At 74.9% G+C, this 228764-nt stretch carries 200 protein-coding genes, 4 tRNA genes and 1 other RNA gene (1 of these 205 running past the window's edge); 75 read left to right on the top strand and 130 right to left on the bottom strand.

Annotated elements, in window-relative coordinates; genetic code table 11:
• Window positions 1-26: 26 nt before the first annotated feature.
• Window positions 27-1238: a zinc-binding dehydrogenase gene (locus ASF50_RS01500; protein WP_056903269.1), complete on the top strand. Its 1212-nt coding sequence runs from the start codon at window positions 27-29 to the stop codon at window positions 1236-1238.
• On the opposite strand, the gene ASF50_RS01495 is transcribed toward ASF50_RS01500, so the two are convergent.
• From ASF50_RS01495 to ASF50_RS01475, 5 genes are all read right to left on the bottom strand, one after another.
• Complete coding sequence (locus tag ASF50_RS01495) at window positions 1235-1954, bottom strand: GAF and ANTAR domain-containing protein (RefSeq protein ID WP_162242353.1); 720 nt, start codon at window positions 1952-1954, stop codon at window positions 1235-1237. The genes ASF50_RS01500 and ASF50_RS01495 overlap by 4 nt on opposite strands.
• 154 nt (window positions 1955-2108) lie before the next feature.
• Window positions 2109-3287, bottom strand: coding sequence for an alcohol dehydrogenase catalytic domain-containing protein (locus tag ASF50_RS01490; RefSeq protein ID WP_056903267.1), 1179 nt, complete (start codon window positions 3285-3287; stop codon window positions 2109-2111).
• On the bottom strand, window positions 3284-4123 hold the full coding sequence (locus ASF50_RS01485; RefSeq protein ID WP_082502645.1) for a glycosyltransferase: 840 nt from the start codon (window positions 4121-4123) through the stop codon (window positions 3284-3286). The genes ASF50_RS01490 and ASF50_RS01485 overlap by 4 nt, the downstream gene beginning before the upstream one ends.
• On the bottom strand, window positions 4116-5486 hold the full coding sequence (locus ASF50_RS01480; protein WP_056903266.1) for a PIG-L family deacetylase: 1371 nt from the start codon (window positions 5484-5486) through the stop codon (window positions 4116-4118). Before ASF50_RS01480 ends, ASF50_RS01485 begins: the two co-directional genes overlap by 8 nt.
• Entirely contained in the window at window positions 5480-6556 is a 1077-nt protein-coding gene (locus ASF50_RS01475) for a hypothetical protein (RefSeq protein WP_056903265.1), read from the bottom strand. Before ASF50_RS01475 ends, ASF50_RS01480 begins: the two co-directional genes overlap by 7 nt.
• Before the next feature lie 225 nt (window positions 6557-6781).
• On the opposite strand from ASF50_RS01475, the gene ASF50_RS01470 reads away from it, so the two are divergent.
• Window positions 6782-7606, top strand: a complete 825-nt coding sequence (locus tag ASF50_RS01470; RefSeq protein ID WP_056863243.1) for a sigma-70 family RNA polymerase sigma factor — start codon at window positions 6782-6784, stop codon at window positions 7604-7606.
• A 26-nt stretch (window positions 7607-7632) separates the two neighbouring features.
• Here the strand turns inward: ASF50_RS01470 and ASF50_RS18710 are convergent, their stop codons facing one another.
• Complete coding sequence (locus ASF50_RS18710) at window positions 7633-8256, bottom strand: hypothetical protein (protein ID WP_156697778.1); 624 nt, start codon at window positions 8254-8256, stop codon at window positions 7633-7635.
• A gap of 129 nt (window positions 8257-8385) precedes the next feature.
• Here ASF50_RS18710 and ASF50_RS01460 point away from each other — a divergent pair, with 129 nt between their 5' ends.
• The 4 genes from ASF50_RS01460 to ASF50_RS01445 all read left to right on the top strand — a co-directional run bounded on the left by ASF50_RS01460 (window position 8386) and on the right by ASF50_RS01445 (window position 11435).
• Complete coding sequence (locus ASF50_RS01460; RefSeq protein WP_056903264.1) at window positions 8386-9057, top strand: ANTAR domain-containing protein; 672 nt, start codon at window positions 8386-8388, stop codon at window positions 9055-9057.
• Window positions 9054-9755 (top strand): GAF domain-containing protein, encoded by a 702-nt coding sequence (locus tag ASF50_RS01455; RefSeq protein ID WP_056903263.1) that lies wholly within the window; start codon window positions 9054-9056, stop codon window positions 9753-9755. Before ASF50_RS01460 ends, ASF50_RS01455 begins: the two co-directional genes overlap by 4 nt.
• A gap of 44 nt (window positions 9756-9799) precedes the next feature.
• Window positions 9800-10537 (top strand): GAF and ANTAR domain-containing protein, encoded by a 738-nt coding sequence (locus ASF50_RS01450; RefSeq protein ID WP_056863240.1) that lies wholly within the window; start codon window positions 9800-9802, stop codon window positions 10535-10537.
• Window positions 10538-10664: 127 nt separating this feature from the next.
• Window positions 10665-11435 carry an AfsR/SARP family transcriptional regulator gene (locus tag ASF50_RS01445; RefSeq protein WP_056903262.1) on the top strand — a complete coding sequence of 257 codons (771 nt, stop codon included), beginning with the start codon at window positions 10665-10667 and terminating at the stop codon, window positions 11433-11435.
• 7 nt (window positions 11436-11442) lie between these two features.
• Here the strand turns inward: ASF50_RS01445 and ASF50_RS01440 are convergent, their stop codons facing one another.
• The 6 genes from ASF50_RS01440 to ASF50_RS01415 all read right to left on the bottom strand — a co-directional run bounded on the left by ASF50_RS01440 (window position 11443) and on the right by ASF50_RS01415 (window position 16057).
• Window positions 11443-12711, bottom strand: a complete 1269-nt coding sequence (locus tag ASF50_RS01440; RefSeq protein ID WP_056903261.1) for a glutathionylspermidine synthase family protein — start codon at window positions 12709-12711, stop codon at window positions 11443-11445.
• The gene (locus tag ASF50_RS01435; protein ID WP_056863237.1) at window positions 12711-13172 is read right to left on the bottom strand and encodes a DUF350 domain-containing protein; all 462 of its coding nucleotides are present in this window, start codon (window positions 13170-13172) and stop codon (window positions 12711-12713) included. The genes ASF50_RS01440 and ASF50_RS01435 overlap by 1 nt, the downstream gene beginning before the upstream one ends.
• Before the next feature lie 74 nt (window positions 13173-13246).
• Complete coding sequence (locus tag ASF50_RS01430; protein WP_056863236.1) at window positions 13247-13645, bottom strand: hypothetical protein; 399 nt, start codon at window positions 13643-13645, stop codon at window positions 13247-13249.
• A complete protein-coding gene (locus ASF50_RS01425) occupies window positions 13642-14226 on the bottom strand; it encodes a potassium channel family protein (RefSeq protein WP_056863235.1) in 585 nt (194 codons plus the stop codon). Before ASF50_RS01425 ends, ASF50_RS01430 begins: the two co-directional genes overlap by 4 nt.
• A gap of 43 nt (window positions 14227-14269) precedes the next feature.
• Window positions 14270-15523, bottom strand: coding sequence for a uracil-xanthine permease family protein (locus ASF50_RS01420; protein WP_056863234.1), 1254 nt, complete (start codon window positions 15521-15523; stop codon window positions 14270-14272).
• 90 nt (window positions 15524-15613) lie between these two features.
• Window positions 15614-16057, bottom strand: a complete 444-nt coding sequence (locus tag ASF50_RS01415; protein ID WP_056863233.1) for an OsmC family peroxiredoxin — start codon at window positions 16055-16057, stop codon at window positions 15614-15616.
• 68 nt (window positions 16058-16125) lie between these two features.
• Between ASF50_RS01415 and ASF50_RS20000 the strand changes: the two genes are divergently transcribed.
• On the top strand, window positions 16126-16650 hold the full coding sequence (locus ASF50_RS20000; protein ID WP_082502643.1) for a MarR family winged helix-turn-helix transcriptional regulator: 525 nt from the start codon (window positions 16126-16128) through the stop codon (window positions 16648-16650).
• A gap of 46 nt (window positions 16651-16696) precedes the next feature.
• Here the strand turns inward: ASF50_RS20000 and ASF50_RS01405 are convergent, their stop codons facing one another.
• Window positions 16697-18328, bottom strand: a complete 1632-nt coding sequence (locus ASF50_RS01405) for an acyl-CoA dehydrogenase family protein (protein WP_056903260.1) — start codon at window positions 18326-18328, stop codon at window positions 16697-16699.
• A 94-nt stretch (window positions 18329-18422) separates the two neighbouring features.
• On the opposite strand from ASF50_RS01405, the gene ASF50_RS01400 reads away from it, so the two are divergent.
• Both ASF50_RS01400 and ASF50_RS01395 read left to right on the top strand, forming a co-directional pair.
• Window positions 18423-19148 carry a PaaX family transcriptional regulator C-terminal domain-containing protein gene (locus ASF50_RS01400; RefSeq protein ID WP_235557517.1) on the top strand — a complete coding sequence of 242 codons (726 nt, stop codon included), beginning with the start codon at window positions 18423-18425 and terminating at the stop codon, window positions 19146-19148.
• A 72-nt stretch (window positions 19149-19220) separates the two neighbouring features.
• Window positions 19221-20162 carry an SGNH/GDSL hydrolase family protein gene (locus ASF50_RS01395; RefSeq protein ID WP_056903258.1) on the top strand — a complete coding sequence of 314 codons (942 nt, stop codon included), beginning with the start codon at window positions 19221-19223 and terminating at the stop codon, window positions 20160-20162.
• A 3-nt stretch (window positions 20163-20165) separates the two neighbouring features.
• Here the strand turns inward: ASF50_RS01395 and ASF50_RS01390 are convergent, their stop codons facing one another.
• Entirely contained in the window at window positions 20166-21554 is a 1389-nt protein-coding gene (locus ASF50_RS01390; protein WP_056903257.1) for an FAD-dependent oxidoreductase, read from the bottom strand.
• 914 nt (window positions 21555-22468) lie between these two features.
• Between ASF50_RS01390 and ASF50_RS01385 the strand changes: the two genes are divergently transcribed.
• Complete coding sequence (locus tag ASF50_RS01385) at window positions 22469-23116, top strand: hypothetical protein (RefSeq protein ID WP_056903256.1); 648 nt, start codon at window positions 22469-22471, stop codon at window positions 23114-23116.
• On the opposite strand, the gene ASF50_RS01380 is transcribed toward ASF50_RS01385, so the two are convergent.
• Both ASF50_RS01380 and ASF50_RS01375 read right to left on the bottom strand, forming a co-directional pair.
• Window positions 23113-25335, bottom strand: a complete 2223-nt coding sequence (locus ASF50_RS01380) for a PAS domain-containing hybrid sensor histidine kinase/response regulator (RefSeq protein WP_056903255.1) — start codon at window positions 25333-25335, stop codon at window positions 23113-23115. The two genes, ASF50_RS01385 and ASF50_RS01380, sit on opposite strands and share 4 nt — an antisense overlap.
• A 53-nt stretch (window positions 25336-25388) precedes the next feature.
• Window positions 25389-26021, bottom strand: coding sequence for a molybdopterin-dependent oxidoreductase (locus ASF50_RS01375; protein ID WP_056903254.1), 633 nt, complete (start codon window positions 26019-26021; stop codon window positions 25389-25391).
• A gap of 102 nt (window positions 26022-26123) precedes the next feature.
• On the opposite strand from ASF50_RS01375, the gene ASF50_RS01370 reads away from it, so the two are divergent.
• Window positions 26124-26498, top strand: a complete 375-nt coding sequence (locus tag ASF50_RS01370; RefSeq protein ID WP_056903253.1) for an Hpt domain-containing protein — start codon at window positions 26124-26126, stop codon at window positions 26496-26498.
• Window positions 26491-27699: a sensor histidine kinase gene (locus ASF50_RS01365; protein WP_056903252.1), complete on the top strand. Its 1209-nt coding sequence runs from the start codon at window positions 26491-26493 to the stop codon at window positions 27697-27699. The genes ASF50_RS01370 and ASF50_RS01365 overlap by 8 nt, the downstream gene beginning before the upstream one ends.
• Before the next feature lie 10 nt (window positions 27700-27709).
• Here ASF50_RS01365 and ASF50_RS01360 read toward each other — a convergent pair whose 3' ends face one another.
• The 6 genes from ASF50_RS01360 to ASF50_RS01335 all read right to left on the bottom strand — a co-directional run bounded on the left by ASF50_RS01360 (window position 27710) and on the right by ASF50_RS01335 (window position 33760).
• Window positions 27710-28483: a TauD/TfdA dioxygenase family protein gene (locus ASF50_RS01360; RefSeq protein ID WP_056863224.1), complete on the bottom strand. Its 774-nt coding sequence runs from the start codon at window positions 28481-28483 to the stop codon at window positions 27710-27712.
• A 98-nt stretch (window positions 28484-28581) separates the two neighbouring features.
• Window positions 28582-29634 carry a hypothetical protein gene (locus tag ASF50_RS01355; protein ID WP_200920017.1) on the bottom strand — a complete coding sequence of 351 codons (1053 nt, stop codon included), beginning with the start codon at window positions 29632-29634 and terminating at the stop codon, window positions 28582-28584.
• A gap of 1 nt (window position 29635) precedes the next feature.
• Window positions 29636-30982, bottom strand: coding sequence for an ATP-grasp enzyme (locus tag ASF50_RS01350; protein WP_056903251.1), 1347 nt, complete (start codon window positions 30980-30982; stop codon window positions 29636-29638).
• A gap of 3 nt (window positions 30983-30985) precedes the next feature.
• Window positions 30986-31807 carry an O-methyltransferase gene (locus ASF50_RS01345; protein WP_200920016.1) on the bottom strand — a complete coding sequence of 274 codons (822 nt, stop codon included), beginning with the start codon at window positions 31805-31807 and terminating at the stop codon, window positions 30986-30988.
• On the bottom strand, window positions 31800-33068 hold the full coding sequence (locus ASF50_RS01340) for a sedoheptulose 7-phosphate cyclase (protein WP_056903250.1): 1269 nt from the start codon (window positions 33066-33068) through the stop codon (window positions 31800-31802). Before ASF50_RS01340 ends, ASF50_RS01345 begins: the two co-directional genes overlap by 8 nt.
• A 23-nt stretch (window positions 33069-33091) precedes the next feature.
• The gene (locus ASF50_RS01335; RefSeq protein WP_056903249.1) at window positions 33092-33760 is read right to left on the bottom strand and encodes an HAD family hydrolase; all 669 of its coding nucleotides are present in this window, start codon (window positions 33758-33760) and stop codon (window positions 33092-33094) included.
• A gap of 289 nt (window positions 33761-34049) precedes the next feature.
• On the opposite strand from ASF50_RS01335, the gene ASF50_RS01330 reads away from it, so the two are divergent.
• The 3 genes from ASF50_RS01330 (at window position 34050) to ASF50_RS01320 (ending at window position 36538) form a co-directional block, all read left to right on the top strand.
• Window positions 34050-34856 carry a hypothetical protein gene (locus tag ASF50_RS01330; RefSeq protein WP_056903248.1) on the top strand — a complete coding sequence of 269 codons (807 nt, stop codon included), beginning with the start codon at window positions 34050-34052 and terminating at the stop codon, window positions 34854-34856.
• 68 nt (window positions 34857-34924) lie between these two features.
• Complete coding sequence (locus ASF50_RS19365) at window positions 34925-35815, top strand: hypothetical protein (protein ID WP_200920015.1); 891 nt, start codon at window positions 34925-34927, stop codon at window positions 35813-35815.
• 102 nt (window positions 35816-35917) lie between these two features.
• Complete coding sequence (locus tag ASF50_RS01320) at window positions 35918-36538, top strand: TetR/AcrR family transcriptional regulator (protein ID WP_235557516.1); 621 nt, start codon at window positions 35918-35920, stop codon at window positions 36536-36538.
• On the opposite strand, the gene paaE is transcribed toward ASF50_RS01320, so the two are convergent.
• Genes paaE through paaA form a run of 5 tightly spaced genes read right to left on the bottom strand, consistent with a single transcriptional unit; the run spans window position 36496 to window position 40266 of the window.
• Window positions 36496-37560 carry a 1,2-phenylacetyl-CoA epoxidase subunit PaaE gene (paaE, locus tag ASF50_RS01315; protein ID WP_056903247.1) on the bottom strand — a complete coding sequence of 355 codons (1065 nt, stop codon included), beginning with the start codon at window positions 37558-37560 and terminating at the stop codon, window positions 36496-36498. The genes ASF50_RS01320 and paaE overlap by 43 nt on opposite strands.
• Window positions 37560-38075: a 1,2-phenylacetyl-CoA epoxidase subunit PaaD gene (gene paaD / locus ASF50_RS01310; protein ID WP_082502637.1), complete on the bottom strand. Its 516-nt coding sequence runs from the start codon at window positions 38073-38075 to the stop codon at window positions 37560-37562. Before paaD ends, paaE begins: the two co-directional genes overlap by 1 nt.
• The gene (gene paaC, locus ASF50_RS01305) at window positions 38072-38998 is read right to left on the bottom strand and encodes a 1,2-phenylacetyl-CoA epoxidase subunit PaaC (protein ID WP_056903246.1); all 927 of its coding nucleotides are present in this window, start codon (window positions 38996-38998) and stop codon (window positions 38072-38074) included. The genes paaD and paaC overlap by 4 nt, the downstream gene beginning before the upstream one ends.
• A 12-nt stretch (window positions 38999-39010) precedes the next feature.
• Window positions 39011-39307, bottom strand: a complete 297-nt coding sequence (gene paaB, locus ASF50_RS01300; RefSeq protein WP_056903245.1) for a 1,2-phenylacetyl-CoA epoxidase subunit PaaB — start codon at window positions 39305-39307, stop codon at window positions 39011-39013.
• The gene (paaA, locus tag ASF50_RS01295) at window positions 39304-40266 is read right to left on the bottom strand and encodes a 1,2-phenylacetyl-CoA epoxidase subunit PaaA (protein WP_056903244.1); all 963 of its coding nucleotides are present in this window, start codon (window positions 40264-40266) and stop codon (window positions 39304-39306) included. Before paaA ends, paaB begins: the two co-directional genes overlap by 4 nt.
• Before the next feature lie 127 nt (window positions 40267-40393).
• On the opposite strand from paaA, the gene ASF50_RS01290 reads away from it, so the two are divergent.
• The gene (locus tag ASF50_RS01290) at window positions 40394-40705 is read left to right on the top strand and encodes an EthD family reductase (protein ID WP_056903243.1); all 312 of its coding nucleotides are present in this window, start codon (window positions 40394-40396) and stop codon (window positions 40703-40705) included.
• A gap of 39 nt (window positions 40706-40744) precedes the next feature.
• Here ASF50_RS01290 and paaK read toward each other — a convergent pair whose 3' ends face one another.
• The 3 genes from paaK to ASF50_RS01275 form a co-directional block, all read right to left on the bottom strand.
• Window positions 40745-42052: a phenylacetate--CoA ligase PaaK gene (gene paaK, locus ASF50_RS01285; protein ID WP_056903242.1), complete on the bottom strand. Its 1308-nt coding sequence runs from the start codon at window positions 42050-42052 to the stop codon at window positions 40745-40747.
• 419 nt (window positions 42053-42471) lie between these two features.
• On the bottom strand, window positions 42472-43101 hold the full coding sequence (locus tag ASF50_RS01280) for a hypothetical protein (RefSeq protein WP_056903241.1): 630 nt from the start codon (window positions 43099-43101) through the stop codon (window positions 42472-42474).
• Between the two features lie 88 nt (window positions 43102-43189).
• Complete coding sequence (locus ASF50_RS01275; protein ID WP_056903240.1) at window positions 43190-43531, bottom strand: nuclear transport factor 2 family protein; 342 nt, start codon at window positions 43529-43531, stop codon at window positions 43190-43192.
• A gap of 79 nt (window positions 43532-43610) precedes the next feature.
• Between ASF50_RS01275 and ASF50_RS01270 the strand changes: the two genes are divergently transcribed.
• Window positions 43611-44408: a MerR family transcriptional regulator gene (locus ASF50_RS01270; protein ID WP_056903239.1), complete on the top strand. Its 798-nt coding sequence runs from the start codon at window positions 43611-43613 to the stop codon at window positions 44406-44408.
• 311 nt (window positions 44409-44719) lie between these two features.
• On the opposite strand, the gene ASF50_RS01265 is transcribed toward ASF50_RS01270, so the two are convergent.
• From ASF50_RS01265 to ASF50_RS01250, 4 genes are all read right to left on the bottom strand, one after another.
• Complete coding sequence (locus ASF50_RS01265; RefSeq protein ID WP_056903238.1) at window positions 44720-46012, bottom strand: DUF3500 domain-containing protein; 1293 nt, start codon at window positions 46010-46012, stop codon at window positions 44720-44722.
• Between the two features lie 127 nt (window positions 46013-46139).
• Complete coding sequence (gene fdhA, locus ASF50_RS01260) at window positions 46140-47351, bottom strand: formaldehyde dehydrogenase, glutathione-independent (protein WP_056863208.1); 1212 nt, start codon at window positions 47349-47351, stop codon at window positions 46140-46142.
• 229 nt (window positions 47352-47580) lie between these two features.
• Window positions 47581-47656, bottom strand: a tRNA-Thr gene (locus ASF50_RS01255).
• Between the two features lie 80 nt (window positions 47657-47736).
• Window positions 47737-47922: a hypothetical protein gene (locus tag ASF50_RS01250; protein ID WP_056863207.1), complete on the bottom strand. Its 186-nt coding sequence runs from the start codon at window positions 47920-47922 to the stop codon at window positions 47737-47739.
• Window positions 47923-48027: 105 nt separating this feature from the next.
• Between ASF50_RS01250 and ASF50_RS01245 the strand changes: the two genes are divergently transcribed.
• Window positions 48028-48954 (top strand): LysR family transcriptional regulator, encoded by a 927-nt coding sequence (locus ASF50_RS01245; protein ID WP_056903237.1) that lies wholly within the window; start codon window positions 48028-48030, stop codon window positions 48952-48954.
• Window positions 48955-48970: 16 nt separating this feature from the next.
• Here the strand turns inward: ASF50_RS01245 and ASF50_RS01240 are convergent, their stop codons facing one another.
• From ASF50_RS01240 to topA, 4 genes are read right to left on the bottom strand one after another with little or no spacing between them, the layout of a single operon-like run.
• Entirely contained in the window at window positions 48971-50560 is a 1590-nt protein-coding gene (locus ASF50_RS01240) for an alpha/beta hydrolase (RefSeq protein ID WP_056903236.1), read from the bottom strand.
• Window positions 50557-51717 carry a DNA polymerase III subunit delta' gene (locus ASF50_RS01235; protein WP_056903235.1) on the bottom strand — a complete coding sequence of 387 codons (1161 nt, stop codon included), beginning with the start codon at window positions 51715-51717 and terminating at the stop codon, window positions 50557-50559. The genes ASF50_RS01240 and ASF50_RS01235 overlap by 4 nt, the downstream gene beginning before the upstream one ends.
• Window positions 51714-52364: a dTMP kinase gene (tmk, locus tag ASF50_RS01230; RefSeq protein WP_056903234.1), complete on the bottom strand. Its 651-nt coding sequence runs from the start codon at window positions 52362-52364 to the stop codon at window positions 51714-51716. Before tmk ends, ASF50_RS01235 begins: the two co-directional genes overlap by 4 nt.
• 52 nt (window positions 52365-52416) lie before the next feature.
• On the bottom strand, window positions 52417-55230 hold the full coding sequence (gene topA / locus ASF50_RS01225; protein ID WP_056903233.1) for a type I DNA topoisomerase: 2814 nt from the start codon (window positions 55228-55230) through the stop codon (window positions 52417-52419).
• Window positions 55231-55482: 252 nt separating this feature from the next.
• On the opposite strand from topA, the gene ASF50_RS01220 reads away from it, so the two are divergent.
• Window positions 55483-56304: a hypothetical protein gene (locus ASF50_RS01220; RefSeq protein WP_056903232.1), complete on the top strand. Its 822-nt coding sequence runs from the start codon at window positions 55483-55485 to the stop codon at window positions 56302-56304.
• An 8-nt stretch (window positions 56305-56312) separates the two neighbouring features.
• Here ASF50_RS01220 and ASF50_RS01215 read toward each other — a convergent pair whose 3' ends face one another.
• The 3 genes from ASF50_RS01215 to ASF50_RS01205 all read right to left on the bottom strand — a co-directional run bounded on the left by ASF50_RS01215 (window position 56313) and on the right by ASF50_RS01205 (window position 60797).
• On the bottom strand, window positions 56313-57803 hold the full coding sequence (locus tag ASF50_RS01215; protein ID WP_056903231.1) for a methyltransferase: 1491 nt from the start codon (window positions 57801-57803) through the stop codon (window positions 56313-56315).
• Between the two features lie 62 nt (window positions 57804-57865).
• Complete coding sequence (locus ASF50_RS01210; protein ID WP_056903230.1) at window positions 57866-60217, bottom strand: sodium-translocating pyrophosphatase; 2352 nt, start codon at window positions 60215-60217, stop codon at window positions 57866-57868.
• Window positions 60218-60458: 241 nt separating this feature from the next.
• Window positions 60459-60797 (bottom strand): anti-sigma factor antagonist, encoded by a 339-nt coding sequence (locus tag ASF50_RS01205; protein ID WP_056863198.1) that lies wholly within the window; start codon window positions 60795-60797, stop codon window positions 60459-60461.
• Window positions 60798-61073: 276 nt separating this feature from the next.
• Between ASF50_RS01205 and ASF50_RS01200 the strand changes: the two genes are divergently transcribed.
• Window positions 61074-63422, top strand: coding sequence for a DEAD/DEAH box helicase (locus ASF50_RS01200; RefSeq protein WP_056903229.1), 2349 nt, complete (start codon window positions 61074-61076; stop codon window positions 63420-63422).
• A gap of 26 nt (window positions 63423-63448) precedes the next feature.
• Here ASF50_RS01200 and ASF50_RS01195 read toward each other — a convergent pair whose 3' ends face one another.
• The 7 genes from ASF50_RS01195 to ssd all read right to left on the bottom strand — a co-directional run bounded on the left by ASF50_RS01195 (window position 63449) and on the right by ssd (window position 68836).
• Window positions 63449-63850 (bottom strand): Rv3654c family TadE-like protein, encoded by a 402-nt coding sequence (locus ASF50_RS01195; protein ID WP_082502635.1) that lies wholly within the window; start codon window positions 63848-63850, stop codon window positions 63449-63451.
• A complete protein-coding gene (locus tag ASF50_RS01190) occupies window positions 63847-64221 on the bottom strand; it encodes a TadE family protein (protein ID WP_056903228.1) in 375 nt (124 codons plus the stop codon). The genes ASF50_RS01195 and ASF50_RS01190 overlap by 4 nt, the downstream gene beginning before the upstream one ends.
• Window positions 64218-64766: a DUF4244 domain-containing protein gene (locus ASF50_RS19550; protein WP_056903227.1), complete on the bottom strand. Its 549-nt coding sequence runs from the start codon at window positions 64764-64766 to the stop codon at window positions 64218-64220. Before ASF50_RS19550 ends, ASF50_RS01190 begins: the two co-directional genes overlap by 4 nt.
• 143 nt (window positions 64767-64909) lie before the next feature.
• On the bottom strand, window positions 64910-65662 hold the full coding sequence (locus tag ASF50_RS01180; RefSeq protein WP_056863194.1) for a type II secretion system F family protein: 753 nt from the start codon (window positions 65660-65662) through the stop codon (window positions 64910-64912).
• Entirely contained in the window at window positions 65659-66501 is an 843-nt protein-coding gene (locus ASF50_RS01175) for a type II secretion system F family protein (protein WP_056903226.1), read from the bottom strand. Before ASF50_RS01175 ends, ASF50_RS01180 begins: the two co-directional genes overlap by 4 nt.
• Window positions 66498-67754 (bottom strand): TadA family conjugal transfer-associated ATPase, encoded by a 1257-nt coding sequence (locus ASF50_RS01170; RefSeq protein WP_056903225.1) that lies wholly within the window; start codon window positions 67752-67754, stop codon window positions 66498-66500. The genes ASF50_RS01175 and ASF50_RS01170 overlap by 4 nt, the downstream gene beginning before the upstream one ends.
• Complete coding sequence (ssd, locus tag ASF50_RS01165) at window positions 67751-68836, bottom strand: septum site-determining protein Ssd (protein ID WP_056863191.1); 1086 nt, start codon at window positions 68834-68836, stop codon at window positions 67751-67753. Before ssd ends, ASF50_RS01170 begins: the two co-directional genes overlap by 4 nt.
• A 148-nt stretch (window positions 68837-68984) precedes the next feature.
• On the opposite strand from ssd, the gene ASF50_RS01160 reads away from it, so the two are divergent.
• Window positions 68985-69773, top strand: a complete 789-nt coding sequence (locus ASF50_RS01160; protein WP_056863190.1) for an HAD family hydrolase — start codon at window positions 68985-68987, stop codon at window positions 69771-69773.
• A gap of 348 nt (window positions 69774-70121) precedes the next feature.
• Here ASF50_RS01160 and ASF50_RS01155 read toward each other — a convergent pair whose 3' ends face one another.
• Window positions 70122-70850, bottom strand: coding sequence for a hypothetical protein (locus ASF50_RS01155; protein WP_056863550.1), 729 nt, complete (start codon window positions 70848-70850; stop codon window positions 70122-70124).
• 93 nt (window positions 70851-70943) lie between these two features.
• Here ASF50_RS01155 and ASF50_RS01150 point away from each other — a divergent pair, with 93 nt between their 5' ends.
• Genes ASF50_RS01150 through ASF50_RS01130 form a run of 5 tightly spaced genes read left to right on the top strand, consistent with a single transcriptional unit; the run spans window position 70944 to window position 75835 of the window.
• Window positions 70944-71972, top strand: coding sequence for a class I SAM-dependent methyltransferase (locus tag ASF50_RS01150; protein WP_056903224.1), 1029 nt, complete (start codon window positions 70944-70946; stop codon window positions 71970-71972).
• Window positions 71969-73093 carry a sensor histidine kinase gene (locus ASF50_RS01145; RefSeq protein ID WP_056903223.1) on the top strand — a complete coding sequence of 375 codons (1125 nt, stop codon included), beginning with the start codon at window positions 71969-71971 and terminating at the stop codon, window positions 73091-73093. The genes ASF50_RS01150 and ASF50_RS01145 overlap by 4 nt, the downstream gene beginning before the upstream one ends.
• The gene (locus tag ASF50_RS01140; protein WP_056863187.1) at window positions 73090-73866 is read left to right on the top strand and encodes a LytR/AlgR family response regulator transcription factor; all 777 of its coding nucleotides are present in this window, start codon (window positions 73090-73092) and stop codon (window positions 73864-73866) included. The genes ASF50_RS01145 and ASF50_RS01140 overlap by 4 nt, the downstream gene beginning before the upstream one ends.
• Window positions 73863-74282, top strand: coding sequence for a hypothetical protein (locus ASF50_RS01135; protein ID WP_056903222.1), 420 nt, complete (start codon window positions 73863-73865; stop codon window positions 74280-74282). Before ASF50_RS01140 ends, ASF50_RS01135 begins: the two co-directional genes overlap by 4 nt.
• Window positions 74279-75835 (top strand): cation acetate symporter, encoded by a 1557-nt coding sequence (locus ASF50_RS01130; protein WP_056863185.1) that lies wholly within the window; start codon window positions 74279-74281, stop codon window positions 75833-75835. Before ASF50_RS01135 ends, ASF50_RS01130 begins: the two co-directional genes overlap by 4 nt.
• Before the next feature lie 10 nt (window positions 75836-75845).
• Here ASF50_RS01130 and ASF50_RS01125 read toward each other — a convergent pair whose 3' ends face one another.
• The 7 genes from ASF50_RS01125 to ASF50_RS01095 form a co-directional block, all read right to left on the bottom strand.
• Window positions 75846-76577 (bottom strand): sirohydrochlorin chelatase, encoded by a 732-nt coding sequence (locus tag ASF50_RS01125; RefSeq protein WP_082502633.1) that lies wholly within the window; start codon window positions 76575-76577, stop codon window positions 75846-75848.
• A 1195-nt stretch (window positions 76578-77772) separates the two neighbouring features.
• Window positions 77773-78921: a uroporphyrinogen-III synthase gene (locus ASF50_RS01120; RefSeq protein ID WP_235557515.1), complete on the bottom strand. Its 1149-nt coding sequence runs from the start codon at window positions 78919-78921 to the stop codon at window positions 77773-77775.
• On the bottom strand, window positions 78918-79268 hold the full coding sequence (gene nirD, locus ASF50_RS01115; RefSeq protein WP_056903220.1) for a nitrite reductase small subunit NirD: 351 nt from the start codon (window positions 79266-79268) through the stop codon (window positions 78918-78920). The genes ASF50_RS01120 and nirD overlap by 4 nt, the downstream gene beginning before the upstream one ends.
• Window positions 79265-81886 carry a nitrite reductase large subunit NirB gene (gene nirB / locus ASF50_RS01110; protein ID WP_056903219.1) on the bottom strand — a complete coding sequence of 874 codons (2622 nt, stop codon included), beginning with the start codon at window positions 81884-81886 and terminating at the stop codon, window positions 79265-79267. The genes nirD and nirB overlap by 4 nt, the downstream gene beginning before the upstream one ends.
• Complete coding sequence (locus tag ASF50_RS01105) at window positions 81883-83355, bottom strand: FAD-dependent oxidoreductase (protein WP_056903218.1); 1473 nt, start codon at window positions 83353-83355, stop codon at window positions 81883-81885. Before ASF50_RS01105 ends, nirB begins: the two co-directional genes overlap by 4 nt.
• Complete coding sequence (locus ASF50_RS01100; protein ID WP_082502629.1) at window positions 83352-85526, bottom strand: molybdopterin oxidoreductase family protein; 2175 nt, start codon at window positions 85524-85526, stop codon at window positions 83352-83354. The genes ASF50_RS01105 and ASF50_RS01100 overlap by 4 nt, the downstream gene beginning before the upstream one ends.
• Window position 85527: 1 nt before the next feature.
• Window positions 85528-87081 carry an MFS transporter gene (locus ASF50_RS01095; RefSeq protein WP_235557514.1) on the bottom strand — a complete coding sequence of 518 codons (1554 nt, stop codon included), beginning with the start codon at window positions 87079-87081 and terminating at the stop codon, window positions 85528-85530.
• Between the two features lie 346 nt (window positions 87082-87427).
• Between ASF50_RS01095 and ASF50_RS19545 the strand changes: the two genes are divergently transcribed.
• From ASF50_RS19545 to ASF50_RS01070, 5 genes are all read left to right on the top strand, one after another.
• The gene (locus ASF50_RS19545) at window positions 87428-87826 is read left to right on the top strand and encodes a DUF485 domain-containing protein (protein WP_056863179.1); all 399 of its coding nucleotides are present in this window, start codon (window positions 87428-87430) and stop codon (window positions 87824-87826) included.
• Between the two features lies 1 nt (window position 87827).
• The gene (locus ASF50_RS01085; protein WP_056863178.1) at window positions 87828-89462 is read left to right on the top strand and encodes a cation acetate symporter; all 1635 of its coding nucleotides are present in this window, start codon (window positions 87828-87830) and stop codon (window positions 89460-89462) included.
• 142 nt (window positions 89463-89604) lie between these two features.
• Window positions 89605-91584 (top strand): acetate--CoA ligase, encoded by a 1980-nt coding sequence (gene acs, locus ASF50_RS01080; protein ID WP_056903217.1) that lies wholly within the window; start codon window positions 89605-89607, stop codon window positions 91582-91584.
• A gap of 202 nt (window positions 91585-91786) precedes the next feature.
• The gene (nhaA, locus tag ASF50_RS01075) at window positions 91787-93133 is read left to right on the top strand and encodes a Na+/H+ antiporter NhaA (RefSeq protein ID WP_056903216.1); all 1347 of its coding nucleotides are present in this window, start codon (window positions 91787-91789) and stop codon (window positions 93131-93133) included.
• 126 nt (window positions 93134-93259) lie between these two features.
• Window positions 93260-93664 carry a phage holin family protein gene (locus ASF50_RS01070; RefSeq protein WP_056863175.1) on the top strand — a complete coding sequence of 135 codons (405 nt, stop codon included), beginning with the start codon at window positions 93260-93262 and terminating at the stop codon, window positions 93662-93664.
• A gap of 66 nt (window positions 93665-93730) precedes the next feature.
• Here ASF50_RS01070 and ASF50_RS01065 read toward each other — a convergent pair whose 3' ends face one another.
• Genes ASF50_RS01065 through nth form a run of 3 tightly spaced genes read right to left on the bottom strand, consistent with a single transcriptional unit; the run spans window position 93731 to window position 96336 of the window.
• Window positions 93731-94921, bottom strand: coding sequence for a MarP family serine protease (locus ASF50_RS01065; RefSeq protein WP_056903215.1), 1191 nt, complete (start codon window positions 94919-94921; stop codon window positions 93731-93733).
• Window positions 94922-94927: 6 nt separating this feature from the next.
• Complete coding sequence (locus tag ASF50_RS01060) at window positions 94928-95635, bottom strand: NUDIX hydrolase (protein WP_056903214.1); 708 nt, start codon at window positions 95633-95635, stop codon at window positions 94928-94930.
• Entirely contained in the window at window positions 95632-96336 is a 705-nt protein-coding gene (nth, locus tag ASF50_RS01055) for an endonuclease III (RefSeq protein WP_056904167.1), read from the bottom strand. The genes ASF50_RS01060 and nth overlap by 4 nt, the downstream gene beginning before the upstream one ends.
• Before the next feature lie 187 nt (window positions 96337-96523).
• Between nth and ASF50_RS01050 the strand changes: the two genes are divergently transcribed.
• Window positions 96524-97201, top strand: coding sequence for a Crp/Fnr family transcriptional regulator (locus tag ASF50_RS01050; RefSeq protein ID WP_056863171.1), 678 nt, complete (start codon window positions 96524-96526; stop codon window positions 97199-97201).
• A 211-nt stretch (window positions 97202-97412) separates the two neighbouring features.
• On the opposite strand, the gene ASF50_RS01045 is transcribed toward ASF50_RS01050, so the two are convergent.
• The 5 genes from ASF50_RS01045 to ASF50_RS19360 all read right to left on the bottom strand — a co-directional run bounded on the left by ASF50_RS01045 (window position 97413) and on the right by ASF50_RS19360 (window position 100993).
• Complete coding sequence (locus tag ASF50_RS01045; protein ID WP_056903213.1) at window positions 97413-98396, bottom strand: DUF559 domain-containing protein; 984 nt, start codon at window positions 98394-98396, stop codon at window positions 97413-97415.
• 271 nt (window positions 98397-98667) lie between these two features.
• A complete protein-coding gene (locus ASF50_RS01040) occupies window positions 98668-99480 on the bottom strand; it encodes an MBL fold metallo-hydrolase (RefSeq protein ID WP_321163131.1) in 813 nt (270 codons plus the stop codon).
• A 9-nt stretch (window positions 99481-99489) separates the two neighbouring features.
• Window positions 99490-100368: an NUDIX hydrolase gene (locus tag ASF50_RS01035; RefSeq protein ID WP_082502627.1), complete on the bottom strand. Its 879-nt coding sequence runs from the start codon at window positions 100366-100368 to the stop codon at window positions 99490-99492.
• On the bottom strand, window positions 100368-100844 hold the full coding sequence (locus tag ASF50_RS01030) for a RidA family protein (protein ID WP_268778344.1): 477 nt from the start codon (window positions 100842-100844) through the stop codon (window positions 100368-100370). The genes ASF50_RS01035 and ASF50_RS01030 overlap by 1 nt, the downstream gene beginning before the upstream one ends.
• Complete coding sequence (locus tag ASF50_RS19360; protein WP_165699027.1) at window positions 100841-100993, bottom strand: hypothetical protein; 153 nt, start codon at window positions 100991-100993, stop codon at window positions 100841-100843. The genes ASF50_RS01030 and ASF50_RS19360 overlap by 4 nt, the downstream gene beginning before the upstream one ends.
• A 202-nt stretch (window positions 100994-101195) precedes the next feature.
• On the opposite strand from ASF50_RS19360, the gene ASF50_RS01025 reads away from it, so the two are divergent.
• On the top strand, window positions 101196-102722 hold the full coding sequence (locus ASF50_RS01025) for a PTS fructose transporter subunit IIC (RefSeq protein WP_056863168.1): 1527 nt from the start codon (window positions 101196-101198) through the stop codon (window positions 102720-102722).
• Window positions 102723-102810: 88 nt separating this feature from the next.
• Here ASF50_RS01025 and ASF50_RS01020 read toward each other — a convergent pair whose 3' ends face one another.
• Window positions 102811-104121, bottom strand: a complete 1311-nt coding sequence (locus tag ASF50_RS01020) for an Nramp family divalent metal transporter (protein WP_056903211.1) — start codon at window positions 104119-104121, stop codon at window positions 102811-102813.
• Window positions 104122-104191: 70 nt separating this feature from the next.
• Between ASF50_RS01020 and ASF50_RS01015 the strand changes: the two genes are divergently transcribed.
• Window positions 104192-105202 carry an ArsA family ATPase gene (locus ASF50_RS01015; protein ID WP_056903210.1) on the top strand — a complete coding sequence of 337 codons (1011 nt, stop codon included), beginning with the start codon at window positions 104192-104194 and terminating at the stop codon, window positions 105200-105202.
• Window positions 105199-106377, top strand: coding sequence for an ArsA family ATPase (locus tag ASF50_RS01010; protein ID WP_056903209.1), 1179 nt, complete (start codon window positions 105199-105201; stop codon window positions 106375-106377). Before ASF50_RS01015 ends, ASF50_RS01010 begins: the two co-directional genes overlap by 4 nt.
• 48 nt (window positions 106378-106425) lie before the next feature.
• Here the strand turns inward: ASF50_RS01010 and ASF50_RS18265 are convergent, their stop codons facing one another.
• Complete coding sequence (locus ASF50_RS18265; protein ID WP_193666101.1) at window positions 106426-106740, bottom strand: WhiB family transcriptional regulator; 315 nt, start codon at window positions 106738-106740, stop codon at window positions 106426-106428.
• Between the two features lie 192 nt (window positions 106741-106932).
• Between ASF50_RS18265 and ASF50_RS01000 the strand changes: the two genes are divergently transcribed.
• Window positions 106933-109368 carry a penicillin-binding protein gene (locus ASF50_RS01000; RefSeq protein ID WP_056903208.1) on the top strand — a complete coding sequence of 812 codons (2436 nt, stop codon included), beginning with the start codon at window positions 106933-106935 and terminating at the stop codon, window positions 109366-109368.
• Window positions 109369-109434: 66 nt separating this feature from the next.
• Here the strand turns inward: ASF50_RS01000 and ASF50_RS00995 are convergent, their stop codons facing one another.
• Complete coding sequence (locus tag ASF50_RS00995) at window positions 109435-109896, bottom strand: GatB/YqeY domain-containing protein (protein ID WP_056904165.1); 462 nt, start codon at window positions 109894-109896, stop codon at window positions 109435-109437.
• A 26-nt stretch (window positions 109897-109922) separates the two neighbouring features.
• On the opposite strand from ASF50_RS00995, the gene ASF50_RS00990 reads away from it, so the two are divergent.
• The 3 genes from ASF50_RS00990 (at window position 109923) to ASF50_RS00980 (ending at window position 112148) form a co-directional block, all read left to right on the top strand.
• Window positions 109923-110873, top strand: a complete 951-nt coding sequence (locus ASF50_RS00990) for a metallophosphoesterase (RefSeq protein ID WP_235557513.1) — start codon at window positions 109923-109925, stop codon at window positions 110871-110873.
• Window positions 110874-110995: 122 nt separating this feature from the next.
• Window positions 110996-111072 (top strand) — tRNA-Pro (locus ASF50_RS00985).
• A gap of 149 nt (window positions 111073-111221) precedes the next feature.
• Window positions 111222-112148, top strand: a complete 927-nt coding sequence (locus ASF50_RS00980) for a hypothetical protein (protein ID WP_056903207.1) — start codon at window positions 111222-111224, stop codon at window positions 112146-112148.
• A gap of 81 nt (window positions 112149-112229) precedes the next feature.
• Here ASF50_RS00980 and ASF50_RS00975 read toward each other — a convergent pair whose 3' ends face one another.
• The 7 genes from ASF50_RS00975 to ffs all read right to left on the bottom strand — a co-directional run bounded on the left by ASF50_RS00975 (window position 112230) and on the right by ffs (window position 118915).
• A complete protein-coding gene (locus ASF50_RS00975) occupies window positions 112230-113276 on the bottom strand; it encodes an aspartate-semialdehyde dehydrogenase (RefSeq protein ID WP_056903206.1) in 1047 nt (348 codons plus the stop codon).
• Window positions 113273-114547, bottom strand: a complete 1275-nt coding sequence (locus ASF50_RS00970; protein ID WP_056863160.1) for an aspartate kinase — start codon at window positions 114545-114547, stop codon at window positions 113273-113275. Before ASF50_RS00970 ends, ASF50_RS00975 begins: the two co-directional genes overlap by 4 nt.
• A gap of 73 nt (window positions 114548-114620) precedes the next feature.
• Entirely contained in the window at window positions 114621-115304 is a 684-nt protein-coding gene (locus ASF50_RS00965) for a DUF5063 domain-containing protein (RefSeq protein WP_082500080.1), read from the bottom strand.
• A complete protein-coding gene (gene recR, locus ASF50_RS00960) occupies window positions 115301-115897 on the bottom strand; it encodes a recombination mediator RecR (protein ID WP_056863159.1) in 597 nt (198 codons plus the stop codon). The genes ASF50_RS00965 and recR overlap by 4 nt, the downstream gene beginning before the upstream one ends.
• Window positions 115898-115924: 27 nt before the next feature.
• Window positions 115925-116299, bottom strand: a complete 375-nt coding sequence (locus ASF50_RS00955) for a YbaB/EbfC family nucleoid-associated protein (protein WP_056863158.1) — start codon at window positions 116297-116299, stop codon at window positions 115925-115927.
• A gap of 70 nt (window positions 116300-116369) precedes the next feature.
• A complete protein-coding gene (locus ASF50_RS00950) occupies window positions 116370-118721 on the bottom strand; it encodes a DNA polymerase III subunit gamma and tau (RefSeq protein WP_056903205.1) in 2352 nt (783 codons plus the stop codon).
• A gap of 103 nt (window positions 118722-118824) precedes the next feature.
• Window positions 118825-118915: signal recognition particle sRNA small type (gene ffs, locus ASF50_RS18260), an RNA gene on the bottom strand.
• 139 nt (window positions 118916-119054) lie between these two features.
• Here ffs and ASF50_RS00945 point away from each other — a divergent pair.
• Window positions 119055-119143 (top strand) — tRNA-Ser (locus ASF50_RS00945).
• An 83-nt stretch (window positions 119144-119226) separates the two neighbouring features.
• On the opposite strand, the gene ASF50_RS00940 is transcribed toward ASF50_RS00945, so the two are convergent.
• Window positions 119227-119886, bottom strand: coding sequence for a hypothetical protein (locus ASF50_RS00940; RefSeq protein WP_056903204.1), 660 nt, complete (start codon window positions 119884-119886; stop codon window positions 119227-119229).
• Between the two features lie 298 nt (window positions 119887-120184).
• On the opposite strand from ASF50_RS00940, the gene ASF50_RS00935 reads away from it, so the two are divergent.
• Window positions 120185-121339 carry a hypothetical protein gene (locus tag ASF50_RS00935; RefSeq protein WP_056903203.1) on the top strand — a complete coding sequence of 385 codons (1155 nt, stop codon included), beginning with the start codon at window positions 120185-120187 and terminating at the stop codon, window positions 121337-121339.
• Between the two features lie 57 nt (window positions 121340-121396).
• Here ASF50_RS00935 and ASF50_RS00930 read toward each other — a convergent pair whose 3' ends face one another.
• From ASF50_RS00930 to ASF50_RS00905, 6 genes are all read right to left on the bottom strand, one after another.
• Window positions 121397-122716, bottom strand: coding sequence for a S8/S53 family peptidase (locus ASF50_RS00930; protein WP_156718022.1), 1320 nt, complete (start codon window positions 122714-122716; stop codon window positions 121397-121399).
• Entirely contained in the window at window positions 122713-124125 is a 1413-nt protein-coding gene (locus ASF50_RS00925; protein ID WP_056903201.1) for a type VII secretion protein EccB, read from the bottom strand. Before ASF50_RS00925 ends, ASF50_RS00930 begins: the two co-directional genes overlap by 4 nt.
• A gap of 4 nt (window positions 124126-124129) precedes the next feature.
• Complete coding sequence (eccD, locus tag ASF50_RS00920; RefSeq protein WP_056863152.1) at window positions 124130-125482, bottom strand: type VII secretion integral membrane protein EccD; 1353 nt, start codon at window positions 125480-125482, stop codon at window positions 124130-124132.
• Between the two features lie 199 nt (window positions 125483-125681).
• Window positions 125682-125978, bottom strand: a complete 297-nt coding sequence (locus ASF50_RS00915) for a WXG100 family type VII secretion target (protein ID WP_056863151.1) — start codon at window positions 125976-125978, stop codon at window positions 125682-125684.
• Between the two features lie 32 nt (window positions 125979-126010).
• Window positions 126011-126337 (bottom strand): WXG100 family type VII secretion target, encoded by a 327-nt coding sequence (locus ASF50_RS18255; protein ID WP_056863150.1) that lies wholly within the window; start codon window positions 126335-126337, stop codon window positions 126011-126013.
• Between the two features lie 269 nt (window positions 126338-126606).
• On the bottom strand, window positions 126607-127977 hold the full coding sequence (locus tag ASF50_RS00905; protein WP_056903199.1) for a hypothetical protein: 1371 nt from the start codon (window positions 127975-127977) through the stop codon (window positions 126607-126609).
• Window positions 127978-128189: 212 nt separating this feature from the next.
• Between ASF50_RS00905 and eccCa the strand changes: the two genes are divergently transcribed.
• From eccCa to ASF50_RS00890, 4 genes are all read left to right on the top strand, one after another.
• A complete protein-coding gene (gene eccCa, locus ASF50_RS00900) occupies window positions 128190-132209 on the top strand; it encodes a type VII secretion protein EccCa (RefSeq protein WP_228941198.1) in 4020 nt (1339 codons plus the stop codon).
• 238 nt (window positions 132210-132447) lie between these two features.
• The gene (locus tag ASF50_RS19205; RefSeq protein WP_162242262.1) at window positions 132448-132603 is read left to right on the top strand and encodes a hypothetical protein; all 156 of its coding nucleotides are present in this window, start codon (window positions 132448-132450) and stop codon (window positions 132601-132603) included.
• Between the two features lie 69 nt (window positions 132604-132672).
• Window positions 132673-132990, top strand: coding sequence for a type II toxin-antitoxin system VapB family antitoxin (locus tag ASF50_RS00895; RefSeq protein WP_056903198.1), 318 nt, complete (start codon window positions 132673-132675; stop codon window positions 132988-132990).
• Window positions 132987-133502, top strand: coding sequence for a LytR C-terminal domain-containing protein (locus tag ASF50_RS00890; RefSeq protein WP_056863147.1), 516 nt, complete (start codon window positions 132987-132989; stop codon window positions 133500-133502). The genes ASF50_RS00895 and ASF50_RS00890 overlap by 4 nt, the downstream gene beginning before the upstream one ends.
• 8 nt (window positions 133503-133510) lie before the next feature.
• Here ASF50_RS00890 and ASF50_RS00885 read toward each other — a convergent pair whose 3' ends face one another.
• Window positions 133511-135022 carry a potassium/proton antiporter gene (locus ASF50_RS00885; RefSeq protein ID WP_056903197.1) on the bottom strand — a complete coding sequence of 504 codons (1512 nt, stop codon included), beginning with the start codon at window positions 135020-135022 and terminating at the stop codon, window positions 133511-133513.
• A 124-nt stretch (window positions 135023-135146) separates the two neighbouring features.
• On the opposite strand from ASF50_RS00885, the gene ASF50_RS00880 reads away from it, so the two are divergent.
• The 7 genes from ASF50_RS00880 to ASF50_RS00850 all read left to right on the top strand — a co-directional run bounded on the left by ASF50_RS00880 (window position 135147) and on the right by ASF50_RS00850 (window position 142494).
• Complete coding sequence (locus ASF50_RS00880; protein ID WP_235557512.1) at window positions 135147-136343, top strand: pyridoxal phosphate-dependent aminotransferase; 1197 nt, start codon at window positions 135147-135149, stop codon at window positions 136341-136343.
• 78 nt (window positions 136344-136421) lie between these two features.
• Window positions 136422-136886, top strand: a complete 465-nt coding sequence (locus ASF50_RS00875; protein ID WP_056903196.1) for a WXG100 family type VII secretion target — start codon at window positions 136422-136424, stop codon at window positions 136884-136886.
• Window positions 136886-137872, top strand: coding sequence for a hypothetical protein (locus tag ASF50_RS00870; protein ID WP_056903195.1), 987 nt, complete (start codon window positions 136886-136888; stop codon window positions 137870-137872). The genes ASF50_RS00875 and ASF50_RS00870 overlap by 1 nt, the downstream gene beginning before the upstream one ends.
• Window positions 137869-139395: a hypothetical protein gene (locus ASF50_RS00865; protein ID WP_056903194.1), complete on the top strand. Its 1527-nt coding sequence runs from the start codon at window positions 137869-137871 to the stop codon at window positions 139393-139395. The genes ASF50_RS00870 and ASF50_RS00865 overlap by 4 nt, the downstream gene beginning before the upstream one ends.
• Window positions 139396-139507: 112 nt before the next feature.
• Window positions 139508-139960 (top strand): hypothetical protein, encoded by a 453-nt coding sequence (locus tag ASF50_RS00860; RefSeq protein WP_200918975.1) that lies wholly within the window; start codon window positions 139508-139510, stop codon window positions 139958-139960.
• A gap of 84 nt (window positions 139961-140044) precedes the next feature.
• Window positions 140045-141010, top strand: coding sequence for a hypothetical protein (locus ASF50_RS00855; protein WP_056903193.1), 966 nt, complete (start codon window positions 140045-140047; stop codon window positions 141008-141010).
• A gap of 152 nt (window positions 141011-141162) precedes the next feature.
• The gene (locus ASF50_RS00850; protein ID WP_056903192.1) at window positions 141163-142494 is read left to right on the top strand and encodes a hypothetical protein; all 1332 of its coding nucleotides are present in this window, start codon (window positions 141163-141165) and stop codon (window positions 142492-142494) included.
• An 11-nt stretch (window positions 142495-142505) separates the two neighbouring features.
• Here ASF50_RS00850 and ASF50_RS00845 read toward each other — a convergent pair whose 3' ends face one another.
• Together ASF50_RS00845 and ASF50_RS00840 are read right to left on the bottom strand one after the other, a co-directional pair.
• Window positions 142506-143963 carry a VWA domain-containing protein gene (locus ASF50_RS00845; protein WP_056863140.1) on the bottom strand — a complete coding sequence of 486 codons (1458 nt, stop codon included), beginning with the start codon at window positions 143961-143963 and terminating at the stop codon, window positions 142506-142508.
• A complete protein-coding gene (locus ASF50_RS00840) occupies window positions 143960-144841 on the bottom strand; it encodes an AAA family ATPase (protein ID WP_056903191.1) in 882 nt (293 codons plus the stop codon). Before ASF50_RS00840 ends, ASF50_RS00845 begins: the two co-directional genes overlap by 4 nt.
• Before the next feature lie 226 nt (window positions 144842-145067).
• Here ASF50_RS00840 and ASF50_RS00835 point away from each other — a divergent pair, with 226 nt between their 5' ends.
• Entirely contained in the window at window positions 145068-145469 is a 402-nt protein-coding gene (locus ASF50_RS00835) for a hypothetical protein (RefSeq protein WP_056903190.1), read from the top strand.
• Window positions 145470-145589: 120 nt separating this feature from the next.
• Complete coding sequence (locus tag ASF50_RS18700; protein WP_156697772.1) at window positions 145590-145790, top strand: hypothetical protein; 201 nt, start codon at window positions 145590-145592, stop codon at window positions 145788-145790.
• A gap of 152 nt (window positions 145791-145942) precedes the next feature.
• Here ASF50_RS18700 and ASF50_RS00830 read toward each other — a convergent pair whose 3' ends face one another.
• The 3 genes from ASF50_RS00830 to chrA form a co-directional block, all read right to left on the bottom strand.
• On the bottom strand, window positions 145943-146713 hold the full coding sequence (locus ASF50_RS00830) for a crotonase/enoyl-CoA hydratase family protein (protein WP_056863137.1): 771 nt from the start codon (window positions 146711-146713) through the stop codon (window positions 145943-145945).
• Window positions 146714-147053: 340 nt separating this feature from the next.
• Window positions 147054-147587 carry a gamma carbonic anhydrase family protein gene (locus tag ASF50_RS00825; RefSeq protein WP_056903189.1) on the bottom strand — a complete coding sequence of 178 codons (534 nt, stop codon included), beginning with the start codon at window positions 147585-147587 and terminating at the stop codon, window positions 147054-147056.
• A 62-nt stretch (window positions 147588-147649) separates the two neighbouring features.
• Window positions 147650-149011: a chromate efflux transporter gene (chrA, locus tag ASF50_RS00820; RefSeq protein WP_056903188.1), complete on the bottom strand. Its 1362-nt coding sequence runs from the start codon at window positions 149009-149011 to the stop codon at window positions 147650-147652.
• Between the two features lie 469 nt (window positions 149012-149480).
• On the opposite strand from chrA, the gene ASF50_RS00815 reads away from it, so the two are divergent.
• Both ASF50_RS00815 and ASF50_RS00810 read left to right on the top strand, forming a co-directional pair.
• The gene (locus ASF50_RS00815) at window positions 149481-150377 is read left to right on the top strand and encodes a hypothetical protein (RefSeq protein WP_235557511.1); all 897 of its coding nucleotides are present in this window, start codon (window positions 149481-149483) and stop codon (window positions 150375-150377) included.
• 186 nt (window positions 150378-150563) lie between these two features.
• Window positions 150564-152144: a hypothetical protein gene (locus tag ASF50_RS00810; RefSeq protein WP_156718020.1), complete on the top strand. Its 1581-nt coding sequence runs from the start codon at window positions 150564-150566 to the stop codon at window positions 152142-152144.
• Window positions 152145-152375: 231 nt separating this feature from the next.
• Here the strand turns inward: ASF50_RS00810 and ASF50_RS00805 are convergent, their stop codons facing one another.
• Together ASF50_RS00805 and ASF50_RS00800 are read right to left on the bottom strand one after the other, a co-directional pair.
• Window positions 152376-153158, bottom strand: a complete 783-nt coding sequence (locus ASF50_RS00805) for a hypothetical protein (RefSeq protein ID WP_200920014.1) — start codon at window positions 153156-153158, stop codon at window positions 152376-152378.
• A 284-nt stretch (window positions 153159-153442) separates the two neighbouring features.
• A tRNA-Ser gene (locus tag ASF50_RS00800) sits at window positions 153443-153532 on the bottom strand.
• Window positions 153533-153650: 118 nt separating this feature from the next.
• On the opposite strand from ASF50_RS00800, the gene ASF50_RS00795 reads away from it, so the two are divergent.
• On the top strand, window positions 153651-154604 hold the full coding sequence (locus ASF50_RS00795) for an alpha/beta hydrolase (protein ID WP_082502616.1): 954 nt from the start codon (window positions 153651-153653) through the stop codon (window positions 154602-154604).
• Window positions 154605-154811: 207 nt separating this feature from the next.
• Window positions 154812-155213: a PGPGW domain-containing protein gene (locus ASF50_RS19355; RefSeq protein WP_056903185.1), complete on the top strand. Its 402-nt coding sequence runs from the start codon at window positions 154812-154814 to the stop codon at window positions 155211-155213.
• Window positions 155214-155351: 138 nt separating this feature from the next.
• Here the strand turns inward: ASF50_RS19355 and ASF50_RS00785 are convergent, their stop codons facing one another.
• The 12 genes from ASF50_RS00785 to ASF50_RS00730 form a co-directional block, all read right to left on the bottom strand.
• Window positions 155352-156035: a LutC/YkgG family protein gene (locus ASF50_RS00785; RefSeq protein ID WP_056903184.1), complete on the bottom strand. Its 684-nt coding sequence runs from the start codon at window positions 156033-156035 to the stop codon at window positions 155352-155354.
• Window positions 156028-157725: an LUD domain-containing protein gene (locus ASF50_RS00780; protein WP_082502614.1), complete on the bottom strand. Its 1698-nt coding sequence runs from the start codon at window positions 157723-157725 to the stop codon at window positions 156028-156030. The genes ASF50_RS00785 and ASF50_RS00780 overlap by 8 nt, the downstream gene beginning before the upstream one ends.
• Entirely contained in the window at window positions 157722-158546 is an 825-nt protein-coding gene (locus tag ASF50_RS00775) for a (Fe-S)-binding protein (protein WP_414855728.1), read from the bottom strand. Before ASF50_RS00775 ends, ASF50_RS00780 begins: the two co-directional genes overlap by 4 nt.
• A gap of 105 nt (window positions 158547-158651) precedes the next feature.
• Entirely contained in the window at window positions 158652-160139 is a 1488-nt protein-coding gene (locus ASF50_RS00770) for a rhamnulokinase (protein WP_235557510.1), read from the bottom strand.
• 29 nt (window positions 160140-160168) lie between these two features.
• Window positions 160169-162205: a bifunctional rhamnulose-1-phosphate aldolase/short-chain dehydrogenase gene (locus ASF50_RS00765; protein WP_056903183.1), complete on the bottom strand. Its 2037-nt coding sequence runs from the start codon at window positions 162203-162205 to the stop codon at window positions 160169-160171.
• An 86-nt stretch (window positions 162206-162291) separates the two neighbouring features.
• Window positions 162292-163470, bottom strand: coding sequence for an L-rhamnose isomerase (gene rhaI, locus ASF50_RS00760; RefSeq protein WP_056903182.1), 1179 nt, complete (start codon window positions 163468-163470; stop codon window positions 162292-162294).
• 83 nt (window positions 163471-163553) lie between these two features.
• The gene (locus tag ASF50_RS00755; RefSeq protein ID WP_056903181.1) at window positions 163554-163910 is read right to left on the bottom strand and encodes an L-rhamnose mutarotase; all 357 of its coding nucleotides are present in this window, start codon (window positions 163908-163910) and stop codon (window positions 163554-163556) included.
• Between the two features lie 3 nt (window positions 163911-163913).
• Complete coding sequence (locus ASF50_RS00750) at window positions 163914-165383, bottom strand: L-fucose/L-arabinose isomerase family protein (RefSeq protein ID WP_056903180.1); 1470 nt, start codon at window positions 165381-165383, stop codon at window positions 163914-163916.
• 110 nt (window positions 165384-165493) lie between these two features.
• Window positions 165494-166594: a rhamnose ABC transporter substrate-binding protein gene (gene rhaS / locus ASF50_RS00745; protein ID WP_235557509.1), complete on the bottom strand. Its 1101-nt coding sequence runs from the start codon at window positions 166592-166594 to the stop codon at window positions 165494-165496.
• A complete protein-coding gene (locus ASF50_RS00740; protein WP_156718019.1) occupies window positions 166591-167655 on the bottom strand; it encodes an ABC transporter permease in 1065 nt (354 codons plus the stop codon). Before ASF50_RS00740 ends, rhaS begins: the two co-directional genes overlap by 4 nt.
• Window positions 167648-168601 (bottom strand): ABC transporter permease, encoded by a 954-nt coding sequence (locus tag ASF50_RS00735; protein ID WP_235557508.1) that lies wholly within the window; start codon window positions 168599-168601, stop codon window positions 167648-167650. Before ASF50_RS00735 ends, ASF50_RS00740 begins: the two co-directional genes overlap by 8 nt.
• Before the next feature lie 125 nt (window positions 168602-168726).
• Complete coding sequence (locus ASF50_RS00730) at window positions 168727-170247, bottom strand: sugar ABC transporter ATP-binding protein (RefSeq protein WP_056903176.1); 1521 nt, start codon at window positions 170245-170247, stop codon at window positions 168727-168729.
• A gap of 224 nt (window positions 170248-170471) precedes the next feature.
• Between ASF50_RS00730 and ASF50_RS00725 the strand changes: the two genes are divergently transcribed.
• On the top strand, window positions 170472-171494 hold the full coding sequence (locus ASF50_RS00725; RefSeq protein ID WP_056863125.1) for a LacI family DNA-binding transcriptional regulator: 1023 nt from the start codon (window positions 170472-170474) through the stop codon (window positions 171492-171494).
• A gap of 225 nt (window positions 171495-171719) precedes the next feature.
• Here the strand turns inward: ASF50_RS00725 and ASF50_RS00720 are convergent, their stop codons facing one another.
• Together ASF50_RS00720 and ASF50_RS00715 are read right to left on the bottom strand one after the other, a co-directional pair.
• A complete protein-coding gene (locus ASF50_RS00720; RefSeq protein WP_056863538.1) occupies window positions 171720-172154 on the bottom strand; it encodes a nucleoside deaminase in 435 nt (144 codons plus the stop codon).
• Between the two features lie 227 nt (window positions 172155-172381).
• On the bottom strand, window positions 172382-172867 hold the full coding sequence (locus tag ASF50_RS00715) for a tRNA adenosine deaminase-associated protein (RefSeq protein ID WP_056903175.1): 486 nt from the start codon (window positions 172865-172867) through the stop codon (window positions 172382-172384).
• Window positions 172868-173072: 205 nt separating this feature from the next.
• On the opposite strand from ASF50_RS00715, the gene upp reads away from it, so the two are divergent.
• Window positions 173073-173714: a uracil phosphoribosyltransferase gene (upp, locus tag ASF50_RS00710; RefSeq protein ID WP_056903174.1), complete on the top strand. Its 642-nt coding sequence runs from the start codon at window positions 173073-173075 to the stop codon at window positions 173712-173714.
• A gap of 177 nt (window positions 173715-173891) precedes the next feature.
• Here the strand turns inward: upp and ASF50_RS00705 are convergent, their stop codons facing one another.
• The 7 genes from ASF50_RS00705 to ASF50_RS00675 all read right to left on the bottom strand — a co-directional run bounded on the left by ASF50_RS00705 (window position 173892) and on the right by ASF50_RS00675 (window position 180165).
• Window positions 173892-174323: an organic hydroperoxide resistance protein gene (locus tag ASF50_RS00705; protein ID WP_056903173.1), complete on the bottom strand. Its 432-nt coding sequence runs from the start codon at window positions 174321-174323 to the stop codon at window positions 173892-173894.
• 70 nt (window positions 174324-174393) lie between these two features.
• On the bottom strand, window positions 174394-175797 hold the full coding sequence (locus ASF50_RS00700) for an NAD(P)(+) transhydrogenase (Re/Si-specific) subunit beta (protein WP_056903172.1): 1404 nt from the start codon (window positions 175795-175797) through the stop codon (window positions 174394-174396).
• Window positions 175794-176129 carry an NAD(P) transhydrogenase subunit alpha gene (locus ASF50_RS00695; protein ID WP_056863120.1) on the bottom strand — a complete coding sequence of 112 codons (336 nt, stop codon included), beginning with the start codon at window positions 176127-176129 and terminating at the stop codon, window positions 175794-175796. The genes ASF50_RS00700 and ASF50_RS00695 overlap by 4 nt, the downstream gene beginning before the upstream one ends.
• Entirely contained in the window at window positions 176126-177343 is a 1218-nt protein-coding gene (locus tag ASF50_RS00690; RefSeq protein WP_082502612.1) for an NAD(P) transhydrogenase subunit alpha, read from the bottom strand. Before ASF50_RS00690 ends, ASF50_RS00695 begins: the two co-directional genes overlap by 4 nt.
• 73 nt (window positions 177344-177416) lie before the next feature.
• A complete protein-coding gene (thpR, locus tag ASF50_RS00685) occupies window positions 177417-178010 on the bottom strand; it encodes an RNA 2',3'-cyclic phosphodiesterase (protein WP_235557507.1) in 594 nt (197 codons plus the stop codon).
• A 158-nt stretch (window positions 178011-178168) separates the two neighbouring features.
• On the bottom strand, window positions 178169-178921 hold the full coding sequence (locus tag ASF50_RS00680; RefSeq protein WP_082502611.1) for a VIT family protein: 753 nt from the start codon (window positions 178919-178921) through the stop codon (window positions 178169-178171).
• A 98-nt stretch (window positions 178922-179019) separates the two neighbouring features.
• Window positions 179020-180165 (bottom strand): acyl-CoA dehydrogenase family protein, encoded by a 1146-nt coding sequence (locus ASF50_RS00675; protein WP_056903171.1) that lies wholly within the window; start codon window positions 180163-180165, stop codon window positions 179020-179022.
• Window positions 180166-180329: 164 nt separating this feature from the next.
• On the opposite strand from ASF50_RS00675, the gene glgX reads away from it, so the two are divergent.
• The 5 genes from glgX (at window position 180330) to ASF50_RS00650 (ending at window position 190397) form a co-directional block, all read left to right on the top strand.
• Window positions 180330-182561, top strand: coding sequence for a glycogen debranching protein GlgX (gene glgX, locus ASF50_RS00670; RefSeq protein WP_056903170.1), 2232 nt, complete (start codon window positions 180330-180332; stop codon window positions 182559-182561).
• A 62-nt stretch (window positions 182562-182623) separates the two neighbouring features.
• Window positions 182624-185020: a malto-oligosyltrehalose synthase gene (treY, locus tag ASF50_RS00665; RefSeq protein ID WP_235557506.1), complete on the top strand. Its 2397-nt coding sequence runs from the start codon at window positions 182624-182626 to the stop codon at window positions 185018-185020.
• A gap of 1 nt (window position 185021) precedes the next feature.
• A complete protein-coding gene (gene treZ / locus ASF50_RS00660) occupies window positions 185022-186833 on the top strand; it encodes a malto-oligosyltrehalose trehalohydrolase (protein ID WP_056903168.1) in 1812 nt (603 codons plus the stop codon).
• Between the two features lie 58 nt (window positions 186834-186891).
• Window positions 186892-188628: an ABC transporter transmembrane domain-containing protein gene (locus ASF50_RS00655; protein WP_056903167.1), complete on the top strand. Its 1737-nt coding sequence runs from the start codon at window positions 186892-186894 to the stop codon at window positions 188626-188628.
• Window positions 188625-190397, top strand: coding sequence for an ABC transporter ATP-binding protein (locus ASF50_RS00650; RefSeq protein ID WP_056903166.1), 1773 nt, complete (start codon window positions 188625-188627; stop codon window positions 190395-190397). Before ASF50_RS00655 ends, ASF50_RS00650 begins: the two co-directional genes overlap by 4 nt.
• Before the next feature lie 124 nt (window positions 190398-190521).
• On the opposite strand, the gene ASF50_RS00645 is transcribed toward ASF50_RS00650, so the two are convergent.
• From ASF50_RS00645 to ASF50_RS00635, 3 genes are all read right to left on the bottom strand, one after another.
• Window positions 190522-191220: an NAD-dependent deacylase gene (locus tag ASF50_RS00645; protein WP_200920012.1), complete on the bottom strand. Its 699-nt coding sequence runs from the start codon at window positions 191218-191220 to the stop codon at window positions 190522-190524.
• A gap of 100 nt (window positions 191221-191320) precedes the next feature.
• Entirely contained in the window at window positions 191321-191932 is a 612-nt protein-coding gene (locus ASF50_RS00640) for a DUF4333 domain-containing protein (protein ID WP_056903164.1), read from the bottom strand.
• 234 nt (window positions 191933-192166) lie between these two features.
• Window positions 192167-193084 carry a 1,4-dihydroxy-2-naphthoyl-CoA synthase gene (locus tag ASF50_RS00635; protein ID WP_056863109.1) on the bottom strand — a complete coding sequence of 306 codons (918 nt, stop codon included), beginning with the start codon at window positions 193082-193084 and terminating at the stop codon, window positions 192167-192169.
• Window positions 193085-193162: 78 nt separating this feature from the next.
• Here ASF50_RS00635 and ASF50_RS00630 point away from each other — a divergent pair, with 78 nt between their 5' ends.
• Entirely contained in the window at window positions 193163-193609 is a 447-nt protein-coding gene (locus ASF50_RS00630; RefSeq protein ID WP_056863108.1) for a nitroreductase family deazaflavin-dependent oxidoreductase, read from the top strand.
• Window positions 193610-193671: 62 nt separating this feature from the next.
• Here the strand turns inward: ASF50_RS00630 and ASF50_RS00625 are convergent, their stop codons facing one another.
• The 6 genes from ASF50_RS00625 to ASF50_RS00600 all read right to left on the bottom strand — a co-directional run bounded on the left by ASF50_RS00625 (window position 193672) and on the right by ASF50_RS00600 (window position 204528).
• Window positions 193672-194280, bottom strand: coding sequence for an ACT domain-containing protein (locus ASF50_RS00625; RefSeq protein WP_056863107.1), 609 nt, complete (start codon window positions 194278-194280; stop codon window positions 193672-193674).
• A 9-nt stretch (window positions 194281-194289) separates the two neighbouring features.
• The gene (gene recD, locus ASF50_RS00620; protein WP_082502608.1) at window positions 194290-196266 is read right to left on the bottom strand and encodes an exodeoxyribonuclease V subunit alpha; all 1977 of its coding nucleotides are present in this window, start codon (window positions 196264-196266) and stop codon (window positions 194290-194292) included.
• Complete coding sequence (locus tag ASF50_RS19855; protein WP_056904157.1) at window positions 196263-199694, bottom strand: UvrD-helicase domain-containing protein; 3432 nt, start codon at window positions 199692-199694, stop codon at window positions 196263-196265. Before ASF50_RS19855 ends, recD begins: the two co-directional genes overlap by 4 nt.
• Window positions 199695-199801: 107 nt before the next feature.
• Complete coding sequence (gene recC, locus ASF50_RS00610; RefSeq protein WP_056903163.1) at window positions 199802-203224, bottom strand: exodeoxyribonuclease V subunit gamma; 3423 nt, start codon at window positions 203222-203224, stop codon at window positions 199802-199804.
• Between the two features lie 119 nt (window positions 203225-203343).
• On the bottom strand, window positions 203344-203835 hold the full coding sequence (locus tag ASF50_RS00605) for a PGPGW domain-containing protein (protein WP_056863105.1): 492 nt from the start codon (window positions 203833-203835) through the stop codon (window positions 203344-203346).
• 120 nt (window positions 203836-203955) lie between these two features.
• A complete protein-coding gene (locus tag ASF50_RS00600) occupies window positions 203956-204528 on the bottom strand; it encodes a PGPGW domain-containing protein (RefSeq protein WP_056903162.1) in 573 nt (190 codons plus the stop codon).
• A 185-nt stretch (window positions 204529-204713) separates the two neighbouring features.
• Here ASF50_RS00600 and ASF50_RS00595 point away from each other — a divergent pair, with 185 nt between their 5' ends.
• The 3 genes from ASF50_RS00595 to ASF50_RS00585 all read left to right on the top strand — a co-directional run bounded on the left by ASF50_RS00595 (window position 204714) and on the right by ASF50_RS00585 (window position 208000).
• Window positions 204714-205616 carry a sulfite exporter TauE/SafE family protein gene (locus tag ASF50_RS00595; RefSeq protein ID WP_056903161.1) on the top strand — a complete coding sequence of 301 codons (903 nt, stop codon included), beginning with the start codon at window positions 204714-204716 and terminating at the stop codon, window positions 205614-205616.
• A gap of 272 nt (window positions 205617-205888) precedes the next feature.
• Complete coding sequence (locus ASF50_RS00590; RefSeq protein ID WP_056903160.1) at window positions 205889-206782, top strand: hypothetical protein; 894 nt, start codon at window positions 205889-205891, stop codon at window positions 206780-206782.
• Window positions 206783-207031: 249 nt separating this feature from the next.
• Window positions 207032-208000 carry a hypothetical protein gene (locus tag ASF50_RS00585; protein ID WP_056903159.1) on the top strand — a complete coding sequence of 323 codons (969 nt, stop codon included), beginning with the start codon at window positions 207032-207034 and terminating at the stop codon, window positions 207998-208000.
• 151 nt (window positions 208001-208151) lie between these two features.
• Here ASF50_RS00585 and ASF50_RS00580 read toward each other — a convergent pair whose 3' ends face one another.
• Entirely contained in the window at window positions 208152-210017 is a 1866-nt protein-coding gene (locus ASF50_RS00580; RefSeq protein WP_056904156.1) for a flavin-containing monooxygenase, read from the bottom strand.
• Between the two features lie 255 nt (window positions 210018-210272).
• On the opposite strand from ASF50_RS00580, the gene ASF50_RS00575 reads away from it, so the two are divergent.
• Window positions 210273-211460 (top strand): helix-turn-helix domain-containing protein, encoded by a 1188-nt coding sequence (locus ASF50_RS00575; RefSeq protein ID WP_056903158.1) that lies wholly within the window; start codon window positions 210273-210275, stop codon window positions 211458-211460.
• 126 nt (window positions 211461-211586) lie between these two features.
• A complete protein-coding gene (locus ASF50_RS00570; protein ID WP_056903157.1) occupies window positions 211587-212192 on the top strand; it encodes a hypothetical protein in 606 nt (201 codons plus the stop codon).
• Between the two features lie 145 nt (window positions 212193-212337).
• Here ASF50_RS00570 and ASF50_RS00565 read toward each other — a convergent pair whose 3' ends face one another.
• Both ASF50_RS00565 and ASF50_RS00560 read right to left on the bottom strand, forming a co-directional pair.
• Window positions 212338-213429 (bottom strand): TerC family protein, encoded by a 1092-nt coding sequence (locus ASF50_RS00565; RefSeq protein ID WP_235557505.1) that lies wholly within the window; start codon window positions 213427-213429, stop codon window positions 212338-212340.
• A gap of 130 nt (window positions 213430-213559) precedes the next feature.
• Window positions 213560-214162 (bottom strand): TetR/AcrR family transcriptional regulator, encoded by a 603-nt coding sequence (locus ASF50_RS00560; protein ID WP_082500067.1) that lies wholly within the window; start codon window positions 214160-214162, stop codon window positions 213560-213562.
• 133 nt (window positions 214163-214295) lie between these two features.
• Between ASF50_RS00560 and ASF50_RS00555 the strand changes: the two genes are divergently transcribed.
• Window positions 214296-215465 (top strand): acyl-CoA dehydrogenase family protein, encoded by a 1170-nt coding sequence (locus ASF50_RS00555; protein WP_056863097.1) that lies wholly within the window; start codon window positions 214296-214298, stop codon window positions 215463-215465.
• Window positions 215466-215695: 230 nt separating this feature from the next.
• On the opposite strand, the gene ASF50_RS00550 is transcribed toward ASF50_RS00555, so the two are convergent.
• Complete coding sequence (locus tag ASF50_RS00550; protein ID WP_056903156.1) at window positions 215696-217651, bottom strand: acetoacetate--CoA ligase; 1956 nt, start codon at window positions 217649-217651, stop codon at window positions 215696-215698.
• 46 nt (window positions 217652-217697) lie between these two features.
• Here ASF50_RS00550 and ilvA point away from each other — a divergent pair, with 46 nt between their 5' ends.
• On the top strand, window positions 217698-219062 hold the full coding sequence (ilvA, locus tag ASF50_RS00545) for a threonine ammonia-lyase IlvA (RefSeq protein ID WP_082502604.1): 1365 nt from the start codon (window positions 217698-217700) through the stop codon (window positions 219060-219062).
• A 313-nt stretch (window positions 219063-219375) separates the two neighbouring features.
• The gene (locus ASF50_RS00540; RefSeq protein ID WP_056903155.1) at window positions 219376-220575 is read left to right on the top strand and encodes a 4-hydroxybenzoate 3-monooxygenase; all 1200 of its coding nucleotides are present in this window, start codon (window positions 219376-219378) and stop codon (window positions 220573-220575) included.
• 46 nt (window positions 220576-220621) lie between these two features.
• On the opposite strand, the gene ASF50_RS00535 is transcribed toward ASF50_RS00540, so the two are convergent.
• Window positions 220622-220849, bottom strand: a complete 228-nt coding sequence (locus ASF50_RS00535; RefSeq protein WP_056903154.1) for a hypothetical protein — start codon at window positions 220847-220849, stop codon at window positions 220622-220624.
• 111 nt (window positions 220850-220960) lie between these two features.
• On the opposite strand from ASF50_RS00535, the gene ASF50_RS00530 reads away from it, so the two are divergent.
• Window positions 220961-221308: a hypothetical protein gene (locus ASF50_RS00530; protein WP_156718016.1), complete on the top strand. Its 348-nt coding sequence runs from the start codon at window positions 220961-220963 to the stop codon at window positions 221306-221308.
• Between the two features lie 18 nt (window positions 221309-221326).
• Here ASF50_RS00530 and ASF50_RS00525 read toward each other — a convergent pair whose 3' ends face one another.
• The 6 genes from ASF50_RS00525 to ASF50_RS00500 form a co-directional block, all read right to left on the bottom strand.
• A complete protein-coding gene (locus tag ASF50_RS00525; protein WP_156718015.1) occupies window positions 221327-225304 on the bottom strand; it encodes a SpoIIE family protein phosphatase in 3978 nt (1325 codons plus the stop codon).
• Entirely contained in the window at window positions 225301-225759 is a 459-nt protein-coding gene (locus ASF50_RS00520) for an STAS domain-containing protein (protein WP_082500066.1), read from the bottom strand. The genes ASF50_RS00525 and ASF50_RS00520 overlap by 4 nt, the downstream gene beginning before the upstream one ends.
• A 98-nt stretch (window positions 225760-225857) precedes the next feature.
• Window positions 225858-226535: a 3-oxoacid CoA-transferase subunit B gene (locus ASF50_RS00515; RefSeq protein ID WP_056903151.1), complete on the bottom strand. Its 678-nt coding sequence runs from the start codon at window positions 226533-226535 to the stop codon at window positions 225858-225860.
• Window positions 226532-227248, bottom strand: a complete 717-nt coding sequence (locus ASF50_RS00510) for a 3-oxoacid CoA-transferase subunit A (RefSeq protein ID WP_056903150.1) — start codon at window positions 227246-227248, stop codon at window positions 226532-226534. The genes ASF50_RS00515 and ASF50_RS00510 overlap by 4 nt, the downstream gene beginning before the upstream one ends.
• Window positions 227245-228495, bottom strand: a complete 1251-nt coding sequence (locus tag ASF50_RS00505) for a thiolase family protein (protein ID WP_056903149.1) — start codon at window positions 228493-228495, stop codon at window positions 227245-227247. Before ASF50_RS00505 ends, ASF50_RS00510 begins: the two co-directional genes overlap by 4 nt.
• A gap of 72 nt (window positions 228496-228567) precedes the next feature.
• Window positions 228568-228764, bottom strand: the 3' end of a protein-coding gene (locus ASF50_RS00500; RefSeq protein WP_056903148.1) for a MarR family winged helix-turn-helix transcriptional regulator. Its footprint extends 292 nt past the window's final position; 197 of the gene's 489 nt are visible here — the last part of the coding sequence; its start codon lies beyond the right edge, outside the window; its stop codon occupies window positions 228568-228570.

Genomic DNA, 228764 nt, shown 5'->3' with positions numbered 1-228764 from the left:
GCAAGGCGCGCCGCTAGTCTCCCCGGATGCGCGCCGTGACCTGCACCGACGGCGAGCTCGCCGTCGTCGACCTGCCCGACCCCGAGCCCGGCCCCGGTCAGCTGCTCCTCGACGTGCGGCGCTGCGGCATCTGCGGCTCCGACCTCCACGCGCGCCACCACGGTGACGACCTCGCCGACGTGCTCGACCTCGTCGGCTACCCCCGCTTCATGCGCTCGGGCCAGGCCGGCGTCTTCGGCCACGAGCTGCTCGGCGAGGTCGCCGACCACGGCCCGCGCACCCGCGGACGGCTGCGGCCCGGCACGCCCGTCGTCGCCGTGCCGCTGCTGCGGCGCGGCCGCGAGGTCGACGGCATCGGCCTGTCGCTCGCCGCCCCGGGCGCCTACGCCGAGCAGGTGGTGGTGCAGGAGTCGCTGGCGCTGCCGGTGCCCAACGGGCTCGACACCGACGTCGCGGCGCTGACCGAGCCGATGGCCGTCGCCTGGCACGCCGTGGCCCGCGGGCAGGTGCGCCGGCGCGACACCGCCGTCGTGCTGGGCTGCGGCCCGGTCGGTCTGGCGGTCGTCACCGTGCTCAAGGCCCGCGGCGTGCGCCACGTGGTGGCCAGCGACCCCTCCCCCGGGCGGCGCGCCCTCGCCACCGCGTGCGGCGCCGACGTCGTGGTCGACCCGGCCGTGGCGTCGCCGTACGACCCGGCGGTGCAGCGCGGCGCCTTCGCGACCCTGCCGGCCGCCTACAACGCCGCGATCGACGCCGTGGAGGGCCTGAGCCGGCTGCCGGTCGGCTGGTGGCACGGCTGGCGGGCGGCCGAGCGGGTCGGCGCCGCCACGCCGAAGGCGCCGGTGGTCTTCGAGTGCGTGGGCGTGCCCGGCATGCTCGACGGCGTGCTCGCCGGGGCGCCGCTCTTCTCGCGGGTGGTCGTGGTCGGGGTCTGCATGGGCCCCGACACGCTGCGCCCCTCGCTGGCGGTCAACAAGGAGCTCGACCTGCGCTTCGTGGTGGGCTACACGCCGCTGGAGTTCCGCGACACCCTCCACGCACTGGGCGAGGGCGACCTCGACCCCTCGCCGATGCTCACCGGTCGCGTCGGCCTCGACGGCGTCGCCGGGGCCTTCGAGGCGCTGGGCGACCCCGAGCGCCACGCCAAGGTCCTCATCGACCCCTCCCTGCCCGGCACGCAGGTGCACGGGGTGGCCGGGGCGGGCGGCGCGGGCACGAGTACGGGCACGGACGCCTAGGCGCCCGCGGGCTCCGGCTCCCCGGCCTCGGTCGCACCGCGGCCGAAGCGCGCCTCGTGGTCGGCCACGACCGAGGCGGCGACGTCGCGCAGCTTGGTCTCGGTGCTGGCCGACATGCGGGTCAGGTAGGCGAACGCCGTCGGCTCGTCGATCTCGAGGCGGTGCATGAGCAGGCCCAGCGCGATCCCGATGACCTTCCGGCTGGTCAGGGCGGCGCTGAGGTTGCCGATCCGCTCGGCGTGGCCCATCGCCAGCGCCGCGTGGGAGGCGAAGAGCTCGCTCATCTGCACGGTCTCGTCGGAGAGGGTGTCGGAGGAGAAGGAGTAGAGGTTGAGCGCGCCGAAGGTGCGGGCGTCGGAGTTGAGCCGCACCCCGAGCTGCGAGCGCAGCCCGAGCCGCACGGCGCCGGGGATGAAGGCCGGCCAGCGCTGCTCGTGACGGGCGTGCTCGACGCGCACGACGCCGTCGGTCTCCAGCGCCTGCAGGCAGGGGCCCTGACCGGTGTCGTACTGGAGCTGGTCGAGCTCCACGACGACCTGGTCGGTCCACGCGCGGGTCTCGATGCGCCCACCACGGTGCGCGACGCTGATGCCCACGTGGTCGATGCCCGGCGTGGACTCGCAGGCCACCTTCGCGATCGTCGCGAGGGCGGCGTCGAGGTCCTGGGGCTGCTTGAGATCGGCGGAGGCCTGGGCGAGGGCTGCGGCGATGTCCATGTGGGCCAGCATGCGGTTCCGTCCGGGCGTGCGCCACCCCGGACCTCGAGATCCGCGTGGGGGCGCAGGGGACGGGGTCGCTGTTGGGCCCCGATCGAGCGAGCCGAATGCTAGCAACCCACCTCGACCGGGGCCCACCGGGGCGTCGCGGGGCCTAGGGGTTGAACACCACCTTGACCATGCCGTCGGCCTTGTCGCGGAACGAGCGGTACGCCGCCGGCGCCTCCTCCAGCGGCAGGTGGTGCGTGGCGAAGGTGTCCACGCCGAGCGGGTCGTCGTCGACGAGCAGCGGCAGCAGGTCGTCGGTCCAGCGCCTGACGTTGGCCTGGCCCATGCGCAGCTGGATCTGCTTGTCGAAGAGCGTCAGCAGCGGCATCGGGCTGGCGGCCCCGCCGTAGACGCCCGAGATCGAGACGGTGCCACCGCGGCGCACCGCGTCGATGGCGCTGGTGAGGGCGTCGAGCCGGTCGATGCCGACCCGCTTCATCAGCGGCTTGGCGAGCGCGTCGGGGAGCAGCCCGACGCCCTTGATGACCTTCTCGGCCACGGGGTTGCCGTGGGCCTCCATGCCGACCGCGTCGATGACGGCGTCGGCGCCACGGCCCGCGGTGCGGTCGCGCACCTCGGTGGCCAGGTCGTCGACCCTGTCGATGTCGATGGTCTCCGCGCCCCGGCCGTGCACGCGCGCCAGCCGCTCGGGCACCCGGTCGGCGACGATCACGCGGTGGCCCTCGTGCAGGGCGATCCGCGCGGCCATGTCACCGATGGGGCCGGCGCCGACCACGAGCAGCACCCCGTCGGGGGCGAGATCGGCGTACCGCACGGCCTGGTAGGCGGTGGGCAGCACGTCGGAGAGGAAGAGGAACCGGTCGTCGGCGGGGCCCTGGGGCACCGTGACGGGCAGGAAGTCGGCGAACTGCACGCGCAGGTACTCCGCCTGTCCGCCCGGCACCTGCCCGTAGAGCTTGCTGTAGCCCAGGAAGCTCGCGCCGGTGCCCTGGTCGCGGTTCTGGGTGGTCTCGCACTGGCTGTGCAGGCCCTGGGTGCACATCCAGCAGGTGCCGCAGCAGATGTTGAAGGGCACGACGACACGGTCGCCGACCTTCAGGTCGCGGACCTCGGGGCCGACCTCCTCCACGACGCCCATCGGCTCGTGGCCCACGACGTCGCCGGGGGTCATGAAGGGGGCGAGCGGCTCGTAGAGGTGCAGGTCGGAGCCGCACAGCCCGGTGCTCGTCACCCGGATGACGGCGTCGGTGGGGTCGACGATGGTCGGGTCGGGCACGTCCTCGACGCGCATGTCGCGCACGCCCTGCCAGGTCACGGCCCTCATCGCACGCCTCCCTCGGTGCGGGCGGGTGCGGGGGTGCGGGGGACGGGACTCGTCATGGTGCCTCCTGGGTCGTCCGGTGGAGCGGTCACGACCCGGTTCCCCGTCGCGCCGGATGCATGCGGGGCCGGCCCGTGCAGCCGCGACTCGAGGTCGCGCAGGAAGCCCGCGAAGCCGCCCGGCGTGCGACCCCGGCGCCGCCCCGACGTCGTCACCCGCGGCCCGCCGACGGGCACGACGCCCCCCGCCCGCAGCGCGTCGACGAGCGCGGAGTCCTCGTGCTCGGCGGCGTCGGGGAAGCCCCCGGCGGCGAGGTAGGCGTCGAGGCGCACGCCGAGGTTGGCGCCGTGGACGTGGTCGCCGGGCTCGGGCGAGGTGTGGTGGGCGCGCCAGGCCCGGGCCAGGTGCTCCTCGACGTCGCGGGGGTCGGGCACGACCCGCCCCAGCACGAGCCGGGCGCCGTGCTCGGCCAGCCGCACCTGGGCGGCGAGCCAGTCGGCGGGCACGACCGTGTCGCCGTCCGTCGTGGCGACCCAGGTGGCGGCCGGCGGGGCGCCCAGCAGGGCTGCGCCGTGCCGTACCCCGGCGGCCCGGGCCGCGCCCACCCGGCCGGCGTCGAGGGCGACCGAGCGCACGCCGTGGGACCGTGCCACCTCGGCGGAGGCGTCGGTGCAGCGGTCGAGCACCACCAGCGTCAGCAGGCTCAGCGCCGGACGGCCCTCGGCCAGCCCGGCCGAGGCCGCGGCCAGCGCCTCCAGGCAACCGGGCAGCAGCTCCTCCTCGTCGTGCACCGGCACCACGACCAGGAGCGCGTCGAGCACCGCGACCGCCTCAGGCACGGGGGTCGGGCAGCAGGTCGGTGGGGCCGATCACGAGGATCTCGACGTCGCGGTCGACCCAGGTGCCGAGCACCTCTCCCAGCCCCGCCGCGGCGACGACGCGGTGGACGTCGGGGCCGTCGAGCACCCACCCCTCGACGCGGTGGCGCCAGTGGCACAGCACCAGGACGCCGTCGTCGGTGAGGCAGGCCCGCACCCGCTCGACCAGCCCCTCGAGGTCGCGGGGGCTCAGGAAGTAGCCGGTCTCGGAGAGCACGACGAGGTCGAAGTCGCCCTCGGGCCACTCCCCCGGCACGACCGCCGCCTCGAGCCGCACGCCGTCCAGCAGCGCCAGGCGGTCGCGCGCGTGGCCCAGCGCCGCCGGGCTCGCGTCGAGCGCGACGAGCTCGCGGCAGCGCGGGGCCAGCTCGGCGGTGAGCGCCCCGGTCGAGCAGCCCACCTCGAGCCCCCGCAGGAAGGAGGCGCGCGGCAGCGCGGCCAGCAGCAGGGACCGCTTGCGCTGCTCGTACCACCGCCGGTCGGTGCCCCACGGGTCGGCGTCGCGGCGGTGCACCTGCTCGAGCGCCTCGTCGGTGGCGCCGGCCTCCACGAAGAGCTCCTCGGCGCCGGTGAAGTGGGCCAGGAAGCCGGGCGCCAGCAGCGCCTCGTCGCCGGGCGCGGCGGACAGCGGGGCGACCTGGCTGCGGTGGGCGGCCATCGCCCGGGCCTTGGCCTCCCGGGCCACCGGGGAGGGCCGCACGGCCCGCAGGTCGGACCAGGGCGCCAGGTCGGGCCGGCCCCAGTGCCAGAACCACACGGGGTACTCCAGCAGGCGGGCACCGGTGCGCACCACCGCCGCGGCGGCGGCCCGCCCGGCGGCCTCGTGGTCGGGGTGCTGGTCCCCGCGCCACGGGGCGACGACCACCGTGTCGCGGCCGTCGCCGACCAGCCCGACCAGGGCGGCGACCACCTCGTCCTCGTGCGCGGCCACGGCGCCGTCGGGCAGGCCCAGCAGCCACGGGGTCGAGCCCGGCGCCAGGGCGTCGACCGCGGCGCGGACCTCCTCGCGCCGCAGCCCCGCCAGCTCGGCGGGGGTGTGGGTGGGCGAGTCGGGGTGGCTGGCCTCGCCGTCGGTGAGCACGACGACCCGCACCTCCACCCCGCGGGCGTGGGCCTCCGCCACCAGCGCTCCCGCCCCCAGCGTCTCGTCGTCGGGGTGGGCCGCGACGACCACCAGCACCGAGCCGCGTCCCGGTCCCGGTGCCGGTGCCGGTGCCGGTGCCAGCAGGCGGGCCGGGTCGAGCGCACGCACCTCGCGGCGCCGCGGGTGCCGGCGCCACGCCGTCGCCTCGGTGCCGGGTGCGTCGTGGGCGAAGGTCACCACGCCGACACCCCGGGCACGCTCGAGCCCTGGGCCAGCAGCTCCCGGCCCAGGGCGGCCTGGTCGCGCTCGCCGTGGTGCTGGCGCACGTAGAGCCCCAGGTCGGCGACGCGCCGTGCGTGGCGGTGCTCGTGGGCCAGCGGACCGGGCCCCAGCGCCCGGGCGACCCGCACCGTCACCTCCTCCACGGCGTCGGCCACGACCTGGCGTGCCCGCAGCGCGGCCAGCGCACCGCTCGCGCCCGCAGCGCAGCCGGTGTCGACGTCGGTGGCGGCCTCGACGAGCACCGCGCGGGCGGCGGCCAGCGCCGCGTCCACCGCCCCGAGGTGCACCAGCGCCACCTGGTCGGGGTCGCGGCGTCCGCACTGCTCGTGCAGCCGACGCGCGACCGCCACGGCCCCGCCGTACCAGACCGCGGCGACGCCGATGCCGCCCCAGCCGAAGCCGGCCCGCTCGAGGTACCAGCCCGGCCCCCCGACCTCGCGGGCCGGCACACCGTCGAGCACCACGGTCGAGGTCACGGCCTCGGCCAGCCCGAGCGAGGACCACGGGCCGTCCTCCACGAGCACGCCGGGGTCGGCCAGCCGCACCGCGAAGAGCCCGCGGCGCTCCTCGTCGACCCAGGCGGTCACCAGGGCGTGGGAGACCTCGCGCGCCAGCGAGCACCAGGGCTTGCGGCCCGTGAGCCGCACGCCGCCGGTGGCCGGGTCGGGCACCGCCCGCAGCCGCGCTCCGGGTCCCTCGGCGGCCCAGACGCCCCACGAGGGTCGCCCCTCGTCCTCCTCCAGCAGGTCGTCGACCGCCGCGGCGGCCGGGCCGGCCTCGGCCAGCACCGCGACCGCGTCGAGGTGCGGCTCCAGCGCCCGCGCGGCCGTGAGGTCCTGGGCGGCCACCGTGGCCAGCACCTCCCAGCGCCGCAGCGTCTCCCCCGACCCCGGCAGCGGCACGTCGTCCTCGACCTCGAGCGCGAGTCGCACCATCGCCGCGACCCCCGCGTCGGCCACGTCGTACGCCGCGCGCGCCAGGTCGACCAGCGGGCGGGTGCCGGCGGCGTGCCCGCGGCTGAGCAGCACCGGCTCCGGCGCGGGCGACGCCGCGGGCGGGCCCGACCCCGGGAGGACGGACGGGCGCGGGGACAGGTGCCGGACGGGGTGCATGGGCCCCGGTTCCCCCCGCCCGCCCGGTCATGCACCGCACCCCTGCGGGTGGCGTCGCCGCCCGGCCCGCGTGGCTAGCGTCGGTGACCGGGCCCCGCTGGAAACACCGGCGATCCACCCCGCACGCCGAAGGACCCGGTCATGCCCCCGACCTCCCTTCCCGACCCGGCCGACCCCACCCGCACCGCCCGCGTGCCCCGCGCCGAGCGCTCGCGGCGCACGGCGGAGCTGGTCGCGCGCAGCGTGGCCGGCGACCCCGAGGCCCGCCGCGAGGCGCTCGACGAGGTCGTCGTGCTCAACCGCGGCGTGGCCGAGGCCGTCGCCGCGCGCTACCGCGGGCGCGGGGTGGCCGACGACGACCTCGTGCAGGTCGCCTACGAGGGCCTGGTCAAGGCCGTGCGCCGCTTCGACCCGGCGGCCTCGGAGGACCTGCTCACCTTCGCGGTGCCGACGATCCGCGGCGAGGTGCTGCGCCACTTCCGCGACCTGGGCTGGGCCGTGCGGCCGCCGCGACGGGTCCAGGACCTGCAGCGCGCCCTCGAGCAGCAGGGCACCGCGCTGGCCCAGCGGCTGGGCCGTGAGCCGAGCACCGCGGAGCTGGCCGCGGCGTGCCGGGCCACGGAGCAGGAGGTCGACGAGGCCAGGGCGGCGCGCGGCTGCTTCCGGCCGACCTCCCTCGACCTGCCCGTCGGTGACGGGGGCGCCGGCGGCGACGGGGGCGCCACGCTGGGCTCGCTCCTGCCCGACGACTCCGACGACGGGCTGGCCGGGGCCGAGGCCCGGGCCGACCTGGGTCCTGTCGTGCGCACCCTCGACGCCCGGGACCGCCGTGTGCTGGCCCTGCGCTTCGTGATGGGCCGCAGCCAGCGGGAGATCGGCGAGGAGCTCGGGGTCAGCCAGGTGCAGGTGTCGCGACAGCTCAGCCGGATCCTCGGCACGCTGCGCCACGACCTCGGCGCGGCCTGAGCGCCGGGCCGGTGGTGCGCGCCCGGTCAGGCCCCACCGGCGAACCCCGAGGCCGCCGTCCAGGTCAGCCCGGTGCCCTCGGGCCCGTCCCACGTCACGAGCGGCCCGTCGGCGGCGGGCTCGATGGTCATGGCCTGCCAGCCGTCGAAGCCGAGGGTGGAGTCGACGTCCCACGTCGTCAGGTCGCCGGTGGCGGCCAGGGCCAGGGAGTCGCTGGGCGGGTCCCCGTCGTAGCAGTAGAGCCCGAAGTCGGCGATGACGGCGACCACGCCGTCCTCCTCGGTGACCTCGATGCCCTGGCAGGGGTCGGGCTCCTCGGAGCGGTGCAGCACCACGGGCGAGGTCCAGGCGCCCTCCCGCGGGGAGTAGTGCTGCTCCAGCAGCCGGTCGCCCGAGGCGGAGTACCACAGCCTGACCTTGCGCCCGTCGGGCAGCGAGACCTGGGCCTCGTAGTCCTCCCGGAAGGCGTCGTCGAAGGTCTCGGTGGACGGGGCGTCGTCGTAGACCGAGGTGTCGCGCGCGGGGTCGTAGGCCGTGGCCGGTCCCTCGGGGTCCCCACCGCCGCCCCCACCAGCCCCGCCTCCGTCGCACCCGGCCAGCGGCAGCAGCAGCACGAGGGCCGCGAGCACGAGCGGCCGACGACCGGTCACGGCTGCCTCCTCCTGGGTGGCTCGGGCACTGCGGGAAGGCTACCCCCCGACCCCGGGTGTGCGATGGTGGCGGATCAGGCCGCGCCCACTCCGGGGCGCACCGACGACCGACCAGGGGGGGCGGGCACCGTGACCTCACCCTGGCCCGACCTCGAGGACCTCTTCGGGCGCCTCGAGCGCTGCGAGGAGCTCGCCGAGGGCGCCGGCGAGGTGGCCCGCTTCGCCCGGGAGCGGCTCGGCACCGACCACGCCGGCCTCTCCCTGCACACCGAGGCGGGCGGCGCCACCCGGCTGGCCCTCACCGATCCCCTGGTGGCCGAGCTCGACGAGCTCCGGCTGCTGCTGCACGGGGGGCCCGGCGGCCGCGCGCTGCCGGAGGGGTCCGCGACGACCATCGCCGACACCCGGCACGACCCGCTGTGGCCCGACTGGAGCACCGCGGCCGCCGGGCTCGACGTGCTGTCGGTGCGCGTCCTGGGCCTGCCCGCGATCCGGGGGCACGCCGTCACCCTCGACCTCTACTCCCACCGGCCGCGGGCCTTCGAGCACGACGGCTGGGCCGACCTCGGCCGCACCGCGCTGCAGGCCGGACGGCTGCTGCGCCAGGTCGACCGGGTGCAGAACCTGCGCGAGGCGCTCACCACCCGCGCGCTCATCGGCCAGGCGCAGGGCATCGTGATGGAGCGCCACGCCCTCACCTCGGAGCAGGCGATGGCCTACCTCCGCCGGATGTCGCAGGAGTCGCAGGTCAAGGTGCGCGACCTCGCCGAGCAGATCGTCTCCGGGACGGAGCCCCGGTGACGCCGGTCGGACGGATCCTCATGTCGCTGATGGACGAGGCGGGCAGCGACCTCACCCTGCCCGAGCTGCTGTGCCGCTCGGCCAAGCGGGAGCTCGACGCCGTGGCGGTCGGGCTCGCCGTGATGGCCCCCGACGCCACCAGCGAGCTCGTCGCCGCCTCCGACCCGGCGGCCCAGGAGCTCGAGGTGCTCCAGCTGACCCTCGGGGAGGGGCCCTGCGTGGAGGCCTTCCGCACCGGTCGGCTGGTGCAGCTCACCGAGCTCGGCGCCGGCGAGCAGCGGTGGCCGGCCTACTCCGCCCACCTGCGCGAGCGGGGGGTGGGTGCGGTCTTCGCCTTCCCGCTGCGCATCGGCGGCATCAGGCTCGGCGCCCTCGACGTCTACCGCACCCGCGCCGGGGCGCTCGACGACGACGACCTGTCGCTGGCGCTGCACTTCGTGGACGCCGCCGTCGTGGTGCTGCTCCACCTGCAGGACCCCGCCTCGCAGGGGTCTCTCGACGACTCGCGGCTCGACGACGCCGTCGACGGCTTCACCACGCACCCGGAGGTGCACCAGGCCACCGGCATGGTCTCCGTGCAGGCCGTGGTGAGCCTGCACGACGCGCTCCTGCTGCTGCGCGCTCACGCCTACGTGGCCGACAGGTCCATCATCGAGGTGGCGCGCGACGTCGTGGCCCGCAGGATCGACTTCCGGTGACCCGCCCGCCGAGCCTCCGCACCGACGACCGAGGAGGGACACCCGTGTCTCGTGAGCAACTGCTGGCCACCACGTTCGTCGAGCTCGCCGACACCCTCGGCGACGACTTCGACGTGGTCGACTTCCTCCAGAACCTCGCCGAGCGCAGCGCCGAGATCCTCGGCGCCGACGCCGCCGCCATCGTCCTGGCCGACCAGCGCGGCGCCCTGCGGGTCATCGCCACCACGACCCACGCCGCGCGCGACCTCGGGCTCGAGACCCTGGCCACGGCCGAGGGGCCGTGCCTCGACGCGTTCCGCTCCGGCGACGACGTCGTCAACGTGCCCCGCACCGAGGGCCTGCGACGCTGGCCCCGCTTCGTGCGCACCACCGAGGAGCTCGGCTACCCCTCCGTCCACGCCGTCCCGCTGCGCCTGCGCTCGGAGCGCCTCGGCGCACTGGCGCTGCTCTACGCCGCGGCCACCGACCTCACCGACGACGACCGCGCCCTCGCCAGGGCGCTCACGGCGGTCGCGACCGTCGGGCTGCTCCAGGAGCGCACCCCCCGGCAGCGCGAGGTGCTGGCCGACCAGCTCCAGGCGGCGCTGAGCCTGCGGGTCGTGGTGGAGCAGGCCAAGGGCGTGGTGGCGGAGTGGGCCGACCTCGAGATCGAGGAGGCCTTCGCCCTGATGCGCGCCTTCGCCCGCGAGCACGCCCGCCCGCTGGGCACGGTCGCCACCGACGTCATCGAGGGACGGCTCGCGGTCGGGGACCTGCTCCCCCCGGAGCGGCCGACGACCTGAGGATCTCGCTGGGTGTCTCGGACCACGGTCCGTTTCTCCGGCGCCCGGGGGCGGGGTGGGGTTAGGGTTGGGTCCGCGGTCAGACCGGTGCTGCGATCCCCACTCCCCCCACGGAGCACCGCCTGCCATGCCCGGTCCCCGCCCCACCTCCCCCGTCCTCGTCCGCCTGCTCGGCGGTCTCGAGGTCGTGCGGCGCGACGGCACCGTCGTGCCCCCCGCGGCGTGGCGCACCGGCAAGACCATGGACCTCTTCCGGATGCTCGCCCTGGCCGACGGGCGGCCCGTGCGGGCGCGGACCCTCACCGACGCCCTGTGGCCCGCGTCCTCGCCCGAGCACGCCGGCGGGAGCCTGCGCACCGCGGCCAGCCAGATCCGGCGCGCCGTCGAGGCCGACTGCGTCGTGCGCCACCCCGAGGGGCTGGTGCTCGAGGGCGCGTGGGTCGACGTCGCCGTCTACCGCGACCACGCCCGCCACGCCCGGCTGGCCTTCCTCGACGCCCGGCTGGTCGACGTGCTCGACCACACGCGGCGGGCCGAGACCCTGTGGGCCGGCGCCCTCAGCGCCTACGACGAGACCGCGGCCTGGGCACGGGCCGAGCGGGCGGCCCTGCGCGGCCTGCGCTCGGTGCTGCTCGCCGACGCGGCGGAGGCCGCCCTGCGCACCGGCGCCCTGCGCGAGGCCGTCGACCTGGCCCAGCAGGCCATCGCCGTCGACCCCGGCGCCGAGGCCGTCCACCGCACCCTCATGACGGCCTACGCCGAGCTGGGCGAGACCGCGGCGGCGCTGCGCACCTTCGAGGGCTACCGTCGCCAGCTCGCCGAGGAGCTCGGCGCCGACCCGTCGCCGCAGACCCGTGAGCTGCACCTGAGGCTGCTGCGGGGCGCCGGGACCGACTGAGCCCGGGTCAGCCCGGCGGCAGCGACGGCGGCGTGACCGGCGTACGCGTCGCCAGCCAGCCGCGCACGGTGGCGTCGTCGGGGCTGAGCCCGTCGCTGATGGCGTGGGGCACGACCCGGCTGAAGTAGTCGGTGACCATGCCGTCGGACTCGCGCACGATCATGCCGGCGGCCTGCCCGTCGACGACCCAGGAACCGAGCACCACGTAGTTGCCGCCGTAGACCGGCAGCGGGTAGTAGCGCTGGTAGACGAAGCCCTCGGCTCCGTAGGGGCCGGGCTTGGTCTGCTCGTGGCCGTCGGCCAGGTGCACGGTGACGTTGTCGCCCTCGCGCCCGTGCAGCGGCTTGGCCACCCACTCCTCGAGGTCGCGGGGCTCGTCGAAGTAGGCCGGCAGCAGCAGCCGGTGGCCCGGGTTGCGCTCCCACAGCACGGGCAGGATCGCCTTGGTGCTCAGCAGCACCTTCCACGCCGGCTCGAACCAGCGCACCGGGGTCGTCTCGGCCTCGTCGAGCAGCAGCCGGCCGAACTCCTCGCCCAGCATGTCCTCCCACGGGTACAGCTTGAAGGCGTTGCGGATCGGGCGGTCGTGCACGTCGCGGAAGTCGCGGGTGTCGGGGTTCCAGCCGACCTCGCCGATGGGGTGGGCCATCACGGTCCAGCCGGCCTGCACGGCGCAGTCCATGAGGTAGTGGACGGTCATCTCCATCTCGCCGCCGTCGTACTCCCCCTCCCCGCCGAGGTCGTAGAGGAAGTGCAGGTGGTCGCCCTCGAGCTCACCGGAGACGAGCAGGTCGCGCCAGCGGGCCACCAGCCGGTCGTGCACGGAGTTCCACTGGTCGATGTCGGTCATGACGTCCTCGATCCAGCGCCACTGCACGACGCCGGTCTCGACCAGGCCGGTGGGGGTGTCGCCGTTGATCTCGAGCATCTTCACCGACCCGTCGGCGCCGTAGGCGAGGTCGAAGCGGGCGTAGACCGCGGGGTCGCCCCGCTCGATGGAGCGGCGCACGAGCGCGAGGCTGCCGGGCGGCAGGCCGAGGCGCTCGTCGGTCATCGTCGCGGCCATGTGGCCGGCCGCGTCGACGCACATCGCCCACAGCTCCTCGGTGGCGGCCTCGAGCAGCTCGACCTCGTCGAGGGTCACCTCGTACCACGCCGACTCGTTCCAGTAGGGCACCGTGCGGCCCTCGGGGGTCGGGGTGACGGGGAAGATCAGCCCCTGCTCGGTGACGATGCGCTCCCACTCCGGGCGCGGGCGCGAGGCGTGGCGCCACATCAGGCGATGCTGGCGCAGACGATGAGCGCCACCGAGATCGCCGACGCGGCCGCGACGTAGGCCAGCGGGCGCACCGGGCCGGGCTCGCACACGATGGTGCGCAGGTCACCGGGGGTCAGCGCCTCGACGACGAAGAACATCACCGCGTTGAGGGCCACGCCGAGCAGGCCGAAGCACAGCGTCCAGACCAGGGCCCAGCCCAGCGACGTCTCGCCGTTGGTCCAGATCGCGGTGAAGAGCACCAGGGCGTTGGAGACCAGCCAGGAGGCGGTGACCAGCCCGGCCGAGCGCGAGGCGGCGTGCACCGACTCCGCGCCGGTCTCGTCGATGCCGCGCAGGTGGCTGCCGAGGTGGCCCGGGGTGACGAGGTCGAGCACGTAGTAGGCGACGACGAGCAGCACGCCCGCGGCCAGGGCGTAGACGATCGCGTGCCCGAGGGCGACGAGCAGGGCTTCCAGCATGAGTTCTTCCTAGGGGTTCGGTACGACGAGCAGGGCGGGTGCGCGGCGGGGCCGGGCGGGTCGGGCCGGGCGGGTCAGGAGGAGATGCCGCGGCTGACGCCGCCGAAGCCCCCGGTCTTGGTGACGCTCTTGACCGACGTGCCGCCGCTGCTGGGCAGGCCGCCGCGCTGGACGTTGCCGCTGAGCGAGGAGCCGTTGAAGGTGCCGCCGGAGACGGGGCTGCCGACACCCGGCACGCGGGAGCTGGCGCCGAGGTAGTACCAGAAGAAGCCCGACCCGGTGCCGTTGTAGTCGGAGTCGTCGTCGCACTCGTCGTCGTCGACGCGCTCCTGGGTGTCGGGGTCGACGCACACCGCGGCGTAGTCGGCGGAGGTCGAGCAGCCGGTGAGGCCGGCGGCCATGAGCGCGGTGACGCCGATCGAGACGCCGGCCGAGCGCATGCGGCGGGTGGTGGTGCCGGGGCGGGAGGTCATGGGCGGTCCTTCGTGCGAGAGGTGGCGGGCGCCGAGGTGGTGGCCGCGGAGGTGGCGGGCGTGCCGTGGAAGGTGGCGAGCATGCGGTCGTCGACGTCGTGGTGGGCGCTCTCGCGGGAGGCGGCCTCCCGCAGGTGCTCCTCGACCCAGGCGCTCCCGTGGACGTCGGTGAGGCTGGCCCGCAGCAGGTGCTCGAGGGTCTCGACGCGGTCGTGGAGCGACTCGACGGTCTCGGCCAGCGCGACCTGCTCGTCGTGGGAGAACTGGTCGCGGTCGACGACGAGGCCGGCGATGACGTGGCCGATCGCGATCGGCACCAGCAGGAGCATGGTGACGATGAGGACGCTGGCCACGCCGCGCCCGGCCGTGGAGGAGGGGTAGGAGTCGCCGTAGCCGACCGTCGACCCGGTGACGATGCCCCACCACAGCGACTCGACGGGGCCGCGGTCCTCCAGCACCGCGTAGGCCATCGAGCAGCCGACCCAGACGACGACGATGGCGACGACGAGGGCGAGGGGGGCGTTGACCAGCCGGCGCACGGGGGCGGTGACCCGCCGCGGGGTCTCGGTGACGGGCGTCATAGGCCACCTCCTGCCACCGGCGGGGGCACCTCAAACCCGCCGCTCACGCGCGCAGCCGCTCCAGCGCGGTGGCGCCGTGGTAGACGACGAGGGCGGCGACGGTGCCGAGCGCGATGCCGGTGACGAGCACGTCCTCGCCGCCGAGGGTGAGGTTCCCGATGCCGATCACCAGCGCGACGGCCGCGGTGAGCTGGTTGACCGGGCGGGAGAAGTCCACGCGGTTGTCGATCCAGATCTTCACGCCGATGACGCCGATGAGGCCGTAGAGCGCCACGGTGACGCCGCCCAGCACGCCGGCGGGGATGGTGTTGACCAGCGCGCCGAACTTCGGCGACAGGCTGAGCACGAGCGCGACGACGCCGGCGACCCAGTAGGCCGCGGTGGAGTAGACCCGGGTGGCGGCCATGACGCCGATGTTCTCGCCGTAGGTCGTGGTGCCCGAGCCGCCCGCGGAGCCGGCCAGCGTGGTGGCGATCCCATCGGCGAGCAGGGCGCGGCCGGTGAGCCGGTTGAGCGACTCGTCGCCGGTGAGGTGGGCCACGGTGCGCACGTGGCCGACGTTCTCCGCCACGAGCACCAGCACGACGGGCAGGAAGGCCGGCAGCACGCTCCAGCTCGGCTCCGGGGCGAAGAAGTCGGGCAGGCCCACCCAGGCCGCGTCGCGCACCGGGCCGAGGTCGACGGCGCCGGCCAGCGCGGCCACGACGTAGCCGACGGCCACCCCGAGCAGCACCGAGAGGCGCGCGGCGAGCCCGCGCAGGCCGACGGCGACGACGATGACGGCGGCCAGCGTGATCATGGCCGTCCACGGCGCGAGCTGGACGTTCGCCGTGGCGGCGCCGGAGAGGTTGAGGCCGATGAGGGCCACGATCGCGCCCGTGACCACCGGCGGCATGAGCGCCTCGATCCAGCGGGTGCCGGTGACGAGCACGACCACGCCGACCAGGGCGAGGGTGAGCCCGACGGCCAGCACGCCGAAGAGGGCGTTGCCCAGGGTGCCGGTGGCCGTGGCGGCCTGGATCGGCGCGATGAAGGCGAAGGACGAGCCGAGGTAGCTCGGCAGCCGGTTGGCCGTGACGAGGAGGAAGAGCAGCGTGCCGACGCCGGAGAAGAACAGCGTGGTGGTGGGCGGGAAGCCCGTCAGCAGCGGCACCAGGAAGGTCGCCCCGAACATCGCGACGACGTGCTGGGCGCCCAGGCCGATCGTGAGCGGCCAGGCCAGCCGCTCCTCGGGCCGCACGATCTCGTCGTCGGCGACGGTGCGGCCGTCGCGGTGCAGGGTCCAGGAGAGGCGCATGGGGTCATCGTCGCGTGTCGAGGACCCGCCGTGCCGACCGGGGCACCACGTGGACCGGGGCCGGTGGAGCTGGTGGAGCTGGTGGAGCGCTCAGTCCTCGAGCGCGGCGTCGAGGGTGATCTCGACACCGGTGAGGGCCTTGCTGACCGGGCAGCCGGCCTTGGCCGCGTCGGCGGCCTTCGCGAAGCCGGCGGCGTCGAGGCCGTCGACCTCGCCGCGCACGGTCAGGGTGATGCCGGTGAGCTTGAAGCCGCCGTTGGCGGAGTCGGGGCCGAGCGAGACGTCGGCCTTGACGTCGAGGGCCTGCGGGGTGCCGCCGGCCTCGGCGATGAAGGCCGAGAGCTGCATGGCGTAGCAGGCGGAGTGCGCGGCGGCGATGAGCTCCTCGGGGCTGGTGGTGCCCCCGGCCTCGTCAGCGGCGCGCTTGGGGAAGGAGACCTCGTAGGTGCCGACCTTGGAGCTGGAGAGCTCGACCTGGCCGGAGCCGTCCTCGAGGGTGCCGTTCCAGGCGGTGCGAGCGGTGCGCGTGGGCATGTGCTGTTCCTTTCGGTCGACGAAGATGTCTTGCACACAAGATACCTGCCCACGAGTAAGATGCAAGCATGTCCTCCACCACGTTCGGCACCACGTTCGGCACCACGTCCGGCACCACGTCCGGCACCACGTCGGGCACGACCTCCGGGACCGTCGCGGTCGGGCACGAGCTCGACGCCCTGCTCTGCTTCGACCTCTACGCCGCCTCGCGGGCGGTGACGGCCGCCTACCGACCGATCCTCGAGGACCTCGGGGTCACCTACCCGCAGTACCTCGTGCTCGTCGTGCTCTGGGGCCGCGACGAGTGCGCGGTCAAGGACCTGGCCGCCACCCTGCGCCTCGACCACGCCACGCTGACGCCCCTGCTGCGCCGCATGGAGCAGGCCGGCCTGGTCACCCGCCGCCGCAGCACCGCCGACGAGCGGGTGGTGCTGGTCGCCCTCACCGCCGCCGGGGAGGCGATGCGACCGGAGGTCGAGCGGGTGCAGTGCCGGGTCGCGGAGGCGCTGGGGGTCACCGCCGAGCAGGCCGTGGCCCTGCGCGACCTGCTGCGCGGCGTCACCGCGTCGGCCGGCCGCTCCCTGGAGGGCTGACCCGGGTCCGGACGGGTCAGGGCCCGACGGGTCAGGGCACGACGGATCAGGGCACCTCGACGAGCGCGCGCTCGACGACGGGGTCGAGGTCGAGACCGGGCGGCAGCGTGCCGAGCGCCCCACCCCAGTCGCGCCCCAGGCGCGAGGCGCAGAAGGCGTCGGCGACGGCCGCGGGGGCGTGCCGCACGAGCAGCGAGCCCTGGAGCACCAGCGCCAGCTGCTCCACCACGCGCCGCGCGCGCACCTCGAGGTCGTCGAAGGAGGTCAGCTCCTTCTTCAGCCGGGCCAGGGCGTCGTCGAAGCGGCGGTCGGCGCCCGCGGCCAGCTCCACCTCGCCGAGGAACGCGTCGAGGGTGTGCGGCTCGCGCCCCAGGGCGCGCAGCGCGTCGAGGGCGGCGACGTTGCCCGAGCCCTCCCAGATCGAGAGCAGCGGCATCTCGCGGTAGAGCCGCGGCAGGTCGGAGTCCTCGATGTAGCCGTTGCCGCCCAGGCACTCCAGCGCCTCCCCCACCGCGACGGGCGCGCGCTTGCACACGTAGTACTTCGTCACGGCCAGGCCGATGCGGCGCAGCGCCGCCTCGCCCTCGTCGCCGCGCACGGCGCGGTCGTTGGCTCCGGCCAGGCGCAGCATCGTCGTCGTCGCGGCCTCCGACTCCACCGCCAGGTCGGCCAGCACGTTGCGCATCAGCGGCTGCTGCAGCAGCGGGCGACCGAAGGCCGCGCGGTGGCGGGCGTGGTGGGCGGCCTGAACCAGTCCCGCGCGCATGCCGGACGCGGAGCCGATGACGCAGTCGAGACGGGTCATGTTGACCATCTCCACGATGGTGCGCACGCCGCGCCCCTCCTCGCCCACCAGCCAGCCGACGGCTCCGTCGTACTCGATCTCACTGGAGGCGTTGGAGCGGTTGCCGAGCTTGTCCTTGAGCCGCACGAGGCGCAGCGGGTTGCGCGCGCCGCCGGGCAGGACCCGCGGCACGAGGAAGCACGACAGGCCGCCCGGCGCCTGGGCGAGGGTGAGGAACACGTCGGACATCGGCGCGCTGGTGAACCACTTGTGGCCGACCAGCAGGTGGGTGCCGTCGCTCTGCGGCGTGGCCGTGGTGGTGTTGGCGCGGACGTCGGAGCCGCCCTGCTTCTCGGTCATCGACATGCCCGCGACGAGCCCGCGCTTGGTCTCGGGGTCACGCAGGACGGGGTCGTAGTCGCGCCCGGTGAGCAGCGGCTCGAGGCGCGCCGAGAGGTCGGCGTGCGCGCGCAGGGCGGGCACGACGGCGTAGGTCATCGAGATCGGGCAGGTGTGGCCGGCGTCGACGTTCCACACCATGAAGCGGCCCGCGCGCGCGACGTGGGCGCCCGGCCGGTCGTCGGCCCAGGCGGCGCCGTGCAGCCCGTGGGCGACGGCGGTGCGCATCAGCTCGTGGTAGGCCGGGTCGTAGACGACCTCGTCGACGCGGTGGCCGTAGCGGTCGTGGGTGTGCAGCACCGGGCGGTGGCGCTCGGCGAGGCGGCCGAGCTCCTGCGCCTCGGCGCTGCCGGCCAGACGGCCCAGGTCGGAGACCTCCCCGAGCGCCCACCCGGCCCCCTCGCGCTCCAGGCCCTCGCGCAGGGCGGCGTCGTCGCTGGTGTCGTGCCCGACCAGCGGCGGCACCTGGTTGAGCACCTCGTGGGTCGCGGTCATGGGCCCTCCTGGGATCGACGCGTCGGGAGACGACATTACGTCTGACGTGACAGTCGTGTCCAGAGACGTAATGCCCCTGTGGTTGACTCGGCCGGTGCCCGAGGTCAAGCCGCTCCCCGCCCGCTCGGTGGTGCTGAGCCTCCTGCTCGGGGCGCACCCGCGACCGATGACCGGGGCCGAGCTGGTCGGGGCCGGTGAGCACCTGGGGGTCGCACCCGCCACGGTGCGCGTCGCGCTGAGCCGCGCGGTCGCCGCCGGCGACGTCACCCGCGAGGGCGCCGAGCACCGCCTCGGCCGGCGCCTGGTCGAGCGCCGCGAGCGTCAGGAGCACCGCCCGCGCGCCGCCGTGTGGGACGGCGACTGGGAGATGGTCGTGGTCACCGTGGCCGGGCGCCCCGGCACCGAGCGCTCCGCCCTGCGCTCCCGGCTGGCCGCCGCCCGACTCGCCGAGCTCCGCGAGGGGGTCTGGACCCGGCCCGCCAACCTCGAGCGCCCCACCCCCGCCGACCCGACCACCACCCTCTTCCGCGCCCGCCCCGACGACGACCCCGCGGGCCTCGCCGCCCGCCTGTGGGACCTCCGGGGCTGGGCCGAGGAGGCGGAGCGGACCACGGCCGCCCTCGCGGAGGCGGCCACGCCGGCGACCCGGCTCGCCCTCGCCGCGCGGCTGGTGCGCCACCTCGCCGCCGACCCGCTGCTCCCCGCCCCGCTCGAGCCGCCCGGCTGGCCGGCGGCCCGGGCGCGAGCGGCCTACGACGGCTACCAGCGCGACCTCGTGGCCGAGGTGCTCGGCGGGACCGTGACGCCCGGACGCCCTTGACGGGGGCGGGAGCGCCGCGTAGAACGCTGTGACGGGCGCCACCTCGCCCGTCCCCCCGTCGACGGAGACCCGATGCGCCCACGCACGCCCGCCCGCCCCGCCGCCCTGGCGTCCGTCCTGGTCGCGGTCCTCGCGCTGGCCGCGGCCCTGCTCGTGGCTCCTGCGGGCGCCACCGGCTCGTCCGGCGGCGCCGCCACGGACCGCGACGCCCGGCGCGACCTGCGCGGCGCGCTGGCCGACGGGGCGCGCTACGTCGCCCTCGGCGACTCCTACAGCGCCGCCTCGGGCGTCCTGCCGCCCGACCCGACGGCACCGCCCCAGTGCCTGCGCTCCACGCTCAACTACCCCCACCTCATCGCCGAGCGCACCGGCGCGCGCCTGGTCGACGTGACCTGCGGCGGCGCGGAGACCGGCGACTACGCCGAGGGCCAGTACCCCGGTGTCGCACCGCAGCTCGACGCGCTGAACCGGCGCACCCGCCTGGTCACGATGACCATCGGCGGCAACGACAGCGGCGTCTTCATCGGCTCGATCCTGTCCTGCGGCGCGCTCGGGGTGCTGTCGCTGGGCCAGGGCAGCCCGTGCAAGGACCAGTTCGGCTCGAGCTACGAGGACACGATCCGCGACACGACCTACCCCGCGATCGTGAAGGTGCTGCGGCAGGTCGCACGTCGCGCGCCCCGCGCCGAGGTCGCGATCCTCGGCTACCCGTGGATCCTGCCGCGCACCGGTGGGTGCTTCGACCAGATGCCGGTCGCCGAGGGCGACGTGCCCTACCTGCGCAGCCTCCAGGCCACGCTCAACGACGCCGTGCGCCGCGCGGCGGCGGCCACGGGCTCGACGTACGTCAACCTCAACCGGGTCTCCGAGGGCCACGACGCCTGCCAGGAGGCCGGCGTGCGCTGGATCGAGCCGGTGCTCCAGGGCACCAACCCGGTCATCGTGCACCCCAATGCGCTCGGCGAGGCCCGCATGGCCGCGCGGGCCGTGCGGGTCCTCGACCTGGTGCCGTAGCGGTCAGCCCCGGGAGTCGGAGCCCTGGTCGTCGGGGCCCTGGTCGTCGGAGCCCTGGGAGATGCGCAGCATCTCCTCGCGCGGGACGACCTTGATCCGCTCGCGACCCGAGGCCTCGCCCAGCGATACCTCGTGGGCGTCGAGACGCTCCCAGCCCTCCCAGGTGGTGACGCCGACGCCGCGGTCGAGCAGGAGCTCGACGATGCCCTCGGGGTCGCCGACCTCGGGGGCAGGGATCTTCTCGAGGTCGGAGAGCAGGTGGCGCACGGTCTCGCTGGCGTCGGACTTGGTGTGGCCGATGAGACCGACCGGCCCGCGCTTGACCCAGCCCGTGACGTAGAGCCCGGTGAGCTGGATGCCGTCCTCGTCGACGACCCGACCGCCGTCGTGGCGCACCACGCCACGGACGTCGTCGAAGGGCACGTCGGCCAGGCTGGAGGAGCGGTAGCCGATCGCGCGGTAGACCGCCTGGACCGGGGTGTCGACGAACTCGCCGGTGCCGCGGGCGTTGCCGGTGCCGTCCATCTCGGTCTTCTCGGTGCGGATCGCGACGACCTTGCCGTCCTCGCCGAGGATCTCGACCGGGGCGTGGCACATGTGGATGTGGATGCGGTGCTGGGCGCCGGTCGGCTCGGCCTCGAGGTACTTGAGCAGGGTGTCGACCACGAGGCGGACGCCCTTGTTGCTGCTGATGCGCGACTGGCCGTCGTCGTCGATCTGGAAGCCCTCCTCCTCCACGAGCACGTCGATGCTCGGGGAGTGGGAGAGCTCGCGCAGCTCCATGGGGGAGAACTTGATCTCCGCGGGGCCACGGCGCGCGAAGACGTGCACGTCGGTGGCCTGGTTGGCCTTGAGGCCCTGGTAGACGTTGTCGGCGATCTCGGTGGTCAGCTGCTCGTCGGCGGGCTTGGCCAGCATGCGGGCGACGTCGAGCGCGACGTTGCCGGCGCCGATGACGGCCACCGAGCGGGCGTCGAGCGGCCACTCGGAGGGCACGTCAGGGTGCCCGGCGTACCAGCTGACGAAGTCGGCCGCGCCGTGGCTCCCCTCGAGGTCGACACCGGGGATGTCGAGGGAGCGGTCCGACATGGCGCCGGTGGAGAAGACCACCGCGTCGTAGTGGCGCTTGAGCTCGTCGAGGGTGACGTCGCGGCCGTACTCGACGTTGCCGAGGAAGCGGATGGAGTCGCGGTCGAGCACGCGCCGCAGCGCCTTGACGATCTCCTTGATCCGCGGGTGGTCCGGCGCCACGCCGTAGCGGACCAGGCCGTACGGCGCGGGCAGCCGCTCGATCACGTCGACGCTCGCGCCTTCGTGCTCCTTGGTCAGGATGTCGGCCGCGTAGATGCCCGCGGGACCGGCACCGACCACGGCGACCCGGAACTTCCTCATGACTGCTCACTCCTGATGCGAGAGGGACGGCGCGCAGGTCGCGCGCCGAGGACGGGCGCACCTGCGCCCTGCACCAGCATCACGGGCCCCGCCAAGCCGCAGTAGGGACCGATCCGCTGTGAGGTCACAGGATACGGCTGTGACCTAGGTCGCTCCCCCGGATCCGACTGTGACGTCGAGCGTCACACCTCGCCGCGAGACGGTCGTCCCGGCGGCCCCGGCACCCCGGCGGCCCCGGCACCCCCGGCACCCCGGTGGTCGAGGAGGGAGCCCGTCGAGACGGAACCACGCCGGCGACCGTCGGGGCTCTGGGGCGTCGCGTCGTGACCCGTCGGTCTCCGAGTGGTCGGTGGAGGTCTTTGGCACCCGGACCTGGACGGTCGGTCACCGCGAGCGCCACCGACCCGCCACGCGGGGCTGCCTCCCGTCGCCGGGCGGCCCGCCCGAGAAGTGGCGGCGAACGACGGGTCGAGGGCCGCCGCAGGTGTCGTCTTCCGCCACTACGCACGCTCGGTCACCGCGAGCGCCGCCAGCACCGGCCGGCCACGCGGGGCTGCGTCACGTCCCCGACCGACCCGCCCGAGAAGTGGCGGCGAACGACCGGTCGACGCCCGCCGCAGGTGTCGTCTCCCGCCACTACGCACGCTCGGCCACCGGGCCGACCCACGGCCGGCCACGCGGGGCTGCGTCGCGTCCCCGACCGGCCCGCCCGAGAAGTGGCGGCGTACGACGGGTCGAGGTCGACGTGAGACCTGTGATCGACCTCGACCCCACCACCGCCGGAGCCCGTCGACCGCCGCACTGGGACCAGCCCCCACGGCTCGACCACGCCGGTCCGCACCGGCTGGGCCGAGCGCTCCGGGGAGGGTGAGGCAGGCTTGCCCCATGACGTGCCCCCTGACTGGTGAGGCCCGATGACGGGCGACGAGAGCCCGGCGGAGACCAGCGAGCGCCTCGCGGCCTGGCTGGAGCGGCTGGGGCTGGCCGACCAGCTGGGGGCGGCCGGACTGCCGACGCTCCACCGCGACGGCGACGGCCACGCGCGGTGGACCGACCCGCGCACCGGGGAGCCGCTGGGAGCCGACCAGCTCGCCGACCTCGACAGGCTGCTGCACGCCGAGGGCGACGAGCCCGAGCACGCCGTGCCGGTGCCGCTGGTGCAGCTGGCCCAGCAGGCGCGGGTGCGGGCCGAGCTGGTGGCGAGCCCGTGGCACGACTACGCGTCGCTGGCGGCCCTGCGAGGGGCGACGCTGGAGGCCACCCGCTTCGACGTGCACAAGGCGGCGGGTGCCCACCGCCTGCTCGTCGTCAGCCGCGAGCAGGCGATGGTGCCGGCCTTCCAGCTCGACGCGGCGGGGAGGGTGCGCGACGAGCTCGCCGCGGTGCTGACCACGTTGCTCGAGGCCGGCACCGACCCGTGGCGCGCCTGGGCGTGGCTGACCCGTCCCGCCGCCCTGCTCGGCGGCGTCGTGCCCGAGCAGGCCGCCGCCGACCCCGAGACCACCGACCTGGTGCGCCACGTCGCCGTACGGCTCGCCGAGCGCGCCACCGCGACGGGCTAGCGGGCGGCGACCCCGGTGTGGGTCCGCACCACGTCGAGCAGGGAGGCGAGGCTGACCGGCTTGGTCAGGTAGCCGACCGCGCCGGCTGCGAGCATGCGGTCGCGGTCGGCAGGGAGGACGTTGGCGCTGAGTGCGACCACGGGCAGGCCGGGGTGCTCGAGGGCGACGACCTGGGTCGCCTCCATCCCGTCCATGACCGGCATCTGCATGTCCATGAGGACGAGGTCGAAGGGCTCGCCCCGGCCCGCGGCCGACCGCACCGCCTCCACCGCGGCGAGACCGTCGGGCACGACGACGGCGTCGAGGCCGCAGCGCCGCAGCATCGCCGTGATCACCTTCTGGTTGATCGGGTCGTCCTCGGCGACCAGCACCCGCAGCGCGGCCCCGACGTCGGTGGTGAGGGCGGCACCGACCGGGGGCGCCGCGGTCTCGGCGGCACCGACGGGCGCCAGGGGGAGCCGCACGGTGACGGTGGTGCCCTCCCCCAGCACCGAGGTCAGCGAGATGTCGCCGCCCATCGCCCGCGCGAGGCCGCGCGAGATGGCGAGGCCGAGCCCGGTGCCGCCGTGGCGCCGGGTGGCGGACACGTCGCCCCGGGTGAAGGGCTGGAAGAGCGAGGGGATGCGCCACTGCGGCACGCCGATCCCCGTGTCACGGACCTCGAGGACGACGGCGCCCTTGCTGTCGCGCGACACCTCGACGGCCACGCTCCCGGTGTCGGTGAACTTCACGGCGTTGCCCACCAGGTTGACCAGCACCTGGCGCAGGTGGACGACGTCACCGCGCACGCGGTCGGGCGCCGAGGCGGTACGCCGCACCTGCAGCTCCAGCCCCTTGCCCTGCGCCTCGCTGGCGAACATCGCCGCCACGTCGTCCACGGTCTCGACCAGCGACAGCTCCGCCTCCGAGGAGGTCACCCCGCCGGCGTCGAGCGCGGAGAAGTCGAGGATGTCGTTGACCAGGCTCAGCAGGTGCCGCCCGCTGCGCTGGGCGGTGAGGGCGAAGTCGCGCTGCTCGGGGTCGAGCTCGCCCGCGGCCAGGAGCTCGGTCAGGCCGAGCACCGCGTTGAGCGGGGTCCGGATCTCGTGCGACATCGTGGCCAGGAAGGCGGCCCGGTCGGCGGCTGTCGCCTCGGCCTCGCGGCGGGCGACCTCCAGCAGCGCCGCCGCCTCGCGGCGCTCGGTGACGTCGGACTGCACGGCCACGAACCCGGTGAGCGCGCCGTCTCCCTGCGCGGCCTCCTCCCGCAGGGGGGTCACGTCGAGCGCGACCCACATCTCGTGCCCGTCGCGGTGGTAGTTGAGCACCTCGGCGGTGAAGCGCTCCCCGCGCCGCAGCCGCTCCCCCATCTCCCGCACCGTGGCGGGGTCCGTGCCCGGCCCCTGCAGGAAGTCACCCGGCGAGCGTCCCACCACCTCGGCCAGCGCCCAGCCCGTCTCGGCCTCGAAGGCGGGGTTGACCCAGATGATGCGCCCGCGCACGTCGGTCCAGACGACCATGGTCGAGGTGGCGTGCACGATGTGGGCGTAGCGCTCGAGGTCCTGGTTCAGCGTCACCAGGGCCTCGCGGTCGGCCTCGCGCTGCCGCGAGGCGCGCCGCGCCACGACCAGGCCGAGGACCAGCGCGAGCAGGCCGAGGGCGAAGGTCGCGAAGAGACCGCCGACCATGAGCCGCGCCCCCGACAGCAGACGCTCGGCGTCGTCGTTGGCCAGCCCCGCCTGGGCCTTGCGGTTGTTCTCGCCGTCGGAGACGAGATGGTTGTAGGACCTCTCCAGCTCCATGACGTCCTGCCGCAGCGCCCGCACCGCCGGTCCCTCGGCGCCGGGGCGGTCCGCGACGTAGCCCAGGGCCTCGAGCCTGGGGAGGAGGTCGTCGTCCCAGCGCCGCTGGTCGGCGCGGGCGAGGGCCAGCAGGTCCTCGGCGCGCAGGGTCTGCTCCTGGTAGGACAGCGAGCCCTCCTGCACCCGCTGGCTCACCAGCTGCCCCTGGAGGTCGAGCTCGTCGGCGCTCGCGCCGTCGGCGAGCATGGTGTCGAGCAGCAGGAGCTCGCGCTGCACCTGGGTCAGGGTCCTGACGTTGGCGTCGACGATGGCCTGGGTGTCGCCGACGCGTCCCGAGAGCAGCCCGACCTGGCGCAGGGTCGCCACCGAGAGCACCAGGGTCACCACGAGCATCGACAGCGCCAGGGCCAGGAGCACCGCGCCGGGCACGCTCGGCACCCACCGGCTCCGGCCGCCGCGTGCAGGCGCTCCACCCGCGAGCGGCCGGGGGTTCATCGCAGGGTGATCCGGTCGAGCTGCCACACCCACCGGGCGTCGTACTCGGGGCTGTCGAGCTCGGGGGCGCCCTCGGTCGGGTAGACGAAGCGCGTCGGCCCGTAGCCCGCCACGTCCATCGGCTCACCGTCGGTGCGGGTCGCCAGCATGAGCGGGTACGCCGACGCGTCGGAGACCGGGACGTCGGCGGTGTAGTCGTTGATCGCGTGGGTCGCCATGACCGTCGCGTCACCGGCTCCGGCCACCTCCAGCAGCGTGGCCACCAGCGGGCCGGAGAAGGTGCGGCGGCCACCGGTGGCCTGGTCGTCGTCGGCCTCGTAGGACACCGAGCCCAGCCGGTCGAGCAGGGCCCGGTCGAGCTCGAGCCGGTCGCCCACGTTGTGCACCGAACCGCCCGTGATGGTGAGCACCACGGGCCCGGTGGGCGCGGGCACCTCGTCGCCCGGCTCCAGCGTGGCCGGGGCCAGCGTCGTCACCTCGGCCACGGGCGGGGCACCGGCCGCGGAGCCCGGGGCGTCAGGTGCCTGCGAGCAGGCCGAGCCGAGCGCGAGCAGCAGCAGCACCAGCGGAGCGGCCGCCCGGACCGTGGCGCGGGCGGTGCGGGAGAGTCGGGTCGTGAGGTCGTCCACGGGCCCATGATCGGCAGGCCGCACCACGCGCAGCAGCACATGCGGGCTCAAGAATTCGTCAAATTCCGCTCCACGACGCCGCCGTCGTGATGACCTTCTCCCATGCACCCTCCGTGCCCGTCGAGCGACGCCGACGCCGAGCCCCTGCTGGCCGCTGGCGACCTCGTCGAGGCCGTGGGCGCACCGCTCGCGCGGGAGGTGCTGGGCGACCTGGTCGCCGGCCTCGGCGCCCGCGTCGCGGCCGTGCACGACGCCGCGTCCGCGGGCCAGGAGGAGGAGCTGCGCAGGGCGTGCCACGCCCTGCGCTCGGCGGCCGCCCAGGTCGGCGCCCGGCGCCTGGCCGCGACGACGACCGCCCTGGAGCGGTCGGGGGCCGGCGCCGCGCTCCAGCGCCTCGACGAGGTGGCGGCCTCGACCGCGCGGGCGATCGGCTCCTGGCTGGCCCGGTCCTCCTCCGACGCGCCGACCCGTGGCTGACACTGCGGCGCCGACCGGGCACGACGCGCTCCGTCGCCGCCTGGAGGCGGCCCGCGCCGACGGTCCGGTGAGCCGCGAGAGTCTCGGTGCGGTGGCCGCGGAGTGGCTGCGCGGCGCCCTGGGCACCGACTCGGCGTGGTTCCAGCAGCCGGGGGGCGGCTCGGACCCGGTCGCGGCCTGGGCCGAGCTGGGCGCCGAGCCCACCGACGACCGGCGCACCACGACGGCCAACCCCACGCTCCACGACCACCGCGGCCGGCCGCGTGCGATGGGCGCCCTCGGCGCCGTGTCCGTGCAGGGGGCAGGGGCAGCCGACCTGGGCCACCTGGTGACCTGGTCGCGGGCCCCACGGGCCTGGACGGCGGCCGACCGTCGACTGCTCCGCCGGGCCGCCGACGGCCTGGCCGTGGCGCTCGACGGGGTCACCGCCCCCTCCGAGGCCGAGCGGGCGGCCGAGGACCTCGACGCCCGCACGACCGCTGCGGTGACCCTGCTGTCCCACGAGCTACGCACGCCCCTGACCGTGCTGATGGTGGCCGTGGAGATGCTCCTGGACGGACGCCCCGGTCCGCTGACCCCGCAGCAGCAGCGCGTGCTGGAGCGCATGCAGGCCGCCACGGAGCGTCTCGGACGCGTCGCCACCGACGCGGTCGCCCTCGTCAGCGCGGGCACCGAGGCCGGTGACGCCGGCGCGCCCGACGGTCGCGGCGTCCGGCCCTCCTCCGACCTCGACGGCGTCCTCGACCTGGTGGCGGAGACCGCCTCGGGGCGCACCTACCGCCACGGGCACCGCATCGCCGTGCGCCGCGCCCCCACACCCCCCGGGCTGCTCGTGCTGGCACCGGCGGCGGAGGTCCGCGAGGTGCTCGAGCGGGTGGTCGACAACGCGGCCAAGTTCTCCGCCGCGGGCACCGACGTCTTCGTGGCCGCGTGGCTCGCCGACGAGAGCACGGTGGAGATCATCGTCTCCGACAGCGGCCAGGGCATCCCGCCCCAGGACGTGGCCGCCCTCGGCCGGCCCTTCGCGAAGTCGTCGCTCTCGCTGCACCGGGAGGACCAGGGCCTGGGCCTGGGGCTCGCGGCGGCTCAGCGCATGGCCGAGGCCTGGGGCGGCTCGATCGAGCTCGACGCCCGGCCGGGCGAGGGCGTCACGGTCGTGGTGCGGATGCCGGGAGGCGTCCTGGCCGCGCCGCGGGGCTGAGCCGGTCGGCTCAGGCGGTCACGGCGTGGTCGGCGACCATGCCGCGGTGCATGACGCGGTCGCCGACGACGCCGGAGTGGTCGGCGCGGTGCAGCACGCAGGCGTTGTCCCAGATGACCACGTCGTGGGGGGCCCAGGTGTGGTCGAGGGTGTTCTCGGGGCGCGTGGAGTGCTCGTAGAGCCGCGCCACCAGCGATGCCGACTCCTCCTCGTCGAGCCCGCTGACCGCGGCGCACCGCGACAGCGTGGTGAGGTAGAGCGAGGGCCGACCGGTGACGGGGTGGGGCCGCACGACGGGGTGCTCGGCCGCGGACTCGTCGTCCTCCTCCAGCTCCACACCGGTGACGACGTGGGTGATCGTGCGGCCCTCGACCCGCTCGCGCAGGTCGGGGTCGAGCGACTCCAGCGCGAGGTACTGGTTGGTGAACTGCGTGGCCCCGCCCCGCTCGGGGATGCTCACCGCGCGCAGCGCGGTGTACGCCGGGGGCCGCGCGACGTAGCTGGTGTCGACGTGGAAGGTGCTGCGCGGCGGGGTCTCGCGCCCCACGTTGCTGATGAGGTTGAGGTCGGGGTGGCCCTCGACGGGCGTCTCGCCCCGGGTGAAGGTCAGCTCGCCCAGCGAGCGCAGGAACGCGAGAAACTCCTCGTTGCCCACCTCCTGGCCCGGCAGCACCACCACCCCGTGCTCGGCCAGCAGACCCGGCAGCGCGGCGCGCAGGCCGGGGTCGTCGAGGGCGACGTCGCTGACGCGGGCGCCGACGGGGTGCAGGATCTGGGTCTCCACGGGGTTCTCCTCGGGGTCGGGCGGTCGGTCGGGTCAGGCGGTCGCGTCGGGCGGTCGGGTCAGGCGGTCGGGTCAGGCCGTCGGGTCAGGCCGTCGGGTCAGGGGTGGGCGAGGGCGTCGTCGGCGGCGAGGCGGAAGAGCTGCGGCAGGTCGATGCCGGCCGCCCGCGCCATCACCGCGACCACGCTGGTGCGGGCGTAGGAGCAGTAGAGGCCGGCCTCCAGGAACCACGGCTCGCCGTCGGGGTCGATGCGGAAGTCGAAGAGGCCGTAGTGGCGGCAGCCGAGCGCGCGGTAGGCCCGCCGCGCTGCGGCCCAGACCCGCTCGCAGACCGGGTCCTCGGGGTCGACGATCCAGGCGTGATCGGCGTCCTTGGCCACCAGGGCGAGGTCGCCGTCGTCGGCGCGGCGCAGCTTGTCGGCCTGGTCGCGCACGGGCTTGGTGTCGGTGTCGACGGCGTACTCCTCCAGCGGCAGGCACACCAGCTCGCCATCGACCTCGACCACGCCGCAGCGCACCTCGCGCCCCAGCGGCACGTAGGTCTCGACCAGCGCGCGCCCGCCGTGCTCACGGGCGGCCCCGACCGCCGCGGCGAGGTCGGCCGGGTCGTGGACCAGGGTGACCCCGACCGAGTTGTCGGCCGCGACGGGCTTCACCACGACCGGCAGGGCCAGGTCGGCCGCCCCGGCCTCGGGGCCGCCGGGCACGACGTAGGCCTCGGGCACCCTGACGCCGGCGGCGGCGACCACCGCGCGGGCCAGCGCCTTGTCGGCGCCCAGCGCCATCACGGCCGGCCGGTTGCCGACGTACGGCAGGCCGAGCAGCTCCAGCAGCGCGCGGTGGTGGGTCATGCCCGAGAGGCAGAACATCTGCGGCACGACCAGGTCGACGCCCAGCCCGGCGACCACGCCGACGGCCTCGGCGAAGGGCACCGGGTCGGCGGCGGCCAGCGCGGCCGGCGACAGGTCGGCCGGGAAGCGCCACGACCCGTCGGGGCTGACGTGGGCGACGAGCGCGACGTAGCGCTCGGGGTCGGCGACGGCGGTGAGGCAGTCGCGGGCGTAGAGCAGGGAGACGTCGGCGAGGAAGTCGTCCTCGGCGGAGCCGGCCAGGTGGAGCACCCGCAAGGGTCCGGTGCTGTGCTCTGCCACGTCAGTCGCCTCCCGGCTCGACGAGCTTGCCGATGTTGAGGTCGACCTTGGTCCACGGACGCAGCCGGCGCAGGTTCTGCAGCAGCAGCGACGGCACGTGCACGTGGTGGAGCATGAGGAAGGGCAGCGGGTCGGCGGGGTCGAGCACGGCGTCGCGGCCGCGCGCGAGGGTGCGCAGCCGGCCCGGCAGGGTGCGCGGGTGGCGCAGCCCCTGCCACAGCTCGTGGTAGGTCCAGTGGGTGGGCCGACCGCCCAGGGGCGGCTCGACGGCGGGGGCGTCGTCGTCGAGGTAGGCCGCCGCGACGCCGGGGTGACCGTGCAGCAGGGTGATCGCGGAGTGGGTGCGCGGGTTGCACTCGATGGCGCGCACGACGCCCTCGGCGTCCTCGATGAAGTCGAAGGACAGCTGCCCGGTGAGGCCGTGGGCCGCGACGTAGGTCTCGACCCACTCCCGGATGGCGGGCTTGTCGACCATCTCGTAGGTCAGCTGCCAGGCCGAGGAGCGGCAGCAGATGTAGACCTGGAGCCGCCCGTCGCGCACGGTGCCGTGGGTGCAGTACTCCTCGCCCTCCACGAACTCCTGGAGGATGAAGGGGTGCTCCGGGGAGATCGGGAGCCGCGCCAGGTGGGCGGCCGTCTCCTCGCGGGTCGCCAGCGGCAGGCGGGTGAGGTCGAGGCGCCGCACAGGGTCGTAGGGGATCGACTTGAGGATGTAGGGCCGCGCGGAGCGCGAGAAGTCGAAGTCGAGCACCTGCTGCGGGTCGGTGATCCGGTGGGTGTCGGGCACCGCGAGGCCGAGCGCAGCCGCCGACTCGGCGAAGAGGTGCTTGTCGTCGACGCGGCGCAGGTCGTCGGGGTCGAGGTGGACCACCTCGCAGTGCGGCTCCAGGACCCGCTTGGCCTCGGCGTCGGCGATGCTCGCGGCCGGCGAGCAGACCGGCACGTAGACGTCGACGCCCTCCTGCCGCACCACGCGCAGCAGCGCCGCGGCGTAGTCGGGCGAGGAGATGTCGGGCACGACGTGGAAGGCGTCGACGGCGCGCGAGAAGCGGTGCCCGGTGAGCCGGTAGCGCCGGGTCTCGACCATGACGACCCGGTGCCCCGCGAGGTGCATCAGCCGCGCGATCTCCAGCGCCTTGGTCATCTTCCCCCCGCTGACCAGCACCGTACGTCGCTCCGCCGCGGTCGCGCCGGGGTCGGGTCGGGCGCCGCGGGCGGCCCGCCCGCGCGCGGCGGCGACGCCGGTGACGACCAGGTCGACCGGCAGCGTGGCCTGCAGCAGGGCCAGCGCCCCGACGGTCTTGGCGAGGGTCACCGCGCCGGTCGCGGCGCTCGAGAGGGCGGCCACGGCTCAGACCCGCCGGGCCAGCGTCAGGCCGTCGCGCAGCGGCACGAGCACCTGCTGCACCCGGTGGTCGGCGGCGAGCGCTGCGTTGAGGTCGGCCACGGCGCGGCCGTTGGCGCTCGTGGCGCCGTCGGGGCCGCCGGCCCAGGGCTCGCCCTGCAGCAGGGTGTTGTCGAGGGCCAGCAGACCGTCCTCGGCGAGCAGGCCGGTGTCGAGGAGGAGGTCGACGTAGGCGGCGTAGCCGGTCTTGTCGGCGTCGACGAAGACCAGGTCGAAGACCTCACCCGCGTCGGCCAGGCGGCGCAGCGTGGCGAGCGCCGGGCCCACCTCGACCCGGATGCGGCCGCCGGCCGGGGAGGCCGCGAAGCACTCGGCGGCCAGGGCGGCGACGGCGGCGTCGAGCTCGCACGCCACCACCTCGCCGCCCTCGGGCAGCGCCTCGGCCATGGCGAGCGCGGAGTAGCCGGTGAACATGCCCACCTCGAGCACCCGGCGGGCGCCGCCGGTGCGCACGAGCAGCTGGAGCAGTGCACCCTCGACGTGGCCGGACAGCATCTCCTGCTCCAGGTGCACGCCCCCGCTGCGCCCGCTCCAGTCCTCGGCTCGCGTGCGCGCGGTCAGCGCGGCCAGGGCAGGTGACTCGGGGCTGGTGCCGGCCTCGAGGTAGGGCTCCAGGCCCCCGGCGACCGCCCGGGCCCGGGCGAGGTCGGCCCGCACGTCGTCGGGCACTCCCGCGACGTCGACCAGGCCGGCCTCGACCCGCTCGAGCAGCGCGGCGACGATGCCGACCGGCGTCACCGGCCGCGGGCCGGGCACCGGCTCAGGCACCGGCCGGGGTCTCGGCGCGGGTGTACTGGTCGACGCCCTCGCCGCCGCGCGGCAGCGACGCACAGACCCGCTTGTGCTCGGCGAGGATCTCGACGAGCTCGGGCACGTCGAGGTCGTTGACGAAGTAGCAGGTGCCGATCGGGCGCGGCACGGCCGCGCGCAGCAGACCGTCGCGGGTCTGCAGGATCGAGGCCGTCGCCCTCTCCAGCACCTCGGGGGTGAAGAGCGGGCTGTCGACGGCCAGACCGAGGCCGCTGAAGAGGGCCAGCACCCGGTCGCGCTGGTCGGCGCCGATGTAGCCGCGCTGCTCGGCGATCGTGGCCGAGAAGGCCATGTCGATGCTGATCGCGTGGCCGTGGAAGAAGGGCGGCGAGGGGGTCAGCTCGAGGGTCGGGCTCCAGGTGTGGCCGTAGGCGATGACCCGGTCGAGGTCGAGCTCGTGGAGGTTGGGCACCTCGAGCTCGAGCATGGTGCGGATGGCGTCGTAGGTGATCCGGTCGGAGACCTCGCGCAGGTGCTCGCCGTCGGCGGCGTGGCCGAAGGCGGTGTGCAGCAGGTCCTCGCCGTACTTCTCCAGCGCCTCGAAGGTGTCGAGGTGGGCCACGGTGGCGATCTTGATGATCTCCGCGATGCCGTTGCGCACCTGGTCGACGGGCAGGGTCTCCAGCAGCGAGAAGTCGAGGAGCACCTTTTTGGAGGCGTGGTAGGCGCCGAGCCGGTTCTTGTGCTTGCCGTGGTTGGCGCCGACCTTGATCGAGACGCTCGCGTCGATGAGGCCGATCAGCGTCGTCGGGATGCGCACGTAGTCGGTGGAGCGCTTGTAGGAGGCGCACGCGAAGCCGGCCACGTCGGTGGTCAGTCCGCCGCCGACGACCAGCACCTGCTCCTTGCGCATCAGCCCGAAGTCGGCGAAGGCGTCGACGATGCGCTCCAGCGTGCGCAGCGACTTCGCGGTCTCCGCGATCCGCACCGGCACGGTGGTGAGGGCGATGTCGTGGTGGGCGAAGTACGCCGCCATCCGCTCGCCGTGCAGGCGCTCGACGGCCTCGTCGACGACGGCCAGGCAGCGGCCGAAGTCGCGGAAGGTGTCGGCGAGCTCGGTGTTGGCCGGGTCGAAGACGCCCGGCACGATCACCAGGGAGTAGTCGATCTTCTCGTAGGCCTCCACGTGGAAGGCGGTCTCGGTGGCCTCGAGCCGGGCCAGCGGGGCGCCGGGCTCCTGCGCCGGCACGGGGGTGGGCACGTCGGTGGTCTGGGTCATCTCGGCTCCTCTGGTCGCCGGGGTCAGGCGGTCTGGGTGAAGGACTGGAGGTCGGCCAGCTCGAGGCGGTCGCGGCGGGCGGTCGCGCGCTCGAAGTCGTGGCCGGCGGTGTTGGCGTTGGGGAAGGCCACGACGCTGAGGCCGGCGCGGGCGGCCGCCTCGACGCCGCCGAGGTTGTCCTCGACCGCCACGCAGGAGCCGGCCGGCTCGCCCAGGGCGGCCAGCGCGAAGGTGTAGGCCTCGCCGTCGGGCTTGGGCTGCTCGACCTGGGTGCGGTCGACGACGAGGTCGAGGTCGTCGAAGGAGATCCGGTCGGCCACGGCGCGGCCCAGGGCCATGACGTTCTCACGCGACGTCGTGGTCACCAGCGCGACCTTGTGGCCGGCCTCGCGCGCCGCGGTGATGGTCTCGACCACGCCGTCGCGGGGGGTCAGTTCGGCCTCGCCCAGCAGCTGCTGGAAGATCTCCGACTTCGTCTGGTGCACCGCGTCGGCGTCGACGTCGGCGCCGGTGCTGCGCGCGTGCTCGGCGATCCGGTCGCGGCCCCCGCTGGTGGCCAGCATCTCGGCGTACTCCTCCTGGCCCCACTGCCAGTCGAGACCGTGGGAGGCGAAGGCCCGGTTGAAGGCCTCGCGCTGCAGCTCGGAGGTGTCGGCGATGGTGCTGATGGAGCCGAAGAGGATGGCGGTCATCGTGGGTGTCCGATCTGTGGCGGGGGTCTGCGGGGTGGTGCGGATCCCTTCGATCGTCGGCGGGCCCCGGGGGGCCCGGGCTCCCCCCTTCGGGCGCGCTTGCCTGGCTCCCCCACCCCTTCGGGCAGGGCAGGGCAGGGTCGACGGTCCGGGCCGACCATGTGCGCCGACCAGCTGGGCCGACCAGCTGGGCCGACCATCTGGGCCGACCAGCTGGGCCGACCATCTGGGCCGAGGCTCTGTGCCGAGGGGTGGGGCGGCCGGTGAGAGACGTGCCTAGCCTCGGGGCATGGCCACCTCGACCTCGCACCCCCGCACCTCCGGCGGCTCGGCCGCCCCGACCTCCGCGCGCCGCGGCCCGGCCGGCTCGCGCGGCCTGGCCTGGGCCGTGCTGGCCGGCGCCGTGCTGCAGGTCGTGGCGCCCGTGGTGCAGTCGCTGGGCCTGGGCTCCTCCCCCGGCGAGGGCGCAGGGGCCGACCTGCTCATCACCCCCGTGGGCTGGGCGTTCTCGATCTGGGGGGTCATCTACACCCTGGCCCTGGCCCAGGCCGTCGCCGTGCTCGTGCGGGGTGCCGACTCCGTGCCGCGCGCGCTCCAGGTCGCGCAGGTCGTGCTCTACCTCGGCGGCACGGTGTGGATCGTCTGCGCCGCGGTCGACAGCAGCGTCGCCACCGCCGTGGCCCTGCTGGTCATGGCCGTCGCCGGGGTCGCCGGCGCCCTCGTGGCCGCGCGCAGCGCCCTGCCCGCGGGGTGGTTCGGCGCGCTGACCCGTGCCGCCGCCGGGCTCTACGGCGGCTGGGTCACCGCCGCCCTCTTCCTCAACCTCTCGACGGCCGCGGTGGCGCTCGACCTCGCCGACGTGGCCGACCTCGGCTGGCAGCTCGGCGCCCTCGCCGTCGCCGCGGCGACCCTCGTCGTCGTCACCCTGGCCACCCGCGGCCTGGTCGCCTATGCCGTCGCCGGCGGCTGGGCCCTCGTCGGCATCGCGGTCACCGGCTCCGCCGACGGCACCACCGCCGTCGTCGTCACCGCCCTGGTCGCCCTCGCCGTCCTCGCGGGTGCCACGCTCCTCGCCCGGCGCCGCGCGTCCCGCTGAGGCCCTCCTGGCCCTCTCACCCCCTCCGGTGGTCCGCTCGCGGCGGTGACGGGCGCAGGGTGGGCACCATGCGATCCCTCGTCCGCGGTCTCGTCGCCGGCGCTGCCGGCACGACCGTCCTCAACGCCACGACCTACCTCGACATGGCCCTCACCGGCCGCTCGGCGAGCAGCGCGCCCGCCGACACCGTCACCGCCGCCGCCGACCTGGCGCACCTCGACCTGCCCACCGCCGGCAGCCGCGAGGAGGCGTACGGCGCCCTGGCCGGGCTCGGCGTCGGGGTCGGCGTGGGTGCGGTCGCCGCGCTCGTCCGCTCGGCCGGGGTGCGGCTGCCGTGGCTGGCCGAGTCGGCCGTCATCGGCTTCGGCGCGATGGCCGCCACCGACGGTCCGATGGCGGTGCTCCAGGTCACCGACCTCACCACGTGGTCGGCCACCGGCTGGGGTCGCGACGTCGTGCCGCACCTGGTCTACGGCGCCGCGGTCGCGTGCGCCCTGCGGGTCACCGAGCCCGACGACGAGCGCGACGACGAGGGCCCGGCGCGCCCGGGACGGCTGCTGCTGCGCAGCCTGGCCATCGGCCTGGCCACCGGCGCGCGCAGCTCCTGGGGTCTCGTGCCGCCGGGCCTGGTCGCCGGGAAGGCGCCGCTGGCGCTCGCGGGTGGCCTGGTGGGCACCGAGCTGGTCTTCGACAAGCTGCCCTCGACCCCGTCGCGCGTGGGCGGGCCGACCGTGGCGCGGGTGCTGAGCGCGGCCGGCGGCGCAGGGGTGCTGGCCCGTCACGAGGGCGCGGCCGGCGTGTGGCCGGCCGTGGCCGCGGGCGCCGTCGGCGCCGTGGCCGGCACGGTCCTCGGGTCGGTGTGGCGCGACCTGTGCGCCGACCGGTCCTGGGAGGCCGCGGGGGCCGTCGTCGAGGACGCCGTCTCGGCCGCGCTCACCGCCTACGCCGTGGCCACCTGACCGCGGCCCGACCGCGGCGGGTCGTGAGACGCTGGCGCCATGGCCGGCCCCCCACCTGACGCTCCCGCGCGGCGGGGTCGTCCCGGATACGACCAGGCGACCGTGCTGCGGCGTGCGATCGAGCTCTTCAACCGGCAGGGCTACGACGGCACCTCCATGGGCGACATCGCCCAGGAGCTCGGCCTGACCAAGTCGGCGATCTACCACCACGTGCCCAGCAAGGAGCACCTGCTCAGCGCCGCGCTCGACGAGGCGCTGGGCGAGCTCACCGCGGCGATCGAGGAGGCCGCCGACGCCAGCACCGGCACCACGGCCACCCAGCGCCTCCACGACGTGGTGCACCGCTCGGTGCGCATCCTCGTCGACCACCTGCCCGCCGTGACCCTGCTGCTGCGGGTCCGGGGCAACAGCGAGGTCGAGCAGGCCGCCCTCGCCCGCCGCCGCGTGCTCGACGACCGGCTGGCCGGGCTCGTGGCCGCGGCCGCCGAGGAGGGCTCGGTGCGCGCCGACCTCCCTCCCGAGCTGCTGAGCCGGCTGCTCTTCGGGCTCGTCAACTCCCTGGTGGAGTGGTATCACCCCGGCGGTCCGCTCGACACCGACGCCCTGGCCCGTGCCGTCGGCGCCATCGCCTTCGACGGGCTGCGCGGCCCCGCGTCGGCCCCGCCGGAGGGGCCTGCGGGTCAGGCGTCGAAGTCGACCGTGACCGCGTCACCCACCGGGTAGCCCTGGCAGGTGAGCACGTAGCCGCGGGCCAGCTCGTCGTCGTCGAGCGCGTAGTTGCGGCGCAGGTCCACCTCACCGGCGGCCACGTGGGCCCGGCACGTGCCGCACACCCCGCCCTTGCAGGCGAAGGGCAGGTCGCTGCGGGTGGCCGCAGCGCCGTCGAGGATGCTCTGACCGCGTCGCTGGGGGGCGGTGGTGGTGCGCCCGTCGAGCACGAGGGTGACCTCGCTGGTCTCCCCGTCGGCGGCCGGCCCGGCCTCCTCGCGCACGACCTCGGGCGGCGGCTCGTCGACGTGGAAGAGCTCCACGTGCACCCGGTCGGCGCCGACGCCGAGCTCGGCGAGCACAGCGCGGGCGTCGGTGACCAGCCCGAAGGGACCGCACAGCCAGACGTGGTCGAGCGCCTCCACCGGCACCAGCGCCCGCAGCAGCCTCCGGAGCCGGTCGGCGTCGAGGCGCCCCGAGAGCAGCTCCACCTCGCGGGGCTCGCGGCTGAGCACGTGGACGACGTCGAGGCGTGCGGCGTACCGGTCCTTGAGGTCGGCGAGCTCCTCGGCGAACATCACGGTGCTCGCGCGGCGGTTGGCGTAGACCAGGGTGACGCGCGCGTCGGGGTCGGCGAGCACGGTCGCGGCGATCGAGAGCATCGGGGTGATGCCCGAGCCGGCCGCGACGCACAGGTGCCGGGCCGGGCGGGCGGGGTCGGCGCGCAGGGCGCCGGTGGGGGTCTGCACCTCGACGACGTCGCCGACCGCGACCTCGCGCACCAGCCAGGTGGAGAAGAGCCCGCCGGGGATCTCGCGCACGCCCACCCGCGGCGCCGCCCCCGCCGGCGCGCAGATCGAGTAGCTGCGGCGGTGCTCCTCGCCGTCGATCGTGCGGCGCAGCGTGAGCGCCTGCCCCGCCGCGAAGTCGTACGCCGCGCGCAGCGGCTCGGGCACGGCGAAGGTGATGGCCGCGGAGTCGTCGGTCAGCGGGTCGACGGCGGCGACCCTCAGCTCGTGGAAGCGGGCGCGCGCCATCAGATCTCCTTCACGTGGTCGAAGGGCTCGAGGCACTCCTCGCAGCGGTACATCGCCTTGCAGGCCGTCGCGCCGAACTCCGAGGTCAGCGCCGTGCGCCCCGACCCGCAGCGCGGGCAGGCGACCTGCCGGCGCGTCGGCAGCAGCCGCAGCACGGTGGGGCCCTCGGTGGCCGGGGCCGCGCCGGGCGGGGAGATCCCGTGCGCGCGCAGCGCGGCGCGGCCGCGCTCGGTGATCCAGTCGCTGCTCCAGGCCGGGGCGAGCCGCACCCGCACGTCGACGTCGGCGAAGCCGCGCTCGCGCAGGCGGTGCACCAGGTCGTCGCGCATGGTGGCCAGGGCCGGGCAGCCGGAGTAGGTCGGGGTCACGGTGAGCACCACCGTCGCGCCCTCGAGCGCGACGTCGCGCAGCACGCCGAGGTCGGCGAGGGTGAGCATCGGCATCTCGGGGTCGGTGACCTCCTCCGCGGCCCGGCGGGCGAGCGTCACGGCGTCCGCGTCGACCACGGCGCTCACCAGCGCCCCGTGGGGTGGGCCCGGGCGACGACCTGCATCTCGGCGAGCATCCGGCCGAGGGCCTCGGTGTGGCGCCCGTCGCGGCCGGCGCCGCGCCCCAGCGGCCCGGTCGGGGGCACGGTGGGCCGGTCGAGCCCGCCCACCGACAGCACCTGCTCGAGCAGCACGTCGACGTCGGCGGCCAACCCGGCGGGGTCGACCCCGAAGCCCTGCTCGGCCGCGGTCGCCTCCACCGGGTGGGTGCGGAAGAGCTCGTGGTGCAGCGGCCAGACCACGTCGAGGCCGGCGCGCATCCGTCGGCGCGACTCCTCGGTGCCGCGGGCCAGCGTGACGCACCAGCGGGCGGCGTGGTCGCGGTGGTAGGCGACCTCCTTGACCCCCTTCGCGGCGATCGCGGCGAGCACGGGGTCGATGCTGTCGCGCAGCTGCTCGAGCAGCGCCAGGCGGTGGGTCGCGAAGAGCAGCAGGCGGGCGGTGGTGACCGCGAAGTCGCCGTTCTCCCCCTCGACGAGGCGCACGTTGCGGAAGTCCGCGTCGTCGCGGAAGAAGGCGAGTGCGTCCTCGGGCGGCACCGGCGACCCCGCGGGCAGCGTCGGCACCACCGACGGGTCGGCGGCCGCCGCTCGCGCCAGCAGCAGGCGCGCCTGGCCGAGGAGGTCGAGGGCGATGTTGGCCAGCGCGATGTCCTCCTCCAGGTCGGGGGCGTTGCTGGCCCACTGCGAGAGCCGGTGGGAGTAGACGAGCGCGTCGTCGCCGAGCATCAGGCAGTAGGCCGCGAGCGCCGCGCCGTCGACGCCGGCGGCCAGCGTGGTGTCGACGCCCGCGAGCGGGTCCTCGAAGTCCTGGCCGAACGCCCACTGCGCGCTGTCGTCGCCAAGCAGCCCGTCGTAGGCGCTGGCGTGGTCGCTGGCGTGGTCGGTCATGGGGGCCGCCTCCTACATGTGGGGGACGTCGTCGGGGATGTCGTAGAAGGTCGGGTGGCGGTAGACCTTGTCGCCGGCGGGGGCGAAGAGCGGGTCCTTCTCGTCCGGGCTCGACGCGGTGATCGCGTCGGCGCGCACGACCCAGATGCTCACGCCCTCGTTGCGGCGGGTGTAGACGTCGCGGGCGTTGTGCACGGCCATCTGGTCGTCGGCGGCGTGCAGCGAGCCGACGTGCACGTGGTTGAGGCCGCGCTTGCCGCGCACGAACACCTCGTAGAGCGGCCACTCCCCCCGCGGCGCCCCGCTCACGAGACCGCCTCCTGCTGCTGCGGCTCCTGCTGCCGGCGCCGGGCGAAGGCGCTCGCGGCCTCGCGGACCCAGGCGCCGTCCTCGTGGGCACGGCGGCGGTGGGCCAGGCGCTGGGCGTTGCACGGCCCCGACCCGCTGACGACGTCGCGGAACTCCGCCCAGTCGGGCTGGGCGAAGTCGTGGCCGCCCTTCTCGTCGTTCCAGACCAGGTCGGGGTCGGGCAGAGTGACGCCGAGAGCCCGCGCCTGCGGCACAGTCATGTCGACGAACTTCTGGCGCAGCTCGTCGTTGGTGTCGCGCTTGATGCCCCAGGCCATCGACTGGGCGGTGTTCGGCGAGTCGGCGTCGGGCGGGCCGAACATCATCAGCGCCGGCCACCAGAACCTGTTCACCGACTCCTGCACCATCGCGCGCTGCTCGTCGGTGCCGCGCATCATCGTGGCCAGCAGCTCGAAGCCCTGACGCTGGTGGAAGGACTCCTCCTTGCACACACGGATCATCGCGCGGCCGTAGGGGCCGTAGGAGGTGCGGCACAGCGGCACCTGGTTGCAGATGGCCGCGCCGTCGACCAGCCAGCCGATGGTGCCGACGTCGGCGTAGGACAGCGTGGGGTAGTTGAAGATCGAGGAGTACTTCTGCCTGCCCTCGATCAGCTTCTCCGTCAGCTCCAGGCGGGAGACGCCGAGGGTCTCGCAGGCGGAGTAGAGGTAGAGCCCGTGGCCGGCCTCGTCCTGCACCTTGGCCAGCAGGATCGCCTTGCGCCGCAGCGAGGGGGCGCGGGTGATCCAGGCGCCCTCGGGCTGCATGCCGATGATCTCGGAGTGCGCGTGCTGCGCGATCTGGCGCACGAGCGTGGCGCGGTAGCGCTCAGGCATCCAGTCGCGCGGCTCGATGCGGTCGTGGCGCGCGAGGGTCGCCTCGAAGGAGGCCTGCTCGGCCTGCGCGGGTGCCGTCGTCATGGGACCTCCTGGTTGACAGACCGGCTGATTTACAGACCGACCGGTCAGGAATAGTCTGTCACGCGGCCCGACGCCGTGCAACGGGCCCGACCCGCACCCACCGACCCACCGATCCGCAGGAGAGCGCATGTACCGCGTGACCATCCAGTACGCCGTGCCCGAGGACCCCGAGGCCTTCGACCGCCGCTACGCCGAGGGCCACGTGCCGCTCGTGCTGCCGGTGCCGGGCCTGCGCTGCTTCACGTGGTCGAAGGTCCGACCGATGGGCGGCGACCCGGCCGCCGGGCCCTACATGGTGGCCCAGCTCGACTTCGACGACCGCGAGGCGATGACGGCGGCGCTGTCGTCGCCCGAGATGGCCGCCGCGGGCGCCGACGCCGACGAGATCGGCGTGCCGCGCACGATGTTCGCGGGCGAGGTCGTCCCCGAGCTCGGCTGACCCGCCCCTCCTCAGCGGACGGGACTCGGAGGACGGGGCTCAGCGGACGGGGCGGCGGTCGACCAGGCGCCGCATCTTGCCCACCGAGCGCTCCACGCTCCCGGGGTCGACGACGTCGACCTCGACGCTCACCCCGATCCGGCTCTTCACCAGGTGCTCGACGCGGCGGCCGGCCTCGGTCGCCGCGGCCGGGTCGGCCGCCTCGCGCCGCTCCACGACCACCCGCATCGTGTCGAGGGCGCCGGTGCGCTCGAGCACGCACTGGAAGTGCGGTGAGAGCTCCGCGGTGGTGAGCACCAGCTCCTCCACCTGGGTCGGGAAGAGGTTGACGCCGCGCAGGATGATCATGTCGTCGGTGCGTCCGGTGACCTTCTCCATGCGCCGCATGGTGCGCGCGGTGCCGGGCAGGAGCCGGGTCAGGTCGCGGGTGCGGTAGCGCAGCACCGGCATGGCCTGCTTGGTCAGCGAGGTGAGCACGAGCTCGCCCTTCTCGCCGTCGGGCAGCACGTCCCCGGTCACGGGGTCGATCACCTCGGGGTAGAAGTGGTCCTCCCAGACCGTCAGACCGTCCTTGGTCTCGACGCACTCGCTGGCCACGCCGGGCCCGATCACCTCCGAGAGCCCGTAGATGTCGACGGCGTGCATGTCGAGACGCTCCTCGATCTCGCGGCGCATGTCGTCGGTCCACGGCTCGGCGCCGAAGATGCCGACCCGCAACGAGGTCGACCGGGGGTCGACGCCCTGGCGCTCCATCTCCTCGACGATGGCGAGCATGTAGGAGGGGGTGACCATGATGAGGTCGGGGCGGAAGTCGACGATCAGCTGCACCTGGCGCTCGGTCATCCCGCCCGAGACCGGCACGACGGTGCACCCCAGCCGCTCGGCGCCGTAGTGGGCACCGAGGCCGCCGGTGAAGAGGCCGTAGCCGTAGGCGTTGTGCAGCACGTGGCCCGGTCGGCCGCCCGCGGCGCGGATGCTGCGCGCCATCACCGCGGCCCAGGTGTCGACGTCGTCGCGGGTGTAGCCGACCACCGTGGGTCTGCCGGTCGTGCCGGAGGAGGCGTGCACCCGCACCACCTGCTCGCGCGGCACCGCGAACATCCCCCACGGGTAGTTCTCGCGCAGGTCGGCCTTGGTGGTGAAGGGCAGCCGGGCGAGGTCGCCGAGGTCGCGGACGTCGTCGGGGTGGACGCCGGCGCCGTCGAGTGCGGCGCGGTAGTGCGGCACGTGGGTCCAGGCGTGGCGCACGCTGCGGCGCAGCCGCTCGGTCTGCAGGGCGCGCAGCTCGTCGAGCGAGGCCGTCTCGATCGGGTCGAGGTCGTCAGGGCGGGCGATGGGCTCCGGCATGGGTCCACAGTGCGTCGACCGCACCCGCCCGGTCCACCCGTCACGGGGTCGACGTTTGGTCCGGGGCGCCGCGGGAACGGTGGTGGTATCACGGACATTTCACGTTTCCTTGACTGCCGCCCACGCGGCGCACGACCCCGATCGGCGCCGACGTCCCACCGGTAGGCGCTCGGTCGGGAGGCGCTCCCGCGGTGCACGCGCCGCGGGAGCGCCGGTCGTGCGGCACCCCTTCCCCACCCGCTCAGGAGACGTCGCATCGAGATCCACGCCACCGCCGGTCCGCTCGGAGCGGACCGACCCGCTGACTGCTACGTCCTCGTCGGCGACGACTACGCCTCGGTGCTGACCGACCTCATGGCGGCCGTGCCGAGCGGCTGGGTGCTCCTGTCGGTCGACGTCGTGCCCGACCCGGGCGAGACTCAGAACCGGTAGGCGAAGCGCTCGAGGTCTTCGGCGTGGGCCGTCTCGACCAGGTGGCGGGTGGTCACGTCGTAGGAGCGCCAGTAGGCGCGCTCACGGTCGGTGACGTTGGTGGGCGGCACCGCCAGCTCGAGGCCCACCAGCTCGCGCAGGTCGCGCTCGAGGTGCTCCATGCGCAGCACGACGTCGGCCTCGCGCACGTGGCCCTCGTTGATCCGGCGGGGCGTCGCGTCCCGCCCGATCGCCGCGGTGACCCAGGCGCCGAAGTCCGTGGTGACCGCGTCGACGATGCGGTCCACCGCGCCGGGGGTCTGGTGCACCCACGACGTGGGGTCGCGCAGCTCGTGGACCCAGCGGGTGCGGGTGCGCTCGTGCTCCGCGACGTAGAAGTCGAAGGGGTTGCGGGTCGTGGTGACCACCCGCAGGCCGTGGTCGGCGGGCAGCAGCCCGGCGGCGACGAGCTCGCCGACCGTGCCGTGCTTGACGTCGACGCCGTGCCGGCGCACCTCCCCGGCCGCCGGCACCTCCTCGACCCCGGGCCGGGCGAGGAGGGCCTCGCGCAGGGCCGTGCTCCCGGTGCCGGGGGCGGCGGTCACGAGCAGCCCGGCCGTGCGGTCGACCAGGGCCATCAGGGACCGACGCTGTGGGGGCTCATGGCTCCAGCCAACCGCAGCACCCACCCCGCCGCCTCACCCCGGGACCCGAGGCCGGGGCGGGTCAGGGAGCGATGTCCAGCCGGGCGATGAGGTCGCCCGACAGCAGGAAGCGGTAGCGCAGGTCGGCGACGCCGCCGGGGAAGTCGCCCTCCAGCCGCACCAGAACCACCCAGCGCCCCGCGTCGTGACGCTCCACGCCGCGCACCCGCGTGGTGTAGGTGAATTCCGAGCCGGCCCCCTCCAGGAAGCCGCGGACGCGCTCGGCGCCGGTGAAGACCTCGTCCTGGTCGGTCACCTCGGCGTCGGGTGCGAAGGTGCGGGCGGCGGCGTCGACCTCGCCGGAGGTGTGCGCGGCGAGGTAGGTCCGGATCACGGCGGGCAGGCTGCTCGGGGTCGTCGTCATGGGGCCCACCCTGAGCGCTCCGCCCGGGAGAGGGGCAAGGGCTGGCCCCTCCCCCAGGGGGAGGGGGCACACTGCCGGGGTGCTGACGATCGGAGAGTTCTCGCGCCTGACGCACCTGAGCGTGCGCACCCTGCGGCGCTACCACGAGGCGGGGCTGCTGCTGCCCGACTCGGTCGACACGACGACCGGTCACCGCCGCTACACCGCCGAGCAGATCCCGACCGCGCAGGTCATCCACCGGCTGCGCGAGCTCGACGTGCCGCTCGCCGACGTCCAGCGCATCGTGGCCTGCCCCGACCCCGGCGACCGGGCCACCCTCGTCGGCGACCACCTCCGCCGCCTCGAGGCCGAGCTGGCCCGCACGCGCGCCGCCGTCGTGTCGCTGCGGCGGCTGCTGCGCCCCGACCCCGCCCCGGTGGCGGTGGAGCTGCGGTCGGTCAGCCCCACCGTCGTCGCGGCCGTCGAGGCCGAGGTCGACCTCGACGACGTCCTGGCGTGGTACGCCGGCGCCGCGGCCGAGCTCGCCGCGGCGGTGCGCGAGCCGACCGGCCCGCCCGGCGGGCTCTACGACAACGCGCTGTTCGAGACCGGCCGGGGGCGCGCCTTGGTCCACCGACCGACGGAGCGACCCCCGGCGGTGGGGCGCGTGCACGCGGCGACGCTCCCGGCCGTCGAGCTCGCCGTCGCCACCCACGTCGGTCCGCACGACGACATCGACGTCACCTACGGCGAGGTGGGCGCCTGGCTGGTCGCCAACGCCCTCGCGGTCGCGGGCCCGGTCCGCGAGACCTACCTGGTCGGCCCCGCCGACACCGCCGACCCCACCGCCTGGCGCACCGAGATCGGCTGGCCCGTCTTCCGGGTCGGGGCGGGCTGAGCGCGGCCGTCCGTGCGCGGGGCGCGTGAGGCCGGCAGTGCCCGGGCGGTCCCAGGTCGTCCGCCGGCGTTCGCGCGCCCGCCGTGGGGCCGCAGGGTGCAGCGCATGACCTAGGTCCCCCCGGTGCACGTCCTACGACGGTGTCGCGGTCGCCCCCGCCGGGCCTGGATAGGGCACATGGACCGCACCAGGACGAGCCGGGGACCGGGCACCCTGGAGGCGGGGGCCCCGGTCGCACCCTCGCCGTCGACGTCGTACGGGTGTCGGCGCTGCTGAGCCTGGCCGCGGGGCGGCCCGGGCCGGCTGCGATCTCAGCCTGCGCTCGACGAGGCGTCGGCGGGCGGCGTACCGCCGTCGCCCGGGGGCGTCCCTCCCATCTCTCCGCCGCCCGTGCCGCTCGCGGCCTGCTGGGTGGCGCTGCCGGCGTAGTCGTCGGTGGGGTCGCGGTAGATGGTGTGCACGTGGCCCCACCCTGAGGTGCTGACGCCCTCGACGTCGGCGCCGGCCGAGCCCTGCTGGGCCTGGAAGGCGACGTAGACGTCGGGCCCGGAGATGGAGAAGTTGATGCCGTCACCGGTGGACATGTCGTAGGTCGTCTCGCCGGACCAGGCGATCACGGTGTCGTCGAGCGTGGCCTCGATCTCGGCGAGCTCGGTGGTGGTGGTCTGCTCGTCGGCCATGCCGGCCCAGTTGGCGATGAGGTCGAGCAGCAGGTCCTTCTGCTCGTCGGTCAGGTCGGCGCCGGTGAGGCCCTCGCCCGTCGCGAAGTCGCAGGTGTCGCCGGGCGCGCACATGCTGACATCCCCGGAGGTCAGGGCGGCCTGCTGCTCGTCGGTCAGGCTGTCGAAGAACGCGAAGGCATCGGTGTAGATACTGTCGAACGGCTGGACCTCGTCGCCGTCCTCGTCGGTGTAGACCGCAGGCTGCACGCCGAGGTGGGTGGGCGCGAAGGTGATCGCGCCCGAGCTACCGTCGGCGGCCCCGTCGAGGGTGGCGTTGATGCCCAGGTGGTGACCACCGAACTGCACCTCGAAGGCGCTGGTGTCGGAGGGGTCACCGAAGAACGCGATGTAGTACTGCCCCAAGGACGCCTCGGTCGAGGAGCTGTTCTCGTGGAGGTAGACGTCACCGTTCATGATGCCGGTGACCGTCTCGTAGGCCTCGTCGCTGAGCAGGCTCTCGAGCACCTCCAGCGCGGCGGCCTGCTGCTCGTCGGTGAGGTCGCCGAGGTCGAGCCCGGCGCGCTGGACGAAGGTGACCGGGAAGTTCGACCACGACGTCGTCTTGGTCTCGTCGTCGTAGGCGTACAGGACCGCGTCCTGCTGCTCCTCGCTCAAGGTGTCGAGGAACGCCTGCGCGGCGGCCGCAGTGTCGGAGATCGTGTCGGCGGTCGTGGTGGCGTCCTGGGTGGTGCTCGCCGTGGAGACCGAGCTGACCGACCCCGAAGAGGCGCTGGCGGACGTCGAGGTGGACGAGGCTGAGTCGGCGGCTGTGGAGTCGGTGGAGGACGCGCAACCACCGAGCGCCAACACGCTGACCAGCGCCATCGAGGCGATGCCGGCGAGCCGGCGACGGCGGGGGCACGTGGAGGTCGAGATCGTCATGACGCGAGTCTCGGCTCCCCGCCTGTGGCGATCTTGTGTCCTCTCTGTGCCGTCTCGACGACTCGCGAGCGGCACCGCGCTCCGGCTGCGGTGGCCGCTGTGCGCGACCACCGCAGCCGGGGCCGTGTCAGGCGACCATGCCGTGGGGGTCGATGACGTACTTCTTCGCCGACCCGGCGTCGAACTCCTGGTAGCCCCGGGGGGCGTCGTCGAGGCTGATCGTGGTGGCGTTGACCGCCTTCGCGATGTGGGCCTTGTCGGCCAGGATCATGTTCATCAGCTGGCGGTTGTACTTCTTCACCGGGCACTGACCGGTGACGAAGGCGTGGGACTTCGCCCAGCCCAGCCCGAGCTTCACCCCGATCTGGCCCTCCTTGGCGGCGTCGTCGACGGCGCCGGGGTCACCGGTGACGTAGAGGCCCGGGATGCCCAGCGAGGCGCCCGCCCGCGAGACGGTCATGATGTCGTTGAGCACCGTCGCCGGCGCCTCGGCCGCGCCCTCACCGTGGCCGCGGGCCTCGAAGCCGACCGCGTCGACGGCGGCGTCGACCTCGCGCTCGCCCAGCACCTGCTCGATCAGGTCGGCCAGGTCGTCGCCCTTGCTCAGGTCGACGGTCTCGCAACCGAAGCTCGCCGCCTGCGCGAGGCGGTCGGCGTTCATGTCGCCGACGATCACCGCGGAGGCACCCAGCAGCTGCGCGGAGAAGGCGGCCGCGAGCCCGACGGGTCCGGCGCCCGCGACGTACACGGTGGAGCCGGTGGTGACACCGGCGGTGTAGGCGCCGTGGTAGCCGGTGGGGAAGATGTCGGACAGCATCGTGAGATCGAGGATCTTCTCCAGCGCGGCGTCCCGGTCGGGGAACTTCAGCAGGTTGAAGTCGGCGAACGGGATCATGACGTACTCCGCCTGGCCGCCGTGCCACCCGCCCATGTCGACATAGCCGTACGCCGCTCCGGCGCGGGCCGGGTTGACGTTGAGGCAGATGCCGGTCTTGCCCTCGTTGCACATGCGGCAGCGGCCGCAGGCGATGTTGAAGGGCACCGAGCAGATGTCGCCCTCCTTGACGAAGAGGACGTCGTCGCCGACCTCGACGACCTCGCCGGTGATCTCGTGACCGAGGGTCTGGCCCACGGGGGCCGTCGTGCGGCCGCGGACCATGTGCTGGTCACTGCCGCAGATGTTGGTGGTCACGAGCTTCAGGATCACCGCGTGCGGTGCCCGCTGCTTGATCCCCATGGACTTCGAGACCTCTCCCGGGATCTCGAGCTTGGGGTAGTCGATCGACTCGACGGCGACCTCTCCGGGACCCTTGTAGACGACGATCCTGTTTCCGGACATCTTCACTCCTCACCTGGTGCACGGCGCGGCCCCACACGGACATGTCCTGTAACGCACGTCACGGCCGTCCCTCCACACAACCACCCCGACCCTGACGTGCACCAGGCCGATCGGGGTGAGCCGGCTCGACGGCGGGGTCGCGCTCCCGTCGCACGACTGCGAGCCGGTCCCGCCGAGACCGGGAACGACGAAGCCCCCGACCGCATCACTGCAGGTCAGGGGCTTGTGGTGGAGCCGCCTGTCGGAATCGAACCGACGACCTTCTCATTACGAGTGAGACGCTCTACCGACTGAGCTAAGGCGGCGCGCTGCCGGATCGGTCAAGGACCGGGGCCGGACAACCCGCCGAAGTATACGGACGGACCCGGCAGGCGCCGAAATCGCCTCAGGCGGCGAGGACCTTCTCGCCGCGCGCACGGCTCGGCACGAGGTCGAGCGGGGCGGTCTGCTCGGCGCCGCACCAGCAGGTGAAGGTGGCCAGGACGCCGTGGTCGGAGTCGGCGACCGCGGTGATCTGGGAGGGGAAGATGAGCTGGCGCTTGTCGCAGGCGCTGCAGAGGTGGGTGAGCACGGCGGGTCCTTCCTGAGGCATCGGGTGGGGTGGTGTCTTGATTCTCCGTCGCACCGGGCCATAGGGGTAGGACCACCTCCCGTCAGATGCCATAGGCTGCACCTTGTGCTCAGTGTGCACCAGCTCACATGCTTCCTGGCCGCCTACGAGGAGGGCTCGCTGACCCGCGCCGCCGAGCGCCTCGGCTACGCCCAGCCGTCGGTCTCCGAGCAGATCCGCACCCTGGAGAGATCGCTGGGGGTACAGCTCTTCCGCCGCGTCGGCCGCGGGGTCGTGCCCACGACCGTGGCCGACGAGATGCGACCCCACGCCGAGCGCGTGCTCGCCGCGCTGGAGGAGACCCAGAAGGCCGTGCAGGGGGTGAAGTCCTTCGAGACCGGCACCATCCGCTTCGGCATGTTCGGCATCGCCCGCCTCTACGCCGGGGCCGGCCTGGTCGCCGACGTCCTGGCCCGCTACCCCGGGGTGCGCGTCGAGCTCATCGGGCAGAACTCCACCGAGGTGCAGGAGGACCTGCGCCGCGGCCGGCTGGAGGCCGCGATGCTCGCGGTGCACAACGTCTCCAGCGAGGGCATGAGCGTGACCCCGGTGGCGCGCGAGGAGCTGGTCTACGTCAGCGCCGACCCCGAGCGGCTCACCACCCCGGTCACGGCCCACCGCCTGTCGCAGGCCTCCCTGGTGATGCCCGAGACGACCTACCGCGCCGTCGACTCCACCCGGCAGACGCTGCGCCAGATGCTGCACGAGACCGGCCGCAACCCGCAGACCCGCATCGAGGTCGAGGACATCGAGACCGCCGTCGAGCTGGTCGGGATGGGCCTGGCCGACACCGTCATCCCGCGCGGTGCCGCCGAGCAGCTGCTCCCCCGCCTCGCGCCCGACGCCGGGTGGGTCTCGCTGCGCCCGCGCCAGTTCGACACCTTCGCCGTGGTGCACCGCGCCGACGCCGTGCTGTCACCTGCCGCGCGACTGATGATCGAGCTGGCCACGGCGCGCATCCGCGCCGTGGCCGAGCCGATCCACCGCCGCTGAGGTCAGCGGGACTGCCTCAGCACTCGAGCCCGTCGTCGGGCACGGTCCCCTCGACCAGGTAGTCCTCGACCGCGGTGTCGACGCACTCGTTGCCGGAGTTGTAACCGGTGTGACCGTCGCCGTCGCGGGTGACGAGCACCCCCGAGTCGAGCTGCTCGGACAGCGCCTGCGCCCACTCGTAGGGCGTCGCCGGGTCACGGGTCGTGCCGACGACCACGATGGGCGCCGCGCCCGCCCCGTCGATCTGCGGGGCGGGCTCGGAGGCCTCGACCTCGATGCCCGCGCAGCCCACCAGGCCCCACGCGAAGACCCTCCCGAAGGTCGGCGAGGCCTCCTCGAAGTCGGCGTACTGCGCCGGGACGTCCTCGGGGGCGAGGGCGGTGGGGTCGTCGAGGCAGTTGATGGCGTAGATGGCCTCGGCGGAGTTGTTGAGGTAGTCGCCGCTGAAGGAGTCGCGCGAGGCGTAGGCGTCGGCGAGCAGCATCAGCGTCGTGCCGTCGCCGTCCAGGGCCTGCTCGAGGCCCTGGGTCAGCAGCGGCCAGTAGTCGCGCACGTAGAGCGGGGTCACGACGCCGTAGAAGGCGCTGCCGACGGTCAGCTCGCGGTCGTCGGAGGTCGGCAGCGCCTGGGCGTCGATGTCGTCGAGCAGGTCGGTGATCGTGGCGAGGCCCTCCTCGACCGAGCCGCCGAGCGGGCAGTCGTCGCCGGTGACGCAGTCCTCGACGTAGGCGCGCAGGGCGGTCTCGAAGCCGCGCGCCTGGCCCAGGGAGGACTCACGGGTGCTCAGCGAGACGTCGACGGCGCCGTCGAGCAGCAGGCGGCCCACCCGCTGGGGGAAGAGCTCGGCGTAGGTCGCGCCGAGCTTGGTGCCGTAGGAGGCGCCGAGGTAGGTCAGCGTGGTCTCGCCCAGCGCGGCGCGCAGCACGTCCATGTCGCGGGCGGCCTCGACGGTCGTCACGTGGCCCACCAGGGCGTCGGAGCGCTCGACGCAGCCGGCGAAGAAGCCGTCGAGGTCCTCGACCAGCGCCTGCTCCTCGGCCGCGTCGTCGGGGTCGGGGTCGGCGGCGAGGAAGGCGTCGAGCTCGTCGTCGGAGAGGCAGTCGACCGGGTCGGAGCCGCCGGTGCCGCGCGGGTCGAAGCCGACGATGTCGAAGGCGTCGAGCAGCGGCTGGCGGAAGGCCTGGGTGCCGGCGGCGGCGTAGGAGGTGCCGGGCGAGCCGGGTCCGCCGGGGTTGACCACGAGCGAGCCGACCCGCTGGCCGGGCTCGTCGGCGGGGTCGCGCAGCAGCCGCAGGTCGATGGCCTCGCCGTCGGGCTCGGCGTAGTCGACGGGCACGGTGAGCGTGGCGCACTCCATGTCGTCGTCGTCCTCGCAGGCCGCCCAGTCGATGCTCTGCCCGTAGTACGCCGCGAGCGCGGGGTCGGGCGGCTCGGTGGCGTCGGCCGACGGCGTCGACGTGGGCGCGGGGCCCGCGCGCTCGGGCCCGTCGGCGGAGTCGTCGCCGTCGCGGGCCGAGAGGCCGTAGCCGATCGCGACGCCGGCCGCGCCCAGCACGAGCACCACCGCCAGCACGATCGCGACGATGCGGGTGGTGGACGGGCTCATCGACTGCTCCCCTCGGGCGCCTGCAGGGCGACCATCATGGCCTCCAGCGCCAAGGCCGGCGGCACGTTGAACTCCAGCATCTGCTCGCGCGCCTCGAAGATGGCGGCGATCCGGCGCAGGTTGTGCTCGGGGCTGGAGGTGCGCACGATCTCCTCCACGTCGGCGCGGATGTCCTCGTTGACCAGGTCGCCCGGCGCGCCCGAGGCGAGCGCGATCGCGTCGCGGTAGACCGAGACGAGGTCCATGAGGCCCCGGTCGACGACGTCGAGGTGACGCCGCTTGGCGCGGGTCTTCTGCCCCTTCTCCAGGGCGGCGAGTGCCGGGCCGTACTCGCGCGGGCGGCGGCCGCGCTCGACCACGCCGTAGGAGGCGTCGAGGTCGCTGCGCTCGCGGGCGTCGAGGTCGCCGGTCTGCACCTCCGCCTCTTCCTTGGCGACCTGGGCGAGCTCCCCGGCGGCCCGCATGGCCGCGCCCAGCGACGTGACCCGGCGCGCCAGGGAGACCACCTCGTGGCGGCGGGCGCGGGTGCCCTCGTCGCGCGCCAGCGCCCGGGCCCGGCCGATGTGACCCTGGCTGGCGCGGGCGGCGTAGGCCGCGAGGTCGGGGGCCACGCCGTCGGTCCGCTCGAGGAAGGCCGCGACGTCGCGGGCCGTCGGGGTGGTGAGGGTCAGCAGCCGGCAGCGCGAGCGGATGGTCGGCAGCACGTCGTCGACGGTGGGGGCGCACAGCATCCACACCGTGCGGTCGGTGGGCTCCTCGATCGCCTTGAGCAGCGCGTTGCACGCCTGGTCGGTGAGGCGGTCGGCGTCCTCGACCACCAGGATCTGCCAGCGCCGGCCCACCGGGGACAGCGCGGCCCGGCGCACCAGGTCGCGGACCTCGTCGACCCCGATCGAGAGCTTCTGGGTGCGGATGACCGCCACGTCGGCGTGCGACCCGGCCAGCACCGTGTGGCACTGGTGGCACTGGCCGCAGCCGGCCTGCTCCGGGGCGCGGTCGCACTGCAGGGCCGCGGCGAAGGCGACGGCGGCGTTGGAGCGACCCGACCCCGGCGGACCGGTGAACAGCCAGGCGTGGCTCATGCCGTGGCCCGCGGCCGCGGTCTGCAGGGCCTCGACCGCACGGGCCTGGCCGACCAGCTGCTCCCAGACGGTCATGCCCGCACCGCCTGCACCAGCAGCGGCTCGACGCGCCGGCGCACCGCGGCCGCGATCTCGTGGCGGTCGGCGCGCGCGTCGAGGACGAGGTAGTGCTCGGGGTCGGCCGCGGCCATCGTCGTAAAGGCCGCGCGCACCCGCTCGTGGAAGTCCAGCGACTCGCCCTCGATACGGTCGCGCCCCTCGAAGCGGCCCAGCCCCGCGGCCGGCTCGAGGTCGAGCACCACGGTCAGGTGGGGCCGCAGGTCGCCGGTGGCCCACCGCGCGACCCGCTCCACGTCCGCGACCGGCAGGGTGCGCCCCGCGCCCTGGTAGGCCAGCGTGGAGTCGACGTACCGGTCGGTGACGACGACCTCGCCGCGCTCGAGGGCCGGCAGCACCACGGTGTCGACGTGCTCGGCCTTGTCGGCGGCGTAGAGCAGGGCCTCGGTGCGGTCGGAGAGGGCGCCGGTCTCGGGGCTGAGCACGATGCGGCGCAGCTCGCGCCCGACCGGGGTGTCGCCGGGCTCGAACGTCGACACCACGGTGTGGCCGGCCTCCTCCAGCCAGGCGCGCAGCAGCGCCGACTGGGTCGACTTGCCCGACCCCTCGCCGCCCTCGAGGCAGACGAAGACGCCGCGCGGGGAGAAGACGCCGGGAGAGCTCACGCGAGGAACCTACGTGGCCGGGCCGACAGCCGACGACGCCGGTCCACGCCGATCAGGCCTTCTCGGCCGTCGCCTTCGTCGCCGCCTTCTTCGCGGTGGTCGTCGTGGTGGTCGTCGTGGTCGACTTCGTGGTCTTCTTGGCGGCGGTCTTGGTCGCGGTCTTCTTGGCGGCGGTCTTGGTCGCGGTCTTCTTGGCGGCCGTCTTCTTGGCGGCGGTCTTGGCCGCCGTCTTCTTCGCCGGGGCCTTCTTCGCGCCCTTCTTGGCCGCCTTCTTCGCCGGCCCCCGCTCGCGGCGCTCGGCCAGCAGCTCGGCGGCGCGTTCGAGGGTGATGGCCTCCACCGAGTCGTCCTTGCGCAGGGTGGCGTTGTACTCCCCGTCGGTGACGTACTCCCCGAAGCGGCCCGACTTCACCACGACCGGCTGGCCCGAGACCGGGTCGTCGCCGAGCTCCTTGAGCGGCGGGGCCGCGGCGGCACGTCCGCGCTGCTTGGGCTGGGCGTAGATCTTCAGCGCCTCGTCGAGGGTGACGGTGAAGAGCTGCTCCTCCGCGGTCAGCGACCGCGAGTCGCTGCCCTTCTTCAGGTAGGGCCCGTAGCGGCCGTTCTGCGCCGTGATCTCCTCGCCGTCCTCGCCCACGCCCACCACGCGGGGCAGCGAGAGCAGGCGCACGGCGTCGTCGAGGGTGATCGTGTCGAGCGACATGGTCTTGAACAGCGAGCCCGTGCGGGGCTTGGCGCTCTTCTTGGCGTCCTCGGGCAGCGCCTCGGTGACGTAGGGCCCGAAGCGGCCGTTCTTGGCCACGACCTGCAGACCGGTCTCGGGGTGCACGCCGAGCTGGATCTCCTCGCCCGCGGGGTTGGCGAAGAGCTCGGTGGCCTTCTCCAGCGTCAGCTCGTCGGGCGGGAGGTCGTCGGGCACGTTGGCGCGCTTGCCGACCGGGTTGCCCTCGTCGTCGGGGCCCTCGAGGTAGGGCCCGTAGCGGCCCACGCGCAGGTGGATGCCGGAGTCGGGCCCGCCCACGGGGAAGGTCGCGAGCTCGCGGGCGTCGATGTCGCCGAGCTCGTCGACCAGTCGCTTGAGACCGACCACGTCGCCGCTGCCGTAGTAGAACTCGCCGAGCTCGGTGTTGCGGTCCTTGCGGCCCGCCGCGATCTCGTCGAGCACGTCCTCCATCTCGGCGGTGAACTCGTAGGAGATCTGGCGGGGGAAGTGCTCCACGAGCAGCCGCACGACCGAGAAGGCCAGCCACGCCGGCACGAGCGCGGTGCCCTTCTTGTAGACGTAGCCGCGGTCGGTGATGGTCTTGATGATCGCGGCGTAGGTCGAGGGGCGCCCGATCTCGCGCTCCTCCAGCTCCTTGACCAGCGTGGCCTCGGTGTAGCGGGCCGGGGGCTTGGTCTCGTGGCCGGAGGCGGAGAGCGAGGCGGCGCTGAGCGCGTCGCCCTCGCTGAGGTTGGGCAGGCGGGTCTCGGCGTCGTCCTTGGCCGCGCCCTCGTCGGTGCCCTCGACGTAGGCCTTGAGGAAGCCGTGGAAGGTGATGGTGCGGCCGGAGGCGGAGAAGACGACGTCCTGGCCGGTGTCGGCCGCGCCGCCCAGGCGCACCGTGACGGTGTTGCCGACGGCGTCCTTCATCTGCGAGGCGACGGTGCGCATCCAGATCAGCTCGTAGAGGCGGAACTGGTCGCCGGTCAGACCGGTCTGCGCCGGGGTGCGGAAGGTGTCGCCCGCCGGGCGGATCGCCTCGTGCGCCTCCTGGGCGTTCTTCACCTTGCCGGCGTAGACCCGGGGGGCGTCGGGGAGGTAGTCGGTGCCGTAGAGCTCGCGCACCTGGGCCCGCGCCGCGTCGATCGCCCCGCCCGAGAGGGTCGAGGAGTCGGTGCGCATGTAGGTGATGAAGCCGTTCTCGTAGAGCCGCTGGGCCACCGACATCGTCGAGGAGGCGCTGAAGCCCAGCTTGCGGCTGGCCTCCTGCTGCAGCGTCGTGGTGCGGAAGGGCGCGTAGGGAGAGCGACGGTAGGGCTTGGACTCGACCGAGCGGACCTCGAAGGAGGTCTCCTGCAGCGCCGAGGACAGGGCCTCGGCGGCGGCGCGGTCGAGGTGGACGACCTTGCCCTGGGCGCTCGCCTTCAGCACGCCGTCCTGCCCGAAGTCGGAGCCGCGGGCCACCCGGGAGCCGTCGACGGAGTGCACCTTGGCCGGGAACATCCGCTGCTCGTGCTTGCTGCCGGCGTCGAAGGTGCCCTCGAGGTCCCAGTAGGACGCGACGCGGAAGGCCATCCGCTCGCGCTCCTTGTCGACGACCAGCCGGGTCGCCACCGACTGCACCCGCCCGGCCGACAGGCCCGACATGACCTTCTTCCACAGCACCGGCGAGACCTCGTAGCCGTAGAGGCGGTCGAGGATGCGGCGGGCCTCCTGCGCCTCGACGAGGTCCATGTCGAGGTCGCGGGGGTTCTCGGCGGCCGCGAGGATGGCCGGCTCGGTGATCTCGTGGAAGACCATGCGCTTGACGGGGATGTTCTTCGGCTTCAGCTCGTCGAGCAGGTGCCACGCGATGGCCTCGCCCTCGCGGTCCTCATCGGTGGCGAGGTAGAGCTCGTCGGCCTCCTTGAGCAGGCCCTTGAGCTTGCGCACCTGCTCGCGCTGGCGCTGCGGCACGACGTAGTGCGGCTCGAAGCCGTTCTCGACGTCGACGGCGAGACGGCCCCAGGGCTTGTCCTTGATCTTCGCCGGGGTGTCGGCGGCGCTCTGGGGCAGGTCGCGGATGTGACCGACCGAGGACTCCACGACGTAGCCCCGGCCGAGGAAGCCACCAATCTTCTGGGCCTTCGCCGGGGACTCGACGATCACCAACTTGTGTGCCACGCGACCAGCCGTTCTGAGCTCGGGGGATGCACGAGGGCCACCAGACGGGGCCCACGGCGGCTCACGGTAGCGCGTGACCCCCACGATCCCCGCCGCGGTCCGCACGAGGCCTCGCCGCCCCGCGGCCGCGCCGCGCCCTCCTCCACAGCTCCCGGCCCCGTACGCCGGGGCCCTGTGGACGAGCGCTGCGGAGGGTCGGCGCGGCGTGCCAGCGTGGTCCCTCCGACACCGACGACAGCCTGGGAGGACCCCGTGCAGGACCCCGACATGTGGGAGAGCGACCGACGGCAGGGCTGGTTCGAGCCGTCCGCGGCGCCGCGCCACCCGCTGCCCGGAGGGGTCGGTGAGCACCGCCTGACCCACCTGGTGCTCGTCGACGGCCGCCTGGTCGACGCCTGGAGCGAGCCGGTGGAGCACACCGACTGGGAGCACGTCGCGCGGCGGCACGACCAGGAGCGGCGGCCCCTGCCGCCACCGCCTCCCCCACCCCCGCCGGCGCACGAGCAGGTGCAGGCCTGGCTGGAGCGGGTCTGCGGGGGGCGCGAGGCCCTGGAGGCCCTCGACGACCTCCCGCTGGACGACGACGGCACCGACCTGCCCGACACCCTCGAGGACCTGCCCCTCCGGCGCCGCGCCGAGGGAGTCGGGGAGCTCCTCGACGCCGTGGCCGCCGCGCACCTCGACGTCGAGTCGTCCTACGCCCTGCGACGGGCCCTGGTGGCGCTGAGCGTCCTGGAGCCGGAGGTCGTCACGGGCGCGCGGTCGGCCGCGCACCTCGCCGGGGGGCTGTGCTGGGCCGTGGGCCGGGCCAACGGGTGGTTCCACCCCCACGGGTCGCTGCGCCTGACGATGGTCCAGGACGCCCTCGCCCTGCCCGGCTCGCCCGCTGCGGTCGGCGGGCTGGTCCGGCGGGCCCTCGTGGGCCTGCGGTGGGGCGACCTGGAGGGTCGCGAACGACCGCGGGAGGCGCCCGACCTGCTGCCGCTGGGCAGGCCCGACCTGCTCACGGCCGCGACCCGGGTCCGTCTGACGCGGCTGCGCGAGCGGGCTCGCGAGGCGCGCGAGGCCGCCTGACCGGGCGCTCAGGCGACCAGGAACCCCTCGCGGACGAGCTCGGCGACCACGGGGAGGTACTGCGCGCGCAGGTCGGCCGCGTCGCGGTCGAGCAGGTCGGCGACCGCGTCGAGGATCTGGCCGATGCTCAGCTCGCCGTCGCAGGCTCCCGCCAGGGCGGCCTCGACGGTGTCGACCTTCCGCGCGCGACGCAGCCCGCGCTGCTGGCGCAGCACGATGGTCTCGGGATCCTCCGCGCCCGGCGCGCCGACGGTCTCCTGGAGCACGTCGACGCGCAGCACGAGTCGGCTGCCGGCCTCGACGACGACGTCGGCGGCCCGGCCCCAGTCGCGCACGGCGGGCGCCACCGGCTGCTCGACCTCGTAGGGCCAGTCCAGCAGCGTCCGCGCGGCGGTGTCCGGCGCGGCCGACGCCCCGCGGCGCAGGTTGATCCAGCCGAAGCCGACGGCCTCGACCCCCTGCTCGTCGAACCACGACAGCCAGGTGTCGTAACGACGCCGGTAGTCCTCGGCGCTCGCCCCGCCGGTGCTCGGGTGCTGCCCGGCGTCCTTGAGCCACAGCTCGACGTAGGCCGCGGGGTCGAGGACCTCGCGCTGCACCACCAGCGCGTCGCAGTCGTCGGCCACCCAGCCGGCGAGGCGCTCGTCCCACGGCGTGTCGCGGGCGATGACCCAGTTGGCCAGCACCTGGCACCAGCCGCCCTCGGTGAGGTGGTCGGGGGCGGCCCGCACGATGTCCTCCACCACCCGGTCACCGGGCAGACCGGAGTCGCGGTAGACCAGCCGCTCGCCGGTGGCGGGGCTGATGACGAAGGGCGGGTTGGTGGCGATCAGGTCGAAGCGCTCCCCCGCGACGGGCTCGAAGAAGGACCCGTCGCGCACGTCGACGCGGTCGGCGACGTCGTTGAGCGCGGCGTTGAAGCGGGTCAGGCGCAGGGCCTTGGCGTTGACGTCGGTGGCGACGACGCGGCCGCTGTGGCGCGCGAGGTGCAGCGCCTGCACCCCGCACCCGGTGCCGAGGTCGAGGCTGCGGTCGACCTCCTCGCGCAGGGTGAGCTGGGCCAGGGAGGTCGAGGCCGGGCTGATCCCGAGCACGTGGTCGCCGCCGACGCGCTGCGGCAGGCCGTCGAGACCCGGCGTGAGGTCGCTGACGACCCACAGGTGCGCGGTCTCGTCGGCGTGGTCGGTGGCGTAGGGGCGCACGTCGAGGCGCGCCGCGACCTCGCCCACCGACTGCTCGACCAGACCCTGCGCCGCCATCGCGTCGAGCAGCCCCGGCAGCGCGCGCTCCGCGGCGTCGCGCGAGACGGCGGTCTGGAGCAGGAAGAGGCGCACCAGGGTCGCCAGCGGCGAGCCGTCGCCCGTCGCGAGCAGCCCCGGGGTCGTCTCGTTGCGGGCCAGGGCGTCGTGGGCCTGGCGACCCAGCAGGCCGGCCACGGCGTCGTAGGTGAAGTCGGCCCTGACGAGGGCCTCGCGCAGGAGGTGGGGAAGGTCGCTCACGCAGGCGAGCGTAGGCCCCGACGAGAGCGACCCGCCCGGTCGGGGACCGGGCGGGTCGGTGCTCACAGATCGCGCTGGACGGTGGGCGTCGGGTCGACGTAGCCGTCGGTCGGGGGCGGCGGTGGCGCGCTCGGCGGCGCCGGCTCGTCGCCCATCGCGGTCTCGCGCTGCTTGGAGATGTAGACCGCGACCGCGATGACGACGACGGCGGCGACCGCGATGGCGACGCGCAGGACGTCGTTCTGGTCCTTGCCCACGCTGAGGGAGACCACCGCGCTGGCGATGAGCAGGGAGACGAGGTTCATCACCTTGATCAGCGGGTTGATCGCCGGGCCGGCGGTGTCCTTGAAGGGGTCGCCGACGGTGTCGCCGATGACGGTGGCGGCGTGGGCCTCGGAGCCCTTGCCGCCGTGGTGGCCGTCCTCGACCAGCTTCTTGGCGTTGTCCCAGGCCCCGCCGGCGTTGGCCAGGAAGACCGCCATCAGCGTGCCCGTGCCGATGGCGCCCGCGAGGAAGCCGGCCAGGGCGGTCGCGCCCAGCCCGAAGCCGACGGCGATCGGGGCCAGCACCGCGAGGATGCCCGGTGTGACGAGCTCGCGCAGGGAGTCCTTGGTGACGATGTCGACGACCTTGCCGTACTCCGGGCGTCCGGTGCCCTCCATGATCCCGGGGATGTCGCGGAACTGGCGGCGCACCTCGTAGACGACCGCGCCGGCCGCACGGGCGACCGCGTTGATGGCCAGGCCGGAGAAGAGGAAGACCACCGCGGCGCCGAGCAGCACACCGACGAGGACGGCGGGGTTGAAGACGCTGAAGTCGAGGAGGTTGGCCTCCTCCAGGCTCGGGTCGGCGTCGGCCAGGGACTCGAAGACCGAGGTGGCGTAGGACCCGAAGAGCGCGGTCGCGGCGAGCACGGCCGTGGCGATCGCGATGCCCTTGGTGATGGCCTTCGTGGTGTTGCCGACCGCGTCGAGCTCGGTGAGGATCTGCGCCCCCTCCTCGCTGACGTCGCCGGACATCTCCGCGATGCCCTGGGCGTTGTCGGAGACCGGGCCGAAGGTGTCCATGGCGACGATGACGCCGACCGTGGTCAGCAGGCCCGTGCCGGCCAGCGCCACCGCGAAGAGCGACACCGTGAGCGCGGCTCCGCCGAGCAGGTAGGCCCCGAAGACCGCCGCCCCGATGACCAGCGTGGTGTAGACGGCCGACTCGAAGCCGACCGAGAGGCCCGAGAGGATGACGGTGGCCGCGCCCGTGAGGGAGGTCTTGCCGACGTCCTTGACCGGGCGGAACTCGGTGCCGGTGTAGTAGCCGGTGAGGGCCAGGATGCCGGCCGACATCACGATGCCGATGACGACGGCGGCCGAGGCGATGAAGCGCGGGTCGCCGTCGGCCTGGGCCAGGTCGGGGGCGATGTTGGCGAACTCCGCGAAGCTGCCGGGCAGGTAGACGTAGGAGAGCAGCACGCTGGCCACGGCGGCGATGCCCGAGGAGAGGTAGAAGGACCGGTTGATGGTGGTGAGGCCGTTCTCGCCGGCCTTGGGGCGGGTGAGGTAGACCCCCGCCACCGCGGTGAGGGCCCCGATGGCCGGGATGAGCAGCGGGTAGACCAGCCCCTGGTCGCCGAAGGCCTGCGAGCCCAGGATGAGGGCCGCCACGAGCGTCACGGCGTAGGACTCGAAGAGGTCGGCGGCCATGCCGGCGCAGTCGCCCACGTTGTCGCCGACGTTGTCGGCGATGGTGGCGGCGTTGCGCGGGTCGTCCTCGGGGATGTTGTTCTCGACCTTGCCCACCAGGTCGGCGCCGACGTCGGCGGCCTTGGTGAAGATGCCGCCGCCCACGCGCATGAACATCGCGAGCAGGGCGGCCCCGAAGCCGAAGCCCTCCAGCACGTCGGGGGCCTCGTCCTGGAAGAAGAGCACCACCAGGCTCGCGCCCAGCAGGCCCAGGCCGACGGTCAGCATGCCGACCATGGCCCCGGTGCGCAGCCCGATCGTCATCGCCGGCTCGCGGCCCGAGGTCTCGGCCGCGGCGGCGACGCGCAGGTTGGCCCGCACCGCGAGGTTCATGCCCAGGTAGCCGACGGTGGCGGAGAAGCCGGCTCCCACGACGAAGAAGACCGAGCGGAAGATCCGCACCACCGTGTCGTCCGCGGGCAGCAGCAGCAGGGCGAAGAAGGCGACGGCGGCGAAGATCGCCAACGTCCGGAACTGTCGGGTGAGGTAGGCGTTGGCGCCCTCCTGCACGGCTTGGGCGATGGTCTGCATGCTGGCGGTGCCCTCACCGGCGGCGAGGACCTCCCGGCGGAACATCGCCGCCATCGCCAGCGCACCGAGCGCGACGAGGGCGACGATGACGACCAGGACGAGGTTGCCGCCGGAGAGCTCCACGACCAAGGGTCGGATCCCCGTCATCTGATTCCTCCTACGTGCTGGGTGAGCGAGCGGTGGAGTGAACGATCAGGCGCAGGAACGTGATCTGCGTCTCACGGACGAGCCGGAGTCTACGCACGCCGACGCCCTTCACGGCACGACTGTGTGTCGTGGGTCACACGTGTCGGCCCGGGGCGCGGGTCGCGGCCGGGCCCGACGGTGGTCGGGTCCGGTGCTCCTCAGCGAGGAGGGGGAGGGGCCGGCGGTCGGTCCTGAGGACCGGTCAGCTGGCGGCCAGCGCGTCGTCGGCGCTGTCGTGGATCATGAAGACCTTGGCCAGCCCGGTGATCCGGAAGATCTTCAGCAGACGGTCCTGGGTGCACACGAGGTGCAGCGACCCGTCGTGGGCCCGGACCTTCTTCAGCCCGCCGACGAGCACGCCGAGGCCCGTGGAGTCGAGGAACTCGACGGCCTCCATGTCGACCACGAGGTCGTAGGTGCCGGCGGCGACCAGCTCGGTGATCTTGTCGCGCAGCTTGGGGGCGGTGTAGACGTCGATCTCGCCACCGACGGCAACGATGGTCTTCCCATCGACGTCGCGCGTCGCAAGAGTGAGGTCCACGTCTACTCCCATGTCGGCCTGCGGAATCCGTGCCAGTCGATCTGGCGGACCTCGTGAGGGCGGGCGACGCCATGACACTCGGCCAGCCATATGAAACCACGCTCGCGGCCCCGGCGCACAAAAAGGGTAAAGGTCGGACACCCGCGCCGCGCTGCGCCCCGACGCAGCGCCCTGGCCGCTCCCGGACAGTGGCACGAAGGCCCCCGCGCCGGCCGCCAGCGGCCCGCACCGCCCGGCCCTGCGGGGCTGTCGGTGGACCCTGGGACACTCGGATCCATGACCGCCGCCCTCCCCCTGCGCCCACGAGCCGGTCTGGTCGACCGCCTCGCCGCGGTGCCGGGCCGCGAGGACCGCCTGACCCACGTCGAGGAGCTCGCCGCGCGCGATCCGCGCCACGCCCCGTGGCCGACCTGGGTCGCGTCCGACGTGCGGGGCGCGCTCGAGGCCCGCGGGGTCGAGCGGCTGTGGAGCCACCAGGTCGAGGCCGCCGAGGCGGTGCGGGCCGGGCAGCACGTGGTGGTCGCCACCGGCACGGCGTCGGGCAAGTCGCTGGCCTACCAGCTGCCGGCGCTGACCGCGGTGCGCGAGTCGCGGGGCAGCCGGGGACAGCGCGGCGCGGGGGTGCTCTACGTCGCCCCGACCAAGGCGCTCGCCCAGGACCAGCTGACCTCGCTGCGCTCGCTGGGGCTCGACGTGCGCGCCACGACCCACGACGGCGACAGCGGTCGCGACCAGCGCGACTGGGCCCGCGAGCACGGGGAGTACCTCCTCACCAACCCCGACATGCTGCACCGCTCGATGCTCCCGGGCCACGCCCGCTGGGCCGGATTCCTCGGCTCGCTGCGCTACGTCGTGGTCGACGAGTGCCACCACTACCGCGGCGTGTTCGGCGCGCACGTGTCGCACGTGCTGCGCCGGCTGCGACGCGTGTGCGCCCTGCACGGCGCCGACCCGACCTTCGTGCTGGCCTCGGCCACGGTGGCCGACCCGGCGGCCGCCGCCCACCGCCTCACCGGGCTCGACGTGGAGCCGGTCACCGACGACGGGTCGCCGCGGGGTCGGGTGTCGGTGGCGCTGTGGGAGCCGCCGTTGACCTCCCACACCGGCGAGAACGGCGCCCCGGTGCGCCGCGCCGCCTCCTCGGAGGTCGCCGACCTGCTCGCCGACCTGGTGGTCGACGACGTGCGCACGCTGGCCTTCGTGCGGTCGCGACGGGGGTCGGAGCAGGTGGCGATGACCGCGGCCGCCCTGGTCGCCGAGGTCGAGCCGTCCCTGGCCCGCCGGGTCGCGGCCTACCGCGGCGGCTACCTTCCCGAGGAGCGCCGCGCCATCGAGACCGCGCTGCGCGACGGGTCGCTGTGCGGACTGGCCGCCACCAACGCCCTCGAGCTCGGCATCGACGTCAGCGGCCTCGACGCGGTGCTGATGGCCGGCTTCCCCGGCACCCGCGCCGCCCTGTGGCAGCAGGTGGGCCGGGCCGGGCGCGGCGCCCAGGACGCCGTCGGGGTACTCGTCGCCCGCGACGACCCGCTCGACACCTACCTCGTGCACCACCCCGACGCCCTCTTCGGGGCCCCCGTCGAGGCCAGCGTCTTCGACCCGGGCAACCCCTACGTCCTGGCCCCCCACCTGTGCGCCGCCGCCCAGGAGGCTCCGCTCACCGCCGACGAGCTGGACCTCTTCGGCCCCACCACGCGCGGCGTGCTCGACCAGCTGGTCGCCGGCGGGCTGCTGCGTCGCCGCCCCCGCGGCTGGTACTGGACCGACGCGCGCCGCGCGGCCGACCTGGCCGACATCCGCTCCACCGGCGGCGCGCCGGTCTCGCTCGTCGAGGCCAGCACCGGTCGCGTCGTCGGCACGGTCGACGCCTCCAGCGCCCACGGCACGGCCCACCCCGGAGCGGTCTACGTGCACCGCGGCGAGACCTGGCTGGTCGACTCCCTCGACCTCGAGGAGCACGTCGCCGTCATCCACCGCGCCGACCCCGACTACTCCACCTCCGCGCGCGAGGTCACCGACATCTCGATCGTCGCCGAGCGGGGTCACCGCACCTGGGGGCCGTGCCGGCTCAGCGTGGGCGAGGTCGACGTGTCGCAGCAGGTGGTCTCCTTCCTCAAGCGCCGCCAACCCGGGGGCGACGTCGTCGGGGAGGAGCTGCTCGACCTGCCCGAGCGGGCGCTGCGCACCACCGCGGTGTGGTGGACCGTGCCCGCCACGACCCTGGCCGCGGCGGGCCTGGCCGCCGACGACCTGCCCGGGGCCGCCCACGCCGCCGAGCACTGCTCGATCGGCCTGCTGCCGCTCTTCGCGACGTGCGACCGCTGGGACATCGGCGGTGTGTCGACCGCGATGCACCCCGACACCGGCGAGCTGACGGTCTTCGTGCACGACGGCCACCCGGGCGGGGCCGGCTTCGCCGAGCGGGGCTTCCACGCCGCCCGGGCGTGGCTGACCGCGACCCGCGAGACCATCGCGACCTGCGACTGCGCCGACGGCTGCCCCTCCTGCGTGCAGTCGCCCAAGTGCGGCAACCAGAACAACCCGCTCGACAAGGCCGCCGCGGGCCGGCTGCTCGACCTGCTGCTCACCGGCGCCGACCCCGACGGGTCCGCCGCCGGGGCCTGAGACCGGCCACGACCGCAGCGCCCGCGTCAGGCCGGGCCCGCGCGGGCGACACCCACGGGGTCGGCGGACCGGCCCAGCCACCGCGGCCCGCGCACCAGCGCCTCGACCTCCACCTCGGAGCCCGTGACCGTGCACCGCACGGCCTCGGCGCCGTTGTCGCCCGCCACCCGGGCGGCCGCGGAGCAGGCGTCCGCGGCCTGCTGCAGGGCGCCGGCCCCGGCGAGCGCAGCGAGGTCGGCGGCGGCCTGGGCCGAGCGGTGCGCGGCGAACACCGCCCCCACCGTGCCCAGCGCCGCCGCCACCAGGAGCAGCACCCCGAGCAGGGCGACGCCGAGCACCGTGGCCGCACCGCGCTGACCGCGCTCCCCCCGCTCCCCCCGCTCGGGCGCGGCCGGCCCGCCGGCGGGCCTCGTGACCGGGACGGTCACACGCCCACCTCCACCGCGGCGACCGCATCGGCGGCCACCTCCGCACCCGGCAGCGACCCGACGACTCCCCCCGGGCCGTCGAGTCGCGCGGTGACGGTGACGATGACGGTGTCACCCGAGCGGACCACCGAGACGGTGGCGCCGCTCGGAGCCACCCGGCGCGCCGCTGCCACCGCGGCCGCCTCGCCGTCGCCCCGCGCCGCCACCCGCGCCCCCTCCCGGGCCGCGTCGACCACGCGGACCTGGCCCAGCACCAGCGAGAGCACCCACACGAGGGCCGCGGTCACGGCCACCATGGCCGGCAGGACCATCGCGGCCTCGGCGGTCACGGCGCCGCGCTCGCCGCGTCGGGGCGACGGCTCCTGGCTCATCCGATGCCCAGCAGCCCGAGCACGTGGTCGAAGAGCCGGGTGAGCAGCTGGTCGCCGAAGCCACCGGTCAGCATCTTGTAGAGCAGCCCGGCCAGGCCGGCGCCCGCAGCGGTGCCGACGGCGTACTCCGCGGTGGTGATGCCCGCCTCGGGGGCCGTAGCGCGGGTGTCGGCCGGGGATCCCGCCGGGGACGCTGCCGGGGACGCTGCCGGGGACGCTGCCGGGGACGCTGACAGGGACGCGGGAGCCGGACGGGTGCCGGGCACGGCGTAGAGCGCCGGCCGACGACGGCGGCCGGTCCGCGAGACCGGCCACGGGCCGGGGCGGTCGACGCCCGGACGCGCCAGGCGGAGGGCCCGGGGCGGGCGAGGCGCCGGGGCGGGGGTGCCAGAGGCAGTGGCGTTGCCGGCGGCGTTGCCGGCGGCGGTGCCGACTGCGGTGCCGGCTGCGTTGCCGGCTGCGGTGCCGGCTGCGGTGCTGGCGGCGGTGTCGGGGCCGGGGACGGGGCCGACAGGGGCCGTGTGGTGCTCGGCGGTCGTGGTCATCTCTCTCCTCGCGTCGTGGCGCCGCGGGCGCGGCGCCGTGTCTCGACCCTGGCGCCGCCGAGGCCTGGCGGTGCGGCCCGCGGGCGAGCCTGTGGAGGGCCCGGCCACAGGGTGGGCGTGTGCACGGTTGGTGGTCAGGTCGCTCACCACGCGAGGCTCTCGAGCAGGCCCGCGACCACCGGCACGATCCCGACGAGGAGGAAGGCCGGCAGCAGGCACAGCCCCAGCGGGGCAGCCGCCCGGACGCCGACGGCCCGGGCGCGGTCCTCCACGTCGGCCCGGGCGGAGCGCGCCAGCTCCTCCGCGAGCCGCTCGACGGCGGCGACCACCGGGGCGCCCGTCTCGTGGGCCCGGCCCAGGGCCCGGCCCAGAGGGGCCAGGTCGGCGTCGGCGGTGACGAGGCGCCAGACCTCGCCCGGGTCGAGGCCCAGGCGCAGGCGGTGCACCGCCGGCTCCAGACGCTCGGCGGCGGGCCCCGGGAGCGCAGCGGTCGCGAGCTCCACGGCGGCCCCCGGAGAGGCCCCGGCCCCCAGCGCGGAGCCCACGAGCGCCACGAGGTGGGGCAGCTCGCGCCTCACCGCCTCGCGCTCGCGTCGGGCGGGCGCCGGCTCGGCGCGCCCGATGCCGACCCACACCGCCGCGCCCACGGCCGGGGCCAGCACCGCGCCGGCCGTGCCGGACACGAAGGCCCAGGCCCCGACGGCGCCGAGGAGCGACCAGAGCAGACGGTGACGGTGCAGCCAGCCCACGCCCGACGCGCCGCCGGCGGCCGCAGCGGTCCCCGCGGGGCCGCCCCACGCGTCGCCGGGGCACGGGTCGGGAGGCCGCGCCGGGCTCGGCAGCAGCAGCGCCACCGCCGCCGCTGCGGCGAGGGCCGCGAGGAGCCCGGGCGTCACCGGCCCTGCTCCACCGACCGGGCGATGGCCTCGACCCAGGCCACACCCGCCAGGGCGCAGGTCACGCCGGCGGCCAGGCAGGCCAGGCCGACCGGCTCGCCGAGCAGGAAGCCCCAGGGGTCGCCGCCGGCACCCGACCCCATGGCGAGCGCGAGGAGCGGCAGTGCGGCGACGAGCTTGACGGTGGCCCGCACCGAGGCGAGCTCGCCGCGGACCACCCGCTCGGTGGAGCGCACGGCGCGCAGGTCGACCGCGACCCGGTCGACCGCGGCGGCCAGACCCACACCGGTGCGGTGGGCGACCTGCCACGCCGCGGCCAGCAGGCGCAGGTCACCGGCGCCCGGCTGCCGCGCGACCGTGCGCCACGCCTCGGCGACGTCGGTGCCCAGGCGCAGGCTCTCGGCGACCGGGGAGAGGGCCGCCCACTCCTGGGCGGCGTGGCCGAGGGCCAGCACCGGCGGCCGCCCGGCCGCGAGCTCGGCGGCGAGCCGCTCGCACGTCTCCAGGACCCGGGTGGAGGTGCGGTGCGCCTCGCGGGCGGCGCGACGGGCGGCCCAGAGCCGGGCCGTGGCGCCCGCGGCGCCGGCGAGCACCACGGCCAGCGCGACGGCCTCGGGCCCGAGCGAGGCGGCGAGGAGGAGCAGTGCCACGACGCCGACCCCGGTCGGCACGACCCGCCCGGGCGTCGCCCGCCCCGCCCCGCCCCGCGCGGTCGCGACCCGGGGCCGCGGAGGCAGCAGGAGGGCGACGGCGAGCGCGGCGGACACGGCGGCGAGGCACGCCACCGCGGCCGCCGGCGCACCGTGCGCCACCCAGGTGGCGGGGCCGGAGCTCGTCACGGCCGCGACCCGGGCGCCGATCCCGCGGCGGGGTCGGCGTCGGGGTCGGCGAGCAGGGCGGCGAGACGGTCGGCCGCAGGACCCTCCACCAGGTCGCGGTCGCCGTGCGGCGCAGGTGGCCCCAGCCGGGCCGCGACCTGCATCCGCACGATGCCGTCGGCGCCGCGGTCGGGCACCGCCACCTCGACCAGCCGGCGCACCCCGTCGCCGCCGCGGCGCAGGTGGAGGACCAGGTCGATGCCCGAGGCCAGCTGGCTGTGGGCCGCCGCCCGGCCGAGCCCGGCCGCGAGGGCCAGCGCCTCGACCCGCGCCGGCACGTCGGTCGCGGAGTTGGCGTGCAGCGTGCCGCAGCCGCCCTCGTGGCCGGTGTTGAGCGCCGCCAGGAGGTCGACGACCTCGGCGCCGCGGACCTCGCCGACCACCAGCCGGTCGGGGCGCATGCGCAGGGCCTGACGGACCAGCTCGCGCACCTCGATGCCGCCGACGCCCTCGATGTTGGGGGTGCGCGCCTCGAGACCCACGACGTGGGGGTGGTCGGGACGCAGCTCGGAGGAGTCCTCGACCACGAGCAGCCGCTCGGCGGGGTCCACGAGGGCCAGCAGGGCGGCCAGGAGCGTGGTCTTGCCCGAGCCGGTGCCGCCGGTGACCAGGAAGGCCCGCCGCGAGGCCACGACGGCGCGCAGCAGGTGCGCGGCGTCGGGGCCGACCGCACCGGCGGCCCGCAGCGCGTCGAGGTCGAGGGCCCGACGGGAGGGCACGCGCAGGGAGATGGTGGTGCCGGGGCGGGCCACCGGGGAGAGGACGGCGTGGAAGCGGGTGCCGTCGAGCAGCCGCAGGTCGGCGCAGGGGCTGGCGTCGTCGAGGCGGCGACCTGCCAGCGCGGCCAGGCGCTGGGCGAGGCGTCGCACGGCCTGGTCGTCGGGGAAGCGCACCCCGGCGGGCTCGAGACCGGCCCCGCGGTCGAGGAACACCTGGTCGGGGCCGTTGACCAGCACGTCGGTGACGCCCGGGACGCGCAGCAGGGGCTCGAGCGGCCCGGCACCGACGACGTCGCGGCGCAGCGCGTCGTGCACGGCGAGGACCGTGGCGTCGCCGACCGGGCGCCCCGTGGCCCGCAGCGCCTGGGCCACGCGGTGCGGGGTCAGCTCGCCGGGCTCGGCGGCCAGCCGCTCGCGCACCGCCTCCACCGTCTCGGCCGGTGGCGCGCCCACCTGCGGGGCCCGGAGCCCGGTCACTCCGGTCGTGCCGGTCATGCCGCGGCCCTCGTCCGCACCGGAGCGGGCACCGCGCCGAGGACCTCCCCCATCGGCCGGGACAGCGGGCTGCGCCGCCCGTGGACCGGCCCCAGGCCCAGGTCGCACCACTCACGCAGCCGGCGCACCTCGGGCACCACGGCGAGCACGGGCAGGCCCGTCGCGCGGGTCACCTCCGACGCCGTCAGGGCCCGGCCCCGCACGACCAGGGCGACCCCGCCGGCCTCGCCCGGCGCACCCCCACCGCCGGCCTCCGCGGCCAACCGGTCGCACAGCCGCGCCGCGGCGGTGACCCCGGGCACGGTGGCGCTCACGACCACCACGACGAGGTCGCTGCGGGCCCTGACCTCGCCGGTGGTGGCGTCGAGGACGCGCGGCAGGTCGACGACGACCGTGTCGTGCCCGCGGCGCGCCGCCGAGACCACCTCGCGCACCGCGCCGGGATCGAGCGACTCGGCCCGGCCGGCGGCCCAGCCGAGCACCCCGAGGCCCGCGCGGCGCGGGAGCGCCTCGCGCAGCGCACGCGAGCTCAGCCGGCCCGTGGTCTCGGCCACGGAGCCCCAGCGGACCCCGGCCGCCCGCTCGAGGCCCAGCACCCGGTCGGCGCCGGGACCCAGCGGGTCGAGGTCGACCACGAGCGACGTGCCGGCCGCGGCCGCCACCTGACCCAGGGCGCAGGCCACCGTCGTGGCGCCCGCCCCACCGGATCCGCCGACCACCGCGATCGTGCGCCCCGGCGAGGCCCGCCCCTCCCCCAGGTCGGTCAGCACCTCGGTGAGCCGCCCCGGGGCGGCACCGACCGGGAGCACCGACTCCGCCCCCAGCTCGAGGGCGGTGCGCAGACCGGCAGGTCCGACGTCGTCGAGGGCGACCACGTGCACCTGCCCCCGCCGGTCGGGCCCGAGCCGGGCCAGCTGCGGCGCGAGGTCGACGCCCACCAGCACGACCGGGGCGGTCGACCAGGCCCGCAGGGCGCCGGCCACGTCGTCGGTCGCGTGGGGCCGGGCGCCCGCCGCGGCCGCGAGCCGGGCGACCTCGTCGAGCAGCAGCGGGTCGCGGGTGAGCAGCAGGGGTGCGTCCATGCCGGCGAGCCTCACCCGCCGTCACGCCGTACGCCGCGTCTGCGGCCACCGCTGTGGACAGGGCCGCGCGCCGGCCGCCCTGGGGACGACTCGTGGTCACCCGTGGCACTCGCCCGCGCGCCGCCCGCGGGGTCCCTATGCTGGAGACATGCCGGGAGCGGCCTTCTTCGACCTCGACAAGACGATCATCGCCAAGTCGAGCGCCATGGCCTTCACCAAGCCCTTCCAGGCCGGGGGCCTGATCTCCCGGCGCGCCGTCGTGCGCTCGGCCTACGGCCAGTTCGTCTACCTGACCGGCGGCGCCGACCACGACCAGATGGAGAAGATGCGGCACTTCATGTCGCAGCTGGTCGCGGGGTGGGACGTCGCCACGGTGCGCGAGATCGTCGCGGAGACCCTCCACACCATCGTCGACCCGCTGGTCTACGAGGAGGCGGTCGGCCTCATCGAGGAGCACCACGCCGCCGGGCGCGACGTCGTCATCGTCTCCACCTCCGGCAGCGAGGTGGTCGAGCCGATCGGGGCCATGCTGGGCGCCGACCTCGTGGTGGCGACCCGGCTGGAGGAGGTCGACGGCCGCTACACCGGCGAGATCGCCTACTACGCCTACGCCGAGGAGAAGGCCGCCGCCATCCGCGCGCTGGCCGCGGAGCGCGGCTACGACCTCGCGGCCAGCTACGCCTACAGCGACTCGGTCACCGACACCGCGATGCTCGAGGCCGTGGGCCACCCGCACGCCGTCAACCCCGACAAGGACCTGCGCCGCATCGCGGTCGCCCGCGACTGGCCCGTGCTCGTCTTCACCCGGCCCGTGGCCCTGCGCTCGCGGCTGCCCGGCGGTCGCTCGACGCTCGCCGCGCTGGCCGTCACCGGCGTCGTCGCGGTGGGCGGCGCGGTCTGGGCCGGCACACGCCGTCGGCGACCTACCGCCGGGTAGGTCTTGTGCTCCAGGTCACACCGGCGTACACATGGAGTCACGAGGCCAGCAGGAGCGGGAAGGCCTCACCGGCCCGGTAGGACGGGGTCGGGACACCTCAACAGAGACGTACACGCGGTCCGGGGTACCCACGCGGCGATCCACCCTTCTTATGGGCGCATGCCAGCGGGACACTCCCGCAGCAGCAGTAGTGATGCACGCCTGGTAGCCGGCGGCTCGCGTGTCAGCGGTGGCACCCAGGTCGATCGATGGCCCGGGTGCCACCTGCATGTCCGGGCCCCGACGGGCACGTCTCGGATCGCCTCGCGGCGCTCCCCCTCAGGTCGCCTCTGGCCGCCTCAGGTCGCCTCAGGTCGCCTCGCGGCGCAGCGGGCTCGCCTCGGCGCCGGCGGCGTAGGCCTCGGCGGCGTAGAGCAGCCAGGAGTGGACGCCGGCCTCGCCGCCGTCGCGGTAGCCGCGCAGGTTGGACTCGTAGGCCTCGCGCAAGGCGAGGTGGCCGGCCTCGGGCACGACCAGCGACTTCTCGTCGACCCCGCGCGCCACCAGCACCAGCCGCTCGGCCGCCCGCGCCACGACCCCGTTGTGGGAGGCGAAGGGCGCGGAGGTCGCCAGGTCGGCGTGCACCACCGCGGCCACGACGAGCGCCGGGGCCGCGGTCTCGGCGGTGAGCAGCGTCGCCAGCGCCCGCAGCCGCTCGGCGGCCGCGGCGTCGCGCGGGCGGCCCCGCTCGTCCTCGGGCAGCGAGCCGGCGGAGGCCAGCGCGTGCACCCGGGCCAGGGCCTGCAGCGGCGCGCGGCCCAGCGCGGGCACGAGCGCGAGCAGCTCGGAGGAGACCCGCACCGCGTCGGCGGCCACCGCGTCGCCCTCCCCCGCACGCACCTCGGCGAGCGAGGAGCCCGAGCCCTCCAGCACCGCGCTGGCGTGGGCGCCGCGCAGCAGCGACTCCGCCGTCGTCTCCGGGGACGTACGCCGCAGCCCGCGGTCGCGCAGCATCACGTCGATGCCGTCGCGGGCGGCGACGAACGCGCTCGGCACGCCCTCGAGCGAGGTCAGCCAGGCCAGCGGGTCGTCGGTCACGGGCGCGAGGCTACCGGCCCGCGCGTGCCCGCCCGCGCCGCAGGGTACGGCGGCGGGGGCCACCAGGGGCCGGCAGGGGATATCGTCGCTGCGATGGCCGACCACCCCGCAGCCCCGCACCCGGACCGCACGCCCGCCCGGGCCTTCGGCACGGTCGCCGACGCCTACGACCGCGGCCGGCCCGGCTACCCCCGCGAGGCCGCCGCGTGGCTCACCGACCTGGGGGCCGGCGACCCGGTGACCGTGCTCGAGGTCGGCGCCGGCACCGGCAAGCTCACCGAGCAGCTGGTCGCGCTCGGTCACGACGTACTGGCCACCGACCCCGACCCGGAGATGCTCGCCGTGCTGGGACGGCGCCTGCCCGACGTGCGCACCGCCGTCGCCCCGGCCGAGGACCTCCCCCTGCCCGACGCCTCGGTCGACGTCGTGGTGTGCGCCCAGGCCTTCCACTGGCTCGACCCCGACGTCGCCCTGCCCGAGATCGCCCGGGTGCTGCGCCCCGGCGGCCACCTGGCCCTGGTGTGGAACGAGCGCGACGAGCGCATCCCGTGGGTGCGCCGGCTGGGCCGCCTGCTCGGCGGCGGGCAGCGCGGGGAGTCCCACCGGGCGCTCGTGCACTCCCCGCTCTTCGGCTTCGTCGAGGACCGCGCCTTCCGCTCCTGGCAGACCCTCAACCGCAGCACGGTGCAGGACCTCGCCCTCTCCCGCTCCCACGTCGCCACCCGCGACGACGCCGGGCGCGAGGAGCTGCGCGCGCAGGTGCTCGCCTTCTACGACGACTACGGCCGCGGCATGGACGGCATGCAGCTGCCCTACGTCGTGCAGTGCTTCCGCGCCGGCGTCCTCGAGCGCCGGGTCGTCGTCGCCGACGAGCCCGCCCACGCCGCGTCCCCGACCGGCGACCACGGCACCGGCGGCACCGGCGGCCCCGACGGCGCCGTCGGCGGGCCCGCCGAGCCCGACGCCACCCACCACGCCACCGCCGACGCCACCCCCGACGCCACGGGGAGCCACCTCGTGGTCACCACCGGGAGCTTCCCGGCCGTGACCGACGTGACCAAGGCGCCCGACTCGGCCGTCACGGTCGACGAGGACACCGTGCTCCTCTTCGACTTCCGGTGAGGCTGCGACGCCGGCGCCACCTCGGCACCGACGCCGACCGCACGACCTTCCGCACCCTGCACACCGCGTCGCTGGCCGGGCCCGCCCTGCGCGAGGGTCTCCACCGCGCCAGCGCCGAGCGCAGCATCCGCCACCTGCACGCCCTGCTCGGCGCGCCCGCCCTCGCGCTCACCGACTCCGCCGTCCCCGCCGAGGTCCTGGCCTGGGAGGGCAGCGGCGCCCACCACCAGGGCCAGCTGCCGGCCCTGGTGGCCGAGACCGTCGAGCGGGGCGCCACCCGGGTCTTCGAGCGCTCCGACCTGCCCTGCGACCAGCCCGGCTGCCCGGTGCGCAACGCGGTGGTCAGCCCGCTGCTGGTCGAGGAGCGGGTGGTCGGCACGCTGGCGACGTTCACGGCGTACCCCACCGCCGGGCTGGCCCGGGCCACCGACGAGGTCGCCCGCTGGGTCTCGGGGCAGCTGGAGCTGGCCGAGCTCGACGCCTCGCGCACCCGGCTGATGGAGGCCGAGGTGCGCGCGCTGCGGGCCCAGATCAGCCCCCACTTCATCTACAACTCCCTCGGTGCGATCGCCAGCTTCGTGCGCACCGACCCCGACCGGGCGCGCGAGCTGCTGCTGGAGTTCGCCGACTTCACCCGCTACTCCTTCCGCCGCCACGGGGAGTTCACGACGCTGGCCGAGGAGCTGCGCTCGGTCGAGCGCTACCTGCTGCTCGAGCAGGCCCGCTTCGGCGACCGGCTGCGCGTGACCCTGCGCATCGCGCCCGAGGTGCTGCCGGTGGCCGTGCCCTTCCTGTGCATCCAGCCGCTGGTCGAGAACGCCGTGCGTCACGGCCTCGAGGGCCGCGAGGGCGGCGGCCACATCAGCATCGTGGCCCTCGACCGCGGCCAGGAGTGCGTCATCGAGGTGGAGGACGACGGCGTCGGCGAGGACCCCGCCCGGGTGCGACGGGCGCTGGCCGGCGACGGCAGCCTCGACTCGGTGGGCCTGGGCAACGTCGACGGCCGGCTGCGCGCGGTCTACGGCGACGACCACGGCCTGGTCGTCGAGACCGCCGCCGGCGCCGGCACCAAGGTCACCGTGCGGGTGCCGAAGTTCGCCCCCGGGGTGCACGTCCGGTGACCGGCCAGGTCACGGGCCAGGGCACCGCCCCGGTGCTGGCACGGGTGCTGGTGGTCGACGACGAGCGGCCCGCGCTCGACGAGCTGCGCTACCTCCTCGAGCGCGACCCCCGCGTCGGGGAGGTGCTGACCCGCGACTCCGCCACCGCCGGGCTGAAGGTGCTGCAGGAGACCGAGGTCGACGCGGTCTTCCTCGACATCCAGATGCCCGGCCTCACCGGCCTGGAGCTCGCGCAGGTGCTCGGCCGCTTCCGCACCCCACCGCCCGTCGTCTTCGTCACCGCCCACGAGGCCCACGCCGTCGACGCCTTCGACCTGCGCGCGGTCGACTACGTGCTCAAGCCCGTGCGCGCCGAGCGCCTCGCCGAGGCCGTGCGCCGCGTCGTGGACGGCGCCGACCGCACCGGGGCCGTCGCCGACCTGCAGGTGCCGGTCGAGCTGGGCGGGGTCACCCGCTTCGTGGCCCGCTCCGAGATCACCCACGTCGAGGCCCAGGGCGACTACGCACGCCTGCACACCACCGCGGGCGGCTCCCACCTCGTGCGGACCCCGCTGTCGACGCTGGAGGAGGAGTGGGCCGAGGCCGGCTTCGTGCGCATCCACCGCTCGCTGCTGGTGGCGCTGGCCCACGTGGCCGAGGTCCGCACCGAGGCCGGCCGCTGCACCGTGCGGGTCGGCCCCGCCGACGGTGGCGCCGAGGGTCCCGAGCTGGTGGTCAGCCGGCGCCACACCCGCGAGCTGCGCGACCTGCTGCTGCGACGGGCCGGCTCGTGAGCGAGGCCCGCCCGCCGCGGGTGCGGGTCACCGGGCCGCCGCGGCGGCGTACGACGGGCGGGGCGGAGCGCGCCCGCCGCGACCCCGGGCCCGACGAGCGGCTGGCCGGGCTCTACCTCCGCTCGCTGCTGCGAGAGCAGCTGTGGCTGGCCGCGCGCACCCTGCTGGTGCTCGTCGGGGTGCTTGGGTCGCTGCCGCTGCTCTTCCACCTGGCGCCCTCGCTGGGCCACCGCAGCTGGCTGGGCGTGCCCCTGCCGTGGCTGCTGCTCGGCGTGGCGGCCTACCCGTTCCTCGTGGGGCTCGCCTGGCTCTACGTGCGCCGCGCCGAGCGCAACGAGGTGGCCTACGGCGACCTCGTGCGCGGCACCGCGCCGCCCGACCCGACCCGGGACGGGCCCGAGGGGGGCCCGCGGTGAACGCCGCACCCGGCATCGTCGCGATCGTCCTGGTGACGGTGGCGACCCTGGCCATCGGCACCTGGGGGCTGCGCTTCTCCCGCACGACCAGCGACTTCTTCGTGGCCTCGCGCACGGTGCGCCCGGGGCTCAACGCCTCGGCCATCGGCGGGGAGTACCTCTCGGCCGCCTCCTTCCTCGGCGTGGCCGGGCTGCTGCTGACCTTCGGCGCCGACATGCTCTGGTACCCCGTCGGCTGGACCGCGGGCTACCTCGTGCTGCTCGTGCTCGTTGCCGCCCCCCTGCGCCGCTCGGGGGCCTACACGCTGCCCGACTTCGCCGAGGCCCGGCTCGGCTCGCGACGGGTGCGCTCGACCTGCTCGCTGCTGGTGGTGGTGATCGGCTGGCTCTACCTGCTGCCGCAGTTCCAGGGCGCCGGGCTCACGCTGACCTCCGCGGTCGGCGCCCCGGGCTGGGTGGGCCCGGTCATCGTCGGCGCGGTCGTGCTGGTCAACGTCTCCTCGGGCGGCATGCGCTCGATCACCTTCGTGCAGGCCTTCCAGTACTGGCTCAAGCTCACCGCCCTGCTCGTGCCCGCGGCCGTGCTCGTCGTGGTGTGGCTCGGTGACGGCCGGCCCACGGGCGGCTCCTCCGGCGGTGCCGCCGGGGCGGACGCCGGGGCGGGCCCGGCCTTCCCCGACCTGGTGTCGTGGTCGCAGCCGCTGGCCGAGGGCGGCGGGCAGGGCCTCTACGTCACCTACTCCCTCATCGTGGCCACCTTCCTCGGCACGATGGGCCTGCCCCACGTGGTGGTGCGCTTCTACACCAACCCCGACGGCCGGGCCGCGCGCCGCACGACGCTGGTCGTGCTCGTGCTGCTCAGCGCCTTCTACCTCGTCCCGCCCGTGTACGGCGCCCTGGGCCGGGCCTACGCCCCGGCGCTGGCCGCCGCGGGCCGCTCCGACGCGCTGGTGCTCGAGCTGCCGCGGATCGTGCTGCCGGGCCTCGGCGGCGACGTGCTGACCGGCCTGGTGGTGGCGGGGGCGTTCGCGGCCTTCCTGTCCACCTCGTCGGGGCTGTCGATCGCGGTGGCCGGCGTGCTCAGCCAGGACGTCACCGGACGGGCCTGGGGCGGGCGCCGCCTCGACGGGGTCACCGCCTTCCGGGTGGCGGCCGTCGTCGCCGTCACCGTGCCCTGCGCCGTGGCCCTGCTCGGCCCCGAGGTCGGCGTCGCCTCCACCGTGGGCCTGGCCTTCGCGGTGGCCGCCTCGACCTTCTGCCCGCTGCTCGTGCTCGGCATCTGGTGGCCCGGCCTCACCGCCGCGGGCGCGGTCGCCGGTCTGGTGGTCGGCGGCCTCGGCTCCGGTACCGCCGCGCTGGTGACGCTGCTCGTCGATGTCGACCCCGGCTGGCGGGCGGTGCTGCTCGAGCAGCCGGCCGCCTGGTCGGTGCCGCTGGCGGTGGGCGTCATGGTCGGCACCAGCCTGCTCACCCGGGCCTCGCGCCCCGCCCACGCCGGCGCCTTCCTCGTGCGGCTGCACACGCCCGAGGAGTCGGCGTACCCCCGGGGCTGAGGGGGTCGGGCTAGGCGGGCTGCTCGATGCGGGCCAGGGCACGGGCGCGCCGGGCCACCAGCTCGACGAGCCGCGGGTGGGGCCCGATGACGTCGGCGACCATCGCGGCTCCGGCCTCGCGGCACTCCCGGGCGGCCCGGTCGGCGAAGAACCCCGGTGAGAGCAGGTACGGCGACACCACGTCGCCGGGCCGCACGACCTCGGCCGGGCGACGGCCCAGCGCGGTGAGGGTGGCGACCTCGACCTCCACGGGCGAGGTCGCCCCGGCCGCGCCGGCCGCCTCGGACCAGGCCTCGCCGAGCAGCTCGGCGGCCCGGGTCAGGTCGCGGGTGGCCAGCGGGTCCGAGGAGCCCGCGGCGACGAGCACGAGCCGCCCGACCTGCCGCTCCTCCGGCCGCGCGCCCGCCTCACGCAGCCGCTCCAGCTGCGCGGCCGCGACCAGCCGGTGCGGGCCGAAGGGGCGACCGAGCACCAGCGGACCGCCGGCGGCGCGGGCCATGCGGGGCAGGTCCTGGCGCAGGTGGAAGCCGGTCGACAGCAGCAGCGGCACGACCAGCGTCGGGGTGGCCGAGGCCGCCACGACGTCCTCGAAGAGCGGCTCGCACAGCTCGACGTAGGAGCAGACGGCCTCGAGGCCGAGCTCCTCGCCGGCGGCGTCGGTCAGCAGGCGGGCGATCTCGTTGCCGCCGCCCTTGCGGGTGCCGTGGGCGACGGTCACGAGGCGGGCGTCCATGCCGCTCATGGTGCCACCCGCCTCGCAGCCGGGACGCTCCTGTGGATCGTCGAGTCGTGACCCGTCGGTGTGCGAGCAGTCGGTGGGGGTCTCGGGGGGCGCACCCGGCCCCGGACGGTCGGTCACCACGAGCGCTGCCGACCCGCCACGCGGGACCGCCCCGCGTCGCTGGCCGGCCCGCCCGGGAAGTGGCGGCGAACGACCGGTCGAGGACCGCCGCAGGTGTCGTCTCCCGCCACTTCCTGGCGCGCCCCGTCCACCACCGGCTGCGCGCGACCGCACGATCGATCACCGCGAGCCGCTGCCGACCCGCCACGCGGGACCGCCTCACGTCCCCGGCCGGCCCGGCCGAGAAGTGGCGGCGAACGACCGGTCGAGCACCGCCGCAGGTGTCATCTCCCGCCACTTCCTGGCGCGCCCCGTCCACCACCGGCTGCGCGCGACCGCACCGTCGGTCACCGCGAGCCCGGCAGACCCGCCACGCGGGACCGCCTCCCGTCGCTGGCCGGCCCGCCCGAGAAGTGGCGGCGAACGACCGGTCAAGGACCGCCGCAGGTGTCGTCTCCCGCCACTTCCTGGTGCGCCCCGTCCACCACCGGCTGCGCGCGCCCGCACCGTCGGTCACCGCGAGCCCTGCCGACCCGTCACGCGGGGCCACCTCACGTTCCCGGCCGGCCCGCCCGAGAAGTGGCGGCGAACGACCGGTCGAGGACCGCCGCAGGTGTCGTCTCCCGCCACTACCGCACGGTCGGTCACCGCGAGCCCTGCCGACGCGCCACGCGGGACCGCCCCGCGTCGCTGGCCGGCCCGGCCCGCCCGAGAAGTGGCGGCGAACGACCGGTCGAGGACCGCCGCAGGTGTCGTCTCCCGCCACTCACCGACGCCGACCACCGGGCCGACCCACGGGCTGGTCGGCGGGCCGGTCAGCAGGTCGATCCCCAGGCCGGTCACCGCGCCGGTCACGCGCCGATCGCCGGGCCAGCCAGCGGGCCGGGGACCCCGGAGCGCCGGCGTCCCCTGACAGCGCCTCCCGCGCGTCTCGGACCGCCTCGAGCAGGTCGGGCTCGGCGCCACGACGACGCGTGGCGCGTCCGGGACGGTCCAGCTGATCACGGCCTCGTCGCGGCGATCGACGTGTCGCGTCAGGCCGGCACCATGACCGCCGCTGCCCAGCACCCTCAGGCGGCGAGAGGAGGCCTCGCAGTCAGCCCACGGCCAGCCGGTAGCCGCGCTTGACCACGGTCTGCACGGCCTTGGTGCCGATGCCGGCGCGCAGGCGGGCCACGGCCATCTCCACGGCGTGCTCGGAGCCGGCGGTGCCGCTGGGCAGCATGGCCAGCAGCGCCTGGCGCGAGACGACGTTGCCGGGGTTGGCGACCAGGGCCTGCAGCACCGCGGTCGGCGCCGGCGAGAGCCTGACCTCGACCCCGTCGAGGAGCACGCCGTCGCCGTGCAGCAGCAGCTGGCGCCCGCCGACCAGGTCGACGGCCAGGCCCGAGGAGCGCGAGGGCAGCTCGGTCTCGAGCTGCTTGACCATCGCGACCAGCCGCGAGCGCTCGGGGAAGAGCGTCGGCACGCCCCACATCTCGAAGGCGGCTGAGGTGACCGGGCCGACGCAGGAGGCCACGACGTCGGCCTGGAAGGCCGTGACGACCTCGTCGCGCCGGCCCACGACGCCCGCGGCCTCCATGAGCGCGGCCACGGCGGGCGCGGAGGTGAAGGTGACCGCGTCGAGGGCGCGGTCGGCGATGAGGTCGACCATCTTGAACATCGGGCCGGGGTCGTCGGCGGCCAGCACGCGGTAGACGGTCACGGTGGTGACGTCGGCGCCCTGGCGACGCAGCGCGTGGGCGACCATCGACAGCGACTGGCCGTGCTCCTGCACCACGATGCGGCGCCCGGCGAGGTCGCGCCCGCGCAGGTGCTCGAGCACGTCCTCGAAGCACTCCGACTCCGGGGCCCACAGCTCGCGCAGCCCGCGGCGCCGCAGCGCGCCCACGCTCTTGGGGCCGCGGGCGAGGATCTCGGAGGACCCCAGGGCGGCGAGCAGCTCGTCGAGCAGGCCCCAGCCCTCGGCGGCCTCGAACCACGCCTTCATGCCGATGCCGGTGGTGGCCAGGAAGACGTCGACGGGGCGGGAGAGCACCTCGGCGGTCTGGGCCCGCAGCTCGGCGTCGTCGACCTGGTTGGGCTGCAGCGAGAGCGCTGGGGCCCACTCCACGCGGGCGCCGCGACGCTCCAGCAGCGCGACCTGCTCGTCGACCTTGCGGGCGGCGGTCACGCCGATCCGGTAGCCGGCCAGCGGCGCGGCCGGCTCCGGTGGCTCGGGTGTCTCGGGCAGCTCGGGTGTCACGGACCCTCCCTCTGCGGGCCGACCAGCACCACGCCGCGGTCGACCCTGACGTCGTACGTCGGGACCCGGACGGCCGCGTCGTCGAGGCACTGCCCGGTGCGCAGGTCGTAGGCCTGCTTGTGCAGCGGCGACGCGACGCACGGGACCTCCCCCCGCGTGCCGACGATGCCGCGGGCGAGCACGGAGGCCCGCCCGAGGGGATCGTAGTTGCCCAGCGCGTGCACCGTGTCGTCGTGGGTGCGGAAGACCGCGACCGCCGCGCCCCCGACCAGCGCCGCCACGCCGCCCTCGACCTCGATCTGGTCCAGGCGGCAGACCGCCGTCCAGGTCGCCTCCGGCGCGCTCACCGGCCGGCCCCGACCGTCTCGGGGCTGCCCGGGCCGCCCGGGCCGCCCGGGCCGCCCGGACCCACGGGGATGCTCGCGCCGAGCAGCACCGGGCCCTCGCTGTCGGCCGGGGCGACCTGGTCGCGCTCGCTGCGGAAGGTGATGTGGGGGTCGGGGGTGTCGGGGGCGTTGACGAAGGAGACGAAGCGGGCCAGCTTGTCGGGATCCTCCAGGGTGGCGCGCCACTCGTCGGAGTAGCCCTCGACGTGGGTGGCCATCGCCGCCTCGAGCTCGCTGCCGAGCCCGAGCACGTCGTCGACGACGACCTCGCGCACCCGGTCGAGGCCGCCGTCGAGGGCGTCGACCCACGGGGCCGTGCGCTGGAGCCGGTCGGCGGTGCGGATGTAGTACATGAGGAAGCGGTCGAGGTAGCGCACCAGCGTCTCGGTGTCGAGGTCGCCCGCGAGCAGCCGGGCGTGCACGGGGGTGGCGCCGCCGTTGCCGGCGACGTAGAGGTTCCACCCCTTCTCGGTGGCGATGACGCCGAAGTCCTTCGAGCGGGCCTCGGCGCACTCGCGGGCGCAGCCGCTCACCCCGCCCTTGAGCTTGTGCGGGGAGCGCAGGCCCCGGTAGCGCTCCTCGAGCATGATGGCCAGCGTCGTGGAGTCCTGCACGCCGTAGCGGCACCAGGTCGAGCCCACGCACGACTTCACGGTCCGCAGCGACTTGCCGTAGGCGTGCCCGGACTCGAAGCCGGCGTCGACCAGGCGGGTCCAGATCGCCGGCAGCTGCTCCATGCGCGCGCCGAAGAGGTCAATGCGCTGGCCCCCGGTGATCTTGGTGTAGAGCCCGAAGTCGCGGGCGACCTCCCCGATCACGATGAGCTTCTCCGGGGTGATCTCGCCACCGGGGATGCGGGGCACGACGGAGTAGGTGCCGTTGCGCTGGATGTTGGCGAGGTAGGCGTCGTTGGTGTCCTGCAGCGTGCGGCGCTCCGCGCCGAGCACGTGGTCGCCGAGCAGGCTGGCCAGGATCGAGGCCACCGTGGGCTTGCAGACGTCGCAGCCTCGGCCCGTGCCGTGGGCGGCGACGACGTCGTCGAAGCGGGTGTGCCCGTGCACGGCGATCACCTCGAAGAGCTCCTGGCGCGAGAGCGGGAAGTGCTCGCACAGGCTGCGGTCGACGCTGCGGCCCCGGGCTGCGAAGAAGTCCTCCACGACCTTCTTGACCAGCGGCTTGCACGACCCGCAGGTCGCGCCGGCGCGGGTGCAGGCGGTGACGCACGACGGGCTGTCGCACGAGCCGCCCTCGCCGACCGCCTCCTCGATCTGCGCGCGGGTGACGTCGTTGCAGGAGCAGACCTGCGCCTGGGGCGGCAGCCCGATCTCGGCGCCGCCGCGGCCGCTGGGCAGGATCAGGTCCTCGGGGTTGTCGGGCAGCGCGATGCCCGGGTTGGTGGCGGTGGCCACCATCGGGCGCAGCACGCCGTAGGCGCTGGCGTCGCCCACGAGCACGCCGCCGAGCAGGCGCCGGCCGTCCTCGGAGACGACGAGCTTCTTGTAGACCCCCGCCACGGCATCGGCGTAGACCAGCTCGAGGGCGCCCTCGGTGGTCGCAAAGGCGTCGCCGAAGGAGGCCACGTCGACGCCCATCAGCTTGAGCTTGGTCGACATGTCGGCGCCGGTGAAGGCGCCCGGGCCGCCCAGCAGGGCGTCGACGACGACCTCGGCCATCGCGTAGCCCGGCGCGACCAGGCCGTACATCCGTCCTGCCGGGGCCGCGCACTCCCCCACCGCCCACACGTGGGGGTCGGAGGTGCGGCACCGCTCGTCGACCAGCACGCCGCCGCGCTCGGCGACGTCGAGACCGGCCGCGCGGGCCAGGGCGTCGCGCGGGCGGATCCCGGCCGAGAAGACCACGACCTCGGCCGGCAGCGGCTCGCGGTCGCGCAGCCCGAGGCCGACCACGCGGCCGTCCTGCCCGAGCACCTCGGTGGTCGTCGCGCCGGTGTGCACGCCCAGCCCCAGGCCCTCGACGTGGCGGGTCAGCACCGCGCCACCGGCGTCGTCGACCTGCACGGCCATGAGCCGCGGCGCCATCTCCACCACGTGGGTCTCCAGGCCCAGCTGCGCCAGGGCGTTGGCCGCCTCCAGCCCGAGCAGCCCGCCGCCGACGACCGCGCCCACGCGGGCCGTGGCGGCCGCGTCGCGGATCGCCTCGAGGTCCTCGATGGTGCGGTAGACGAAGACGCCGTCGAGGTCGGTGCCGGGGATCGGCGGCACGAAGGGGGCGGCGCCGGTGGCGAGCACCAGCTCGTCGTAGGCCAGCTCCTCGCCCGCGGCGGCGCCGCCGAGCACGAGCGTGCGGGCGCCGGTGTCGACCGACTCGACGGTGGTGCCGAGCAGCAGCCGCACCCGGGGGTCGTCGTACTCCCCGGTCGGGAGCAGCGAGAGCTCCTCGGCGCCGCGCTCGAAGAAGGAGGTCAGCGCGACGCGGTCGTAGGCGGCGCGCAGCTCCTCCCCCACCACGACCACGTCGTGGGTCTCGGTGAGGCCCCGCTCGACGGCGGCCTGCACGAAGCGGTGGCCGACCATGCCGTGGCCGACGACCACGAGGGTCCTGCGGTGGTGAGCCATCATGCTCGGGTTCCTTCCAGGGTGGTGCTGGGTCGGGTGGCGAGGAGCTGTCGCACGGCGGACGCGCAGCCGCCGCAGCCGGTGGTGGCGCGGGTGGTGTCGCGGACCTGCTCGAGGGACCCGCAGGCGCGCACGCGCCCGGCGCTGACGCCGGCGCACGCGCACACCTCGGCGTCGTCGGGCAGGGAGGCCGCGCCGGCGAGGGCGCCCGTGCCGGGGCGCTCGCCGCGCAGCAGCGCGCCGGGCTCGCCCGGCGAGAGCACCGTGCCGCGGTCGTAGTACTGCGTGAGCAGGCCGATCCGGCTCAGGTCGCCGACGAGGGTCGCGGCCACGAGCACGCCGTCGCGCACGACGAGGCGGCGGTGCGAGCCCGCCACGGGGTTGGTCAGCTCCACGACCTCGCCCTCGGCGGTCTCGGGCTCGCCGAGCACCGCGACGTCGAGGTCGGTCGCGCGCAGCCGCGCCACCGTCCGCGACCCCTCGTACGCCGGGAGCGTGCGGCCCGGGCGGGGGTCGGCTCCCCCGGCCACGTCACCGGCCAGCTCGTGGGCCAGGTCGTGGGCCAGGACCTCGGCCAGCACGCCGGCCTGCTCCCAGGCGGGGGCGACGAAGCCGGTCGTGCGCCCGCCGCGCTGGGCGCAGTCGCCGATCGCGTGCACGCGGGGGTCGCTGGTCCGCAGCCCGGCGTCGACGACCACCCCGCGTCGCACCGCGAGGCCGGCCGCCCGGGCCAGCGCGACCGAGGGACGGCCGCCGGCGGTGAGCACGACGAGGTCGGTGCCGAGGGTGTAGCCGTGGTCGAGCACGAGCCCCGCGGGGGTCAGCCGCACGGCGCGGGTGCCGGTGTAGACCGCCGTGCCGAGCCGGCGCAGGTCGCGGGCCAGGATCGCGCCCGCCGGTGCGCCGACCTGGCTGCGCAGCAGGTGGTCACCGCCCTCGACCACCTCGACGTCGAGGCCGCGCACGCCCAGGGCCCGGGCCACCTGGAGGCCGAGCAGCCCGCCGCCGACCACGACCGCGCGCCGCGCCGACGCCGCGGCGCGACTCAGCCGCAGGGCGTCGTCGAGGCTGCGGAAGGCGTGCACGCGCTCGTCGAGGCGTCCGTCCATGCCGACCAGCCCGCGCACCGGCGGCAGCGTGGGGATGCTGCCCGTGGCCAGCACCAGCCGGTCGTAGCCGAGGCGGGTGCCGTCGACGAGGCCGACCTCGCGGGCGTCGCGGTCGACCTCGAGCACCCGCGCGCCCGTGCGGAGGTCGACGCCCCGGTCGGCGTACCACTCCAGGCCGCGCAGGGTGAGCGCGTCGGCGCGGTGGGTGCCCTCGAGCAGCGCGGAGAGCAGGATCCGGTTGTAGGGCGCGTGGGGCTCGTCGCCGAGCACGGTGATCCGCGCGCCGGTGTCGCGGGCGAGCAGCTCCTCGACCAGCCGGGTCGCGGCCATGCCCGACCCGACCACCACGACGCGGGCGCTCATGCGGGCACCCCCGCGGCGGCGACCTGCTCCCGCACGGGCGCCTGGGCGGACGAGACCTCCGGCGTGGGGTCCGGTGACGCGGCGAGCCCCACCGCCGCGGCGCACGCCTTGAACTCCGGCATCCGGCTGGAGGGGTCGAGCGCGTCGTGGGTGAGCCGGTTGGCGCCGACCCAGTGGAAGGGCACGAAGACGGTGTCGGGGCGGATGGAGTCGACCACGCGCGCCGGCGCGCGCAGCGACCCGCGACGGGTGGTGACCACGACCGGCTCGCCGTCGGCGGCACCGATCCGGGCGGCCAGCAGGGGGTGCAGCTCGACGAAGGGCCCGGTGTCGGGCAGGTCACGGATCCGGCGGGTCTGGGCGCCGGACTGGTACTGCGCGAGCACCCGCCCGGTGGTCAGGTGCAGCGGGAAGGTGGCGTCGGGCTGCTCGACGGGGCCGCGGTGCTCCACGACGCGGCAGCGCGCGCGGCCGTCGGGGGTGGCGAAGCGCTCGGCGAACAGGCGCGGCGTGCCCGGGTGGGGCGCACGACCCTCGGGCACGGCGGGGCAGGGCCAGAAGACGCCGTGCTCGGCGCGGACCCGCTCGTGGGTGATCCCGGAGTAGTCGGCGCGTCCGCCGGCCGAGGCGCGGCCGAGCTCGGCGAAGACCTCGGCGGCGTCGGTGCCGAAGGGCACCGGGGAGCCCAGGCGGGCCGCGAGGTCGGCGAGCAGCTCCAGCTCGTCGCGCACCCCGGCGGGCGGGGCCACCGCGCGCTGGCGCAGCACGACCCGGCCCTCGAGGTTGGTCATGGTGCCGGTCTCCTCGGCCCACTGGGCCACGGGCAGCACGACGTCGGCGCGGGCCGCGGTCTCCGAGAGCACGAGGTCGACCACCACCAGCAGGTCGAGGGCGTCGAGGCGCTCGGTCACGTGGTCGGCGTTCGGCGCCGAGACGACCGGGTTGCTGCCGGTGACCAGCAGCGCCCGCGGGCCGCCCTCGGTGCCCAGCGCCTCCAGCAGCTCGTACGCCGAGCGCCCCGGCCCGGGCAGGGTCTCGGGCGCCACGCCCCAGACGCCCGCAACGTGGGCGCGGGCCGCAGGGTCGTCGATCATCCGGTAGCCGGGCAGCTGGTCGGCCTTCTGGCCGTGCTCGCGCCCGCCCTGGCCGTTGCCCTGGCCGGTGAGGCAGCCCCAGCCCGAGGCGTCGCGCCCGGGCAGCCCGAGGGCGAGGGCGACGTTGATCCAGGCCAGCACGGTGTCGGTGCCCTGGGCGTGCTGCTCGGCGCCCCGGGCGGTGAGCACGACGGCCCGCTCGGCGTCGGCGAGCAGACCGGCCAGCTCGCGCAGGTCCTCGGCGGCGACGCCGGAGACCCGCTCGACGCGCTCGGGCCACCAGCCGGCGACCGAGCGCCGGACGTCCTCGAAGCCGGTGGTGCGGGTCGCGACGTACTCCTCGTCGACCGCGCCGGCGCCGTCGAGCAGGTGCAGCAGGCCCAGCGCGACGGCCAGGTCGGTGCCCGGCAGCGGCTGGAGCACGAGGTCGGCGCGCCCCGCGGTGGCCGTGCGGCGCGGGTCGAGCACGACGACGCGGCCGCCGCGCTCGCGCAGCCGGTCGAGGTGGCGGGCGGCCGGCGGCATGGTCTCGGCGAGGTTGGAGCCCACGAGCACGACCAGGTCGGTGCGCTCGAGGTCGGCCAGCGGGAAGGGCAGCCCGCGGTCGAGGCCGAGGGACTGGTTGGCCGCGGAGGCCGCGGAGCTCATGCACCAGCGGCCGTTGTAGTCGATCTGGCTGGTGCCGAGCGCCACCCGGGCCAGCTTGCCCAGCTGGTAGGCCTTCTCGTTGGTGAGCCCCCCGCCGCCGAAGACCGCGACCGCGTCGGGCCCGCTCTCGGCCTGGAGCGCCCGCATCCGGGTCGCGACCAGGTCGAGCGCCTCGTCCCACGACGCGGTGCGCAGCTCGCCGGTGGCCCCGTCGCGCACGAGCGGGCTGGTCAGCCGCTCGCGGTGGCCGCGCAGCCCGGTCGCGGTCCAGCCCTTGCGGCACAGCGCGCCCTCGTTGACCGGGAAGTCGGCCCACGGCTGCACCTGCAGGGCGCGACCGGAGCGCTCCAGGGTCATGCCGCACTGCAGGGAGCAGTAGGGGCAGTGGGTGCGGGTGTCCGTGGCCGGGCCGGCGGGAGGGGTGCTCACGTCAGATGCCCGCGCCCGCCATGGTGCCGGGCCTGGCGGCGGCGGCCGCGGAGGGCCGGCGCAGGTAGACCGCCCAGGTGACCAGGGCGCACACGGCGTAGAAGGCGGTGAAGGCGACGAAGGCGCCCTTCGTGGCCGAGAGCGGGTCCCCGACCCACGGCGAGCTGAAGGCGATCGGGATGAGGAAGCCGCCGATCGCGCCCACCGCGCCGATGACGCCGATGGCGGCCGAGGCCTGCTTGGTGGCCAGCAGCAGCGCGGCGCTGCGGGCGGGGGTGCCGGCCTCGCTGGTGCGCTCGGCCTCGGTGCGCCAGATGGCGGGGATCATCTTGTAGGTCGAGCCGTTGCCAATGCCGGTGGCGGCGAAGACGCAGAGGAAGAAGCCGAGGAAGAAGGGGAACCACGACTGGTTGTCGGTGGCGATCGCCGGGTCGGCGGTCGGGTTCGGGGTCAGCCGCGTGAGGGTCCACAGCACCGCCAGGGTGGAGACGATCATGGCGCCGAAGGCGGCCAGGGTGACCCGGGCGCCGCCGAAGCGGTCGGCCAGCCACCCGCCGAGCGGGCGGGTCGCGGAGCCCACCAGGGCGCCGAGGAAGGCGAAGTAGGCGAAGTAGATGCCCGTGCCGAGGGGGGTCGGCTCCGGCACCCAGAAGGTGAGCTTGATGAGCAGCGGCATGGCGGCGGAGTAGCCGATGAAGGAGCCGAAGGTGCCGATGTAGAGGAAGGCCATGATCCACGTGTGCGGCTTGCGCACGACCTGCATCTGCTCGCGCGGGCGGGAGGTCGCGGTGGCCAGGTTGTCCATCCAGCGCCAGGCCGCGAACGTCGCCACCACGGCGAGCCCGGCGTAGACCCAGGCGGCGCGCTCGAGGTGGATGCCGCCCTCGCTGGCCTTGACCAGGCCGAAGATGCCGGCGCCGCCGACGATCACGGGCAGGAAGAGCTGGATCAGCGAGACGCCGAGGTTGCCGCCGGCGGCGTTGAGGCCGAGCGCCGCGCCCTTCTTGGCCGCGGGGTAGAAGAAGTTGATGTTGGCCATCGAGCTGGCGAAGTTGCCGCCCCCGAGACCGGCGGTCGCGGCGATGAGGCAGAAGGCCCAGTAGGGCGTGCCCGGGTCCTGCACCGCCCAGGCGAAGAGCAGCGTCGGCACCAGCAGCAGCGCCGCGCTCACCATCGTCCAGTTGCGCCCGCCGAACCTCGGCACCGCGAAGGTGTAGGGCAGGCGCAGCAGCGAGCCGACGAGGTTGGGCAGCGCCACCAGCACGAAGAGCTGCTGCGGGGTGAAGGAGAAGCCCTGGGCCACCAGGAAGGCCGAGCTGACGCTCCAGATCAGCCACACCGAGAAGCCGAGGTGCTCGGCGAAGATCGACCACAGCAGGTTGCGCCGGGCCACGGGACGACCGGTCTCCTCCCAGAACGCCTCCTCCTCGGGGCGCCAGTCCTCGATCCAGCGTCCGGTGCGGCGCGCGGGCGCCGGCCCGGTGGCGGTGTCGCTGCTCGGGTCGCTGCCCGGGTCGCTGCCCGGGTTGCTGCGCGAGTGGCTGGTCATGGTCATGGCGGTGCTCCTGAGGGGCTCGTCGGTGGCTTCACCCTCGGCGCGCGAGGTTTCGCTCCTGTCGACCCCGGGTGACCGTCGAGGTCAACTTCTCCTCACGTCCTCACACCCCTCACGACCTCACCGCCCGCCCCACCGCCCGCCCCAGCGCCCGACCCCGCCACGCCGCACCGCCGCCCCCCACCCGGCCGCTCACCGCGCCCGACCGACCGCTCACCGACGCCGAGGCGCCGCTCGCCGACGACCCGGGCGTCGGCCCTGCCGGGGTGAGCGCCGTCACTCCTACGGTGACCGCGATCACACCTGCGGCCGGCGCGGCCGCATCCGCACGAGAGGGGACACCGCCGTGGGCACCCACGAGAGCCAGCCCGGAGCCGGGGAGCAGCCGCAGGCCGCCACCCAGGCCTCCCGGCACGACCCGGTCTACGACCGGCTGCACGACTCACCCGACTTCGCCGCGCTGCGCAAGGCCTACCGGGGCTTCGTCATCCCCGCCACGGTGGCCTTCCTGGCGTGGTACCTGCTCTACATCCTGATGTCGAACTACGCCGGCGGCTTCATGAACACCAAGCTGGTCGGCAACATCAACGTCGCGCTGGTCTTCGGCCTGCTGCAGTTCGCCACCACCTTCGGGCTGGCCTTCGCCTACGCCCGCTTCTCCGAGAGCCGCCTCGACCCGCTGGCGCGCTCCCTCAACGACGAGTACGACGCGACCGTGGCCGGCACCGACGGGAAGAGGCACTGACATGGACCACCAGGTGCTCACCACGATCCTGTTCCTCAGCGTCGTCGCGCTGACGATCGGGATCACCTTCTGGGCCAGCCGGCAGACCTCCGGCACGGCCGACTTCTACGCCGGCGGACGTTCGTTCTCCCCGGTGCAGAACGGCCTGGCCATCGGCGGCGACTACATGTCGGCGGCGTCCTTCCTCGGCATCTCCGGGGCCATCGCGCTCTCGGGCTACGACGGCTTCCTCTACTCCATCGGCTTCCTCGTGGCCTGGCTGGTCGCGCTGCTGCTCGTGGCCGAGATGCTGCGCAACTCGGGGCGCTACACGATGGCCGACCAGCTGGCCTTCCGCATGCGCCAGCGCCCGGTGCGCATGGCCGCGGCGACCTCGACCGTGGTCGTGTCGATCTTCTACCTGCTGGCCCAGATGGTCGGCGCAGGCGCCCTGGTGGCGCTGCTGCTGGGCGTCGACGACCAGGCGGTCAAGAACATCGTCATCCTCGGCGTCGGCGCGCTCATGATCTTCTACGTCACCGTCGGCGGCATGAAGGGCACGACCTGGGTGCAGATCGTCAAGGCCGTGCTGCTCATGACCGGCTCGGCGCTGATCGTGGTGCTCGTGCTCGCGAAGTTCGACTTCAACCTCTCCGAGCTGCTCGGCACGGCCGCCAGCAACTCCGGTGCCGGCTCGGCCTTCCTCGAGCCCGGCCTGAAGTACGGCGCCACCGCGACCAGCAAGATCGACTTCATCAGCCTCGGCATCGCGCTCGTGCTCGGCACGGCCGGCCTGCCCCACATCCTCATCCGCTTCTACACCGTGCCGACCTCGCGCGACGCGCGGAAGTCGGTGCTGTGGGCCATCGGCCTCATCGGGGTGTTCTACCTCTTCACCCTCGTGCTCGGCTTCGGTGCCGCCGCCCTGCTCGACATCCCCGGCCTGCGCGAGTCCGGTGAGCTGGACGCCTCGGGCAACCTGGCCGCCCCGCTGCTGGCCGAGGCCGTCGGCGGCGGAGCCGGCTCCACGGGCGGTGCGGTGCTGCTGGCCATCATCGCGGCCGTCGCCTTCGCCACCATCCTGGCCGTCGTGGCCGGCCTGACGCTGACCTCGTCGGCGTCGGTGGCCCACGACATCTACAACAGCGTGATCAAGAAGGGCACCGCCAGCGAGGACCAGGAGATCAAGGTGACCCGCTGGGCCGCCGCCGGCATCGGCCTGGTGTCGATCCTGCTGGCCATCCCCGCCCAGAGCCTCAACATCGCGTTCCTGGTGGCCCTGGCCTTCGCCGTCGCGGCGTCGGCCAACCTGCCGACGATCATCTACAACATGTTCTGGAAGCGCTTCAACACCCGTGGCGCGCTCTGGAGCATCTACGGCGGCCTGATCTCGGCTGTCGGTCTGGTGGTCTTCTCCCCGGTCGTCTCCGGCAAGGGGCTCGACCCGACGGGCAAGAACCTGTCGCTGCTGCCGACCAGCATCGACATCTCGTGGTTCCCCCTGGAGAACCCGGGCATCGTCTCCATCCCGCTCGGCTTCCTGCTCGGCTACATCGGCACCATCACCTCCAAGGAGCCCACCGCGGAGGAGCGCTACACCGAGCTCGAGGTGCGCGCCCTCACCGGCGCCGGCTCGGAGAAGGCGATCTCGCACTGACCGCACCACCGCTCCGCCGGGCGCCGCGAGGCGCCCGGCGGGGCGGCACGACCCGCGGGCAACCGCGGGGCAACCGGCCCTCGCCACCCTGGGACCCGCGTCCTAGTGTGGCCAGCGCCACCCCGTCGACCCGGAGGAAACCGTGAGCGAAGAGACCCTGTCCAACCTGTCCCGTGAGGACCGCTCCTTCGAGCCCCCGGCCGAGCTGGCCGCCGCGGCGAACGTGGGGGCCGAGGCCTACGAGCGCGCCGCGGCCGACCCCGAGGCGTTCTGGGCCGAGCAGGCCGGCCGCCTCTCCTGGGAGCGCGAGTGGGACCAGGTGCTCGACTGGAGCAACCCGCCCTTCGCGAAGTGGTTCGTCGGCGGTCGCCTCAACGCCGCCTACAACTGCGTCGACCGCCACGTCGAGGCCGGCCGCGGCGACACCGTCGCCTTGCACTGGGTCGGCGAGCCCGAGGACGACACCCGCGACCTCACCTACGCCCAGCTCCAGGACGAGGTCAACCAGGCCGCCAACGCCCTGACCGCACTCGGCGTCGGCAGCGGCGACCGCGTCGCCATCTACATGCCGATGATCCCCGAGGCCGTCGTGGCCATGCTGGCCTGCGCCCGCCTCGGCGCTCCCCACACCGTGGTCTTCGGCGGCTTCTCCTCCGACGCCCTGGCCTCGCGCCTGGTCGACTGCGGCGCCAAGGTCGTCGTCACCTCCGACGGCGGCTTCCGCCGCGGCGCGCCCTCGGCCCTCAAGCCGGCCGTCGACGAGGCCCGCGCCAAGGCCGCCGAGCAGGACTTCGAGGTCGAGCACGTGCTCGTCGTGCGCCGCACCGGCCAGGACGTGGCGTGGGACGACGCCGTCGACGTGTGGTGGCACGACGCCGTCGCCGGCGCCTCCACCGAGCACGCCTGCGAGTTCTTCGACGCCGAGCACCCGCTCTACGTCATGTACACCTCCGGCACGACCGGCAAGCCCAAGGGCATCCTGCACACCACCGGCGGCTACCTCGTGGGCACCTCCTTCACCCACGACGCGGTCTTCGACCTCAAGCGCGACACCGACGTCTACTGGTGCACCGCCGACATCGGCTGGGTCACCGGGCACTCCTACATCGTCTACGGACCGCTCGCCAACGGCGCGACCCAGGTGATGTACGAGGGCACCCCCGACGCGCCCTTCAAGGGCCGCTGGTGGCAGATCGTGCAGGACTACAAGGTGACGATCTTCTACACCGCCCCCACCGCGATCCGGACCTTCATGAAGCAGGGCCGCGAGATCCCCGACGGCTTCGACCTCTCCTCGCTGCGCCTGCTCGGCTCGGTCGGTGAGTCGATCAACCCCGAGGCCTACATGTGGTACCGCGAGGTCATCGGCGGCGAGCGCTGCCCCATCGTCGACACCTGGTGGCAGACCGAGACCGGCGCGATCATGATCTCGCCGCTGCCCGGCGTGACCGCCGGCAAGCCCGGCTCCGCGATGACACCGCTGCCCGGCATCGAGGCCGACGTCGTCGACGAGGCCGGCGAGTCGGTGCCCAACGGCTCCGGCGGCTACCTGGTGGTCAAGGGCCCCTGGCCCTCGATGCTGCGCACCCTGTGGGGCGACGACGACCGCTACGTCGAGACCTACTGGAGCCGCTTCCGCAAGCAGGGCTACTACTTCGCGGGCGACGGCGCCAAGAAGGACGAGGACGGCGCCATCTGGCTGCTGGGCCGCGTCGACGACGTCATGAACGTCTCCGGCCACCGCCTCTCCACCACCGAGATCGAGTCGGCGCTGGTCTCGCACCCCAAGGTCGCCGAGGCCGCCGTGGTCGGTGCCGCCGACGAGACCACCGGGCAGGCGGTGTGCGCCTTCGTCATCCTGCGCGACTCCGCCGGCGACGGCGGCGAGGACATCGTCGAGGAGCTGCGCAAGCACGTCGCCAAGGAGATCGGCGCGATCGCCAAGCCGCGCCAGATCATGGTGGTGCCCGAGCTGCCCAAGACCCGCTCGGGCAAGATCATGCGGCGCCTGCTCAAGGACGTCGCCGAGAACCGCCAGGTCGGCGACGTCACCACCCTGGCCGACAGCTCGGTGATGGACCTTATCTCCTCGGGCCTGCAGTCGGGCAAGGCCGACGACTGACCCCGCCCGACCAGGCCCGAGACGGCCCCACCCGAGCGACCCCGTCGTACGACGCACCGGCCGCCGCCCCCGGGCGACGGCGGCCGGTGCGTGTCCGGCCCCCGTCGGGTGGTCCGGGCGGGGCCGTGCCGCCGGTAGCCTGGGGCCCAGGTGAGCCGGGAAGTCTGGTCGGCGCTCGCCCCGCCGACCCCTGAGGAGCCCCGTGCCCGACGCCCAGCAGCCCACTCCCCCGCCCGGTCCGACACCCGACCCGGCTCCGGGTCGCCAGCGCCTCTTCGCCCGCGGATCCTTCCTCGAGCACTCCCGCGTCGCGGAGATCCTGCGCGCCGAGACCACCGGCGGCATGCTGCTCATCGCAGGCGCCGTGGTCGCCATCGTGTGGGCCAACACCCCGTGGGCCTCGGTCTACGAGTCGATCCGCGACTACACCGTCGGCCCCTCGGCGCTGCACCTCGACCTCTCCCTCGGCACCTGGGCGGCCGACGGACTGCTGGCGATTTTCTTCTTCGTCGCCGGCCTCGAGCTCAAGCGTGAGTTCGTCGCCGGCGACCTGCGCGACCCGCGCCGCGCGGCCCTCCCGGTCGCGGCGGCCGTCGGCGGCATGGCCGTGCCGGCCCTGGTCTTCGTGCTGTGGAACCTCGGCGGTGACGGCGACCTGCGCGGCTGGGCCATCCCCACCGCCACCGACATCGCGTTCGCCGTGGCCATCCTGGCCGTCATCAGCACCCACCTGCCCTCGGGCCTGCGCACCTTCCTGCTGACCCTCGCCGTGGTCGACGACCTGCTGGCCATCACTATCATCGCGATCTTCTACACCAGCGAGCTCGACCTGACCTTCCTCGCGCTCGCCCTCGTGCCGATCGCGGCCTTCGCCCTGCTGGTGCAGAAGCGGGTGTGGAAGGGCTGGCTGCTCATCCCCCTCGCCGTCGTCGCCTGGGCCCTGGTGCACGAGTCGGGCGTGCACGCCACGGTCGCCGGCGTGCTGCTCGGCTTCACCGTGCCGGTGCTGCGCCGCGACGGCCAGGAGGGCCCGGGCCTGGCCGAGCACCTCGAGCACCTCGTGCGCCCCATCAGCGCCGGTGTCGCCGTGCCGGTCTTCGCCTTCTTCGCCGCGGGCGTGACCGTCGGCGGGCTCAGCGGGCTGGTCGACTCCCTCGGCGACCCGGTCGCCCTCGGCATCGTCACCGGCCTGGTGGTGGGCAAGACCGTCGGCATCGTCGGCTCGACCTGGCTGCTGTCGACCTTCACCCGCGCCGACCTCGACGACGACCTCACCTGGGTCGACGTGCTCGGCATGTCGATGCTCGCGGGGATCGGGTTCACGGTCTCGCTGCTCATCGGCGAGCTCGCCTTCGGCCAGGGATCCGAGCGCGACGACCACGTCAAGGTCGGCGTGCTGGTCGGGTCGGTGATCGCCGCGCTGCTGGCCACCGTCGTCCTGCGCGGGCGCAACCGGGTCTACCGGCGCCTGTGCGAGGAGGAGGCCGAGGACCGCGACCTCGACGGCATCCCCGACGTCTTCCAGCGCGGCGAGCCCGGCACGCGCTGAGCCCTCCCCCTCGGCCTCACCCCCACGGTGGTGAGGCCGGGGGCCCGCGTTCTGTAGGGTCGGGCGGAGCAGTCACACACGTCGACGTCGGCACGCACGGCGCTGGAGCAGCGGGAGCACCCACACATGGCCATCGAACCGGTCAAGGACACCGACCCCACCATCGGCAAGCTGGTGGCCGACGCCAGCCGCGACATCTCCACCCTGGTCTCCAAGGAGATCGAGCTGGCGAAGTCGGAGCTGAAGGTCAGCGTCAAGGCCGGCGGTGTCGGCATCGGGCTCTTCGTGGCCGCCGGCGGTCTCGCCGTGCTGGCCGTCATCATGCTCTCGGTGGCATTCGCCTACCTCATCAACTGGAACGGCGACGGCCTGGCCCTGCACTGGGCCTTCCTCATCGTCTTCGGCGCCTACCTGCTGCTCGCCGGCCTGCTCGCCTTCGTCGGCGTCAAGAAGGTCAAGCAGGTGCGCGCCCCCGAGAAGGCCATCGCCCAGGGCAAGGAGATCCCCCGCGCCCTCAAGGGCCAGGCCTGAGCCAGGTCCGGGTCAGGCCCGGGGCGCGCCCGGGGTCGGTCCCGGGTCTTGGCCCCGGCGCGGGTCTCAGCCCGCGCAGTCGCCGGTGTCGACGGCCGAGGCCGTGCCCCGGCCCCGCGCCGCGGTGTCGGCGACCTGGCCCGCCGTGAGGGCGTAGCCGGTGTCGTCGTCGGTCACCGAGGCGGCGAAGACGAGACCCACGACGTCGCCGTCGCGCGCGACGATCGGGCCGCCGGAGTTGCCGGGGCGCACCAGCCCGCGCAGCGAGTAGACCTCGCGGATGACGGTGCCCTCGCCGTAGATGTCGGGTGATCGCAGCCGCTGCTCGGAGCGGATCCGACCGGCCTGCTGGTCGTATGGGCCGTCCTGGGGGTAGCCCAGGATCGCCACCGGGTCGCCCTCGGCCGCGGAGTTGTCGAGCGCCAGCGCGGCGCGGTCGCCGTCGAAGGCGATGACCGCGACGTCGACGTCGGGGTTGTAGACCACGACCTCGCCCGGCACCGACACGTCGCCCAGCATCACCTGGGGCTCGTTGACGCCGGCCACGACGTGGGCGTTGGTGAGCAACCGGTCGCGGCCGTCGCCGAGGTCGGTGGCGTAGACGAAGCCGCTGCCCTCCACCCCCCGCCCGCAGGCGTTGGTGGCGCGCACCTTGAGCACGCTCGCGGCCGCGGCCTCGACGCCGGGGCGCGAGAGCATCCGCTGGTCGCCCGGGGCGACCTCGACGATCCGCTCGGGTGCGAAGGGCTCGAGGTAGCGCGGGAAGAAGCTCGTGCCGACCACGTCGTTGAAGGCCTGGAGCACGCCGCCGGCCGCACGCGGCAGCACGCCGTCGACCTTGGCGAGCACCTCCGAGCTGCGCACCAGCGGCGTCACGCCGTCGATGCGCGAGCCCGAGACGGCCACGCCCAGCGCCCAGGCGACCAGCAGCACCGCGGCGCCGCTGAGGGCCGCGCCGCCCACGGCGTCGACCGCGCGGGCCGGCTGCCAGGTGATGCGCGAGCGCAGCCGGGCGCCGGCGTACTGCAGCGCGGCCTGGCCGAGCGAGGCCGCCAGGATGACGATGAAGAGCGCGCCGAGGGAGACCAGCAGCGACGGGGCGGCGTCGCCCAGGGCGACGGGGGCCAGCCACACGCCGAGCAGGCCGCCGAGCAGCAGACCGCCGGTGGCGAAGGCGCCGGTGATGAAGCCCTGCCAGTAGCCGGAGAGGGCGTAGGCGAGCACCAGCACCACGAGCAGCCAGTCGAGCAGGTTCATGGGGTCCTAGATGTCCTCGTGCGCCTCGGCGCGGTCCCCGATGTCCAGCATCCGCCCCTGCCGGGGCCGCGGCGCCCCCGCCACCATGTGCTCGGGCAGGTCCTGCAGGCGCGAGGTGTCCCACGGACGGGTCCAGCCCAGGTGGTCGAAGAGCCTCGAGACGATACCGCCCGTGAAGCCCCACAGCACGACGTCGTGCTCGGGGCCGATGAGGAAGCCGGGCCCGGTGAAGCCCGCGGGGTGGCGCACCTGCACGCGGTGGGTGGGGTCGAGCAGGTCCTCGATGGCGACGCGGTGGATCGCGTGGACCTCGGCGCGGCTGGCGATGCGCACGGCGACGTCGGCGCACCAGCCCAGCACCGGCGTGACCGCGAAGTTGCTCGGCGGCAGCCACAGCTCCGGCAGCCGCCCGAAGAGCTCGACCGAGGCCGGGTCGAGGCCGACCTCCTCGTCGGCCTCGCGCAGCGCGGCCTCCTCGACGCTCTCGCCGGGGTCGACCGAGCCGCCGGGGAAGGAGACCTGGCCGGGGTGGGAGCGCATGTCGTGGGCGCGCTCGGTCAGCAGCAGCTCGCCGCCGCGCTCGCCCTCGGCGAAGAGCATGAGCACGGCCCCCTGACGCGCGCTGCCGTCGGCGGGCGGGGTGAAGCGGGTGAGCTGCTCGGCGGTGATCTCCGAGGCGCCGCGCCTGACCGGCTCGAGCCAGTCGGGGATCACGCGGGTCCCTGGGTCTTCAGCAGCGCGCGGGCCGCCTCGGGGTCGGTGGGCCCCTCCCCGAAGGCCGGGCACCAGCGCGCGACCGGGCAGGCGCCGCAGGCGGGCTTCTTGGCGTGGCAGCAGCGCCGGCCGTGCCAGATCAGCCGGTGGCTGAGCATCGTCCAGTCCCGCTTCGGGAAGAGCGCCCCGATCGCGTGCTCGACCTTGACCGGGTCGGTCTCGCTGGTCCAGCCCAGCCGGCGGGCGAGCCGCCCGAAGTGGGTGTCGACGGTGATGCCCGGCACGTCGAAGGCGTTGCCGAGGACGACGTTGGCGGTCTTGCGACCGACGCCGGGCAGCTTCACCAGGTCGTCGAGACGACCCGGGACCTCTCCGCCGTGGTCCTCGACCAGCGCCGCGCTGAGCTTGAGCAGCGACTCGGTCTTGGCCCGGAAGAAGCCCAGCGGCCCGACGATGCCCTCGAGGGCCGCGCGGTCGGCCGCGGCCATGGCGCGGGCGTCGGGGTAGGCCGCGAAGAGGGTCGGGCGCACGGCGTTGACCCGACGGTCGGTGGTCTGCGCCGAGAGCACGGTGACCACGAGCAGCTGGAAGGCGTCGTCGAAGTCGAGCTCGCAGCCCGCCTCGGGGTAGGTCTCGGCCAGGGTGCGGTCGATCTTGCGGGCTCGACGCACCAGGCCGGTGGGGGTCTCGACGGCGGGCACCGGGTCAGCGTACGAGACCGTGCCGACACCGGGCCGACCCCGCACCGACCCCGCACCGACCCCGGACCCACCCCGCAACGGTCCCGGGGGCTCGCCGCGCCGGGGCCGGATTGCCCCTGTGAGGTTCCACACGGATAGGATCGTCGCGGTGGCTCTGCGCACGGCGGGCACAGATTCTGGAGGTTTCGTGGACAACGACGTACTTCGTCAGGCCCCGCTCTTCAGCGCCCTCGACGACGAGGCGGCCTCCGCGCTGCGCGCCTCGATGACCGAGGGCCGGATGCGGCGCTCCGAGGTGCTCTTCCACGAGGGCGACTCCGGCGACAAGCTCTACATCGTGCTCGACGGCAAGGTGAAGCTCGGCCGCACCTCCTCCGACGGCCGCGAGAACCTCCTCGCCGTGCTCGGCCCCGGCCAGATGTTCGGCGAGCTGTCGCTCTTCGACCCCGGCCCGCGCTCGGCCACCGTCACCGCCGTCACCGACGTCACCTACGCCTCGCTCTCCCACGAGGACCTGCTGCGCTGGCTCGAGGGCCGCCCCGTCGTCGCCCGCGGCCTGCTCACCCAGCTGGCCGGGCGGCTGCGCAAGGCCAACGACGTCGTCGCCGACCTCGTCTTCTCCGACGTGCCCGGCCGCGTCGCCAAGGCGCTGCTCGACCTCGCCGACCGCTTCGGCCGCACCGCCGACGACGGCGTCCACGTGCACCACGACCTCACCCAGGAGGAGCTCGCCCAGCTGGTCGGCGCCTCCCGCGAGACGGTCAACAAGGCGCTCGCCGACTTCGCCTCCCGCGGCTGGCTGCGCCTGGAGCCCCGCTCCGTCGTCATCATGGACGTCGAGCGCCTCTCCCGCCGCGCCCGCTGACCCCCGCTCCACCCGCCCGCTGCTGCACCGATCACGCAATTGCGTGACGGCCCACGCGCCGCGGGCCGATCACGCAATTGCGTGACGGCCCACGCGCCGCGGGGCGCAATTGCGCCAGTTGAGCGACCACGGCGCGCTCCGTGCTGCGCGGACGGCGCAAAGCTCCGAGCGGCGGGCCGCGTCACGGGCGCAATTGCGCCGCCCGCGCACCTCAGGTGGGGAAGTGCCGCTTCCAGGTCTCGTCCAGAGGCGGCACGTCGGGCCAGCCGCGCTCGACCAGCTGGCGACGGATCCGCTCCAGCGTGCGGCCCGGCTCGACGAACAGTCCGGACGCGGTGACGACGAGGATCCGGTACCCCGCATCGTCGAGCTCCTCGCGGCGCACCAGGTCGGACTGCCACTGCCGCGCGTCGTCGGCGTGCTGTCGCCCGTCGTACTCGATGACGAGCCGCACCAGCTCGTAGCAGAGGTCGAAGCGCCGCCACCACGAGCCGTCGTCGTGGCGGAGCACCACGTTGACCGCGGGCTCGGGAAGCCCCGCGAGCACGATCAGCAGACGGGTACGTGTCTCCTGCGGGGAGTCGACGCCGTCGCGGACGTAGGCCGCCGCCTCGCGCGCCGCCGCGGCGTAGTACTCCGTGCTGCGGTCGCAGGCCGCCCGGAGCTGGGCCGCCGTGACACCGCGCTGCGCGACCAACGCATCACCGAGCACGACGAGGTCGAACAGGGCCAAGGACCCCGCGAGCTGGATGAACGTGACCACCGGCGGGGTGGCGCGCACGCCTCGCGCCGTCATCACCGCCCGACCACGACCGGTGACGTGGGTCTTCAGGCCCGGGCGCGGCCGTCGGTGGCAGGCCTTGACCACGGTGACGTGCTCGAAGGGGTGCTCGGGCACCGGGAGGCCCCAGAGCCTGGCGGCACTGAAGTGGCTGGCGTACGCCGACGCCGGGTGCAACGCCAGCGCGGCCCGGATGGGGGTGTCGTCGTCCACGGCCTCGGTGTGCACCCACACCGACCGCAGCACCTGCCGGTAGCACCGGCGGCGCAGCTCGACGACTGAGTGGCCGGCGGCCAGGAACGCCGCCGTCGTGAAGGGTCGCCCGAGGTCCAGGCCGGCCGGACCACCCGCCTCACGTCCGGAGGAGGCGTCGGGGTCAGGGCCGGGCGCGGAGGGTGGGGTCGATCGGTCCATGCGCTCTTCATGCCCACTCGGGCACGACCGCTCGTACGTCGTCCACAGCCCGACACCGCCATGGGGCACGGGGGACGCGCCGCTGCCGGCCTTTGCGCTGTTCCGACCCCCCGGGACACGCCCAGGGTGCCCAGACCACGCAAAGCCCGGCGGCGCTTCCGGCACGACCGCCGCAATTGCGCGACCGGCGTTCCCGGATCACGCAATTGCGCCGATCCGCCGGTCAGGCCGCGGGAAGCAGACCGGCGCCACGAGTCAGCGTCCGGGGCGGCTAACCCTGGCGCCCGTGCTCCAGGTAGGCCAGCTGGGCGCGCACGGACAGCTCGGCGGCCCCCCAGAGCACGGGGTCGACGTCGGCGTAGACGATCTCGACGACCCGGCGGGCGAGGTCGTCGGCGGCGCGCTCGGCGGGGGTGAGGGCGCGCAGCGCGTCCTCGACCTGCTCGAGGCGCGAGCGGCGGTGGGTGCGGTAGTGGTCGAGCACGGGCAGCGCCTGCTCGATGACCGGGCCGTGGCCGGGCCAGATCGCGGCGAGGTCGCGCTCGGAGGCCAGGGCGTGCAGCCGGTCGAGGGAGTCGAGGTAGGCACCGAGGCGGCCGTCGGGGTGGGCGACCACGGTCGTGCCGCGCCCCAGCACGGTGTCGCCGGTGAGCACGGCGGCCTCGGCGGACAGCCAAAAGGACAGCGAGTCGGCGGTGTGGCCGGGCGTCGCCACCACCCGCACCTCCAGGCCGTCGACCTCCACGACGTCGCCGTCGACGAGGCCCTCGGCGCCCAGGCAGAGCGCGGGGTCGAGGGCACGGACCCCGCAGCCCATCCGCTCGGCGAACTCGCGGGCCGCCTCGGCGTGGTCGTGGTGGTGGTGGGTCAGCAGCACCAGTCCGACCTCCCCCGCCGCCTCGGCGACGGCGTCGAGGTGGGAGGCGATCGACGGGCCGGGGTCGACGACGACCGCGCGGGAGGCGCCCGGCTCGCGCAGCACCCAGGTGTTGGTGCCGTCGAGGGTCATCAGGTCGGCGTTGGGCGCGAGCACGCAGCGGGCGCGCTCGCCGAAGGATCCCCCGGCCCACTCACCGAGCGGCACGACCACCGCTCACTCCCCCCGCTGGGCCCGTCGGGCGGCGACCAGCGGCCGCATCCGCTCGGGCATCGACAGCGTCCAGCCCTCGCCCAGCGGCTCGACGGTGGGGGTGAACATCGCGACCGAGCGCGACCCGGCCACGTGGAGCACCTCGTGCGGGTCGGCGTGGTCGCCGACCTCGAGGCAGGTGAGGTACGTCGGCGGCATCATCGCCAGCTCGCCGGCGTCGGCCCGGTCGGCGGCGACGCCGGCCGGCAGCCAGGTCACCGACGAGGACTCGCTCGACACGTCGCGGGTGCGCTGGCCCTCGGGCAGGAGCGCGACGAAGAACCATGTGCGGTAGCGGCGCGGCTCGAAGACCGGGGTCAGCCACGCGTCCCAGACGCCGAGCAGGTCGGTGCGCAGCACGAGCCCGCGGCGCGTCAGCAGGTCGGTGAGCGCGAGCTCGCGCGCCTCGAGGGCCACGCGGTCGGCCTCCCAGTCCGCCGAGGTGGTGTCGGCGACGACGTCGTCCACGGAGGGCCCGGCGAGCAGCACGCCCGACTCCTCGAAGGTCTCGCGCACCGCAGCGCAGACCAGGGCTCGCGCCTTGTCCTCGTCGCAGCCCAGCCGCTCGGCCCACTGCGCGGGTGTCGGTCCGGCCCAGGCGACCTCGGCGTCGAAGTCGCGGGGGTCGACCCCGCCGCCGGGGAAGACGGCCATGCCGCTGGCGAAGGCCATCGTGGCCTGGCGCCGCAGCAGGTAGACCTCCGGGCCCCGCTCCCCGCCCCGCAGCAGCACGACGGTGGCCGCGTCGCGCGGCTCGACCGGCTCGCGGCGGCCCGCGGCGTACTCCAGCGCCACGGTCGCGACCTCGTCGGGCAGCGGCACGGGCGGGAGCGGGATCCGCATCAGGGGGCCACTTCCACCATGATCTCGACCTCGACGGGGGCGTCCAGCGGCAGCACCGGCACCCCCACGGCGGAGCGGGCGTGCACGCCGGCGTCGCCGAACACCTCGCCGAGCAGCTCCGAGGCACCGTTGGCGACCTGGGGCTGGCCGGTGAAGTCGGGGGTGGAGGCCACGAAGGCGACGACCTTGACGACGCGCCTGACGCGCGAGAGGTCGCCGACCTCGGAGCGCACCGCGGCGATGGCGTTGAGCGCGCACTGCTGCGCGCAGGCGTAGGCCTCCTCCACGGTGACCTCGCCGCCGACCTTGCCGGTGGCCATGAGCTCGCCGCTGCGCATCGGTAGCTGCCCGGAGGTCAGCACCAGGTCGCCGGTGCGCACGACGGGCACGTAGACGGCCACGGGGGCGGCGACCTCGGGCACCGCCAGGCCCATCGCGGCCAGCCGCTCCTCGGGGGAGGTCCTCTGGGAGGTCACTGGGCGGGTCGCTTGAGGAAGGCGATCAGCCCGCCCTGGGCGTTGGTCTGGATGGTCACCAGCTCCCAGCCGTCCTGGCCGAAGTTGTTGAGCATGAGCGCTTCGTTGTGGAGCGGAATCGGCGCCACCTGGTACTCCCACTTGGTCATGCTCCGCACCCTACTCACGTCGCTGGGCCCGGACGGAGCACATGACCGGCACGAGCCCGATCGCGCCCGTTCCGACACCCGAGCCTGTGGTTTTACCTGCGAACGTCTTGACGATCGGACGTGACCTGCCTCACTCTCGTCCGGAGGCCACGGGGGGTGGCCCACCCTCGGCCGCTCCGGCCACTGCTCGAAGGAAGTCCACATGTTCCTCATCGCCGTGACGTCGTGCCCCACGGGCATCGCGCACACCTACATGGCCGCCGAGGCCCTGGAGACCGCCGCCCGCGAGGCCGGCCACGAGATCGTGGTCGAGACCCAGGGCGCCGGCGGCGCGGTGCGCGTCAGCCAGGCCGACCTCGACCGCGCCGACGCCGTCATCCTCGCCGCCGACGTCGAGGTGCGCGACAAGCACCGCTTCACCGGCCTGCCCACGGTCGTCTCCGGCGTCAAGCGCGGCATCAGCGACCCCGCCGGGCTCATCCGCGAGGCCGAGGCCGCCGCCCGCGCCGGGGTCCGCACGAGCACCGCCACGAGCACCGCCACCAGCACCGTGCCGGGCGCCGCCGCGGCGCCCGCGACGAAGGTCGAGGCCGGCGGGTCGGTCGGCTCGCGGGTGCGCCAGTGGCTGATGACGGGGGTCAGCTACATGATCCCCTTCGTCGCCGCCGGCGGCATCATGATCGCGCTCGGCTTCATGCTCGCCCGGATCGCCGGCGGCGACCAGGGCGCCGTCGAGGTCACCCAGATCCCCGTCACCGACCTCATCGCGGGCTTCGACCCCACCTCCGGCATGGAGTGGGCCGCGCTGCTCTTCCAGGGCGGCGTGGCGGCGTTCGGCTTCCTGGTCGCGGTGCTGGCGGGGTTCATCGCCTACGCGATCGCCGACCGACCCGGGCTCGCGCCGGGCTTCGTCGCCGGAGCCCTCTCCGGCGTCGTCGGCGCCGGCTTCCTCGGCGGCCTGGTCGGCGGCTTCGTGGCCGGCTTCCTCGCCCTGGGCATCAGCCGTCTGCGCGTGCCCAAGGCCGTCGCCAGCCTCATGCCCGTCGTGGTCACCCCGCTGCTGGCCACCTTCGCCACCACGGTCGTGATGCTGCTGGTGATCGGTCGCCCGCTGGCCAGCGTGCAGACCGGCCTCACCGACGGCCTCGACAGCCTCAGCGGCGGCTCGATCGCCGTGCTCGGCGTCGTGCTCGGCCTGATGATGGCCTTCGACATGGGCGGCCCCGTCAACAAGACCGCCTACGTCTTCGCCACCGGCGGCCTCACCGCCTCCGCCATCGCCGACTCCAGCGCCGCCCTGACCGTCATGGCCGTCGTGATGGCCGCCGGCATGACCCCGCCGCTGGGCCTCGCCCTGGCCACCGTCGTGCGCAAGCACCTCTTCACCGAGGCCGAGCGGGAGAACGGCAAGGCCGCCTGGCTGCTCGGCGCCTCCTTCATCACCGAGGGCGCGATCCCCTTCGCCGCCGCCGACCCGCTGCGGGTGATCCCCTCGATCATGGTCGGCTCGGGCGTCACCGGCGGCCTCGTCGCCGCCTTCGGCAGCAAGCTCGCCGCGCCCCACGGCGGCATCTGGGTCACCCCGCTCATCAGCGGCATCCCCGGCTACCTCGTGGCCGTCGTGGTCGGCACCCTCGTGACCGCCGCCCTGGTGGTCGTCTCCAAGTCGCTGGGCCGCGGCCGCCAGGCCGTGCGCACCGCCGACGAGGAGCTCGCCCTGGTCGCCTGACCGCGCGCCGTCGGCGCAGGTCGGCCCCACTCTCCGCGGGCCCCGGGAGCAGCCCTCCCGGGGTCCGTGGCACGTCCAGGCCCGGCGCTCACAGGAAGGGCAGGTACGGCGCGAGCACGCCACGCAGCTCGTTGAGCGCGAGTGCGGCGAAGAGCACCGCGCACAGCACCAGCAGCGAGTTGGAGAGCCAGCCGTTGCGCCACTGCTGCGGCACCTCGGTGTGCTCCAGCGCACCGTCGCGGCGCCGGTTGAGCAGCACCAGCAGAGTCACGGCGAGGAACGGCATGAAGAAGGCACCGAGCACGCCGTAGGCCAGGATCAGCCCCACCGGCCGGTCGAGCAGGAGCAGCAGCATCGGCGGGAAGGTCAGCCACAGCATGTAGGCGCGGAAGTACCGGCCACCGGTGCGGGTCGCCGGGTGGCCCGAGGGCAGGTCGCGCAGGTTGCCCCAGAAGTCGGCGAACATCAGGCTCACCCCGCTCCAGACCCCGATGAGCGAGGAGAACGACGAGGCCCAGAAGCCGACGAGGAACACGACGCCGAAGACCTCGCCGTAGCGGTCCTGCAGCACGTCGGCGAGCTGCACGAGGCCCTGGTCGCCGGAGTCGATGGCGATGCCGGCGGAGTAGAGCAGCTCCGCGCCGACGATCAGCATCGAGACCACGAAGATCCCGGTCACGGCGTAGGCCACGCCGTTGTCGATGCGCATGACCTTCATGAAGCGCGGGGTGTCCCAGCCCTTCTCGCGCAGCCAGTAGCCGTAGGCGGCCAGCGTGATGGTGCCGCCGACGCCGCCCGCGATGCCGAGCACGTTGATGACCGAGTCGTCGGGGAAGATCGGGCGCAGGCCGAGCACGACCTCGCCGAGGTTGGGCAGCGTCAGCACCGCCGCGCCCACCACGGCGACGAACATCATCGCGACGAAGACCGTGATCACCTTCTCGAAGGTGCGGTAGGAGCCGAGCCACACCAGCGCCAGGCCCACCAGCCCCGAGGCCACCGCGGTCCAGCGCAGCGACAGGTCGGGGAAGAGGGCCACCAGCGGCAGCGCCGTCGACGACATCGCCGTCGCGCCGTAGACCAGGCCCCAGACCACGATGTACGGCGCGAAGTACCAGGTCGTCCACCGGCCGAGGCTGCGCCAGCCCTCGAAGATGGTGCGCCCCGTGGCCAGCGAGTAGCGCCCGGCACCCTCGACGAGCACCACCTTGATCACCGCCCCCAGCACGGCCACCCACAGCAGCGTGTAGCCGAACTTCGAGCCGGCCACCAGGGTCGCCACCAGGTCGGCGGCACCGACGCCGGTGGCGGCCACCACCAGCCCCGGGCCGACCACCTTCCAGCGTGGCACCTGGTCGGCGGCGGGCGGGGCGGAGCCGGTGCGGTCCGCGGCGGTCATCGACGGGTCCCGAGAAGAGCCATCGCCCCATCATGTCCCACCCCTAGGGCGTCACACCTAGGGTTGCCCCGTGAGTGCGCAGAGGCGGCCGGACTGGCCGAAGGTCAGGCTGCACGTCGTGACCGGCAAGGGCGGCACCGGCAAGTCCACCGTGGCGGCGGCCCTCGCGCTCGCGCTGGCCTCCCACGGCAAGAACGTCCTCGTCTGCGAGGTCGAGGGACGCCAGGGCATCGCCCGGATGTTCGACGTCGACCCGCTGCCCTACGAGGAGGTCCGCGTCGCGACCGGGCTGAGCACCGACCGCGGCGCCGGCACCGTGCACGCGCTGCACATCGACCCGGAGTCGGCGCTGCTGGAGTACCTCGCGATGTACTACAAGCTCGGCCGCGCCGGCCGTGCCCTCGACCGCTTCGGGGTGGTGGAGTTCGCCACCACGATCGCCCCGGGCGTGCGCGACGTGCTGCTCACCGGCAAGGTCTACGAGGCCGTCGAGCGCAACAGCCGCAACAGGAACGCCATCACCTACGACGCCGTGGTGCTCGACGCCCCGCCGACGGGTCGCATCTCGCAGTTCCTCAACGTCAGCGACGAGCTGGCCGGCCTGGCCAAGGTCGGACCGATCAAGAACCAGTCCGACACGATGATGACCCTCTTCCGCTCCCCGCGCACCGCGGTCCACCTCGTCACCGTGCTCGAGGAGATGCCGGTGCAGGAGACCCACGACGGCATCGAGGAGCTGCGCCGCGACGGCCTCCCCGTCGGCGGCGTCGTGGTCAACATGGTGCGCCCCCGCGACATCGGCGACGACGACCTGGCGCTGGCCCGCGCCGACGGACTCGACCGCGACGCGCTGGCCGCCGACCTGGCCGAGGCCGGCCTGCCGGTGAGCGACCCGCTGCTCGACGGCCTGCTCCGCGTCGCCCACGACCACGCGGAGCGCCGCGCCCTCGAGGACGCCCAGCGCGCCCTCGTCGCCGACTTCGGCGTGCCGTCGTACGAGCTGCCGCGCCTGCCGGGCGGCGTCGACCTCGGCGGGCTCTACGAGCTGGCCGCAGCGCTGAAGGAACAGGGGATCGCATGACCCGCTCAGGACCCCGCGTCGGCCCGCTGGCCGGGCGCGCCTCCGCCGCCCCGCCCCTCGACGTCGACGCGCTGCTCGACGACACCACCACCGGCATCATCGTGTGCTGCGGCTCCGGCGGCGTCGGCAAGACGACCACCTCCGCCGCGCTCGCGCTGCGGGCCGCCGAACGCGGCCGGAAGGTGGTCGTGCTGACCATCGACCCCGCCCGGCGCCTGGCGCAGTCGATGGGCATCGAGGAGCTCGACAACACCCCGCGCCCGGTCACCGGCCTCGCGGAGGGCGCCACCGGGTCCCTCGACGCGATGATGCTGGACATGAAGCGCACCTTCGACGAGGTGGTCGAGAGCCAGGCCAGCCCGGAGAAGGCCCGCCAGATCCTGGAGAACCCCTTCTACGTCGCCCTCTCCAGCTCGTTCGCGGGCACGCAGGAGTACATGGCGATGGAGAAGCTGGGCCAGATCCACGCCGACGCCAAGCGCGACGGCACCTACGACCTCATCGTGGTCGACACCCCGCCCTCGCGCTCGGCGCTCGACTTCCTCGACGCGCCCGAGCGCCTCTCCAGCTTCCTCGACGGCCGCTTCATCCGGCTGATGCTGGCCCCGGCCAAGGGGCCGGCCCGGCTGATGACCGCGGGGCTCGGGATCGTCACCAACGCCCTCACCAAGATCCTCGGTGCTCAGGTGCTGCGCGACCTGCAGACCTTCGTGTCGGCGATCGACACCGTCTTCGGCGGCTTCCGCCAGCGGGCCCAGCGCACCTACGCCCTGCTGCAGGCCGAGGGCACGGCCTTCCTGGTCGTGGCGGCGCCCGAGCCCGACGCGCTGCGCGAGGCGGCGTACTTCGTCGAGCGGCTCAGCGGCGACCGCATGCCGCTGGCGGGCCTGGTCGTCAACCGCGCCAGCCCGGCCCCCGCCAGCGACCTGTCGGCCGACGAGGCCATGAGCGCGGCGGCCCGCCTGCGCGCGGGCCGCACCGAGGACGACCTCACCGCGGGCCTGCTGCGGCTGCACGCCGACCAGGTGCGCCTGGTCGAGCGCGAGGCCGGTCTGCGTGCCCGCTTCGCCGCGGCCCACCCCGGCGTCGCCACCGCCGTCGTGCCCGCCCTCGCGGGCGACGTGCACGACCTCGGCGGTCTGCGCCGCGTCGGCGAGCTGCTCGCCGAGGGCTAGGGCTGCGGGTCGGACGCCGGCGCCGTCACGTCGGCGCCGGGTCGGGCCTCAGACCGTGACGTCGGCGGTGCGGGGCGCGGCCACGGGGGCCGGTGCGGCCTGGGTGCGGGCGGCCTCGAGGACCGAGCGCCACGAGGCGTTCGGCCGACGGCGCAGGAGGGCGCGGCGCTCACGCTCGGTCATGCCGCCCCAGACTCCCCACTCGATCTGGTTGTCCAGGGCCTCGGCGAGGCACTCGGTGCGCACGGGGCACCCGGCGCACAGCTGCTTGGCCTTGTTCTGCTCGGCCCCACGGACGAACAGCTGATCCGGCTGCGCGGCCCGGCAGGCGGCGCGCGGCGTCCAGTCTTCAACCCACATGATGATGTCCCCACATCGTCCGAGAGCAGGTGTGGCGTCCCCATGACGCACGATCCTGTGATCTCTTGGGTACAAGTTAAGGAACCGGGGCCGGCAGCGGACAGACTCGTTGAGGTCGAGCCGCATAGTCCGAAATGACTACTCTCCCATAGCCGGGTTTCGCTGGGGCCTGGAGGCCTCCCGTACCCTGGCGGCATGTCTGAACCGCGCAGTGACCGTCTCTCCAGCGGCCGGGTGCTCACCCACCTGGGTGTGATGGTCGCCGTGTCGGCCGTCCTCGGCGTCGTCGTCGCCGGGCTCGCCATCCCGTTCGCCGGCGTCCTGGGCATCAGCGCCCGCAACGTCGCCGAGACCATGGACAGCCTGCCCGCCGAGCTCGAGACCGAGCAGCTGGCCCAGAAGACCGAGATCACCGACGTCGAGGGCAACGTCATCGCGACGCTCTACGACCAGAACCGCGTCGAGGTCCCGCTGAGCCAGATCTCGCGCAAGATGGTGAAGTCGATCATCGCCATCGAGGACTCGCGGTTCTACCAGCACGGCGCCCTCGACGTGCGCGGCACCCTGCGCGCCTTCGTGACCAACCAGGCCAACGACGGCAACGTCCAGGGCGGGTCCTCGATCACCCAGCAGCTGGTCAAGCAGACCCTGCTGACGCAGGCCAAGACCAAGAAGCAGCGTGCCGCGGCCATCGACGACAGCTACGCCCGCAAGATCCGCGAGCTGCGCTACGCCATCGCCCTGGAGCAGCGCCACAGCAAGGACTGGATCCTCGAGCGCTACCTCAACATCGCCTACTTCGGCGACGGCGCCTACGGCATCCAGGCCGCGGCCAAGCACTACTTCGACGTCAACGCCAAGCAGCTCAACTACCCCCAGTCGGCGATGCTGGCCGGCCTGGTCAAGAGCCCCGACGGCTACGACCCCACCAACTCCCCCGACCGCGCCATCGAGCGCCGCAACGTCGTGCTCGACCGGATGGCGGAGCTCTCGGTGATCCCCGGGACCAAGGCCGACCGGCTCAAGGACACCCCGCTGCGGCTCAAGGTCACCAACACGCCCAACGGCTGCGTCTCGACCGTCGCCCCCTTCTTCTGCGACTACGTCGTCAACTACCTCATGGAGGACCCGGCGCTGGGCGACACCCGTCGCGAGCGCAAGGACATGCTGCTCTCGGGGGGCCTGCGGATCCGCACCACCCTCGACCAGAGCTTCCAGGAGGCCGCCGACGCCTCGGTCGCCAGCCACGTCTACCCGACCGACACCGCCATCGGCGGCCTGGCCATGGTCGAGCCGCGCACCGGCAACGTCCGCGCCATCGCGCAGTCGCGGCCCATGGGCGACGACATGGCCGCCGGCGAGACCTACCTCAACTACGCCGTCAACGAGAAGTACGGCGACTCCGCCGGCTTCCAGGGCGGCTCCACCTTCAAGGCCTTCGTGCTGGCCGCGGCGGTCGAGGACGGCATCCCGCTCACCGAGACCATCTACTCCCCGCCGACCATCTCGATCAGCGAGTCGGCCTTCGAGGACTGCGACGGCGAGCCCTACGGCTACGGCACGTGGTCTCCGAGCAACTCCACCGACTCGGGCACCATGAACCTCATCACCGGCACCCAGCTGTCGGTCAACACCTTCTACGCCCAGCTCGAGGCCCGCACCGGCATCTGCCAGCCCTTCGAGCTGGCCCAGTCGATGGGCCTCGACCTCGACAACCCCACCGGCGACGAGTTCGGCAACGGCGCCGAGCGCGTGCCCTCCTTCACCCTGGGCAGCCCCAACGTCAGCCCCCTGGAGATGGCCGAGGCCTACGCCACTTTCGCCGGCCGCGGCCTGCACTGCGACGCCCGCCCCGTCACCGCGATCGAGGACCTGCGGGGCAACCTGCTCAAGGAGTACCCCTCCTCGTGCGACCAGGTGATGGAGGCCTCGACGGCCGACGCCGTCAACTCGGTGCTGCGCGGCGTCATCGAGGGCGGCTTCGCCTCCGCCGAGGCGCTCGACTCGCCCGCGGCGGGCAAGACCGGCACCACCCAGGACGGCAAGTCGGTGTGGTTCGTCGGCTACACCCCCAAGCTCGCCACGGCCGCCATGATCGCCGGTGCCAACGACGTGGGCACGCCGGTCAGCCTCAGCTACCAGACCGTCGGCGGCACCTACATCTCCGCGGCCTCCGGCTCCGGCGTGGCCGGGCCGATGTGGGGTGACGCCATGAAGGCCGTCGACGACCAGCTCGACGACGACAACTTCGTCGCTCCCTCCGGCACCGACGTGGAGGGCGTGCTCACCACCATCCCCGACGTCGCGGGCCTGTCGCTGACCGAGGCGCAGAGCCAGCTGTCCTCGGCCGGGTTCGGCTACACCTACGGCGGCTACCGCGATACCGGCTACGCCGCCGACTCGGTCGCCTACACCTACCCCAGCGGCGGCGAGTCGGCTCCCTCCGGCACCGCGATCACCATCTACCAGTCCACCGGGGTCGTGCCCCAGCCCGTCGCTCCCTCGACCCCCCAGGGCGGCGGAGGCGGCGGCAACGGCGGTGGCAACGGCGGCGGCGGTGACGCGGGCGGCAACGGCAACGGCAACGGCAACGGTCGGGGCGGCGGCAACGGCGGCGGTCGCGGCAACTGACCGCACCACCCCCTGACGCACGAAGGCCCGCTCCCTGGAGGGAGCGGGCCTTCGTCGTGCGGGGGGTCAGGCGCCGAGCTGACGGCGCACCTCCGCGGCGACCGCGCCGCCGTCGGCACGGCCCTTGACCTGCGGCTGCACGAGGCCCATGACCTTGCCCATGGCGCGCATGCCCTCACCGGCCGCGCCGGTCTGCGCGACCGCGGCCGAGACGATCTCGGCGACCTCGGCGTCGGTGAGCTGCTCGGGCAGGTAGTCGGCGATGACCTCGGCCTCGGCCCGCTCCTTGGCGGCCATCTCGTCGCGGCCGCCGTCGGCGAAGGCGGTCGCCGCCTCGCGGCGCTTCTTGGCCTCGCTGGTCAGCACCCCCACGACGTCGTCGTCGGTGAGCTCGCGGGCCTGCTTGCCGGCGACCTCGGCGTTGGTGAGGGCGCTCAGCACCATGCGCAGGGTGGAGGAGCGCACCTCGTCGCGGGCCTTGATGGCGGTGGTCAGGTCGGCACGGAGACGGTCCTTGAGGGCGGGCATGAGGCCCATTGTGGCAGCCTGGGCCGGTGCTCCTCACCCGCATCGCGCCCCACCTCCTCACCGGGGCGGCAGCGGCCGCCGCGACCGGCGCGGCCCTCACGGCGTACGCCGCCTCGGAGGCGCGGGCCTACACCCTGCGCCGCGTCGAGGTCCCGCTGCTGCCGGCCGGCCACGAGCCGCTGCGCGTGCTCCACCTCTCCGACCTGCACATGACCCCGGGCCAGCGCCGCAAGCAGGAGTGGCTGGCCGGCCTGGCCGAGCTGCGCCCCGACCTCGTGGTGGACACCGGTGACAACCTCTCCCACCGCGACGCGGTGCCCGTCGTGCGCGACGCCCTCGGAGCGCTGCTCGACGTGCCGGGCGTCTTCGTGCACGGCTCCAACGACTACTTCGAGCCGAGCCTGCGCAACCCCCTGCGCTACCTCCTGCCCGACGACGGCCGACGCGCCACCCACACCCCGCAGCTGCCCTGGCGCGAGCTGTCGGCCACCTTCACCGGGCGGGGCTGGCTCGACCTCACCAACACCCGCGGCGCCCTCACCGTGCGCGGCACCCGGCTCGCCTTCGCCGGGGTCGACGACCCCCACCTCGGCTACGACCGCCTCGACGCGGTCTCCGGCCCCGCCGACCCCGGCGCCGACGTGCGCATCGGTGTCACCCACGCCCCCTACCTGCGCGTCCTCGACCACTTCTCGGCCCAGGGGCACGACCTGGTCCTCGCCGGTCACACCCACGGCGGCCAGGTGTGCCTGCCCGGAGGTCGGGCGCTGGCCACCAACTGCGACCTCGAGCCGGCCCGGGCCCGCGGGCTGCACCGTCACCCCGCCGACTCCCGCGACGGCGACCCGGGCTCGGCGTGGATGCACGTGTGCGCCGGCCTCGGCACCAACCCCTACGTGCGGCTGCGCCTGGCCTGCCGCCCCGAGGCCACGCTGCTCACCCTGGTGCCGCGCGCTCCCGCTGACCGGCGCCGCTGACCGGGGCCGGTGACCAGGACCGCTGACCAGGGTCCGGACCACCCCTCGGCCGATTGGGGGCCGCAGGAGCGGCTCGGGTATGCTCCCGTGCTTGTGAGCCCGGCATCGCCGGTGGTCACGATCGGGCTGTGGCGCAGCTTGGTAGCGCGCCTCGTTCGGGACGAGGAGGCCGCAGGTTCAAATCCTGTCAGCCCGACCATCAGGGCCCGGATCCACCAGGATCCGGGCCCTTCGTGGTCCCGGGACCCGAGGGTGCCGGTGAGCGCGGCGACGATCGGGGCGAGGAGTGCTGGCGCGCGCCCCGCGGACCCGCGGACGCGACCCGCCGCTGCGTGTCAGACTGGCCGCATGCCAGACGAGCAGCAGCGACCCGAGGCGCCGTCGCTGGAGGTGCCGTCCTTCGGGCTCAAGCGTCGCCGCAAGCGTGACGCCGCCCCGCCGGAGGAGCCTCCCACCTCGCGTCCCGTCGACAGCGGCCCCGCGGCGCCCGCGGACACCTCCGACGCCGCGCGCACCGCCCCGCTGCCGGTCGTCGAGACCCCGCAGCCGCCGCCCGCCCGCGGCACCGCCCCGGCGGTCCCTGCCCCGCCGTCGGCCCCCGGGGCGGACGAGGCTCCCCGCGGCCGCCGCTTCGGCCGGGCCGGCAGGTCCGAGCGCTCCACGGGCGGCGCGGCGCCGAGCCAGGCGCCGGGCAGCGCGCCGTCCGCCGTCGCCCCTCCGGCTCCTGCCCCGACCCCGGCTGCGACCCCGACTCCCTCCGCGGCCCCCAGGCCCGCCGCCGCTCAGGCGGCGCCCACGGCTCCCACCCCGGCCGCCGCTCCTGCGGCCGCGGTCGCGGTCGGCGTCGCCGACGAGCCCCGGCCCACGGCGCCCCGTCCGGGTCTGGGCACGGCCCTGGAGGCCGTGAGCGGGCCCGTGGCGGCCGCGGTCACCGGTCTGGTCGTCGGCATCGTCACCGTGGCCCTGACGACCCTGGCCCTGGCCGGCTGCGAGGCCGTGCGCGGCACCTCGACCTGCGGCCGACCCGGCTTCCTGGCGCTGCTGGCCATCATGGCGGCGATGGTGGTGCTGGGCACGGCCCTGCTGCGCCTCTTCCGCGTCGGCGACGCCGGGAGCACGAGCTTCCTGGCCATCGGCCTGCTCGGCGTGGTGAGCCTGCTCTTCCTCGTCGACAGCCTGCTGGAGTGGTGGATGGTGCTCGTCATCCCGCTGGTCACCGGCGTGACCTACCTGTTCTCCCACTGGGTCACCACGCTGATCGAACCCGACGACTGAGCTGTTCGCAGACGCCACGAGGGGCGGCACGGTCCGGTGGACCGTGCCGCCCCTCGTGCGTGGTGCGTGAGCGGGCTGCGCTCAGAGGCCGGCGGCGACCAGCTCGGCGATCTGCACCGTGTTGAGCGCCGCGCCCTTGCGCAGGTTGTCGTTGCTGATGAAGAGGGCCAGGCCCCGGTCGCCGTCCACGCCCGGGTCCTGCCGCAGCCGCCCGACGTACGACGGGTCGCGCCCGGCCGCCGCCAGCGGGTTCGGGACGTCGACCAGCTCGACGCCCGGGGCGTCGCGGAGCAGCTCGGCGGCACGGGCCGGCGTCATCGCCTCGGCGAACTCGGCGTTGATCGCCAGCGAGTGGCCGGTGAAGACCGGCACGCGCACGCAGATGCCCGAGACGCGCAGGTCGGGGATGCCGAGGATCTTGCGCGACTCGTGGCGCAGCTTCTGCTCCTCGTCGGTCTCGCCCAGGCCGTCGTCGACGATCGAGCCCGCCAGCGGGAGCACGTTGTAGGCGATGGTGCGGGCGTAGACCCGGGGGTCGGGGAAGGCGACGGCCGAGCCGTCGTAGGCCAGCTCGCGGCTCCCCTCCCCCGCCGCCGAGACCTGGCCCGCCAGCTCGTCGACGCCGGCGATGCCGGAGCCGGAGACGGCCTGGTAGGTCGAGGCGATCAGGCGCACCAGGCCCGCCTCGTCGTGCAACGGCTTGAGCACCGGCATGGCGGCCATGGTGGTGCAGTTGGGGTTGGCGATGATCCCGCGCCGCGCGGCGATGACCTCGCGGGCGGCCTCGGGGTTGACCTCCGAGACGACCAGCGGGATGGCGGGGTCCTTGCGGAAGGCGCTGGAGTTGTCGACCACGACCACGCCCGCGTCGACGAAGCGCGGCACGAGCGCCCGCGACGCGGTGGCGCCGGCGGAGAAGAGCGCGATGTCCAGGCCCGTGGGGTCGGCGGTCTCGGAGTCCTCGACCACGACCTCGCGGCCCTCGAAGTCGAGCGTGCGGCCCGCGGAGCGCGCGGAGGCGAAGAAGCGGATCTCCTCGACCGCCACCTTGCGCTCGGCCAGGATCTGGCGCATCGCCACCCCGACCTGGCCGGTGGCGCCGACGACGCCGATGCGCAGCCCGCTCATCGACCCGTGCCGCCGTAGACGACGGCCTCGACCTCGGTGGCGTCGAGGTCGAAGGCGGTGTGGGTGGCCTGCACGGCGGTGTCGATCTGGCCCTCGTCGACGATCACCGAGATCCGGATCTCCGAGGTCGAGATCATGCCGATGTTGACCCCCGCCGAGGCCAGCGCGGAGAAGAACTTCGCGGTGATGCCCGGGTGGGAGCGCATGCCGGCGCCGATGAGGGAGACCTTGCCGATCTGGTCGTCGTAGAGCAGCTTGTCGTAGCCGACCTCGTCCTGGATCCGCGCGAGCGCGCCCATTGCGCTCTGGCCGTCCTCGCGGGGCAGCGTGAAGGAGATGTCGGTGAGGCCCGTCGCGGCGGCCGAGACGTTCTGCACGACCATGTCGATGTTGACCTCGCTGGAGGCCAGCGTCTCGAAGATGCGGGCGGCCTCGCCGACCTTGTCGGGCACCCCGACGACGGTGATCTTGGCCTCGGACCGGTCGTGGGCGACGCCCGCGATGATCGCCTGCTCCATGGGGTTCTCTCCTGAACGGTGGTCGGGAAGGATCCACGTGCCCTCGACGGTGTCGAACGAGGTGCGGACGTGGATCGGTACGTCGTAGCGGCGGGCGTACTCGACGCACCGCAGGTGGAGGATCTTGGCCCCGGAGGCCGCCATCTCGAGCATCTCCTCGGTGGAGACGCGGTCGAGCTTGCGCGCCGCCGGGACGATGCGCGGGTCGGCGGTGAAGACGCCGGCCACGTCGGTGTAGATCTCGCACACGTCGGCGCCGAGCGCGGCGGCCAGCGCCACCGCGGTGGTGTCGGAGGCGCCGCGGCCCAGTGTGGTGACGTCCTTGGTGTCCTGCGAGACGCCCTGGAAGCCGGCGACGATGGCGATCGCGCCGTCGGCGATGGCCTGCTCGATGCGCCCGGGGCTGATGTCGATGATCTTCGCCTTGCCGTGCACCGAGTCGGTGATCACCCCGGCCTGGGAGCCGGTGAACGACTGCGCCTTGTGGCCCAGCTGCGCGATGGCCATCGCGACCAGCGCCATCGACATCCGCTCGCCCGCGGTGAGCAGCATGTCGAGCTCGCGCGGCGGCGGGAGCGGCGTCACCTGCTCGGCGAGGTCGCGCAGCTCGTCGGTGGTGTCGCCCATGGCCGAGACGACCACCACGACGTCGTGGCCCTGCTTGCGGGTGTTGACGATCCGCTGGGCGACCCGCTTGATGCCGGTCGCGTCGGCGACCGACGACCCGCCGTACTTCTGGACGACAATGCCCACGATGAATGTCCCTCGAGGTCCCGGTGTTGCGTGAGACGCGGCCTGTGCACCGCGTCCTGACCGGTGACGGAGTCTATCGGGGCGTCGTGGCCCGCCCGCCCAGCATCTCATCGGCCAGCATCTCATCGGCCGCGGCGACCTGGTCGGCGTCGAGGTCGAGGTCGACGTCGAGACGGTCGTGGGCGACCACCGAGAGCAGCGCGTTCAGCGCGGCGCCGGCGAGGTTGCCCCACGAGGAGACGTAGGAGAACTGCCACCACCACAGCGCCTCCTCGACGTTGCCGGCGCGGTAGTGGCGCAGGCCGTTCTCGAGGTCGCTGGCGATGCTGGTGAGGTCGTCGGAGAGCTGGCCCTCGACGACCTCGGGCACGTAGGGGTCGAAGACGAAGGCGTAGGTGTCGAGACCGCCCAGCAGCTCGGCCAGCCGCAGCCGCATCTCGTCGAGGTCGGCCTCGGGGCCCACGTCGGGCTGGTACTCCGCGATCGGGGTGAAGTCGCGCTGGGCGCCCAGGCGCGCGCCCGCGAGCAGCACCTGGCTGATCTCGAGGAGCAGCAGCGAGATGGTGCGGCCGGCGTCGGGCTCCTGGGAGACCGCGCGCAGCGCGAGCAGGAAGCTGGCCACCTGGTCGGCGATCTGCTGCGCGAACTCCTCGGTCTCGGCGTCGAGGGCCGGGCGCTCGGCGCCGGCGGCCAGGGGCGCGCCGGTCTCGCGCACCGCGGGGCCCGTGGCCGGGTCAGAGGTCTGGGTCGGGGTCATTCTGCTGCTCGCCTCCCTGCGAAAGCACGTCCGAGGGTGACCTCGTCGGCGTACTCCAGGTCACCACCCACCGGCAGTCCACTCGCCAAACGCGTGACGCGCAACCCGATCGGGCGCAGCATCCGCGTGAGATAGGTCGCGGTCGCCTCGCCCTCGAGGTTGGGGTCGGTGGCGAGGATCGTCTCCGTGACCGTGCCGTCGGCCAGCCGCATCATCAGCTCGCGGATGCGCAGCTGGTCGGGCCCGATGCCGTCGATGGGGCTGATCGCCCCGCCCAGCACGTGGTAGCGCCCGCGGTACTCCCGGGTGCGCTCGATGGCCACGACGTCCTTGTACTCCTCGACCACGCACAGCACGGTCGGGTCGCGCCGCGGGTCGCGGCAGATCCGGCACTGCTCGTCCTCGGAGACGTTGAAGCAGATCGAGCAGAACTTCACCTTGGCCTTGACCTCGATCAGCACGTCGGCGAGGCGCCGGACGTCGACCGGGTCGGCCTGCAGGAGGTGGAAGGCGATGCGCTGGGCGCTCTTCGGACCGACCCCGGGCAGGCGCCCGAGCTCGTCGATGAGGTCCTGGACGACACCCTCGTACACCGCGCTCCCCTCCCCTGCCGCTCGGACCTAGAGGCCGAGCGAGCCGCCGGGCATGCCCGGGATCTCGCCGCCGCCGGCCAGCGGGCCCAGGGCCTCGCTGGCCATCGCGTCGGCCTGGGTCTTGGCGTCGCGGTAGGCCGCGACGACCAGGTCGCCGAGGTCGACGAGGCTCTCGGCGTCGCTGGCGTCGAAGCCTCCGGGGGCGATCCGGACGCCGACGAGCTCGCCGACACCGCTCACCGTGGCGGTCACGCCGCCCGCGGTGCCCTCGACCGTGGTCGAGGCCAGCCGCTCCTGGGCCACCTGCAGCTGCTCCTGCATCTGCTGGGCCTGCTGGAGCAGGGCGTTCATGTCGAAGCCGCCACCGCCGCCACCGAGCGCGTCGAAGGGGTTCTGCGTCATGGGGTCACCTCTGTGTCCGGTCGGGTGCGTGCGTGCGGGCCCAGCATGACGGGTCGCGCCAGGACGGCGGTCACTGGTGCCGGATCTCCTCGATCATCCGGGCACCCAGCTCGCGCTCCAGCAGCTCGGCGCCCCCCAGCTCGTGGCTGTCGGCGTCGAGGTCGTCGGGGTGGGCGTCGGCGTCGCGCTCGGCCAGGTCGTCGCTGCGCGGACGGTCCACACCGCCCGTGCGGGTCTGCTGGATGGCGCCGCGCGCCGCCGCGATCGAGTCGGGGCCGGCGGTGCGGACCTCCGGCACCACCGCCACCGTCGCCTCGGGGGCGACGCCCCGGGCCGGGGCGCCGTCGACCGCGCCGTGGTCGTCGGCCCGGGGCGCCCGCCCCTCGTCGTGGTGGTCGTCGGGCACACCCGGGGAGCCCTGCGCGCCCGGAGCGCCCGGAGCGCCCTCGGAGCCCCGTCCCTCGGGTCCGGGCTCGTCGGCCCACGACGGCGGGCCCGCGGGCTCCTCGCGCGCCGGCGGCTCGGGGGGGTCGGAGCGCAGCGGCTCCGCCGGGCTCGCCGGCCGTGTCACCTGCGGCGTGCCCTCGGCCTGCGCGCCGGGGTCGACGATGGTCTCGATGCGCCAGTCGGAGCCCACGACGTCGATGGCGGCCTGGCGCACGATCTCGCCGCTGCCGCCGTTCTCGAACGACTCCCGGGCCCCGGAGTTGGAGAAGCCGAGGGTGAGGGTCTTGGCGTCGACGCCGACGACCTGGGCGTGCTGGGTGAGGTGGATCCAGGTGACCCGCCGGCGCAGCTTCGTGGCCTCGACGATGTCCGGCCAGAGCCGGCGTACGTCGACGAGGCTCAGCCCGGCCGCCGGGCCCGCCGCAGCGGCGGGGGTGGGCTCCCGTGCCGGCGCGGGTGCCGGTGGGGCGGGTGCCGGCGGAGCGGGCTCCGGCTCCTCGACGGGCGGGGCGGGCGGTGCGGCCGCGGCCGGCACTGCCGCCGGGGGCTGCGGCTCGGCGGGCGGCCCGGCGGGCTGCTCGGGCCGGCGCGGCGGCGCCGGCGCGCGCTCGTGCTCCGTGCCGGGGACGGCCGACTCCTCCACCGGGGGCACGACCACCTCGGAGCTGATGCGGGGCACGACGGCGTCGGGGGCGGCGACCGGCTCCGGCTCCAGCGGCGGCTCGACCCGGGAGGCCTCGCGGTGCGGGCGGTCCTGGACGGGCGCGCCCGCGCGCACCGGCGAGGCCGCTGCCGAGGGGGTGCCGCTGATGGCCACCCGGCGCTCGAGGCGGTCGAGGCGCGCCATGAGGCCCTCGGTGGAGTGGTCGGCCGCGGGCAGCAGCACCCGGGCGCAGATGAGCTCGAGCAGCAGCCGCGGCGCGGTCGCGCCGCGCATCTCGGTGAGTCCCGCGGCCACGAGGTCGGCGGCACGGGTCAGCTCGGCGCTGCCGAAGCGTGCGGCCTGCGCCACCAGCCGCTCGCCCTGGTCCTCGGAGACGTCGATCAGACCGGTCGCCGGCGCGTCGGGCACCGCGGCCACGATGACGAGGTCCCGCAGGCGGCGCAGCAGGTCCTCGGTGAAGCGGCGGGGGTCCTGGCCGGTCTCGACGACCTTGTCCACCACCCCGAAGACCGCGCTGCCGTCGGCCGCGGCGAAGGCGTCGACGACCTCGTCGAGCAGCGCGTCGGGGGTGTAGCCGAGCAGGGCGGTCGCCAGCTGGTGCGTGACACCGGCGGGACCCGAGCCGCCCAGGAGCTGGTCGAGCACGGAGAGCGTGTCGCGGGCCGAGCCCGCACCCGCCCTGACCACCAGGGGCAGCGCCGCCGGCTCGATCGGCACGCCCTCCTGCTCGCACAGCTGGGAGAGGTACGACGACAGCAGCCGCGGCGGGATCAGCCGGAAGGGGTAGTGGTGGGTGCGCGAGCGGATGGTCGGCAGCACCTTGTCGGGCTCGGTGGTCGCGAAGATGAAGCGCAGGTGGGGCGGGGGCTCCTCGACCAGCTTCAGCAGGGCGTTGAAGCCCTGCGTGGTGACCATGTGGGCCTCGTCGATGATGTAGACCTTGTAGCGGCTGCGCACGGGCGCGAAGAAGGCCTTCTCCCGCAGGTCGCGGGCGTCGTCGACGCCGCCGTGGGAGGCCGCGTCGATCTCGATCACGTCGATCGACCCCGGGCCGCCGCGGGCCAGGTCGCGGCAGCTGTCGCACTCCCCGCACGGGTCGGCGACGGGCGCCTGCTCGCAGTTGAGCGCCCGGGCCAGGATGCGCGCCGAGGTGGTCTTGCCGCAGCCGCGGGGCCCGGAGAACAGGTAGGCGTGGTTCACCCGGTTGTTGGCCAGCGCCGCGCGCAGCGGCTCGGTCACGTGGTCCTGGCCGATGACCTCGGCGAAGGACTCCGGCCGGTAGCGGCGGTAGAGGGCGAGCGGTGAGTCCACGCCCCGACCCTAGACGGCCGCTCCGACAACCACCACGGGCGGCGGCGCGACCGCGGGAGCGACCCGCGCGGACGCGGTCGGCGCCCTCCGCGTGCGGGCATGAAAAGGCCCCCCGCGCACCCGACAGAGCTCGCTTACCCTTGCTGCCTTCCGGCCCTGGGGGAGTTCGGCGAGATGCCGCCACACGGGGGGTTGGCCACGAGTGTAGGTGAGGCCCGCAGCAGCGCCAACACGAGCCCGCGACCGGCCGGCCGTCCCGGCCCGGGGCCCTTCCGGAGCCGCCCGCGGGGGTGCGATTTCACCGCGAGGACCGCCACGGGTACGCTCCTGCGCGGAGGATTCGCCTAGTGGCCTATGGCGCTCGCTTGGAAAGCGGGTTGGGTTAACAGCCCTCAGGGGTTCGAATCCCCTATCCTCCGCCACTCGACGGCGCCGCACTCGTGCGGCGCCGTCGCTGTCTGTCGGCACCCGCCGCCCCCGCGAGGTCACCGCCTCCGGGGCCCGCTCAGCCCGCGCTCTCGCGGATGAGGTCGTCGACGTCGAGCCCGAAGGCCTCGGCGGTGTCGAGCAGCACCGTGGCCCAGTCGCGCAGCCGCTCGAGCGAGGCGCGGTCACGCACCTGTCCGATCTGCTCCTCGTTGTGGAAGGCGACCGTGTCGCGCACCATCTCGGCCACCACCGCAGCGGCCGAGCGCGGGTGGCTGCCCGTGGCCTCGACGTGCCACTCGAAGTGGTCGCGGTAGGCCTGCCAGTCGAAGCCGTGCCGGCTCGCCGAGAGCCGTGCGGCGCGGCGGAAGTCGGCGTCGCTCATCGTCGCCACCGCCGGGTGCGTCACCAGCTGGGCGGCGTCCTCGGTGGCGGTGCGGTAGTGCTCGTGGTCGGCCTCGAGCCGGCGCAGCGAGGCGCGCAGCACCTCGAAGCGGCCCCGGTGGGCGCGCGCCGCGGCGTCCCAGACCTCGCGGGCCTGGGAGGCGAAGGGGGCGAACTCCTCGGCGATCGCCGTGCGCACCCCCGCCTCCTCGGCCAGCCGCGAGCGCACACCCGGCGGCAGCAGCTGCAGCTGCTCGTCGGTCAGCCGGCTGCCACCGGCCTGGCGCAGCGCGTCGGCAAGCGACGCGACGAGGCGGGTGCGGCCGCGGTCGTCGGTCACGGAGTAGATCGGCACGGGGGGTCCTTCGTCGGACGGGGCGGCGGTGTCGCCGGGGCGGGTCTGGTGGAGGCGAGGGGGGCAGGAGAGGGGTCGGTGGTGCAGTTCTACGTCGGAGTCGGGCCCCGGCGGGGCCGGACGCGGTTTCTCGGACGATCCCGGACAGCGTCGGGTTCCGCAGCAGGGCCCCCGGCACGCCGGACCGCGCCCGGGACGGCGGGCCGGAGGGACTCCCGACACCGCCGTATGCTTCGGCCTCGGGCGGGCCCACCGGGAGCGTGCCCTCACGTCGTCAGGTCACTCGGGGGGGCCATCGGTGGAGCAGGACACGGCCGGGGGGCCCAGCGGGTCGGGCGACCCCTCGCGGTGGGACGGTCTGGCCCTGGAGCTCCAGGCCCTGCGCGCCCGGGTCGGCGACCCGTCGTACGCCGAGATCGCCCGCCGCGTCAGCGGCGCCCGCGAGGCGGCGGGCACGCCGACCCACGCCGCTCGGGTCGCCCGCACCACCGTCTACGACGCCTTCCGCACCGGTCGCACCCGGGTCAACCTCCCGCTCGTGCGCGAGATCGCCCACGCGCTCGGCGCCGAGGACGAGCGCGTCGACGCGTGGGTCGAGCAGTGCCGGCGGCCGCGGCCGACCGCCCCGGCCCACCCCTCGGAACCCTCCGGGCCACCCACGCCCCCAGCGTCCCCAGCACCCCCGGCACCCCCAGCGCTCTCCGCCCCCGACGCGGCGGACGCGGCGGACGCAGCGGACGGCGCGGAGGGCGGCGACGGCACGGCCCGCCCCGTGGACCCCCCGCCCGCGCCTTCCGGACCCGACCCGTCGTCCGGGGCCGGCGCGGGGGTGCCGCCGCGTGGGGTGCTCCTGCTCCTGGTCGTGTGCGTCGTCGTCAACCTGCTGGGCCGCTCGCTGGTCGAGCTCCTGCAGCTGCCGGTGCACCTGGACATGGTCGGCACCGCGATCGCGGCGCTGGCACTCGGGCCGTGGCGCGGCGCCGCGGTGGGCCTGGCCACCAACCTGCTGGGCGTGGCCGAGAGCGGCCCCTCGTCGGTGCCCTTCGCGCTGGTCAACGTGGCCGGTGCGCTGGTCTGGGGCTACGGCGCGCGGCGGTGGGGCCTGGGCCGCAGCCTGCCGCGGTTCCTGGCGCTCAACGTGCTCGTCGCCGCGGCCTGCTCGGCCGTGGCCGTGCCCATCCTCGTCTGGCGCTTCGACGGCGGCACCGGCAACGGCGGCGACATGGTCACCGACTCGGTGCTCGACCTCGGCGTCCCCTCGCTCGCCGCCCTCGCGGTCGCCAACCTGATGGTGTCGCTGGGCGACAAGATGATCAGCGGCTTCGTGGCGCTGGTGACGATCTCGGCGCTGCCCGCCGCCCTGCGCACGGCGGTGCCGATGCTGCTGACCGCGTCACCCCCGCCGGCCGACCCGAGCCCGCCCGGTGGGAGCCAGGAACCCGACCGCACCTGACCCGGCCGCTCCTGACCCGGCCGGCCCCGTCCGACCGGCAGGGCTCCCGGCCGACCGTCAGCGGCGGCGGGCCAGCACGGGTCGCAGCACCAGCGCGAGCAAGAGGCCGCCGCCTCCGAGCAACCCCCACCACAGCGCCTCGTCGCGCGCCCCGGCCAGCGGGTCGCTCACCGGCGGCGGGGCCAGCGCACTGGCGGTGTCACGGGCCACGGTGGTCTCCCCCGAGGTGCCCGAGCGCTGCGGCAGCAGCGGCCGGGTGACCGCCTCGGCGGCCTGCACCAGCCCGGCCCCCGTGAGCCGCGACGCGACGTCGGCGCGTCCGGCGGCGGTGCCGACCAGGCGGTCGACGAGCTGCTGCGGGGAGTCGCCGGGGAAGCGCGAGACCAGCAGGGCCAGCACCCCCGCCACCTCCGCGGTCGCGATCGTGGTCGAGGGACCCGGCGCGATGCAGGGGGCACCGTTGGCCGCCCACGACAACGCGCCCACGCTGGGGGCGGCGACGTCGACGGCGGAGGAGCGCAGCGGGTCGGCGACGTCGGTGGCGGCGACGCCCACGACGTGCCCGGCGCCGGCCGGGCCCAGCACGTCGGCGGCGTCCTCGGTGGCCGACGGCCGCGCCAGCGGCACGTCGGCGCTGTCGGGGCGCGCCTCGTCGACGACCGGGCGGTCGCCGACCCCGGCCACCACGATCGCCCCGGCGTCCCACAGCTCCTCGGCGGCGGCCTCGAGCGCGCGGTCCCGCGGCACCGCCACGGGCACCGCGACCACCACCGTCCGGTCGGCGGCGCGCACGAGCGGCAGCACCGAGCGCAGCCCGGCGGTCAGGGCCGCGGTCGTCGCCCCGACGCCCTCGGCGTCGGGGTCGACGTCGTCGAGCACCCGCACCGAGACCACCTGCGCCCCCGGGGCGATGCCGATCGGGGTCGGCCGCTCGGCGCCCTCCTCGGTGAACGAGGCCCCGGCCACGATGCCGGCGAAGGTCGTGCCGCGGTGGTCGAGCGGGCGTCCGCCGCCGGCCTGGCTCGGCAGCACGGCGCCGGCCGGCACCGCGGGGACCTCGACGGCGCCCGAGTCCAGCACCACCACGGTGACCCCGGCCCCGGGCTCGACGCCCCGGGCGGCGAGCTCCTCCTGCGCCGCCGGCACGCCCATCGCCTCGAGGGGCAGGCTGTCGCCGGTCAGGGGCTCGCTGACCTCCGTGCCCTCCTCGAAGGCCTGGTCGCAGCCCTGCCCGAAGGGGCTGGCGGCCCCGGCCGGCGGCGGCAGCAGCGGCGTGCCCAGCAGCGCGGTGACGGCGAGCCCGCCGACCACGACCCGCGAGCGGTGCCGCCGCTCGGGCCTGCTCGTCGAGCCGGCCCGGGCGGACCGCCGGGTCACGCGCACTCCGTGGCCTCCTCGACGCTCTGCGGCGGGCACAGGGCCAGCTCGGGCGAGAGGACGACACCGGTGTCGAACATGTCGAGCCACGCGTCGGGCACGACCGGCAGGGTCATGTCGCCGTAGCCGAGGTAGGTCAGGGTGTCGGGACCCTCGAGGTTGAAGGCCGTGCCGGTGGAGTCGACGACGAAGGTGCTGGTGCTGGGCGCGCCCGACCAGTCGCCCACCACGAAGATGGCGCCCGCGCCGGGCTCGACCCTGACGTCGCGCTCGGCCCGCGGCAGGTCGGCCGCGCTGGCGTCCTCGCCCGGCTCGGCGTAGGCCTGGGCGCGGGGGGCGCCCTCGGGGTCGGTCTCCAGCAGCGCGCACTGGCCGCTGGGCACGGCCTGCTCCGGCGCCGCCGTCGGCCAGCGCGCACCGGCGTAGACGTCGCGGTTCTGGTCCACGTCGGGCGGAGCGATGTCGAGCGGCTCGCGGTCGGTGCCGCGCGCGGCGTTGGCGTAGACGGCGAGCGCGAAGGGGTCGAGCAGGCCGGGACCGTCGCTGGTGAGGACGTAGCCGCCACCGTCGTCGGTGGCGACGTAGTCGCCGGCCACGCCCTCGGCGCGGGAGAGCCCGGGCACCTCGCCGCCGACCTCGCCGACGTCGAAGGAGTCGAGGTCGAGGGGGGCGCCCTCGGGGAAGAGCTGCAGCCAGTCGCCGCTGACCGCGGTGGCCTGGGCCTGGGTGGAGAGCCCGAACTCGTTGAGGAAGAAGTCGCGGCCGTTGTCCATCGACAGCAGGTACCGGTAGGCCTGGGCCGGGGTGTCGACGGTGGCCGGGGCGGTCGCGACCACCCAGACCTCGCCCTCGCTCTTGACCACGAAGGCCTGACCCTCGCCGATCGGGGTGGCGTCTGGTCGCGCGGAGACGTCGACCTGGAGCGCCTTGGCCGGGCCGGTGCAGGCCGTCCACCCGCTCTCGACCATCTCGTCGGAGCCCGGCAGCGTCTCGGGCCCCTGGAGGATGCCGATCTCCGGCCCGAGCGGCAGCGTGTCGATGGTGTCCTGGGCGATGGTGGTGGGCTCGTCGAGCTGCCCCTGCAGCGCCAGGCGCGCGGAGACCACGTTGTCGACCGGGCGCGCCTCGGGGTTGCCCTCGCCGTCGAGGAGCACGACGTAGGAGGCTCCCTCGTCCTCAGAGATGAGCAGCCCCGGCTCGTCCCAGCCCTCGGGGGTGCGGTCGGTGAAGATGCCCGTGATGGCGGCACCGGCCACCAGGAGCACGGCGAGCGCCGCGCCACCGATGAGGGTGCGGCCCGGCCGCGCCGGCTCGACCTCGCGGCCGCCCGGGGCGCCGGAGACGAAGGCGGTGACGAGCCGGCGCCGGCTGAAGGCGTGGGCCTCGACGAGGTCCTTCTTGGTCGCCACCGGGTCAGCCCGTGATCGAGGAGAACAGGCCGCTGGCCAGCACCAGCAGCGGGAGCATCGCCAGCAGCGCCACGGTCTCGACCACGTCGCCGAAGCGGCCGCCGCGCACCGACGGGGTGCGGGGCAGGAGGGTCACCGCCAGCAGCACGGCGCCCGCGGCGGCCAGGACGACCGCGGTCGTGGGCCGCCACTCGGGCTGGAGGTACATCAGCGAGAGCGCGACCGCGCCGAGCCCCACGATGCCGCTGACCAGGCCGACCAGCACCTCGGAGCCGGTGCGGTACTGGCGGGTGCGGAGCATGACCACGAGGCAGGCCACCACGGCCAGCAGGGTGCCGGACAGGCCGAGCCCGACCGCCAGCGGCACGACCAGCACCAGCAGCAGGCCCACCGTGGCCGAGATGGCCACCAGGATCTCGTGGGCCACGCGGGCGTCGGCGCTCACGCGCACGGGGTCGATCTCGTCGGGGTCGGTCGTGATGTCGGCGACGGAGTAGATCTGCTCGACGGTGGTGCCGGTCAGCCCGAGGGCCAGCCACGGGAAGACGCTGCCGGCCAGCACGACGAAGGCCATCGCGGTGGTCAGCACCACCGCCGTGTCGAGGTCGGCGACCCGGATCAGCAGGCCGGTGGCCACGAAGACGGCCCCCACCACCACCGGCGGCAGCACCAGCGTGCGCCCCTCCCCCAGCCCCACCAGCGCGACCAGCCCGGCCACGAGGGCCGCGCCACCGGCGCTGACCACCGCCGAGGGAGCGTCGTACGCCGACTCCGCGAGCACCAGCCCGGCCACGGCGGCGTAGAGGCAGCCCATCCACGCCACGGCCACGGCGGCCTCGGCCTCGCGCTGCGCGCGGGAGAGCACCACCGCGCCCGCCACCAGCACGGCGGCGACCACGGCGGCCGCGGTGCCGGCCAGCCGGGCGTCGCTCTGCACGAGCAGCGCCACGGCGCCGAGGGCCATCAGCAGCCCCGAGGCGCTCAGCGCCGTGCGGCGTCCCGAGGCGGGCGACCACGGCTTGAGGTCGCGCTCGACGACGTCGGTCATCGCCTCGACGACGTCGTCGTAGACCCGGGGCGCGGGGGCGTCGATGCCGGCCGTGACGGTGAGCAGGCCGCCGTCCTCGACGCCCTGCATCACCAGGCCCGAGTCGGGGGCCAGCTCGCGACCCTCCGCGGTCACGACGCGGTAGCCGCCGTAGACCGTGAGGGCGTCGAGCAGGCCGACGCTGCGGGCCAGCTCGGGCACGAGCTCGGCCACGGGCACCGAGCCGGGCAGGACCAGGTCGACCCGGCGGGTGCCGGAGGCGACGGTCACGCGCACCAGGCCGGTCGCGCTCACTGGCGCCTGGCTCATCGGCGTCTCCTTCTCCTCACCGGAGGTCCCTCCGGTGCTGTGCGCTGGGTCGATCGCCCACCGGTCTACCCCGTGGTGGTCCGCGGACTCCCCGGTCCAGACCGGCAGTGATGCTAGCGGTGCCGCGCGACGGGGGCGGACGGCACGACGAGGGGGCCGGCACCGGACGGTGCCGACCCCCTCGGGGTGGGTGCTGGGCTCAGCCGCCGAAGAGGCCGGCGCCGCGCTTGTCGGCCTCGCGGTACTCGGTGTTGGCGGTGGCGACGGCGTTGCTGGTGCGGGCGAGCAGGTCCTTCATCTCCAGGATGGCCTGGTCCCACTTGCGCTTGGCGTCGTCGTAGGCGAGGCGGGCGTTGCCGACCCAGGCGCCCTTGAGCTCGCTGAGCTCGTCCTCGAGCTGCTGCAGGCGGTTCTCGATGTTCTTCACGCCGGTGGCGAGGTCCTGCGCACCGGTGTCGAGTCCGGCGTGGTTGACCTTGATTCCGTCGAGCGACATGGCTGTGTCTCCTTGCTGTGGTCTGTGGGGGGTCAGACGCCGGGAGCGGCGTCGAGGCCGGCGCTGATGGACGCCATGGTCGAGGACTGCGACTCGTCGGTGGCGACGTTGTCCTTCTCCGTGGTCTGGAGGTTGGACTCGAAGACGTTGAGCGCGCTCAGGATCTTGTTCTGCTTGGCCTGCCACTCCTGCGAGAGCGTGTCGAAGGCGCGGAAGCCCTGGCCGCCCCACTGGGACTTGAGCTGCTCGACGTTGCCCATGAGGGTCTTGGAGATGTTGTCGAAGTCGCCCTTGGCCTCCGCAACCATGCCGGCTGCGCGGGAGAGGACCTTTTCGCCTTGGCCGTACTCGTTGGACATGCCAACTCCTTCTTTCGGGGGTGCGGCCGTCTCGCCGCGCGGGGGTGGGGGTGTCGCTGTGCCGTGGTCCGGGGCCCGGGACCGGAGCGACGCGGGACGAGCGCTGTGACGTCCTGCGCGGCGCCGGTGGCGGACACGCATCGGTCTACCCGGGGCCCCTGGGGCTAAACCTGGCCCGCCGCAGACCTGTGCAGGACCCCGGCCGCAGGGGCGTGTCGGGCGCGGCTCGCCGTGGCGGCGCGGCCCTCGCGCCAGGTCCCCACGACGGGTCAGCCGGGCAGGTTGATGCTCTCCCAGAGCACGCGGAAGATCCCGACCGCGACCACGACGCTGGCCAGCGCCCCGGCCCCCACGAGACCCTCGGCCACCTCGGCCCGCCGCGACCACCAGGCCGAGCGCCACCCCCGGCCCGTCGCGACGGCGACGAGCACGACGAGCGCGGCCAGCAGCACGGACCCGACCGCGAGCAGGGTGCCGGCGCCCTCGCGCAGCGCCCCGACGAGCGCGACGAGCAGCACGAGCCAGCACACGAGGCCTGCGCACCGCAGCAGGGCCCGCGCCGCGACGTGGCGGTAGCTGCGGGCCGCCAGCAGCAGGGCGGCGCCGCTGAGACCGACGAGCACGCGCGCACCCACCCGGTCGACCGGCAGGGTGGCCGAGGCCAGCAGCAGGGGGGCCGCGACCGCGACCAGCACCAGCACCGCGGCCGACCAGGCCGTCAGCGTGCGGGCGCCCTGCTCGGCGACGGTCTCGACCGCGGAGGGGCGCACGACGGTGCGACCGCGCCGCCCGCGCGGACGCTCCCGCGCCGACCAGGCGCTCACGGCGAGGCGCTCCAGGTCGACGAGCAGCTGGTCGGGCACGTCCACGGCGTAGGCGGGGACGAAGCGGGGGGCCAGCACGGCCACGACGAGCAGCAGTGACCAGACCACCGGCGGCTCGAAGCCGACCAGCGCGCAGCCGGTGGCGAGCACGAAGACCAGGGAGCCCACGACGATCCAGACGCGCAGCCCCTCCTCCTGCCGCTGGTCGAGCGAGCGGCCCACCGCCGCGGTGAGGGCCGCGACGAGGGCGGCGAGGCCGATGACCGTGGGCAGCCGGGCCGGCTCGGGGTCCCAGACGACCGCGAGCGCGGCGGCGCCGGCGAAGACCGGGGCGGCCAGGGCACGGTGGCCCGCGAGACGACCGACGGGCATCACGCCGACCACGGCGGCGGCGACCAGCAGCCCCACCGTGAGGTCGCGGGTCGTGCCGTCGGCGCGGGTGGCGAGCAGCCCCGCCAGCACCGCGGTCGCCGCGGCGAGCGCCAGCCAGACCACCGCCAGGGCGCCGGGCGCGTCGGAGGGTCCGGTGGAGCCGCGCCGTGACCGGGAGGGCGAGGGGGCCGTGGTGGGGGCGGTGAGGGCGACGAGCACGTCGCCGGCCCGCACGCCCGACCCGGCGAGGGAGGCGCCGGGCTCGAGGGTGGCGCCGCGGTGGGTGCCCAGCGGCGGCACGTCGGCCAGACCGGCCTGGGTGGCGTACTCCCGGGCGACGTCGAGCACGGTGACCGCCGTGGGCACGACCAGGTCGAGGGACCCGCGGGGCCCGTGCACGGTCAGCGCGACGCTGTCACCGACGTTGCTGCTCGCTCCGGCCACGGCTGCTCCACGCGCCTGGCGCCCGGGCCCCCCGGCCGGCGCCGGACCAGGGGGCGTGCCCGGGCGGTTTGGCCCGGTCGCACGCAGGGTAGTCGGTCGGCGGTGCGGCGCCTATCATCGCTGGACCCCAGCCCGACCACCCCACCCGGTCGCGCGGCGCGACCCCGGTCGGAGCCCCGTCACCCGGCCAGACCGACCCCGAGGGGACCTCGTTGACCACGACGCTGCGCGGGCACCGGCTCGAGGAGCCGGAGATGCCCTCCGGTCAGATCGTCCTGCAGGCCCCGCCCGAGATCGAGGACAGCGAGGGCGCCGGCGGCGTCCTGATGAACGCGATCCCGATGCTCGGCAGCCTCGGCTCGATCGTGCTGGTGGCCAGCATGGGCGGGCAGACCGGCGGGCGCTCCTACATCGCGGCCGGCATGTTCCTCTTCGCCACCCTCGGCTTCATCGTCGTGCAGATCGACCGGCAGCGGAAGCAGCGCGCCCAGAGCGTGACGGGCTCGCGCACCGAGTACCTGCGCTACCTCGCCGGCGTGCGCAAGATCGCCCGCGACGCCGCCGACCAGCAGCGCCGCGCGCTGACCTGGCACCACCCCGAGCCCTCCTCGCTGCCCGCGATCGCCGAGGAGCGCTCGCGGGTCTGGGAGCACGGCACCGCCGACCCCCAGTTCCTCCACGTCCGGTACGGAGTGTGCGCCCAGCCGCTCGGGCTCGAGCTGGTGCCGCCCGAGTCGGCGCCGATCGACCAGGTCGACCCGGCCGCCGCCTCCGCGCTGCACCGTCTGCTCGTCGTGCACCGGCTGCAGCCCGACCTCCCGGCGTCGGTCGACCTGCGCGCCTTCGACCGCCTCGAGCTGTGCGGGCCCGACGACCCCACCCGCGCGCTGGCCCGGGCGCTGATCTGCTCGGCCACGGCGTTCCAGTCGCCGGACCACCTCGTGGTGGCGGTCCTGGCCTCCGAGCGCACCCTGGCCCACTGGGACTGGGTCAAGTGGCTGCCCCACAGCCTGAGCCCGCGGGCCACCGACGCCGTCGGGCCGATGCGCATGGTCAGCACCTCCCTCGACGACCTCGCGGCCCTGCTGCCCGAGGACCTCTCCGACCGGCCCCGCTTCGGGGCCGACGAGCGGCCGGCCACGCCCCACCTGCTGCTGGTGCTCGACGGCGCCACGCTGCCTCCGGGCAACCACGTCATCCCACCCGACGGCCTGCACGGCGTGACGGTGCTCGACCTGCCCTCGCGGTGGGACGAGATGGACGACGCCAGCAGCCTGCGACTGCTCTTCGGCGGCGAGGTCGGCGCCGACGGCCGCGTGCCGGTGGAGGCGCTGCGCCTGCGCGAGGAGCCCATCCGGGCGCGCGCCGACCAGTGCGACCTGGCCACCGCGGAGGCCTTCGCGCGGCGCCTGACCCCGCTGCACACGGTGGCCGCGACCGGCGGCGACGCCGCGCCCTCCGGCGGCGAGATCACCGGGCCGACCGACTTCATGGAGCTGCTCTCGCTCGGCGACGTGCACACCTTCGACCCCGCGGTGGCCTGGCGCGCCCGGCCCGCGCGCGACCGGCTGCGGGTGCCGATCGGCAACGGCGAGGGCGGAGGGCTGGTGCACCTCGACATCAAGGAGTCGGCGCAGCAGGGCATGGGACCCCACGGCCTGTGCATCGGGGCCACGGGATCGGGCAAGTCGGAGTTCCTCCGCACGCTGGTGCTCGGTCTCGTGATGACCCACTCCCCCGAGCAGCTCAACCTCGTGCTGGTCGACTTCAAGGGCGGCGCGACCTTCGCCGGCATGTCGGAGATGCCCCACGTCTCCGCGGTCATCACCAACCTCTCCGAGGAGCTCACCCTCGTCGACCGCATGCAGGACGCCCTGTCGGGGGAGATGGTGCGCCGCCAGGAGCTGCTGCGCGCCGCCGGCAACTACGCCTCGATCCGCGACTACGAGAAGGCCCGCGCCGCCGGCGAGGACCTCGAGCCGATGCCCTCGCTCTTCATCGTGGTCGACGAATTCTCCGAGATGCTCTCGGCCAAGCCGGAGTTCATCGACCTCTTCGTGGCCATCGGCCGCCTCGGCCGCTCGCTGGGGCTGCACCTGCTGCTGGCCTCCCAGCGCCTGGAGGAGGGCCGGCTGCGCGGCCTGGAGTCGCACCTGTCCTACCGCGTGGGCCTGCGCACCTTCAGCGCCCAGGAGTCCCGTGCGGTGCTCGGCGTGCCCGACGCCTACGAGCTGCCGGCCGTGCCCGGCCTGGGCTACCTCAAGCCCGACCCGACCAGCATGGTGCGCTTCAAGGCCGCCTACGTCTCGGGCCCGCCGTCGGGTCGCACCCGGGTGATCCGCGACGAGGGCGGCCACGTGCAGGGGATCCTGCCCTTCACCGTCTCCGAGGTGCAGATGCTCGAGGTGCCGAGCGCACCCGAGCCGGAGGAGGCACCGCGGCCCGCGGCCAAGCAGGAGGGCCAGCAGAAGTCCCTGCTCGACATCGCGGTCGACCGCATGGTCGGGCACGGCCCCGAGGCCCACCAGGTCTGGCTGCCGCCGCTCGACGTGCCCGACACCCTCGACCAGCTCTTCGGCGACCTGGAGGCCGATCCCGAGCTCGGCCTGGTCTCGCGCCGCTGGCGCGAGCTGCCCGGCCTCACGATCCCCCTCGGCACCGTCGACCGCCCGCGCGAGCAGCGCCGCGACACCCTCACCGTCAACCTCACCGGCGCCGCCGGCCACGTCGTGGTCGTCGGCGGGCCGCGCTCGGGCAAGAGCACCCTGCTGCGCAGCGTCGTGACCAGCATGGCGTTGACCACCACGCCGACCGAGTCGCAATTCTTCGTGCTCGACTTCGGCGGCGGCACGTTCACCCCGCTGGCCCGCCTGCCCCACGTCTCGGGGGTCGCGACGCGCTCCGAGCCCGACGTGATCCGGCGCATCATCGCCGAGGTCGTCGGGATCGTGGACCGGCGCGAGGCCTACTTCCGCGCGCACGGCATCGACTCCATCGAGACCTACCGCAGCCGCCGCGCCCAGGGCCGTGCCGACGACGGCTACGGCGACGTGTTCCTCGTCGTCGACGGCTGGAGCACGCTGCGCGCCGACTTCGACGACATCGAGATCGAGCTCCAGCAGCTCGCCGGGCGCGGCCTGACCTTCGGCCTGCACATGCTGCTGGGCGCCGCGCGCTGGTCGGACATGCGCGCCGCGATGCGCGACGTGCTCGGCACGCGCCTGGAGCTCAAGCTGGGTGACCACATCGACTCCGAGATCGACCGCAAGGTGGCCGCCCTCGTGCCGGCCGGTCGGCCCGGCCGTGGCCTGGTCAGCAGCAAGCTGCACTTCCTCGGCGCGCTGCCCCGCATCGACGGCGACGCCTCCGCCGACAACCTCGGCGACGGGGTCGACGACCTCATCACCCGGGTGGCCGACGCCTGGACCGGCCCTGCGGGTCCCAAGCTGCGGCTGCTGCCGGAGCGGATCGACCTCGAGCAGGTGCGCCGCCTCGCCGGTCTCGCCGAGGTCGACCCCGCGGCCGAGAAGCCCGGCGGGCCGATCCTGCTCGGCATCAACGAGAAGGAGCTGGCCCCGGTGGGGCTCGACGTCGACGCCGAGCCCCACCTGCTGGTCTTCGGCGACGGCCAGTCGGGCAAGAGCGCCCTGCTGCGCACCTACGCCCAAGAGATCGTGCGCACCCGCACGCCCCGGCAGGCCCAGATCTTCCTCGTCGACTACCGCCGCTCGCTGCTCGGGGAGGTGCCCGAGGACTACCTGCTCAACTACATGACCTCGGCCACCCAGGCCACGCCGGTGCTCAAGGACCTCGCGACCTACCTCGAGAACCGCATCCCCGGACCCGACGTCACCCCCGACCAGCTGCGCAACCGCAGCTGGTGGGCCGGCGCGGAGGTGTTCCTGCTCGTCGACGACTACGACCTGGTCGCCACCCAGCAGAGCTCCCCGCTCCAGGCGCTGCAGCCGATGCTCGCCCAGGCCCGCGACGTGGGTCTGCACGTCGTGGTGACCCGCCGCTCCGGCGGCGCCTCGCGCTCGCTCTACGAGCCGGTCATCCAGTCGCTGCGCGACCTGGCCATGCCGGGCATGCTGCTCTCGGGCAGCCCCGACGAGGGGCCGCTCATCCGCAACCTGCGGCCGCTGCCCGCCCCCGCCGGCCGGGCCCGCCTGGTCACCCGCGACCGCGGCGTCGAGGTCATCCAGAACGCCTGGAGCGAGCCCACCCTGTAGGGCCCCGCGCCCGTCCCGCGCCCGTCCCGTGACCGTCGGCAGCACACGACGGCCGCGGGCGGGGCGGAACGGCGCGGTCGACCGCGAGTCGTACGTCACGGCACGTGAGACCTGCTCGTAACCCGCGCTCAACAGTGCGGCCATCGACGCACCCCACGCTGGAGCCTCCGACCGGGACACGGGTCCCGGTCACGCCGACAGGCACCAGTCAGGGAGGCCGATGATGGAGAACCCCACCGTGTCCGACCGGGACCTCGAGCGTGCGCGCCAGCAGCGCGACCTCAAGACCCGCCACTCGCAGGCCCTCGCCCGCCTCATGGGCGAGCGCGCCGACCTGCGGGGCGTCAACGCCCTCGCCGACCTGGTCGACGACTCGCTGCGCTGGTCGGCCTGACCCGTCCGGGGTGCGCCGGGGCCGCCTCGCCGCGGCCACGGCGCACGTCGGGCTGGTTATAGTCGCGGCGTGATCTTCAAGCGCGTGGGCGAGGGCCGTCCCTATCCCGCCCACGGCCTGTCCTCGCACGGCTGGGCCGACGTGCCGCCGCGCCAGGTGCGCCTCGACCAGCTGGTGACCACCAAGGACACCCTCCAGCTCGCAGCGCTCCTCGACGAGGACTCCACCTTCTACGGCGACCTGTTCGCCCACGTCGTGGAGTGGCGCGGGGAGTACTACCTCGAGGATGGTCTGCACCGCGCGCTGCGCGCGGCGCTCCAGCAGCGCACCGTGCTGCACGCGCGCGTGCACGCCGTGGCCGGGACCGGCGCGGGGACCGCGTCGTGAACAGCGCCCAGGCCCGCTCGGCGATCACGCTGACCGTGCTCGCCGTCCTGCTCGTGGCCGGGGCGGCGTGGGGCCTCTCGGCCGTCACCGCCCCCTTCTCCGACTCCGACGAGGCCTCCTCGAGCGCCTGCGTCGAGACCGACGTGGCCCGGGGCTCGACGCTGAGCAGCGCCCAGGTCCTCGTCAGCGTGCTCAACGCCGGCGACCGCTCGGGACTGGCGGGGCGGACGCTGCAGGGACTGGTCGACGCCGGCTTCGCCCGGGGCAGCGGTCAGGACGCGCCGGGCGACGCCGACGTGGCCCGCGCCCAGATCTGGACCGACGACCCCACCAACCCCGCGGTGCGGCTGGTGCGGACCCACCTCGGCGCCGACACCGAGGTCGTGCGCCGCGACGCCCCGGTCGACGGCGTCGTCGTGGTCGTCGGCGACGACTTCGACGAGCTCCTGCCGGGCAAGCAGCAGGTCAAGGTCCGCGGCGACGCCACCGTCTGCGTGCCGCCCGACGCCTGACCGGCGGCTCAGCCCCGCGGACCCTGCTCCGGGCTGCTCCACCGCGCCAGGCGGCCCGAGGCACTGACCAGGCGCAGCCGCTCCTCGGTGAGCTCGCGCTGCTTGCGCGGGGTCACGACGAGCAGGTCGTCGCCGCGTCGCAGCACCGTGCGCGGGTCGGGCACGAGCGTCCGGCCGTCGCGGATGACCATCGACACCGACACCCCCACGGGCAGCCGCAGCTCGCCCACCTCCACGCCGTGCAGGCGCGAGACCGGGCTGATGGTGATCTGGAGCAGGTCGGCGGCCACCCGCTCGAGGGGCGCGGCCTCGAGCTCGAGGTCGCGCGGCTCGGAGCGGCGGGCGACCCGCAGCACGCGCGCCACCCAGGGCAGGGTCGGCCCGGTGAGGAGGGTGTAGAGCACCACCATCACGAACACGATGTCGAAGAGCCGCTCGGCCCCCTCGACCCCCTCCGACAGCGGGATGGTCATCAGCACGATCGGCACGGCACCGCGCAGTCCGGCCCAGGACAGGAAGGCCAGCTGCCGCGGCGGCATCGGCTGGGCCAGGGCGCTCACCGCCACCGACAGCGGTCGGGCCACGAAGGTCAGCAGCAACCCGGCCACCACCGCCAGACCCACGGTCGCGGCGTCGATGCGGCCCGGCGAGAGCAGCAGACCGAGCATGACGAAGAGTCCGATCTGGGCCAGCCAGGCGACGCCCTCGGCGAAGGACCGGGTGGCCGCGCGGTGGGGCAGCTCGGAGTTGCCGAGCACGAGCGCGGCGACGTAGACGGCCGCGAAGCCGCTGCCGTGCAGCGCCGTGGCGCCGCCGTAGGCCAGGAAGGTCAGGCAGAGCACGGCCAGGGGGTAGAGACCGGAGGAGGGCAGGGCGGCGCGGCGCATCGTCCAGGCGCCGCCGAAGCCCGCAGCGAGCCCCAGGGCCACACCGACCGCGAGCTCGAAGACGATGATCGCGAGCACCGCCAGCGGCGGGTGCTCGCCGACCGCCCCGGTCGAGATGAGGGTGACCAGCACCACCGTGGGGGCGTCGTTGAGGCCCGACTCGGCCTCCAGGGTGCCGGTGAGCCGGCGGGGCAGCGGCACGACCCGCAGCACCGAGAACACCGCGGCGGCGTCGGTGGGCGAGCACACCGCACCCAGCAGCACGGCCAGCTCCCACGGCAGGCCCAGCACGTAGTGCGCCCCGACGGCGACCACCGCGACCGAGACCGCGACGCCGACCGTGGCCAGCGACAGGCCCAGGCGCATCACCGGTCGCGCCTCGCGCCAGCTGGTGGTGAGCCCGCCCTCGGCCAGGATGACGGCCAGGGCCGCGAACCCGAGGGCGTGGGCCAGCTCGGCGTCCTCGAAGCCGATGCCGAGGCCGGCCTCGCCGAGCGCGACGCCCATCAGCAGGTAGAACAGCAGGCTGGGCAGCCCGGCGCGCGAGGAGATCCGCACGGCCAGGATCGCCAGGAGCGTGACGGCCGAGCCGACCAGCACGAACTGGTCGAGCTGGTGGACGTCGAAGGTCATGTCACCTCTGCGCGTGGGGTGGCGGGCACGCAGTCTATCGGCGCGGGAGACCGCCGCGGAGCGCCGCGACCGCTCCCGGACGCCCTCCAGGGTCCCCACTGGGGTCCCCTTCTAGGGTCGCAGGGTGACCGACCGGATGCAGGTGGCCAGCCGCGCCGCCGTACCCCCCTTCCACGTGATGGACATGCTGGCCGCGGCGGCGGAGCGCCGGCGCACCCACGGCGACCTCGTCGACCTGCTGGCCGGCCAGCCCAGCACCGGCGCCCCCGGCCCGGTCGCCGCCGAGGCCGTGCGGCTGCTCGGGTCGGGCGACCCGCTGGGCTACACCCCGGCCACCGGGGTGCTGGAGCTGCGCGAGGCCATCGCGGGCCACCACCGGCGCACCCACGGCATCGACGTCGAGGCCGACGACGTCGTCGTCACCACCGGGAGCAGCGGCGGCTTCCTGCTCGCCTTCCTCGCCGCCTTCGAGCACGGCGACCGCGTGGCGATCGCGCGCCCGGGCTACCCCTGCTACCGCAACGTGCTCACGGCGCTCGGCTGCGAGGTCGTCGAGGTGGCGACCGGCCCGGAGACCCGCTTCCAGCCCACGGTCGAGCAGCTCGACGCGCTGCACGCCGAGGTGGGGCTCTCGGGCCTGGTGGTGGCCAGCCCCGCCAACCCCACCGGCACCATGCTGCTGCCCGAGGAGCTCGCCGCCCTCGCCCGCTGGGCCGAGGAGCACGGGGTGCGGCTGATCTCCGACGAGATCTACCACGGCATCGAGTACGCCCCGCTCGAGCAGGGCCCGCAGGCCCGGCTGGCCCGCTCGGCGTGGGAGACCAGCCGCCAGGCCGTGGTCTTCTCCAGCTTCAGCAAGTACTTCTCCATGACCGGGTGGCGCATCGGCTGGATGCTCGTGCCGCGCGACCTGCGGCGCGCCGTCGACGTGCTCACCGGCAACTTCACCATCTGCCCGCCCGTGCTCGCCCAGCGTGCGTGCCTCGCGGCCTTCACCGAGGAGACCTACGCCGAGCTCGACGCCCACGTGGAGCGCTACGCCCACAACCGGCGGCTGCTGCTCGACGGGCTGCCGCGGCTGGGACTGAGCCGCCTCGCGCCCGCCGACGGGGCGTTCTACGTCTACGCCGACGTCTCCCACCTCACCGACGACTCCATGACCTTCGCCCGCGACCTGCTCGCCCGCACCGGCGTGGGCGTGGCCCCGGGCGTCGACTTCGACGTGGTCGAGGGCCACCGCTCGGTGCGGCTGAGCTTCGCTGGCCCCACCGCCGTGGTCGAGGAGGGCCTCGACCGGCTCTCCACAGCCCTGCGCCCGTGACGTTTCCGCGCCGTCGAGGTCGGGCACGGTCCTGCCACGGCACCAGGCCCACCGCCCACCCCCCCTCGGAGGTCCACGATGTACGGCGACCCCTCGGCCCTCCTCGGTCTCGCCCGCCGCATGCGCGACGTGGCGGGCGACGTCCGCGCCGAGGCCGACCGGCTGGTGGGTCGGGCGGAGGCCACCGCCTGGACCGGCGTCGCCGCCGACGCCGTGCGCGAACGGGCCCGGCAGCGGGCGGGCGACCTGCGGCGCACGGCCGCCCTCCACGACGCCGCCGCCGAGGCCCTCGAGCGCCACGCCCGCGAGGTCGACCGGCTGCGCGAGTTCATCGCCGCGGCCGAGCGCCGCCTCGCCGGGCTCCTCGACGCGGTGCGCGAGCGCGCCGACGACTGGCTGGACCCGCTCGGCGGGCGGCTCGACGACTGGACCGGAGGACTGGCCGACCGGCTCGAGCGGATCACCCCACCGCCCCCGGGCCACCGCGACTGGCTCGACCTGGAGCTGCCGGGCCTGCTGCCCGGCCTCGGGAGCGCGGCCTGATGACGACCCGGATCGACCTCGGCCGTCTCGACGGCGCCGGGGCCGAGCACGGGGCCGGACCCGCAGCCGCAGCCGGAGCCGGAGCCGGCCAGGAGAGCGAGGATCCGCGCCGGGTGCGGGTCTCGCGGCGCGCGGCCGAGGCCCTGGGCCGGCGCCTGGAGTCACCGATGCCGTGGCAGGTCGCCCGCCGCACCGGCCCCGACCGGACCCTCGACGGCTCGATGCGTCCGGCGCCCGTGCCGCCCCACGACCCCGACGACACGACCGACCCGTGGGAGGAGCTCGGCGGGCTCGGCCTGGTCGACGCCTCGGGCCGGCTCTTCCCGGAGCTGCCCGGCGCCCTCGACGTGCTGGCCCGCCCCGAGACCGCGGTCGACCTCGACCTCGTCGTGCGCCGCCCGACGACGGGCGCCGCCCCGGGTGACGGCGCCGGGCCGGGTGGGTCGACCGACGTCCAGCTGCGCGCCTGGCACCGCCGGCGCGCGGGGCGGGTCACCGCGGTCGCGACCGCGGGCGCGCAGGTGGAGATCGGCTGGTTCGACGACCGCTCGTGGGCCGCGGAGCTGGCCCGCGTCGCCGCGGTCACCAGCGCCCTGGCGCCCACGCCGCCGGCGCGCGACCTCACCCTGCCCCACGAGCTCATGCTCGGCGTGGGCGTGGCGCGCCGCACCGACGCCCCCCGGCTCACCGAGGAGCTGCTGCGCCGTCACCTGCCGCACATGCGCGTGCCGGAGGGCGCCGACGCCCGTGAGCAGGTGCAGCTGCTGCACTCCGGGGTGGTCGGACGCCTGCGCGCCGTGGTCTCCGGCCAGGGCGACGACGGCCGTCGCAAGGTCGGCTGGGTGAGCTGGCTGCTCTTCAGCGACGGCTGGCGCACCCTGCGTCCCCACGTGGACTCGGGGGTGTCCCAGGTCGGGGTGCACCACGTCGAGCCCTCCGCCCTGGGCCGCGAGGTGGCCCGGCTCGTCGCCGGGGTCGCGTCGTGAGCGCCCCCGGCGACCCCACGGTCACCGACGCACCGGGCCACGCCCTCCCGCCCCTGACGTCGCTCACCGGCGGCGCGACCGGCCTCGCGGCGAGCTGGCCGCAGCTGGTCGCGCTGGCCTCGGCGTACGACGCCTCCGGGGACCGGCTGCGCGACTGGGCGGGCGAGGGGTCGCGGGTGCTGCTCGACGCCGACCTGCTGGCCTCGGCGCCGCTGGCGCCGCGCACGTTCGCAGCGGCCGAGGCCGCCGTGGTGGCCGCCTGCGCCGGACCGGACGGGGCGCTGGCCGCCTCCGCGGCCTGGGAGACCGACGCCGTGATGGTGCGGGTGACGCTGCACTGGCTGCGCGAGAGCGACGAGCTGGTGCGGGCCACCTTCGAGGCCGTGGACCTGCTCGCCGGCCGGGCGGGGGGCTTCACGCTGACCGCCTCGGCCCCGCTGTGGCTGCCCGGCGCCGTGGTCGTGGGCGGGGCGGCGGCCCTGCTCTGGCCGACGCTGCTCCGCCCGGCGCTGCCGCCGTCGGTGCGGCGCGACCTCGACCGGGGCCTGACGGGGGTCGGCCGGCTCACCGAGCAGTGGCTGCTCGAGCACCCCGGGCTGGTGCAGCACCTCGCCAACGGCGGCGGCGGGCTGCTCGACGGCCTCTGGGACGGGCTCACGCCGGTGACACCGGGCGGGCCCTTCGGGCTGCCGTCGTCGACCCCCGACATTGAGTCGGCCGCAGGCCTGCTCGCCGCGCTCTACGACGACCGCACCGGTGTCGCGGTGCCGCGCGGCGACCTCGCGGTGGGCCTCGGCGCCGTCGCCCCGGCCACCCTCGCCGGGCTGCTGACCCACCTCCAGCAGGTCGCCGCGCTGTCGGGGCCCGACGGGCGCGGGGCCCCGGGAGCCGTGGAGGTGCAGACGCTCCACGGGCCCGACGGCCAGGTGCGCCACGTCGTCTACCTGCCCGGCACCGACGACCTCGGCACGCTGCCGTGGACCCAGGACTCCGACGTGCGCGACATGGCGACCAACTACCTCCTGCTCGCCGGCGAGAGCAACGCCTACCAGGACGGTGTGGTCGCCGCGCTCGAGCAGGCCGGGGTGCAGCCCGACGAGCCGGTCCTGCTCGTGGGTCACTCCCAGGGCGGCATGACCGCCGCGGCCCTGCTCGCGCAGGGCAGCCCCTACGACGTCACCCACGTCGTGACCGCCGGCTCCCCCACCGCCCACCTCGACGGCTTCCCGGCCGGTGCCCACGTGGTGTCGCTGGAGAACCACGGCGACGTCGTGCCCCTGCTCGACGGCGAGGACAACCCCGACACCGCCGAGCAGCTCACGGTCGGCTTCGACGCCGGCGGCGCGGGCGTGGTGGGCCACCACGGACTACCTGCCTACGTCGCCGGCGCCGCAGCGCTCGACGCCTCGACCCACCCCGGCGTCGTGGAGCAGGTCCAGAGCCTCACCGCCGCCGGCTTCCTCGACCCCGGCGGCCACTCCACCGCCTCCAGCCAGGTGCTCCAGGTGGTCGCCGAGCGCTGAGACCACGGGCCGACCACGGGCCGACCACGGGCCCCGACGCGGGCCGGGGCCCTGGTTTCGCCGCCCCGGGCCCGGGGAAAGCGAGCGCACGAGGAGAGGCGAGGGAGGCACGATGTACGGCGACACCGACGTCATGCGCAGGCGGGTGCTGCAGCTGCGCGAGCAGGGCGGCGACATCCGTGCCCTGGCCGACCGGCTGGTCGCCCGCACCGAGGCCGTCGGCTGGAGCGGACGGGCCGCCGAGGCGATGCGCGAGCGGGTCAGGGAGCGCGCCGGGCACCTGCGCGACGCCGCCGCCGACCACGACGCCGCCGCCGACTCCCTGGAGCGGCACGCCCAGGAGGTCGGCCTCCTGCAGGAGACCATCGGCGAGCGCGAGCGACGCGCGGCGACGCTGGTCGCCGACGCCCGCGCCCGCGTCGCCGCGGTGCAGGCCCACGCCGACGCCGACGCCGCCCTCGGGGTGCGACGTCTCGCCGACCCGGCCGACGAGCAGGTCGCCGGCTTCGACGCGCCACCCGCGGGGCACCGCGACTGGCTGAGCGTCGAGCTCCCGGGCCTGTGACCCTCCCCCCACCCGGGCCCCCGGGCCGCGTGAGCCCGTGACCCCGTCCGGCCCACCCCCCGACACCGTCTCGAGAGGACGCCGATGCCCACCATCGACCTGAGCAACCCGCCGCCCCCGGCGGCCAACCTGCTCGACGCGCTGCCGCGACGGGTGGCCCTCACCCTGGCCGAGCTGCACCTGGTGGCCGAGGCCGCCGGAGGCGCTCCGCTGCCGTTCGCCCCCACGCCCGCGCCCGCCGCGGGCCCGGGCGGCCTGGACGGTCGCCTCGGCTCGAGCCGCGGCACGACGGAGGACGCGGCGTACGCCTCGGCGCTGTCGTCCCTGCACGACCCCGAGGCCTCGTTGGGCCGCCGTGGCCTGCTGGCGGGCGGCGAGGTCGACTCCGGCCTTCTCGGAGCCGTCGGCCTGCTCGCCACGCCGGCCGTCGCCCTCGACGTCGACCTCGCGGTCGGCCCCCTGCGCTGCAAGGCCTGGCACCGCCAGGCCGGGGACGCCGTCGCCACCCTGGCGACGGCCGACGGCATCGTCTTCGAGCTGGCGTGGTTCCCGGTCTCCCAGTGGGCCATGGAGCTGGCCCGGGTGGCCGTGGCGCCCGAGGACCTCGCGCTGAGTACCTCGCAGGTGCCGGCGGTGCTCGACGCCCCCTTCGCGCTGGTCGACGCCGCGGGCGAGGCGGTGCGCTCGGGGCGCAGCGACCTGCTGCCGGTGCTGGTCGCGCAGCACACCGGCCGCACCCGCTCGATGAGCGGGACCGGCGCCGACGAGCGCTGGGCCGGTCGGCAGGCGACGCTCGACGACGCCGCCACCGTGGGCGCGCTCGGCGCCCTGACCACCGAGGCACGGGGCCGCCTGCGGGCGCTGGTCGCCGACGTCTCCAGCGCGAGCACGAGCGTGGTCGGAGTCGTCTCCTGGGTGCTGCTCGCCGACGGCTGGCGCGCGCTGCGTCCGCGCCACGTCGACGACGAGCACCGGGTGGGCGTGCACCGCGTCGAGCCGCCCGACCTCGCCGCCGAGCTGGCGCCCGTGCTCGCCGAGGTGACCCGGTGACCGGGGACGTGCCCGACCAGGGCACGCCCGCCAGCGGACCCGGCAGCGGACCCGGTAGCGATCTCCTCGGGGAGCTCCTCGGCCGGCGGCCCGACGGGTCCGCGGGAGACGCGGGAGACGCGGGAGCGGCGACACCCGCGCCGCGCTCGGCGGTGGAGGACGCCGACCTCGCCGACAAGTACGACCAGATGATGCGGCTCGCCGACGAGTTCGACGCGGCCGGCCAGCACGTGCGCGAGCGGGCCCGCCTCGGCGTGGAGATCCTGCGCGACCCCGACGTCGCCGACTCCGCCGACCTCTCCCGGTCGACCTGGGCGCGGGCCGAGGACGACATCCGCGCCGCCACCGCCGGCAAGCACGGCCTGCTGACCCGCTCCATCGAGCTCGACGCCGACGCGCTCGTGCTCCGGGCGACGGTGCTGACCTACCGGTGGATCGACGAGCTGCAGTCGGCGGCCTACGAGACCCTCGGCTCCATCGCCGGTCGTGCCATCGGCTACCTCGCCCCCGGCGTGGCCCTGGGTGGCGCGATCGTGTCGGCCGGGCTGATCGAGACCGACGCCCTCGACCGTGACGGCGTGGCGGCCTATCTCAACGAGCTGGCCGAGAACAACCCCGAGCTGATGGACCACGTGAGCAGCGGCGGCGGTGGCCTGCTCGACGGGCTGCAGATGCGCTCGATGCTCACGGTCGGCGTGCTCGCGGGCGACACGCAGCGGGTCGCGGCCGCCGGCGGTCTGCGCGCCGCCGGGGTCGCCGACTTCCCCACCGACCTCGGCTCCGCCCTGCGCGACGTCGCCGGCGGCCTCGTGGACGATGGGGCCCCCGTCTTCGCGGACGCGCCGGAGGCCGGCGGCGCGGACGGGCCCGGCGTCCCCGGCGCGGACGACCCGGTGCAGCGCGCACCCCGCAGCATCGAGGAGCTGCTGACCGCGCTGGCCGCGAGCCGGCGCAGCGTCACCGTGCAGCGGGTCGGCCCGCAGCGCTACATCGCCTACCTGCCCGGCCCCGAGGCCGGGGAGGGCCGGCTGCGGCTGGTCGGGGGCGACCACACCGCCTACGACGCCGAGGTCGTGGCCGCGGTGGAGCGCGCCGTGGCCGGCGACGAGGGCGCGCGCGTGATGCTCGTCGGGTCGGCGCAGGGCGGTGTGACCGCCGCCGAGATCGCCGCCACCGTCGCCTCGCCGCACTTCGTGGTCGACCAGGTCGTGACCGCCGGCGCGCCGGGCGCGCAGGTGACGCGCGTGCCGGAGACCACACGGGTGCTGTCGCTGGAGGACCGCTCCGACCCGGTCGCGCTGCTCGGGTCGCTGGTCAACGCCGGTCTGCCGCACCGCGTCACGGTGGTCTTCGAGGGGGCCTCGGCCCGCGCCGACGGCACCAGCGTCTACCTCGCCGGTGCCCGGGCCGCCGACAGCGCGACCCACCCGGAGCTGCGCGCAGAGATCCAGCGCATCCAGGGGCTGGGCTACCTGGCCGGCTGACCCGGGCCGCCTCACAGCACCTGGTGGACGAACTCCCCGAGCTGGGTCAGGTTGCGGCACTCCACCATCGGCACGACCTCGCCGTAGCGCGACGCGGCGGAGTCACCGGTGTCCCAGTGGCGCCGGTGCTCGGGGTTGAGCCACCAGGAGTGACGGATGCCGGCGGTCAGCTCGCGCAGCACGTCGAGGCGGAGGTCGGCGTAGTTGGAGCGGGCGTCGCCCAGCACCAGCAGCGACGAGCGCGGACCCAGCGCGTCGGGGTGCTCCTCGGCGAAGCGGGTGAGGGCGCGGCCGTAGTTGGTGCGCCCGAAGCGGGCGGCGTGGGCCGCGCTGGCCGCCAGGTCGCCCATCACGTCGACGAGGTCGGCGCCGGGGCGGAAGTACGGCGTCACCTCGTGCACGTCGTCGACGAAGGTGAAGGCGCGCACGGCCTGGAACTGGTCGCGCAGCGCGAAGACCAGCAGCAGGGTGAACTGCGCGAAGTGGGCCACCGACCCGCTGACGTCGCACAGCACGACCAGCTCGGTGCGGTGGGGCCGGCGCGGCTTGTGGTGGGTGGTCAGGGGCACGCCACCGGTCGACATCGACGCCCTCACCGTGCGCCGGAAGTCCAGTGGGCCGCGACGTCGCGAGTGGTGCTCCTGGGTCAGCCGGCTGGCCAGGCGACGTGCGAGCGGGTGGATCTCGCGCCGCATCTCCTCCAGGTCGGCGCGACGCATGGAGAGGAAGTCGAGCCGGTCGATGGTGGGCCGCATCGCCACCGAGGCGACGTGGTCGGGCCCCTTCTCCTCGCCGATGCGGCGGCGCGCGTCGGCCTCGACGGTGCGGGTGAAGGCGCCGATCCGCTGGGCGGCCGCGCGGTCGGCCTCCTCGTCGCCGCGACCGCCCGCGACCAGCCCGGCCACGATCTTGTCGACCAGCTCGCCGGGCGCCACGCGCTGCAGCGCGGTGTAGGCCGACCACGAGGACAGTCCCGGGCCGCGGCCCGGCATCGCTCCGAAGCGGCCCACCATCTCCGCGGCCATGCGCGCGAGGGCGTCGTCGTCGCCGGCCAGCAGGGCGTCGAGCAGGCGCTCGCGGAAGTCGGTGAGCGCCGCGGCGTTGTCGCGCACGCCCTCCCCCGCGGCGTCGGGGCCGTCGGGAGCGTCGGGCCCGTCGGGCTCGCCGTCGGGCGAGGTGTCGGCGGTCGAGCCGCCGGGGGTGCCGTCGAGCCCGAGGCCGCCGTCGCCGACCAGGCGCGGGAAGTAGAGGTCGAAGAGGGCGTCGAAGGTGGGTCGCTGGGCGCGACGCTTGACCAGCGTCGCGGCGTACCCCTCCCGGACGAGGGCCCGGTCGTCCCAGCTCAGCGCGGTGAGCGCGGCGATGGCGTCGAGGTCCTCGGCGAGCGAGACCGGGAGGCCGGCGGCGCGCAGCGCCTCGAGGAAGGCGATGTGCCGCTCGAGGAGGCCGCTCGTGCCGGCCGCGGTCATGCCCGCAGCCGCAGCTCGCGCACCGCGCGGTCGTGGTCGGAGGCGTGCTTGAGCACGACCCCGAGGGTGTCGGTGACGGCCTTGTCGTCGAGGTCGCGGATCTCGAGGGCGATGAGGGTGCGCGCCCAGTCGACCGACTCCGCGATCGACGGCGCCTTCTTCAGCTCCAGCTCGCGCATCCGGCCCACCATGGCCACCAGCTGCTCGGCGACGCGGTCGTCGAGCCCCGGCACCTGCGAGGAGACGATCTCCCGCTCCCGCTCGGCGTCGGGGTAGTCGAGGTGGAGGTAGAGGCAGCGGCGCTTGACCGCCTCGGAGAGCTCGCGGCTGGCGTTGGAGGTGAGCACGACGAAGGGCCGGCGCACCGCGGTCACCGTGCCGAGCTCGGGGATCGTGACCTGGAAGTCCGAGAGCACCTCGAGCAGCAGACCCTCGACCTCCACGTCGGTCTTGTCGACCTCGTCGATGAGCAGCACCGTGGGCTCCTCGCGCCGGATGGCGGTGAGCAGCGGGCGGGTCAGCAGGAACTCGTCGGTGAAGATGTCGTCGTGGGTGGCGCTCCACTCCTGCGCACCCTCCTGGGCCCCCTGCGAGGCCTGGATGCGCAGCAGCTGCTTCTTGTAGTTCCACTCGTAGAGCGCGCGGGCCTCGTCGAGGCCCTCGTAGCACTGCAGCCGCACCAGCTCGGCGTCGCAGGCCCGCGCGACGGCCTTGGCCAGCTCGGTCTTGCCCACCCCCGCCGGGCCCTCGACGAGCAGCGGCTTCTCCAGCGCCCCTGCGAGGTAGGAGGTCGTCGCGGTGGGGGTGTCGGCGAGGTAGCCCGCCGCGGCGAGCCGCTCGACGGCCTGCGCCGGGGAGGAGAACCAGGAGGAGGTCATGGCCCCATCCTGTCCCACCGGCGGTGCTTCCGGGCGCGGGACCGGTCTGGACCGGCCGGTGCCTCGCCGGCCGGGAGGGTCACCTCGGTGCGCGCGGGTCGTTGAGAGGGGACCACGAGCCCCGGCGGGGTCCGTGGGCGTGGTTCCGGGACCCGCAGCTCCCCCTCCCCCCGTCACCCACCTCCGCGGTCGCCGCCGCCGGTGGCCCTCCCCCCAGGAGCCCGCCATGCACCCCTCCGCCGACGTCGCCCCGCCGTCGACCCCGCCGTCGAACCCGCCGCCGCTGGTGGCCCGGCTGCTGGTCGGGGTCCGGCTCGCGGTGGTGGTGCTCCTGGCCGCGCTCGTGGTGGCGCTCGTGCTCGGCCCGCGTACGACGGAGCCGTCCGGGTCGGCCCCGGGGCTGAGCGCCGAGCCCGTCGCCGACGTGCCCGACCGGGTCGACGCGCTGATGGCCCGCCACCGCTGCTCCACCCAGGGCCTCGGACCCGACGTCATCCCCGCGCAGGCGCTGCTGCGCGGGCGCGACGGGATGGTCCGGGTGACCGGCTTCGACCGGAGCTGGGCCGCGTGGACGGGTGAGGCCCCCGGTGAGCTGGTCGCCGTGTGCCTCGGGCCCGCCCCGCGCTGAGGCCAGCCCGCGCCGGGCCCCGCGGGGACCGCTCGTCGTGCCGGACCGGCCGCCCGGCGCATGCCGCGGGGATCCACGGCCGGGGCCGTCACCCCCGGACCCGAGGCTCGTTGGAACGTCATGCGACGCCGTCCTCCCGCCGCCGCCGTGACCGCGGTGCGAGCCGTGAAGGCCACGGTCTTCACGCTGCTGATGATCCTGCTGGTCGGCCTGCCGCTCGGCGGCGGCCAGGGCGTCGGGTCGGCCGGCACCGGCGGCACCGGCGACGGTCCGGGCGCGCCGCGCCAGGCCGCCGTCACCGTCCTCGGCCCCGGCGACTGACCCCGGGACCCGCTGCCGGGACCCGCTGCCGGGACCCGCCGTTGGGACCCGCTGCCGGGACCCGCTGCCAGGACCCGCTGCCAGGACCCGCTGCCAGGACCCGCCGCCAGGACCCGCCGCCCGGCGCGCTGCCAGGACCCACCGTCGAGGGGTCAGAAGGCGCCGTGCCGCCCGGCCCCGGACGCGAAGCGGGCGGCGCCCTCCAGCGCTCCCGCCGCGAGCGAGGCCCGGCCGTGGTCGAGCTCGACGGCCAGGGCCTCGGCCTCGGGCAGTCCGTCCTGCTCCAGCAGCGAGAGCCGGTCGTGGCGCAGGCACTCCTGGGGGAGACCCGCGAGCTCGCGGGCGAGGGTCTCGGCCGCGGCGCGCGCCCCGCCCGGGGAGACCACGCGGTTGACCAGGCCGATCCGCTCAGCCTCGACGGCGCCCACCGGACGGCCGGTGAGCACGAGGTCGAGGGCCCGGGAGGCGCCGATCAGGCGGGGCAGCCGCACGGTGCCGCCGTCGATCAGCGGCACGCCCCAGCGCCGGCAGAAGACGCCGAGCACGGCGTCCTCGGCGGCGACCCTCAGGTCGCACCACGCGGCCAGCTCGAGCCCGCCCGCGACGGCGTACCCCTCGATCGCGGCGACCACCGGCTTGCCCAGCCGCATCCGGGTGGGACCCATCGGGGCGTCCTGGTCGACGTCGTCGACCCGGTTGCCGTGCTCGCCGCCGACCGCCTTGAGGTCGGCTCCGGCGCAGAACGTGCCTCCCTCGCCCCACAGCACCGCCACTGACTGGGTCTGGTCGGCGTCGAAGGCCCGGAAGGCCGCGGCCAGCGCGGCGGCCGTGGGACCGTCGACGGCGTTGCGGGCGTGCGGGCGGTGGAGCACCACGGTGGTGACCGGCCCCTCGGTCTCGACGCGTACGGCGGGAGCGCTCATGCCCGCAGCGTAGGACCCCCGCACCGCCCGCCCCCGGACGTCATGCGCACCGTGGATGCGCATCCACCTCTCGTATGACGTCACCGCCGCGCCGCCGCAACCGCCGCACCGCCCGCCCCCGGACGTCATGCACACCGTGGATGCGCATCCACCCCTCGTATGACGTCACCGCCGCGTCCGCCACGCCGCCGCGCCCGCCGCGGGACGTCATGCGCACCGTGGATGCGCATCCACCCCTCGTATGACGTCCCCGCCACCCCGCCGCGCCCGCCACAGGACGTCATGCACACCGTGGATGCGCATCCACCCCTCGTATGACGCCCGCGACGGACCGGCCCGCTCAGTCCTCGCCCAGCGGACCGGCGCCGGCGGCGTGGCGGCGGGCGAGGTCCTGGTAGTAGCGGGCGTTGGACTCGATCCACGGCTCGGAGCTGCTGCCGGCGACGGGCTTGACCGCGCGGGCGGGGACGCCGGTGGCCACGACGCCGCCCTCGATGACCGCGCCGGGGGTGACCACCGAGCCGGCGCCGACCAGGGTGCGCGCGCCGATGCGGGCGCCGTCGAGCAGGGTGCTGCCGTTGCCGATGAGCGCCTGCTCGCCGACCTCCGCGCAGTGGACCACGCAGGAGTGGCCGATCGAGGCGTTCGGGCCGACCGTGAGCGTCTCGCCGGGTGCGGCGTGGAGCACCGAGCCGTCCTGCACGTTGGTGCCCTCCCGCACCACGATCGTGCAGATGTCGGCGCGCAGGACCGCGCCGTACCAGATGCTCGCGCCGGCCTCCACGGTCACGTCGCCGATGAGGGTGGCGGTGGGGGCGATGAAGGCGTCGGGGTGCACGGTGGGGCGCTTGCCCTCGAACTCGTAGAGCGGCATGGAGCCATTCCACACTCTCCCGGGCCCGCCGCGCGCGGCGGGCGCGCCGCCCGACCCACGGCTCAGCCGGCGAGCAGGTGCACGACCACGCCCGCGACCGCGCAGACCCCGAGGGTCCGCAGCACGGGCCAGCCCCGGCCGAGCACCAGCAGCAGCCCGAGGGCGGTGACGGCGAGGGCGGCGGGATCGAGCGAGGCCGGCACGGGCAGCTCGAGGGCGAGCGGCCCGCGGTCCACGCGCACCGTGTCGGTGAAGAGGGTGTGCACCGCGAAGTAGACCGCCAGGCTCGCGATCACCCCGACCACCGCGGCGGTGATCCCGGTGAGGGCGGTGCGCAGGGCGCGGTTGCCGCGCAGCCGCTCGACGTACGGCGCGCCGAGCAGGATGAAGACGAAGCAGGGCACGAAGGTCACCCACGTGGTCAGCAGCGCCGCCAGCACCGCCGCGAGCCAGGGGTCGAGCGTGCCGGGATCGCGGTAGGCGCCCACGAACGCGACGAACTGCACCACCATCACCAGCGGCCCCGGCGTGGTCTCGGCCAGCGCCAGACCGCGCACCATCTCGCCGGGGGCCAGCCAGCCGTAGACGTTGACCGCCTGCTGGGCCACGAAGGCCAGCACGGCGTAGGCCCCGCCGAAGGTGATGACGGCCGTGCCACCGAAGAAGAGCCCCTGGTCGACGAAGACGCTGTCGCGCCCGGCCAGCACCGCCGCCACGGCGACGGGGGCGGCCCACAGCAGCAGGCCCAGGCCGAGCACGCGCAGCGAGCGGGCGGTGGAGGGGCGCTCGGTGTGGAGCGCCTCGTCGCCGATCAGCGGGGCGGGGCCGTCGTCGGCGAGCGGCGGCGGGGCGGCGCCCAGCCCGGGCAGCCGGGTGCCGAGGGCCCAGCCGAGCACGCCGGCGGCGAGCACGACCACGGGGAAGGGCACCCCGAAGACGCTCAGCGCCACGAACGACGCCAGCGCCAGGCCGACCAGGGCCGGGTGGCGCAGCGCCTTGCGCGAGAGGCGGGTGACGGCCTGCACGACGATGGCGACCACCGCCCCGGCCAGGCCGAGGAAGAGGCCCTCGAGCAGGGTGGTCTCGCCGTAGCCGACGTAGAGCGCCGACAGGGCCAGCAGCGTGACCACGCCGGGGAGCACGAAGAGGATGCCGGCGACCAGGGCCCCACGCACGCCGTTGAGCAGCCAGCCGACGTAGGTGGCGAGCTGCTGGGCCTCGGGGCCGGGCAGCAGGGTGCAGTAGGACAGCGCGAAGAGGAACCGCTGCTGGCCGATCCAGCGGCGCTCCTCCACCAGCGTGCGCTGCATGACCGCGATCTGGCCGGCCGGTCCGCCGAAGGTCTGCAGCGAGATGAGGAACCACGCGCGCGTGGCCTCCCGCAGCGGCACCACGTCGGCGGAAGGTGCGTCGCGCTGGCTCATCGGCGTCCTTGGGGTCGGTGCGGGCGGGCGGGCGGTCGTGCGGCCCGTCGAAGTCTAGTGATCAAGTGGGGTTTGCGGGGCGGGCGGGTGCTCCGACCACCACCCTGCCCGCCGCCGGCGGCATGAGGGTCGTCGGGAAGGACCGGCGGCGGCCCACAACGAAACCGACGCGGGGCGCGTCGACAAGGGGACGGCCGACCGCCGGCCCGTCGCGCCACCCTCCCGCGAAGGACCCCCGATGACCGCCCACCTCCACCCGACCCCTCGCACACCCGCCCCAGCACACGTCCCAGCGCACGTCCCTGCCCGGCGCAGCCCCGGGGTCGTGCGAGCCACCGGGCTCACGGCGCTGGCGGGGCTGGCAGGGCTGGCAGGGCTGGCGGCCCTGGCGCCCGTCACGGCGACGGCGCTGCCACCCGCCGGCGGCGGGGCGCCGACCTCCACGGTGTCGACGGCGACGGACCGCGCCGTGTCCAAGACCGTGCTCGACCCCGGGCAGCTCGAGCGCGGAGCGGGCCCCCGGGTGCCCCGGGTGCTCGGCACCTCCATCGTCGACGGCTCCCTGGAGGTGCCGGTCGACGCCGACGAGATCGACCTGCTCGGCCCCGCCGGCGACGACTACGTCGTGGTGGCCTACGACGCCAGCGGCGGCGTCGTCGAGCGGGTCTCCCCCGACGGGTCCACCCGGGTGCTCCGCGAGAGCAACATCGGCCTCAACGAGCTCTCGAGCGACGGCAGCCAGCTCTTCGACGTCGTCACCCGCGCGCGCGACCGCACCGTGGTGCGGGTGCTCGACACCACCACCGGCGAGGTCACCGCCCGCCGCGGCTTCCCCGGCTTCGTCGACGTGCTCGACGCCGCCGACGGCGTGGCCGTGCTCGGCGGCACGGCGCCGCGCCGCACCGTCTCCTGGGACACCGCCACCGACGAGACCACCCGGATCGTGAGCCGCCAGGGCTACCGCGCCGACCTGGCCGCCGACCGGCTCTCGACCTTCTCCGGCGACCCCTACGACGGCGGCTGCAGCCGGATCACCCCCCTCAGCGACCCGGCCCGCACCCTGTGGCGCTCCTGCGACGACATCGAGGTGGCCGCCTCCCCCGGAGCCGGTCGCCTGCTGACCGTGCCGCTGCTGCTCGACGGCCCGCTGAGCGAGGTCGCCGTGCGCGGGGCCGCGGGCCGGCTGCTCGGGGGCTACGGCACGCGGGGCACGTTCGGTCCGCTCGTCTGGGAGGACGACCGCACCGCGTTGATCACGGTCTACGGGGTCCGCAGGACGGCCGTGGTGCGGTGCACCGTCGCAGGCCCGGCCGAGGACCGCACCTGCGAGCGCGCGACGCGGCTGATCCCGACTCCCGGCCTCTGACCCGACGCGGCGGAAAGCCGGCGCGGTCGGGTCAGGTCGGGCCCCCACGGGCCGATGGACCAGACCGTGACCGGCTCCCCCCGAGGCCCTCGCGCCCACCCCCCGACCCGCCCCGCCCCCCGCGGCGCCGTCCCCGCGGACCCACGCCCTCGACGCCGACGGGCGCTGGTCGCCGTGCTCCTCGGCGTGCTGAGCCTCCTGACGGGTGCGCTGAGCGCAGCCACCGGCACCGCGACGGCGTCGCTGCCTCCCGCGCCGTCCGCGCTGGCGGTGTCACCGACCAGCTACGTCGGAGGCCAGGCCGTCACCTGGACCGGCAGCCTCGGGGTCGCCGGTCCGCGGGCGCTGGTGCTGGAGCACCACATGGGTCGACCGGGCGATGCGTGGGTCACCGAGCCCGGCGTGGTCGGCACGAGCGCTCTCGACGGGAGCTTCTCCTTCGTGCACGAGGCGCCGAGCATGATGAACATCCACTACCGGGTCAGGGGCGGCTCCGCGGTCTCCGCCCCGCTGACGTTCCTCGCCAAGACCCAGGACCTCACCATCCGCGTCGCCGGCACACGCGCCGACGCGGCCAACCCGCCCGGCCGGGTCGAGGCCGGTCGCCCCTTCGCGATCGCCGTCGACACCACCCCCGACGAGCTGCGCGGGCCCACCTCCCGCGGCCTGCCGGTCTTCGAGGGCCGCACCCTCACCCTCCAGCGCCGCGTCGACGCGGACACCTGGGACACCCTGGCCACCACGACGGTGCCCGCCGACGGCGCCACACGCTTCACCGACCTGGAGGCCGACGCCGGCGTCGTCGTCTACCGGGTCCGCGCCGAGGACCACCGCATCGGCGGCCACCGGATCGGCTGGACCCAGTCCTTCCCCCTCTACGTGCTCGTGGGCGAGCAGGCCCAGCAGGCCTGGGACCGCGACCACCCGACGACGATCTCGCCCCGCCCGTCGTACGTCGGAGCCGCTGCGGCTGCGACGACCAGGGCCGCCACCGCCGGCCGGGCCCTCCAGGCCGCGCCGGGGGCGACGGCGGGCCAGCGCCTGCGGTGGTTCCCCGCGCTCTTCGACTTCGCCTGGGAGTTCGGCCAGTCGCTGACCAGCCTGCCGGCGCGCGGCACCCGCCTGGCCGGTGGGTGGGTCGACCACTCCGAGGGCGCGGGTCGGGTGAGCAAGGTCAACGGTGGCCTGGCCATCGACAGCAAGCGCCTCGCCACGGCCGGCCCGGGCGACTTCGGCACCACGCGCGCGACCCTGCGCGGCAACGCCATGACCTACGGCCGCTGGGAGGCGCGCATGCGCATGCGCGACGCCGCCGAGCGCACCGGCCACCCCTACGACGTGCTCGCCGAGCTGGTGCCCGCCGCGGTGGGCGACCAGGACTGCGGCGCGGGCACGATCAGGCTGGCGCGGATCTCGCCCCACTCCCGGGTCGTGCGCTTCGGTGCCCAGTCGGCGCAGCACCGCTGGTCGGGCCGGGTCACCGGCCCCGACACCCCGACGCGCTTCGCCTACGCCGTCGCGGTCGAGGTCGGCCGCGACCACGTGACCTGGTTCGTCAACGGTGTCCCGGTCGGCACGGTGACCGGTGAGGAGGTCGTGCCGGGCGTGCCGCTCACCCTGCGCCTCTCGCTGGTCGGCGACGGCGCGCAGGAGATGGACCACACCGGGCTGATCTCCGACTGGCAGCGCGGCTTCCCGATCACCACCGGTGAGGAGACCCTCAGCCGCGACCGCCTGCCGCGCCGGGCCGTCGCCGCACGCTGCTGACGCCCTGCCCGGCGGGCCTGCCGCCCGCGACCAGCCGCAGACGCCGTCGCAGGGTTTGGGCCGACCCAGGATGGCGGCTACGCCACGCGACCCCAGGGGAAAGGGCGGCTTGTGCCTTCGCTGGATTTTGGGTGGCCCAGTCCGCAGCAAACCCACAGTGGTCATTCTGAATCCTGACTCCGGGTTTGCGGGGCTTGCTGCCCTGAAGCAGGTACTCATTCTTGTGGGTTCCTACTCGGTGGCTGCGGCCTGGTAGTCCTTCACTTGGGTTTCGAAGAGTCCGGCTATCACGTCGGCGTCAGATGACAGAAGACCACCGCCAGCCGTAACGACAATGGTGGGGCCGACAAGGGCGTAGTTCTGCAACAGGACAGTGCCCTCGGCATCAATGCGAACCCCGACCGAATCTTCACCGACCCTGGGTGCTGACATGGCGGCGTACACCAGTCGGGTTCCCTGGAACGTCTCGGATTCGCAGGCGTCGAGCGCTGTAGTGAGGGCCTCGAACGCTGCGCGGGCCCGATCAGGGGTCTCGTACTGACGAAGACCCGTGCGCAGGATCTGCCCGGACACGCCGCCACCCTTGGTGAACTCATGAAAGACGAAGGCGTCCTCCTCCGGGGCCTGGTAGTCGCAGAAGGTCTTGTTCCCCGGCTCACTGGGCGGGTCTTGGCTGTAGCCGACAGGGAGATCCTGAATGGTCAAGAGCGCCGCGGTGAGGGCGCTTTCCGACAGTACGTTGTACGCCGGCTCCGGCGAACCGGTCGCAGAAGGTGAGGCACTGACGGACTCTGACGATGCATCTGACTCAGGGGATATCGGGTCATCAATAGCAGGCGCGCCGCCGCAACCTGCGGCGAGAGCCAGGGCCGCGGCGGAAGTTACGAGAGCTATGCGATTCATGAAAGGCCGTTCTGTCGAGTTCCAGGGTGGGTGCTGAAACGCATCATGTCCGAGAGGGCTGACACTTTCGAGCACCCCGCATCGCTGCCTCGCCGGATCGGTCGACGACATCAGGTCGAACCTGCAGCGTCGCAGAGAGCCAGTTAAAACGTCGCGACGCGGCTTCTGGCACGAGTGACGGCGTAGGGAACACCACCCGCAGGCTCCGCTTGGGAACTTCGTCCTCGCGGCTCACTACGACAGGACAATCAGCCGACAAGCTCTCGGCAACAAGGTGGGACTGTCGAAGGCGCGTACCGCTTGACTCAGCGGGGCGACCGGAGACGACAAAGCCCCACGCAGATCCAGTCCGCACGGGGCTTCGTCGTTCTCGGGTCACGACTTGCGAAACCCATTGGCGGTGGCGGTGGGATTTGAACCCACGGTGGGTTTAACCCCACACATCATTTCGAGTGATGCACCTTCGGCCGCTCGGACACGCCACCGCGGGAGAATGTACCGGAGGGGGTGGGTCAGGGCGAATCCGGCCGGACGTCGTCCCGGGGCCCGCCGCCACGGCGGTCGGGACGACCCCGGCTCGGGTCCGCGCGGCATGATCGGGCCGTGACCCCGAGCAGCGAGACCGGCCCCCGCCACGACGCCAACACTGGCACCGGCCACGGGCCCGACCACGAGCCCGACCGCCACGACGTCGAAGTCGAGGGCGGCGCCCTCGCCACCTTCCGGTACGGCGACCCGGGCGCACCCCCCGCGCGCACGGTGCTGGCCGTGCACGGCATCACGGCCAGCTCGCGGGCGTGGCCAGCGGTCGCGCGGTCGCTGCCCGACGACTGGGCCCTCGTGGCCGTCGACCTGCGCGGGCGGGGCGCCTCCCGCGACCTGCCCGGCCCGACCGGTCTCGACCGCCACGTCGCCGACCTCTGGGCCGTCGTACGGAGCCTGGACCCGGAGGGCTCGGGCGACCTGGTGCTGCTGGGCCACTCGATGGGCGCCTACGTCGGGCTGCTCCTGGCCGCCGACTCCCCCGACGCCTTCGCGCGCGTGGTGCTGGTCGACGGGGCCGTGCCGCTGCCCGTGCCGGCCGGCGCCGACCCCGACGTCGTGCTCGAGGCCACCCTCGGCCCCGCCCTGGCCCGGTTGAGCCAGACCTTCCCCGACGACGACGCCTACGTCGACGTCTTCCGCGCCCACCCCGCGCTGGCCCCGCACTGGAACGACGACGTCGAGACCTACGCCCGCTACGACGCGCTGACCACCGACGCCGGGGTGCGCTCGCGCGCGATCGAGGACGCTGTGCGCGCCGACGGACGCGACCTGCTGGTGCTGGGCGAGCGGCTCGACGCCGCCCTGCGCGGCCTGCGCACGCCGACGACGCTGCTCGTCGCGCCGCTGGGGATGTTCGGGGAGGCGCCCGGGCTGCTGCCGGCCGAGGCGGTCGCGGCCTACGACGCCGAGGTGCCGGCGCTGGGGGTCGAGACCCTCGCGGGGTCCAACCACTACACGATCCTCTTCGACCCGTCCGCCGCGCGGCGGGTGGCCGCCGCGGTCACGGGCTGACCCTGCCCGGGGCGGGCCGGTCAGGCTGACCCGGTCGGGGTGGGGGTCGGGCCGAGCCGGGCAGGGCGGGCAGGGCCGGTCGGTCGGGCCAGTCGGTCGGGCCGGTCGGGGTCGGGCGCGAGGCGCGGCGTTCCTCAGACGCCGCTCAGGCGGACCGGTGAGACTGGTCGCCCGCCGCCGTACCCCCGGAGCACCCCGGAGCCACCTGTGACCGACCTGACCCTCGCCCCGCGCGCCGACGCCCTCCTCGCCCGCATGGAGGCGTGGTCGGCGCGCAGCCTGGCCCGCTCGCTGGCCGTCAAGGCGGCGGTGACCGTCGCCGGGCCGCTCGTGGTGCTCACCGGGGTCGCCATGCTGGTGCTGCCCGGCCCCGGGCTCGTGGTCATCGCGCTGGGCCTGGCGCTGCTGGCGGTGGAGTACCCCTGGGCGCGCCACGCACTCGCCCTGCTCGGTCGCGCCCTCGCGCGGGCCAAGCAGGCCACCCTGCCCGCCGGCGCCTCGGGCCCGCTCCGGCTCCTCGGCGTCGCCGCCATCGCCGGCGTGCTCGTCGCCGGCTTCCTCGCCACCACCGCGGTCACCGCCCTGCTCGGCTCGCTGGCGCTGCTCTGAGGCGGGCGCGGGTTTCGCCGGTCGGCTGGCGAAACCCGCACCTGTCGGCCCACGCGTCGGCCGACAGGTGCGGGTCCGGGCCGACAGGTGTGACGGGTGGTGCCGGTGGGGCAGGCCGCTCGGCGGCCGACGGGGCGTTCAGTCCACGAGCAGCACGTGCAGGGTCCGGGGGCCGTGGACGCCCTCGACGCGGTCGAGCTCGATGTCGCTGGTGGCGCTGGGGCCGCTGATCCAGGTGAGCGGGCGGGCGGGGTCGAGGAGCTCGACGGCGTCGGGCACGTCGGCGACGACCTGGTCGGCGCGCACGATGCAGACGTGGAGGTCGGGCACGAGGGTGATCGCGCGGCGGCCCTGGTCGGGGGTGTGGTCGAGCACGATGGTGCCGGTCTCGGCGACGCCGACGCGGGCGGCGGTGACCACGGCCACGCAGGCGTCGAGCTCGGCGGCGCTGAGCACGCCGGCCTGCCCAGCGGTGTCCGAGGCGTCGGACGTGGCGTCGGGCGAGGGGTCGTCGACCACGGCGCGTGGCACGTGTACGTCGAGCCCGGCGGGCACGACCACCCGGCCCTGCACCGGCAGTGCGGCGGCGATGCGCTCCTCCAGCTCGGCGGCGGTGCAGCGCTCGACCACCGCGCGGTAGTCGGCGACGCGTTCGTCGAAGAGGTCCACCAGCGCGGCGTGGGCACCCTCGTGGGTCGCCGGGGTCGCGCGCGGCGGCACCACCGGCGAGGCGTCTGCGGCCTCGGGCACGACGTCGCCCAGCGCGGCGCGCACCCGGGCGAGGATCTCCTCGCGTGCCGAGGTCGGGGCGCGGTCAGTCATCGGCCAGTCCTGTCTGCGTGGGGCCTGTCTGCGTGGGGCCTGCCTGTGTCGGACCGGACTGTGTCGGACCGGACTGTGTCGGACCGGACTGTGTCGGACCGGACTGTGTCGGACCGGGCTGTGTCGCACCGGTCGGGGCCTGTCCGGCCGAGGGCTGTCCGACGGGTCCAGTCGGGGCGGGTCCGGTGGGGGTGCGTCCGCCGTCGGTGCGCTGCCACCAGGCGCGGAACGACTCGGCGGGCGGGGCGGGCAGGTCGCGGGCGCCGGTCCAGGCGGCGCCGGGCCCGGGGATGCGGCCGGCGGTGGCACGGCCTCCGGGCAGCGACGTACGCGAGAGGCGGGTGAGGACCTTGCCGGTGAGACCGGAGGCCTTCTCGACCAGGCCGAGGCGGCGGGCGTCGGTGAAGGCCCAGGCGGCGGCCTTCATGGCCACGGCCTCGGCCTTGGGCACGCGGTCGCCGCGGTGGCCGTCGACGACCTTGGAGCGCAGGTGGACCAGCACCTCGGGGATGTCGATGCGCACCGGGCAGACCTCGAAGCAGGCTCCGCACAGCGAGGAGGCGTAGGGCAGCGAGTCGGTCTGGGCGCCCGCGGCACCGCCGGGGCCCTCGGGGCCAGTGCCCTTCATCAGCGGGTTGAGGATCGCCCCGATCGGGCCGGGGTAGACCGAGCCGTAGGAGTGACCGCCGGTGCGCTCGTAGACGGGGCAGACGTTGAGGCAGGCCGAGCAGCGGATGCAGCGCAGCGCCTGGCGCCCGACCTCGTCGGCCAGGGCGTTGGTGCGCCCGTTGTCGAGCAGCACGACGTGGACCTCCTGGGGGCCGTCGCCGGGGGTGACGCCGCTCCACGTGGAGGTGTAGGGGTTCATCCGCTCCCCGGTCGAGGAGCGCGGCAGCAGCCGCAGCAGCGGGTCGAGCTCGGCCCAGGTCGGCACGACCTTCTCGATGCCCACGACCGAGACGAGCACCTCGGGCAGGGTCAGGCACATCCGGCCGTTGCCTTCGGACTCCACCACGACCAGGGTGCCGGTCTCGGCGACGGCGAAGTTGGCGCCGGAGACGCCGACCTTGGCCCGCAGGAACTTCTCGCGCAGGTGCAGCCGCGCCGCACCGGCCAGCTCGGCCGGCACGTCGGTGAGGCCCTCGGGCGCGGGGCGGCCGGCCTGGCCCATGTGGTCGCGGAAGATCTCGCGGACCTCGGCGCGGTTGCGGTGGATCGCGGGCACCAGGATGTGGCTGGGCAGGTCGTCGCCGAGCTGCACGATCAGCTCGGCCAGGTCGGTCTCCCAGGCCGCGATCCCCTCGGCGGCCAGGGCGGTGTTGAGGTCGATCTCGGCGGTCGCCATCGACTTGACCTTGACGACCTCGTCGACCCCGTGGCTCCTCGCGACCTGCGCGACGATCGCGCAGGCCTCGGCGGCGTCGCGCGCCCAGTGCACCGTCGCACCGGCCGCGGTCAGGGTCGCCTCGAGCTGCACCAGGTGGGTGTCGAGGGAGCGCAGGGCGCGCTCCTTGACGGCGGCGCCGGCCAGGCGCAGCTCCTCCCAGTCCTCGACCTCGGCGACGACCTTGGCCCGCTTGGCGCGGATGGTGCCGGTGGCGTGGGCCAGGTTGTGGCGCAGCTGGGTGTCGCCGAGCGCCTCGCGCGCGGCGGTCGGGAAGGGCGGCATGCCCACGAACGTGCGGCTCATGCGACGTCTCCGCTCGGGCTAGAGGTCGGGCTGGAGGTCGGCATCGGGGCCTGGACCGGGGTGGCCTCGGCAGGAGCGGCCAGTACGGCACCCTCCTCGGTGGAGGCCAGCACCTCGGCCAGGTGCATCACCCGCACCCCCGAGCGCTCGCGCGAGAGCAGGCCGCCGACGTGCATCAGGCACGAGTTGTCGCCGGCCACCATCACCTCCGCGCCGGTCTCGCGCACGTGGCGGGCCTTGTCGGAGCCCATCGCCACCGAGGTGTCGGCGTTCTTGACCGCGAAGGTGCCTCCGAAGCCGCAGCACTCCTCCGCGCCCGGCAGGTCGACCAGGCGGATCCCCCGCACCGCCTCCAGCAGCCGGCGCGGGCGGTCGCCCACGCCCAGCATCCGCAGCGAGTGGCAGGTCGGGTGGTAGGTCACGCGGTGCGGGAAGTAGGCCCCCACATCACTCACCCCCAGCACGTCGACCAGGAACTCCGAGAGCTCGTGGACCTTCGGCGAGGTCGCCTCCACCGCCCGCTCCAGCGAGCGGTCGCCGCTGCGCCGTGCCACGATGCCGTGCTGGTGACGCGCCGAGCCCGCGCACGAGCCCGACGGCGTCACAATCGCGTCGTAGCCCGCGAAGGCGTCCACGAACGTCCGCACCACCGGCACCGCCTCGTCCAGGTACCCGGTGTTGACCATCGGCTGCGCGCAGCACGTCTGCGCCGCCGGGAAGTCGACGTCGACGCCGAGGCGCCGCAGCAGCCGCACCACCGCCTGCCCCGTCTCGGGGAACATCGCGTCGTTGACGCAGGTCACCATCAGCGCGACGCGCACGGTGTCTCCTTCGGGTCGGTGCTGCGGGGGGAGGGAGTGGTGGGTGCCGGGCCGTGCTCCCTCCGCGACCGTACGCCGGTCGGCGGCGGTCGGCACGGGGGCGGGTCAGGAGCCGCGGGGCAGACGCGCCTCGGCGGCGTCCCAGTCGTGGCCCCCGCGGGGCTCGTGGCGGCGCAGCCCGTGGGTGGCGCGCACGAGTGCGCGCATCGCCGCCAGGTCGGGCAGGTCGGCGCCCAGGGTGCGGGCCTGCACCAGCACGTTGCCGAGGGCGGCCGCCTCGGCCGGCCCGGCGAGCACGGGCAGCCCGCAGGCGTCGGCGGTGAGCTGGCACAGCAGCGCGTTCTGCGACCCGCCGCCCACGACGTGCACGACCTCGAGGCGGCGCCCGGCCAGGTCGGCGGCGGTGCGCAGGTGACGACGGTAGGCCAGGGCGAGCGAGTCGAGCACGCAGCGCACCAGCGCCATCCGGTGCTCGGGCACCGGCTCCCCCGCCCGCGCGGCCAGCGCCACGACCCGGTCGGGCATCGGGTCGAGCGCGGTGCTCGGCGCCAGCAGGGCGGGGTCGTTGATGTCGACCACGGTGCGCAGCGCGGGGGCCTCCCCCGCCCCGGCCAGCAGGGTCGGCAGGTCGGTGCCGGCGAGGCCCTGCTCGGTCCAGGACCGCACGCACTCCGAGAGCACCCACAGGCCCATGACGTTCTTCAGGAACCGCACGGTGCCGTCGACGCCGCCCTCGTTGGTGAAGTCGGCGACCCGCGCCGCCTCGCTCAGCACGGGCTTCTCCAGCTCGAGCCCGACCAGCGACCAGGTGCCCGAGGAGATGTAGCCGAACTCCTCCTCGCCGGCCGGCACCCCGACCACCGCGGAGGCGGTGTCGTGGGAGCCGACGGCGATGACCGGCACGTCCTGGGCGAGGTCGAGCCCGGCGGCCACGTCGGGGCTGACCCAGCCGATCCGGTCGCCGGCGTCGCGCAGCGGCGGCAGGATCGCCCACGGCACGCCGACACGGCGCGCCAGGTCGGTGGACCACTCGCGGGCGCTCACGTCGTAGAGCTGGGTGGTGGAGGCGTTGGTGCGCTCGGCCCCGACCTCCCCGGTGAGCCAGTAGGCCAGCAGGTCGGGCAGCAGCAGCAGGGTCTCGGCCGACTCCAGCGCCGCGGTGCCGCGGGCGGCGACGAGCTGGTAGATCGTGTTGAAGGGCAGCTGCTGGAGCCCGGTGACGGCGTAGAGCTCCTCGGCGGGCACGGTGCGCAGCACCTCGGCGGCCACGCCGTCGGTGCGGCGGTCGCGGTGGCTGTGCACGTTGCCCAGCAGCGCGCCGTCGCGGTCGAGCAGGCCGTAGTCGACGGCCCAGGAGTCGATCCCGATGCCGTGCAGCGGGCCCGAGCGGGCCACCGCACGCAGCCCGGCGAGCACCTCGCGGTGGAGGCCCACGACGTCCCAGTACAGCGAGCCGCGCACGGGCACCGCGCCGTTGGCGAAGCGGTGCACCTCGCTCAGCGCGAGGTGGCCCGGCGCGACGGTGGCGGCCATGACCCGGCCGCTGGTGGCGCCGAGGTCGACGGCGGCGACCCGCAGCGGCGCGCCAGGCACGGCCACCGGGGTCGCTGGGGTGCCCGGGCTCACCGCAGGAACGCCGCGGCCACGCCCGCGTCGACCGGCACGTGGAGGCCGGTCGTGTGGGTCATGTCGGGCCCGCAGAGCACGAAGACGGCGTTGGCGATGTTCTCCGGCAGCACCTCGCGCTTGAGGATCGTGCGCTGGGCGTAGAACTTGCCGAGGTCCTTCTCCTCCACGCCGTAGACCGCGGCGCGGTTGGCGCCCCAGCCGCTGGCGAAGATGCCCGAGCCCTGCACGACGCCGTCGGGGTTGACGCCGTTGACCTTGATGCCGTGGGCGCCGAGCTCGGCGGCCAGCAGCCGCACCTGGTGGGCCTGGTCGGCCTTGGTCGCGGAGTAGGCGATGTTGTTGGGGCCGGCGACGACGGAGTTCTTGGAGGAGATGTAGACGATGTCGCCGCCCATCTCCTGCTCGACCATCACCTTGGCGGTCGCCTTCGAGACCAGGAAGGAGCCCTTGGCCATCACGTTGTGCTGGAGGTCCCAGTCGGCGGCGGTGGTGTCCATGAGCGACTTCGACAGCGAGAGCCCGGCGTTGTTGACGACGAGGTCGACACCGCCGAAGGCGAGCACGGCCGCGTCGACCATGGCCTGCACGGCGTCCTCGTCGGAGACGTCGGCGGCCACACCGACGGCGACGTCGGAGCCGCCGATCTCGGCCGCGGCGGCCTGCGCCTTCTCCAGGCTCAGGTCGGCGATGACGACGCAGGCGCCCTCGGCGGCGAGCTTCTTCGCGGTGGCCTTGCCGATGCCGCCTGCGGCGCCGGTGACCAGGGCGACGCGGGTGGCCAGCGGCTTGGGCTTCGGCATCCGCTGGAGCTTGGCCTCCTCCAGCGCCCAGTACTCGATGCGGAACTTCTCCGCCTCGTCGATCGGGGCGTAGGTCGACAGGCCCTCGGCACCGCGCATCACGTTGATGGCGTTGACGTAGAACTCCCCGGCCACGCGGGCGGTCTGCTTGTCCTTGCCGAAGCTGAACATGCCGACGCCCGGCACGAGCACGATGAGCGGGTCGGCGCCGCGGATGGCGGGCGACTCCGGGGTGGCGTGACGGTCGTAGTAGGCCTGGTAGTCCTCGCGGTAGGCCACCGCGAGCTCCTTGAGCCGCGCCACGCAGTCCTCGACGGGCGCGTCGGAGGGCAGGTCGAGCACGAGCGGCTTGACCTTGGTGCGCAGGAAGTGGTCGGGGCAGGAGGTGCCCAGCGCGCCGAGGCGGGGGTGCTCGGAGGAGGCGAGGAAGTCGAGGACCTCGCCGGTGTCGGTGAAGTGGCCCACCATGGGCCGGTCCTGCGAGGCGATGCCACGGATGGTGGCGCCGAGGGCGGCGGCCTTGGCGCGGCGCTCGGCCTGCGGCAGCGGGGCGTAGCCGGCCAGCGGCGGCCCGAACGGCTCGGGCCGGCTGTGCTCGGCGATGTAGGCCGCGGCCGTGTCGATGATCCACAGCGAGGCCCGCTCGGCCTCGTCGCTGGTCTCGCCCCACGCGGTGATGCCGTGGCCGCCGAGGATGCAGCCGATGGCCTGGGGGTTCTTCTCCTTGATCTCGGCGATGTCGAGGCCGAGCTGGAAGCCGGGGCGGCGCCACGGCACCCACACCACCTTGTCGCCGAAGATCGTCGAGGTGAGCTCCTGCCCGTCGGCGGCGGTGGCGACGGCGATGCCGGAGTCGGGGTGGAGGTGGTCGACGTGCGGGGCGTCGACCAGGCCGTGCATGGCGGTGTCGATCGACGGCGCGGCCCCACCCTTGCCGTGCAGGCAGTAGTCGAAGGCCGCGACCATCTCGTCCTCGCGCTCGACGCCGGGGTAGACGTCGACCAGCGCGCGCATCCGGTCGAGGCGGAGCACGGCCAGGCCCTGCTCGGTGAGGGTGCCGAGGTCGCCGCCGGAGCCCTTGACCCAGACCAGCTCGACGGGCTGGCCGGTGACGGGGTCGGTCTCGGTGCCCTTGGCGGAGGTGTTGCCGCCGGCGTAGTTGGTGTTCTTGGGGTCGGAGCCCAGGCGGTTGGAGCGGGCGATCAGGTCGGCTGCCGCGGGGTGGGTCATGGTGGTGTCAGTCCTCGGTGGGTTCGACGTGGGGTTCGACGTGGGGTTCGACGTGGAGTACGACGGGAGGGCGGGTCGGGTGCGGCTCAGGTCCAGGACAGCTGGGCGCCGCCGACGCGGGCGGCCTCGATCTGCTGCTGGTGGCCGGAGGCGGCGTAGGCCTTCATCGGGTGCGCGGGCAGGCCGCGCTCCTCGCGCCAGGCGGCGAGGTCGGGGCGCACGTCGGTGCTGTAGGCGTCCATGAAGACCTCGTGGGCGCCGAGCACGTCGCCGGCCTCCTGGGACGCGGCGAGCGCGGCGCGGTCGACGAGCAGGGCGCGGGCTGTCATCTCCTGGACGTTGAGCACCGAGCGGATCTGGCCGGGGATCTTGTCCTCGACGTTGTGGCACTGGTCGAGCATGAAGGCGACGTCGCTGCGGCCGTCGACGTTGGCCGGGCCGTAGCCGCCGCCGCGGATGACCTCGAAGAGGATCCGGAAGAGCTGGAAGGGGTCGGCCGAGCCGACGATGAGGTCGTCGTCGGCGTAGAAGCGGCTGTTGAAGTCGAAGGATCCGAGCTTGCCCAGGCGCAGCAGCTGCATGACGATGAACTCGATGTTGGTGCCCGGCGCGTGGTGGCCGGTGTCGAGGCAGACCACGGCCCGCTCGCCCAGGGCGCTGACCTGGGCGTAGGAGGTGCCCCAGTCGGGCACGTCGGTGTGGTAGAACGCCGGCTCGAAGAACTTGTACTCCAGCACCAGCCGCTGCTCCTCGCCGATCCGGTCGTAGATCGCGGCGAGCGACTCCGCGAGGCGGTCCTGACGCCCGCGCAGGTCGGCCTGGCCGGGGTAGTTGCTGCCCTCGGCGAGCCAGATCTTGAGGTCGCGGGACCCGGTGGCGTGCATGACGTCGATGCACTCGAAGTGGTGGTCGATCGCCTTCTGGCGGACCTTGGCGTCGGTGTGGGTCAGGGCGCCGAACTTGTAGTCGTCGTCCTGGAAGGTGTTGGAGTTGATCGTGCCCAGGGCCACGCCCTGCTCCTCGGCGTGGGCGCGCAGCGCGGCCCAGTCGTCGGTGAGGTCCCACGGGATGTGCAGGGCCACCGAGGGCGCGAGCCCGGTGAAGCGGTGCACGGTCGCGGCGTCGGAGACCTTCTCCTGGATCGAGCGCGGGGTGCCCGGCGTGCCGAAGACCTTGAAGCGGGTGCCGGAGTTGCCGAAGGCCCAGGACGGGAGCTCGATGGCCTGGCCGTCGAGCTGGTGCGCGATGTCGTCGAACGTGGTCATGAGGAGCTCCTGTTGCCTCGCGTCTCCGCGGGATTGAATCGATTCATGATGAGGGTGGGGGTCGCCGCCGACCCTCCGGGCGGTCAGTCCTGGGAGGACCCCGCCAGGCGGGCGAGCTGCGACTCGAGGTGGAAGACCTGCTCGAGACGGACGAAGCCGGTGTCGGGGCGGTCGTCGCCGAGGTCGAAGAACTCCGCCATCTCCTGCTGCCACCGGGCGTTGACGGCGGTGGCCGCCATCGCGGCCTGCGCGGCCTCCAGGTCGTCGACCTCGACGTAGCCGATGAGCAGGCCGTCACCGCGCAGGAAGAGGGAGTAGTTGCGCCAGCCGCTCTCGCGCAGCGCCTGGAGCATGTCCGGCCAGACGTCGGCGTGCCTGGCGGTGTAGTCGGCGATCCGGTCCGGCCGGACCTGGAGCTGGAAGCAGACCCGTTGCGTCACGGCTCAGGCCATGCTCACGTGGCGGTGCTCGAGCCCGAGCAGACTCGCGGCGGCGCCGAGGTCGGCGGCGCGGTGACCGACGCACAGGGCCCAGTGGTGACCGATGCCGGTCTGGCTCCAGGCGTCGACCCACTCGCCGGGGTCGCCGCCGAAGGCGACGCGCGAGGTGGTGTTGCCGATGGCGAGCAGCGGACCGGGGACGACGGTGCCCTCCGAGGTGATGAAGACGAAGGATCCGTCGGGGTCCTGTCCGATCCCGAAGGTCGTGACCGGCCCCTGCCGCACGTCGAACTCGACGCTGACCCCCCAGCCGCGCTTGCCGTGGTAGACGCCGAGCCCACGCAGGAGCGGATCCTGCGCGCTCACCGCCAGGTGGGCCGGTCCGTCGTGGCCCATCTCCACGACGTCGTCGTGGAAGTTCAGGGCCTGGATCTCGGTGAAGGACCCGCCGGCACCGATCGCCTGGGCCGCGACCTGGGCGATGGACGTGCGCAGCTCGTACTCGCCGGCCATGGGGATGCCTCGAGCGGTGAGGATGGAGGAGCCGAGGATCATGCCTGCGCCGAGACGCTCGTGCTGCTCCCCCTGGAGCCCGCGGTGGTAGTAGGCCACGGAGTCGAGGTCGAAGTCGGTGACCAGCCGGTCGAGGCCCACCGAGACCTTCGCCCCCCAGGTGAAGTCGTCGTCGTCGACGGAGTCGTCGATGGTGAACAGCTCACGGGCCAGGTCCTTGCGCTCGGCGACCTCGGCGTCGGTGACCTCCGCCACCCGCACCCGCAGGTCGTCGAACTCCAGGACCTCGACGTGCGATCCGAGCTGGCTCGAGACCAGTGTCATGTCGGTCGAGACGTCCAGCATGCCCGGGTAGAGGTGCCCCATGAGGCCGTGGCGGGCGTGGCGTAGCCGTCCTCGGACCGCTGCCGCGTGCACCCACTGGTCGATCCTCTTCCAGGCGCTCTCCTGACGCAGGTGGCCCGAGACCGAGCGGAAGGGGATCCCGGCCCGGCGGAAGACGTTGCCCACCTCCGGCACGGGGCACTGCCCGCAGTAGGCGAGCCACTCGCCGGTGCCGAACGACGCGTGGTCCATCGCCTCGGTCGGCTGTAGGTCGATCACCAGCACCGGCGCCGTGGCGCGCTGGGCGATCGGCAGGACCATTGAGGCGGTGAGATAGGTGGTGAGGAACACCACGACGAGGTCGCAGTCGGCCTGGCGCAGCTTCTCGGCCGCGACCACCGCCTCCTGCGGGTCGGAGATGAAGCCGACGTCGACGACGTCGGCGTCCAGGCCCTGGAAGCGCTGCGTGACGTAGGCCGTCGACTCCTGCAGCTGCGGCAGCAGCCCGGGGAACTGGGGCCAGTAGGCCGCGAGACCGCCGGCGACGAGTCCGATCCGGGTGCGGCGCCGCGTGAAGGGCGTGAGCACGGACGGGAGGGTCAGGGGCTGGGCGGTCGGCTGGTCGGTCGTCGTCATGGTCTTCCTCACCGAGGGGCGTGGGCGGTGACCCGGGCCGCCTGCTGTGGCGGCCCGGGTCTCTCGTGCTGGGTCGTGCCGGGTGCTGCGTGCGCTGGTGGCGCGGGGACTCAGAAGTCGTAGTCGTCGATGTTGTCGGCGTTGAACTTCGTGGGCGGGCCCACGATGACGATGCCGTCGGCCCCGACCTCGCGCTCGCCGAGGTCACCGGCCTCGAAGGTGTCGCCCTCGGCGCCGGTGATGTCGCCGTCGGCCAGCGCCTTGCCGGCGAATGCCGCCACGTATCCCAGCTGGGCCGGGTCCCAGAGGGCGAACTCGCTCACGGTCCCGTCCTTGACGAACTCCCGCATCTCGTTGGGGAGTCCGAGGCCGGTCAGAGCGACCTTCCCCTTGTACTCCGAGGTCGAGAGGTACTTGGCGGCGGCGGCGATGCCGACGGTGGTGGGCGAGATGATGCCCTTCAGGTCCGGGTAGGACTGCAGCAGGCCCTGCGCCTCCTTGAAGGACTTGTCGGCGTCGTCGTCGCCGTAGACCTTGGTGACGATGTTGATGCCCGAGTATTCGGGGTTGGAGTCGATCTCCTCCTCCATGAACCTGATCCACTCGTTCTGGTTGGTGGCGGTGGCGGTGGCGGACAGGATCGCGACGTCGCCGGAGCCGCCGATCTGCTCGGAGATCATCTCCAGCTGCACCAGCGCGACGTCCTTGGCCTCGACCTGACTCACGAACAGGTCGCGGTAGTCGGGGTTGGTGTCGGAGTCGAAGGCGACGATCTTCGCCCCGGCGTCACGCGCGGCCTGCAGCGAGGGCCCGACGGCGTCAGGGTCGTTGGCGGCGATGACGATGACCGAGGCCTGCTCCTGCGTGGCCTGCTCGATGAACGGCACCTGGGCGCTCGCGCTGGCCTCGAGCGGGCCGAGCACGGAGGCCGACATGCCGGTCTCCGCAGCCCCGTCCTCGCCACCGCCGAGCACGACGTCGGTGTAGGGGTTGTTGAGCTGCTTGGGGAGGAAGACGATGCTGCCGGCATCGCTGCCGCCGTCACCGCCGTCGCCGGACTCCCCGCCCACGGAGCCGCACGCGGCCAGGGCAGTGCTCAGGGCGATCGCGGCCACCGCGGCGCCCACGGCTCGTCCACTGCGGCGACCCGACGCCTGGGAGAACATCTTCATGGTTGTTCCTTTCGACTTGCGACGCGTGGGCGTCGTCACCCGGCGGCTGGTGCCGCAGGGGAGCTGGTGGTGAGACGGGACAGACGGCGCTTCTCCCGCGCCCATCCGAGGGCGCTGGGCGTGACCACCGAGAGCACGAGGAGCACTCCGGTCACGATGGGCAGGGTCGTCTCGTCGACGCGGGCCAGCCGCAGCGCGTAGGTGACCGTGCCGATGAGGAGGACGCCGGTCACGACTCCGAAGACCGTGCCGCGGCCGCCGAAGATGGACACCCCTCCGAGGAGCACGGCGGCGATGACCGAGAGCTCCAGGCCCGTGGCGTTGTCGGGGCCGGCGCTGGCGAAGCGCAGCGTCCAGTAGACGCCCACCAGACCGGAGACCGCACCGGACACCACGAAGAGCCAGAACTTCGCGGCCCCCACACGGACCCCCACGAAGCGAGCGGCCTCGGGGCTGAAGCCGAGGGCGTACAGCGTGCGTCCGAACGACGTCTGGTGCAGGACCACGGCGAAGACGGCCACGACGACCGCCACCCCGAGCATCACGACCGGGATGCCGGTGTCGCCGATGCGCTGGGTCGCGAGGCGGGTGAGCTCGGCGGGGAAGTCCGAGACCTTCTGGTCGCCGATCACCACCAGGGCCAGACCCCTGAACAGCGCCAGGGTGCCGATGGTGACCGCCAGCGACGAGACCCCGAGACCTGTGATGAGCAGTCCGTTGAACGCACCGCAGAGGGCACCGACGAGGAGGCAGCAGACGATGATGGTCCAGATCCCCAGGTCGGTGTCACGCCACAGGACCCCCATCACCGCACTGGTGAGGCCCGCGGTGCTGGCCACCGAGAGGTCGATCTCACCGGTGACGATGATCAGCGTCATGGGCATCGCCAGCAGCAGGACGGGCACGATCCCCACGAGCAGGAAGCCCAGCGTCACGGTCGTGGCGAAGTTGACGATCACCGCCGAGGCGGCGATCACGACCCCGACCAGGACGAGGAACAGCATCGTGTCGGGCCGGCGCGCAGCGCGGCGCAGGGCCGAGGGGCGGGGCGGAGCGCCCTGCGGCAGGGGGCTCTGGCGGCGGGTGGCGGTATCAGTCATCTCGGGCCTCACTGACGCGGAGCTTGTTGGCGCGGCGGATGGCGGTGACGCGATCGACGACGACCGCCGCGAGGATCAGCACGCCGACGATGGCCTGCTGCCAGAACTTGTCGACCCGGGTGGCCGTGAGCGAGCTGGTGATCGTGCTGAGCAGCACCGCCCCCAGGCCGGCTCCGACCACGGTCCCGACGCCGCCGGAGATGGCGACCCCGCCGACCACCGCGGCGGCGACGACGTCGAGCTCGAGTCCGCTGCCGGTGAGCGCTCCCACGGAGTTGTACCGCGAGGCGTAGAGGACTCCGGCGAGCCCGGTCAGGGCTCCGCAGGCTGTGAAGGCGAGCAGCACCCGGGACTGCACGCGGATGCCGAAGAGCTTGGCCGCGTCGGGATCGGACCCGATCGCGTACAGGTCGCGGCCCGGCCTGCGGAACGCCAGGTACACCGCCACGACGGCGAGGACGGCCAGGGCGATCAGGGTGATGATCGGCAGACCCAGCACGGTCTCGACCGACAGTCGGCCGAAGCCCGCGGGGTTGTCGCCGGAGAAGTACTGCTTGCTGCCGGCCCAGGTCGACAGGATGCCGCGGAAGGCGTACATCGTGCCGAGCGTGATGACGAGCGCCGGCACCTTGGCCACGGTCACGAGGGCGCCGTTGACGGCTCCGAGCAACCCGCCGAGCAGCATGCCCACGACGAAGACCACGGCGACCGGGGCCTGCGGCGCCGCCTCGAAGAACGCGCCCACCGAGAAGGCGACCATGCCGAGGATGGCTCCGACCGACAGGTCGACGTTGCGGGTGATGAGGACGACCGCCTGGGCCGTCGCCAGGATCACCAGGATGGTCGCGTTGAGCATCAGGTCCTTGACGCTCTGCGCCGACAGGAACTGGTCGTTGATGAGCCAGGTGACGACGATGAGGGTCACGAGGGCCACCGCGACGGGCATCTCCCGCGCCTTGAGGACCGGGGCTGCGCGCGACCCGGACCGTCGTCGCGCACGACGCGCGGAGCCGCTGGGCTGTGGCCGGTCCGACGTCGGTCCCGGGTTGGGCGGGGTGGTGGTGGTGGACATCAGGCGACGGTCTCCTCGGTGGAGGCGGTGGCGGCGTGCATGACGCGCTCGGGGGTGGCCTCGGCGCGGGAGAGCTCGGCGGTGATCCGCCCCTCGTGCATCACCAGCACGCGGTCGGCCATACCGAGCACCTCCGGCAACTCGGAGGAGATCATCACGATGGCCACCCCCCGGCCGGCGAGGTCGGAGAGGAGCCGGTGCACCTCGGACTTGGTGCCGATGTCGATGCCGCGTGTGGGCTCGTCGACGATCAGCAGGGTCGGGTCGGTGGCGAGCCATTTGGCCAGCACGACCTTCTGCTGGTTGCCGCCCGACATGGTCGCCGCCGCGTGCTGCGGCGAGCCGGTCTTGACCTGGAGCCTGCGGGACCAGTCTTCAGCGGCGCGAGCCTCGGCCCGATTGTTGATCAGGCCGAACCGCGAGACCTGTGAGCGCAGGGTGAGGGTGAGGTTGCGGGCCACGGACAGCTCCATGACCAGACCCTGCTTGCGTCGGTCCTCGGGCACGAAGGCCATGCCCGCCGCGATGGCGGCCTGGGGGGACCGCGGGGCCACGTCGGCACCGTTCATCCGCACGCTGCCGCTGTCGTAGGCGTCGACCCCGAACACTGCCCTCGCCACCTCGCTGCGACCCGCGCCGACGAGGCCGGCCAGGGCGACGATCTCGCCGGAGCGCACCTGGAAGGAGATGTCATGGAAGACGCCACCGCGATCCAGCCGCTCGACCTCCAGGACGGCCTCGCCGATCGGGGCGACCTCCTTGGGGAAGAGCGCCTCGATGCTGCGGCCGACCATCTCCTTGACGATCTGGTCCACCGTCACCTCGTCGGTGCGGTGCGTCGAGACGTAGGCGCCGTCGCGCATGACGGTCAGGGTGTCGCAGAGGTCGAAGACCTCCTCGAACCGGTGGGAGATGAACACGATCCCGGCACCACGGTCGCGCAGGCTCCGTGCGACACCGAAGAGACGGTCGACCTCGACACCGGACAGAGCCGCCGTGGGCTCGTCCATCACGAGGAGGCGAGCATCGAGCGAGATGGCCTTCGCGATCTCGATGATCTGCTGATCGGCGATGGACAGGCCCTCGGCCAGCCGGTCGGGGTCGATCGGGACGCCGAGGCGGGCGAAGAGCTCACGCGCCTCCTCGCGCATCCGACGCCGGTCGATCAGGCCGAGGCGGCTGAGCGGCTGGCGTCCGACGAAGATGTTCTCGGCCACGGTCAGGTCGGGGAAGAGCGTCGGCTCCTGGTAGATCACGGCCACGCCGGCGGCCTTCGAGTCGGCCGTCGACGTGAAGTCGACCTCCTCGCCGTCGAGTCGGAAGACCCCGCTGTCGCGTCGGTAGAGCCCGGCGATGATCTTCACCATCGTGGACTTGCCTGCGCCGTTCTCCCCGATCAGGGCGTGGATCGACCCTGACTCCACGACCAGGCTCCCCGAGCGCAACGCCGCCACGGCCCCGAAGGACTTGGCCACGTCGCGCAGCACCAGGGTGGCATCGGCGGGTGCCGCTGCGGCCATGGTTTCCTCACTTCCCTCGTCCGGACCATCTGATTTGAAAGGTTTCAATCTGACGTCCAGACCGTAGGTGACTGCTGTCACAGACGTCAAGCGCTCTACCGCAATTCGGGGGGGAAAGTCCGATCAGCGGACGCGGGACACAGGATCGTCCGCGCACTAGGCTGCCCTAGATCGTTTCAAGCAGCGGGTCCAGACCACCCGCAGGAGCAGGCAGGGGTGGTGGTGTGAGCGACGCTGCGCGCAGCGCCTCGGTCAAGGACGTCGCCGCGGCGGCCGGGGTCTCCCTCGGCACGGTCAGCAACGTGCTCAACCGCCCCGACCGGGTCAGCCCCGCCACCCGCGCCCGCGTGCAGGACGCCATGCGCGAGCTCGGCTTCGTGCGCAACGAGTCGGCGCGCCAGCTGCGCGCCGGCACCAGCCGGACGCTGGCCTACGTCATGCTCGACGCCGGCAACCCCTTCTTCACCGACGTGGCCCAGGGCATCGAGGTCGCCGCCGAGGACGTCGACCTCACCGTGGTGCTGTGCAACAGCGCCAACCGCGCCGACCGCGAGGCCGCCCACCTCACGCTGCTGGAGCAGCAGCGGGTGCAGGGCGTGCTGGTCACGCCCGTCGACCCCCACTCCGCCACGCTCGACGACCTCGTGCGCCGCGGGACCCCCGTGGTCATCGTCGACCGCACCCGCCCCGACGCCTCGCTGTGCTCGGTCTCCGTCGACGACGAGCTCGGCGGCCGCATCGCCGTCGAGCACCTGCTCGACCTCGGCCACGAGCGGATCGCCTTCATCGGCGGGCCCGCCACCCTCGGACAGGTGCGCGAGCGGCTCGCCGGCGCGCGGCGCGCCTGGGCCGACGCCGGCCGCCCCGAGGACGACCTGCTCGTCGTCACCACCGCCGCCCTCGACGTGCGCGAGGGGCGCGAGGCCGGCCAGCGCCTCGCCGGGCTCCCCGCACGCCGTCGACCCACCGCCGCCTTCTGCGCCAACGACCTGCTCGCCCTCGGCCTGCTGCAGCAGGCCATCGGCTCGGGCACCCGGGTGCCCGAGCAGCTCGCCATCGTCGGCTACGACGACATCGAGTTCGCCGCCGCCGCCGCCGTGCCCCTCACCTCCGTGCGTCAGCCCCGCCAGGAGCTCGGTCGCACCGCCGCCGCCCTTGTCCTCGCCGAGGCCACCGACGAGACCCACACCCACCGCCAGGTGCTCTTCACCCCCGAGCTGGTCGCCCGGGCCTCGACGACGGGGTAGGTGGGCGGGCCGTCTGCGGGTTTCACCAGCCGGCTGGCGAAACCCGCACTGGTCGGCCCGTGCGGGGGCCGACAGGTGCGGGGGTGGGCCGACCGGTGTGACGGGTGGGGCGGGCGGGACAGGCCGGAGGCGCGCGGGCGAGGCGCCGCGATCGGGTACGGGGGTCAGGCGCAGGGTCAGACGCGGGGTCAGGCGCAGGGTCAGACGCGGGGTCGGGCGCGGGGGTCAGGCGCGGTGGGCGCGGAAGAAGTCCTCGAGCAGGGCGGCGGAGTCGGGGGCGAGCACGCCGGCGACGACCTCGGGCCGGTGGTTGAGCCGGCGGTCGCGCACGACGTCCCAGAGGCTGCCGACGGCGCCGGCCTTGTCGTCCCAGGCGCCGAGCACGACGCGGTCGACCCGGCTGAGCACGGCGGCGCCGGCGCACATCGTGCACGGCTCGAGGGTGACCACGAGGGTGCAGCCGTCGAGGCGCCACTCCCCGCGGGCGCGGGCGGCCTCGCGCAGCGCGACCACCTCGGCGTGGCCGGTCGGGTCAGCCTCGGCCTCGCGCACGTTGCGGCCCCGCCCCAGGACGGCGCCGTCACCGTCGACGACCACCGCGCCGATCGGCACGTCGCCGGTGCCCAGCGCGGCCCGGGCCTCGGCCAGGGCCTCGCGCATGGCGGGCTCCCACGCGGCGAGGGCGGCCGGCGAGGAGGTCATGGCGGCATCATGCCGGGTCGCCCGACCAGGCGCGGACGCGTGGGCGTCGCGCACCGGCTCGTTCCCGGGGCGGCTCGTGCTCGGGGCGGCTCGTGCTCGGGTCGGCGCGGGCACCGGGCAGCGCGGGCGCGGGGCGGCACGAGGAGAGTGCGGCGCGGGCGCGGGGCGGCGTACGCCGGGGTGGGTCAGACGTCGACCATGCCGACGACGTCGTCGAAGAGCTCGCCGAAGCCGAGGCGGCGGGCGACGTCGGAGAGGATCTCGTCGGGGTAGAGGTCGACGTCGTCGAGCAGCACCCCCAGGTCGAGCTCGTGCATGCCGAGGTCGGCGAGCAGGCCGAGGTCGCCGGCGGGCACCTGCTCGTCGTCGTCGCCGAGGTCGGGCAGGCCGAGGTGCTCCAGCGCGGAGTCGGCGAGGTCCCAGTCGTCGGCGGCGGTGACGTCGGAGAGCAGCAGGCGCACCGACGTGCCGGCGACCCGGAGCAGCAGGAACCAGTCCTCGTCGACGGCCACCATGCCGAGCGCGCCACCCTCGCCGGGCAGGCGGCGCAGCGCCTCGGCCAGGGTCTCGACGTCGTCGAGGTGGTGGTGGGTGATCTCCTGGACGCTCCAGCGGCCCTGCTCGCGGTAGGCCGCCACCGCGAAGTCGACCGCGTCGATCTGCTCGCTCACGGTGCTCTCCCGTCCGCTGCGTCCGTGGCCCCGGTCGGCGCCCGGGTGGTGCCCGAGGGATGACCGGGTGGTGGCTGGAGTGGTGCGGGTCGCCGGAGGTGGCCCGACCCCAGCGTGACAGACCGGGGTGGCCGGGGCCACCCCTGCGCGACGGGCTTGACCGACGGCTGAGCCGGCGCCGTCGGCGTGCCCTAGGGTTTCGCGCATGCGCACCCACGTCGTGGACCACCCGCTCGTCACCCACAAGCTCACCACGCTGCGCGACGAGCGCACCGACTCCCCGACCTTCCGCGCCCTGGCCGACGAGCTGGTGACGCTGCTGGCCTACGAGGCCACCCGCGACGTGCGTGTCGCGACCGTCGAGATCCGCACGCCCGTCTCGGCCGCCACCGGGGTGCGTCTGGCCTCCCCCAAGCCGCTCGTGGTGCCGATCCTGCGCGCCGGTCTCGGCATGCTCGACGGCATGATGCGGCTGCTGCCGACGGCCGAGGTCGGCTTCCTGGGCATGGTGCGCAACGAGGAGACCCTCGAGGCCTCCACCTACGCCGAGCGCCTGCCCGAGGACCTCTCGGGGCGCCAGTGCTACGTGCTCGACCCGATGCTGGCCACCGGCGGCACGCTCGCCGCGGCCATCCGCTTCCTCACCGACCGCGGCGCCGACCACATCACCGCGATCTGCCTGCTGGCCGCCCCCGAGGGCTGCGCGCGCCTGGAGCAGGAGCTCGAGGACATCGGCGTGCCGGTCACCGTCGTCACCGCCGCGATGGACGAGCGCCTCGACGAGAACGGCTACATCGTGCCCGGGCTCGGCGACGCCGGCGACCGGCTGTACGGCGTGGCCCACTGAGCCGAGCGCCCGGGGCGGCGCACGGCTGACGGCGCCACCGGGCGCCACCCGTCAGCCGGCACCGCCCGCCACCAGGCACCACCGGCCACCACCGGGAGACGGCACGAGCCGCCACCCCGGAGGGCGACGGCTCGTGCGAGGTCCCGCCCGAGGGCGGGAGTGGATCCGGTGCGAGGGTCAGGCGCCCTTGCCGACGACGGTGACGGGCACGTTGCCGCGGGTGGCCTTGGAGTAGGGGCACACCTGGTGGGCGGCCTCGACCAGCTCCTGGGCCTTGGCGTCGTCGACGCCGGGGATGGTCACCTCGATGTCGGCGGTGATGGCGTAGGAGTCGCCCTCGGGGCCGAAGCCGACGGCGATCTCGAGCTGCGAGCCCGAGGCGTCGACGCCGTGGGCCTTGGCGACCATGGTCAGCGCGCCCTGGAAGCAGGCGCCGTAGCCGACGGCGAAGAGCTGCTCGGGGTTGGTGCCGGTGCCGGGCCCGCCGGTCTCCTTGGGGGCGGTCAGCGAGAGGTCGAGCACGCCGTCCTCGGAGGTGGCGCGGCCCTGGCGGCCGCCGGTGACGGAGGCGCGGGCGGTGTAGACGATCTTCTCCGGTGTGTTGGTCATGTGTCCTTCAACAGGTGGACCGCGCGGTCTCTTCCCCGACCGCGCCCGACGTCTCGCGATGTGGAAGCGCTCAGAGCGCCTTGAGAGCGGCGAGCAGCCTGGTGAGGGAGTCCTTGGCGTCGCCGAAGAGCAGCGTGGTGGTCGGCTCGTGGAGCAGGTCGTTCTCGATGCCGGCGAAGCCGGGGCGCATCGAGCGCTTGAGGAAGACGACCTGGCGGGCCTGGTCGACGTCGAGGATCGGCATGCCGTAGATCGGCGCCGACGGGGTGGTGCGGGCGGCGGGGTTGACCACGTCGTTGGCGCCGACGACGAGCACGACGTCGGTCTCGCGGAAGTCGGCGTTGATGTCGTCCATCTCGACCAGCTGCTCGTAGGGCACCTGGGCCTCGGCGAGCAGCACGTTCATGTGGCCCGGCATGCGCCCCGCGACGGGGTGGATGGCGTAGTCGACGCGGGTGCCGCGCGCGCCGAGCACGTCGACGAGCTCGCGCAGGGTGTGCTGGGCCTGCGCGACGGCGAGGCCGTAGCCGGGCACGACGATGACGCGCTCGGCGTAGGCCAGCAGGATCGCGACGTCGGCGGGCCCGGCGCTGCGCACGGGCCGGTCGGAGGCCTCGCCCGCGCCGAGGGTGGAGCCGCCGCGCAGGGCGCCGAAGAGCACGTGGGCGGTGGAGCGGCCCATCGCGCGGGCCATGAGCAGGGTGAGGAAGGTGCCGGAGGCCCCGACGAGGGTGCCGGCCACCAGCAGGGTGGTGTTGGCCAGCACGTAGCCGCCGGCGGCGACGCTCAGGCCGGTGAAGGCGTTGAGCAGCGAGATCACGATCGGTACGTCGGCCCCGCCGACCGGCAGCACCAGCAGCACGCCGAGCGCGAGCCCGAGCACGCCCAGGCCGATCCCGAGGCCGACCGAGGGGTCGCGCACGCACAGCACGGCGAGCACCACGGCGGCGACCAGCCCGACCGCGAAGACCACCGGGAGGCCGCGGAAGAGCACGGGGCGGGAGGTCATCAGCTCCTGGAGCTTGGCGAAGGTGACCACGGAGCCGGCCAGCGAGACCGAGCCGACCACGACGGTGAAGACGGTGGCGGCGACGTCGAACCACCCCGTCGACCCGGGGGCGGTGGCCGCCAGGGCGGCCTGGTGGTCGAGCTCCAGCAGCGCCACCAGGGCGGCAGCGCCGCCGCCGACGCCGTTGAAGAGGGCCACCATCTGCGGCATCTGGGTCATCTGCACCCGCCGGGCCCCGACCACGCCCACCACGGAGCCGAGCGCGACCGCGGCCAGGATGAGCGGCACGTGGTCGAGGCCGCCGGGCACCCCGGAGTCGACGAAGGGCACCGCCACCGCCACCACGGCCGCCGCGGCGCCGACCAGGTTGCCGGCGCGCGCCGTACGCGGCCCCGAGAGACCCTTGAGGGCGAGGATGAAGCCGACCGCGCAGAGCAGGTAGACCAGCTCGGCCGCGGTGCTCACGCCCGGCCCCCGCGCCGGGGGGCGTCCGGCGCCTGCGACCCCGGACCGGGACGGCGGCGCACGAACATCTGCAGCATGCGGTCGGTGACCACGAAGCCGCCGACCATGTTGACGGTGGCCAGCACCACCGCGACCAGGCCCACGACGAGGCCCAGGGTGCTCTCGGCGGTGCCGGTGACGAGCACCGCGCCCAGCAGGATGACGCCGTGGATGGCGTTGGCGCCCGACATCAGCGGGGTGTGCAGGGTCGAGGAGACCTTGCCGACGACCTCGATGCCGACGAAGACGCTGAGCACGAAGACGGTCAGCCACACGATCGGGTCGTCGGTCACGGTGCTCCTCCGGTGGACGGGCCGGTGGACGGGCCGGTGGACGGGCCGGTGGACGGGCCGACGGGTGGGCCGTCGGACGGGCCCTCGAGCAGGGCGCGGGTGGGACCGTGGCGCACCACGCCATCGTGGGTGACGCAGGCGGCGTCGAGCACCTCGTCGGCGAGGTCGGGGGCGAGGGCCGCGGGCGCGTCGGCGGTGGGTGGGCGGGTCATCAGGGCCACCAGGTTGACGACGTTCTGGGCGTAGAGGCGCGAGGCCGGCTGGGGCATCTGGGCCGGCACGTTGCGCCCGCCCCAGACCTGGGCGGCGCCGACGCGCACCAGCTCGCCGGGCACCGAGCCCTCGACGTTGCCGCCGGAGTCGGCGGCCAGGTCGACGACCACGGAGCCGGGCGCCATGGCCTCGACCATCGCGCGGGTCACCAGCAGCGGGGCGGTGCGGCCGGGCACGGCGGCGGTCGTGATGAGCGCGTCGGCGGCGGCGACGTGGGGCGCCAGGAGCTCGCGCTGCAGCCGCGCCCGCTCCTCGTCCATCTCGCGCGCGTAGCCGCCGATGCCCTCGAGCGGCGGGAGGTCGAGGTCGATGGCGCGGGCGCCCATCGAGGCGATCTCCTCCGCGGAGGAGGGACGCACGTCGTAGGCCCGCACCACCGCGCCGAGCCGCTTGGCGGTGGCGATGGCCTGCAGGCCGGCCACGCCCGCGCCGAGCACGACGACCTGGGCGGGCTCGACCGTGCCGGCGGCGGTCATGTTCAGCGGCAGGAAGCGCCGCAGCAGCCCGGCGGCGACCACGGCGCAGCGGTAGCCCGCGACCAGCGACTGCGAGCTCAGGGCGTCCATCGACTGGGCCCGTGAGATCCGCGGCACCAGCTCCATCGCGAAGCTGCTGATCCGCAGGTCGCGCAGGTCGGCGACCAGGTCGAGCTCCTGGGCCGCGGGCAGAAACGACACCGTGGTCGAGCCGCTGGCCAGGCGTCGAGCGGTGGCGCGCGCCAGCGGCTGCACCGAGACCACCACGTCGGCGTCCTCCACGGCGCGGTCCTCGACCGTGGCGCCGGCGGCCTCGTAGTCGGCGTCCTCGGCCAGCGCGCCCAGACCCGCGCCCGGCTCGACCACCACGTCGTAGCCCAGCGCGGTGAGCGCGCCCGCGAGCTCGGGCACCAGGGCGACCCGGGTCTCCCCGGGTCGGGTCTCGCGGGCCACGGCGATCCTCACCCGGGCAACGTAGCCCCGCCGGCACCCCTTGCGCGCCCCCCGCGCCGCACCGGCGGGCGTGGTCGGGCCGGCCTCAGCCGCCCAGCGGCAGTGTCGCGAGCACCTCGTGGCGCGGTCGCCCGCGCGGGCCCTCCCCGAGGTGGGACGACAGCAGCGCGACCTCGTCGGCGGTCCACGCCGGGCCGGCGTAGGTGTCGAGCAGCCGGACCCAGTCGAGCACCCCGGCGGGCGCGCCGAGGCGGCCCACGGTCAGGTGGGGTCGGAAGCGCTGGCCCTCGGGCGCGGCGCCGACGTGCGAGGCCGCGCTCCGCACCCCGGCGGCGAGCCGGTCGAGCTCGGCACGCGCGTCGTCGTCGAGGTCGAGGCCCGCCCACAGCACGCGCGCCGCCAGCGGGTCGGGGAAGGCGCCGCCGCCGGCGACCCGCGCGCGGAGCGGCGTACGGCGGGCCGCTGCGAGCGCCAGCGCCTCGACCATGTCGTCGAGCACGCGCTCGGGCGCGGCCGGGCAGAAGGCGAGCGTGAGGTGCACCTGCTCGGCGGCGCTCCAGCGGAAGGGTGCCGCCGCGCGGCGCGGCTCGAGGAACGCGTCGAGGTGCTCGAGCGCCTCCGGTGGCGGCACGAGCGCGACGAAGAGCCGCAGCCGCGCGCCGCGGTCCCGCCCGCTCACGCGCCGTGCCCGGAGGCGGCCGACCGGGCGGGTGGGACCGGCGAGGTCGGCAGCGTCGGCGCGACGGGGAGGAGCAGCGGGGCCGGGGACACCCGGCGATGCTAGGAGCCGACCGCCCGCGGGGTCGACGGGGTTTCCGGCCGGGCCCCGGCGCTCGGTCAGCCGATGCGGGTGCCGAGCAGGGCGCCGACGAGGTAGGTGACGCCCATGGCGAAGAGGCCGCCGGCGACGTTGCGCGCCAGGGCGCGCTGCGGGGGGCCGTCGGAGAGGCGGGCGCTGGTCCAGCCGGTGAGGGCCAGGGCGAGGGCGACCGAGACGACGGTGACCCAGATCCGCAGCGAGGCCGGCACGAGGGTGATGGTCAGCAGCGGGAGCAGCGCGCCCAGGGTGAAGGCGACCATCGAGGCGAAGGCCGCCGACCAGGGGCTGGTGAGGTCCTCGGGGTCGATGCCCAGCTCGGCCTCTGCGTGCGCGCCGAGGGCGTCGTGCGCGGTGAGCTGGCGAGCGACCTGGAGCGCGAGGTCCTGCGAGAGGCCCTTGTCGACGTAGAGCCCCGCCAGCTCGGCCAGCTCGTCCTCGGGGTCCTCGCGCAGCTCGCGCTCCTCCTTGGCCAGCAGCGCCTCCTCGGCGTCGCGCTGGGTGCTGACCGAGACGTACTCCCCCGCGCCCATGCTGAGCGCGCCGGCGGTCAGGCCGGCGACGCCGGCCACGAGGATCGCGGTGCGGTCGGTGGTCGCGCCGGCCACGCCCATCACGATGCCGGCGGTCGACACGATGCCGTCGTTGGCCCCGAGCACCCCGGCGCGCAGCCAGTTGAGGCGGTTGTTGCGGCCCTCGACGTGCGGCTCGTCGGCGTGGGGGCCGGGCTCGAGGGGGAGCCCGTCGGCGCCGTGGTCCAGGTCGATGGTCACGCGCCGATCATGACCCCGGCCGCCGCCCACGACAAGGAAGGCGAGGCTGGGCTGCCCGCCCCCCCCTCGACGGGCCGGCCGGAGCCGCACCGGGGCGCTCAGAGGCCGAGGTCGCGGCCGATGAGCTCCTTCATGATCTCGTTGGAGCCGGCCCAGATCTTCGAGACGCGGGCGTCCTTCCAGGCGCGGGCCACGCGGTACTCGTTCATGAAGCCGTAGCCGCCGTGCAGCTGCACGCAGTGGTCGAGCACGTCGTTCTGCACCTGCGAGGTCCACCACTTGGCCTTGGCGGCGTCGATGGGGGTCAGCTCGGCGCGGGTGTGGGCGAGCACGCACTCGTCGACGAAGGACTGGGTGACGTCGATCTGGGTCACCAGCTCGGCGAGCAGGAACTTGTTGTGCTGGAAGGAGCCGATGCCCTGGCCGAAGGCCTTGCGCTCCTGGGCGTAGACGATGGTCTCGGCGAGGATCTGCTTGGCGTGGGCCAGGTTGGAGACCGCGCAGTTGAGCCGCTCCTGCGGGAGGTTCTGCATCATGTGGATGAAGCCCTGGTCGAGCTCGCCCACGACGTCGTCGTCGGTGAGGCGCAGGTCCTCGAAGAACAGCTCGGCGGTGTCGGACTCGGGCTGGCCGACCTTGTCGAGCTTGCGCCCGCGCGAGAAGCCGGGCAGCGAGGTGGAGACGCCGAAGAGCGTGATGCCCTTGGCCTTCTTCTCCGGGGAGGTGCGGGCGGCCACGACGACGAGGTCGGCGGAGTAGCCGTTGGTGATGAAGGTCTTCGAGCCGTTGAGCACCCACTGGTCGCCGTCGCGCACCGCGGTGGTCTTGAGCGCGGCGAGGTCGGAGCCGCCGGAGGGCTCGGTCATGCCGATGGCCGTGAGCAGCTCGCCGCTGGCCACGCCCGGCAGCCAGCGCTGGCGCTGCTCCTCGGTGGTCAGCTCCACGAGGTAGGGCGCCACGATGTCGGAGTGGATGCCCACGCAGGAGGGCAGCGAGGCGTTGACCTTCGACAGCTCCTCGGTGAGCACCGCGTTGAAGCGGTAGTCGCCGGCGCCCATGCCGCCGTACTGCTCGGGCACCTCGAGGCCGAGCAGGCCCTGCTTGCCGGCCTCGAGCCAGAAGTCGCGGGGCAGGCCCTTGGCCTCCAGGTGCTCCTCGGCGTGCGGGGTGACGGAGCGGTCGACGAACTCCTTCACCGATGCCCGGAACGCCTCGTGGTCCTCGTCGTAGATCGCGCGCTTCATGGCGCCAGGCTACCGGTGGGTAACCGAGGGGTGAAGACACCCCGGGAGAGGGGTGGATCACGCCCTGCCCCCCTCAGGGGTGGGCCTGCTGCCGGCCGGTCGTGCTTTGATCGATCCAAGGTTGGACCCCCACCCGCACCCTCGAGAACCAGCACGGAGTACCCATGGAGATCTGGCCCGGCCACGCCTACCCGCTCGGAGCGACCTACGACGGGAGCGGCACCAACTTCGCCCTCTTCAGCGAGGTCGCCGAGCGCGTGGAGCTGTGCCTCTTCGAGGGCAGCGGCGAGGACTTCACCGAGACCCGCCTGGAGCTGACCGAGGTCGACGCCCACGTCTGGCACTGCTACCTCCCGCAGGTGCAGCCCGGCCAGCGCTACGGCTACCGCGTGCACGGCCCCTGGGCGCCCGAGCAGGGCCTGCGCTGCAACCCCAACAAGCTGCTGCTCGACCCCTACGCCAAGGCGACCACCCACGAGATCGACTGGGACCCCAGCCTCTTCGCCTACGAGTTCGGCGACGAGGAGTCGCGCAACGACGACGACTCCGCCGCCCACATGATGCTCGGCGTCGTCATCAACCCCTTCTTCGACTGGGAGGGCGACCGCAAGCCGCACGTGCCCTACAACGAGACGGTCATCTACGAGGCCCACGTCAAGGGCCTGACCGAGCTGCACCCCGACGTGCCCGAGGCGCTGCGCGGCACCTACGCCGGCCTGGCCCACCCCTCGGTCACCAGCCACCTCAAGCGGCTCGGGGTGACCGCGATCGAGCTGATGCCGGTGCACCAGTTCATCCAGGACAACACGCTGCTCGAGAAGGGCCTGCGCAACTACTGGGGCTACAACACCCTGGCCTTCCTGGCCCCCCACGCCGACTACGCCGCCGCCGCGCGCGACGAGCACGGCCGCGGGATGCAGGTGCAGGAGTTCAAGGCCATGGTCAAGGCCATGCACGCCGAGGGCATCGAGGTCATCCTCGACGTCGTCTACAACCACACCGCCGAGGGCAACCACCTCGGCCCCACGCTGAGCTTCAAGGGCATCGACAACCAGGCCTACTACCGACTGGTCGAGGACGACCAGCGCTACTACATGGACTACACGGGCACCGGCAACAGCCTCAACGTCCGCCACCCCCACTCGCTGCAGCTGATCATGGACTCGCTGCGCTACTGGGTCACCGAGATGCACGTCGACGGCTTCCGCTTCGACCTCGCCTCCACCCTGGCCCGCGAGTTCTACGAGGTCGACCGCCTCGCCACCTTCTTCGAGCTCGTGCAGCAGGACCCGGTGGTCAGCCAGGTCAAGCTCATCGCCGAGCCCTGGGACGTCGGCCCCGGCGGCTACCAGGTCGGCGGCTTCCCGCCCCAGTGGTCGGAGTGGAACGGCGCCTACCGCGACGTCGTGCGCGACTTCTGGCGCGGCGAGCCCTCCCTGGGCGACTTCGCCAGCCGCCTGGCCGGCTCCTCCGACCTCTACGAGCACTCGGGTCGCCGCCCCTTCGCCAGCATCAACTTCGTCACCGCCCACGACGGCTTCACGCTGCGCGACCTCGTCTCCTACAACGAGAAGCACAACGAGGCCAACGGCGAGGACAACAACGACGGCGAGAGCCACAACCGCTCGTGGAACCACGGCGTCGAGGGCCCCACCGACGACGAGGCCGTGCTCGAGCTGCGCGCCCGCACCCAGCGCAACTACCTCACCACCCTGCTGCTCTCCCAGGGCGTGCCGATGCTGCTGCACGGCGACGAGGCCGGCCGCACCCAGGACGGCAACAACAACACCTACGCCCAGGACTCCGAGATCGCCTGGATGCACTGGGACCGTCTCGACGAGCCGCTGGTGGAGTTCACCGCCTCCGTCGCGCGGCTGCGCGCCGAGCACCCGACCTTCCGCCGCAAGCGGTTCTTCACCGGCAACGAGGTGCGCTCCGACGACGGCGAGCGCCTCGACGACATCGTGTGGCTGCACACCGAGGGCCGCCCCATGGGCGACGGCGACTGGGAGGCCGGCGACGCCGAGGGCGGCTGCCGTGCGATCGGGATGTACCTCAACGGCCAGGGCATCGCGGGTCTCGACGCCCGCGGCCAGCGCATCGTCGACGACCACTTCCTGCTCTACTTCCACCCCTGCGCGGAGGACGTCGAGGTCACCCTGCCCCCCGCTCAGTACGCCGAGCGCTGGAGCATCGTCATCGACACCGCGGGCGGCCACGAGCGGGGCCAGTCCCTCGACGCCGGCGCCACCCTGCCGCTGACCGGGCGCAGCGTCGTCGTGCTCCAGCAGCACGCCGACGTCGAGCCCGAGCCCGACAGCTCCGTGGCCGCCTCGGTCAAGGCGCTGACCACCACCACCGAGCAGACCGCCGCCGGCGGTCCCGAGGGCGTCTGATGGCCGGGACCTCCCCCGGGTCCGCACCCGGGGCCACCCCCGCCGGCGGCACCCGGCGACCGGTGTCGACGTACCGCCTGCAGATCACCGAGGACTTCGACCTGCACACCGCTGCGGGGCGGCTGGAGTACCTGCGCGACCTCGGCGTCGACTGGGTCTACCTCTCGCCGCTGCTGGCCGCCGAGCCCGGCAGCGACCACGGCTACGACGTGGTCGCCCACGACCGCGTGGACGAGTCCCGCGGCGGCGCCGAGGGCCTGGCCGCGCTGTCGGCCGAGGCCCGCCGGCTCGGGCTGGGCGTGCTCGTCGACATCGTGCCCAACCACGTCGGCGTGGCCACGCCCACCGACGAGCAGTGGTGGTGGGACGTGCTCAAGCTCGGCCGCGAGTCGGAGCACGCCACCGCCTTCGACGTCGACTGGGCCGCCGGCGACGGCCGCATCCGGATCCCGGTCGTCGGCGACGACGACCTGCCCGAGGGCGACGGCGGACCCATCGGCCACCTCACCCTCTCCCCCGACCGCGGCGAGCTGCTCTACCACGACAACCACTACCCCGTGGCCCCCGGCACGGCCGGCCCCGGCACCCCGGGCGGCGACGACCCGCAGGCCGTCCAAGCGCTGCAGCACTACGAACTCGTCAGCTGGCACACCGCCGACGACGGGCTCAACTACCGCCGCTTCTTCGCCGTCAACACCCTCGCCGCGCTGCGGGTGGAGGACCCCGAGGTCTTCGCCGAGTCGCACCGCGAGATCCGCCGCTGGTTCACCGAGGGCCTCGTCGACGGCCTGCGCGTCGACCACCCCGACGGCCTGCGCGACCCCCAGCGCTACCTCGACGACCTGCGCGACCTCACCGGCGGCGCCTACGTGCTCGTCGAGAAGATCCTCGAGCCCGGCGAGCGGCTCAGCGACTCCTGGGCCACCGACGGCACCACCGGCTACGACGCCCTGGGCCACCTCGACCGCGTGCTCACCGACCCCGCCGGCCAGGCGCCGCTCGACGCGCTCGAGACCCGCCTGCGCGGCCACGAGGTCGACTGGGCCGCGATGATCCACGACACCAAGCGCGAGGTCGCCGACGGCATCCTCGGCAGCGAGGTGCGCCGGATCACCCGCGAGGTGCGCCGGGTCACCACCGAGGCCCCCGAGGCCGCGGTCGTCGACGCCGTGGCCGAGCTGCTGGCCTGCTTCCCCGTCTACCGCTCCTACCTGCCCGACGGCGTCGAGCACCTCGACGAGGCCTTCGCGCTGGCCCGCGAGCACCGCCCCGACCTGGCCGGCACCCTCGACGTGCTGCGCCCCGTGCTCGGCGACATCTGGCACCCGCCGGCGCGCCGCTTCCAGCAGACCAGCGGCATGGTCATGGCCAAGGGCGTCGAGGACTGCGCCTTCTACCGCTGGTCGCGCCTGACCTCCCTCAACGAGGTCGGCGGCGACCCCAGCGTCTTCGCCCTGCCCGTCACCGCCTTCCACGAGGCGATGACCGAGCGGCAGCGGGAGTGGCCCCACGCCATGACCACGCTGTCGACCCACGACACCAAGCGCGGCGAGGACGTGCGCGCCCGCATCACCGTGCTCGCCGAGCGCCCCGAGGACTGGGCCGCCGCGCTGGAGCGGCTGCTGGCCCTCGCGCCGCTCCCCGACCCCGGCTTCGGCTCGCTGCTGTGGCAGGCCGTGCTGGGCGCCTGGCCGGCCAGCTCCGACGGCGCCGGGGTCACCGGCGAGGTGCCCGCCGACCTGCGCGAGCGCCTCCACGGCTACGCGATGAAGGCGATGCGCGAGGCCGGTGACCGCACCACCTGGACCGAGCCCGACGAGGCCTACGAGGCGGCGGTCCACGCCGCCGTCGACGCCGCGATCGACTCCGCCGAGGTCCGCGCCGTGCTCGACGGCCTGCTCGCGCAGGTCACCGGGCCGGGCTGGAGCAACGCGCTGGCCGCCAAGCTCGTGGCGATCACCATGCCCGGCGTGCCCGACGTCTACCAGGGCTCCGAGCTGTGGGAGCAGTCGCTGGTCGACCCCGACAACCGGCGCCCCGTCGACTTCGACGACCGCGTCGCGCTGCTCGCCGAGGTCGCCGCCGACGGCGCCGGGGCTCCGCCGCTGACCGCCTCGGTCGACGACCACGGCGCGGCCAAGCTCCGCGTCACGGCCCGCGCCCTCGGCCTGCGCCGCGGGCGGCCCGAGCTCTTCTCGTCGTACGACGGGGTGCGCGCGAGCGGCCCCGCGGCCGACCACGTGCTCGCCTTCGACCGCGGCGGCGCGGTCACCGTGGCCACGCGGCTGCCCGCCGGGCTCGCCGGACGCGGCGGCTGGCAGGACACCCGGCTCGAGCTGCCGGCCGGCGCGTGGCGCGACGTGGTCTCCGACCGCGTCGTGACCGCCGACGAGCAGGGGCTCGCGCTCGACGACGTGCTCGCGACCTACCCCGTCGCGCTGCTGGTGAGGGAGGACTGACATGACCGGGACCACCGGATCCACGACCGGCACGACCCGCGCACCCGTGCGCGGGCCCTTCGACGTCTGGGCGCCCGTGCCCGACCGGGTGCGGCTGCACGTCGCCGGCGCCGAGCCGGTGGCGATGACCCGCTCCGACGACGGCTGGTGGACCCCCGCCGGCGAGGTGCCAGGCGCCGACTCCGGACCCGTCGACTACGGCTACCTGCTCGACGACGACGACACCCCGAGGCCCGACCCGCGCTCGCGGCGCCAGCCCGACGGCGTCCACGGCCTCTCGCGCAGCTTCGACCCCTCGGCGTACGCCTGGGGCGACGGCGCCTGGACCGGGCGCCAGCTCGCGGGCTCGGTCGTCTACGAGCTCCACGTCGGCACCTTCACCCCCGAGGGCACCCTCGACGCCGCGCTGGGACGCCTCGACCACCTGGTCGACCTCGGCGTCGACCTCGTCGAGGTGATGCCGGTCAACGCCTTCAACGGCACCCACAACTGGGGCTACGACGGCGTCGCCTGGTACGCCGTGGACGAGTCCTACGGCGGGCCCGAGGCCTACCAGCGCTTCGTCGACGGCTGCCACGCCGCCGGGCTCGGCGTGGTGCAGGACGTCGTCTACAACCACCTCGGCCCCTCCGGCAACTACCTGCCGCTCTTCGGGCCCTACCTCACCGAGGGCCGCAACACCTGGGGCGACCTGGTCAACCTCGACCAGGAGGGCTCGGCGCAGGTGCGCCGCTACATCCTCGACAACGTCGCGATGTGGCTCGAGGACTACCACGTCGACGCGCTGCGCCTCGATGCCGTGCACGCGCTGCAGGACACCTCCGCGGTGCACCTGCTGGAGGAGATGGGCCTCGAGGTCGCCGCGCTGTCGGCCCACCTGCGCCGCCCCCTCACGCTGATCGCGGAGTCCGACCTCAACGACACCCGCATGGTCACCCCCCGCGAGGGCGGCGGGCGCGGTCTCGACGCGCAGTGGAGCGACGACTTCCACCACGCCGTGCACGTCGCGCTCACCGGCGAGACCACCGGCTACTACGCCGACTTCGAGCCGCTCGAGGCCCTGGCCAAGGTGATCACCCGCGGCTTCTTCCACGACGGCACCTACAGCTCCTTCCGCGAGGCCGACCACGGCCGGCCCGTCGACACCGCGACCATGCCGACCTGGCGCCTGGTGGTCTGCAACCAGAACCACGACCAGATCGGCAACCGCGCCGTCGGCGACCGGCTCACCGAGCACCTCGACGAGGGCGGCCTCGGTCTGGCCGCTCTGCTCACGCTCACCGGCCCCTTCACCCCGATGCTGTTCCAGGGCGAGGAGTGGGCGGCCTCCACGCCGTTCCAGTTCTTCACCAGCCACCCCGAGCCCGAGCTGGGCAAGGCGACCGCCGAGGGGCGGATCGCGGAGTTCGCGAAGATGGGCTGGGACCCTGACGCCGTGCCCGACCCGCAGGACCCCGCGTCCTTCGAGCGCTCGAAGCTGGACTGGTCGCAGGTCGAGGACCCCGCGGCCGGCGACGGCGTGCACGCCCGCGTGCTCGACCTCTACCGCCGCCTGGTCGCGCTGCGCCGGGCCCGCCCGGAGCTCACCGACCCCGCGTTCGGCGCCACCACCTGCGAGGTCGACGAGGCGGCCCGGCTGGTCACCCTGGGCCGCGGCGCGCTGCGCGTGGTCGCCAACCTCGGCGACCGGCCCGTCGTGGTCACGACCGGTCCGGGCGAGGTGCTCCTGGCCACCGCCGACGGGGTCGCCCTGGACGCCTCCGGCACGCTCACCCTGCCCGCCCACGCGGGCGCGGTGGTCGAGCCGGCCTGACGCGTCCGCGGCACGCCCCACCCGCTCGGCGGCGGACAAGTAAGGCTAGCCTTACCCGGTGCCGACCCCCCCCGCTCCCGCGCCGGCCACCGGCGGGGCGCTGCTGCGGCGGGCGCTGCGGCGCAACGCCCCCCGGCTCGGCGGCGCGTCGGCGCTGATCGCGGTGTGGCAGGTGTGCGAGGCGATGGTGCCGGTGATGATCGGCGTGGTCGTCGACCGCGCCGTCGCCACCGGCTCCTGGTCGGCGCTGGCGCTGTGGGGCGGGGTGCTCTGCGCCCTCTTCGCGACCCTGGCCTTCAGCTACCGCGGCGGCGCGATCGTCGGTGAGGGCGCGCTGCAGCGCGAGGGGCACCGGCTGCGCACGGAGGTGTCGGGCCACCTGCTCGACCCCCGTGGCGCCCGCGCCGACCAGGTGCCCGGCGACCTGCTCGCGGTGGCCACCGGCGATGCCGACCAGGCCGCGGCGGTGCTGCGCCAGGCGTGGTTCGCGGTGGCGGCGGTGGTCGGCTTCGCGGTCACCGCGGTGGTGCTGGCCCGCATCGACCTGGTGCTCACGCTGGTGGTGCTGGTCGGCGTACCGGTCGCGCTGCTCGTCAACCACCTGCTGGCCGGCCCCCTCACCCGCCGCAGCGCGGTGCGCCAGGAGGCGCTCGGGCGCGCCACCGGCATCGCCACCGACCTCGTCACCGGCCTGCGCCCGCTCAAGGGCATCGGCGCCGAGGACGTCGCGCTGGCGCGCTACCGCCGCGAGAGCCACCGCGCCGCCGAGGCCAGCGTCGCCGCCGCCCGCTGGGAGGGCCTGCTGTACGGCGCGACCCAGGGGCTCAGCGGCGTCGTGCTGGTGGTGGTCGCCCTGGTCGCGGGCTCGCGCGCCCTCGACGGGGCGCTGAGCATCGGGGAGCTGATCGCGGTCGTCGGCCTCGCGCAGTTCGTGGCCGAGCCGCTGCAGACCCTGGCCTACTTCGTGGCCCAGCTCGCCCAGTCGCGGGCCTCGGCCGACCGCCTCGTCACGGTGCTCGCCACGCCCCGGCTGCTGCTCGCGGGCGAGGCCGCGGCCACCGGCCCGGCCGACCTCGCCCTCCGCGACGTCCACAGCGGCACGCTGCGGGGCGTGGACCTGCGCGCCGAGCCCGGCGAGCTGGTCGCCGTCGTGGCCGGGGACCCCGCCGACGCCGCCGCCCTGGCGCGGCTGCTGCGCGGCGAGCTGCGCCCCGACCGCGGCGAGGTGCGCCTCGGCGGCACGCCGCTCACCGACCTGACCCTGGCCGAGACCCGCCGGCTGCTGCTGGTCGCCGACCACCAGGTCGACCTCTTCGAGGGCACCCTGCGCAGCAACGTCGACCCCGGCGGCCGCCTCGACGACGAGCGCCTCGCGGCCGTGCTCGTCGCCTCGGCCGCCGACGAGGTGGTCGCCCACTGCGCGGGCGGGCTGGAGGAGCCGGTCACGGTCGGCGGCACCACGCTCTCCGGCGGGCAGCGCCAGCGGGTCGGGCTGGCCCGTGCCCTCGCCGCGCCGGCCCCCGTGCTCGTGCTCCACGACCCCACCACCGCCGTCGACGCGGCCACCGAGCACCGCATCGCCGCCGCCCTCGTCGCGGAGCGCCACCCGGGCGAGCAGGGGGCGGCGGCCGCCACGAGTGGCGCGCCCACGACGCTGCTGCTCACGAGCAGCCCGGTGCTGCTGGCGCGCGCCCACCGCGTCGTGCACCTCGACGCGGGGCGGGTGAGGGCCACCGGCACCCACGCGCAGCTGGTGCGCGACGACAGCGCCTACCGCGAGGCGGTGCTGCGATGACCACCCTGCTCCCCCGCTCCACCCCCCGCGAGGCCGCCCGGCTGACGCTGACCCTGCTGCGCCGTCGTCGCCTCGACGTCGCGCTCACCGCCGGGCTCTACGTGCTCGTCGGGCTGGCCGGTCTCGTCGCGCCCTGGCAGCTCGGCGCCGTCGTCGACACCGTCGCCGAGGGCGGCAGCCGCGACGACGTCGTGCGCTCGGCGCTGTGGATCCTCGGCGCCGCCGTCGTGGTCATGGTCGGCACCGCGCTCGCCACGGGCCGCCTCGCACGGGCCGGCGAGCCGGCGCTGGCCGAGCTGCGCGAGCAGGCCCTCGACCGGGCGCTGCACCTCGACGGCGCCACGGTCGAGGAGGCCGGCAGCGGCGACCTGCTCAGCCGCGTCGGCGACGACGTGCGCCTCGTCGCGCAGTCACTCACCGAGGTGGTGCCGCTGCTCGTGGGCTCGGCGCTCGCGATCGTGCTCACCGCCGGCGGGCTCTTCGCGCTCGACTGGCGGCTGGGGCTGGCCGGGCTGCTGACGGCCCCGGCGTACGTGCGGGCGCTGCGGTGGTACCTCCCCCGCTCCGCCCCCCTCTACCAGCGCGAGCGCGAGGCCAACGGCGTGCGCGCGCAGGCCTTCCTCACCGGCGTGCACGGCAGCCGCACCCTGCGCGCCCACGGGCTCTCCGCCGCCCACCAGGAGCAGGTCGACGCCGCCTCGTGGGCCTCGGCACGGATCTCCCTCGACGTGGTCGGCTTCTTCACCCGCTTCGGGCTGCGGCTCAACCGCGCCGAGCTGGTGGGCCTGCTGCTCGTTCTCGTCGCGGGCTTCCTGCTGGTGCGCGCCGGGGAGGCCAGCGTCGGCGAGGTCACGGCCGCGGGGCTGTACTTCCACCGGCTCTTCAACCCCATCGGCGCCGTGCTCTTCCTCTTCGACGCCGCCCAGTCGGCCGGCGCCTCGCTGACCCGCCTCGCCGGCCTCGCGCTGCTGCCCGCGCGCGTGCCGCCCCACGGCACCCGCGCCGGCACCGACACGACCCTGGAGGTCCGCGACCTCACCCACGAGTACGCCGAGGGCCGCCCGGCCGTCGACGGGGTCTCGCTGCGGGTGCCCGCCGGGCAGCGCGTGGCCGTCGTCGGGGCCAGCGGCGCGGGCAAGACCACCCTCGGCTCGGTGGTCGCCGGGCGCCTCGCCCCGACCCGCGGGGAGGTGCTGGTCGGGGGCCTGGCCGCCGACCGGGTCGTCGCGCCGGGTCGCGCGGGCCGACCGACCGTGGCGCTGGTGAGCCAGGAGGTGCACGTCTTCACCGGCAGCGTGCGCGACAACCTCACCCTGGCCCACCCCGGGGCCGAGGAGGCCGAGGTGGTCGACGCCCTCGACGCCGTCGGCGCCCTCGGCTGGGTGCGGGCGCTGCCCGAGGGCCTCGACACCGCGGTGGGCGCCTCCGCCCACCCCCTCACCCCGGCCCAGGCCCAGCAGCTCGCGCTGGCCCGCGTCGTGCTGGCAGACCCGCTGGTGGTCGTGCTCGACGAGGCCACCGCCGAGGCCGGCTCCGCCGGCGCCCGCGACCTCGAGGCCGCCGCCCTCGCCGTCACCCGTGGCCGCACCTCGCTGACCATCGCCCACAGGCTCACCCAGGCCGCCAGCGCCGACCGGGTGGTCGTCATGGCGGCCGGCCGCGTCGTCGAGGACGGCCCCCACGCCGACCTCGTCGCCGCCGGCGGCCCCTACGCCCGCCTCTGGGCCGCCTGGTCGGGCACCGAGCCCGCTCCCCCCGCGCAGCTGTGACGCCGGGTCGCCTCCTCTGCCGGCCCGTCGTGACGAGCGGCAGATGCGCTGACGGGGCGTGAGCGCCGGGCGGCGCGGAGTGACCAGTGGCGGCGCGAAGTGACCGGTGGCGGCGCGGGGCGGGTCAGTCGGCGGCGGGGCCGAGGAGGTCCTCGACCCAGGCGGGCACGAGGACGCCGGCGGGGCCGTGGCGGGCCTCGCGGAACCACGCGGTGCCCTCGCTGGGCTGCAGGTTGAGCTCGAGGGTGGGCACACCGTGGCGGGCGGCCTGCTGCACGAAGCCGGCGGCGGGGTAGACCGCGCCGGAGGTGCCGATGGAGACGAAGAGGTCGGCGCGGCCGAGGGAGTCGAGGATGCGGTCCATCTCGTAGGGGATCTCCCCGAACCACACCACGTCGGGCCGCAGCGCCGGGGCCCCGCAGCCGGGGCAGGCGGGGTCGCCGCCCATCGGGCCGTCCCAGGGGTGACGGCCCTCGCAGGCCAGGCACCACGCCTTGAGCAGCTCGCCGTGCATGTGCAGCACCCGGGTGGAGCCGGCGCGCTCGTGCAGGTCGTCGATGTTCTGGGTCACCACGAGCAGGTCGTCGCCCAGCGCCTCCTCCAGCCGCGCGAGCGCGCGGTGGGCGGGGTTGGGCACGACGCCGGCGAGCGCGGCGCGGCGTGCGTCGTAGAACTCGTGGACCAGCACCGGGTCGGCGACGTAGGCCTCCGGCGTGGCGACGTCCTCGACGCGGTGGCCCTCCCACAGCCCGTCGGCGTCGCGGAAGGTCGGCACCCCGCTCTCGGCGGAGATGCCCGCCCCGGTCAGCACGACGATCCTCACGGCCGCCACCCTAGGGGGTCCCCGCGCGCGGGTCGCCCCGCCGCGTCCGGGGAGCGACCGCACCTCGACCCGGGAGCCCCCTCGTCCGGGCGTGGGCCGCTCAGCCCGCGTCGACGATGTCGAAGATGACCTGGAGGCCGTCGTTGCCCGTCGACGTCGCCTCCACGGCGCCCTCGCCGTCGGGCGAGGCGATCTCGCAGCGCGAGGTGTCGCCCGCGGTGGCCGAGAGGTCGTCGGAGCACTCGACGGAGTCCACGGTGATGCCCTGGCCTTCGACGTAGTCGGCCACGAAGTCGGCCAGGGCCGCGGCGGTGACGTAGAGGTCGATGGAGAAGTCGACGTCGTCCTCGTTGACGGTCTCCACGGTGGCGCGGATGTTGGTCTGCTGCGGGTCGCCCTCGGCGGTGGCGACGCACTCCTGCGAGGCGCCCTCCTCGGCGTCGAGGTCGCCCTCGCAGGTGACGTCGATGGTGTCGGCGTCGGCTCCGGTGATGAAGCCCGCGACCTGGGTCTCGAGCTCCTCCTGGGCGACCGTGCCGGGGTCGGTGGCGGTGTCGCTGTCGGTGTCGCTGGCGGTGTCGCTGGCGGTGTCGGTGCCGGCGCTGACCGAGCCGCTGCAGCCCGCGGCCAGCAGGGCGACGGCCGCGGCGAGCGCGAGGCCCGCGCGACGGGCGGGCGACGACGTGGAGGGCTGACGGGTGGGACGCGGCACGGGACACCTCGGCGGTCGACCTGGCTGCCCGCGATCGCGGGCCCGCGCCAGTATGGAACCGTCCGCGCCCCCGCCGGGCCCGAACGCCGCGCCCGGTCCACCCGGTCTAGCCGTCCCCCGCTCCGGCCCCCGGACGGGCGGCGCGCGTCCTACTGACCGTTGCGACCTCTACCTGACAGTCATGACGCCCTGCCAGTGGTCGCAACGATCAGTAGGACGCGATCGCGGCGCAGCTCAGTAGTACCAGGGGAAGGGCGACCAGTCGGGCTCGCGCTTCTCGAGGAACTGGTCGCGGCCCTCCTGGGCCTCGTCGGTCATGTAGGCCAGGCGGGTGGTCTCACCGGCGAAGAGCTGCTGGCCCACGAGGCCGTCATCGATGGCGTTGAAGGAGTACTTCAGCATCCGCTGGGCGGTGGGCGACTTGCCGTTGACCAGGCGGCCCCACTCCAGGGCGGTGGCCTCGAGCTCGGCGTGGGGCACGGCGCGGTTGACGGTGCCCATGCGCACGCCGTCCTCGGCGGAGTACTCCTGGCCGAGGAAGAAGATCTCGCGGGCGACCTTCTGGCCCACCTGGCGGGCGAGGTAGGCCGAGCCGAAGCCTCCGTCGAAGGAGCCGACGTCGGCGTCGGTCTGCTTGAAGCGGGCCTGCTCGAGGCTGGCCAGGGTCAGGTCGCACACGACGTGGAGGCTGTGGCCGCCGCCGGCGGTCCAGCCCGGCACGACGCAGATGACGACCTTGGGCATGAAGCGGATCAGCCGCTGCACCTCGAGGATGTGCAGGCGCCCGAGGCGGGCCTTGTCGACGGTCTCGACGGTCTCGCCCTCGGCGTACTGGTAGCCCGCGCGGCCGCGGATGCGCTGGTCGCCGCCGGTGCAGAAGGCCCACTTGCCGTGCCGCTCGGCCGGGCCGTTGCCGGTGAGCAGGACGCAGCCGACGTCGCTGGTGGTGCGGGCGTGCTCGAGCACCCGCAGCAGCTCGTCGACGGTGTGGGGGCGGAAGGCGTTGAGCACGTCGGGGCGGTCGAAGGCCACCCGCACCGTGCCGTGCGCCCGCGCGCGGTGGTAGGTCAGGTCGGTCAGGTCCTCGAAGCCGGGCACGACGTCCCAGGCCTCGGCGTCGAAGATCTCCGACACCCCGTCGATGGCGCTCATGCGGGCAGGCTATCGCCGCGGGCCGCTGCGACCCGCCGGGGTCTGGAATACCGCTGCGCCGCGTGGTCTTCTGGCCCCATGGCACTGAGTGGAGAGTACGAGCCGAGCCCCGAGAAATGGGTCCGCGAGCAGGTCGAGCGCTACGAGGCCACCGGCGGCGCCGAGGCCAACACGCTGCCCGACCGCCCCGACTGGCCGATCGTGGTGATCACCTCGCGGGGCGCGAAGTCCGGCAAGCTGCGCAAGAACCCCGTGATGCGCGTCGAGCACGACGGCGTCTACGCCGCGGTCGCCTCCAAGGGCGGCGCCCCCGAGCACCCGACGTGGTACCACAACTTCCTGGCCCACCCCGAGGTCGAGCTCCAGGACGGCCCCGAGCCCCACACCTACCGGGCGCGCGTGGCCGAGGGCGAGGAGCGCGCCGTGTGGTGGGAGCGGGCGGTGGCGGTCTACTCGCCGTACGCCGAGTACCAGGAGAAGACCGACCGCGAGATCCCGGTCTTCCTGCTCGAGCGCACCGACTGAGACCCGGCCCGCTCGGATCGGCCCAGGGCCGGCGGCTCAGGGCGGCAGGTCAGGGCGGCGGGTCAGGGCCGGGCGATGGTCATGGCCAGGCCGGCCAGGTGGCCGATCCGGGCGACCTCGGAGTCGAGGAACTCCGGACCGCCGCGGCGACCGACGACGACGATCTCGTTGCCCGAGAGCCGGGCGCCGACGTGGATGGTCGTCTCCTCGCCCTCGACCTCGAGGCGCGCCGCGCGCTCGACCTCGACGAAGGGGAGCACGGCGGGGGCCGCCGCGGTGGCGTAGGTGACACCCTGCGAGCGGTGCACCCGCGCGGCCCAGTCGGAGCGGAAGACCACCGGCAGCAGGTCGACCAGCCGGTCGGGGGCCTCGCTCGGGTTGGTGGTGAGGTCCTCGACGGCCTCGAGGTCGAGGAAGAGGTTGCCACCGGCGCCGTAGCGGCTGATCCACACCACCCGCACCCCGGCGAGCGCGTTGCAGGCCGAGACGATGGTGTCGGGCATGGCGGTGGGCGGCAGCTCGAGCAGCACGTCGTCGAGGGCGGTGCCGTCGTGGCGCTTCTCAACGATCTCGATCGCCTCGATGTCGCCCCCGGCCTCACCGATGGCGCCCGCGAGGCGTCCCAGCGATCCGGGGACGTCGGGCAGCTCGACACGCAGCAGGAAGGACACGCCGCGACCCTAGTGCGTCGGTGTTGCCGGCGGATTTCCCGCTGTCCGCACTGCGGGCCCCTCCGCAGCGGGGGTGTCGGCGCCGGCCAGCCGCTGGCGCAGGCCCGTGGCGCGCCGGGCGCGGCGCTCGACGGCGGCCCGCACGGCCGACTCCGTGCCGACCACGCGCACACGCCGACGGGCCCGGGTGACCGCGGTGTAGAACAGCTCGCGGCTCAGCAGCGGGGAGTCCTCCGGCGGCAGCAGCACGGTCACCTCGTCGGCCTGGCTGCCCTGGCTCTTGTGGATCGTCATCGCGTGCATCGTGTCGACGTCACCCAGGCGCGAGGGGCTGAGCTCGAGGTGGTCGCCCACCCCGGCGACGACCGCGCGCAGGGCGGGCCCGCCCCGACCGCGACGGTCGGCCCGCCCCGCGGTCTGGTACTGCGACGTGCGCCCGTCGGGGTCCTCGGGCCCGGCGACCACGACACCGGTGTCGCCGTTGAAGAGGTGCAGGCCGTAGTCGTTGGCGGTCACCAGCAGGGGGCGTCCGACGTACCACTCCTGGCCCCAGCCGGGGCCGACCGGCGTCTCGGTGGCCTCGGCGACCCAGCGCTCGACCTGACGGTTCCAGTGCTGCACGCCGTAGGGGCCCTGGCGGTGGGCGCAGAGGAGCCGGTGGCGCTCGAGCACGGCCAGCGCGGTCTCGACGTCGCCCGCCGCTGCGGCCTCGCGCAGGTCGAGGGCGTGGCGCAGCAGCACCTCACGCAGCAGGGCCGTCCCCGGCCCCGGTGCCTGCGCCGCCACGGCTCCGGGGGGCGCGCCGGCGGCGGTGGGCCCCGGGTCGATCCACTCGACCTCCTCGCCGCCCTCGGCGAGCAGCGCCAGGACGCGGTCGGCGTCGCCGACGCGCACGGCCTCCGCCAGGCGCCCGATGCCGGCGCCGAAGCGGTGGGAGGTGCGCAGCGCGACCACGGCGCCGGGGTCGCGCTCGGCGAGCCCGCCGACGAGGTCGGCGAGCACGGCCCCGGCCTCGACCGACGCCAGCTGGTCGGGGTCGCCCACCAGCACGAGCCGGGCCTCGGGCCGCACGGCCTCGACCAGGCGGGCCATGAGGGTCAGCGACACCATCGAGGTCTCGTCGACGACGATCACGTCGTGCGGCAGCCGGTTGCCGCGGTGGTGGCGGAAGCGCGTGCGCGAGCCCGGGCGCCAGCCCAGCAGGCGGTGCAGGGTGGAGGCGGTGAGCGCGAGCGGCGCGAGGCGCGCCCGGTCCTCCTCGTCGAGGGTCAGCGAGGCCTCGGCCACCGCCTGCTGGAGCCGCGCGGCGGCCTTGCCGGTGGGCGCGGTGAGCGCCACCCGCGGGAGGGAGCCGGTGGCCTCGGCCTGCTCGGCGAGCATGGCCAGCAGGCCCGCGACCGCGGTGGTCTTGCCGGTGCCGGGCCCGCCGGTGAGCACGGTGGTCCAGCGGCCGGCGGCGGTGCGCGCGGCGGCCCGCTGCTCGTCGAAGCCGTCGTGGGGGAAGACCCGCACCTCCGCGGCGCGCAGGGTGCGGTCGTCGACCGTCGGCGCCGCGCGCCCGGCGCGGGCCAGCAGGTCGTCGCGCACCTGCCCCTCCTCGCGCCAGTAGCGGTCGAGGTAGAGCAGGCTGCCCTCGACGTGCACCACCCCGGCGGCGGCCAGCGGCCCGGCCGCGACCCGCTGGGCCCACCCGGTCGCCTCGGGCCACGGCAGGTCGGCGACCTCCGGGGCGGCGGCGAGGTCGGCGGGGTCGAGCAGGTCGGCGAGGTCGACGCAGACCGACCCGTGACGCACGGCCCGCACGGCCAGGGCCAGCGCGAGGCGCACCTCCTCGTCGGTCTCCCCGGCCAGTGCGCTCGCGCGCTCGGCGACGTGGACGTCGGCGGCGGTCAGCACCCCCGCGAGGTTGAAGTCGCGCAGCAGCCCCGCGGCGCCGCGCGCCAGGCGCGGGTCGTGGGGGTCCTCGACGTCGAAGAGCTCGATCACGGCGCACCCGCCAGCAGGTCGGAGGCGGCCACCACGAGCGAGGCGGGCGGGCGCCAGCTGAAGACGCCGGCGGGGTGGCCGTCGACGACGGGGGTCTCGGGTCCGCACATGCCACGGACGTAGAGGTAGGCCACGCCGCCCAGGTGCACCGCCGGGTCGTAGCCGGGCACGCGCCAGCGCAGGAACCGGTGGGTGACCACGGAGTAGAGCAGCGCCTGGAGCGGGTAGTGCGAGTGCAGCATGGCCTCGCGCAGCCGGTCGGGGGCGTAGTCGGCCGCGGTGAGCGGACGGCCGGGCTCGCCGAGCAGGTTGGTCTTGTAGTCGACCACGACGAAGCGCGTCGCGCCGTCGACCTCCGCGCGCAGCACCACGTCGACCGATCCCGAGAGGTAGCCCCGCAGCACCTGCCCGCCCAGCAGCGGCTGCTCCAGCCGCGCGGCGTACGGCGCGAGCGCGTCGTCGGCCGGGAGGTGCTGGCGCAGCAGCCGCCCGAGACCACGCAGGTGCACCTCGGCGGGCCGCCCGCGCACGTCGCCACCGTCGAGCGGGATCTCGAAGTCGAGCTCGCGCAGCCGGTCGCCCAGACCGATGTCGCCCAGGGTCAGCCCCGGGAGCAGCGGGCCGAGCGGCGTGCGGTGCAGCGGCACGAGGGCCTGGGCGAGGTCGTCGGCGGGCACGTCGACGGGCCACCAGCGCAGCTGCTCGGCGGTGTGCCCGCGCAGCTCGGCCAGCAGGTCGGGCGCGTCGGGGTCGGCGTGCTCGAGCACCGCGTGGACCAGGCTGCCGAAGCCGGCTCCGGCGGGCAGGTCGGCCATCGGCGAGACCACGGCCGCCTCGGCGTCCGCGACCGGGTCGCCCGGGTCGAGGGCCGCGGCGGCGTCCGCGGCGGACGCCGCGGCCAGGGCGTCGCCGGCGAGCGTCGCCTCGTCCTGCAGACCGGGCTCCTCGGGCTCGCTGACCACCCCCGGCGTGGCCGGGCCGGACGGGCCCGCCTGCTCCTCCTCGACCCGGATCAGGCCGGAGTAGGAGGTGCGGCGCCACTCGGCGTCGACGGCGCGCCCGAAGCGCCTCAGGCTGAGCGGCGCGTCGTCGGTGGCACGGGCCGTGACGGCGGCATCGGCGACCACCGACTCCTCGCGGGTGGGTCCGCCGAGCTCCTCGAGCAGGCCGAGGACGCGGGTGACGTAGTCGTCGTCGCGCACGGGCTGCTGGTCGGGCACCACCGCCACCCCGGGCTGGCGGCCGAGCAGGAGACGGTGCAGGCCGCCGTCGGCGGTGTTCCTGGTCGGGGCCCACCAGGCCACCACCTGGCCCTGGGCGCGGGTGAGGGCGACGTAGAGGTCGCGCAGCTCCTCCCCGGCGTCCTCGCGCTGGTGGGCGGCGGCGCTCGCGGCCCAGTGCGGCCCGGAGCCGGTGACGTCGAGGGCGCGGTCGTGGCCGGCGTGGAAGCGGGCGACCTCGACGGGGCGGACGAAGGTCTGGAAGAGGAAGGGGAGGTAGCACACGGGGTACTGCAGCCCCTTGCTGCCGTGGACCGTGACGATCTGCACCGCCGCGAGGTCGCTGTCGAGGCGGCGCGGGCGCTCGGTGCCGGCGGTGCGGCGCCGCTCGTCGCGGAACCACTGCAGCAGCGCGGTGAGCCCGAGCTGCTCGCGCACGACGACCTCGTGCATCACCTGGGCGAGGTGGCGCAGGTCGGTGAGCAGCCGCTCGCCGTCGGCCCCGGCGAGCACGCGGGCGCTCAGGCCGCGCTCCTCGGCGGCCTCCACGAGGGCCGCCACCCCTCGGCCGCGCAGCAGCAGCGCCCACCCGCGCAGGGTGTCGGAGACTGCGTCGGTGAGGGAGTCGGCCCGGGAGTCGGCCCGGGGGTCGCCGTCGGCGTCGAGGTCGGCCACGTCGTGGCCGAGGAAGCAGGTGAGCGCGGCGGCCCGCACCCGGCCCGAGCGGTGCGGCTGCTCGAGGCCCTCCAGCAGCGCCAGCCAGTCGTCGGCGGCGGGCGTGGCGAAGACGTGGCCGCCACCGGCGACCACGGAGGCCACCCCGCGCTCGGCCAGCGCGCGCTGCACGAGCAGCCCGTGGTCGCGGGTGGCCACGAGCACGGCCACGTCGGCGGCGCGCAGGGGGCGGCCCTCCCAGGTGGCGTCGGAGGCCAGCAGCGTGGCGATGTCGCCCGCGCAGTCGCGGGCGACGTGCTCGCGGGCGTCGGCGGCGCGGATGTCGCCGGAGCGCAGCAGCCGGAAGCCTGGGCGCAGCACCTGGCGCAGCCGGAAGGGCGAGGAGTGGGGCGCGCCGGCGAGGCGCGGCGGGGCGCCGTCGGCACCGTGGTGGGCCGCGACGTCGCGCACCACGATCTCGGGGTGGCCCAGCGCGGCGCCGCGCAGCACGGTCTGCAGCCGGCGCACGAGCCCGTCGTCGCTGCGCCAGTTGGTGGCGAGGGTCGCGCGGTGGGTGGCGGTGGCGGCGGCCGCGAGGTAGGCGACGACGTCGCCGCCCCGGAAGGCGTAGATGGCCTGCTTGGGGTCGCCGATGAGCACCATGGTGGCGGCGCCGGAGAAGGCGCGGTCGAGCACCTGCCACTGCACGGGGTCGGTGTCCTGGAACTCGTCGACGAGCACGATCCGCCAGCGCGCCCGCATCCGCTCGCGCGCCGGGGCGTCGTCGGCCTCGAGGGCGCCGGCGAGCCGGCTGAGCAGGTCGTCGTAGCCGAGCACCCCCAGGCGGCGCTTGCGCCGGTCGACCTCGGCGCGCACGGCGGCGGCGAAGACGAGCCGGGCGCCGCCCGGCGTGCCCGGGTCGGGGGCGGGCTCGGAGCCCGGGCCGCCGTCGGGCACGAGCCGGGCCTGCGGGTCGCCGACCGCGGCCCGGGCCAGCTCGAGCGCGGTGGCCCGGTCGAAGGGCGGCGCGTCGGGCAGGTGGCCGAAGCGGGCGAGGTAGAGGTCGTCGACGACCTCCACCACGAGGTCGTCGAGCGACTCCACCAGCGTGGCGCCGGTGTCGGTGTCGCCGGCGACCCCCAGGGAGCGCAGCACGAGCTGGCAGAACTGGTGGGTGGTGGCGATGGTCGCGCCGTCGAAGCCGGCCAGGGCGTCGCGCAGCCGGTGGCGGCGCTCCGCGCGCTCCGCGTCGTCGACGGGCGCCGACGCCGTGCCGTGCACGAGCAGCGTGAGCAGGGCGTCGTCGGGGGCGACGCCCGCGGGGTCGCCGAGGGCGCGCTCGGCCGCCACCAGCTGCTCGCGCACCCGCTCGCGCAGCTCCTGGCTGGCGGCGCGACCGAAGGTGATGACCAGCATCTCGTCGAGCCGCGCCCGGCCCTCCGCGACGTAGCGGGTCACCAGCGCGCCCACGGTCCACGTCTTGCCGGTGCCGGCGCTGGCCTCGAGCAGGGTGGTGCCGGTCGGCAGCGGGCCGGTCACGTCGAAGGGGGCCATCGCGCCGCTCGTGCCCGCCCCGGGGGCGGCCCCGGGACCGACGCCGTGGTCGGCCCCGTGGTCGGTCCCGGCGCGGTCGGTCGCCGGTGTGCCGGCCTCGCCCGGGGTCACCACGCGCCCTGCTCGGAGTCGAGCAACGGGCTCCACAGGCGCAGGGCCAGGGCGCCGAAGCGGGTGGTCTCGCCGTTGTGCTCCTCGCCCTCGCGGGGGGCCTGGTCGAGACCCGGCACCGGAGCCCCCGGACCCCAGACCCGCACCTGGGCGGGGTCGGAGCACTCACCGGGGAAGCGGTCGTCGTCCCAGTCCCACGACACCTTCTCGAGGGCCTGGTCCTGGGGGGCGCGGGTGCGGCGCTGGGTGGCGTAGCGGAAGGACGACTTCACCGGCAGCGGCAGCGGCTCGCGGCGCCCCTGGTCGAGCAGGGCGACGAGGTCGCGCAGGTGGGTGAGCGCGGTGTGGTCGACGGGGCCGAGCAGCGAGCGGCCGACCGCCTCGCGCGAGCGGCCGTTGGAGGGACGACCCAGGGTGTGGGCGGTCCAGTTGCGGTCAGGGTCGCTGGCGCTGAGCGCCAGGAGCTGCACCCACGACTGGAGGCGGTGGGTGGCCCCCAGGCGGGAGTAGCTCACCGGCACCAGCCGGTCGCCGAAGACCTCCGGCACGGTGCCGCGCAGGCGGCGGCCGCGGCCCAGGTCGACGTCGACGTCGACGGCCCGGGCCTCGTGGCCGCGGCGCTGGGCCAGGCCCTCCGCGGCCAGCGGGGCGGCGCGCTCGACGACCTGGCGCAGCAGCCGCCAGCCGAGCCGACCGGGAGGCAGCACACCGCGTCGCCACTCGCGCTCGGTGGCCCGCGCGGGGTCGAGACCGGCCAGCAGGTCGCGCACGACCCGGTCACCGACCCCCCACTGGGCCAGCTGGTCGATCTCGACCGGCAGCCCGTCGTCGACCGGCTCCTCGTCGAGGGGCAGCGCGACGTCGAGGCGCTGGCGCACGAAGTCGCGCACCGGGTGCTTGAGGAAGGTGGCCAGCTCCTCCAGCGACACGTCGTCGTCGGCGCCGCGCGCAGGGAGCACGCCGGGGACGAAGGGCACGGGCTCGCGGCGCGGACCCGCCGCGGCGCGGGCGCCCGCGAGCGCCGCGGGGTCGAAGGTGAACCCGGCGTCGGGCACGAGAGCGCCGCGGGTGAGGTTGCGGGCGTCGAAGGGCTGCAGCGGGTGGCGCACCCGCACCACGTCGCTGACCCGGCGGGCCTGCACCCCGGTGGCCGCGGGGACGGTGGCGGTGAGGTCGAGGGCGTCGAGCAGCTCGCCCAGGGGCACGGCGGGCGGGCGGGCCTGGCCGGAGTACTCGTCGGCGCCGGCGTAGGTGACGACCAGGGTCTCGGTGGCCGCGAGCACGGCGTCGAGCAGGAGCTGGCGGTCCTCGCTGCGGGCGTCGCGCTCCCCGGTGACCGGGTCGCGGGCGAGCACGTCGTCGCCGTCGACGGCCCCGGCGCGGGGGAAGACGCCGTCGTCGAGCCCGAGCAGGCACACCACCCGGTGGGGCACCGAGCGCATCGGCACCATCGTGCAGACCGTGAGGGTGCCGGTGCGGAAGCTGGCCCGGGTGGGCCGCCCGGCGAGGCGGTCCTCCAGCAGCGCCCGCACGTCGGGCAGGCGCAGCTCGGTCGCGGCCAGGCCGGCGGCGTCCTCGCGCACCCGGGCCAGCTCGCGCAGGGCCTGCCCCGACTGCCACGCCTCGTCGCCCGCCACCGCGGTGAGGTCGCCCAGCCCGGAGGCGAGCACGTCGAGCCAGTGCTCGAGGGGGTGCACGCCGACGAGGTCGTCGGTCACCCGCTGCAGCCGCGCCACCAGCTCGGCCAGCCGCCCGGCCAGCTCGACCTGCCCGCTGCCGACGTCGTCGAGGGGCAGGGTGCGGTCGAGCCAGGCGCCGGCGTCCTCCGACATCGCGACCCCGGCGAGCAGCCGGTCGAGGCCGAAGCGCCACGTGCCGGAGACGTAGTCGGCGAGCCCGAACTCCTCGCGGTGCTCGGCGTCGAAGGCCCAGCGCACTCCCGACTCGCGCACCCACTCGGTCAGCTGCTGGAGGTCGTCGTCACTGAAGCCGAAGCGGCGGCGCACGGGCTCGCTGTGGGCGAGGTCGAGCACGTCGCCCGCGCCGGCGCGGCCGCCGGCGAGGTCGAGCAGACGGGTGGCCACGCCCAGCACCGGGTTGGTGCGGGCCAGGGAGCGGTCGGCGAGGCTGACCCGCAGCCGGTGGGCCGGGTGGCCGTCGGCCCCCACCACGTCGCCGAGCCCGAAGCCGGCACCGACCAGCGGCGCGAAGGACTCGATGTCGGGGCACATCACCAGCACGTCGCGCGGCTCGAGGGTGGGGTCGTCGGCGAGCAGGCCGAGCAGCACCTCGCGCAGCACGTCGACCTGGCGGGCCTGCCCGTGGCAGGCGTGCACCTGCACGGAGCGGTCGCCCGGGGCGAGCACGCGCCCGCCCGCCGGGCCGACGGCGTTGGCGCGCAGGTCCTCCTGGAGCCACCCCAGCAGCGACGGGCGCGACCCGGTCGGGAGCACGGACGGGAGCACGGGCGGGGAGGGCACGGGTGGGGTGTCGGTGAGGTCGACCGTGGCGAGCACGCGCTGCAGCTCGCGGGTGTCGCGGCCCAGGGTGGAGAGCAGGGGGTGCTCGACGCGGCGGTGGGAGGTGTCGAGCGCGCGGGGCACCGGGCCGCCCGCGGTCTCCGCGGCCAGGGCGTCCCACAGCGCGGCCGAGGGGTGCGGCAGCCACAGGTGCACGTCGCGGTGCTCCCCCAGCGCCGCGAGCAGGTCGACCTCGGTGAGCGGGAGCCGGGTGTGGCCGAAGAGGGAGAGCCGCGGGGGCAGGTCGCAGGCCGCGGGGTCCTCGCGCAGCCTGGCCACGGTCTGGGCGTGGCGCTGCGGCGGCGGTGAGCCGACCCGGGCCACCAGCCGGCGCCACAGCTCCGGCTGCCAGGCCAGGTCGGGGGCCAGCGGGCGGCCCGCGCCGTCGGTGTCGCGCCCCGCCGACCAGTCGGCGACGAGGGTGGGGCGCTGCACGGCGTAGGACGACAGGAGGCGGGCCAGCCGCCGTGCGACCGCGAAGCGGCGGCCGCGCCGCAGGTCGCCCTCCTCGCCCGGCGTGTCGCCCTGCCCGGGGGCGGTGTGCCCCAGGTGCAGCGCGAGCGTGCGCGCCCACGGCTCGTCGAGCGAGGCGTCGAGGGTGGCCAGCAGCGGCCAGACCAGGGTGTCGGGGGCCCAGGGGTCGTCGTCGCGGGTGCCGGTCACCTCGGCGACCAGCGAGGTCGGCGAGCGGAAGTCGACGCCAGCGCAGACCCCGTCCTCGCGGCCCGGGGCGCGACCCAGCCGGTGGGAGACCCGCTGGCTCAGCCAGCGCTCCACGCCGCGGGCCGGGACCACCACGACCTCGGTGGCGAAGGGGTCGGCGAGGGGGGTCGCGAGGAGCTCGGCGAGGCCGTCGGCCAGCACGTCGGCGCGGGGCGCACGGTGCAGGGTCAGGGCCATGCGGCGCACCCTAGCCGCCGGTGCCGACAGGCCGGGCGGACCGGTCGGCGAGCGCTCGACGCAGGCTCGAGGCGGGCTCGACGCAGGCTCGGTGCGGGCCCGAGCGGTCCGGGGCCCGCTCAGCCGCTCGTGAGCGGTGACGCCTTGTCGGCCTCGTCGATGTCGCCCTCGAGGGCCTCGACGGCCTCGGGCTTGCCGTGGAAGCGGCGGTAGCTCCACACGATGAGGCCGAGCGCGATGAACATCGAGGCGACCTGGGTGATGCCGGTGGCCAGCCCGCCGGGCAGCCACCAGCTGTCGGCGAGGGTCCACCAGCTCGGCGGCGGCGGGTCGCTGATCCACAGCACGCCGCAGGCGCCGACGACCAGGGCCACGAGGGTCGAGGCGACGATGCGGGGCCAGGTCTCCACGCTCTCCGCGGCGCCCTTGAGCGCGCGGTACTTCAGCGGCTCGAGGCGGCGCTCGGCCCACTCGTACTGCTGGGAGAGCACCGCGACCCCGGCGAACATCAGGATCAGCCCGGGGCCGGGCAGGACGAGGGCAGCGATGCCGACGACGAGGAGGGTCCAGCCCACGACCTCGAGCGTGACGCGCCTGGCGGCGCCCTTCACGGCCTGACTCCTGCACGATGCATGGCACGAGCATCCCAGAAGAGGCCAACTCCCGCGCCCCTCTCCTCCGAGACCGTCACCACGACCTCGCCACGAGGGTGCGACGGCGGGGCGACGACCTCACCCGACCGCCCCGCTGCGCCGGCCCTGCGACCGGTCCGGCGACCGGCCCCGCGACCGGCCCCGCGACCGGTGCGGCGGCGCGTCCTGCGGCGCTCCCGACGCCCCCGACGCCCCCGTACCGCGCGCGCCGAGCGCCTCGGTGACGCCGTGGAAGCGGCGGTGGGCCTGCACGGTGAGCCCCAGGGCCACGACGCCCGACACCAGCTGGCCGACGCCCGCCCAGGCGCCGCCCGGCAGCCAGGTCCACGCCGGCAGCACCCACCAGGCGGGCTGCGGCGGCGCCCAGAGCCACAGCAGCCCGCTGAGCCCGAGGGCGGTGGTGACTGCGACGGTCGTCAGCGTGCGCGGCCAGGTCGCCACGCCGCGCGCGGCCTCCCGCAGCGCGAGGCGCCGCCAGGGCTCGAGGCGCGCCGCGGCCCACGGGTCGTGGCGGGCCAGGAGCGCCGCGCCCACACCGAGCAGCAGCAGCCCGGGACCGGGCAGCGGGAAGAGCACCACGCCGAGGGCGACCAGCAGCCAGCCCGCGCCCGACACGAGGACGCGGCGCACGGGCGCGGGGGTGACGGGCATCCGGACACGGTGGCCGACGTCGGTGAACGGCGCGGGAGCGGCAGGCGGCGGGGGCGCGACGCGCCGAGGGATTTCCCCTATCGGAGCGATGCACTGCATAATGATTAGTAATTCACTACGCTTTACATCTCTCATCGACCACGTCGGGCCTGGGTGCGGGTCCGAACTCACCGATTGGCTCACTCATGCGCAAGCTCCTGGTCCTCGGATTCGTGGGCCTCCTGGCCCAGCTCATCGACGGCTCGCTCGGGATGGCGTACGGCGTCACCTCCTCGACGCTCCTGCTCGCCGCGGGCGTCGCCCCGGCCGCCGCCTCCGCCGCCGTCCACTTCTCCGAGATCGGCACCTCGCTGGTCTCCGGCTTCTCCCACCACAAGCTCGGCAACGTCGACTGGCGCACGGTCTCGATCCTGGCCATCCCCGGCTTCGGCGGCGCCTTCGTCGGTGCGACCTTTCTGGCCAGCCTCGACGGCGACACGGCCAAGCCGTGGGTCGCCGGCATCCTGCTCGCCCTCGGCATCTACGTGATCTGGCGCTTCCTGGTGCTCGGCGGGCGCCGCCCCACCTTCAAGTCGCGCCCCTCGGCCAAGATGCTGGCCCCGATGGGCGTCGTCGGCGGCGCGCTCGACGCCATCGGCGGCGGCGGCTGGGGCCCGGTCGGCACCACCACGCTTCTCTCCTCGGGTCGCCTGGAGCCCCGCAAGGTCGTCGGCTCGATCGACACCTCGGAGTTCGTCGTCGCCGTCGGCGGCTCGCTCGGCTTCATCCTGGCCCTCGGCTCGCAGGGCATCATGTGGTCCTACGCCGCGGCGCTGCTGGTCGGCGGCGTCATCGCCGCCCCCATCGCCGCGTGGCTGGTCAAGAAGCTCGCCGCCCGCGTGCTCGGCGTCGCGGCCGGCGGTCTGATCGTGCTCACCAACTCCAAGACCATCGTGGAGTCCTTCGGCGCCTCCGGCACCACCGTGGTCGCCGTCGCGATCGTGGTGGGCGTGCTGTGGATCGCCGGCATCGTGTGGGCCGTCAAGCAGGAGCGCCTCTCGCGCGAGCTCGCCGCCATGACCGACGAGCAGAGCCTCACCCCGGCCTGATCCCCGCCTGATCCCCGCCTAATCCCCGCCTGATCCCCGTCTGGTCGACGCGTCGGCCCGACCCCGCGAGGGGCCCGGCCGCCCCTCCCACCAGTCCCTCGCCACGGCCCGGTCGCACCCGCGACCGGGCCGTGGCGCGTCACCGGGGCGCTCCGGGCCGGCGCGGTCCAGACCACCCGGTGTGATGTGGGCGACCTCGCCCGCGCCCCGTCACGCGGTCGTAACGTCCGACGGGTCGCCGGCCCCCCGAGCCGGACGGGAGAGGGAGAACCATGATCCGCAGCATCCTGCGCCTGGGCCTGGCCGCCTGCGCGAGCATCCTGCTCGCCGTCGGCCTGCTCAGCGCCGCCACCAGCACCGCCACGGCCGCCCCGGCCGCCGCCCCCACCGGCCTCACCGCCGCGCGTGCCGCCGACTGCAGCACCCAGCAGGCCCAGGTCGACAAGGCCCGCACCAAGCTGGCCGAGGCCCGGGCGAAGGACCGCCGCGCGGCCCGCGCCGTCGAGCGCGCCCAGCGCCGGGCCGACCGCGCCGACACCCGCGCCGAGAAGGCCCAGGCCCGCAAGCAGGTCACGGCGGCCAAGGAGCGCAAGGCCACCACCGCGAAGGGCAAGAAGGCCCAGCAGCAGCGGGTGGCCCAGGCCGAGCGGCGCCTCGCCGCCTGCGAGGCCGGCACCGAGCCGGAGCCCGCCAACGCCCTCCAGCCCGCCTGCGACGCCGGTCTGCCCCAGGAGATCTGCGACGCCTTCGCGACCCTGCCCACGCCCGGCGGCACCGGTGGCGAGAGCCCCATCCAGGCGCTGTGCGACCTCGGACTGCCCCAGCCCATCTGCGACGCCGCCACCAGCCTCCCCTCCGTGCCCAGCACGCCGGGCGGCGGCGACAGCCCGATCCAGGCCCTCTGCGACGCCGGCCTGCCCCAGCAGATCTGCGACCTCGCCGCGGGCGGCATCCCCACCCTGCCGAGCCTGCCCGGCATCCCGACCGACGGCACCGACGTGCCCGCGATCCCCGGTTTCCCGGCCTTCCCCGGGCTGGAGGACCTCGACGCGCTGAGCACCCTGCTGCTCGCCCTGCTGCCGGCCGACTTCCCGGGCCTCGAGGCCGTCTGCGACCTCCCGGTCGTCGGCGCCGCCCTGCAGCCGGTGTGCGACCTGCTGCCCTGATCCACCCCGTTCGACCCACGACGACCCACGACGACCCACGACGACCCACGACGACGCCGCCACACCGCCACCGGGTGGCGGCGTCGTCGTACGCCGGGGTCCTGAGCGCCCCGCGCTGGTCCAGACCGGTGCGGCGACTCGCCCGAAAGCAAAGAAATACCGGCCTCGGGGCCGCTAGACCGTCTTCAGACACCACGGACAGTCTCGGGACACCACGGGCCGGCACACGTCGGCGAGGAGGGAAACCCCATGATCCGCACCAGCACGAAGGCGGTGGTCACGGCGCTGCTCGGCATCGCCATGGTCGTCGGCTTCGCCACCGTCTCGACCGCCGGCTGGGCCGGGAGCCCCGGCCGCACCACCGCCGCCGCGGCGTCGTGCACGGCCGAGCAGCAGAACGTCGCGAGCGCGCAGGAGCGCCTGGCCCAGGCCAAGCGGGCGGTGGCCCAGGCCACCAAGCGCGTGAAGGCGGCCCAGAAGAAGGTCCGCGCCGCCGAGACCCGGCAGCAGCGCACCACCGCCAAGCGCCAGCTGGCCCAGGCCAAGCGCACCCGCAGCGCCGCGCTGGACACCAAGATGGACCGCGCGGCCGAGCTCTCGCGGCGCCAGCGCGAGCTCGAGGCCTGCCAGGCCTCGCCGACGGCGAGCCCGACCAGCAGCCCGACCTCCTCCACCAGCCCGTCCAGCAGCCCCTCGAGCAGCCCCTCGAGCAGCCCCTCGAGCAGCCCCTCGAACAGCCCGTCGGCCAGCACCACCCCGACCCCGACCCCGACCAGCACCGGCCCCGTGCAGCCGGTCTGCGACGCCGGGATCCCGCAGGCCGTCTGCGACGCCCTGGCCACGCTGCCGCTGCCCGGCGGCACCGGGGGCCCGAGCCCGATCCAGGCCCTGTGCGACCTGGGCCTGCCGCAGGCCATCTGCGACGCCGCCAGCGCGCCCAACCTGCCCGACGGCTCCGCGGCCATCCAGCCGCTGTGCGACGCCGGCCTGCCCCAGGCCATCTGCGACCTCGCCGCCGGCGACGTGCCGAGCCTGCCGGGCCTGCCGGGCATCCCCGGCGTCTCGGGCCTGCCGATCGATCCCTTCGGTGGCTTCGAGGGCCTGCCGAGCCTGCCCCCGGGCGGGCTGGGCGGCCTCGACTCCGCGTGCACGCTGCTGGAGACCGTGCCGATCCTGGGCGACGCCCTCCTCGGACCGGTCTGCGACCTGCTCCCGTGAGCGACTGACCGACCCGCACCACCGCACCTGGCACCACCGAGCGCCGCCACCCCGAGGGGGTGGCGGCGCTCGCGGCGTACCCGGCCCTGACGCGCGGGCGCCGGCTCGGGAGCCGGCCCGGCTGGTCGGCCCAACTGATCGGCCCAGCGCGTCAGCTCAGGTGGTGCACCTCCTGCAGGGCGTAGACCGGGGTGTCGAGGCCCTCGTGGCGGGCCTTGAGCTGCAGGGCGAGGTAGAGCGAGTAGTGGCGCGACTGGTGCAGGTTGCCGCCGTGGAACCACAGCCCGGGCTGCTGCGTGGGCTTCCACATGTTGCGCTGCTCGCCCTCCCAGGGGCCGGGGTCCTTGGTGGTGTCGGAGCCCAGGCCCCACACCTTGCCGACCCGGTCGGCGACCTCCTGGCTGATGAGGTCGGCGGCCCAGCCGTTCATCGACCCATAGCCCGTGGCGTAGACGACGAGGTCGGCGCGCAGCTCGGTGCCGTCCTCGAGCACCACGGAGTCCTCGGTGAGGTGGTCGACCTGGCCGTGGGCCAGCTTCACCTCGCCGTCGGCGACCAGCTCGGCGGCGCCGACGTCGATGTAGTAGCCCGAGCCGCGGCGCAGGTACTTCATGAACAGCCCCGACCCGTCGTCGCCCCAGTCGTGACGGAAACCGGCGCGCTCGAGGCGCTCGTAGAAGTCCTTGTCGTCCTCGGCCATCGCCTGGTAGGCGGGGATCTGGAACTCGTGCATGATCCGGTAGGGCAGCGAGGCGAATATCAGGTCGGCCTTCTCGGTCGTCACCCCGGCCTCCAGGGCCCGCTCGGAGTAGAGGTCGCCCAGCCCGTGCTCCATCAGCGAGCCGCTCTTGACGATGTGGGTCGAGCTGCGCTGCACCATCGTCACGTCGGCGCCGTGCTCCCACAGCGCGCCGCAGATGTCGAAGGCGCTGTTGTTACTGCCGACCACCACGACCTTCTTGCCGGCGTAGGCGTCGGGCCCGGGGTGGGCCGAGGAGTGGTGCTGGTCGCCGCGGAAGACGTCCTGGCCCGGGAAGGACGGCAGGTTGGGCTTGCCCGACATGCCGGTGGCGAGGACGAGCTGCTTCGGTCGCAGCGTCAGCGGCGTGCCCTCGCGCTCGATCTCGACGGTCCACTCCTGGGTCTCCTCCGACCAGCTGGCCGAGGTGGCCACGGTCGAGGACCAGTAGGGCACCTCCATGACCTTGGTGTAGGACTCCAGCCAGTCCGCGATCTTGTCCTTCGGGGCGAAGACCGGCCAGTTGTCGGGGAACTTGAGGTACGGCAGGTGGTCGTACCAGACCGGGTCGTGCAGGCACAGCGACTTGTAGCGGCTGCGCCACTGGTCGCCGGGGCGGGGGTGCTTGTCGATGACCAGGCTCGGCACCCCGAGCTGGCGCAGCCGGGCGCCGAGCGCGATGCCGCCCTGGCCGCCACCGACCACCAGCACCGCGGGCTGCTCGGTGGAGCCGAGGCTCTCGGCCTCCTGCTGGCGCCGCTCGGCCCAGGTGGTGCGGTCCTTGCGGGCGCCGTGCTCCGCCCCAGGCGGACGGCGCAGCCCGCGCGGCTCCTCGTGGCCCTTGAGCTCGTGCAGCGTGGTGAGCAGCGTCCAGGCGCGCCACTCGCCCTCCTCCTCGACCAGGCGCAGCAGGCCGCGCCCGCGACCCACCGCGGTCTCGAACTCGATCCAGGCCGTCACCACGCCGTCGGCGAGGTCGGCGGGCTCGGCGGTCGTGAAGCCGGTGGGGTCGGTGCGCTCGAGGTTGTGCTCGAGGAGGTCGGCGACCCCGGACCGGTCCTCGACGGTGACCAGGTTCCAGGTGAAGGAGACCAGGTCGCGCCAGAAGCTGGTCGTGGCGAAGCAGTCGGTGGCCGCACGCACGTCGCGGGCGCGCAGGGCCGACTCGAAGCGCTCCAGCCACTGCGTGGCGACGCGCTGGCCCTCGCCCCCGGACGGCTCGGTCGAGGTGGGCGGCTCGGTGGCCGGCTCGATGGCCGGCTCGACGGTCTGGGTCATGCTGCCTCCGGTGGTGCGCGGACGGATCGGGACCACGGGTCCCGGACGTGTGACGTGGGGCCTGTGACCCACAGCACACCGCGCGCGACGGCGCAGCGGAAGGGTTGCAGCGCGTTGCACCGCCTCCGGCGGAGCGGGCACCGGCCCGGCGCGGACGTCCACCGGCCCGTCCACAGGGGCCGTCCGGCCTGTGGCGCGCGTCACGCCCGCGACCTACGATCGCGGTGACGGGGCGGACCGGGTGGGAGGTGGAGCGTGGTGCACGCGCAGGCGTCGGGAGCCGACCTGGCCGAGCAGGCCCGCGCGCTGACCCGCATCCACGACGCCGTGCTGGGCGGGTCGCGCCCGCCGCAGCGACCCCGCGCCCTGGTGGCCCGCTCGTGGTCGCGGGTGATGCGCCTGGGGCTCGACCCCGACGGCGACAACGCGCGCGACCCGCTGCCGACGGCCGACCTGGAGCTGCGTCGACGTACGTCGCGCCTGGCGCTGGTGGTCGACGAGGTCCGTCGGGTGCTCACCAGCGTCGCCGACGCCTCGCAGTTCCTCGTGGTCGTCTGCGACGCCGACGGGGTCATCCTGTGGCGCGAGGGCGCCGCCCGGGTGCAGCTGCACGCCGACGGGCTCGGCTTCTCCGAGGGCGCCACCTGGACCGAGGAGGTCGTCGGCACCAACGCGATCGGCACCGCGCTGGCCGAGGCCGCGCCGGTGCAGCTGTTCTCGGCCGAGCACTTCGAGCACAAGCAGCACGCGTGGTACTGCACGGCCTCGCCCGTGCACGACCCCCGCACCGGCGAGCTGCTCGGCGTCGTCGACGTGTCCGGGCCCGCGCTGACCCTCCACCCCGCGCTCGGCGCCCTGGTCGACAGCGCGGTGCGCCTCGCCGAGGCCGAGCTGTGGCGCCACCACCAGCAGGGGCTGGAGCACCTGCGCCGCGCCGTCGAGCCGGTGGTGGGCGGTCTCACCGGGCCGCTGCTGGTGGTCGACGACCACGGCTGGGTGGCCCACCACGCCGGCATCGCCGCCCGCGACCGGATCGAGGTGCCGGTGGCCCACCGCGCCCTGGCCGTGCCGGGCCTGGGCTCGTGCGTGCCCGAGCGGCTGGCCGGCGGCTGGCTCGTGCGGCCGCGCGGCGGCACCGCACCGGTGACGGCCCGGCTCGTCGACGACGCCGCCGGGCGGCCGGTGCTCGAGGTCGACGCCGGCAGCGGCGCCTGGCGCTCCCCGCTCACCCGGCGCCACGCCGAGATCCTGGTGCTGCTGGCCCGCCACCCCCACGGCCTCACCGCCGCCGCCCTGAGCACCGCGCTCTACGGCGACGCCGAGCACCTCGTCACCGTGCGCGCCGAGGTCTCCCGCCTACGCCGCAGCGTCGGCGCCCTGGTCTCCACCCAGCCCTACCGGCTGGCCGACGACGTCGTCCTCCTCGTCGATCCCCACACCTGAGGCAGCGTGTCCGGCTGATCCGGCCGAACGCCCACGCGACCGCTCCGGCGGGCCTACCCTGCGAAGAACCCCAGTCCACCGCCGCCGGCGTCCGACGTCGCGCGGCGACCCCCAGGAAGCCGCGCCATGACACCAGAGCCCGCACGGACCCCCCGCCCCACCCCGGACGCACCCGTCGCCCCCGTCGCCCTCCGGCGCCGCACCGGTCGGCCGGCGGCCGTCTCGGCGCTGCTCGGCGTCCTGCTCCTCAGCGGGGCGGTCGTCGGCGGTGTCAGCGCGATCGCGGTGGCCGACACCGGGTCGAGCCCGCGCGCCGCCGCGACCGCGACCAGCACGCCGACGTCGTCGAGCACGTGCCCCGAGGAGGCCGAGGCCGTCAACCGGGCCCAGACCGAGTACGACACCGCGCAGGCCCGCTACGAGCGCGCCCAGGAGCGTGTCGTGCGCGCGAAGGCCCGGCTGAAGGCGGCCGACACGGCCAAGGAGAAGAAGGCCGCGCGCGCCAACCTGGAGCAGGCGAGGAAGAACCGCGAGCAGTCGGAGGTGCAGGTCGGGCAGAAGGAGAAGGCCCTGGAGCAGCGGCAGAAGGAGCTGCGCCGCTGCGAGGAGCAGAACCCGCCCTCCCCCACCGCGTCGCCGACGACGTCGCCCACGGCCACCCCGACCGACGACCCCGGTCTCTGCCTGCCCGAGCTGGGCCTGCCGCTGCCCCCGATCTGCCTGCCGCTCTGACCCGGGCGCGACCCCGTCGCGACCCCCGCCGCCCGTCGCCCGCCGGGCGCACCCGTACGACGCACGAGGCCCCGCCGACCACTGCGGTCGACGGGGCCTCGTGCTGTGCGGTGGGCCGGTCCGGGGGTGCCTGACCGGCGCCGGCTCAGCGGCGGCTGAGCGTGTCGGGGTCGTCGAGGTCGCTGGCGAACTCGTCGACCGGGCCGGTCGCGGCGGCGTCGGCCGTGGCGCTCTCCCCGGCGGCCTTCTCGGCCTTGGAGGAGGCAATGAGGCTCGTGACGGTGGTGAACACCAGGATGCCGACGATGACGCCGAGCGAGGCCAGGGTCGGGATCTCGGGCACCGAGCTCCACTCCATGTGGGCCCAGTGCAGGACCAGCTTGACGCCGATGAAGCCCAGGATCGCGGCGAGGCCGTAGGACAGGTGCACGAGCTTGGCCAGGGCGCCCTCGAGCACGAAGTACAGCGCGCGCAGGCCGAGCAGGGCGAAGGCGTTGGTGGCGAAGACGAGGTAGGGGTCCCCGGTGATGCCGTAGACGGCCGGCACGGAGTCGATGGCGAAGACCACGTCGGTGGCGAAGACCGCGACGACGACCAGCGCGAAGGGGGTCAGGGCCCGCTTGCCGGCCTGCTTGACCGTGAGCTTGGGGCCGACGTACTCGTCGGTGACGGGCATCAGCCGCTTGGTGAGCTTGACGATCTTCATGTCGGCGACGTCGGTGGTGTGCTCGTTGCCCGACAGCGCGTCCTTGAGCAGCTTGGCGCCAGTGAGCAGCAGCACGAGGCCGAAGACGAGGAAGACCCAATCGAAGGCCGACAGCGCGGCGGCGCCGAGGGCGATGAAGATGCCGCGCAGGACCAGCGCGCCCACGATGCCGTAGAGCAGCACGCGCTGCTGGAGCGCCTTGGGCACCGCGAAGGCGGCGAGCAGCAGCATGAAGACGAAGAGGTTGTCGACGCTCAGCGCCTTCTCCACGAGGTAGCCGGTGTAGTACTCCACACCGCGCTCACTGCCGTGCTGCGACCAGACGTAGCCACCGAAGGCCAGCGGCAGGGCGACGTAGAAGATCGACCACAGGGTGGCCTCGCGCATCGTGACCTCGTGGGGCTTGCGCGTGGCGATGAAGTCGAGCACGAGCAGGCCGACGACGGCGGCGATGGTGACCGCCCAGAGCGTCGGGGTGCCGATCGTGTCGATGACCAGCACCGGGGGTGCGGCGGGAAGGGTGATGGACACAGGTCTCCTCAAGCATGGTGGCTTGAGGTCTCCCCCGCCCGGATCGCTCCGGGCGTCCAACCGGGACGTCCGCGGGGACGTCGTACTGACCGGATGGGCCTTGGGTGGGGTACTCCCCTCGGGATGAATGTTAGCCAGGCAGCGCGCGCCGCTCCAAACCGTGCACCACCAGGTCGGCCAGGCGGCGGTACGCCGAGGCGTCGTCGAGCCCCGTGGCCTCGCCGATCGCGCCGGACTGGATCGCGGTCATCACCTGCGCGGTGGCGGCGCCGACGAAGGTGGCGTCGACGGGTCGCAGCGCACCCGCGGCGACCCCGTCGGCGACGAGCTCCTGCACGCGGCGGGCGGCGTGGCGGGTGTTGTCGCGGTAGACCTCGCCGGCCGGCGCGTAGGCCTCGAGGTCGGCGTGGAAGCGGGCCGAGGCCGGCTCGAGCTCCTCGGCCACGGCGGCGAGGTAGACGGGGATGCGCTCCCCGGGGTCGGGCTCGGCGTCGACACGGGTGGCGATGCGCTCGGCGGCGCGCTGGAAGTAGCGCCGCACGGCGGCCTGGATCAGCTGCTCCTTGCTGCTGGCCACGTCGTAGAGCGTGGAGCGCGAGCAGCGCAGCCGGGCGGCGAGGTCGCCGACGCCCAGGGCGAGGAAGCCCTCGGCGAGGTAGAGGTCGACCAGGCCGTCGAGCAGCTCGTCGCGGCGCACGCGGGCCCGGTCGGGCTGCACACGGGTCGGGGTCACCTGCCGAGGGTAGCGCCGGGAGACGGCCGCTCCGGCTGGCGATCAGTACTCAGCGGCGTACTCTGGTACTAACCAGCGTCCTCGCCCGACGCAGCGGTCGTCCCACCGCCCGACCCCACCCCTGGAGGCCCCCATGCCCGCACGCCGCGTCCTCGCCACCGAGGAGTCCGTCGACCTGCTCCGCCTCGTGCGGCAGATCGCCGCCGACGAGCTCGCCCCCCGCGCCGCGGAGGCCGAGGCCGACGAGGCCTTCCCCCGCGACGTCTTCCGGCTGCTCGGCCGCTCGGGGCTGCTGGGCCTGCCCTACCCCGAGGAGCAGGGCGGCGCCGGGCTGTCCTACGAGGTCTACCTGCAGGTGCTCGAGGAGATCGGCGCGGTCTGGTCGAGCGTCGGCGTGGGCGTCTCGGTGCACGCGCTGTCGTGCTTCGGCCTGGCGCAGTTCGGCACCGACGCCCAGCGCGAGCAGTGGCTGCCCGACATGCTCGGTGGCGACCTGCTCGGGGCCTACTGCCTCTCCGAGGCCCACGCCGGCTCCGACCCCGCCGCCATGCGCACCACCGCGAGGCGCGACGGCGACGAGTACGTCCTCGACGGGGCCAAGGCCTGGACCACCCACGGCGGGCAGGCCGACTTCTACAAGGTGATGGCCCGCACCAGCGACGAGGGCGCCCGCGGGATCTCCTGCTTCCTGGTGCCCGCCGACGCCGAGGGGCTCTCGGCCGACGCCCCCGAGCGCAAGATGGGCCTCACCGGCTCGGCCACCGCCACCATGCGCTTCGACGGCGTGCGCGTGCCCGTCGAGCGGCGCCTCGGCGACGAGGGCGCGGGCCTGCGCATCGCCCTCGCCGGCCTCGACTCCGGACGCCTCGGCATCGCCGCCGTCGCCGTGGGCCTGGCCCAGGGGGCGCTCGACAAGGCCGTCGCCTACGCCCAGGAGCGCGAGACCTTCGGCAAGCGGATCATCGACCACCAGGGCCTGGCCTTCGTGCTCGCCGACATGGAGGCCGCGGTGCAGTCGGCGCGCGCCACCACCCTGCACGCCGCGCGGCTGCGCGACGCCGGCCTGCCCTTCGGCCGTGAGGCCTCGATCGCCAAGATGGTCGCCACCGACCAGGCCATGAAGGTCACCACCGACGCCGTCCAGGTGCTCGGCGGCTACGGCTACACCCGCGACTTCCCCGTCGAGCGCTACATGCGTGAGGCCAAGGTCATGCAGATCTTCGAGGGCACCAACCAGATCCAGCGCATGGTCATCGGCCGCTCGCTCGACAAGGACCCCGGCGGCCAGATCACCCTGGCCTGAGCGCGCCGGCCGGGTCCGCAGCGGTACGGCGGTCGGCGTGCGGCGGGCGGGGCGGTGGCCGCTCGCGCAATTGCGCCGTTCCAGCAACTGGCCGACCCGCCCGCCCGCTCCAACCACGCAAACCTCGACCCCCGGCGGGCGGCCGCCCGCGCAATTGCGCCGTTCCAGCAGCCCACCGAACCACCCACCCGCTCGGACCACGCAGACCTCGGCCCGACGATCGGGGTCTGTCAGCGGCGCAGGGCGACGAACTGCTCCAGGGCGCTGGGGTCGTCGACGGACTTGGCGTTGGCCGCCTCCTCGGGAGGGAGCCCCGAGAGGATCCGCTTGACCGGCACCTCCATGCGCTTGCCGGTGAGGGTGTGGGGCAGTCGCTCGACCACCACCACGTCGTCGGGCACGTGGCGCGGGGAGAGGTCGGTGCGGATCGCGGTGCGCAGCCGGGCGACCACGTCGTCGTCGACGACCGCCCCGGGCGCGGCGACCACGAAGAGCGGCATCCAGTAGCCGCCGCCGGGCTCCTCCAGGCCGATGACCAGGGAGTCGGCGACCTCGCCGAAGGCGTCGACGACCTCGTAGATCTCCGCGGAGCCCATGCGCACGCCGTAGCGGTTCATGGTGGCGTCGGAGCGGCCGTGCACGACCAGGCTGCCGCGCTCGGTGACGGTCACGAAGTCGCCGTGGCGCCACACGCCGGGGTAGGTCGAGAAGTAGGCGTCGGCGTAGCGCGAGCCGTCGGCGTCGTCCCAGAAGAGGACCGGCATCGAGGGGATCGGCGCGGTGACCACCATCTCGCCGACGTCGCCCACGACCGGTCGGCCCTCGGTGTCCCACGACTCCAGCGCCACGCCGAGCAGGGGGGCCTGGATCTCGCCGGGCACGGCCGGCAGCGTCGCCACGCCGCCGGCGAAGGCCGAGCAGACGTCGGTGCCGCCCGTGGCCGAGGCCAGCCACACCGCGGGCAGCCGCTCGTTGACCCAGGCGGCCGTCGACTCCGGCAGCGGCGACCCGGTCGACCCCACGCCGACCAGCGACGCGAGGTCGAGACCGGCGAGGTCGAGGTCCTGCTTGTGGCTGCCGGCGAGGTAGGCCGCGCTCGTGCCGAGGTAGGTGAGCCGCTCGGCCTCGGCGAGGCGCCACGTCGCGTCGGGCGCGGGCCAGATGGGACTGCCGTCGTAGAGCACGATCGTGGCGCCGAGCAGCAGCCCCGCGACCTGGGCGTTCCACATCATCCAGCTGGTGGTGGTGAACCAGTGGAAGCGGCTGCCGGGGCGCAGGTCGAGGTGGAGCGCGGCCCACTTGAGGTGCTCCAGCACGATGCCGCCGTGGCCGTGCACGATGCCCTTGGGACGCCCGGTCGTGCCGGAGGAGTAGAGCACCCACAGCGGGTGGTCGAAGGGCACCGGGAGCGGTGCGGGCTCCACCGGCGCCGCCACCACCTCGTCGTACGACGCACCGCGCGCACCGCCCGCGGCCGGGTCGAGGTGGCCCACCAGCAGCCGGGCGCGCAGGCTCGGCAGGGCGGCCGCCAGCTGGTCGGCCTCGGCGGTGCGGTCGTGGCGGCGCCCGCCGAAGTGGTAGCCGTCGGCGGTGACGAGCACGACCGGGTCGAGCTGGGCCAGGCGGTCGGCGGCGCCGGCCGGGGAGTACTCCATCGAGCAGGCCGACCAGGTCGCGCCGAGGCCGGCGGCGGCCAGGAAGCAGACGACGGCGGCGGGGAGGTTGGGCAGGTAGCCCGCGACGCGGTCGCCGGGCCCGACGCCCTGCTCGCGCAGCCAGGCCGCGACGGCGCCGACCTGGCCGCGCAGGTCCTCCCAGGTGAGCTCGGCGCGGGTGCCGTCCTCGACGACGAGCACGACCGCGACGCCGTCGCCGCGGTGGCGCAGGACGACGTCGGCGTAGTTGAGGGTGCTGCCGGGGAACCACTGCGCGCCCGGCATGGCCCGCGAGCCGAGCACGGGCGCGCCCGGGACCCGCTCCAGGGGCACGTCGAAGTAGTCGACCAGCGAGCCCCAGAACTCCTCGGGCCGCTCGACCGACCAGCGGTGCAGGTCGGCGTAGGGCTCGGTCTCCGCGCCCGCCGGCCGCAGCCCGTGGGCCACGAGCCAGGCCTGGTAGTCGCGCAGCACACTGGCCTCGACCAGGTCGGCGGGGGGCGTCCAGGCGGAGTGGGGCTGCGTGGTCACGGGGTCCTCCCGAGGGGTCGGCGGCACGTGCCGACATCATGGACCCATGAGCCAGCCCCCTGTGACGCCGGGCACCTCCGGTGCCTCCGGCCCCGACGCCCCCGCCCCGGGCGAGCGCGGCGCCCCCGCGGTGACCCCGGCCGACGTCGACCGCGCGGCGGTGGGCCTCGCCTCGGTGGTCGACCCGACCCCGCTGCACCGCAGCGACCGGCTCTCGGCGCTCACCGGCCTCGACGTGTGGCTGAAGCGGGAGGACCTCCAGCCCGTGCGCTCCTACAAGCTGCGCGGCGCCTACACCCTCATCAGCCAGCTCGACGACGACGCCCGTGCCCGTGGCGTGACCTGCGCGAGCGCCGGCAACCACGCCCAGGGCGTGGCCTTCGCGTGCGCCCGCGCGGGCGTGCGCGCCCGGGTGCACCTGCCCCGCACCACGCCGCGGCAGAAGCGCGACCGGGTCGCCGCCCTGGGCGGCGACATGGTCGAGGTCGTCATCGGCGGCGACACCTACGACGACGCCGCGGCCACCAGCCGCCACTTCGCCGAGACCACCGGCGCCACCCCGGTGCCGGCCTTCGACGACCCCCGCACCATCGCCGGCCAGGGCACCGTGGCCACCGAGGTGCTCGCACAGCTGGCCGCGGCGGGGCGCCCCGACCCGGCCGCGGTGGTCGTCGCCGTCGGCGGGGGCGGGCTGGTCGCCGGGGTGCTCACCGTGCTCGCCGAGCGGGCCCCCGGCGTGCAGGTGGTCGGCGTCGAGCCGGCGGGTGCGGCCAGCATGGCGGCCGCCGTGGCCGCCGGCGAGCCCGTGGAGCTCGCCGACCTCGACGGCTTCGTCGACGGCGCCGCGGTGCGCCAGGTCGGACGCCACACCTTCGACGTCGTGCACCGCCACGCCCCGCACCTGCTCGCCGTGCCCGAGGGCCTGGCCTGCGTCGAGATGCTCGACCTCTACCAGTCCGACGGGATCATCGCCGAGCCCGCCGGGGCGCTGGCCACCGCCGCGCTGCGCCTGGGCGCCGACCCGCTGCTGGCCGACCCCGTGCTGGCCGGCCTCGCCCCCGGCTCGACCGTGGTCGCCGTGGTCTCCGGCGGCAACAACGACGTCAGCCGTTACGCCGAGATCGTGGAGCGCGCCCTCGTGCACGAGGGGCTCAAGCACTACTTCCTCGTGGAGTTCCCCCAGGAGCCCGGCGCCCTGCGTCGCTTCCTCGACGAGGTGCTCGGCCCCGACGACGACATCACGCTCTTCGAGTACGTCAAGCGCAGCAACCGCGAGACCGGCCCCGCGCTGGTCGGCGTCGAGCTCCAGGACGCCGCCGACCTGCCCGCCCTGCTCGCCCGCATGGATGCCTCGCCCCTGCGGGTCGAGGTCGTCGCCCCCGACAGCCCGCTGTTCCGCTTCGTGCAGTAGGCGGTCCCGGGCGCGGGTTTCGCCAGCCGGCTGGCGAAACCCGCACCTGTCGGCCCACGCGTCGGCCGACAAGTGCGGGTCCGGGCCGACCGGTGTGACGGGTGGGGCGGGCGGGGCGGCCGCGGGTACGGCGGCAAGAGCGCGCCGCCCGCCGCGGCCCGGGAGGTGGCGGCTGGCCGCGTGGGCGCGGGTTTCGCCAGCCGGCTGGTGACACCCGCACTGGTCGGCCCACGCCGCGGCTCGGGCGGCGGCGGCTTCCACCCACCGGAAGCCGGCGACGGGAGCCGGGCCGGGGGCGCCGTACGGTCGCGGTGTGAACGCCGTCACCCCCGAGACCACCCGCGTCGGCATCGTCGGCGGCGGGCCCGCCGGCCTGATGCTGTCGCACCTGCTGGCGCTGGCCGGCATCGACTCCGTCGTGGTGGAGGTGCGCGAGCGCGCGGTCATCGAGCGCACCCACCGCGCGGGCATCCTCGAGCGCGACAGCGTGCGGATGCTCGTCGACGCAGGGCTCGACCGGGTGCTGCGCGACGGCCACGAGCACCGGGGCATCGACCTGCGCTTCGGGGGCGCCAGCCACCGCGTCGACTTCGCCGACCTGGTCGGTGCCTCGACGTGGCTCTACCCCCAGACCGACGTCTTCCTCGACCTCGCCGACGCCCGCGAGCGCGACGGCGGCGACGTGCGCTGGGGCGTCACCGACGTGGAGGTCAGGGGCGTCACGCGCGACCCCGCCGACCGGCCGGTCGTCGCCTTCACCGACGCCGAGGGGCGGCGGCGCGAGGTGCGCTGCGAGGTGGTCGTGGGCAGCGACGGCTCGCGCGGCATCTGCCGCGACCTGGTGCCTGAGGCCTCGCGGCGACGCTCGTTCCGCGAGTACCCCTTCGCGTGGTTCGGCATCCTCGCGCAGGCGCCCCGCACCCTCGACGAGCTCGTCTACGCCCGTGGACCCGAGGGCTTCGTGCTGGTGAGCTCGCGCACCGACGACGTGCAGCGGATGTACGTGCAGTGCGACCCCGCCGACCGCGTCGAGGACTGGTCCGACGACCGCATCTGGTCGACCCTGCAGGCGGGGGTCGCCGGCGACGACGGCCTCGCGCTGGCCGAGGGGCCCATCCTCGAGCGGACGGTGCTGCCCTTCCGCAGCTTCGTGCAGGAGCCGATGCGCTGGGGCGCCCTCGTGCTCGCCGGCGACGCCGCCCACACCGTGCCGCCGACCGGGGCCAAGGGCCTCAACCTGGCGCTGGCCGACGTCCGCGTGCTCGCCGAGGCCCTCGAGCGGACCCTCCTGGGCGACGACGCCGACGCCCTCGACGCCTACTCCGCCCGCGCCCTCGAGCGGGTCTGGCGCACCCAGTACTTCTCCTACTGGATGACCACCCTGCTGCACCGCCTGCCCGGCGCCAGCGCCTTCGACGAGCGCCGCCAGCTCGCCGAGCTCGAGACCCTCGCCTCCTCCCGCGCCGCCTCCACCCACCTCGCCGAGTGCTATACCGGCTGGCCGACGGGCTGAGCCGCGACTGACCGGGCGGCGACCGACCGGGCGGTGACGCCCGGGCTTAGTCGGGGGTCGGGGTGGAGCCGTGCCGGGTCTCCTCGGGGGCCTCGGTGCGCTCGTCGGAGTCGGCGAGGATCGCCGCGGCCTGCGCCTCGGGGTCGTCGCTGCCGGCCTCCTGCTCCTCGGGGAGCAGCTCGGCGCGGGTCTCGACCCGGTCGGGGTCGTGCCCGGCTCCGGGCGTGGTCGCGTCGTCGGGGCGGTCGGCCTGCTCGTCCTCGCCGTGGCTCATGCACCGAACCTAGCGCGGGCGGCCCGGGTCAGCCCCCGTGCTCACCGAGCGCGGCCGGCGGTACGACGGGGCCGGCCCGGGCTGTCGGCGGGGGCGGGCACGATGGGCGGCATGAGCGAGCCGATCGACGTCCCGAGCTCCGTGGTCCTGGTGGTGGGCAGCGAGCAGTTCACGCCCCCCACCACCTTTGAGGGGCTCTCCTGCGCGGCCTCCGACGACTGCGTCGCGGTGGTGGTGAGCAGCCCGCTGGTGGTCGACTTCGCCGGCGCCGCGCCGGGCGACGCCACGGTGGACCTCGGCACCTTCACCCTCGCCACCGAGGGACAGCTCTCGGTGCGCGACGTCTACAACCGCGGCTTCGAGTCGGCCGGTGTCGAGCCCGGCGCGGTCAGGCTCACCGTGTGGGGCGACCGCGCCGACGAGCCCGGGCGGATCGTGGTGCAGGTCCACCCCGACTGAGCGACCGGCCGGGTGCCCCTAGGGCTCCTCCGGGCCCGCCCAGCGCACCGAGCACCACACGGCCTTGCCGACCGGGGTGATGCGGGTGCCCCAGTCGTCGGACACGGCCTCGATGATGTTGAGCCCCCGACCGTGCTCGTCGGCGTCGTCGGGGCGCCGTCGCCGCGGGCGCAGCACGGTGTGGTCGGAGACCTCGAGCAGCAGCTCGTGCTCCGTGCGCTGCAGCCGCAGGTCGAGGGGCGGTCGGGCGTGGACAAGCGCGTTGGTGACCAGCTCGCTGGTGGCCAGGACGAGGTCGTCGACGCGCTCGGCGGGCACGCCCCACGCGCGCAGCCGCTCGGCGACGGCGTGACGGGCCTGGGCCGGGGCGACGTCGCGGTGGGCGAAGCGCTGCTGGAGCACGTCGACGTAGGGCGAGCCCACCACCCGCGCCACCACGACCGCGATGTCGTCGTCGGCGGCGTCGCCGGCGAAGCGCGCGGCCAGGCCGTCGGCGAGCTCGGTCGGGCCGCCCGGGGCAGCCCCGGCCGGCGCCGACGCGGCCCGCGCCGACCCGGCCCGCGGTCCGTCGGCCACCGCCTGCCCGACCACCCGCTCCACCACGTGCTCGACGAGGTGGCCGATGGTCGCGTCGAGGTCGCCGTCGCGGCGCTCGACCAGGCCGTCGGTGTAGAGCACGAGGGTGCTGCCGGCGTGGGCCTGCTCGACGCGGGTCTCGGCGCCGAAGAAGCCGGCGCCGAGGGGCGGGCCGCTGGCCTCGAGCAGCAGCGAGCTCCCGTCGGGGTGGGCCAGCACGACCGGGAGGTGCCCGGCGTTGGCCCACGAGAGGGTCTGGTCGGAGGCGTCGAAGACGGAGTAGACGCAGGTGACGATCTGCTCGCCGGCGAGGTCCTGCACGAGGCCGTCGAGCTGCTCGAGCACGTCGGCGGGGGTCAGGCCCATCCGGGCGAAGGCCCGCACGGCCGCGCGCAGCTGGCCCATGACCGCGGCCGCGCGCACCCCGCGGCCCATCACGTCGCCGACGACCAGGGCGGTGCGGCCGGCGCCGAGGTCGACGACGTCGTACCAGTCGCCGCCGACGTGGGTGCCCTCGGTGCCGGAGCGGTAGAAGGCGGCGAGGTCGAGGGCCTCGACGGCGAAGGTGTCGTCGGGCAGCAGGCTGCGCTGGAGCTCGTCGGCGATGAGGCGCTCGCGGGCGGCGGCCCGGGTCTCGGCCTCGGCGGCCACGAGGCGTCGCTGGGTGGCGCGCTGCTCGGTGATGTCCTGGAAGGAGCCGCGCAGCACGCGGGTGCCCTCGCCGGGCTCCTCGGCCCGACCGCGCAGCAGGAAGAGCCGCTCGCCGCCGGAGGGGAGCACGATCCTGGTCTCGTACTCGATGAGGTGACCGGGCACGGCCCCGGCCAGCTCGGCGGTGACCCGCGCGAGGTCGTCGGGGTGCACCAGGGTGCCGATCACCGCGGCCGTGCCGAGCCGGTCGAAGTCCTCCTGGGTGTGCTCCATGAGCTCGAGGAAGGTGCGCGAGGCCATGATCGTGTCGCGCTCGAGGTCGATCTCCCAGCTGCCGATGCGCGCCAGGCCCTGCGCCTGGTCGAGCAGCTCCTCGCTGCGCAGCAGCGCGTCGCGCACCCGCTCGGCGCGGTCGAGCTCGAGGTTGACCCGCACCCGCGCGAGCAGCTCGCGCGCGGAGAAGGGCTTGACCAGGTAGTCGTCGGCACCGGCCTCGAGCCCCTCCAACGTCGCCTCCTCGCCGCCGCGCGCCGAGAGCATCACGACCGGCACCGTGGCGAGCAGCGGCTCGGCCTGCATCGCGCGCAGCAGCGCGAAGCCGTCGAGGCGGGGCATCATCACGTCGGTCAGCACGAGGTCGGGCCGCTCGCGGGTCATCTGCTCGAGGGCGTCGACACCGTCGACGGCCACGCTCACGTCGTACGCCGCGCCGCGCAGCAGGTCGCCGACGTAGCCGCGCATGTCGGCGTTGTCGTCGACCACGAGCACCCGCGCGACGCCGGCCTGCGCCGCGACGCCGCCGGCCCCGGAGTCCCGGGCGTCCCGGGAGTCGGCGTCGGAGGGCGCCCCGTCGCCCTGCCCCGGGACGGCCGCGGCCGGTTCGGCCAGCCACCGCATGGTCTCGGCGACCTTGCCGCGGGCCTGGGTGCCGGCCACGGCGTGGTCGCCACCGGAGGGCTCGTGGGCGACCTGGTCGAGCGGGAGGTGGCCCGAGCCCGTCGGCAGGGTGACGGTGAAGGTGGTGCCGACGCCGACCTCCGAGGCCACCGCCACGGTGCCGCCGTGGAGCGCGGCCAGCTCGGCGACGAGCGCGAGCCCGACCCCCGACCCCTCGTGGGAGCGCGAGCGCGCGCCGCGCACCCGGTGGAAGCGGTCGAAGAGCCGCTCGAGCTCGTCGGCGGCGATGCCCTCGCCGGTGTCGGCGACCCGCAGCTCGACCCGGCCGTCGGCCTCGACGAGGGTCACGGTCACCGCACCGTCGAAGGTGAACTTGACGGCGTTGCTGAGCAGGTTGAGCACGATCGTGGCCCAGTGCTCGCGGTCGACGTAGGTCGGCGACGACACCTCGCCGCTCACCCGCAGCGCGAGGCCCGCCCGGGCCGTGGCGGACGCGAACATCCCCACCAGCTCGGTGGTCTCGCGCACCAGGTCGACGCGCTCGAAGCGCCCGGTGGTGTGCCCGGCCTCGAGCCGGGAGAAGTCGAGGAGGGTGTTGACCAGCTGCAGCATCCGCTGGCCGTTGCGGGCCACGACCTCGAGACGGTCGCGCTGCGGGGGCCCGAGCGGCGTCTCGGTGTCGGCCAGGGCGTCCTCGGCCGGGCCGAGCAGCAGGGTCAGCGGCGTGCGCAGCTCGTGGCTGACGTTGGTGAGGAAGTCGGTCTTGGCCTGGTCGAGACGCGCGAGGCCCTCGGCGCGCTCCTTCTCGGCCTCGATCGTCCGTGCGTCGCTGATCGCGGAGGACAGGTGGGCGGCCACGAGCTCCACGAAGCCGGCGTAGCCCTCATCGAGGGGGCGGTAGCGGTTGAGCCCGACGACCAGCAGGCCGTAGGGGTGGCCGCTCGCGCCCTGCGCGGTGACGGGCACCACCAGGGCCCGCAGCGGCGGCTCGGCCCAGGCGCCGGTGGGCAGGTCGGCCCAGGTCGGGTCGACCGCGGGGTCGAGGTCGACCACCGAGGTCTCCCCGCGCCGGGCCGCGGCCGCGGGCCAGGGGGAGGCGGGGTCGTCGACCACCAGCGCCGACGGCGCGGCGGCGTGGTCGGTGGAGATGCCGGCGGTGCCGGCGCGCACCGCGGTGCGGCCGTCGTCGTCGAAGAGGTAGACCGCCACGAAGGGCAGCGACGCGGCGCCCCTCTCGAGGTGGGCGCAGGCCTCGGCCACCGCGGCCGCCTCGGTGCGCGCGGCGCCCGAGCGGACGCCCAGGTCGCGCAGGGTGGTCATCCGGCGCTCCGCGACCACCTGCTCGGTGACCTCGGCGACCACGCACAGCATGCCGGCGATGAGCCCGTCGTCGTCGGCCAGCGGGCTGTAGGAGAACGTGTGGTAGCTCTCCTCGACGTAGCCGCTGCGCTGCAGGAAGAGCTGGAGGGCCTCGTCCCAGGTGGCCTCGCCGCTGGTCATCACGTGGTCGATGCGCGGCTCGATGTCGGCCCAGATCTCCGACCACACCTGCGCGGCGGGGCGACCCAGCGCCCACGGGTACTTCTCCCCGAGGGTGTCGCGGCGGTAGGCGTCGTTGCAGAAGAAGGTGAGGTCGGGGCCCCAGGCCATCCACATCGAGAAGCGCGAGGTGAGCAGGATCCTCACCGCGTTGCGCAGGCTCAGCGGCCAGTCGTCGGGCTCGCCCACCGACGTGGTCGCCCAGTCGACGTCGAGCAGGTCGCGGCCGACCTGTCCCCCGGCGGCGAGCACGTCGCGCATCGACCAGGCCGGCGGCAGCGCCGCCGGCGCCACGCGAGCGGTCGGCGTCGCCCCGGACCCCTCTGGGGTCACCCCCGCGGCTCCGGCTCCGCGACCCTCTCGGGCGCGCCCGGCTCGCGTGCGTCCTCGCGGGCGGAGGCCAGCGCCTCCTCGAGGGTCGCGTGCACGGTGAAGACCCGGTCGAGCGCGGTCAGCCGCAGCACCCGCAGGATCGCGTCGTTGACCACGACGAGCACGAGCGTGCCCCGGAAGACCCGGGCCCGCTTCTGCGCGCTGACCAGCGCACCGAGGCCCGAGGAGTCCATGAAGGTGACGCCGCTGAGGTCGACCACGAGACGGGGGCTGCCCTCGACGAGGAGGTCGGTGAGGCGGGTGCGCAGGGAGCCGACGGTGCGGACGTCGACCTCGCCGACCACGGCGAGCACGGTGGCCGGCGGGTGGCTGGACTCGCTGAGACCGAGGGTGCCGTCGACGGGCGTGGAGGCGGTCGCAGACGCGCGCTGGGGCGCGTCCCCGGAGATGGGCATTGGCCGATGGTCCCAGACCGCGCCGCCGATCGGACCCCCTCCGGGCGAAGTCCACCCTTTCGGGTGCCCGACGCGCGGGCCCGGTCGGGGCCGGGCGGTCAGGCCCGCACCAGCCGTACGTCGAGCCGCGCGGCCAGCTCGTCGTACGTCGTGCCCCAGGTCTCGAGCACCTCGACCCCGCGCCCGTCGGGGCCGGTGCCGACGCGGAAGGTCGCGAGGTCGGTGTAGACCCGGTCGACGCAGCCGGCGCCGGTGAGGGGGTAGGTGCAGGCCTCGACCAGCTTGGGCGAGCCGTCCTTCGCGAAGAGGCTCATCATCACCAGCACCTGCTTGGCGCCGATCGCGAGGTCCATGGCCCCGCCGACCGCGGGGATGGCGTCGGGCGCCCCGGTGTGCCAGTTGGCCAGGTCGCCGCCGGCGGCGACCTGGAAGGCGCCGAGGACGCACACGTCGAGGTGGCCGCCGCGCATCATGGCGAAGGAGTCGGCGTGGTGGAAGTAGGAGGCGCCGGGCAGCTCGGTGACGGGGACCTTGCCGGCGTTGGTGAGGTCGGGGTCGACCGGGTCGTCGGGTCCGCCGGTGGCGGCCGGGCCCATGTGGAGCATGCCGTTCTCGGTGTGGAGCACCACGCCGGAGCCCTCTGGCAGGTGGTCGGCGACCAGGGTGGGCTGGCCGATGCCGAGGTTGACGTAGGAGCCGGGCGGGATGTCGCGGGCCACGACGGCCGCCATCTCCGCCCTGCCCAGCGGGCCGCGGTCGGTGTGCTCGAGGGTCATGCCTGCTCCTGCTGCTGGGGGTCGCCGGCCATGACGCCGGGGCCCGCCCCGGGGGCGGCGACGACGCGGTCGACGTAGATGCCGGGGGTGACGACGTGCTCGGGGTCGAGCCCGCCGACGGGCACCACGCGGGAGACCTGGGCGATGGTGGTGCGGGCCGCGGTGGCCATGACGGGACCGAAGTTGCGCGCGGTCTTGCGGTAGACCAGGTTGCCCATCGCGTCGGCCACGTGGGCGCCGATCAGCGCGTAGTCGCCCCTGATCGGGTGCTCGAGCACGTAGGTGCGGCCCTCGATCTCGCGGGTCTCCTTGCCCTCGGCCAGGGGCGTGCCGACGGCGGTGGGGCAGAAGAACGCCCCGATGCCGGCGCCGGCGGCCCGCATCCGCTCGGCCAAGGTGCCCTGGGGCACGACCTCCAGCTCGATCCGCCCGGAGCGGTAGAGCCCGTCGAAGACCCACGAGTCGGACTGGCGGGGGAAGGAGCAGACCATCCTGCGCACCCGCCCGGCGGCCAGCAGCGCGGCCAGGCCGGTGTCGCCGTTGCCCGCGTTGTTGGACACCACGACCAGGTCGGAGGCGCCCTGCCGGATGAGGGCGTCGACGAGGTCGACGGGCATGCCGGCCATGCCGAAGCCGCCGATCAGCACCGTCGACCCGTCCTCGACCCCGGCGACGGCCTCGTCGTGGGTCTCGTGGACGGTCGTCGCGCTCACGCCCGGCCCGTCCCGGCGTGCTCGTTCTCCAGCACCACGGCCAGGCCCTGCCCGACGCCGATGCAGATCGCCGCGACGCCCCAGCGCTCGCCGCTGGCGCGCAGGCGGTGGGCGAGCGTGCCGAGGATGCGCGCACCGCTGGCGCCGAGGGGGTGGCCGATCGCGATCGCGCCGCCCCAGGCGTTGACCACCTCGGCGTCGCGCAGGCCGCGCGCGAGCCAGGCGTCGACGCAGGCGATCGACTGCACGGCGAAGGCCTCGTTGAGCTCCACGGCCCCGACGTCGCCCCACGCGACGCCCGCGCGGTCGAGGGCCTTCTGCGCGGCCTCGACCGGGGCGTAGCCGAAGCGCTGCGGCTCGAGCGCGTGGACCCCGCGGCCCGCGACCCGCGCGAGGGGCTCGACGCCGAGCAGCTCGGCGGCCGACGCCGAGCCGAGCACGAGGGCCGAGGCGCCGTCGTTGAGCGGCGAGGCGTTGCCGGCGGTGATCGTGCCGCCCGCCTCGGCGCTGCGGAAGGACGGCGTGAGGCCCGCCAGCGACTCCGCGGTCGAGCCCGGGCGGATGCCCTCGTCGCGGGCCAGGTCGACGCCGGGCACCGGCACGACGAGGTCGTCGTAGCGCCCCGCGGCCCACGCCTCGTCGGCCAGCACGTGCGAGCGGGCGGCCCAGGCGTCCTGACGGGCCCGGTCGATGCCGAGCTCCTCGGCGAGCATCTCGTTGCTCTCGCCGAGCGAGACGGTCCACTCCGCGGGCATCCGCTCGTTGACCAGGCGCCAGCCCAGGGTGGTCGAGACGGCGGTGACGTTGCCGGCGGGGAAGGCGCGCGAGGGCTTGGGCAGCACCCAGGGCGCCCGGGTCATCGACTCCACGCCGCCGACGACCACGACGTCGGCGTCGCCGGTCTCCACGGTGCGCGAGCCCTGCATGGCGGCGTCGAGGCTGGAGCCGCAGAGGCGGTTGACGGTGGTGGCTGGCACGGAGACGGGCAGGCCCGCGAGCAGGACGGCCATCCGCCCGACGTTGCGGTTGTCCTCACCGGCGCCGTTGGCGTTGCCCCACAGCACGTCGTCGATGCGCGCGGGGTCGAGGTCGGGCAGCCGGTCGAGCACGCCGCGCAGCGCGGTCGCGGCCAGGTCGTCGGGGCGCACCTGGGCCAGTGCGCCACCGAAGCGGCCGAAGGGCGTGCGGGCCGCGGCGTAGAGGTGGGAGGTGGCGGCCCCGGAGGCCGGGGCGGGCGAGGACGGCATGGCGGGCTCCTGTTCCGAGCGCGACGTCCGGCGGCGTTCGCATGCCGAACATTCATTCGCTCTGCGAACAGGCTACCCCTCCACGGCGTCCAAGCGCGAGAGGATCCGGGTCATGACCTCGCCGAAGGCGGCGACCTCGTCCTCGCTCAGGGCGTCGAAGACGAGCGAGCGCACCGTGCGCACGTGGTCGGGGGCGGCGCGCTCGATGGCGGCGCGACCGGCGTCGGTGACCGCGATGAACGCTCCGCGTGCGTCGTCGACGCAGTCCT

The sequence above is a fragment of the Nocardioides sp. Leaf307 genome (assembly GCF_001423135.1).
In the GTDB taxonomy this organism is placed as follows: Bacteria; Actinomycetota; Actinomycetes; order Propionibacteriales; family Nocardioidaceae; genus Nocardioides; species Nocardioides kribbensis.
The sequence above is the reverse complement of the archived record's forward strand: the minus strand, read 5'-3'. Positions and strand labels throughout refer to the sequence as shown.

What these genes read in the sequence shown, in the direction of transcription:
- ASF50_RS01500 (WP_056903269.1), top strand. Translation starts at nt 27, where the DNA reads ATGCGCGCCGTGACCTGCACCGACGGCGAGCTCGCCGTCGTCGACCTG.
- ASF50_RS01495 (WP_162242353.1), bottom strand. Translation starts at nt 1,954, where the DNA reads ATGGACATCGCCGCAGCCCTCGCCCAGGCCTCCGCCGATCTCAAGCAG.
- ASF50_RS01490 (WP_056903267.1), bottom strand. Translation starts at nt 3,287, where the DNA reads ATGAGGGCCGTGACCTGGCAGGGCGTGCGCGACATGCGCGTCGAGGAC.
- ASF50_RS01470 (WP_056863243.1), top strand. Translation starts at nt 6,782, where the DNA reads ATGCCCCCGACCTCCCTTCCCGACCCGGCCGACCCCACCCGCACCGCC.
- ASF50_RS01445 (WP_056903262.1), top strand. Translation starts at nt 10,665, where the DNA reads ATGCCCGGTCCCCGCCCCACCTCCCCCGTCCTCGTCCGCCTGCTCGGC.
- ASF50_RS01440 (WP_056903261.1), bottom strand. Translation starts at nt 12,711, where the DNA reads ATGTGGCGCCACGCCTCGCGCCCGCGCCCGGAGTGGGAGCGCATCGTC.
- ASF50_RS01435 (WP_056863237.1), bottom strand. Translation starts at nt 13,172, where the DNA reads ATGCTGGAAGCCCTGCTCGTCGCCCTCGGGCACGCGATCGTCTACGCC.
- ASF50_RS01430 (WP_056863236.1), bottom strand. Translation starts at nt 13,645, where the DNA reads ATGACCTCCCGCCCCGGCACCACCACCCGCCGCATGCGCTCGGCCGGC.
- ASF50_RS01425 (WP_056863235.1), bottom strand. Translation starts at nt 14,226, where the DNA reads ATGACGCCCGTCACCGAGACCCCGCGGCGGGTCACCGCCCCCGTGCGC.
- ASF50_RS01420 (WP_056863234.1), bottom strand. Translation starts at nt 15,523, where the DNA reads ATGCGCCTCTCCTGGACCCTGCACCGCGACGGCCGCACCGTCGCCGAC.
- ASF50_RS01415 (WP_056863233.1), bottom strand. Translation starts at nt 16,057, where the DNA reads ATGCCCACGCGCACCGCTCGCACCGCCTGGAACGGCACCCTCGAGGAC.
- ASF50_RS20000 (WP_082502643.1), top strand. Translation starts at nt 16,126, where the DNA reads ATGTCCTCCACCACGTTCGGCACCACGTTCGGCACCACGTCCGGCACC.
- ASF50_RS01405 (WP_056903260.1), bottom strand. Translation starts at nt 18,328, where the DNA reads ATGACCGCGACCCACGAGGTGCTCAACCAGGTGCCGCCGCTGGTCGGG.
- ASF50_RS01395 (WP_056903258.1), top strand. Translation starts at nt 19,221, where the DNA reads ATGCGCCCACGCACGCCCGCCCGCCCCGCCGCCCTGGCGTCCGTCCTG.
- ASF50_RS01390 (WP_056903257.1), bottom strand. Translation starts at nt 21,554, where the DNA reads ATGAGGAAGTTCCGGGTCGCCGTGGTCGGTGCCGGTCCCGCGGGCATC.
- ASF50_RS01385 (WP_056903256.1), top strand. Translation starts at nt 22,469, where the DNA reads ATGACGGGCGACGAGAGCCCGGCGGAGACCAGCGAGCGCCTCGCGGCC.
- ASF50_RS01370 (WP_056903253.1), top strand. Translation starts at nt 26,124, where the DNA reads ATGCACCCTCCGTGCCCGTCGAGCGACGCCGACGCCGAGCCCCTGCTG.
- ASF50_RS01340 (WP_056903250.1), bottom strand. Translation starts at nt 33,068, where the DNA reads ATGACCCAGACCACCGACGTGCCCACCCCCGTGCCGGCGCAGGAGCCC.
- ASF50_RS01335 (WP_056903249.1), bottom strand. Translation starts at nt 33,760, where the DNA reads ATGACCGCCATCCTCTTCGGCTCCATCAGCACCATCGCCGACACCTCC.
- ASF50_RS01330 (WP_056903248.1), top strand. Translation starts at nt 34,050, where the DNA reads ATGGCCACCTCGACCTCGCACCCCCGCACCTCCGGCGGCTCGGCCGCC.
- ASF50_RS19365 (WP_200920015.1), top strand. Translation starts at nt 34,925, where the DNA reads ATGCGATCCCTCGTCCGCGGTCTCGTCGCCGGCGCTGCCGGCACGACC.
- paaE (WP_056903247.1), bottom strand. Translation starts at nt 37,560, where the DNA reads ATGGCGCGCGCCCGCTTCCACGAGCTGAGGGTCGCCGCCGTCGACCCG.
- paaC (WP_056903246.1), bottom strand. Translation starts at nt 38,998, where the DNA reads ATGACCGACCACGCCAGCGACCACGCCAGCGCCTACGACGGGCTGCTT.
- paaA (WP_056903244.1), bottom strand. Translation starts at nt 40,266, where the DNA reads ATGACGACGGCACCCGCGCAGGCCGAGCAGGCCTCCTTCGAGGCGACC.
- ASF50_RS01290 (WP_056903243.1), top strand. Translation starts at nt 40,394, where the DNA reads ATGTACCGCGTGACCATCCAGTACGCCGTGCCCGAGGACCCCGAGGCC.
- paaK (WP_056903242.1), bottom strand. Translation starts at nt 42,052, where the DNA reads ATGCCGGAGCCCATCGCCCGCCCTGACGACCTCGACCCGATCGAGACG.
- ASF50_RS01280 (WP_056903241.1), bottom strand. Translation starts at nt 43,101, where the DNA reads ATGGCCCTGGTCGACCGCACGGCCGGGCTGCTCGTGACCGCCGCCCCC.
- ASF50_RS01275 (WP_056903240.1), bottom strand. Translation starts at nt 43,531, where the DNA reads ATGACGACGACCCCGAGCAGCCTGCCCGCCGTGATCCGGACCTACCTC.
- ASF50_RS01265 (WP_056903238.1), bottom strand. Translation starts at nt 46,012, where the DNA reads ATGACGATCTCGACCTCCACGTGCCCCCGCCGTCGCCGGCTCGCCGGC.
- fdhA (WP_056863208.1), bottom strand. Translation starts at nt 47,351, where the DNA reads ATGTCCGGAAACAGGATCGTCGTCTACAAGGGTCCCGGAGAGGTCGCC.
- ASF50_RS01240 (WP_056903236.1), bottom strand. Translation starts at nt 50,560, where the DNA reads ATGAGCCCGTCCACCACCCGCATCGTCGCGATCGTGCTGGCGGTGGTG.
- ASF50_RS01235 (WP_056903235.1), bottom strand. Translation starts at nt 51,717, where the DNA reads ATGACCGTCTGGGAGCAGCTGGTCGGCCAGGCCCGTGCGGTCGAGGCC.
- ASF50_RS01210 (WP_056903230.1), bottom strand. Translation starts at nt 60,217, where the DNA reads ATGACGGGGATCCGACCCTTGGTCGTGGAGCTCTCCGGCGGCAACCTC.
- ASF50_RS01200 (WP_056903229.1), top strand. Translation starts at nt 61,074, where the DNA reads ATGACCGCCGCCCTCCCCCTGCGCCCACGAGCCGGTCTGGTCGACCGC.
- ASF50_RS01190 (WP_056903228.1), bottom strand. Translation starts at nt 64,221, where the DNA reads ATGAGCCAGGAGCCGTCGCCCCGACGCGGCGAGCGCGGCGCCGTGACC.
- ASF50_RS19550 (WP_056903227.1), bottom strand. Translation starts at nt 64,766, where the DNA reads ATGACCACGACCGCCGAGCACCACACGGCCCCTGTCGGCCCCGTCCCC.
- ASF50_RS01170 (WP_056903225.1), bottom strand. Translation starts at nt 67,754, where the DNA reads ATGACCGGCACGACCGGAGTGACCGGGCTCCGGGCCCCGCAGGTGGGC.
- ssd (WP_056863191.1), bottom strand. Translation starts at nt 68,836, where the DNA reads ATGGACGCACCCCTGCTGCTCACCCGCGACCCGCTGCTGCTCGACGAG.
- ASF50_RS01160 (WP_056863190.1), top strand. Translation starts at nt 68,985, where the DNA reads ATGCCGGGAGCGGCCTTCTTCGACCTCGACAAGACGATCATCGCCAAG.
- ASF50_RS01150 (WP_056903224.1), top strand. Translation starts at nt 70,944, where the DNA reads ATGGCCGACCACCCCGCAGCCCCGCACCCGGACCGCACGCCCGCCCGG.
- ASF50_RS01125 (WP_082502633.1), bottom strand. Translation starts at nt 76,577, where the DNA reads ATGAGCGGCATGGACGCCCGCCTCGTGACCGTCGCCCACGGCACCCGC.
- nirB (WP_056903219.1), bottom strand. Translation starts at nt 81,886, where the DNA reads ATGATGGCTCACCACCGCAGGACCCTCGTGGTCGTCGGCCACGGCATG.
- ASF50_RS01105 (WP_056903218.1), bottom strand. Translation starts at nt 83,355, where the DNA reads ATGAGCGCCCGCGTCGTGGTGGTCGGGTCGGGCATGGCCGCGACCCGG.
- ASF50_RS01095 (WP_235557514.1), bottom strand. Translation starts at nt 87,081, where the DNA reads ATGACCATGACCAGCCACTCGCGCAGCAACCCGGGCAGCGACCCGGGC.
- ASF50_RS01085 (WP_056863178.1), top strand. Translation starts at nt 87,828, where the DNA reads ATGGACCACCAGGTGCTCACCACGATCCTGTTCCTCAGCGTCGTCGCG.
- ASF50_RS01070 (WP_056863175.1), top strand. Translation starts at nt 93,260, where the DNA reads ATGGCCATCGAACCGGTCAAGGACACCGACCCCACCATCGGCAAGCTG.
- ASF50_RS01065 (WP_056903215.1), bottom strand. Translation starts at nt 94,921, where the DNA reads ATGAACCTGCTCGACTGGCTGCTCGTGGTGCTGGTGCTCGCCTACGCC.
- ASF50_RS01045 (WP_056903213.1), bottom strand. Translation starts at nt 98,396, where the DNA reads ATGGACCGATCGACCCCACCCTCCGCGCCCGGCCCTGACCCCGACGCC.
- ASF50_RS01035 (WP_082502627.1), bottom strand. Translation starts at nt 100,368, where the DNA reads ATGCGGATCCCGCTCCCGCCCGTGCCGCTGCCCGACGAGGTCGCGACC.
- ASF50_RS19360 (WP_165699027.1), bottom strand. Translation starts at nt 100,993, where the DNA reads ATGACCAAGTGGGAGTACCAGGTGGCGCCGATTCCGCTCCACAACGAA.
- ASF50_RS01025 (WP_056863168.1), top strand. Translation starts at nt 101,196, where the DNA reads ATGTTCCTCATCGCCGTGACGTCGTGCCCCACGGGCATCGCGCACACC.
- ASF50_RS01020 (WP_056903211.1), bottom strand. Translation starts at nt 104,121, where the DNA reads ATGACCGCCGCGGACCGCACCGGCTCCGCCCCGCCCGCCGCCGACCAG.
- ASF50_RS01010 (WP_056903209.1), top strand. Translation starts at nt 105,199, where the DNA reads ATGACCCGCTCAGGACCCCGCGTCGGCCCGCTGGCCGGGCGCGCCTCC.
- ASF50_RS01000 (WP_056903208.1), top strand. Translation starts at nt 106,933, where the DNA reads ATGTCTGAACCGCGCAGTGACCGTCTCTCCAGCGGCCGGGTGCTCACC.
- ASF50_RS00995 (WP_056904165.1), bottom strand. Translation starts at nt 109,896, where the DNA reads ATGCCCGCCCTCAAGGACCGTCTCCGTGCCGACCTGACCACCGCCATC.
- ASF50_RS00980 (WP_056903207.1), top strand. Translation starts at nt 111,222, where the DNA reads ATGCCAGACGAGCAGCAGCGACCCGAGGCGCCGTCGCTGGAGGTGCCG.
- ASF50_RS00975 (WP_056903206.1), bottom strand. Translation starts at nt 113,276, where the DNA reads ATGAGCGGGCTGCGCATCGGCGTCGTCGGCGCCACCGGCCAGGTCGGG.
- ASF50_RS00965 (WP_082500080.1), bottom strand. Translation starts at nt 115,304, where the DNA reads ATGACCCCGACCCAGACCTCTGACCCGGCCACGGGCCCCGCGGTGCGC.
- ASF50_RS00955 (WP_056863158.1), bottom strand. Translation starts at nt 116,299, where the DNA reads ATGACGCAGAACCCCTTCGACGCGCTCGGTGGCGGCGGTGGCGGCTTC.
- eccD (WP_056863152.1), bottom strand. Translation starts at nt 125,482, where the DNA reads ATGAGCCAGGCGCCAGTGAGCGCGACCGGCCTGGTGCGCGTGACCGTC.
- ASF50_RS00915 (WP_056863151.1), bottom strand. Translation starts at nt 125,978, where the DNA reads ATGTCGCTCGACGGAATCAAGGTCAACCACGCCGGACTCGACACCGGT.
- ASF50_RS18255 (WP_056863150.1), bottom strand. Translation starts at nt 126,337, where the DNA reads ATGTCCAACGAGTACGGCCAAGGCGAAAAGGTCCTCTCCCGCGCAGCC.
- ASF50_RS00885 (WP_056903197.1), bottom strand. Translation starts at nt 135,022, where the DNA reads ATGACCTTCGACGTCCACCAGCTCGACCAGTTCGTGCTGGTCGGCTCG.
- ASF50_RS00875 (WP_056903196.1), top strand. Translation starts at nt 136,422, where the DNA reads ATGTACGGCGACCCCTCGGCCCTCCTCGGTCTCGCCCGCCGCATGCGC.
- ASF50_RS00870 (WP_056903195.1), top strand. Translation starts at nt 136,886, where the DNA reads ATGACGACCCGGATCGACCTCGGCCGTCTCGACGGCGCCGGGGCCGAG.
- ASF50_RS00860 (WP_200918975.1), top strand. Translation starts at nt 139,508, where the DNA reads ATGTACGGCGACACCGACGTCATGCGCAGGCGGGTGCTGCAGCTGCGC.
- ASF50_RS00855 (WP_056903193.1), top strand. Translation starts at nt 140,045, where the DNA reads ATGCCCACCATCGACCTGAGCAACCCGCCGCCCCCGGCGGCCAACCTG.
- ASF50_RS00845 (WP_056863140.1), bottom strand. Translation starts at nt 143,963, where the DNA reads ATGACCGCGGCCGGCACGAGCGGCCTCCTCGAGCGGCACATCGCCTTC.
- ASF50_RS00840 (WP_056903191.1), bottom strand. Translation starts at nt 144,841, where the DNA reads ATGACCTCCTCCTGGTTCTCCTCCCCGGCGCAGGCCGTCGAGCGGCTC.
- ASF50_RS00835 (WP_056903190.1), top strand. Translation starts at nt 145,068, where the DNA reads ATGCACCCCTCCGCCGACGTCGCCCCGCCGTCGACCCCGCCGTCGAAC.
- ASF50_RS18700 (WP_156697772.1), top strand. Translation starts at nt 145,590, where the DNA reads ATGCGACGCCGTCCTCCCGCCGCCGCCGTGACCGCGGTGCGAGCCGTG.
- ASF50_RS00830 (WP_056863137.1), bottom strand. Translation starts at nt 146,713, where the DNA reads ATGAGCGCTCCCGCCGTACGCGTCGAGACCGAGGGGCCGGTCACCACC.
- ASF50_RS00825 (WP_056903189.1), bottom strand. Translation starts at nt 147,587, where the DNA reads ATGCCGCTCTACGAGTTCGAGGGCAAGCGCCCCACCGTGCACCCCGAC.
- chrA (WP_056903188.1), bottom strand. Translation starts at nt 149,011, where the DNA reads ATGAGCCAGCGCGACGCACCTTCCGCCGACGTGGTGCCGCTGCGGGAG.
- ASF50_RS00805 (WP_200920014.1), bottom strand. Translation starts at nt 153,158, where the DNA reads ATGTCGTCGACCGATCCGGCGAGGCAGCGATGCGGGGTGCTCGAAAGT.
- ASF50_RS00785 (WP_056903184.1), bottom strand. Translation starts at nt 156,035, where the DNA reads ATGACTGACCGCGCCCCGACCTCGGCACGCGAGGAGATCCTCGCCCGG.
- ASF50_RS00780 (WP_082502614.1), bottom strand. Translation starts at nt 157,725, where the DNA reads ATGAGCCGCACGTTCGTGGGCATGCCGCCCTTCCCGACCGCCGCGCGC.
- ASF50_RS00765 (WP_056903183.1), bottom strand. Translation starts at nt 162,205, where the DNA reads ATGACCCACCCCGCGGCAGCCGACCTGATCGCCCGCTCCAACCGCCTG.
- rhaI (WP_056903182.1), bottom strand. Translation starts at nt 163,470, where the DNA reads ATGACCACGTTCGACGACATCGCGCACCAGCTCGACGGCCAGGCCATC.
- ASF50_RS00750 (WP_056903180.1), bottom strand. Translation starts at nt 165,383, where the DNA reads ATGACGACGACCGACCAGCCGACCGCCCAGCCCCTGACCCTCCCGTCC.
- ASF50_RS00740 (WP_156718019.1), bottom strand. Translation starts at nt 167,655, where the DNA reads ATGACTGATACCGCCACCCGCCGCCAGAGCCCCCTGCCGCAGGGCGCT.
- ASF50_RS00735 (WP_235557508.1), bottom strand. Translation starts at nt 168,601, where the DNA reads ATGCCCGTCGCGGTGGCCCTCGTGACCCTCATCGTCGTCACCTGGCTC.
- ASF50_RS00730 (WP_056903176.1), bottom strand. Translation starts at nt 170,247, where the DNA reads ATGGCCGCAGCGGCACCCGCCGATGCCACCCTGGTGCTGCGCGACGTG.
- ASF50_RS00720 (WP_056863538.1), bottom strand. Translation starts at nt 172,154, where the DNA reads ATGCGCGAGGCCCTGGCCGAGGCCCGGGCCGCGCTGGGCACCGGCGAC.
- upp (WP_056903174.1), top strand. Translation starts at nt 173,073, where the DNA reads ATGCGCACCCACGTCGTGGACCACCCGCTCGTCACCCACAAGCTCACC.
- ASF50_RS00705 (WP_056903173.1), bottom strand. Translation starts at nt 174,323, where the DNA reads ATGACCAACACACCGGAGAAGATCGTCTACACCGCCCGCGCCTCCGTC.
- ASF50_RS00675 (WP_056903171.1), bottom strand. Translation starts at nt 180,165, where the DNA reads ATGAAGCGCGCGATCTACGACGAGGACCACGAGGCGTTCCGGGCATCG.
- glgX (WP_056903170.1), top strand. Translation starts at nt 180,330, where the DNA reads ATGGAGATCTGGCCCGGCCACGCCTACCCGCTCGGAGCGACCTACGAC.
- treZ (WP_056903168.1), top strand. Translation starts at nt 185,022, where the DNA reads ATGACCGGGACCACCGGATCCACGACCGGCACGACCCGCGCACCCGTG.
- ASF50_RS00650 (WP_056903166.1), top strand. Translation starts at nt 188,625, where the DNA reads ATGACCACCCTGCTCCCCCGCTCCACCCCCCGCGAGGCCGCCCGGCTG.
- ASF50_RS00635 (WP_056863109.1), bottom strand. Translation starts at nt 193,084, where the DNA reads ATGAGCGCCATCGACGGGGTGTCGGAGATCTTCGACGCCGAGGCCTGG.
- ASF50_RS00630 (WP_056863108.1), top strand. Translation starts at nt 193,163, where the DNA reads ATGGCACTGAGTGGAGAGTACGAGCCGAGCCCCGAGAAATGGGTCCGC.
- ASF50_RS19855 (WP_056904157.1), bottom strand. Translation starts at nt 199,694, where the DNA reads ATGGCCCCCTTCGACGTGACCGGCCCGCTGCCGACCGGCACCACCCTG.
- recC (WP_056903163.1), bottom strand. Translation starts at nt 203,224, where the DNA reads ATGGCCCTGACCCTGCACCGTGCGCCCCGCGCCGACGTGCTGGCCGAC.
- ASF50_RS00600 (WP_056903162.1), bottom strand. Translation starts at nt 204,528, where the DNA reads ATGCCCGTCACCCCCGCGCCCGTGCGCCGCGTCCTCGTGTCGGGCGCG.
- ASF50_RS00595 (WP_056903161.1), top strand. Translation starts at nt 204,714, where the DNA reads ATGCGCAAGCTCCTGGTCCTCGGATTCGTGGGCCTCCTGGCCCAGCTC.
- ASF50_RS00590 (WP_056903160.1), top strand. Translation starts at nt 205,889, where the DNA reads ATGATCCGCAGCATCCTGCGCCTGGGCCTGGCCGCCTGCGCGAGCATC.
- ASF50_RS00585 (WP_056903159.1), top strand. Translation starts at nt 207,032, where the DNA reads ATGATCCGCACCAGCACGAAGGCGGTGGTCACGGCGCTGCTCGGCATC.
- ASF50_RS00580 (WP_056904156.1), bottom strand. Translation starts at nt 210,017, where the DNA reads ATGACCCAGACCGTCGAGCCGGCCATCGAGCCGGCCACCGAGCCGCCC.
- ASF50_RS00570 (WP_056903157.1), top strand. Translation starts at nt 211,587, where the DNA reads ATGACACCAGAGCCCGCACGGACCCCCCGCCCCACCCCGGACGCACCC.
- ASF50_RS00555 (WP_056863097.1), top strand. Translation starts at nt 214,296, where the DNA reads ATGCCCGCACGCCGCGTCCTCGCCACCGAGGAGTCCGTCGACCTGCTC.
- ilvA (WP_082502604.1), top strand. Translation starts at nt 217,698, where the DNA reads ATGAGCCAGCCCCCTGTGACGCCGGGCACCTCCGGTGCCTCCGGCCCC.
- ASF50_RS00535 (WP_056903154.1), bottom strand. Translation starts at nt 220,849, where the DNA reads ATGAGCCACGGCGAGGACGAGCAGGCCGACCGCCCCGACGACGCGACC.
- ASF50_RS00530 (WP_156718016.1), top strand. Translation starts at nt 220,961, where the DNA reads ATGAGCGAGCCGATCGACGTCCCGAGCTCCGTGGTCCTGGTGGTGGGC.
- ASF50_RS00520 (WP_082500066.1), bottom strand. Translation starts at nt 225,759, where the DNA reads ATGCCCATCTCCGGGGACGCGCCCCAGCGCGCGTCTGCGACCGCCTCC.
- ASF50_RS00515 (WP_056903151.1), bottom strand. Translation starts at nt 226,535, where the DNA reads ATGACCCTCGAGCACACCGACCGCGGCCCGCTGGGCAGGGCGGAGATG.
- ASF50_RS00505 (WP_056903149.1), bottom strand. Translation starts at nt 228,495, where the DNA reads ATGCCGTCCTCGCCCGCCCCGGCCTCCGGGGCCGCCACCTCCCACCTC.